General features: G+C 27.0%; 214 protein-coding genes, 1 pseudogene and 5 riboswitches (1 of these 220 only partly in view). Of the genes and pseudogenes, 22 read left to right on the top strand and 193 right to left on the bottom strand.

Annotated features, from left to right (window positions below):
- Window positions 1-60: 60 nt before the first annotated feature.
- The gene (locus NWE74_RS16650) at window positions 61-630 is read left to right on the top strand and encodes a helix-turn-helix domain-containing protein (RefSeq protein ID WP_258244093.1); all 570 of its coding nucleotides are present in this window, start codon (window positions 61-63) and stop codon (window positions 628-630) included.
- Window positions 631-1,061: 431 nt separating this feature from the next.
- On the opposite strand, the gene NWE74_RS16645 is transcribed toward NWE74_RS16650, so the two are convergent.
- The 18 genes from NWE74_RS16645 to NWE74_RS16560 form a co-directional block, all read right to left on the bottom strand.
- Entirely contained in the window at window positions 1,062-1,310 is a 249-nt protein-coding gene (locus NWE74_RS16645) for a type I phosphomannose isomerase catalytic subunit (RefSeq protein ID WP_258244092.1), read from the bottom strand.
- Window positions 1,311-1,514: 204 nt separating this feature from the next.
- Complete coding sequence (locus tag NWE74_RS16640) at window positions 1,515-2,735, bottom strand: nucleotidyltransferase family protein (protein ID WP_258244091.1); 1,221 nt, start codon at window positions 2,733-2,735, stop codon at window positions 1,515-1,517.
- Window positions 2,736-2,861: 126 nt separating this feature from the next.
- Window positions 2,862-3,755 carry a DUF368 domain-containing protein gene (locus NWE74_RS16635; protein ID WP_330666408.1) on the bottom strand — a complete coding sequence of 298 codons (894 nt, stop codon included), beginning with the start codon at window positions 3,753-3,755 and terminating at the stop codon, window positions 2,862-2,864.
- A gap of 409 nt (window positions 3,756-4,164) precedes the next feature.
- The gene (locus NWE74_RS16630) at window positions 4,165-5,400 is read right to left on the bottom strand and encodes a hypothetical protein (protein WP_258244089.1); all 1,236 of its coding nucleotides are present in this window, start codon (window positions 5,398-5,400) and stop codon (window positions 4,165-4,167) included.
- A 23-nt stretch (window positions 5,401-5,423) separates the two neighbouring features.
- On the bottom strand, window positions 5,424-6,965 hold the full coding sequence (locus NWE74_RS16625) for an oligosaccharide flippase family protein (protein WP_258244088.1): 1,542 nt from the start codon (window positions 6,963-6,965) through the stop codon (window positions 5,424-5,426).
- A gap of 78 nt (window positions 6,966-7,043) precedes the next feature.
- A complete protein-coding gene (locus tag NWE74_RS16620; protein ID WP_258244087.1) occupies window positions 7,044-8,102 on the bottom strand; it encodes a polysaccharide pyruvyl transferase family protein in 1,059 nt (352 codons plus the stop codon).
- 7 nt (window positions 8,103-8,109) lie between these two features.
- A complete protein-coding gene (locus NWE74_RS16615) occupies window positions 8,110-9,093 on the bottom strand; it encodes a glycosyltransferase family 2 protein (RefSeq protein ID WP_258244086.1) in 984 nt (327 codons plus the stop codon).
- A 136-nt stretch (window positions 9,094-9,229) separates the two neighbouring features.
- The gene (locus NWE74_RS16610; RefSeq protein WP_258244085.1) at window positions 9,230-10,237 is read right to left on the bottom strand and encodes a glycosyltransferase family 2 protein; all 1,008 of its coding nucleotides are present in this window, start codon (window positions 10,235-10,237) and stop codon (window positions 9,230-9,232) included.
- A gap of 123 nt (window positions 10,238-10,360) precedes the next feature.
- On the bottom strand, window positions 10,361-11,530 hold the full coding sequence (locus tag NWE74_RS16605) for a hypothetical protein (protein WP_258244084.1): 1,170 nt from the start codon (window positions 11,528-11,530) through the stop codon (window positions 10,361-10,363).
- 76 nt (window positions 11,531-11,606) lie between these two features.
- The gene (locus NWE74_RS16600; protein ID WP_258244083.1) at window positions 11,607-12,782 is read right to left on the bottom strand and encodes a glycosyltransferase; all 1,176 of its coding nucleotides are present in this window, start codon (window positions 12,780-12,782) and stop codon (window positions 11,607-11,609) included.
- 13 nt (window positions 12,783-12,795) lie between these two features.
- Window positions 12,796-13,905 carry a glycosyltransferase family 4 protein gene (locus NWE74_RS16595; RefSeq protein WP_258244082.1) on the bottom strand — a complete coding sequence of 370 codons (1,110 nt, stop codon included), beginning with the start codon at window positions 13,903-13,905 and terminating at the stop codon, window positions 12,796-12,798.
- Between the two features lie 29 nt (window positions 13,906-13,934).
- On the bottom strand, window positions 13,935-14,624 hold the full coding sequence (locus NWE74_RS16590) for a sugar transferase (protein ID WP_258244081.1): 690 nt from the start codon (window positions 14,622-14,624) through the stop codon (window positions 13,935-13,937).
- A gap of 31 nt (window positions 14,625-14,655) precedes the next feature.
- Window positions 14,656-15,102, bottom strand: coding sequence for a hypothetical protein (locus NWE74_RS16585; protein WP_258244080.1), 447 nt, complete (start codon window positions 15,100-15,102; stop codon window positions 14,656-14,658).
- Between the two features lie 24 nt (window positions 15,103-15,126).
- Window positions 15,127-15,849, bottom strand: a complete 723-nt coding sequence (locus NWE74_RS16580) for a CpsD/CapB family tyrosine-protein kinase (protein ID WP_258244079.1) — start codon at window positions 15,847-15,849, stop codon at window positions 15,127-15,129.
- Between the two features lie 14 nt (window positions 15,850-15,863).
- A complete protein-coding gene (locus tag NWE74_RS16575) occupies window positions 15,864-16,544 on the bottom strand; it encodes a YveK family protein (RefSeq protein WP_258244078.1) in 681 nt (226 codons plus the stop codon).
- A gap of 238 nt (window positions 16,545-16,782) precedes the next feature.
- Entirely contained in the window at window positions 16,783-16,938 is a 156-nt protein-coding gene (locus NWE74_RS16570; RefSeq protein WP_258244077.1) for a hypothetical protein, read from the bottom strand.
- Between the two features lie 72 nt (window positions 16,939-17,010).
- Entirely contained in the window at window positions 17,011-17,928 is a 918-nt protein-coding gene (locus tag NWE74_RS16565) for a hypothetical protein (protein WP_258244076.1), read from the bottom strand.
- A 736-nt stretch (window positions 17,929-18,664) separates the two neighbouring features.
- Window positions 18,665-20,782, bottom strand: a complete 2,118-nt coding sequence (locus tag NWE74_RS16560) for a DNA topoisomerase III (RefSeq protein ID WP_258244075.1) — start codon at window positions 20,780-20,782, stop codon at window positions 18,665-18,667.
- Window positions 20,783-21,097: 315 nt separating this feature from the next.
- Window positions 21,098-21,186, top strand: a riboswitch (glycine riboswitch).
- A 315-nt stretch (window positions 21,187-21,501) separates the two neighbouring features.
- On the opposite strand from NWE74_RS16560, the gene NWE74_RS16555 reads away from it, so the two are divergent.
- Complete coding sequence (locus NWE74_RS16555) at window positions 21,502-22,872, top strand: alanine/glycine:cation symporter family protein (RefSeq protein WP_258244074.1); 1,371 nt, start codon at window positions 21,502-21,504, stop codon at window positions 22,870-22,872.
- Window positions 22,873-22,952: 80 nt separating this feature from the next.
- On the opposite strand, the gene NWE74_RS16550 is transcribed toward NWE74_RS16555, so the two are convergent.
- The 7 genes and pseudogenes from NWE74_RS16550 to NWE74_RS16525 all read right to left on the bottom strand — a co-directional run bounded on the left by NWE74_RS16550 (window position 22,953) and on the right by NWE74_RS16525 (window position 28,692).
- Entirely contained in the window at window positions 22,953-24,275 is a 1,323-nt protein-coding gene (locus NWE74_RS16550; protein WP_258244073.1) for an S-layer homology domain-containing protein, read from the bottom strand.
- Between the two features lie 85 nt (window positions 24,276-24,360).
- The gene (locus NWE74_RS16545; RefSeq protein ID WP_258244483.1) at window positions 24,361-25,017 is read right to left on the bottom strand and encodes a copper amine oxidase N-terminal domain-containing protein; all 657 of its coding nucleotides are present in this window, start codon (window positions 25,015-25,017) and stop codon (window positions 24,361-24,363) included.
- A 524-nt stretch (window positions 25,018-25,541) separates the two neighbouring features.
- Window positions 25,542-25,700, bottom strand: coding sequence for a hypothetical protein (locus tag NWE74_RS16540; RefSeq protein ID WP_258244072.1), 159 nt, complete (start codon window positions 25,698-25,700; stop codon window positions 25,542-25,544).
- A gap of 36 nt (window positions 25,701-25,736) precedes the next feature.
- Window positions 25,737-25,991: pseudogene (locus NWE74_RS19320) on the bottom strand (CPBP family intramembrane glutamic endopeptidase); the annotation flags it as partial.
- A gap of 136 nt (window positions 25,992-26,127) precedes the next feature.
- The gene (locus tag NWE74_RS16535; protein ID WP_258244071.1) at window positions 26,128-26,415 is read right to left on the bottom strand and encodes a hypothetical protein; all 288 of its coding nucleotides are present in this window, start codon (window positions 26,413-26,415) and stop codon (window positions 26,128-26,130) included.
- Window position 26,416: 1 nt separating this feature from the next.
- A complete protein-coding gene (locus tag NWE74_RS16530; protein ID WP_258244070.1) occupies window positions 26,417-26,716 on the bottom strand; it encodes a DUF2089 domain-containing protein in 300 nt (99 codons plus the stop codon).
- A 233-nt stretch (window positions 26,717-26,949) separates the two neighbouring features.
- Window positions 26,950-28,692, bottom strand: a complete 1,743-nt coding sequence (locus NWE74_RS16525) for an FUSC family protein (protein WP_258244069.1) — start codon at window positions 28,690-28,692, stop codon at window positions 26,950-26,952.
- A 207-nt stretch (window positions 28,693-28,899) separates the two neighbouring features.
- Here NWE74_RS16525 and NWE74_RS16520 point away from each other — a divergent pair, with 207 nt between their 5' ends.
- Window positions 28,900-29,325 (top strand): MarR family winged helix-turn-helix transcriptional regulator, encoded by a 426-nt coding sequence (locus NWE74_RS16520; RefSeq protein WP_258244068.1) that lies wholly within the window; start codon window positions 28,900-28,902, stop codon window positions 29,323-29,325.
- A gap of 85 nt (window positions 29,326-29,410) precedes the next feature.
- Here NWE74_RS16520 and NWE74_RS16515 read toward each other — a convergent pair whose 3' ends face one another.
- From NWE74_RS16515 to thiM, 4 genes are all read right to left on the bottom strand, one after another.
- Window positions 29,411-30,085 (bottom strand): hypothetical protein, encoded by a 675-nt coding sequence (locus NWE74_RS16515; RefSeq protein ID WP_258244067.1) that lies wholly within the window; start codon window positions 30,083-30,085, stop codon window positions 29,411-29,413.
- Window positions 30,086-30,292: 207 nt separating this feature from the next.
- Complete coding sequence (thiT, locus tag NWE74_RS16510; protein WP_258244066.1) at window positions 30,293-30,889, bottom strand: energy-coupled thiamine transporter ThiT; 597 nt, start codon at window positions 30,887-30,889, stop codon at window positions 30,293-30,295.
- The gene (gene tenA, locus NWE74_RS16505; protein ID WP_258244065.1) at window positions 30,882-31,556 is read right to left on the bottom strand and encodes a thiaminase II; all 675 of its coding nucleotides are present in this window, start codon (window positions 31,554-31,556) and stop codon (window positions 30,882-30,884) included. The genes thiT and tenA overlap by 8 nt, the downstream gene beginning before the upstream one ends.
- Before the next feature lie 27 nt (window positions 31,557-31,583).
- Window positions 31,584-32,378, bottom strand: coding sequence for a hydroxyethylthiazole kinase (thiM, locus tag NWE74_RS16500; protein ID WP_258244064.1), 795 nt, complete (start codon window positions 32,376-32,378; stop codon window positions 31,584-31,586).
- A gap of 143 nt (window positions 32,379-32,521) precedes the next feature.
- A riboswitch (TPP riboswitch) is annotated at window positions 32,522-32,615 on the bottom strand.
- 213 nt (window positions 32,616-32,828) lie between these two features.
- Between thiM and NWE74_RS16495 the strand changes: the two genes are divergently transcribed.
- Entirely contained in the window at window positions 32,829-33,104 is a 276-nt protein-coding gene (locus tag NWE74_RS16495) for a metal-sensing transcriptional repressor (protein WP_258244063.1), read from the top strand.
- A gap of 369 nt (window positions 33,105-33,473) precedes the next feature.
- Window positions 33,474-35,237, top strand: a complete 1,764-nt coding sequence (locus tag NWE74_RS16490; protein WP_330666438.1) for a cation-translocating P-type ATPase — start codon at window positions 33,474-33,476, stop codon at window positions 35,235-35,237.
- 629 nt (window positions 35,238-35,866) lie between these two features.
- Here NWE74_RS16490 and NWE74_RS16485 read toward each other — a convergent pair.
- Window positions 35,867-36,163, bottom strand: a complete 297-nt coding sequence (locus NWE74_RS16485) for an iron-sulfur cluster biosynthesis family protein (RefSeq protein WP_258244061.1) — start codon at window positions 36,161-36,163, stop codon at window positions 35,867-35,869.
- Window positions 36,164-36,390: 227 nt separating this feature from the next.
- Between NWE74_RS16485 and NWE74_RS16480 the strand changes: the two genes are divergently transcribed.
- Window positions 36,391-38,682, top strand: a complete 2,292-nt coding sequence (locus tag NWE74_RS16480) for a bifunctional diguanylate cyclase/phosphodiesterase (RefSeq protein ID WP_258244060.1) — start codon at window positions 36,391-36,393, stop codon at window positions 38,680-38,682.
- Between the two features lie 163 nt (window positions 38,683-38,845).
- On the opposite strand, the gene NWE74_RS16475 is transcribed toward NWE74_RS16480, so the two are convergent.
- The 4 genes from NWE74_RS16475 to NWE74_RS16460 form a co-directional block, all read right to left on the bottom strand.
- Entirely contained in the window at window positions 38,846-39,337 is a 492-nt protein-coding gene (locus tag NWE74_RS16475; protein ID WP_258244059.1) for a hypothetical protein, read from the bottom strand.
- Window positions 39,322-40,848, bottom strand: coding sequence for a TrkH family potassium uptake protein (locus tag NWE74_RS16470; RefSeq protein WP_258244058.1), 1,527 nt, complete (start codon window positions 40,846-40,848; stop codon window positions 39,322-39,324). Before NWE74_RS16470 ends, NWE74_RS16475 begins: the two co-directional genes overlap by 16 nt.
- A 192-nt stretch (window positions 40,849-41,040) precedes the next feature.
- Window positions 41,041-41,724 (bottom strand): potassium channel family protein, encoded by a 684-nt coding sequence (locus tag NWE74_RS16465; RefSeq protein WP_258244057.1) that lies wholly within the window; start codon window positions 41,722-41,724, stop codon window positions 41,041-41,043.
- Between the two features lie 54 nt (window positions 41,725-41,778).
- A complete protein-coding gene (locus NWE74_RS16460) occupies window positions 41,779-42,171 on the bottom strand; it encodes a TrkA family potassium uptake protein (RefSeq protein WP_258244056.1) in 393 nt (130 codons plus the stop codon).
- Window positions 42,172-42,351: 180 nt separating this feature from the next.
- Here NWE74_RS16460 and NWE74_RS16455 point away from each other — a divergent pair, with 180 nt between their 5' ends.
- Window positions 42,352-42,756 carry a hypothetical protein gene (locus NWE74_RS16455; RefSeq protein WP_258244055.1) on the top strand — a complete coding sequence of 135 codons (405 nt, stop codon included), beginning with the start codon at window positions 42,352-42,354 and terminating at the stop codon, window positions 42,754-42,756.
- 89 nt (window positions 42,757-42,845) lie between these two features.
- On the opposite strand, the gene NWE74_RS16450 is transcribed toward NWE74_RS16455, so the two are convergent.
- The 23 genes from NWE74_RS16450 to NWE74_RS16340 all read right to left on the bottom strand — a co-directional run bounded on the left by NWE74_RS16450 (window position 42,846) and on the right by NWE74_RS16340 (window position 71,020).
- Window positions 42,846-43,379 (bottom strand): (Fe-S)-binding protein, encoded by a 534-nt coding sequence (locus NWE74_RS16450; protein WP_258244054.1) that lies wholly within the window; start codon window positions 43,377-43,379, stop codon window positions 42,846-42,848.
- Between the two features lie 16 nt (window positions 43,380-43,395).
- Window positions 43,396-44,538 carry an aminotransferase class V-fold PLP-dependent enzyme gene (locus NWE74_RS16445; protein ID WP_258244053.1) on the bottom strand — a complete coding sequence of 381 codons (1,143 nt, stop codon included), beginning with the start codon at window positions 44,536-44,538 and terminating at the stop codon, window positions 43,396-43,398.
- Window positions 44,539-44,671: 133 nt separating this feature from the next.
- Window positions 44,672-45,418, bottom strand: a complete 747-nt coding sequence (locus tag NWE74_RS16440) for an ABC transporter permease (protein ID WP_258244052.1) — start codon at window positions 45,416-45,418, stop codon at window positions 44,672-44,674.
- Window positions 45,418-46,074 carry an ABC transporter ATP-binding protein gene (locus NWE74_RS16435; RefSeq protein ID WP_258244051.1) on the bottom strand — a complete coding sequence of 219 codons (657 nt, stop codon included), beginning with the start codon at window positions 46,072-46,074 and terminating at the stop codon, window positions 45,418-45,420. The genes NWE74_RS16440 and NWE74_RS16435 overlap by 1 nt, the downstream gene beginning before the upstream one ends.
- A 248-nt stretch (window positions 46,075-46,322) precedes the next feature.
- Window positions 46,323-47,120 carry a Cof-type HAD-IIB family hydrolase gene (locus NWE74_RS16430; RefSeq protein ID WP_258244050.1) on the bottom strand — a complete coding sequence of 266 codons (798 nt, stop codon included), beginning with the start codon at window positions 47,118-47,120 and terminating at the stop codon, window positions 46,323-46,325.
- Window positions 47,121-47,222: 102 nt separating this feature from the next.
- A complete protein-coding gene (locus NWE74_RS16425) occupies window positions 47,223-48,008 on the bottom strand; it encodes an HAD family hydrolase (protein WP_092725711.1) in 786 nt (261 codons plus the stop codon).
- Window positions 48,009-48,905: 897 nt separating this feature from the next.
- The gene (locus tag NWE74_RS16420; RefSeq protein ID WP_258244049.1) at window positions 48,906-49,259 is read right to left on the bottom strand and encodes a response regulator; all 354 of its coding nucleotides are present in this window, start codon (window positions 49,257-49,259) and stop codon (window positions 48,906-48,908) included.
- A gap of 173 nt (window positions 49,260-49,432) precedes the next feature.
- Window positions 49,433-50,239: a CheR family methyltransferase gene (locus NWE74_RS16415; protein ID WP_258244048.1), complete on the bottom strand. Its 807-nt coding sequence runs from the start codon at window positions 50,237-50,239 to the stop codon at window positions 49,433-49,435.
- Window positions 50,223-50,705 carry a chemotaxis protein CheW gene (locus NWE74_RS16410; protein WP_258244047.1) on the bottom strand — a complete coding sequence of 161 codons (483 nt, stop codon included), beginning with the start codon at window positions 50,703-50,705 and terminating at the stop codon, window positions 50,223-50,225. Before NWE74_RS16410 ends, NWE74_RS16415 begins: the two co-directional genes overlap by 17 nt.
- A gap of 17 nt (window positions 50,706-50,722) precedes the next feature.
- On the bottom strand, window positions 50,723-51,208 hold the full coding sequence (locus NWE74_RS16405; protein ID WP_258244046.1) for a chemotaxis protein CheD: 486 nt from the start codon (window positions 51,206-51,208) through the stop codon (window positions 50,723-50,725).
- An 11-nt stretch (window positions 51,209-51,219) separates the two neighbouring features.
- On the bottom strand, window positions 51,220-51,834 hold the full coding sequence (locus NWE74_RS16400; protein ID WP_258244045.1) for a chemotaxis protein CheC: 615 nt from the start codon (window positions 51,832-51,834) through the stop codon (window positions 51,220-51,222).
- Between the two features lie 29 nt (window positions 51,835-51,863).
- Window positions 51,864-52,940, bottom strand: coding sequence for a protein-glutamate methylesterase/protein-glutamine glutaminase (locus NWE74_RS16395; RefSeq protein ID WP_258244044.1), 1,077 nt, complete (start codon window positions 52,938-52,940; stop codon window positions 51,864-51,866).
- Between the two features lie 114 nt (window positions 52,941-53,054).
- Window positions 53,055-55,205: a chemotaxis protein CheA gene (locus NWE74_RS16390; protein WP_258244043.1), complete on the bottom strand. Its 2,151-nt coding sequence runs from the start codon at window positions 55,203-55,205 to the stop codon at window positions 53,055-53,057.
- Between the two features lie 89 nt (window positions 55,206-55,294).
- Complete coding sequence (locus NWE74_RS16385) at window positions 55,295-57,037, bottom strand: methyl-accepting chemotaxis protein (protein WP_258244042.1); 1,743 nt, start codon at window positions 57,035-57,037, stop codon at window positions 55,295-55,297.
- 556 nt (window positions 57,038-57,593) lie between these two features.
- Window positions 57,594-59,339: a methyl-accepting chemotaxis protein gene (locus tag NWE74_RS16380; protein ID WP_258244041.1), complete on the bottom strand. Its 1,746-nt coding sequence runs from the start codon at window positions 59,337-59,339 to the stop codon at window positions 57,594-57,596.
- 477 nt (window positions 59,340-59,816) lie between these two features.
- Window positions 59,817-61,544, bottom strand: a complete 1,728-nt coding sequence (locus NWE74_RS16375; RefSeq protein WP_258244040.1) for a methyl-accepting chemotaxis protein — start codon at window positions 61,542-61,544, stop codon at window positions 59,817-59,819.
- A 174-nt stretch (window positions 61,545-61,718) separates the two neighbouring features.
- The gene (locus NWE74_RS16370) at window positions 61,719-63,446 is read right to left on the bottom strand and encodes a methyl-accepting chemotaxis protein (protein ID WP_258244039.1); all 1,728 of its coding nucleotides are present in this window, start codon (window positions 63,444-63,446) and stop codon (window positions 61,719-61,721) included.
- Window positions 63,447-63,885: 439 nt separating this feature from the next.
- Entirely contained in the window at window positions 63,886-64,239 is a 354-nt protein-coding gene (locus NWE74_RS16365) for a response regulator (RefSeq protein WP_258244038.1), read from the bottom strand.
- Window positions 64,240-64,281: 42 nt separating this feature from the next.
- On the bottom strand, window positions 64,282-64,782 hold the full coding sequence (locus tag NWE74_RS16360; RefSeq protein WP_258244037.1) for a chemotaxis protein CheW: 501 nt from the start codon (window positions 64,780-64,782) through the stop codon (window positions 64,282-64,284).
- Window positions 64,783-64,818: 36 nt separating this feature from the next.
- Window positions 64,819-65,418 (bottom strand): chemotaxis protein CheC, encoded by a 600-nt coding sequence (locus NWE74_RS16355; protein WP_258244036.1) that lies wholly within the window; start codon window positions 65,416-65,418, stop codon window positions 64,819-64,821.
- Window positions 65,419-65,455: 37 nt separating this feature from the next.
- Window positions 65,456-67,654, bottom strand: a complete 2,199-nt coding sequence (locus tag NWE74_RS16350; protein ID WP_258244035.1) for a chemotaxis protein CheA — start codon at window positions 67,652-67,654, stop codon at window positions 65,456-65,458.
- A gap of 610 nt (window positions 67,655-68,264) precedes the next feature.
- Entirely contained in the window at window positions 68,265-69,995 is a 1,731-nt protein-coding gene (locus NWE74_RS16345; RefSeq protein WP_258244034.1) for a methyl-accepting chemotaxis protein, read from the bottom strand.
- 401 nt (window positions 69,996-70,396) lie between these two features.
- Window positions 70,397-71,020: a manganese efflux pump MntP family protein gene (locus NWE74_RS16340; RefSeq protein WP_258244033.1), complete on the bottom strand. Its 624-nt coding sequence runs from the start codon at window positions 71,018-71,020 to the stop codon at window positions 70,397-70,399.
- A gap of 327 nt (window positions 71,021-71,347) precedes the next feature.
- Here NWE74_RS16340 and NWE74_RS16335 point away from each other — a divergent pair, with 327 nt between their 5' ends.
- Window positions 71,348-71,758 (top strand): GtrA family protein, encoded by a 411-nt coding sequence (locus tag NWE74_RS16335; RefSeq protein WP_258244032.1) that lies wholly within the window; start codon window positions 71,348-71,350, stop codon window positions 71,756-71,758.
- A 78-nt stretch (window positions 71,759-71,836) separates the two neighbouring features.
- Here the strand turns inward: NWE74_RS16335 and NWE74_RS16330 are convergent, their stop codons facing one another.
- From NWE74_RS16330 to NWE74_RS16210, 25 genes are all read right to left on the bottom strand, one after another.
- On the bottom strand, window positions 71,837-72,955 hold the full coding sequence (locus NWE74_RS16330; RefSeq protein WP_258244031.1) for a hypothetical protein: 1,119 nt from the start codon (window positions 72,953-72,955) through the stop codon (window positions 71,837-71,839).
- 27 nt (window positions 72,956-72,982) lie between these two features.
- The gene (fliN, locus tag NWE74_RS16325; protein ID WP_258244030.1) at window positions 72,983-73,246 is read right to left on the bottom strand and encodes a flagellar motor switch protein FliN; all 264 of its coding nucleotides are present in this window, start codon (window positions 73,244-73,246) and stop codon (window positions 72,983-72,985) included.
- Between the two features lie 3 nt (window positions 73,247-73,249).
- A complete protein-coding gene (locus tag NWE74_RS16320; RefSeq protein ID WP_258244029.1) occupies window positions 73,250-74,137 on the bottom strand; it encodes a flagellar motor switch protein FliM in 888 nt (295 codons plus the stop codon).
- Window positions 74,138-74,200: 63 nt separating this feature from the next.
- Window positions 74,201-74,962, bottom strand: coding sequence for a flagellar hook-basal body complex protein (locus NWE74_RS16315; RefSeq protein WP_258244028.1), 762 nt, complete (start codon window positions 74,960-74,962; stop codon window positions 74,201-74,203).
- 14 nt (window positions 74,963-74,976) lie between these two features.
- Window positions 74,977-75,750, bottom strand: coding sequence for a flagellar hook-basal body complex protein (locus NWE74_RS16310; protein ID WP_258244027.1), 774 nt, complete (start codon window positions 75,748-75,750; stop codon window positions 74,977-74,979).
- A gap of 13 nt (window positions 75,751-75,763) precedes the next feature.
- The gene (locus NWE74_RS16305) at window positions 75,764-76,477 is read right to left on the bottom strand and encodes a sigma-70 family RNA polymerase sigma factor (RefSeq protein ID WP_258244026.1); all 714 of its coding nucleotides are present in this window, start codon (window positions 76,475-76,477) and stop codon (window positions 75,764-75,766) included.
- Window positions 76,478-76,494: 17 nt separating this feature from the next.
- Window positions 76,495-78,555 (bottom strand): flagellar biosynthesis protein FlhA, encoded by a 2,061-nt coding sequence (gene flhA, locus NWE74_RS16300; protein WP_258244025.1) that lies wholly within the window; start codon window positions 78,553-78,555, stop codon window positions 76,495-76,497.
- A 19-nt stretch (window positions 78,556-78,574) separates the two neighbouring features.
- Window positions 78,575-80,407, bottom strand: coding sequence for a fused FliR family export protein/FlhB family type III secretion system protein (locus NWE74_RS16295; protein WP_258244024.1), 1,833 nt, complete (start codon window positions 80,405-80,407; stop codon window positions 78,575-78,577).
- Window positions 80,408-80,412: 5 nt separating this feature from the next.
- Complete coding sequence (gene fliQ / locus NWE74_RS16290) at window positions 80,413-80,682, bottom strand: flagellar biosynthesis protein FliQ (RefSeq protein ID WP_092725669.1); 270 nt, start codon at window positions 80,680-80,682, stop codon at window positions 80,413-80,415.
- A 15-nt stretch (window positions 80,683-80,697) separates the two neighbouring features.
- Window positions 80,698-81,366, bottom strand: a complete 669-nt coding sequence (fliP, locus tag NWE74_RS16285; protein WP_258244023.1) for a flagellar type III secretion system pore protein FliP — start codon at window positions 81,364-81,366, stop codon at window positions 80,698-80,700.
- Entirely contained in the window at window positions 81,350-81,778 is a 429-nt protein-coding gene (locus tag NWE74_RS16280; protein WP_258244022.1) for a flagellar biosynthetic protein FliO, read from the bottom strand. The genes fliP and NWE74_RS16280 overlap by 17 nt, the downstream gene beginning before the upstream one ends.
- Window positions 81,779-81,822: 44 nt before the next feature.
- Window positions 81,823-82,557, bottom strand: coding sequence for an OmpA/MotB family protein (locus NWE74_RS16275; RefSeq protein WP_258244021.1), 735 nt, complete (start codon window positions 82,555-82,557; stop codon window positions 81,823-81,825).
- Complete coding sequence (locus NWE74_RS16270; protein ID WP_258244020.1) at window positions 82,547-83,356, bottom strand: motility protein A; 810 nt, start codon at window positions 83,354-83,356, stop codon at window positions 82,547-82,549. Before NWE74_RS16270 ends, NWE74_RS16275 begins: the two co-directional genes overlap by 11 nt.
- Window positions 83,357-83,371: 15 nt before the next feature.
- The gene (locus NWE74_RS16265; protein WP_258244019.1) at window positions 83,372-84,283 is read right to left on the bottom strand and encodes a flagellar hook-basal body protein; all 912 of its coding nucleotides are present in this window, start codon (window positions 84,281-84,283) and stop codon (window positions 83,372-83,374) included.
- Window positions 84,284-84,289: 6 nt separating this feature from the next.
- Entirely contained in the window at window positions 84,290-84,871 is a 582-nt protein-coding gene (locus NWE74_RS16260) for a flagellar hook capping FlgD N-terminal domain-containing protein (protein ID WP_258244018.1), read from the bottom strand.
- A gap of 15 nt (window positions 84,872-84,886) precedes the next feature.
- On the bottom strand, window positions 84,887-86,083 hold the full coding sequence (locus NWE74_RS16255; protein ID WP_258244017.1) for a flagellar hook-length control protein FliK: 1,197 nt from the start codon (window positions 86,081-86,083) through the stop codon (window positions 84,887-84,889).
- A gap of 17 nt (window positions 86,084-86,100) precedes the next feature.
- Window positions 86,101-86,538: a flagellar export protein FliJ gene (gene fliJ, locus NWE74_RS16250; RefSeq protein ID WP_258244016.1), complete on the bottom strand. Its 438-nt coding sequence runs from the start codon at window positions 86,536-86,538 to the stop codon at window positions 86,101-86,103.
- 15 nt (window positions 86,539-86,553) lie between these two features.
- Window positions 86,554-87,861 carry a flagellar protein export ATPase FliI gene (fliI, locus tag NWE74_RS16245; protein ID WP_258244015.1) on the bottom strand — a complete coding sequence of 436 codons (1,308 nt, stop codon included), beginning with the start codon at window positions 87,859-87,861 and terminating at the stop codon, window positions 86,554-86,556.
- Window positions 87,858-88,667 (bottom strand): flagellar assembly protein FliH, encoded by an 810-nt coding sequence (locus NWE74_RS16240; protein WP_258244014.1) that lies wholly within the window; start codon window positions 88,665-88,667, stop codon window positions 87,858-87,860. The genes fliI and NWE74_RS16240 overlap by 4 nt, the downstream gene beginning before the upstream one ends.
- Window positions 88,651-89,709: a flagellar motor switch protein FliG gene (gene fliG / locus NWE74_RS16235; RefSeq protein ID WP_258244013.1), complete on the bottom strand. Its 1,059-nt coding sequence runs from the start codon at window positions 89,707-89,709 to the stop codon at window positions 88,651-88,653. Before fliG ends, NWE74_RS16240 begins: the two co-directional genes overlap by 17 nt.
- Window positions 89,710-89,725: 16 nt before the next feature.
- Window positions 89,726-91,279 (bottom strand): flagellar basal-body MS-ring/collar protein FliF, encoded by a 1,554-nt coding sequence (gene fliF / locus NWE74_RS16230; RefSeq protein WP_258244012.1) that lies wholly within the window; start codon window positions 91,277-91,279, stop codon window positions 89,726-89,728.
- A 22-nt stretch (window positions 91,280-91,301) separates the two neighbouring features.
- The gene (gene fliE, locus NWE74_RS16225) at window positions 91,302-91,625 is read right to left on the bottom strand and encodes a flagellar hook-basal body complex protein FliE (protein ID WP_258244011.1); all 324 of its coding nucleotides are present in this window, start codon (window positions 91,623-91,625) and stop codon (window positions 91,302-91,304) included.
- Between the two features lie 18 nt (window positions 91,626-91,643).
- A complete protein-coding gene (gene flgC, locus NWE74_RS16220) occupies window positions 91,644-92,048 on the bottom strand; it encodes a flagellar basal body rod protein FlgC (protein WP_258244010.1) in 405 nt (134 codons plus the stop codon).
- A 4-nt stretch (window positions 92,049-92,052) separates the two neighbouring features.
- Window positions 92,053-92,376, bottom strand: coding sequence for a flagellar basal body protein (locus tag NWE74_RS16215; RefSeq protein ID WP_258244009.1), 324 nt, complete (start codon window positions 92,374-92,376; stop codon window positions 92,053-92,055).
- Window positions 92,377-92,827: 451 nt separating this feature from the next.
- A riboswitch (cyclic di-GMP riboswitch) is annotated at window positions 92,828-92,913 on the bottom strand.
- Window positions 92,914-93,149: 236 nt separating this feature from the next.
- A complete protein-coding gene (locus NWE74_RS16210) occupies window positions 93,150-93,800 on the bottom strand; it encodes a hypothetical protein (RefSeq protein WP_258244008.1) in 651 nt (216 codons plus the stop codon).
- 216 nt (window positions 93,801-94,016) lie between these two features.
- Between NWE74_RS16210 and NWE74_RS16205 the strand changes: the two genes are divergently transcribed.
- Window positions 94,017-95,087, top strand: a complete 1,071-nt coding sequence (locus NWE74_RS16205; RefSeq protein WP_258244007.1) for a glycosyltransferase family 2 protein — start codon at window positions 94,017-94,019, stop codon at window positions 95,085-95,087.
- 73 nt (window positions 95,088-95,160) lie between these two features.
- Here the strand turns inward: NWE74_RS16205 and NWE74_RS16200 are convergent, their stop codons facing one another.
- From NWE74_RS16200 to NWE74_RS16050, 31 genes are all read right to left on the bottom strand, one after another.
- A complete protein-coding gene (locus NWE74_RS16200) occupies window positions 95,161-95,859 on the bottom strand; it encodes a sugar phosphate nucleotidyltransferase (RefSeq protein ID WP_258244006.1) in 699 nt (232 codons plus the stop codon).
- Between the two features lie 18 nt (window positions 95,860-95,877).
- The gene (locus NWE74_RS16195; protein WP_258244005.1) at window positions 95,878-96,807 is read right to left on the bottom strand and encodes a DMT family transporter; all 930 of its coding nucleotides are present in this window, start codon (window positions 96,805-96,807) and stop codon (window positions 95,878-95,880) included.
- 20 nt (window positions 96,808-96,827) lie between these two features.
- Entirely contained in the window at window positions 96,828-97,724 is an 897-nt protein-coding gene (locus NWE74_RS16190) for a phosphotransferase (protein ID WP_258244004.1), read from the bottom strand.
- Between the two features lie 157 nt (window positions 97,725-97,881).
- Window positions 97,882-99,357 (bottom strand): hypothetical protein, encoded by a 1,476-nt coding sequence (locus tag NWE74_RS16185; protein ID WP_258244003.1) that lies wholly within the window; start codon window positions 99,355-99,357, stop codon window positions 97,882-97,884.
- 31 nt (window positions 99,358-99,388) lie between these two features.
- Entirely contained in the window at window positions 99,389-101,221 is a 1,833-nt protein-coding gene (locus NWE74_RS16180) for a CDP-glycerol glycerophosphotransferase family protein (protein WP_258244002.1), read from the bottom strand.
- 153 nt (window positions 101,222-101,374) lie between these two features.
- On the bottom strand, window positions 101,375-102,685 hold the full coding sequence (gene rfbH, locus NWE74_RS16175; RefSeq protein ID WP_258244001.1) for a lipopolysaccharide biosynthesis protein RfbH: 1,311 nt from the start codon (window positions 102,683-102,685) through the stop codon (window positions 101,375-101,377).
- An 18-nt stretch (window positions 102,686-102,703) separates the two neighbouring features.
- Window positions 102,704-104,380 (bottom strand): glycosyltransferase, encoded by a 1,677-nt coding sequence (locus NWE74_RS16170; protein ID WP_258244000.1) that lies wholly within the window; start codon window positions 104,378-104,380, stop codon window positions 102,704-102,706.
- 295 nt (window positions 104,381-104,675) lie between these two features.
- Window positions 104,676-105,623 carry an FkbM family methyltransferase gene (locus NWE74_RS16165; protein WP_258243999.1) on the bottom strand — a complete coding sequence of 316 codons (948 nt, stop codon included), beginning with the start codon at window positions 105,621-105,623 and terminating at the stop codon, window positions 104,676-104,678.
- A gap of 17 nt (window positions 105,624-105,640) precedes the next feature.
- A complete protein-coding gene (locus NWE74_RS16160) occupies window positions 105,641-106,762 on the bottom strand; it encodes an FkbM family methyltransferase (protein WP_258243998.1) in 1,122 nt (373 codons plus the stop codon).
- 1 nt (window position 106,763) lies between these two features.
- Window positions 106,764-107,822, bottom strand: a complete 1,059-nt coding sequence (locus tag NWE74_RS16155) for an NAD-dependent epimerase/dehydratase family protein (protein WP_258243997.1) — start codon at window positions 107,820-107,822, stop codon at window positions 106,764-106,766.
- 38 nt (window positions 107,823-107,860) lie between these two features.
- Entirely contained in the window at window positions 107,861-110,041 is a 2,181-nt protein-coding gene (locus NWE74_RS16150) for an HAD family hydrolase (RefSeq protein ID WP_258243996.1), read from the bottom strand.
- 16 nt (window positions 110,042-110,057) lie between these two features.
- Complete coding sequence (locus NWE74_RS16145; RefSeq protein ID WP_258243995.1) at window positions 110,058-111,209, bottom strand: radical SAM protein; 1,152 nt, start codon at window positions 111,207-111,209, stop codon at window positions 110,058-110,060.
- A gap of 17 nt (window positions 111,210-111,226) precedes the next feature.
- Window positions 111,227-113,014: a thiamine pyrophosphate-binding protein gene (locus tag NWE74_RS16140; protein WP_258243994.1), complete on the bottom strand. Its 1,788-nt coding sequence runs from the start codon at window positions 113,012-113,014 to the stop codon at window positions 111,227-111,229.
- Between the two features lie 9 nt (window positions 113,015-113,023).
- The gene (locus NWE74_RS19225; RefSeq protein WP_258243993.1) at window positions 113,024-114,076 is read right to left on the bottom strand and encodes an SIS domain-containing protein; all 1,053 of its coding nucleotides are present in this window, start codon (window positions 114,074-114,076) and stop codon (window positions 113,024-113,026) included.
- Window positions 114,077-114,080: 4 nt separating this feature from the next.
- Complete coding sequence (locus NWE74_RS16130) at window positions 114,081-114,905, bottom strand: N-acetylneuraminate synthase family protein (protein WP_258243992.1); 825 nt, start codon at window positions 114,903-114,905, stop codon at window positions 114,081-114,083.
- A 16-nt stretch (window positions 114,906-114,921) separates the two neighbouring features.
- A complete protein-coding gene (rfbG, locus tag NWE74_RS16125; protein WP_258244482.1) occupies window positions 114,922-115,983 on the bottom strand; it encodes a CDP-glucose 4,6-dehydratase in 1,062 nt (353 codons plus the stop codon).
- Window positions 115,977-116,753 (bottom strand): glucose-1-phosphate cytidylyltransferase, encoded by a 777-nt coding sequence (gene rfbF, locus NWE74_RS16120; protein WP_258243991.1) that lies wholly within the window; start codon window positions 116,751-116,753, stop codon window positions 115,977-115,979. Before rfbF ends, rfbG begins: the two co-directional genes overlap by 7 nt.
- Before the next feature lie 187 nt (window positions 116,754-116,940).
- A complete protein-coding gene (locus NWE74_RS16115) occupies window positions 116,941-119,166 on the bottom strand; it encodes a glycosyltransferase (RefSeq protein ID WP_258243990.1) in 2,226 nt (741 codons plus the stop codon).
- A gap of 115 nt (window positions 119,167-119,281) precedes the next feature.
- The gene (locus tag NWE74_RS16110) at window positions 119,282-120,094 is read right to left on the bottom strand and encodes a flagellin (protein WP_258243989.1); all 813 of its coding nucleotides are present in this window, start codon (window positions 120,092-120,094) and stop codon (window positions 119,282-119,284) included.
- A gap of 109 nt (window positions 120,095-120,203) precedes the next feature.
- Entirely contained in the window at window positions 120,204-120,521 is a 318-nt protein-coding gene (locus NWE74_RS16105) for a flagellar protein FliT (RefSeq protein WP_258243988.1), read from the bottom strand.
- Window positions 120,522-120,542: 21 nt separating this feature from the next.
- On the bottom strand, window positions 120,543-122,063 hold the full coding sequence (gene fliD / locus NWE74_RS16100) for a flagellar filament capping protein FliD (protein WP_258243987.1): 1,521 nt from the start codon (window positions 122,061-122,063) through the stop codon (window positions 120,543-120,545).
- 11 nt (window positions 122,064-122,074) lie between these two features.
- Entirely contained in the window at window positions 122,075-122,458 is a 384-nt protein-coding gene (fliS, locus tag NWE74_RS16095) for a flagellar export chaperone FliS (protein ID WP_258243986.1), read from the bottom strand.
- 18 nt (window positions 122,459-122,476) lie between these two features.
- Window positions 122,477-122,689, bottom strand: coding sequence for a carbon storage regulator CsrA (csrA, locus tag NWE74_RS16090; RefSeq protein ID WP_258243985.1), 213 nt, complete (start codon window positions 122,687-122,689; stop codon window positions 122,477-122,479).
- 10 nt (window positions 122,690-122,699) lie between these two features.
- Entirely contained in the window at window positions 122,700-123,071 is a 372-nt protein-coding gene (gene fliW / locus NWE74_RS16085) for a flagellar assembly protein FliW (RefSeq protein WP_258243984.1), read from the bottom strand.
- A 13-nt stretch (window positions 123,072-123,084) separates the two neighbouring features.
- A complete protein-coding gene (locus NWE74_RS16080; protein WP_258243983.1) occupies window positions 123,085-124,083 on the bottom strand; it encodes a hypothetical protein in 999 nt (332 codons plus the stop codon).
- 13 nt (window positions 124,084-124,096) lie between these two features.
- Window positions 124,097-125,467 carry a flagellar hook-associated protein FlgK gene (flgK, locus tag NWE74_RS16075; RefSeq protein WP_258243982.1) on the bottom strand — a complete coding sequence of 457 codons (1,371 nt, stop codon included), beginning with the start codon at window positions 125,465-125,467 and terminating at the stop codon, window positions 124,097-124,099.
- 17 nt (window positions 125,468-125,484) lie between these two features.
- A complete protein-coding gene (locus NWE74_RS16070) occupies window positions 125,485-125,898 on the bottom strand; it encodes a flagellar protein FlgN (RefSeq protein ID WP_258243981.1) in 414 nt (137 codons plus the stop codon).
- Window positions 125,899-126,183, bottom strand: coding sequence for a flagellar biosynthesis anti-sigma factor FlgM (flgM, locus tag NWE74_RS16065; RefSeq protein WP_258243980.1), 285 nt, complete (start codon window positions 126,181-126,183; stop codon window positions 125,899-125,901).
- A 26-nt stretch (window positions 126,184-126,209) separates the two neighbouring features.
- Window positions 126,210-126,542, bottom strand: coding sequence for a FliM/FliN family flagellar motor switch protein (locus NWE74_RS16060; RefSeq protein ID WP_258243979.1), 333 nt, complete (start codon window positions 126,540-126,542; stop codon window positions 126,210-126,212).
- Between the two features lie 11 nt (window positions 126,543-126,553).
- Window positions 126,554-126,976: a YaaR family protein gene (locus NWE74_RS16055; RefSeq protein WP_258243978.1), complete on the bottom strand. Its 423-nt coding sequence runs from the start codon at window positions 126,974-126,976 to the stop codon at window positions 126,554-126,556.
- A 94-nt stretch (window positions 126,977-127,070) separates the two neighbouring features.
- Entirely contained in the window at window positions 127,071-128,402 is a 1,332-nt protein-coding gene (locus NWE74_RS16050; protein WP_258243977.1) for a GGDEF domain-containing phosphodiesterase, read from the bottom strand.
- Window positions 128,403-128,707: 305 nt separating this feature from the next.
- Between NWE74_RS16050 and NWE74_RS16045 the strand changes: the two genes are divergently transcribed.
- Window positions 128,708-129,457 carry a LytR/AlgR family response regulator transcription factor gene (locus tag NWE74_RS16045; protein ID WP_258243976.1) on the top strand — a complete coding sequence of 250 codons (750 nt, stop codon included), beginning with the start codon at window positions 128,708-128,710 and terminating at the stop codon, window positions 129,455-129,457.
- 31 nt (window positions 129,458-129,488) lie between these two features.
- Here the strand turns inward: NWE74_RS16045 and NWE74_RS16040 are convergent, their stop codons facing one another.
- A complete protein-coding gene (locus tag NWE74_RS16040) occupies window positions 129,489-130,169 on the bottom strand; it encodes a lytic transglycosylase domain-containing protein (RefSeq protein WP_258243975.1) in 681 nt (226 codons plus the stop codon).
- A gap of 207 nt (window positions 130,170-130,376) precedes the next feature.
- Entirely contained in the window at window positions 130,377-131,075 is a 699-nt protein-coding gene (locus tag NWE74_RS16035; RefSeq protein ID WP_258243974.1) for a hypothetical protein, read from the bottom strand.
- Between the two features lie 524 nt (window positions 131,076-131,599).
- Here NWE74_RS16035 and NWE74_RS16030 point away from each other — a divergent pair.
- Window positions 131,600-132,886 (top strand): dicarboxylate/amino acid:cation symporter, encoded by a 1,287-nt coding sequence (locus NWE74_RS16030; RefSeq protein ID WP_258243973.1) that lies wholly within the window; start codon window positions 131,600-131,602, stop codon window positions 132,884-132,886.
- Between the two features lie 65 nt (window positions 132,887-132,951).
- On the opposite strand, the gene NWE74_RS16025 is transcribed toward NWE74_RS16030, so the two are convergent.
- The 40 genes from NWE74_RS16025 to NWE74_RS15830 all read right to left on the bottom strand — a co-directional run bounded on the left by NWE74_RS16025 (window position 132,952) and on the right by NWE74_RS15830 (window position 182,951).
- The gene (locus tag NWE74_RS16025) at window positions 132,952-134,958 is read right to left on the bottom strand and encodes an ABC transporter permease (protein WP_258243972.1); all 2,007 of its coding nucleotides are present in this window, start codon (window positions 134,956-134,958) and stop codon (window positions 132,952-132,954) included.
- A complete protein-coding gene (locus NWE74_RS16020) occupies window positions 134,948-135,715 on the bottom strand; it encodes an ABC transporter ATP-binding protein (protein ID WP_258243971.1) in 768 nt (255 codons plus the stop codon). The genes NWE74_RS16025 and NWE74_RS16020 overlap by 11 nt, the downstream gene beginning before the upstream one ends.
- A 100-nt stretch (window positions 135,716-135,815) precedes the next feature.
- On the bottom strand, window positions 135,816-136,772 hold the full coding sequence (locus NWE74_RS16015) for a sensor histidine kinase (RefSeq protein ID WP_258243970.1): 957 nt from the start codon (window positions 136,770-136,772) through the stop codon (window positions 135,816-135,818).
- Window positions 136,773-136,855: 83 nt separating this feature from the next.
- Complete coding sequence (locus NWE74_RS16010; protein WP_258243969.1) at window positions 136,856-137,524, bottom strand: response regulator transcription factor; 669 nt, start codon at window positions 137,522-137,524, stop codon at window positions 136,856-136,858.
- 143 nt (window positions 137,525-137,667) lie between these two features.
- A complete protein-coding gene (gene fsa, locus NWE74_RS16005) occupies window positions 137,668-138,318 on the bottom strand; it encodes a fructose-6-phosphate aldolase (protein ID WP_258243968.1) in 651 nt (216 codons plus the stop codon).
- Between the two features lie 392 nt (window positions 138,319-138,710).
- A complete protein-coding gene (locus NWE74_RS16000) occupies window positions 138,711-139,283 on the bottom strand; it encodes a xanthine phosphoribosyltransferase (protein ID WP_258243967.1) in 573 nt (190 codons plus the stop codon).
- A gap of 187 nt (window positions 139,284-139,470) precedes the next feature.
- Window positions 139,471-139,572, bottom strand: a riboswitch (purine riboswitch).
- 82 nt (window positions 139,573-139,654) lie between these two features.
- A complete protein-coding gene (locus NWE74_RS15995) occupies window positions 139,655-140,131 on the bottom strand; it encodes a hypothetical protein (RefSeq protein ID WP_258243966.1) in 477 nt (158 codons plus the stop codon).
- A 110-nt stretch (window positions 140,132-140,241) separates the two neighbouring features.
- Window positions 140,242-141,333, bottom strand: a complete 1,092-nt coding sequence (locus NWE74_RS15990) for a hypothetical protein (RefSeq protein ID WP_258243965.1) — start codon at window positions 141,331-141,333, stop codon at window positions 140,242-140,244.
- 321 nt (window positions 141,334-141,654) lie between these two features.
- Window positions 141,655-142,797 carry a glycine/sarcosine/betaine reductase complex component C subunit alpha gene (grdD, locus tag NWE74_RS15985; protein ID WP_258243964.1) on the bottom strand — a complete coding sequence of 381 codons (1,143 nt, stop codon included), beginning with the start codon at window positions 142,795-142,797 and terminating at the stop codon, window positions 141,655-141,657.
- A gap of 13 nt (window positions 142,798-142,810) precedes the next feature.
- Window positions 142,811-144,343 (bottom strand): glycine/sarcosine/betaine reductase complex component C subunit beta, encoded by a 1,533-nt coding sequence (gene grdC / locus NWE74_RS15980; RefSeq protein ID WP_258243963.1) that lies wholly within the window; start codon window positions 144,341-144,343, stop codon window positions 142,811-142,813.
- 139 nt (window positions 144,344-144,482) lie between these two features.
- Window positions 144,483-145,832 carry a glycine reductase complex selenoprotein B gene (gene grdB / locus NWE74_RS15975; RefSeq protein ID WP_258243962.1) on the bottom strand — a complete coding sequence of 450 codons (1,350 nt, stop codon included), beginning with the start codon at window positions 145,830-145,832 and terminating at the stop codon, window positions 144,483-144,485.
- Window positions 145,833-145,854: 22 nt separating this feature from the next.
- Window positions 145,855-146,334, bottom strand: a complete 480-nt coding sequence (grdA, locus tag NWE74_RS15970; protein ID WP_258243961.1) for a glycine/sarcosine/betaine reductase complex selenoprotein A — start codon at window positions 146,332-146,334, stop codon at window positions 145,855-145,857.
- Window positions 146,335-146,411: 77 nt separating this feature from the next.
- Complete coding sequence (locus NWE74_RS15965) at window positions 146,412-147,698, bottom strand: glycine/sarcosine/betaine reductase component B subunit (RefSeq protein WP_258243960.1); 1,287 nt, start codon at window positions 147,696-147,698, stop codon at window positions 146,412-146,414.
- Window positions 147,699-147,835: 137 nt separating this feature from the next.
- A complete protein-coding gene (gene trxA, locus NWE74_RS15960) occupies window positions 147,836-148,153 on the bottom strand; it encodes a thioredoxin TrxA (RefSeq protein WP_258243959.1) in 318 nt (105 codons plus the stop codon).
- 127 nt (window positions 148,154-148,280) lie between these two features.
- Complete coding sequence (gene trxB / locus NWE74_RS15955; RefSeq protein ID WP_258243958.1) at window positions 148,281-149,246, bottom strand: thioredoxin-disulfide reductase; 966 nt, start codon at window positions 149,244-149,246, stop codon at window positions 148,281-148,283.
- A gap of 194 nt (window positions 149,247-149,440) precedes the next feature.
- Complete coding sequence (locus NWE74_RS15950) at window positions 149,441-149,812, bottom strand: GrdX family protein (protein WP_258243957.1); 372 nt, start codon at window positions 149,810-149,812, stop codon at window positions 149,441-149,443.
- Between the two features lie 100 nt (window positions 149,813-149,912).
- Window positions 149,913-150,019: riboswitch (glycine riboswitch) on the bottom strand.
- A gap of 313 nt (window positions 150,020-150,332) precedes the next feature.
- Window positions 150,333-151,481 (bottom strand): ABC transporter permease subunit, encoded by a 1,149-nt coding sequence (locus NWE74_RS15945; protein WP_258243956.1) that lies wholly within the window; start codon window positions 151,479-151,481, stop codon window positions 150,333-150,335.
- 15 nt (window positions 151,482-151,496) lie between these two features.
- Window positions 151,497-152,378: an ABC transporter ATP-binding protein gene (locus tag NWE74_RS15940; RefSeq protein WP_258243955.1), complete on the bottom strand. Its 882-nt coding sequence runs from the start codon at window positions 152,376-152,378 to the stop codon at window positions 151,497-151,499.
- A 13-nt stretch (window positions 152,379-152,391) separates the two neighbouring features.
- Window positions 152,392-153,255: a hypothetical protein gene (locus NWE74_RS15935; protein ID WP_258243954.1), complete on the bottom strand. Its 864-nt coding sequence runs from the start codon at window positions 153,253-153,255 to the stop codon at window positions 152,392-152,394.
- Window positions 153,215-153,802 carry an RNA polymerase sigma factor gene (locus NWE74_RS15930; RefSeq protein WP_258243953.1) on the bottom strand — a complete coding sequence of 196 codons (588 nt, stop codon included), beginning with the start codon at window positions 153,800-153,802 and terminating at the stop codon, window positions 153,215-153,217. Before NWE74_RS15930 ends, NWE74_RS15935 begins: the two co-directional genes overlap by 41 nt.
- A 164-nt stretch (window positions 153,803-153,966) precedes the next feature.
- Window positions 153,967-155,469, bottom strand: a complete 1,503-nt coding sequence (locus NWE74_RS15925) for an ABC transporter permease (RefSeq protein WP_258243952.1) — start codon at window positions 155,467-155,469, stop codon at window positions 153,967-153,969.
- Between the two features lie 90 nt (window positions 155,470-155,559).
- Window positions 155,560-156,528, bottom strand: a complete 969-nt coding sequence (locus tag NWE74_RS15920; RefSeq protein ID WP_258243951.1) for a hypothetical protein — start codon at window positions 156,526-156,528, stop codon at window positions 155,560-155,562.
- The gene (locus NWE74_RS15915; protein ID WP_258243950.1) at window positions 156,515-157,204 is read right to left on the bottom strand and encodes an ABC transporter ATP-binding protein; all 690 of its coding nucleotides are present in this window, start codon (window positions 157,202-157,204) and stop codon (window positions 156,515-156,517) included. The genes NWE74_RS15920 and NWE74_RS15915 overlap by 14 nt, the downstream gene beginning before the upstream one ends.
- 299 nt (window positions 157,205-157,503) lie before the next feature.
- Window positions 157,504-159,249, bottom strand: a complete 1,746-nt coding sequence (locus tag NWE74_RS15910; RefSeq protein WP_258243949.1) for an ABC transporter ATP-binding protein — start codon at window positions 159,247-159,249, stop codon at window positions 157,504-157,506.
- Window positions 159,250-159,263: 14 nt separating this feature from the next.
- Window positions 159,264-161,015: an ABC transporter ATP-binding protein gene (locus NWE74_RS15905; RefSeq protein ID WP_258243948.1), complete on the bottom strand. Its 1,752-nt coding sequence runs from the start codon at window positions 161,013-161,015 to the stop codon at window positions 159,264-159,266.
- A complete protein-coding gene (locus NWE74_RS15900; protein ID WP_258243947.1) occupies window positions 161,005-162,480 on the bottom strand; it encodes an ABC transporter ATP-binding protein in 1,476 nt (491 codons plus the stop codon). The genes NWE74_RS15905 and NWE74_RS15900 overlap by 11 nt, the downstream gene beginning before the upstream one ends.
- Window positions 162,481-162,482: 2 nt before the next feature.
- Complete coding sequence (locus NWE74_RS15895; protein WP_258243946.1) at window positions 162,483-163,160, bottom strand: energy-coupling factor transporter transmembrane component T family protein; 678 nt, start codon at window positions 163,158-163,160, stop codon at window positions 162,483-162,485.
- Window positions 163,161-163,164: 4 nt separating this feature from the next.
- On the bottom strand, window positions 163,165-163,761 hold the full coding sequence (locus tag NWE74_RS15890) for an MptD family putative ECF transporter S component (RefSeq protein ID WP_258243945.1): 597 nt from the start codon (window positions 163,759-163,761) through the stop codon (window positions 163,165-163,167).
- Between the two features lie 69 nt (window positions 163,762-163,830).
- On the bottom strand, window positions 163,831-164,817 hold the full coding sequence (locus NWE74_RS15885; protein WP_258243944.1) for a helix-turn-helix domain-containing protein: 987 nt from the start codon (window positions 164,815-164,817) through the stop codon (window positions 163,831-163,833).
- Between the two features lie 158 nt (window positions 164,818-164,975).
- Window positions 164,976-166,073 (bottom strand): saccharopine dehydrogenase NADP-binding domain-containing protein, encoded by a 1,098-nt coding sequence (locus tag NWE74_RS15880; protein WP_258243943.1) that lies wholly within the window; start codon window positions 166,071-166,073, stop codon window positions 164,976-164,978.
- Window positions 166,074-166,080: 7 nt separating this feature from the next.
- Window positions 166,081-168,702, bottom strand: coding sequence for a methyltransferase (locus NWE74_RS15875; RefSeq protein WP_258243942.1), 2,622 nt, complete (start codon window positions 168,700-168,702; stop codon window positions 166,081-166,083).
- Window positions 168,699-173,444 (bottom strand): non-ribosomal peptide synthetase, encoded by a 4,746-nt coding sequence (locus NWE74_RS15870; RefSeq protein ID WP_258243941.1) that lies wholly within the window; start codon window positions 173,442-173,444, stop codon window positions 168,699-168,701. Before NWE74_RS15870 ends, NWE74_RS15875 begins: the two co-directional genes overlap by 4 nt.
- Complete coding sequence (locus NWE74_RS15865; RefSeq protein WP_258243940.1) at window positions 173,444-175,066, bottom strand: (2,3-dihydroxybenzoyl)adenylate synthase; 1,623 nt, start codon at window positions 175,064-175,066, stop codon at window positions 173,444-173,446. Before NWE74_RS15865 ends, NWE74_RS15870 begins: the two co-directional genes overlap by 1 nt.
- A 21-nt stretch (window positions 175,067-175,087) precedes the next feature.
- Complete coding sequence (locus NWE74_RS15860; protein ID WP_258243939.1) at window positions 175,088-175,789, bottom strand: 4'-phosphopantetheinyl transferase family protein; 702 nt, start codon at window positions 175,787-175,789, stop codon at window positions 175,088-175,090.
- A complete protein-coding gene (locus tag NWE74_RS15855) occupies window positions 175,779-176,540 on the bottom strand; it encodes a thioesterase II family protein (RefSeq protein WP_258243938.1) in 762 nt (253 codons plus the stop codon). Before NWE74_RS15855 ends, NWE74_RS15860 begins: the two co-directional genes overlap by 11 nt.
- A 100-nt stretch (window positions 176,541-176,640) precedes the next feature.
- Window positions 176,641-177,627: a 3-deoxy-7-phosphoheptulonate synthase gene (aroF, locus tag NWE74_RS15850; protein WP_258243937.1), complete on the bottom strand. Its 987-nt coding sequence runs from the start codon at window positions 177,625-177,627 to the stop codon at window positions 176,641-176,643.
- A gap of 45 nt (window positions 177,628-177,672) precedes the next feature.
- Window positions 177,673-179,037: a salicylate synthase gene (locus tag NWE74_RS15845; RefSeq protein WP_258243936.1), complete on the bottom strand. Its 1,365-nt coding sequence runs from the start codon at window positions 179,035-179,037 to the stop codon at window positions 177,673-177,675.
- Window positions 179,038-179,358: 321 nt separating this feature from the next.
- The gene (locus NWE74_RS15840) at window positions 179,359-180,435 is read right to left on the bottom strand and encodes a sensor histidine kinase (RefSeq protein ID WP_258243935.1); all 1,077 of its coding nucleotides are present in this window, start codon (window positions 180,433-180,435) and stop codon (window positions 179,359-179,361) included.
- Window positions 180,422-181,117: a response regulator transcription factor gene (locus NWE74_RS15835; RefSeq protein ID WP_258243934.1), complete on the bottom strand. Its 696-nt coding sequence runs from the start codon at window positions 181,115-181,117 to the stop codon at window positions 180,422-180,424. Before NWE74_RS15835 ends, NWE74_RS15840 begins: the two co-directional genes overlap by 14 nt.
- A 139-nt stretch (window positions 181,118-181,256) precedes the next feature.
- A complete protein-coding gene (locus tag NWE74_RS15830) occupies window positions 181,257-182,951 on the bottom strand; it encodes a M3 family oligoendopeptidase (protein ID WP_258243933.1) in 1,695 nt (564 codons plus the stop codon).
- 241 nt (window positions 182,952-183,192) lie between these two features.
- Here NWE74_RS15830 and yidA point away from each other — a divergent pair, with 241 nt between their 5' ends.
- A complete protein-coding gene (yidA, locus tag NWE74_RS15825; RefSeq protein WP_258243932.1) occupies window positions 183,193-184,005 on the top strand; it encodes a sugar-phosphatase in 813 nt (270 codons plus the stop codon).
- A gap of 241 nt (window positions 184,006-184,246) precedes the next feature.
- A complete protein-coding gene (asnB, locus tag NWE74_RS15820) occupies window positions 184,247-186,073 on the top strand; it encodes an asparagine synthase (glutamine-hydrolyzing) (RefSeq protein WP_258243931.1) in 1,827 nt (608 codons plus the stop codon).
- Window positions 186,074-186,160: 87 nt separating this feature from the next.
- Here the strand turns inward: asnB and NWE74_RS15815 are convergent, their stop codons facing one another.
- Window positions 186,161-187,375: an ion channel gene (locus NWE74_RS15815; protein ID WP_258243930.1), complete on the bottom strand. Its 1,215-nt coding sequence runs from the start codon at window positions 187,373-187,375 to the stop codon at window positions 186,161-186,163.
- 188 nt (window positions 187,376-187,563) lie between these two features.
- Between NWE74_RS15815 and NWE74_RS15810 the strand changes: the two genes are divergently transcribed.
- Window positions 187,564-187,992 carry a hypothetical protein gene (locus tag NWE74_RS15810; RefSeq protein WP_258243929.1) on the top strand — a complete coding sequence of 143 codons (429 nt, stop codon included), beginning with the start codon at window positions 187,564-187,566 and terminating at the stop codon, window positions 187,990-187,992.
- Window positions 187,993-188,072: 80 nt separating this feature from the next.
- Window positions 188,073-188,387 (top strand): DUF1540 domain-containing protein, encoded by a 315-nt coding sequence (locus tag NWE74_RS15805; protein ID WP_258243928.1) that lies wholly within the window; start codon window positions 188,073-188,075, stop codon window positions 188,385-188,387.
- A gap of 117 nt (window positions 188,388-188,504) precedes the next feature.
- Here NWE74_RS15805 and buk read toward each other — a convergent pair whose 3' ends face one another.
- The 4 genes from buk to NWE74_RS15785 all read right to left on the bottom strand — a co-directional run bounded on the left by buk (window position 188,505) and on the right by NWE74_RS15785 (window position 193,568).
- Window positions 188,505-189,590, bottom strand: coding sequence for a butyrate kinase (buk, locus tag NWE74_RS15800; protein WP_258243927.1), 1,086 nt, complete (start codon window positions 189,588-189,590; stop codon window positions 188,505-188,507).
- A gap of 126 nt (window positions 189,591-189,716) precedes the next feature.
- Entirely contained in the window at window positions 189,717-190,310 is a 594-nt protein-coding gene (locus tag NWE74_RS15795; RefSeq protein ID WP_258243926.1) for an indolepyruvate oxidoreductase subunit beta, read from the bottom strand.
- Between the two features lies 1 nt (window position 190,311).
- The gene (iorA, locus tag NWE74_RS15790) at window positions 190,312-192,111 is read right to left on the bottom strand and encodes an indolepyruvate ferredoxin oxidoreductase subunit alpha (RefSeq protein WP_258243925.1); all 1,800 of its coding nucleotides are present in this window, start codon (window positions 192,109-192,111) and stop codon (window positions 190,312-190,314) included.
- Between the two features lie 188 nt (window positions 192,112-192,299).
- Window positions 192,300-193,568 carry an aminotransferase class I/II-fold pyridoxal phosphate-dependent enzyme gene (locus tag NWE74_RS15785; RefSeq protein ID WP_258243924.1) on the bottom strand — a complete coding sequence of 423 codons (1,269 nt, stop codon included), beginning with the start codon at window positions 193,566-193,568 and terminating at the stop codon, window positions 192,300-192,302.
- 196 nt (window positions 193,569-193,764) lie between these two features.
- Here NWE74_RS15785 and NWE74_RS15780 point away from each other — a divergent pair, with 196 nt between their 5' ends.
- Window positions 193,765-194,412 (top strand): SIMPL domain-containing protein, encoded by a 648-nt coding sequence (locus NWE74_RS15780; RefSeq protein WP_258243923.1) that lies wholly within the window; start codon window positions 193,765-193,767, stop codon window positions 194,410-194,412.
- Between the two features lie 47 nt (window positions 194,413-194,459).
- Here the strand turns inward: NWE74_RS15780 and NWE74_RS15775 are convergent, their stop codons facing one another.
- Window positions 194,460-194,879, bottom strand: coding sequence for a DUF3785 domain-containing protein (locus tag NWE74_RS15775; protein ID WP_258243922.1), 420 nt, complete (start codon window positions 194,877-194,879; stop codon window positions 194,460-194,462).
- An 11-nt stretch (window positions 194,880-194,890) separates the two neighbouring features.
- Window positions 194,891-195,817 (bottom strand): transglycosylase domain-containing protein, encoded by a 927-nt coding sequence (locus NWE74_RS15770; RefSeq protein WP_258243921.1) that lies wholly within the window; start codon window positions 195,815-195,817, stop codon window positions 194,891-194,893.
- A 255-nt stretch (window positions 195,818-196,072) separates the two neighbouring features.
- Here NWE74_RS15770 and NWE74_RS15765 point away from each other — a divergent pair, with 255 nt between their 5' ends.
- Window positions 196,073-196,243: a 4Fe-4S binding protein gene (locus NWE74_RS15765; RefSeq protein ID WP_258243920.1), complete on the top strand. Its 171-nt coding sequence runs from the start codon at window positions 196,073-196,075 to the stop codon at window positions 196,241-196,243.
- A gap of 40 nt (window positions 196,244-196,283) precedes the next feature.
- On the opposite strand, the gene NWE74_RS15760 is transcribed toward NWE74_RS15765, so the two are convergent.
- From NWE74_RS15760 to NWE74_RS15705, 12 genes are all read right to left on the bottom strand, one after another.
- The gene (locus tag NWE74_RS15760; RefSeq protein WP_258243919.1) at window positions 196,284-196,766 is read right to left on the bottom strand and encodes a hypothetical protein; all 483 of its coding nucleotides are present in this window, start codon (window positions 196,764-196,766) and stop codon (window positions 196,284-196,286) included.
- Between the two features lie 286 nt (window positions 196,767-197,052).
- Window positions 197,053-198,069 (bottom strand): serine/threonine-protein kinase, encoded by a 1,017-nt coding sequence (locus tag NWE74_RS15755; protein WP_258243918.1) that lies wholly within the window; start codon window positions 198,067-198,069, stop codon window positions 197,053-197,055.
- On the bottom strand, window positions 198,060-198,359 hold the full coding sequence (locus NWE74_RS15750) for a hypothetical protein (protein WP_258243917.1): 300 nt from the start codon (window positions 198,357-198,359) through the stop codon (window positions 198,060-198,062). The genes NWE74_RS15755 and NWE74_RS15750 overlap by 10 nt, the downstream gene beginning before the upstream one ends.
- A gap of 151 nt (window positions 198,360-198,510) precedes the next feature.
- Complete coding sequence (locus NWE74_RS15745) at window positions 198,511-199,017, bottom strand: PolC-type DNA polymerase III (protein ID WP_258243916.1); 507 nt, start codon at window positions 199,015-199,017, stop codon at window positions 198,511-198,513.
- A 158-nt stretch (window positions 199,018-199,175) separates the two neighbouring features.
- On the bottom strand, window positions 199,176-200,252 hold the full coding sequence (locus tag NWE74_RS15740; RefSeq protein WP_258243915.1) for a murein hydrolase activator EnvC family protein: 1,077 nt from the start codon (window positions 200,250-200,252) through the stop codon (window positions 199,176-199,178).
- An 18-nt stretch (window positions 200,253-200,270) separates the two neighbouring features.
- Window positions 200,271-201,167: a permease-like cell division protein FtsX gene (ftsX, locus tag NWE74_RS15735; RefSeq protein ID WP_258243914.1), complete on the bottom strand. Its 897-nt coding sequence runs from the start codon at window positions 201,165-201,167 to the stop codon at window positions 200,271-200,273.
- Entirely contained in the window at window positions 201,151-201,837 is a 687-nt protein-coding gene (gene ftsE / locus NWE74_RS15730; protein WP_258243913.1) for a cell division ATP-binding protein FtsE, read from the bottom strand. The genes ftsX and ftsE overlap by 17 nt, the downstream gene beginning before the upstream one ends.
- Before the next feature lie 264 nt (window positions 201,838-202,101).
- The gene (locus NWE74_RS15725) at window positions 202,102-203,055 is read right to left on the bottom strand and encodes a S8 family peptidase (RefSeq protein ID WP_258243912.1); all 954 of its coding nucleotides are present in this window, start codon (window positions 203,053-203,055) and stop codon (window positions 202,102-202,104) included.
- A 51-nt stretch (window positions 203,056-203,106) separates the two neighbouring features.
- A complete protein-coding gene (locus NWE74_RS15720) occupies window positions 203,107-204,279 on the bottom strand; it encodes a hypothetical protein (protein ID WP_258243911.1) in 1,173 nt (390 codons plus the stop codon).
- Window positions 204,280-204,573: 294 nt separating this feature from the next.
- Complete coding sequence (locus NWE74_RS15715; RefSeq protein ID WP_258243910.1) at window positions 204,574-204,843, bottom strand: hypothetical protein; 270 nt, start codon at window positions 204,841-204,843, stop codon at window positions 204,574-204,576.
- A 102-nt stretch (window positions 204,844-204,945) separates the two neighbouring features.
- Entirely contained in the window at window positions 204,946-205,962 is a 1,017-nt protein-coding gene (locus tag NWE74_RS15710; RefSeq protein WP_258243909.1) for an exonuclease domain-containing protein, read from the bottom strand.
- A 154-nt stretch (window positions 205,963-206,116) separates the two neighbouring features.
- Window positions 206,117-206,977 carry a tRNA 2-thiocytidine biosynthesis TtcA family protein gene (locus tag NWE74_RS15705; protein ID WP_258243908.1) on the bottom strand — a complete coding sequence of 287 codons (861 nt, stop codon included), beginning with the start codon at window positions 206,975-206,977 and terminating at the stop codon, window positions 206,117-206,119.
- Between the two features lie 304 nt (window positions 206,978-207,281).
- Here NWE74_RS15705 and NWE74_RS15700 point away from each other — a divergent pair, with 304 nt between their 5' ends.
- From NWE74_RS15700 to NWE74_RS15690, 3 genes are read left to right on the top strand one after another with little or no spacing between them, the layout of a single operon-like run.
- Entirely contained in the window at window positions 207,282-207,491 is a 210-nt protein-coding gene (locus NWE74_RS15700; protein ID WP_258243907.1) for a spore coat associated protein CotJA, read from the top strand.
- The gene (locus NWE74_RS15695) at window positions 207,491-207,757 is read left to right on the top strand and encodes a spore coat protein CotJB (RefSeq protein WP_258243906.1); all 267 of its coding nucleotides are present in this window, start codon (window positions 207,491-207,493) and stop codon (window positions 207,755-207,757) included. Before NWE74_RS15700 ends, NWE74_RS15695 begins: the two co-directional genes overlap by 1 nt.
- A gap of 28 nt (window positions 207,758-207,785) precedes the next feature.
- A complete protein-coding gene (locus tag NWE74_RS15690; RefSeq protein WP_258243905.1) occupies window positions 207,786-208,358 on the top strand; it encodes a manganese catalase family protein in 573 nt (190 codons plus the stop codon).
- Between the two features lie 466 nt (window positions 208,359-208,824).
- Here NWE74_RS15690 and NWE74_RS15685 read toward each other — a convergent pair whose 3' ends face one another.
- The 3 genes from NWE74_RS15685 to dut all read right to left on the bottom strand — a co-directional run bounded on the left by NWE74_RS15685 (window position 208,825) and on the right by dut (window position 211,601).
- Entirely contained in the window at window positions 208,825-209,232 is a 408-nt protein-coding gene (locus tag NWE74_RS15685; RefSeq protein ID WP_258243904.1) for a hypothetical protein, read from the bottom strand.
- A 186-nt stretch (window positions 209,233-209,418) separates the two neighbouring features.
- Window positions 209,419-210,600 carry a C40 family peptidase gene (locus tag NWE74_RS15680; RefSeq protein WP_258243903.1) on the bottom strand — a complete coding sequence of 394 codons (1,182 nt, stop codon included), beginning with the start codon at window positions 210,598-210,600 and terminating at the stop codon, window positions 209,419-209,421.
- A gap of 569 nt (window positions 210,601-211,169) precedes the next feature.
- Entirely contained in the window at window positions 211,170-211,601 is a 432-nt protein-coding gene (dut, locus tag NWE74_RS15675) for a dUTP diphosphatase (RefSeq protein ID WP_092725534.1), read from the bottom strand.
- Between the two features lie 105 nt (window positions 211,602-211,706).
- On the opposite strand from dut, the gene NWE74_RS15670 reads away from it, so the two are divergent.
- Both NWE74_RS15670 and NWE74_RS15665 read left to right on the top strand, forming a co-directional pair.
- Window positions 211,707-212,339: a hypothetical protein gene (locus NWE74_RS15670; RefSeq protein ID WP_258243902.1), complete on the top strand. Its 633-nt coding sequence runs from the start codon at window positions 211,707-211,709 to the stop codon at window positions 212,337-212,339.
- 85 nt (window positions 212,340-212,424) lie between these two features.
- Window positions 212,425-214,620 (top strand): DNA topoisomerase, encoded by a 2,196-nt coding sequence (locus tag NWE74_RS15665; protein WP_258243901.1) that lies wholly within the window; start codon window positions 212,425-212,427, stop codon window positions 214,618-214,620.
- 305 nt (window positions 214,621-214,925) lie between these two features.
- Here NWE74_RS15665 and NWE74_RS15660 read toward each other — a convergent pair whose 3' ends face one another.
- The 16 genes from NWE74_RS15660 to yqfD form a co-directional block, all read right to left on the bottom strand.
- The gene (locus NWE74_RS15660; RefSeq protein WP_092725531.1) at window positions 214,926-215,174 is read right to left on the bottom strand and encodes a zinc ribbon domain-containing protein; all 249 of its coding nucleotides are present in this window, start codon (window positions 215,172-215,174) and stop codon (window positions 214,926-214,928) included.
- A gap of 181 nt (window positions 215,175-215,355) precedes the next feature.
- Entirely contained in the window at window positions 215,356-217,980 is a 2,625-nt protein-coding gene (gene ppdK / locus NWE74_RS15655; protein ID WP_334304170.1) for a pyruvate, phosphate dikinase, read from the bottom strand.
- A 36-nt stretch (window positions 217,981-218,016) separates the two neighbouring features.
- Window positions 218,017-218,853 (bottom strand): pyruvate, water dikinase regulatory protein, encoded by an 837-nt coding sequence (locus NWE74_RS15650; protein WP_258243899.1) that lies wholly within the window; start codon window positions 218,851-218,853, stop codon window positions 218,017-218,019.
- A 10-nt stretch (window positions 218,854-218,863) separates the two neighbouring features.
- On the bottom strand, window positions 218,864-219,502 hold the full coding sequence (locus tag NWE74_RS15645) for a helix-turn-helix transcriptional regulator (RefSeq protein WP_258243898.1): 639 nt from the start codon (window positions 219,500-219,502) through the stop codon (window positions 218,864-218,866).
- 360 nt (window positions 219,503-219,862) lie between these two features.
- On the bottom strand, window positions 219,863-221,929 hold the full coding sequence (gene glyS, locus NWE74_RS15640; RefSeq protein WP_258243897.1) for a glycine--tRNA ligase subunit beta: 2,067 nt from the start codon (window positions 221,927-221,929) through the stop codon (window positions 219,863-219,865).
- A gap of 2 nt (window positions 221,930-221,931) precedes the next feature.
- Window positions 221,932-222,807 carry a glycine--tRNA ligase subunit alpha gene (gene glyQ / locus NWE74_RS15635; RefSeq protein WP_258243896.1) on the bottom strand — a complete coding sequence of 292 codons (876 nt, stop codon included), beginning with the start codon at window positions 222,805-222,807 and terminating at the stop codon, window positions 221,932-221,934.
- 153 nt (window positions 222,808-222,960) lie between these two features.
- Window positions 222,961-223,566: a DUF4342 domain-containing protein gene (locus tag NWE74_RS15630; protein WP_258243895.1), complete on the bottom strand. Its 606-nt coding sequence runs from the start codon at window positions 223,564-223,566 to the stop codon at window positions 222,961-222,963.
- Window positions 223,559-224,332, bottom strand: coding sequence for a DNA repair protein RecO (gene recO / locus NWE74_RS15625; RefSeq protein ID WP_258243894.1), 774 nt, complete (start codon window positions 224,330-224,332; stop codon window positions 223,559-223,561). The genes NWE74_RS15630 and recO overlap by 8 nt, the downstream gene beginning before the upstream one ends.
- Entirely contained in the window at window positions 224,298-224,453 is a 156-nt protein-coding gene (locus NWE74_RS15620) for a YqzL family protein (protein ID WP_258243893.1), read from the bottom strand. The genes recO and NWE74_RS15620 overlap by 35 nt, the downstream gene beginning before the upstream one ends.
- A 72-nt stretch (window positions 224,454-224,525) precedes the next feature.
- The gene (mgtE, locus tag NWE74_RS15615; protein ID WP_258243892.1) at window positions 224,526-225,905 is read right to left on the bottom strand and encodes a magnesium transporter; all 1,380 of its coding nucleotides are present in this window, start codon (window positions 225,903-225,905) and stop codon (window positions 224,526-224,528) included.
- An 11-nt stretch (window positions 225,906-225,916) separates the two neighbouring features.
- Window positions 225,917-226,807, bottom strand: coding sequence for a GTPase Era (gene era / locus NWE74_RS15610; protein WP_258243891.1), 891 nt, complete (start codon window positions 226,805-226,807; stop codon window positions 225,917-225,919).
- A gap of 33 nt (window positions 226,808-226,840) precedes the next feature.
- The gene (gene cdd, locus NWE74_RS15605) at window positions 226,841-227,251 is read right to left on the bottom strand and encodes a cytidine deaminase (protein WP_258243890.1); all 411 of its coding nucleotides are present in this window, start codon (window positions 227,249-227,251) and stop codon (window positions 226,841-226,843) included.
- Between the two features lie 188 nt (window positions 227,252-227,439).
- Window positions 227,440-228,156, bottom strand: coding sequence for a diacylglycerol kinase (locus tag NWE74_RS15600; RefSeq protein ID WP_092725519.1), 717 nt, complete (start codon window positions 228,154-228,156; stop codon window positions 227,440-227,442).
- Window positions 228,157-228,161: 5 nt separating this feature from the next.
- Window positions 228,162-228,626 carry an rRNA maturation RNase YbeY gene (gene ybeY, locus NWE74_RS15595; protein WP_258243889.1) on the bottom strand — a complete coding sequence of 155 codons (465 nt, stop codon included), beginning with the start codon at window positions 228,624-228,626 and terminating at the stop codon, window positions 228,162-228,164.
- A 36-nt stretch (window positions 228,627-228,662) separates the two neighbouring features.
- A complete protein-coding gene (locus tag NWE74_RS15590) occupies window positions 228,663-229,661 on the bottom strand; it encodes a PhoH family protein (protein ID WP_258243888.1) in 999 nt (332 codons plus the stop codon).
- A gap of 23 nt (window positions 229,662-229,684) precedes the next feature.
- Window positions 229,685-230,686, bottom strand: the 3' portion of a protein-coding gene (gene yqfD, locus NWE74_RS15585; RefSeq protein ID WP_258243887.1) for a sporulation protein YqfD. It continues 297 nt past the right edge of the window; only the last 1,002 of its 1,299 coding nucleotides appear in the window; the start codon falls outside the window, past its right edge — the gene reads right to left on this strand; the stop codon is at window positions 229,685-229,687.

Below are 230,686 nucleotides of genomic sequence, written 5' to 3'. Positions count from 1 at the left end.
AAAGTTGTTTGTATTATCTTTAAATAAAAATCTTATTTTAATATAAAAAGAGGAGTAATTATGCTTGGAGAAAAAATTAGACATTTTAGAAAAAATAAAAATATAACCTTACAAGAAATGTCAGATAAAACAGGTTTATCAATTGGATATATCTCTCAAATAGAACGGAACTTAGCCGACCCATCTTTATCTTCACTTAGAAAGTTTTCACATGTTTTAGATATTCCAACTTATTTATTAATGGATGTAGAAAAAAATAATGATAACCTTACAATAAAAAAAGATGATGTAGTTATAATGAGACAACCTAAATCTACAGTAGAGTATCACTGCCTTACACCTTTACCTGATGAGGATTTTATACCAAAATCATTAATGATTAGATTTAAATTAAATCCAAATAGTAAAGATGGAGAAACACCTTTAGTACATGAAAGTGAAGAAATTATGATGGTTGAAAAAGGAAATATTACTGTATATCTAGGGGATGAAATAATTGAATTAAATGAAGGTGATACTACTATAATAAAAGGAAATGTACCTCATCTTATCGAAAACAAAGATGATACTGAAGCTATTGGTGTATCTATATTTACACCTGCCTTATGGAAATTTCCATTTAAAAAATAGTACTCTTTCAAAATATAATTGGACCCTATAACTAATAATAGTAAAATCTATATTTAGCTAATTAAATATATAGTAAAGTAACTTTGAATTGACATTATATAACGTAAAAAAATCAGTGTCCAATTAAATTAAGAAAATATCTTATTGATATAATAAAGCCAATAGTTTAGAAATTAGATTTCTACTACTATTGGCTAAAACTTTATATCTATACTTTAACTTTTTTTACATCTCTTTTAATGCTTGTTTTTTTATGTTGTTATTTTTTAGACATAAGACTTTACAAGCTTTAAGTCTCCCTCTATTGAATAATTGCTTCCGTTATATATAGCTTCTTCTTTTATAATATTTTCAAATGAGCTTTTATCAACCCCTTCTTTTATATCACATACTAAAGATGTACCCTCCTTAACTTCTAATACATGCCAACACTATATTTTTCCATTATTATTTTCATGTTGTCTTGAATAATTATCGTCTGGGTGTACTTGTACTGATAAGGTGTCATTAGCTTGAATTATTTTGATAAGTATAGGTAGTTCTGATCCGATTGTATCTAAGAAAGTGCTGTTGCTATTGTGTACTATACTATGACCGTTTTTGTGTGTAGACAAATTCCAGTTTTCATAGCCCCATATTTTTTCACTATAAAAAGGATGTAATTTTAATATATTCCCCATGTCTATGCTCCCTAAATATAATATTGATATATATCAATATTATATTTTTATGTTGGGGTTAGTTATATCGAGCATTTAGGTGATTTTTATTACTCTTGTGCTTTAATGTGATACTATACTTTGTACTTAATTTGTAGTATAAAAAAATAACTATATTATTAATACAGTTATTTTTATCATAGTATTACTGTAATTCTAGCCGTATTACTGTAATTCTAGCCATTTTAATAGTTCGTCTTTATTTTTTGTTTCTCTGGTTGTTTTGAATATAATATTGAATTTTTCTTTTAAGGTGAATTTATTACCGAATAGTCCATATAAAATTTTATGAATATATGCTATTGGTATTAATATTTTATTTTTTTTAGCATAATTATATTTGTCTCCCCATGTATCTATAGGACCAAACATTATGTAAAATACTTTTTTTAAATATCCTTTTTCACTTTCATTTTCATCCAAATCACATGCAGACCAATTAGCATATTGCTTATGAGCATGCCTTTTTCCAAATACTCCATTTGAAAAAATTTCATCTATAAACATATTCATATTTTCTTCATCAATGCTTTCTATATGTATTTCACTTAGAATTTCCATATCAAATAGTTTATTACATATATTAAATATTACAGATGTAAATTTTATAATATTGCATTCTTTCACCTTTTTATTGAATAAGTTCCAATCAATTAAATGTCCTTGTTTTTCAACTAATACAACTAAATCACATAGCTGCCTAATTCCAAATCCAGCATCTTTGATATGATTTACCATATGCGTTATTAAATGCAGTGTCATATCTTCTAGAGATAGTGAAAGCGCATGACTTCCTCCAATATTTACTGGTATACAATTCTCCCATATATTATCTTCTATTGAATGTACACTATCAAAAAATCTACCATTTCCTAGTACCCAATGTACTTCTATATCTAAATGGTTTTTATGTTTAAATCTTATATGATGGTGATAATCATGGTCAGTAGCTGTATACCCTAGGTTTTCTAATATTGATGTGACTTTACTTAAATCTTTATCTTTCACTATTATATCCGCATCTCCCATAGTTCTTTGCTCTGGTTTAGGATAAAATTCTCGCACTATTAATCCTTTTAATGCTACTACTTGAATTTGCTCTCTAGTAAATCCATCTAATACTTTAGCAACTTGTTTTATATGATTTATTTGATACATTCCACTAAAAAATGTAGTTTTTTTCAAATCATCTAAGATTTCTTTATCCATAGTTTTTGTATAGTTTGTATTATTTATAGCTGTATATATAAGCCCCTTTACACTATGTTCATTAGCTTCTTCTATTACTTCATTCCAGTTTATATTTTCATTAATATCTAGTTCGTACTTTTGTCCTCTAATAGCATGTGACAATAGATTTATTACTACTTCTTGTGATTTATTCATTTTATACTCCCTTGTTTAAAATAAAATCAAATTATTCATAATAAATTATACACTTACCCTATTTAACGCACTATACTACACCTAGGTTATATATAGTACTACTTTTTAGTTACATAATATATAAGTTTAACTATTATAGTTTGCTTCTACATTCTCAGATTCAGTGTTTTTGTTCTTTAACACAGATTTAAGTTTTTCTAATGCAGGAACTAAAATACAACCTATAGCAAAAAATATTATACTAAATGTTGACATGCTCATAGGTGACTTAGATACTTCTAGAGATGTCGGTCCCATTATAACAGAATATATAGAACCAATCATAAGACCTATAATACAATATATAGTTTGAGGTCTAAAGGTTCTAAGTAAATATCTAACAGATCTTACAGTTGCAAACACTCCAACTAAAATTCCAAAACTAAATATTATTATACCTGGTAAATATCTAAAATCTAGCTTAAGTACTTGCTTTATAGCAGTAAGCATAGGAGCATAAAGACCAAATATTAAAAGTATAGTTGATCCTGAAATACCAGGTAACACCATTGCTGATATTGCAATCATTCCAGCTATAAATATATAGCCTATAAACCATATATTTAAATTATTAATATTTATAGAAAAACTTTGACTACTATTTTTTACTGGATTAAAACAAGTCATTGTACATACTATGATTATTCCAATTATTAAAAATACTATATTTTTCTTATTTTTAGACAATGCCTTTTGTTCTGATTTAACTATCAAAGGAATAGATGCTATTATAAATCCTAAAAATAAAGAACTTATCTCATATATATTTTTTTCAAATATAGATGTTATAAATAATACAGATAATACAAATCCAACTATCCATCCTATTCCTATTTTAGATAGAAATCTAAGTGCACTTATTCTACTTATTTTATCCTCTGATATTATGTTATTTAATGAATCCACAAAATTATCATAAAAGCCTAGTATAAATGCTACTGTACCACCTGATACACCTGGCACACTATCAGCTAGTGCCATACAAAATCCTCTTATAAAATTTAAGATATACACTTATTCCTCCATTAAAATTCTATTTGATATATAATTTGATATATAATTTTTCTATAATTCTAAATTAGCTAAAAGGCATATGTAATTAACTCATTCTATTTTTAGCTTTATAATTTTTAAATATTATATTTAATAGAAACAATTATGCTTATACTAATACCACCTAATCTAACTTACTATTATATCCAAATTAATTTAACTCTTTAATATAATAGTATTGTTCTAACCTTCAATTCTAATATTAACCTAATTAAAAATATTAAATATAAATATTTAATATTTTTCTATTTATATTTTAAATAATTTCTCGTCTTAACTAAGTACAATTACAATATCATGTAGGTTATATCAATTATTTAAAATATTTTATTATTAGTTATATATTATTATACTTTATCTTATTTATAAATTTAGATAGCAGCCTTCTCATTATTTTTTGCATTCTTTTATCCACTCTACTAATATCTACCTTATAAAACCATAGCAAATTTTTATCAACTTGTTCTACAGTATAATTTTTTCTAAACACATCTTGTATATATTTCCATCTAAAATTTCCAATATAAACTTTATTTTTTAAATCTTTAATCATAATTTTAAGTTCTTCATCTGAGTAATAAAATCCAAATTGTCGTGGATCTTGTTTTTCAGCTATTATACCAAATAATGTTCTGTAGCATTTTTCACATCTACAACAATTAGAACCTCCCTTTGACTCCCAACATACTCTTAATGGAATATTAATACTATTTTCTATCGCATATTCACATATAAATTTAATTTTTTGCTGTCTACTCACATCATAACCATCATGTTCTACACCACAGCCACAAAATTTAACATTATTATCTATTGTTGGATCTGAAGCACAAGTTACTTTACCCTTTTCATTTATTGTAAAAGATGCAGCTATATACACTTTAGATATATTATCTTTATACGTTATTGGTGCAATAAGACCTATCATTCCAATCCCATGTTGAAATCCATGCCACCATCCATCTTTTGCTTTTTTAAAAATTGATATGGTAAGTTCATATTCATTTATAAATGTTCTGAAATTTGATTTTATAAATTTACTTTCAACATTATATAAGCATGATGTATTCTTGGCATGAGATAATACCTTATTCCACCCCTGTTCATCACTTAACTTTACATCTGCTCCCCATACAGTAGCAATACTAGGTCTTTCATTTATATGTGAGAGAAAAGTATTAAATGCATCTACACCTCCACTAAATAAGCATAAACTCTTATCTGAATATTCTTTTTTGTAATCAACAACTATATTAGGCTTAATTTTACCTAAAAATTGTATTTTCGGATACATATTTATATAACCTTCTTTAAATTTGGGTATACTTAAATAGAAATCTCTATCAATTTCATCCAATGATATTTGAGCATCAAATATCCATGCTATAGGTAAAATATTACATAAAAATGGAATTACCGCTACTCCATATGGTGTACCCTCTATATTTTCATTATATTCGATATATAATTTTTCATTTTCATTAAAATATTTATTCCATTCACCTATTATTTTATAGTCATAAATTATTTGATTGTTATTAATTTTTATACTATTTATTTCTAGGCTATTCATTTTAATTTACCTCTTCTCTATAATTAAAATAGTTTCACTTTATTTATTATCTTATCAATTAAATATTTGCGTTCATCCTTACTTAATACAATTATCATATTTATTATTAATCCAGTCATACTCATCAATAGGCATGATATTATTAATATTTTCCATGAATCTACTATAATAAATCCCTTTATTGTACTACCTATTATAGTTAATGTAATTACACTCAATACTGAACTAAACACTTCAGGAAAAAACGTATTCCACTCCAATCCTAAACACTTAGCTGTAAATGGAATTGTATATATCATATTTCTAATTAAGTTGATAGTTGAACTTACTCCCGCTATTGCAAAAACTCCTAAATCTGTTGTATTTAATAATATAAAAACAATAACAGTACTTATAGCCCCTGAGCTTAGCAATAAAAGTGAATTTGTTTTAACTTTATTTGTTACAGTGAAAATATTATAAAGACATTGAGTTCCACTTGTAAAAATTAGACCAAAACAAGTTAATACAGATAATATATGTAATATACTTGCATTTTCACTAGGTACCCACAGTTGATAAAATTCCTTTCCATATAAAATAAGAATTGTTAGAGGTATGGTAAGTATAATTCCTGTTAATTTCATGCCCTGCTTTAAACTATTTTTCAATGCATTTTTATTATCATTTGCATAATCAATAGTTAATGCTGGTGCAAAAACACCATTTAAAGTTCCTGCTAAATTTACTATTACATTAGGTATCGTTTTAGCCAGAGCTAATAAACCCATTTCTATAGGACCTATAAATAAATTAGCAATTAATAAGTCTAATCCACTTAGTAGCATCTGTCCTGCTTGATTTATAGTATTCCAAATCCCTGAAGATACTAACTTTTTTACATATTTCCATTCAAAGTACTTATATTTTATATTTAAATCTGGCAGTAACTTTACTTGATAGTATTTTGAAAAAATAGTTACATACAGAGATGATATTAGTGTAGCTAGTCCTACATAATAGACTTTAGGTTTAAATAATAAAAAAGATATAAGTATAAGTATCACTTTTATTAAATTAGATTCAACTCCCCTTATAGAATTAATGTGAATTTTATTAGTTGCAAACATAGCCGTAGACCAATTAGGTAATGCAGTTGCTATAAAAAAATTTATGAATAAAATCGAAAATAATATTTTGACATCAGTTATTAAGTTTAAGGGTATATTTATTAAGCTATCTAATTTAGCAATCGTTAAAATTGATGGTATAATTAACACTATAGTTATAATTAAATTTCCTCCAAATACAGCATTATAGTATTTATTCGCTAATTTATAATCATTCTTATGTATGGCTATTGTTATAAATCTTCCTGACATAGAATTTAGGGCAATTGTTACTAAAGTAGCATAAGTAATAAATGTATTAGCAAGCGATATAAATCCATTTGCTTCTACTCCGATTGTATTTACAATGTATGGTGATAAAAAAAAGTTTATTATTAAGTTCACTGCAAAAGCAACTAAACTACTTGATATGTTAATAGCTAATTGTCTATTTCTATTTATTTCTAACGTTTGCATCTCACCCTCCGTATTACTCCATATAAATTATATTTGCATATTGGCTATGGGTTTTAAAAATATTAATTTAAAATATTTTTATTTTATATAATCTATTAATATATCAAAATAATTTTTATTTAAATCAAATTTATCTATAGTATTTAAGTTCATTAGTTCTTCAATTATAGGCTCTATTTCATTAAAGTTTAACCCATCAACCATCCTTATATAATTTAAATCTTTTATCCATTTATAACTTTCTATAACTTTATGATCTAAACTTCTAGTTACTATACAAGGTGTTTTTGTTATTGCACAAAATATCATACCATGAAGTCTATCTGTTATAACTACTCTCGAGTTATAAAATTTAGTCCATAATTTAAATAGTTCTCTCTCTCTTTCAGTTTGGCTTACTTGATAATCTACTACTGTATCTGTCACTATAATATCTTTAAACTTTTGTTTTAATTGTTTTAAAAATTCTTCTTTCTTGTGTATCGATATATAGCTTTCCTTATCTTTTCTTAAACAAGTCATTATATTTTTTCTTTCACATTGATGTATATTAATTTTATTATTTAAATAAAATACCATATCAGGATTTTTAATTACTTTACATTCTGTAAATGACTGTTTCATAATCTCATATGATTTGTCTTCTCTTCCTATTACGACTAAGTTTTTATTTTCATTATATATTTTTTTACTTATTTCAAATTCTTTTATACCATTTTCATCTTTAGTAAAATAAATAGTCTGTGGAAGTGAAACTACTTTTACATTTTTAAATTTAGATATCATATGTCTTCTTATATTTTCATCATCCATATACTGATTTCCCATATTTCCTCCACCTATAATACATACTATATCATCTTTATTTATTATCTTTTCATATGCTTTTCCGTATTTGTAAGTCTCTGAAAAGTTAATCTCTATTATTTCATAATTAGGAAATTTTTCTGATAAATATTTAATAGATGCATATGCTATGGCATGATCCCCTAGATTTCCATGAGTCGGTATTAAAGACACTAATATCTTTTTTTTATTTTTAAATTTTCTGAATTTATAATTATATATAATTCCAATTTTATATTTTAGTTTATTTATTTTTTGTCTATTTAATAACTTGTATATCATTTTCTTCATTTTATTATTATCCTTTAAATTTATTATTTATATGCTTGCTATATAAATTACAAAATATATTTCTATTTAAAATAGCTAATGTAAGCGACATTTTCCCCATCAACTTAATTTCTTTATTTAAAATGAATGAAATATAATTTTTTTTCATATTATCATTAAGCTTACTTAAAACTTCAGTTCTATTATGTAAATTACTTTGACTTGCTTTGAGATATAAATATTTGAAAAGTCCACACATTTTAGCATCTACTTTATTTTCAAACATTCTTAAACCACATTTTTTAAAATATTTTTTTTGTTCTATGCAAGCATCTATAGCATCAAGTCTTTTAATATTAAAGTTGCTATTCATTATACTATTTTCTCTTTGTCTATAATAATATAAAGGTAAGTTGCTATCAATTATCATATTAGCTTTATGTATTATTTTATATGTAGTAAATTCATCTTCATGTAATTTTCCTTTTGGAAATCTAATTTGATTAAATAATTCTTTTTTATACATTTTATTCCATACAACTACAGTTTTAACATACTCTTCTCCATATAGACATTCCAACATATCATTTGAATTATAGAACTTTATATCTTCTTTTATTGCATTTTTTGACATACTATCCTTATTATAAACTTCTACATAATCACTTTGAGCAATGTCAGCATTATATCTAATTATAAGATTATATAAGTTTTCAATCATGTCTAAATTAATCCAATCATCGCTGTCTATAAAGCAAATATAATCTCCATTAGAAATATCTATTCCTACATTTCTAGCATCGCTTAGGCCTCCATTTTTTTTATGTACTACTTTAATTCTATTATCTTTTTTCTCGTATTTTTCACATATATTACCACTATTATCTGTGGAACCATCATTTACTAATATTATTTCTATATTACTATAGGTTTGATTAATTATACTATCTATGCATTCATGGATATATTTTTCAACATTATATACAGGTACTATAATACTTATCAAGCTCAATACCAATCACCTTCTCATCTTTAAATTAAAATAAAATCATAAATATTCTATATGTAATAATACTTCAACGCCTTTAATTTTTAATAATTTGCATATTTTAATATAAAATATCTTGTTCCTACTACTAAAAATTCACCTAATTTTTCTTATGTCTATATATTTCATTCAAAAACTTTGCATATATTAAAGGATTGATTTTATATAGATTTATTCCTATCCATATTTTAATATCAAAAAAGTTAAAAGAATCTAATTTATATTTTTTTAATCTTTTTTTATTATTTTTATTTTTAATCAATGGTATTAGAATATCAATGCTGTTACACTCAGTAGCTACTCCGGAAAAATTAAGAATAAATTCTCTTGCATATTTTTGGTGCTTAAAATAATTAATATATTTTATATCAAAATCTAAATTCTTCAAATATTTTTCTATTCTTTTCATAGCGCCTAATACAGCAAATCTTTTTAGGGATGTACTATGTGTCATAGATTCTCTTCTTTGAAAATAATGCAGTAATATTTCATTAACACATCCTACTCTACTAGCATGTATTAGAGATTTAATCTGAAATTCTTGATCTTCACCATTACTACAATGCTCATAATGTCTAATATTATATTTATTTATTAATTCTGATTTATAAATAGCACTTCCTGTACATAATATTATCTTCTGGTTAATTATTAAATTGAATGCATCTATTCCACTTATAATGCTATCTAAATAATTAAATTTATCATTATAACTAAAGAGCTGATTATTATACTCATCCACCATGTCATATCCACAAAATACTATGTCTAATTTATTTTCCTCTAATTTTTTATTCATCTTTTCTAATAATTCCGGTTCTATAAAATCATCAGAATCTAGCATATATATATATTTTCCTCTACTATGATTAATCCCAGTATTTCTTGCTTTACTTACTCCACCATTTTCCTGACTAACAATTTTATAATTCAAGTTGCTATTATTCAATAAACGGTCACATACACTTATACTATTATCGGTAGAACCATCATCAATAATAATAAGTTCAAAATTTTCAAATGTTTGGTTCTTTATACTTTCAATAGTTCTCTCAATATAATTTTCACAATTATAACAAGGTATTATCACACTTATAGCGATATTCATGTAGCTTCTCCTTTTTAGTTGTTATCTTTCTTTCACAAGATATAACCATATTGATATCTATATCTACGTTAATAATTTTCAGTATCTACATTAACTTATTTTTTTAACTTAAATTAATATATATCATTTAGATGTATTTAAAATATTACTCTTATCCTTATCGTAAGAAGCCAAAAATAAGAGTAATAAAATAAAAGCATATACCATAGATGAATATGAAAATAGACCATTTAATAGTATATTAATAAAATAAATAGATATTAAAAATATAAGACTAGTTTTTTTTATATTCTTTCTATGTACTCTGTATAATTTAAAAAAACCATATAAATATAAATACAAACCTATTAATCCATTTGATAATAAAGTATTAATTATGTCATTATGTGCATAAATATACATTCCTATTGTTTGTTTATTAAATAAATTAGGATAATCAATTCCTTTTCCTACTAATAAATGCATTGGAGAGAATCTAAAGTATTCTTTTAAATCTTCTATAGTAAAAACATCTCTCCCACTCATTATTCCACCATACTCATTTTGAGATGAACTAATAAATTTTTCTACTAACGGAATTTGGTCTCCAAATTTAATAATTATAAAAATAGAAATTATTAATAAAATAAAAATCACCTTATATTCTTTATTATTTATTAACCATAATAAAAATAATAATATTGTAGATATAGCTATTACTCTAGCTCCAGTAAATAATGATAAAATCATTATAGTTGCTATTAATATATACTTAAACTTTGAATGTATATATTTGTTGATAAATATTAGTAATGCTAAAATATAAAACAAATATGCAGTAAATAAATGTGGTTCTTCAAAAACACTTTTTAAATATCTCCCCTCCCATATTATTGTGTATGAACCATTAAAAAATAACGATATTATTAATATTCCAATACATATAAGCAATTGATTATAAATCCACGTAATATTTTTAACAAAAAAATCCTTCATATACGAAATAAAATTTAAATCACTAGCTAAAAATATCAATAATATAAATAATGTCCACTTAAGTTGCTCTACAATAGCAAAGCCTTTATTCTCAGCTAAAATTAAACTTAATATATATACAGCACCTAGTAATGTAATGTTATATTTTTCTATATATCCGCTATATTTATAAAATACAAAATAAAGTGTTAGCAGTAAAACCATACTAATACTTACACATGTATTCATAATAGGAATAAAACCATCTATTATTTTAGTTATAGGAATAGTAAATATTATAAAACACATGTATTTATATAAATGGCAAGTCTCATTCATTAATATTCTCCTTAAACTCGTAAATTCAAAATAATCCAAAAATTAATATTTAACTTTAAAACGATCTAAAGTAATACTAATTTATTAATTCAATCCACCTGGATATTATTTTGTCTACATTAAACTTTTGTACCCTAATCTTTCCATTCTTACAATAATTAGATAAATCCATTTTTAACATTTGATTTAATGCATCACTAAATATTTCTTCTTCTAGAGTTATATTAGCTTCATTAGTATTAATCGAATTATAAAATTCGGGAGTTAGAACTCCATAATCACAATATACTGCACCTTCTACTTTTAAATCTTCACTGTTATTTGCTAATATCTCTCTTGGTCCAGATTTACAATCTACAGATATTATTGCTGTACTGCATGCCATAGATTCTGGTATGCACATTGGAAAGCCTTCATATAAAGATGTCAATGCAAATATCTTTGCTTTTGAAACAAATTTAAATGGATTTGATTGAAATCCTAAAAATATTACATCTTTGCCTAATCCTAAGTTATAAACAAGTTCTTTTAACCTATCTTCTAATTCCCCGCTACCTAAAATAACTAATTTTACTTTAGAATTTTTTTTCTTTAAATGATAAAAAGATTTTATTAAGTTCCACTGTCCCTTTTGTTCAGTTAATCTACCAACATTTATTATTACATCATTATTAAATATTTCTTTATATTTATCATCTAATTCCTCTTCAGCTAATCTCTCTATTTTTTTACAATCAAAAGGATTATAAATAACCTCAATTTTCGTTCTCTTTATATTAAAGTTATTTACTAAATCTTGTTTTATAGCTTTAGAAACAACTACGATTTGGTCTGCTCTATTATATAACAATTTCATAAGAATTTTAAATATAAATCCATATAATCCCGTTCTTTCTTTACTCTGAAAGTTATGAACAGTTATTACCGTTTTTTCACTCCCTTTTGATAGTAAGTTAACTATATTAGGACCTTCTAAATGACTTATACATGTATCAATTTTATATTCTTTCTTATATTTTCTAACTTCTCTTACTCGCTTTAGAAGAACGCCTACATTTTTTATCAAACTAGTTGAGTTCTGAACGTCTATTTCCACAATTTTTCCATTAAAATCATAGTCTGGATCTTTTCCATTCCAAGTAAAAATATATTGTTTTATATTTTCATCTAAGTTCATGGATATAGTTGATAGTACTCTTTCAGCCCCGCCATTTTTTAAGCTAGGTATAATAAATGCTACATTTTTTTTCAAGTAATTCTCACCCCTACTTTGTCATAGCTCGTCTTAATGTTTCTTCTGTTGTTATAGCTACATCATCCCAATTATATTTTTTTAATATAAAATCTTTAGACCTTTCCTTATGCATATCAACAACATTCGGATTTTCTATTAAATATTTTAATTTTTCTTTTAAACTTTTAATATTCTTATTTATAAATGATTCGCCATAACTCTCTATTACATCTGTATTTTGTTCTATATCGCTAACTAAACAGCACTGACCATATGCCATAGCTTCTAATAAACTAATAGGTAATCCTTCTATCTCAGAAGGTAATACATAACAATACGCATTACTATACAACTCATCTAATGTTTCACCTTTAACAAAATCAGTAAATATTATATTTTTATTATTCGATGCCTTATTCTTTAATTCATCAACATACTCATCACTGTGACTACTTCCACCTGCTATTACTAACTTTTTATTTGTATTTATACTATTAAAAGCATCAATTAAATAATGTGCTCCTTTTTCAGGAACCAATCTTGCTAGAAATAATATGTATTCATTTTTATCTAAATTAAATTTCTTCTTTATATTGTTTGCTTGTAAACAATGCTTTTCTTCTATACCATTAGGTATATATATTACATTTCTATTATATTTCTGTTTATAGTAATCTACTAGGGATTTAGATACAACTATATATTCATTTGCAAATTTGCTTCCTATAAATTCACCACTCTTTAACATTGCTTTAGCAGTTTTCCCCCACTTTTCTCTTTGCCAATCTAATCCATGACATGTACATACTACTCTTTTTCTAAATATCCTAGGAATAAATGCTAATAAAGACGGACCTAGTGCATGATAATGTATTAAATTATGTCCACTCTTTATCGCATCTATAGTTGAAAGAAATGTATATGTAATAGCATCTAGGTGCTTAGAATTTATGGATTTTATATATTTTATATTTATTCCTCTATAATTTACATACTCTTTTTCACAGTAATTCTTTCTACAGTACACTGTTATTTGATTTTTTTCATTATTGGATAATCTAGCAGCTATTTCTTCAACATGTATTTCTACACCTCCAGCTCTAGATGGAATTCCTTTTTGTCCTATAACTGCAACTTTCATTTATTCACCTACTATTTATCATTTAATGTTTACGATGCATTTTCATCTCCAAACAGTACAAACACCGTTTTAAATATAAGCTTTATATCAAGCCACAAGCATCTATTTTGTATATATTCAATATCCATATCTACCCACTCATCAAATCCAATATTGTTTCTGCCACTCACCTGCCATATACAAGTAAGCCCTGGCTTTACTCCAAGTCTTTGCATTTGATATGCTGTGTACTGTTCAACTTCATGAGGTATAGGTGGTCTAGGACCAACTAAGCTCATATCTCCCTTAAGGACATTAAACAACTGTGGCAATTCATCGATACTAGTTTTTCTTATAAATCTACCTATATTAGTTATTCTAGGGTCGTTTTCTATTTTAAAAACTGGCCCTGTTTGTTCATTTTGATCCATAAGTTCATGTAAAAGTTCTTCTGCGTTGTGTACCATACTTCTAAACTTGTACATTTTAAAAGTTAAAGGGTATCTACCGTTTCTCTCTTGTGCAAAGAACACTTTTCCTTTTGGATCTTCTAATTTAATAAGTATTGCTACTGCTAAAAACAATGGAGATAATAATATAAGACCTGCTAAAGAACATACTATATCGATTATTCTTTTAGTTGCTGTATAAAATATAGAGTTGTTTGTTTGTATATTATCTATATCAATAGCTACAGCTGATTCATCTATTTCACTTTCAAATCTAAATCTTTCCCCCATTTTACCCTCCATAATATAAATTCAATTTATACTATTTATCACTGTCTCTCTTATCGACAGTTATATATTTATTTGCAAATAATAAATATACATATCTAGTTCCAACCGCCAAAACTGATATAATCAGTGTATTAAAAATATAAAATAATGGTGATTTAGGCAAATTAAAAGTTTTATCAATTAAATATATAGGTAACATCGCTATGAAGCATGCAGTAAAAATATTTCCAATAATTCCTGCTTTGTCAAACCTAAAATAAATTTTATAACATTTAAAAATCCCTAATAAAGATGTGCTAAAAACTATATACAAAATCAGTGTATTTAAGTTCTTCATTCTAAATATATGTGGATTATCTATTTTCAATAATTGACTACTAATTAGCACAGCTAATACTATACCGCATACATCTAGTACCCATGTCATCACTATTTTATATTTATTTTTTTCTTTTATGATTTCACGTTTCGCCTCCATAGAAGCCTCCTACATGGCTTTTCTTTATGCCATTGCTTTTTCTTTTTTGTTTGCTTTTTTATTAGCTTTTTTTGATTTTCTACCTTGATGGTAATATGTATAATAGGCATGACCATTAGTTTTTACTGCAAATTTATTAAGTACTGTTCCTATTATTTTTGCTCCTACTCTATCTAGTTTTTCTTTAGCTAATTTAACCATTTCTATGTCTGTTTCATTTGCACCGATTACTAATATACATCCATCTGAATAATTCGATATTATTCCAGCATCTGTTACTATTCCTATTGGTGGTGCATCTATAAATATATAGTCATAATGTTCTTTTAAATTTTCTATAAACTCTTTCATTTTTTGAGATGCTAACATTTCTGAAGGATTTGGTGGTACTACTCCGCCTGTTAATACATGAAGATTTTTAATATCTGTGCAATGTACGCATTCAACAAAAGTTGTATTATCTACTAATACATCTGTAAGTCCGTGTAAGTTACTTATCCCAAACATTCTATGTACAGATGGGTTTCTTAAGTCTCCATCTATTACAAGTACTTTTTTATCTAAGTTAGCAAATGTTGTTGCTAGATTAGTTATTACTGTTGTTTTTCCTTCGTTTTGTTTACTACTTGTTACTGTTATTACTTTCATTTCTTTATCTAAATCTGAGAATTGTATACTTGTCCTGATTCCTCTATATGCTTCTGATATAGGGGATTTAGGATTTTTTATAGTTATTAATTTTGGCATATTTTTTCTTCCCCCTATTTTATTAATCCTTCATCAGGTATTACTCCTAATATTGGTAGTTCTAAGTGTTTTTGTATATCTTGTGGTGTCTTTATTTTATTGTCTAAGTATTCTATTAAGAATATTACAAACAGTCCTATCATTACACCAAGTACCGCAGCTATAACCATGTTCATTGTTTTGTTTGAGTTTACAGGTACTTTTGAAAGTATTGCTTTATCTATTACTTCTACCTTATTAGCATTAGTTATTCTTTTTGCTTCTTTACTAAATACATTAGGTATTTTATTTGCTATATCTCTAGCTCTTTCTGGATTTGTATCTTGTACCATCAAGTTCATTATTTGTGTTTCATTAACAGGTGTTACTGATACTGATGCTGCTAATTGGTTATATGACATGTCTAGATTTAAATCTTTTATAACTGGCTCTAGCACTGCTCTTGATTTGATTACTTCCCCATATAATACCGCTAGCTTTTGTGTTACTGACATCTGATCTCCTGTCAGTACTGTATTTCCATTTACTGGTTCAGCACTTACTATTAATGTTGTCTGTGCTTGATATACTGGAACATATCTTATATAACTTATTATTCCGCTAACTGTTGTTGCTATTATTGCTATAAGTGCAATTATCCAAAATCGCTTTTTTATTATTGCAAAATATTCCCTTAGATCAATTGTTTCTTCCATTTGCTCTCCCCCACTTTATCCTCCAATTAATTTTGTTTAAGTTTTAACTTCTCTATTATTATATTTTTTTAGGTAAGTTTGGAATACTACCCACTGGTGTAGTTTTGTATTCCTTTTTGTGCTAACCATATAAGTAATAGGATTAATTTGTTTCTACATACATGTAACACAAAAAATCCCACCTTATATAATTGATATATAAAGTGAGATTTAAATTTTAGTTAATTATTTTAATATTTTATGATTTTGGTGGCTTTGGCGGTTTTGGTGGCTTATGATTACTACTACTACTCTCATCCTTTCCTAGTGGCCTTATCCCTAAAGGATCTTTACTTATACTTTCAGTTTTTCCTATTCCTAAAGACGTTATTTTAGGCTTTTTCCACTCTTTCATAATATCTCCCTCCCCCTTTTGTTTTATTTTTATATTAATCTTATTTTTTATAAATAAGAAATATAAATTATTTTATAATTCTGACAATTCTTCTTCTATTAAGTTCATCTGATCTTCTATTGTTATTTTGCCACTAGGCCTTTTTATTTTATACAAAGGAACACTATTGATTAATTGAATTGCTTTTTTGAAATACTCAGGTCTCGTTCCTATTGAACTTTCTACCCCAAAGAAGTATATGTTATTCAGCATATAGTCAATTTTTTTATTTCCTTCTAATTTTTCTATACTAACTTTTTTATATTCATCTTTAGATACTATTTCAAATATAGCTTTTACTTTACGAGGATTTGGTTCAAATATTTCTGTTACGGGTACTTTGTATCTTATTATTTCAGCATTTTGTTTATTTATCTTGTAGTTTTTTTCATCATATCCTAAAACTTTCATAACATCTTTACACACTTTCTTTTCTGGATATGCATGATGTACTAGTACATTGTCGTTTAACATATCTAGTGCTACTACATCATCTGATAAAAATTTATATCCTTTATTGTTAAGGGCTGATGCTAATGTTGATTTACCAGCTTTACTTTTTCCTGATATTATAATAGCTTTATCTCCTTTTGATATAGCTGATCCATGTAATGCTATAGTCTTTCTTTGGATTAACAATATTCCAAATGACCATCCTAATAAAAATGATTTTATTCTTTCATTATCCTTATCTTTTAATGGTTCTACTATTATTGTATTGCCATTTTTTATTTGGTATATTGCAATATCTTTAATATATATACAAATATCATTTATATCTGTACCTATCCACGAGTTGTCATTTACTTGTTTTTTTATTTTCTCACAGACTTGACCATATTTTATTTTTACATCTATATGATTACATTGATTTTCTTTTATTTTTATAAGTTCTTCCAGTTTAATTTCTGACTCTATATTTAACCCATATACCCTATATTTAAATGACATAAAATAAAGTTATCCTTCCTTAAAAGTATTAGTTAGTATAATAGTATCTTTCAGCGAATTTTCAGAAAATTACTCTTAAGTATAATTTTTATTCTTTTTAGTATTGATTCAGTATATTTATTAAAAATACAACAAATTTTATCTTATTATGATAGTTATTTTTACAAAAAAAAATAACTTCTGGTAGTTTCAGAAGTTATTTTTCCTAATTTTAAGCACAATTAGTTTTTCAATATCATAATAAGATTTTTTGTAATAGACTTTTGTATTGATAATTTGAGTTTAAGTTTTTTATCACTATTGATTATATACGTACTAAGCTTTAATTTAAATTCCTCTATGTATTAATTTTTAATAATACTATTGTATAATTTTTCCTACTACCTTTTGCTACTTTTTTTTAAAAAATATATATTTAGTCTTAATCAATCTCCCTTTTATATTTACATGACTTAAATTATTTACAAAAAAAATAACTTTCGAAATAATCGAAAGCTATTTTTTGAGTTTTTTGCAAAAAAATCAGAATTAAATTACTCAAAAGAAATGCGATTTTTTACAATAATTTTGGGAATTTTTATTAAATATAAATATATTTAAGATACTTTTATTGTATCACCCATTTTTTTAATTTCATATTACTCTTAAGAGTAATTTTGGTATATTTCTACATATTTTTTTATATTATTTTATCGTTCCCTTTGTTTCAACTTCTTTAAACGACACTATATTACTTTTATTTCTTTAATTTCGCTAAAGCTGCTGCAAAAGGATTATTGAAGTTTTCTTCAGTTTTATTTTGATTTTTTAGATATTTATTTACATCTTTTTTAGATGCTTTATTCTTTTCTTCTGATTTTCTTTTATTAAATGTACTTAATTTTTCTCTATGTCCACAACTACAAACAAATGTCTTTCCTTCTCCTTCTCCACGAAGTTCTAGTCTTTTATGACAAACTGGACATCTTGCATTTGTTGTTTGTGATACAGTTTTTCTAGTGTTACATTCTCTATCTTCACAAACTAGCATCTTACCTCTTTTTCCGTTTACTTCAAGCATGAACTTTCCACACTCTGGGCATCTATTTTTAGTTAAGTTATCATGTTTAAATTTAGAGTCACTTTGTTTTATTTCTCTTACTATATCTGTAGAGTAATTTTTCATTTCTCCTATAAATTTGTTTTTGCTTAACTTCCCTTTTGATATATCATTTAATTGATTTTCCCAAGAAGATGTTAATTCTGGTGTTTTTAAATCTTTTGGTGCAAGTTCTAATAATTGCTTACCTTTTGATGTTATGTGTATGTCTTTTCCTTTTTTCTCTAGTAGGAAAGTATTGAATAATTTTTCTATTATATCTGCTCTTGTAGCTACTGTTCCTAGTCCATTTTTCTCCATTTGTGTAAGTAAACTAGCTTCATTTAGATATGATGGAGGGTTAGTTTTTCCAGTAGTTTTATTTATCTTTTCTACCTCTAACGTATCTCCTTCTTTAACTGTTGGTATACTATCATAGCTTTCTTCATCATCGCTATCTTTGTATGTTTCTCTCCATCCTAAAGATATTATTTTATTACCTTTAGCAGTTAATTTCTCATCATTTATTTTAGCTTCTATACTTGTTTGTTCATATTCAAATGGAGGACAAAGTACTGCTAAGAATCTCTTAACTACTAAGTCATATATTTTTCTTTCTTTGTCACTTAAATCCCCTAAGAATACTCTTTCTTCTGTTGGTATTATCGCATGGTGATCACTTACTTTTGAGTCATCAACAAATGATTTATTTCCTTTTATTTTTGTTTTTAATAGTTTTGTACATACTCTTGAGTAATCACTTACATTTACTGCTTTTATTCTATCAGATAATGTTTCTACTATGTCAGTAGTTAAGTATCTAGAGTCTGTTCTTGGATAAGTAAGTACTTTGTGATGTTCGTATAGTTTTTGCATTATTGATAGTGTTTCTTTTGCTGAATATCCAAATATTTTATTTGCATCTCTTTGTAATTCTGTTAAGTCATATAGTGCTGGTGAATATTTTTTCTTATGACTTTTATTTACTTTTGTTACTTCTATTTTTGAGTTATTTATTTTCTTTATTGTATTATCTACTTTTTCTTCGTTAAAGCTACTACTTGAGTTTTTGTTATCTACCCATGTAAATTTAAGGCTACTTGATCCTTTAGTTCCTATTACGTTTATTCCATAGTAGTTTTTAGGTTTAAATTCCATTATTTCATTTTCTCTTTTTAGTATCATTGCTAGTGTTGGAGTTTGTACTCTACCACATGAAAGTTGTGCGTTGTGCTTTGTTGTAAGTGCACGAGTTGCATTTATCCCAACTATCCAGTCAGCTTCTGCTCTTGCTATTGCTGAATGATATAGATTTTCATACTCTTTAGCATCTTTAAGTTTATTAAATCCATCTTTTATTGCTTTATCTGTACTTGATGATATCCATAAACGCTTTAGTGGCTTTTTAACTTGTGCTTTTTCTATTATCCATCTAGCAACAAGCTCTCCTTCACGTCCTGCATCTGTTGCTATTACTATTTCAGATACATCTTCTCTATTCATTTGAGCTTTTACTGTGTTAAATTGTTTACTAGTTTTTTTAATTACTACAGTTTTTAAATACTTTGGAAGTATTGGTAAATCATCTATATTCCAAGATTTGTATTGCTGACCATAACTTTCTGTGTCTGCTAATGTTACTAAATGTCCTAGTGCCCATGTTACTATATATTTTGGTCCTTCTATATATCCATTTTTTTCATTTTTACATCCTAATACTCTAGCTATATCTCTACCTACTGAAGGTTTTTCTGCTAGTACTAATATCTTCTTCATTCTATTACCTTCCTTTGATTGCCCATATGAGCATATTGTTTTACATAATTATTATATTAACATATATTTTGAAGTATCTACTAATTTAAATAATTTTATATGCAATAAATATACATTTTTTCCATATTTCATTCAATTGTTAGTATACGAAACGAATTAAATTGTTGACATTTTTTAGTTTATTTAATATTATAGATAGTGAATAATGCTAACATAATTAAATACCCGTTTGAAGCTTTATAGAAGAGTTGTTAATTTTAACACACCGACGGAGTCGCACTCTCAGGTACTTTTTCTAAAGTAGGACTGTAAAGTTTAGGGAACTCTGGAGAGACCTATTATAGGCGCCGAAGGGGCAAGGCAATACTGCTCAATCTCTCAGGCAAAAGGACAGGGATTATAAACTATTTTTTAGTACTTTTTTGGTACTCATTTATAGTACGTTCGTTTATCCAGAGCTAAATCTAATATTAGATTTAGCTTTTATTATTTTATAACAAAATCTTATTTCAAAATTAATTCTATTGCAAAATTTAATCTTATTGAAAAGTTTAATCTTATTCTAAGGTTTTTAAAATATGATTTTGTTTAAATGTTATTTTTAGGGATAAACTTTTTTCTTCATTCCTGTCAATTAATTCATTTTACTCCAAAGATTTATTTAGCTTAAAATTTTAAATTGTTTAATTTATTAAACAATGATATGAGGGGTGTTCTTTATGAATTTAATTGATGTTTTAAACTCTGTGGACTCATTTATATGGGGACCACCATTACTAGTATTATTAGTTGGTACTGGTGTCTTATTTACTTTCAGACTTGGATTTTTACAAATCACTAAACTTCCAACTGCATTAAGATTAATTTTTAAGGCTGAAAACAATGGAAATGGTGATATTTCTAGTTTCTCAGCACTATGTACAGCTCTTGCTGCTACTGTTGGTACTGGTAACATTGTCGGTGTTGCTACTGCTATAAAGGTAGGTGGACCAGGAGCACTATTTTGGATGTGGCTTGCAGCATTCTTTGGTATGGCAACTAAGTATGCTGAAGGTGTTCTTGCTATAAAATATAGAACTAAGGACGAAAATGGCCAAACATCTGGAGGTCCTATGTACTATATAGTTAATGGTCTAGGACAAAAGTTCAAGCCTCTTGCAATATTCTTTGCTGTAAGTGGTATTTTAGTAGCATTACTTGGGATAGGTACATTTACTCAAGTTAACTCTATAACAGATTCTATAAATGGTAGCTTTGGAATAGATCCAAGAATTACTGGTATTATATTAACTTTAATCGTAGCCTTAGTTATATTTGGTGGAATTCAAAATATATCTAAAGTGGCAACAGCTATAGTTCCATTTATGTCTGGTATATATATCTTTATGTGTTTATTAATTGTGTTTACTTCATTTAATAAAATTCCGACTACATTTACACTTATATTTGATGGGGCATTTAACTCAACTGCTGCTGTAGGTGGTTTTTTAGGTTCTAGTGTTGCTATGGCTATTAGAAATGGTATCGCTCGTGGTGTATTTTCAAATGAATCAGGACTTGGTAGTGCTCCAATTGCTGCCGCTGCGGCTAAAACTAATTGGCCAGCTGAACAAGGTCTTATATCTATGACTGGTACTTTTATAGACAGTTTAATTATATGTTCACTTACTGGTTTTGCTATTATATTATCAGGGGTTTGGACTGGAGATTTAAACGGTGCTCTTATGACACAGGCCGCTTTTAAAAGTGTGCTACCGAATGTAGGTCCTTTATTTTTAACTCTTAGTTTAAGTTTATTTGCTTTTACAACTATACTTGGTTGGAGTTATTATGGAGAAAGATGCTTTGAGTTCTTATTTGGTACTAAAGGTATAAAAGGATATAGATTAGTATTTGTTTTGATGGTTCTTTTAGGTTCTTTCTTGAAATTAGAAATGGTATGGATAATTGCAGATATAGTTAATGGTCTTATGGCTATTCCAAATTTAATTGCTCTAATACTACTTATGCCTGTTGTTATTAAGGAGACAAAGCTTTATATGTCTCATATTAATTCTATTAATAGTGATTTAGACAAAAAAGCGATTTAAAATATAAATTATATTAAATTAAAACAGCATGAGTTTTATAAAGTATTAAACTCACGCTGTTTTTTATATAAGTTATATTTTTATTTTATTCTACTTAACATAGATAATGCTTCTGCTCTTGTTATTTTATTCTTAGGCCTAAATGTATTGTCACTATATCCACCCATATAGCCTTTTTCAATTACACCTTCTACTGAAGGCTTAGCCCAGCTAGATATGTCATTGCTATCTTTGTATTTAACTATTTTGTCTATGTTATTGTCAGATAAATTCAAGTAGTTTGATAACATAGTCGCAGCTTCTTGCCTTGTTATAGGATCATCAGGTTTAAATTCTGTTTCTGTTTTTCCATTACATACTCCATTAGTTACTGCAATATCAATTTCATAATATGCCCAATGATTTTTAGTATCTTTAAATGTTTTCCCACTATGCTTGCTTAGCTTAAATGTTTTATTAAATATTTTTACAAATTCTGCTCTAGTCATAGCTTCATTAGGTCTAAACCTAACATCTTTCGCAATTATTTTTTTACGTTCATATTCTCTTATAGTATCCTCTGCCCAGTGATTATATATATCATTAAACGGTGCTATTGGTATATGTAATTCACTAACACGATTATAATCATGCATTCCATCATAGTAATAATCCCAATAATAAGCCGCTATTAGTTGAAAATTTGACTCTCTAATATCTTTTTCCGTTATATTGTCCCATATTAGATAATCACCTTCAGACCTTCCCATATAATTCCCATAACGTTGACCATACAGTTCAGTTAGCATTTCTCCATCAATACCTATAAATGGATTTTTAATCTTAAAACTATCACCTGTTAAACGAACTTCATCATAATATACATTTTGTTCTAATATAGTTCCATACCTAAATTTTTCCTTATTCGGCAAGTTTTTAAGTGGACTAAAATCTAAAATATGATTAGAATCTAAATTTAAGCGTTCTAATTTTGTTAAATTTCTTAATGGACCTATATCTGATATTTTATTATAACTAACATCTAAGTCCTTTAAATTTGTTAAATTTGTTAGTGGCCCTATATCTGATATTTTATTATAGCTAACATCTAAGTATTTTAAATTTTTAGCGTATTGTATTCCCTCTAAATTCGAAATTTTATCAGAAGAAAATGCTGCCCAGAAACTTAAACTAGTTAAAGATTCCATGTCAGATATAGTTATAGTTATACTATCCATAGGATTTTTACCTAATGTTCTTAATACAACTTCTTTTAAAATTTTATCAGGTATATTTACTTCCTCATTCTGTATATTTGTACTAGTTGATAATTTTTCATTAGCATTTATATCATACGAATTATAATCAAAGAATATAAATGATATAAATGTAAAGATAAGTACTTTAATAATGTTATTCCTCATAAAACTCCTCCAATTTATTTTATTCCAAGTAAAAATATATCATAAGGTAAATAGAATTTAAAATAACAATTAAATCCAATTTTTTCTATGCAACAGTATTTGATATAAGTGTCCATTCACCTATACCATATAATGATTGAAATTTTTTTAAATCTTGTGTTTTAATAACGTACCACTTTGAATTTGTAACGTCTTCCATTAAACAAATAGTTTTTGGATTATTTATATCACTCCAATCAGGACATGTATACGTTTTATACTCTGCTATTTTATTATTTGATTTATCTAAAAATGCATATTCATAATTTTCATGGAAATACTCTTTTCCTTTCCAGTCATACAATCTTTCAGAAAATTTATCAATATCTACTTCATTAGTTTTAGAAGCTTCTATTACATTATTGATACGAGTAGCATAGAGATTATTTTTATTTTTAGAAAGTATTCCCCCCATAGTCATAGGACAATAGTTATCTATTGAATCTATTTCTATATTGTTTATTTTTAGTTTAGGTGTTATTATATCTACTTTCTTATCTCTATAATTTACTGTTAATCCTAAAGATTCTGATACAAATCTTAATGGAACCATAGTTCTACCTTTGTATATGTATGGTTCTTTTTCTAAACTTATAGTTTTTCCATTTTTTATAGCTTCTTTGCTTCCTATTTTTAATATAAGCTCATTATTATCATAGTTTATCTTTACTATAGGTCTATCCCAACTAATATCAGCCCCTATATAGTCATATTTTAACAGTTCCTAATTAAAATTTGTAACCATCTTATACCATAATTGTGTCATGTTTTTCATAATATGCATAATTGTCTCATTTTTAACAATTTTATACTACTCTAATCTAACTAAAAATATATACATATCTGTAAATAGCGAATATAACTATTGATAATATAAAAATAGTATAAATATTAAAATTAGTTTTCTTTGAAGTAATTTTATTTTTTAGTAATCGTTTTAGTGGAAAAACAATTAATACAAGTAAAATAAAAAAAATGATATTATGGGATATGAAAAAAAACACTTTTTCATCAAAAGTAATATCTCCCGGATATGACTCACTAGCAGTAAATCTAGACATACTTACAGATAATTCAGAAATAAAAGATATAACCGCTGTAATGACTGAGCATATTGCAAAAAATAATAATGTTATCCAATTCAAAACAGTTCGTCCCCCTTTCATTTTGTCGTATAGTTATTATACACTACTTAATATAAGTTATGAAGATAATAAACTTAGTAGTTTAAAGCAATACATTCTTTTCACTATCTTTATCAGGAAAATTTACTTTTACATACTTAAATAAATATCTAAAAGAAAATATAAGTCCCAATACCCCTACAAAAATATATATAGTACTTTCTATATTAGATATAGATGTATTTTGATTTGTAAAAAACATTGAGAACACCGTACCTAAAAAATATACAAGGTTGTGACACATATGAGTTATGGTATTTATTAAAATATTGTTGTATTTTAAGTATATCAATGAGAAAATTACACCTGCTATAAATGAAAAAATATGTCCAAGACCTGGATGAAGGATTGCAAATACAATAGATGATAGGATTATTCCCTTACGAATCCCAAATTTGAAAGAAATTCTACGAAGTAATATTCCCCTAAATACAATTTCTTCAACAATTGGTGCTAGTATAACGGTAAAAGTGAATAAAAATACAGTTGAAATAAAGCTTGATTTTGCTACAGGTTCAGATAGTATAGAGTCTACAATCTCAGAATTAATCTTATTATATTATTTTAAATAAACTTATTTTATCAAAATATCTTTCCAATGCTATCCCCTCTTTGCTTAACATATATTATTACTTAATATCATGTATTTTCATTTTATTTAGTTCTTCATTTATTCTCTTTTTAAGTGACTCTCTTCCTTCTGCCCAAACACACATTAAAGTTAAAAACATTACTACACATGCTGGTATTAAAGAATGGTTAGTTTTTAAGTGACTAAAATAAATTATCCAAATTGAAAATCCTAACCATATAATAGGTAAAAATCCTCCCATAACCCAATTTTTTCTTGTACTTAAATATTGTTGTGTTGCTAATACAACAATTGCTACCATTATTGCCATAAAAAATTTAAACATATTATTTTTCCTCCTTTTCTTCTTTATATTTTTCAATAATCATTTTTGCAGTTTCTAAATCAATTTTAGAATCAATTGCTAGACCTTTTATAAATGTACAAAAAGGTTGCTGTTCTTGCTTATCATTTAAATCTATTTTTTGAATTAGTTTATCTAAACGAAGTCTAACTGTTGGATAAGAAACTTCATATAACTTAGATATTTCCTTTAATGATCCTGATGTAATTATGAAGTTTTTTATAAAATTTAAATCTTCTTCGTCTAATGATAATATCCATTGTGGTAATTTTTTTTCATTCATATTCTTCCCCTTTAACTTAATTAACATTTTTTTCCATATTGACTTTAACAATATTAATTGTATCATTAATATTGTTAAAGTCAACATTAGACAAAGATTAAATTATATTAATAAATGACATCTATAAAATTATTTATGGATGCTTTAAGTGTAATTAACCCTAGCAAAAATTTATAAATATAAAAAAAAATAGAGATCTAATATTAGCTCTCTATCTTTTTTCTACTTATTTTTCAATTAAAATTGCTTCTTTTTTGATAGTAATTTAAATATAGATAGTTTAATATTAAATATTTTTCACTACCCATTTTTATACTTTGATCATGAATAAACGTATTTATATTACCTTTATTTAACTTATTACTATTTAAAATCAAATTTTGTTCAATTTTATTTCTATCTATAGATAAATTTATAATATTCAACATATTTAATCTACCATGCTTTATTTCATCTAATTCATTTAACATTTGCCTTGTATTTTTTTTGTATTTATACTTAAGTTCTTTTATAGAATCTTCTATGTTATATGGTAAAAAATATTTATTAAATAAAAGTCCTATAACTATGCCTGTTGTTACAAGTATAAATCTATTTATAGATATGGTGTGTATATTTTCAGATATCGATGCTACAGTTAAAGATAATATTGTAGTCATTACAACTTTTTTACTATAATCTGCGAAATAAAAATATCCTATAAACCCTATAAATAGTACAACTTGAATTGATATACGATCTTTAATTATACTAAATACTATAAAAAATATAGTTACTCCTATAATAACCCCTATAAATCTTTTTTGAGCTTTTATAAGTCCATCCTCTTTATATGGTTGTAACACTACATAGCAACTAAGTATTATCCAAGATTCATGATTAATATTAGTAATCTGAGCTAAAAATACCATTATTGATATCCCTATTGCTAGTCTGATTGAATATCTAAACTTTAATGAATTTATATTAAAATTTTCTCTCATTAATTTAAACAAATTAAATGGCTTTTTAGTATTTATATTTTCATAAAGTTTTGTTACAACATTTTCTTTATTTTCTTCACTATAATCTATTATTTCTTTAAATATTTTGAAAACATAAATACTTTCATCTATTAGTTTTAAATTTAAATTTTTATATTTATTTATAAATTCATCAACTCTAAAATTTACCTGTTCAATAGTTTGCAAATTTTTATTTAAGTTATTAATATTTTCAACTTGAATTTTTAAATCATTTAAATATTCATTTTTTTTCTCTTTATCAACCTTAAAACTTGCCACATGACTTATCATTGTATTTAATCTTGATAAACATATACCTATACTAAATTGTTTTATTGCAACTTTATTATGTTTAAAGTGTTTATATCTTTTTATACTTGTAGATGCAATTAAATATCTTATTTGTTGATTTATTTTTATTGATTCTTTTTCATCATATTTTTCTAATATTAAATTATCTATCTGTTTTTTTAATTTATCTATTATAGTGTTTATAGCAATATCTGATTTTTCTTTTGCTGTTGTTCTATTAATCATTACTTGAGCTATAATTATTATAATTACGCCTGCACCTACTGCTAGCAATCTTGTAGGCAATTCTTGTTGTGTTATTTCAGTCGATATCATAAATATATACATCATTAAAAACATATATGATGTTGGATTTTTAAAATCATTCATGTATAAATAAGTTATTGTAAATATAGTAGTAAAATTTAAAATAATGCCTATGTAAATATTTAAATTTACTAAATATGAAGCTACCACTAAATAAAGATTTATTATTAAAAATGTAGTGGCTCTGTATAGTAATTCTTCTCTAAAATCTCTTCTTAAAAACATAATTGCTGCTATACCTAGCACTGTGCCTAGCATTATATTTTCGTTTCCAAATACTTTTAAGTAAAAAATAAAATTTATCATCATAAACGTAGCTTTAAATAAAGATGCTTTAACTTTTTGATTTTCCATTTAATCACCTACCCTTATAATTTTAATAAGTTGATATATCAACTTTAAAAGTATATATTTTTATAGTTGATATGTCAACAATTAAAATATGATTTAGATTTTACTTTAATATTTTATAATGTTAAAATATGTATATATGTTATGGATTTAATTTTTTAACTTTATTTTAGTTACATGTACATTAGAATGAGATAGGTGGTAATATATTTGGATAGTAATGATATATTAGATTTAATAAGAAACATAGCTTTGTTTAGAAAAAATTACACAACATTTATAGGTAAAAATCTTATTGATTTAGAGATAACTAATTCTGAGTTTTCTTACTTAAAAGAAGTGATAAATTTTAATGGCATTCCTCAAGATGAGTTAATTCGAAATTTATCTATCGATAAGGCTGCTGCAACTAGGATGGCTCAGTCTTTAGAAAAAAAAGATTTGATAAAAAGAGTTAGAAATGAGAATAACAAGAGATTTTTCAATGTTTTTTTAACTAAAAAAGGAACAGAATATATAGATATTACAAATAAAATACTTACTGATTTTTACAATATTTCTTTTAAGAATACAAATGATAATAGTTTTGAAGAATTAAAACACATATTAAAGCAAATAAATAAAGACTTTATTTAATTTATATTTTGATTAACTAAAATCATTTATAGTTATTTTTTAATGAAAAAGAGCTATCTATATAGAGATAGCTCTTTAATAATTATTATCTATAAAATACATCTACAAATGATGCATGATCAAATACTTCCTCATCACTACCATCAACTAAAACTTTAACACCTTTTATCCAATCACCTTGGTAATCTCTTTGTAATAAAGTTTCTATTATAGCAGCTTGAGATATAGCTCCACCAGTTGATCCTGCAAAGTGTTTAGCCCACTTTTGTTGGTCTACTAAGTTTATAGTTAAAATACCATTCTTGTCTATTGATTGTAAAACCATTTGTGCATCATCTTTGAAGTAATCATTTTTTAAAGCTGATATTAGCTCATTTATTTTGTCTTCTTTTGAAGCACTATTTTTTATTTTTATAGTTTCAAATTCAACTATGCTTTGAGTGTCTTCTTCTTTTGCTGTGTATATTTTAAAATCTGTTGTTTCTGATTTTGCTTCTTTTTTCTCTTCTTGCTTCTTTAAATTCTTTTTAGATTCTTCTTTTTTAACTTTATCACTTTTTGCTTCTTGTTTTGCCTCTATATCTTCTTTTTGTATATCATCACTTTGTTCATTATCATCTTTTGCGTTGTCTTTTGGTGAATCTATATTTTCTTGTACTTGATTACTATCTTTTTTAGTTTCAGTAGTAGTTGATTGATTTGCACATCCTACTAAAGTTAAACTCATCATTAATGCCAGTAAACTCACTTTTAGTTTCATCAGTTTATTCTCCTTATTATTAAAATTCGCTTCGCTTTAAGCCACCGCGTGGGCGCTACACTTCATATCGCCAACGACTTCGTCCGTTGCTTAAAATTCGTTTAGCTTAAACTAATGATACCAAATTTTGCATAATAAGTATTTACAATAAAATAACAATATTCTTACAATTTATTTACAATTTGATAATTTATGTCATGAAAGTATTTATTGTAAACTTGCAACTTTTCTTAAATTAGCTAATGGAAGTAATGCCATTATAACTACGCAAAGTACTCCTTCTACTCCATGACCTGAGAAGTTGTATAAGAATGAATAAAGTACGGGGTTCATTCCTTCTGGTGCAAATTGACCAAAGAAAAATACTCCAGATAAGAAGTGTGACGTTGTATTTAATAATATTGCAACTAAACTACCAAATATAATTTTTTTCTTATCATCTTTTCCAAACATATCACTAAGACCTAGTGCCATATCAGGAATAGCATAATCTAAGATAACTTGAGCAGGGTGCATTATGTATCCGCCTATTAATAAGCTTATAGTTCCTGTTATAAGACCGGCTGTAAGTCCTGCCTCTCTTGAATATAAAACTGATACCAATAACAATGGTAACATTGAGAACATGTTAATTCCTCCACCTTGAGGATATCTTACAAATGGAATTAATGATAATATATAACTCATTGCACTAAACATTGCTATTACAACCATTTCTTTTGTTTTAAATTTATACTTTCTTATTTTTAAAACATATAAAACTAATGGAACTACACAAACTACAAGTAATATACTATTAAACATAAGCTAGCTCACTCCCTTCATATGCCATATGCCAAAAGTCCATTTCATATATACTAGCTTTTCTAAATATACTTATAAGATTTCTTTCTTCTTCCTCACTTAGGTCTTTACATATTTCATTAGTAAAATCTATCCAATCATTTGTAAACTTAGTATATCCTTCACTACTATAAGTTTCTATCCAACTTTTATAAAAACTATCTTCTATACAATCTTTATAGTTTTCTTTTAATTTAAGTCCTATATAGTTATAACTCCATGTGCAAGGAAGTATTACAGATATTATTTCCTTAGCCCCACCTGCTAATGATACATTTTTCATATAGCTTGTATAACTTTCATTGTTTTTGTGATACTCATATTTTTCTATTTCATCCATATTTTCTCCAAAACCTTTTAAGTATGAAATATGATTTGCTGTTTCATCATTTAAGATCCCATCAGCACCTTCATAAAACATATTCATTTCTCTTATAGTGTTGCTTTTCACAACTCCCATACAATACACTTTTGTATATTCTTTTAAATATAAATAATCTTGTATAAGGTATTTTCTAAATTTCTCTTTATCTAAAGTTCCTTCTCCTATTTCTTTTAAAAAAGGATGCTCTAAATAACTTTCCCAAATATCTTTACTTCCTTCAAATAAACGCTCAGTAAATAACATATCTATCTCTCCATTCTTTTTGTTTTATTAAGCTAATGCTAATTCTTCTATCTTTGCATATGTATTTAATTTATCAACATTTAATTTATATACTTCATCCATTAAATTCACTTTAAAGCTTCCTATAGCTGGATTTTGACTATCAGCTAATTCACCACATAAAGACATTGTTAAAACTCCCATAGTGGCACATTCTAATGTGTCTTCATCACACCCTAAGAAACTTGCAATTAAACTTGCACTCATACAACCAGTTCCAGTTATTCCTTTAAGTTTTTCAGTTCCATTATTTATTTTATAAACTTTATCTCCATCTGTTATAATATCTGTCTTTCCTGTTGCTGCTACTACACATTCTAACTTCTTAGCTACTTTTTTTATAATCTCTGTACAATCTGTTTCATCATCAAATGAATCCACACCTTTTCCCTTTACATCAAATCCACCTATAAATTTAATTTCTGCCACATTTCCTTTTACTACGTCAAACTTAACTTCATTTAAAAGTTTATTTGTAAGATTTGTTCTAGCTTCAGTTGCAAATACACCTACTGGATCTAATATAACAGGCTTTTTATATTTATTAGCAACTTTACCTGCTATTAGATATAAGTTTAATAACTCTGAATTCATAGTTCCTATGTTTATAACTACTGAATTTGCTGCTTTTACTATATCTTCTACTTCCTCATATGAAAAACTCATCAAAGGGCTTGCCCCTAATGCTAACGTTATATTAGCACAATCATTTATAGTTACATTATTTGTATAATGTAAAACTAATGGATTTACGTCTTTCACCTTTTCAATTAAATTAAACATCTTAAAGCCCCCCTAATTTAAGTTTTAGCATTTAATTTTCTTAAACGTAAAAAAAGCTATACCTGATTAGGTATAGCTTTATGTACAATAAATATCAAAATTAATGTTTAGATTTATAACTATCTAAAATAATATTTGTTGTGTCAAGTCTTATAAAGCTTCCCTACGCTGGCATTATCCAGATCAGGTATAAGGGTCGGTAATCCTCTCAGCCATATGGCTCCCCTAGCAATTTTTAAATTTTATTTACACTTTAAGTATAGTACTTTATTTTTATGTGTCAACTAATTTTTCCAATTTACAGCAAAAAATAAACAATCAATAGCTATTTATTCTTATTGTAAGAAATATATCTAAAAATTTAACTGTTGTATATATTTTATTGACATTACTAAATACCAATGATATTCTTCTACATAATAGATAGAATTTAAAGGTGGAGGATAGACTATGCGTCAATGTATGGATTCAGATAATTTACATAAAAGGATAAAAAAGATAATGGGACAATTAAATGCCATAGATAAAATGGTTGATAAAGATATACCTTGTGAAGATGTTTTAATTCAAATCAATGCAGTAAAAAAAGCAGTGCATAAAGTTGGACAGTTAGTATTAGAAGGTCATATAAACCATTGTGTAAAAGATGGTATTGAACATGGAGATACTGAAAAAACAATTAAAGACTTTGCAAAAGCCATTGAACATTTTTCAAGAATGGGATAAAAAAAGTAGTTTATATAAACTACTTTTTTTATGCCTAAGGATATTATGATACTTCATTTTCTGTGGATAATTCATGAAAGTAAGTTATATTAATAAATTGGTTTTGAGTATAAAAAACATTTTGAGCAAAGGACGAAGTCGTTAGCGACAGGAGCCAAGCGACTTTTTTATTGACTTTAAGATAATTCACTTCTAATACATACCTATAGGGGTATATGTATATTTTTTTTATTAATAATTTAAAATGAGGTGAAATATGAAAAAAATCAATGATTTTCTTAATTCCTTTCCAATGATTATTGTATCTGGAATATTTTTAGGAATTAGTTTATTAGAACACATGGAATTACTTGGGAATTTTAATTTTTAATTGATCCAGCATGGATATCTATATTAATATCTGGATTTCCACTTGCTTGGATAGCGATTGAAAGAGTTGTTAAAAGTTTTTATATTAGCTCTGCACTACTTATTACTATTGCTATGATAGCATGTATTTTTATAGGAGAGGTCTTTGCAGCAGGTGAAGTTGCATTTATTATGGCTATAGGTGGATGGCTTGAAGATAAAACAGTTGACCGTACTAAAAAAGGAATTACACAACTTTTAAAGCTGGTTCCTGCTAAAGGTAGAAAAATTATTTACCACTCAGATGGAACTTTAAAAGAAGAATTTATAGACCCAGAAAATATTCAAATTGATGATATTCTTAGAGTTTTACCAGGAGAGAATATCCCTGCCGATGGAATAATTGAATTTGGTCAAACATCTATCGATCAATCTGTTATGACTGGAGAATCATTGCCTGTTGATAAAATTAAGGGTGACAAGGTATATACAGGAACAATTAATTGTTTCGGTTCAATAGATATTAAGGTTACAAAGTCTTTTTCTGATTCATCATTGCAAAAAATGATATCACTAGTAAAACAAGCAGAGGATAATAAAGCACCGATGCAAAGAGTTGTAGATAAATGGTCGGCTTGGTTTGTACCAACAGCTTGTGCTATTGCTATTATTACATATTTTATAACAAAAGATATTACACGTGCAGTTACAGTACTTGTAGTATTTTGTCCATGTGCCTTAGCTCTTTCTACACCAACATCTATTGTAGCTGCAATTGGTCAAGCAACGAAATTTGGAGTTTTAATAAAATCTGGTGAAGCACTTGAAAGTATGGGACAAATTAATGTGGTCGCTTTTGATAAAACAGGTACATTAACTCATGGAAATTTAGTTGTTTCAGATATTATCCCTATTAATATCTCAGAAAATGAGTTATTAAAAAGTGTAGGTTCAGCTGAAACCCGTTCAGAGCACCCTATAGGAAAAGCAATAGTATCTTTTACAAAAACAAATAAAATTGATATTTGCGAACCAGAAGAGTTTTCTATGATTGTTGGAAAAGGCGTAGTTTCTAAAGTACAAAATAATAAAATATTATGCGGTAATGAAAAGTTGATGATTGAGGAAGGTATTAATATTCCTGAGGATATTAATAGTTTAATATTATCATTAAGAGAACAAGGAAAAGCTATTATTATTACAGCAAAACAAAATTGTATTATAGGAATTATTGCTCTTTCAGATACGATAAAAGAAAATGCAAATACTATGATAAATAAACTTTCACAAAGTGGAATTTCACAAACTGTACTACTAACTGGAGATAATAAAAAATCTGCTGAGTATATAGGTAATAAAGTTGGAATAAAAGAAATAAAATCATCATTACTTCCAGAAGATAAAGTATCAGCTATAATTAATATACAAAACAAAGGACAGCTAATATGCATGGTTGGGGATGGTGTCAATGATGCGCCTGCCTTAAAAACGGCTACAGTTGGAATCGCAATGGGAACTATGGGAAGTGATATTGCTATTGAAGCCGCTGATATTGCTATAATGGGAGATGATATTAGTAAAATAGAATATATCAAACGACTTTCTAACTCTACATTAAAAACAATTAAGTTTAATATTACTATAGCGATGCTAATTAATATTATTGCAATTATTTTATCAGTACTAGGATTGCTTAATCCTGTAACTGGAGCCCTTGTTCATAACTTAGGATCAGTATTAGTAGTATTAAATGCCGCATTATTGTATGATAGAAAAATTGCTTAATACTATCATTATCAATTATTAATATGATTAATTCTAATAGAAAAATTTATTAAAATTATTTCAAATAAATTAATTAAGAATATATGTATAATATCCTATGTATATTCTTTTTTGTATTCTATATTAGCCTAACTCTTTTATATGACTTTTTCTAATTTACAAAAAAATAAAAGACAATAGATTTAATAGTTATATCCATCAAATCTAGTGCCTTTTACCAAAGCTTATGCTTTTCCCTCTTTTCGACTTTTATTAAATAACATCTACTACTTAGCATTTAGTCACCTATTGGCTATTGACTTCATTTACTAACAGTCATGAGTTTAAAAAGAGGTAATTTTAATCTCAGTTAGGTTATTTAATATGATATCCTAAGACATCTCATCTATCTAGACACCCAATAGATACTAGTAAAAGATTTAGGTTATTGCCTAGCTTTTATCTAGTGTGTTTAGATACAAGGTAATCTACATCACCTTTGTAATAATATATTAACCAATTCTTTATTTTAAATTCATAATTAATTAAATTTTTTGTTTTGAGCAACGGATGAAGTCGTTGGCGACATGAAGTGTAGCGCCAACGCAGTTGCTTAAGCGAAGCGACTTTTTATCTATTTATAAATATTTTTAATATTTGAATAATCCAAAATCAGTTTCTACTGTAAATTTATCTCTGCTAAGTAGCCCACCATAAGATATAGTTAAGTTTTGTAATTGAGCAGCTAATTTTACGTTTATTACTATCTCATATCCCTCTGCTTTAAAAAGTAAGTCATCGTCTTCTTTCTTATCAAATGTAAAATCTAATCTACCTTTTTCAAATATAGATTCTCTTTTTGTTACTATTCTTATATATTTATGCTCGCTGTTTTTTAGTAATTTATCTAATTCAGCTTTTGCCTGTTGTGTAATTAATATTTCCATTTTCCATCTCCTCTGATAAAAATTTTAATTTATTAGCTATGTTATCCAATTGTCCACAATATAACACATATTAGTTTTTGTGTAAAGAATAATTAATATATATTCTAAAAATACTTAATATACATTAAATTTTTAATTAATTATGAAATTTATGTCGATTTGATTTTAATTTAGTTGTAAAAAGGGTATAATAGGTATTTGTAAGTATTTTTTAAGGATGTGGATATATGCGTTTATTTTTTTGGATTCAAGTATTAATTACATGTGTGGTTTTTATAGTTTCTAGTAGGGTAGATTTTAATCATATTTCTTTTTTAGGTGGAAATGATATCTATGTTTTAACCAACGTAATATGGAATTTACAAATTTTAACATCTATTATATATACTACAAAGAAAATTAAAAATACTAATGAAATTCATAAAATTTTACTTAGTATTTTATCTATCATGTACTTACTTTCTACTATAGACTTAGTATCAATACTACTTTCTATACATATAAAACAAGAATTTCCAGTATTTATTGACTATTTACTTATAATAATATTTTTTGCAAGTACTTCATATTATTTAATTAAATTAATTAAATACATATCCAAATATAAAATATTTTATATTGTATTAAGAGATTCTTTAATTGCATTTATTCCTATTGCTATATTGTTTTTTGATAGTTTAGACAATATGTTTTTAATTACATTTTTAAAATCTTATTTTCTTAAATCTGAAAATGTCAAAATTATTTTTTCAAATTTAGAACAAATATCTATGATATTTTATGGATTTTTTGTTATGCTACTTTTTATGTTTTCAATATATAAAAAGAAATTCAGAAAAGCTAGCTCTGTTTTATTAGCATCTTTCTTTGTTTCAAACTTTATATATTATAGTAGCTATATGCTAAAAATATTAGACCCTAAATCTGCCTATATTCTTCATTTAAGTTTAAACAACTTTATTCATATAATCTTACATCTAATATTTTTATATTACCTTATCAAAGACCAATATATAAATGAAGAGTATATTGACGATGAACATACTCAAATTAATAATAAAATTACTAATACATTTTTAGGTATAATACCTATACTGTTTTTATTATTATATCTTTATGTTTCTAAGTTCATAGATTCTAGCATTTTACCTTATAAATATATTAATGTAACTATAATAAGCATACTTTTACTTATATTTAGAGATACTTTAGTCTTAGATAAGAACATAAAGTTATTAAAAGGTATAAAAAAACAATCTAAGTTAGACTATTTATGTAAAATATATAATAGAATTGGGTTTAACTCAGCCTCTAAATCTTTTACTAATAACTACACTTTATTTTTCTTTGATATAAGAAAATTTAAAGATATAAATGATATTTATGGTCATGAGTCAGGGGATAATGCATTAATATTTGTAGCTAATTTATTAAAGTCTATTTCTAAGGATATAAATAAAGAAACATTATTTTGTAGATACGGTGGAGATGAATTTATATTTATTATAAACTCAATAGACAAAGATGATATAGATAATTTATCTTCACATTTTAATAAAAAAAGATATATGAATTCTCCAAATAATGATTGTGAAATTTGTATAGAATTAGATGTTGGATATAGCATAAATACTACATCTAAAGATGTTTTAAGAGTTGTTCAAGAAGCAGACTACGCTATGTATGTTAGTAAAAAGAATGCTAATGGTGCTGTTGTCGAATTTGAAAATAAATTAAAAGATGAGTTTGATAAAGTTAATTTACTAAAAAAAGAGTTTACAAATGACTTAAATAATAACAAAATATATGCAGTTTATCAACCTAAGATTTCTATTAACTCAAATAAAATTTTAGGATATGAAACTTTATGTAGATGGAATAACGATATATTGGGTGAATTAAATCCTAGTGATTTTTTGCCCGTAATTGAAAGTATGGGTAATATGAACATTTTAGATGTTTATATATTTGAAGAAGCATGTAAGTTTCAAAATTTTCTTTCTTTTGAGGGACTTTTCCAACAGTGTTCCGTAAACATTTCGCTAAAAACGCTTCAAAACCCTAGTACTTGCGAAAAAATCATTGAAATAGCACAAAATTACAACATAAATCCCCAAAATATTACCCTGGAAATACTAGAAAGTATTACGTCTAAAAACAATTTGTATGTATTAGAAAGAATAAAAACTTTAAGTGATTTTGGTTTTTTAATTTCTATAGATGATTTTGGAACTGAATACTCTTCCTTGAGTAAGTTATTTAATATAAAATTTGATGAAATAAAAATTCCTATAGATTTTGTAAAGGAAATTAATAATGTAGTTCAATTTAATGTGGTTAAATACATTGCAAATTTAGCAAATGAGCTTAATATAAAAACAGTTGTTGAAGGAATAGAAAATGAAACTCAACTTAAAATTTTTAAACTTCTAAACTTCGATTCTGCTCAAGGTTTTTATTTTTCTAAACCTTTAAAGACTAAAGATTACATAGTATTTTATAAAAATTTCCAAAAATAAAATTTAATTTATATATTAAAGTCCTACCCTTCTTTGAATGCTTTTTATTCATATTATAGAGTAGGATTTTTAAATTCTATGAATTCATAATTCTTACTAGCCTAAGAACTATTATAAAACGGTCAAAAAAATACTGGAAATAGCATTCCAGTATTTTCATATTTTATTTTTGTTTTTTATATACTATATATCCCATAAGTATTACTATTACAGTAGATACTATGCCTGTGTAGATTTTATTTTTTTCTATTATCTCAGTAGTCTTTTTACCTTCCTTTATTACATCAACTTCTTTTGCATGTATATCCATATCTCCACCATGCTGTTTACATGCTCTATTGAAAGTTCCTTTAACATCTATTGTGTCTCCAACTTTACTATATCCACCAAATTTACTTACTTTATCAGCATCTTGATTAGTCATGTAAACCCCCATAGCATTAGTGGTATCATTTATATTTATCCAAGTATGGTCATCTCTTTTTAGAGATTCTCCTATTGCTTCACCTTTTATTGTTATTTCTTTTTTATCAAAACTTTTTCCATTTTCTATTAAGTCATTTATAGTATATTCATTAGCATTTATTTTTAAAGGTATTATAAATATTGTACAAATAGATATTATTAATAATACTTTACTTATTTTCTTATACATAATTTTTTTATTCCTCCAATAGCAAATCCTATTAATGCAAAGGCTGCCATAAACTCTAGTCTACCTAAATACATTGCTATAATATAATATACTTTAAGAGGGTTTGGCATTGTAATTGAAGTTATACCTATTGATAAACCAACATTTCCCGTTACTGATGCTGACTCAAAGGCTGAGTCTAACATTGGATATCCATAGTAACATCCAAGCATTGTTCCTCCTAAGAATAAAATCATATAAAGTATAATTATCAAAGCACTAGATTTTACTACATCACTGTCTAAAGTGTGTTCTTTTAGGTGATGGTATTTAAAAGTTTTTACTCTTCTGTCTGAAATTAAGCTTCTTTTAATATCTGCTATAAATCCTTTAAATACAATACCTATTCTAAGAGCTTTAAATCCTCCTGCAGTAGAGCAAGCACATCCACCAAATAACATTGCAATTATCATTACTAGTATAGCAAAATCTCCCCATTCTAGAGCGAACTGTCTTGCGTATAAATTCATAAATCCTGTTGTAGTGTGAGCTGATAATAATCCATATACACCTTTTCTAAATATAGCAGTTGCATCAGGATATACATTAAGTCTAGCTAATCCTTTTACTATAAAGAATGAAGTAAGCAATATTGTAGCTGTAAAAGTTTGAATTTCTATATTTTTATAAATTTCTTTTTTATTACCCTTCCATATAGCATAGTGAAGTCCAAAGTTTAATGCCCCAAGTACAAGGAATATTACCGTTACTATTTCATAAGAGAAACTGTGGTAATATAACATATTCTGGCTCATTGGTGAAAACCCTCCAGTACTCCATGCAGATACAAATATACATGCTGCATGATAAAGAGATCTCATAGGTTTAAGACCTATAAACATACCATTTATCCATAGTACAAAAGTCCCTATTGCAAAATACAATAAACTTATTATCCATATCAATCTTGTTGTATTTCTTGTGTTTGGTGCTAATTCAACATCCTTACCTTCTCCAACATACATTTTGTAAGCTCCTTGAGTTTTTGAAGATAAAAACATTATTGCAAGTACAACCATACCTTGGCCACCAACAAAAGTTAAGATATGTCTCCATAAATTTAAACTTACACTTAAATGGTCTATATCTTGAAGTAAAAATACTCCCGTTGTTGTAAATCCACTTATAACATCAAAACATGCATCTAGAAAAGATTTCATATGGCCACTTAAATAATATGGTATTGCACAAAGTATCATAAGTAGTATCCATGAAAGGGAAGCAGCTATTAATCCGTGCTTCCATTCCATATATATTTTATCTTTATTTGTATTTCCTATTAGTATTAGGCCAAACCCTATTATAAGCGATATATTTATACTTATAATAAAATCAAGCAATGGTTCATATTCTTTTAAAATTATTGAAGTTAATATAGGTATTAGCATAAGAAGAGCTGTTCCTATAACTATATATCCTGTATAGTAGCTTATAACCTTAACATCATTTATATTTCTTTTAGCCGCTTTCATAAAATTTACCTTCTTATATTAAATTTGTCATAATTAATAAAACAGCTACTAATATTGACATATATGATAGTTCTTTTACCATACCAATAACTATCTCTTTAATTTTTAACATATTACACACCTCTAATATTAAATATAATTTTTATACTAGGTAATTTATGTTTAAATTATCATTTTTTAAATGGCAATAATCTAATGTCTAAATAATGCTTTTTCTAACTTCGAATAATTCTTACCATCTTCATTTGTCATATTATTACTATCTGTTACTAAAACAATCTTATCATTTTCTTTTATCAGAGTATCGCCCTTAGGATATATTACCTCCCCGTCCCTAAATACAGATACTAATACACAGTTAACTGGTATATCTAAGTTTTTAACTAGTTTATCGCACCATGATGCCTTTTTGTCTATATCTACTTCAGCTAATATTGTTTCTCCTCTTTCAAATATTTGTAATATCCTTATTTTTTCACTTTCACACTCCCAATCAATTAAGTTAGTTATTACTTGAGTACTACAAACCGTACTGTCTACTCCTAAAGTCTTAAATAACTGTTGATTTTTAGGGTTATTAACCCTAGCTATAGTATGTTGTATATTAAAATTATTTTTAACAACCTGGCAAATAACTAAGTTCTCCTCATCTTTTCCTGTAACTGCCGCTACAACATCTGCTACGTCTATATCTGCGTCTTTTAATACATCTATATCTGTTCCATCTCCATTTATTATATCTATATCAACTTGATCAGATATTTTTTCGCATAAATCCTTATCTTTTTCTATTAAAGTAACATCATGCTTTTTATTTTTCAGTGTATTTATAAGATAAAATCCAACTTTACCTCCACCAATTACTATAACTTTCATTTTTACTACCTCTTTTTATAATTTTTATAAATTTTTAAGATATTAGCCAATTTATTAAATTCTGCTTTTTAAATCATCAATACCTAATTTTATAGGATTTATATATTGTATATTTAATGATTTATAAATATGCTCTTTGCTTACATCTGCTACTTTTGCTATAACAGTATTTACTTTAAATATATCCTTTGCTACCTGACATGCAGTTATATTTATACTGTCATTTTGCGTTAGTGCTAAAAATACATCTGCATTTTCTATCCCTGCCTCTCTTAAAATATCTAAGTCGTACTCGATTCCAAGTATTCTTGTTGCATTTAGTCCCGTACCTAACAAATCCAACTTTTGTTTATCTCTGTCAACTATTACTAGATCATGCCCATCATCTAATAAGTCTTTAGCTAAGTTTGAGCCAATTCTACCACATCCTGCTATTATGATGTACATATGTTTTCACTCCTTAATTTGTATTTACATTGAATTGTATTACATTTTACATTAAATTGTGTAATCTTTTGAGTTAAATTTTGGTTAAAAATCTTTAATTAATGTACAACCCTAGGATTTATCTTTATGTTTAGAATATTTTTTATAAAAAGTATTAAACTATGATAAGGAGGTGTTCTTATGAAAAAATTAATTTTAACTTTATCTTTTATTTTCTTATTTTCTAGTATTTCATTTGCTTATAGTAGGGAAATTTCAGTAGAAAACAACACTGCACTTACTGAAAAATTAGGATATCCAGTAATAACTATAACTAATCATTCAAATCAAAAATTAAGTGTTGATTATAACTATTATAAGTATCCAGATAAAGCTCAAGTAGAAGATGTTCTTGCTACTGTTATCTTAGAACCTAATGAAACTAAAGAACTTCACCTAAAAGGACTTAAGTTCTTGGCAAATACTGGTCAAACAAGAAGGGTATGGTTTAGTTGGGACATCCCAGGAAGACTAAAACCAAAAGATGGCACTCTAGATACCCTACCATTTACTTATTCAGATACACAACAGGAGCAATTAGGATAATTAAATTTTCAAAATTAAAAGAGTGACTTTAAAATCTAATTTGATTAAGTCACTCTTTTTAAATTTTAACTAAATAAATTTATTTATATTTACAATTCATACCCAAGTAGTAAAACCATATCTTCTAATTTTTCTATGTTACTTTTATTTCCATTTTCATACAAATGCAAGCATCGCTTTAATTTACACTCACCTTTTATTAATTTGGTTGCAAATGCTAAACAAGTTTCTTGACCACATTTTTTGCAATTCAACTTAGGTAAATATGCATAAGCTTCTATTGGACTAGGTAATTTTCTAAGTTCATCAGATGGAGTTATCTTATCTCTTTTTTCATCAACTTCATTAATAATATCTTTTATATAATCTAATACTTCAAATGCTTCTGTTTCATTTATTAGTTTTGCTACATTTATATTATCTTCAAACATAGTTATAATTTTATGTTCCTTGTTAAACACAAATGTATTGGCTTTTTTATTATAAATTCCTGTTTTTAAATATGTATTTAAGTAAGGAAATATATCTCTTATATTTCTTGATACATTGGCCTTTATTCTTATTCTTTTTGAATCTGTTGTGCATGGTTGGATAAAACTTAAATCAATACTTTCTAAATACATTTTTATATTCCCCCATTTAGTCTTGTATTTCATTTAATGCATAAACTAAAGTATCAACTTCATGTTTTTCATTAAAATATCCTATTCCTATTCTTATACTTCCTATTTCCTTTGTACCTATTAATTCATGAGCATTTGGTGCACAATGAAGTCCTGCTCTAAGCATTATATTATGTTTTAAATCTAGTTCATTAACTACATCTTCAGCTCTTTTATTTTTTAAATTAAATGATATTACCCCTACAATATCACCACTTTTTTTAGGTCCATATATTTCAATATTTTTCACATTACTTAGCTTATCAATTGCATAATTCACTATTTCTGATTCTTTTTTATGAATTTTTTGTATAGTTTCTTTATTTATAAATTTGATAGCTTCCTTTAGTCCTGCTATCCCACTTACATTTAAAGTACCTGTTTCTAATTTATTTGGATAATAATCTGGTTGATATTCATATGCAGAATCTCCTCCAGTTCCACCTGCCTTTAAAGGTTTTATGTCATAATCACAATTTACTATAAGGCCACCAGTTCCCATTGGACCTAACAAACTTTTATGACCTGTAAAAGCTAACAAATCTATATTACTTTTATTTACATCTATGTCTATTACACCTGCTGTTTGAGCTGCATCTACCAAAAATAATATATTATTATTCTTAACTATTTTTCCTATTTCATCTATTGGCTGAATAGTACCTAATACATTTGATGCATGATTAAATACTATTAATTTTGTATTATCTTTTATTTCCTTTTCTACATCTAATGGATTTGTGTATCCTTCTTTACTAGCCTTAACTTTTGTTATAGTTATGTTTCTTTCTTTTTCTAAAGTTTTTAAACATCGCCATACAGCATTATGTTCTAAGCTACTTGTTATTACATGATCATTTTCTTCTAAAATTCCCCTTAATGCTAAATTTAAAGATTCGGTTACATTAGATGTAAATATTACTTTTTTATAATCCTTGAACTTAAATAAATCTCCTATTAACTTTCTAGTTTCATATACTAAAAAATCTGATTGCATAGCTTTTTGATAAGAGCCTCTTCCTGAGCTTGTCCCATTATTTATCATAAAATCATACATGGATTTTGCTACTATTTCTGGCTTTGGATATGATGTTGCTGCATTATCTAAATAAATCCCCATAACCCTTCCCCCTTAATGTTATGTTAATATTGCTTAATTTAATTTTAGCATAAAATCTATCTTAGATTATTTAATACACAAAAAAACGTAGAATTTTATAAATTAAATTCTACGTTTTTTAAATATAATGAAATTATATTTTAAGTTGTTTTCTTTCATTAAAGAAGTCTTTATAGGCCATATATGTAGCTAATATTACTGATATAGAAACTGATGATAATATCATAAATGTAACCATAATCTGAAACTTTATTGCTATAAGAGGTGATGCTCCACCTAATATAAGACCTGTCATCATTCCAGGAAGAGATACTATTCCTAGAGTTTTAGCTGAATCAATTGTAGGTATTATTGCCATTTTGATACTATCTCTAATTATTGTTTTAGATGCATCGCCTATATCACTTCCTAGAGATAGTTTTACCTCTACTTCACTTCTTCTATTTTTAAAACTCATATTTAAATTTCTATATGCTAATCCTATAGCTACCATAGAGTTACTTATTATCATTCCCCCTACTGGTATTATTTCATTTGGTACAAATGCTATAGCTTTTGATACTACAAGAACTGAAAGAGTAATAGTCGTTCCTACTATTATAGATATAAAAGAAATAAACTCACAGTTTTTAATTCCTTCTCCTCTTTTTTTAGTATTAAGTGCTGCATTTATTATCATAATTAACACTAAACAAATTGTGAATACAGGGCTTTTTTGACCAAATATAAATTCTAATATATATCCTACTATAACTAATTGAATAATTGCTCTAATCATACTTATAATAATTTCTTTTTCTAGCCCAAGCTTTTCTTTATAAGATATGAATATTGGTATAATGATTAAAACTGACGCTATTATTAATGATAATGTATCCATTATTTTAAAATCTCCTCTTTTACTATCTTCCCTTGCTCTATTTGAATTCTTTTATTAAATATAGACTCACTTTGCTCTAAACTATGAGTTATCCACATAACAGTTACACCATCTTCATTTAAATCTTTTATTAAATCCTGAACTATTTTAGCATTTTGAGAATCTAACCCTGATGTAACTTCATCCAAAAGTAATATTTCTGGCTTATACAATAAATTTCTTATCAGAGCTACTCTTTGCTTTTCTCCACCAGATAAAGAATTTATGCCTTTCTCTAAATAACTTTCATCTAAATTTAACTTTTCCATAAATTTAATTATCTTATCTTTATTAACTTCTTGTTTTCTAATTTTAAAGGGATAAGATAGATTTTGATAAACTGTATCTCCAAATAGATAAGGTATTTGAACACAATAACTTATTTGTTTTCTTAAGTTTATAGGTTCATATGAATTATAATTTCTTTCATAAAACGAAATGCTCCCACTTGTTGGACTTATAAGATCTGAACAAAGTTTTAATAAAGTACTTTTACCAGATCCCGAAGTACCTATAATTGATACACAATCTCCTTTTGATATGTTTAAATCTATACCATTTAAAATGTTGGTATTTTCAAAAGAATATTTTACATTTTTAAGGCTAAGTATACTCAAATTTAATCCTCCATAATATTGATATTTTATTATTACTGTCAATTTATATTATATAATAAAACTACCCCAAGATTATCATTTTTAAATATATAATATTGTTAATTTTCTGATTTTATAAAAATAACTATCTTAAATAATTAGCTTATAGATATATGCCCTATCATTAATTAATGACAAAAAAAGAATATATCAAAATTATTTCTTTAGTACAAAAACTAATTTCAATATACTCTTTACTTATCTTAACACTATTTTATTATAACTTCTAAGCAATTATGAAACTCATCTATTACATTACTCGCATGTTGTTTTAATTCTTCTTCTGCATAACTAAAAGTATATGAATTTTTATTGAATCTTTCAAACATACTTAAATCATTCCAAGAGTCTCCTATTACAAATACATCATCTTCATGAACTCCATAGTTTTCTAATACTCTTGAGATACCTTCTGCTTTAGATATATCCTTAGGAACTATATCTATAAAATATTTATTTCTATATATACTTAAACTATCACCCAGTTTACTTTCTATGTCTGCTATTTTTTCTTGTGTTTTTTCTATATCTTTATTTCTTATTTCAAGTCCTATAATATTTGCACTATATTTATTAGAATAAAACTCATCTTCTGTTATTCTAGTTACATTCCATTGTTCTTCCATACCATCTATTTCTAATACAGGATTATTAAAATATCCATCTACTATATATAAATTTTCACTGTCTGCGAAATAAAAGTTATAACTTTCTTTGTCTTTTGAGTCTTCAAATACTTTTTTTATAATGTCATCTGAAATATCTTTACTATAAATAACTTCAAGATTTTTATCTAGTACTACAGCACCATTACATAATATATATCCATCTGCTTCAATATTATAGTCTTTTACTAAATGCTTAACTCCACCAAAATTTCTTCCTGTACATAATAAAAAGGCATGTCCATTTTCTCTAAACTTCTTGATATACTCTATACTTTTTTCATGTATACCATCATTTACATATAATGTTCCATCTACATCAGATGCTAATAATTTTCTCATAATCCCTCCTAAGTACTCTTTGATTTATATATTACCATAATAAAAAAAAAGATGTAAGTAATCTACATCTTTTTATATTTATATCAATTAAATCTAAATTTGTTATATAGCTATGTTGTTTTTAATAGCTTCTACTACTCCATTTTCATCGTTACTTTTAGCTCTAAATCTAGCAACCTTTTTTAAGTCATCATGTGCATTTTCCATAGCATAACTATGATAAGCTGCACCCATCATTTCTAAGTCGTTTAGATAATCTCCAAATACCATTGTTTCTTCAAAATTTATACCTAACTTTTCTTGAAGTGCTTTAATGGCAACGCCTTTATTGGCTCCTTTTGCAGTGATATCTAACCAAATTTCACCTGATATCGTCACTTGAAGGTTCTCTCTATAATCATTAAAGTATTTATTACTATTATTTTCAGATCCCGAGAAGTCACAAATAGTTACTTTTAATATATCGTCATCTATTTGATTTACATCTTCAACAATTTCATATCTCTCATAATATTTCGATACTTCTTTTATAAACTCTTCATTATCACTTTCTACATATGCAGCTTTTTTGCCACATAAGATTACATATGAATTATCTATTGTTCTTCCGATTTGTATAAGTTCTCTTGCTACACATTTATCTAGTGCATTTATAAATAATTCCTCATCTTTATATACTACAAAAGTTCCATTTTCTGCGATAAACATCATTCTATCTTTTATAGATTCAAAACGCTTAGCTAAATTATAATATTGTCTTCCACTTGCTGCTGCAAATATTATATTATTTTGTTCTAACTTTTCAAATACATCAAAAAACTCATCATGAATTTCATTATTTCTATTTAATAAAGTTCCATCCATATCCGTTGCTATAAATTTAATCATTTTGTAACCTCCCCAAATTGTGATGTTAATTTTAATTATATCAAATTTAGACAAGTAATTCTTATTTTTGTATAAAAAGAACTTTATTGTTGAGTAATATCATTATTTAATTTATAATACCTTTTTGTGTATAATTTAAATTTTATAAAATTAAAAGTTTTCTCATTACTTTATACATTATAAAATTTATAACAAATAAACTGACTAAAGTTAAAAGTAAATTATGACTAAAGAATTTAAAACATATGATCACCCCTATAACCTGTGATACCATAAATATTGATAAAATTAAAATCAAATTAAAAATTAAACTTTTTTCTTTTATTATCTTCCCACTAAAATTTTTCAACTTTGTATCCAATCTTTAACACCACCATTAACCATTTATATTTTAGTACTTTTATAATTTATTTAACTTATTATAATCATGTCATTTGTTAGATTTATGTACTTTTACTCACAATTACTATTATACAATATAATTCGTTTATTTTTAGATAAATCTATCAATTGGTAAAATTTTAATTTACTATATTAATTATATATCTTACCAGTTAAAACCTTTGTTAATTTATACTATTATAATACAATATAAATCTTAAGATTTTCTTAACTAAATTCTTAAGATTTTATTACAAATTTTAGAATTTGTATAAACAGTTTACTAATCAAGTCAATTTATGTTAATTATAAATACTAATTATGCTAAAGTATTTATCTACTATATGCCCTTATACGCAATAAAAAGGAAGCATATGCTTCCTTTTTTGTTAATTGCTAATTTAATTAATGTTTATGTATATTAATAAAAAAGTCGCTTCGCTTAAGCCACTGCGTGGGCGCTACAACTTTCTGTCGCCAACGACTTCGTCCGTTGCTCAAGCCTAGCAGTTGGTATTATAACTTAGATAAAGCAGATATTAACATTTCTTCTTTGAAAGGTTTTACTATAAATCCTTTTGCTCCATATATTATAGCTTCTTTCATTCTTGCTTCTTGTCCTAAAGCTGATATCATTACTACTGCTGCCGCTGGATTTACTTTCTTTATCTCTCTTAATGCTTCTAATCCATCCATTTCTGGCATTGTTATATCCATTGTTACTATATCTGGTTGTAGCTCTTTGTACTTCTCTATTGCTACTAATCCATTTTCAGCTTCTCCAACTATTTCAAACCCATGCTTTGAAATCATGTTACGAATAGACATACGCATAAATGCTGCATCGTCAACTATTAATACTTTTTTCATTTTGTTCCTCCATGTTATTAATTTTAGTCTTTTACCTAGTTTAAAATAATGCTCTTATATAGCTTTATACTAGCACTAGATATATCAAAATTAGTATTTTTATTTTTAAATTTATCCACTAATTATTATACCTAAAAATTTAAATTCTTACAAAATCTTTATTTAAATTTTCTCTATTTTTTTACATATACTGATGGTTTTATACGTTCAAAATTATTTTGTAAATTCGATAAATTTTCTGATAGTCCAATTATTAAGTATCCACCCGGTTTAAGAGCTTCATAAAGTCTCTTACATAATTTTTCTTTTGTAGGATTATCAAAATAAATCATAACATTTCTACAGAAAATAACATCATATTTACGTCTTTCCCATCCTATATCCTTATTTAAATTAAAATATTTAAATTCAACTAAGCTTTTTATACTATCATTAATTACATAATTTTTTTCATTTATCTTTTTAAAGTAATTCTTAACCCATGGTTGTGGTAATTTTGCTATTTTATCTGGTGAATAAGCACCTAGTTTTGCTTGTTTTAATACATTGTTAGATATATCAGATGCTGTTATAGCTATTTTTGATCTTGTATTTATACCAAATACACTTGATGCCAACATAGCTATACAATATGCTTCTTCTCCTGTAGACGAAGCTGCTGACCATATTTTCAAACCTCCTACTGTTGGTTTTTTTAGGGCTTTTGCAAAAACTTCATCTTTTAAAAATTCATAATGCATTTCTTCACGCATAAAATATGTAAAGTTAGTAGTAAGTCTTTCTACTAAAATTGAAGCTTGCTCTCCTGTTCTATCTTGTATTAAAGCATCTATATAGCTTTTAAAATCCGTAAATCCTAAACGCTTTACAACAAGTAGTAGTCTAGTTTCAATTAATGTTCTTTTATTTTCTAAATTTATGCCATAGTTATTATACATAAAGTTTTTTAAACGCATAAAGTCATTATTCGTTAATTTCATAATTCATATCCCCTATAATTTCTACTAATGAATTACAGTCTAATATTAACTGAACTTCATTGTTTATTTCACTAATACCACTTATAAAGTTTTGAGCTATACCATCTTTATTTGATGTTGTCTTCATTATTTGATTATCCGATATATTTATAACTTCATTTACTGCATCAACTATTAAACCTATTGTATTTCCTTGATGTTCAATTATAATTACACAAGTTCTTTCATCATATTCAATAGGCTCCAAATCAAATCTCATTCTAGCATCCATTACTGGAATTATTGTACTTCTTAAGTTTATAATTCCCTTAATGTATTTAGGAATGAATGGAACTTTTGTTAATGGTAGCATTTCTATAATTTCTATAATGTATTTTGATGATAATGCATATTTTTTGTTATCTATAATAAATACCATGTATAAATTATCTATCTTACCCTCTACTATCTCTTCATTTTCGTTCACTAAAATACATCCTCCTTTTAGATATACTTTTCACTTTTTCCAACACTTTTAATACGTAATTTACTTGTCGCAGTGTCAAATACAATAGTTCTCCCACAAGTTCCTAAAACATCTTCAGAAACAATAGCGATATTTAATTTAGCTAATGTTTCTTTACATGCTTTTACATTTTTTTCTCCAATGGTAAATATACTATTTCCTGTATTTTTAAAGTTAAACATATGTGCACCACCTGCTAATTTAGCTCTTATAAACCTAGCATTTGCACCCGCCTTTATCATTTCTTGATATAATAAATTAATTCCTGAATCTGCATATTTTGCTTTATTTACTACACTTTTTTCAAATTTCGAATCTGAAAGCAAAACATGAACTAGTCCTGCTACTTTACTTATTTCATCATAAAGTACAACACCACAGCAAGAACCTAACCCTACTGTCATTATTTGATTAGGTGCTTTTACAATTTTAAAATCTGCTATACCTACTATAACATTTTCCATTAATTACACTCCTAAATACCAAATCCTAATGCTGATAATAACTTTTCACATGAATCAACTTTAGGAATAAAGTAATATTTGCCTTCTACTTGCTTATCTCTTGTAAAGAAGTCTGTTTCTATACATAGTATCGAGTCTGAAACTTGTCCATATATTGCAGCTGGTAAATTCATTATTGCTCCAACCATATCTACAGCAAAATACGGTACTGATGGTATTATGCTTAAGTTTGTCATCTCTGATATTGATGTTAAATACGCTCCACAAAGTATATTACATATTTCTCCTATTGAACTTAACTCTTTACAAACACCTTCATAATCATTTCTATCACATTTAATTTCTTGTTTAGTTATTTTTGATAATAAATTAAAAGCTGAATCAACTTTCATAATAAACATAACAAATCCATCTATATCTTCTGAAAGCTCTAATACCGCTCCTACAACTAATTCTTCTGCTGAAGTATAACTATTTGTTATGTCTGAAAATTTAACCATTTCACCATTTGGTAAACCAATATTTACTATTTCATCTACCATCATAGATAATGAAGTAGATGCATTTCCAGATCCTATATTACTTATTTCTCGAAATACATTCAATTTATCGCATCCAAATTCCATATATAACCTCTTTCTATCTATTCATTAGATTATACTTTTGTTTGCATTCTTTTTAACTGATTCCAAATTGCATTTGGCATCATATCTAAAGACGTTTCTTTGCAAACTGCACCCATATTCATAGCCGCCATTGGCATTCCATAAACTACACATGAGTGTTTGTTTTGGCCAAGAGTATAACCGCCTGCTTTTTTTATTCCTAGAAGACCTTTAGCACCATCATGACCCATTCCAGTTAAAATTACGCCTATTGCATTATCTTTAGCTGCTTGAGCTACAGAATCAAATAAATAATCTACTGATGGGCAATGGCCACTAATCTTTTCTCCCGACTTAATTTCTAACACATATTTATTGCTTTTTCTTGCAATTCCCATTTGAAGTCCACCTGGAGCAATATATGCATATCCACTTAATAGTTCTTGTCCATTTCTACCTTCACATATGTTAATCACACACTCTTTATTTAGTCTCTCTGCATATCTTTTTGTAAATATAGGTGGCATATGTTGTGTAATAACTATTGGTGGTAATCCTGATGGTAATTGCTTTAATAATTTACTTATAGCTTCTACGCCTCCCATAGATGCACCTATAGCTATTACTTCTTTGTTGTTATATCCCCTTTTTGCAACGCTACTACTTGTTGTAGCTCTTGGCTTAACTGAGTCAACTGATTGAGATTGAGCATATTTAATATTTTTCTTTTTTTCTAATTTTGCAACAGATGCTTCCTTTATTTTAGTTGCAAGATCTTTTGAAAATTCATCCATTGTAGTTGCAGTTGGTTTATCAACAAATCCAACTGCACCTGCACTTATAGCTTCGAAGCATCTTCCATCTGCTCCACTTATAACTATTGTAGGAATAGGAAATTGTTCCATCAATATCTTTAAAAATTCTATTCCATTTATTCCTGGCATTTCTATATCTAATGTTAATACATCTGGTCTTAACTGTAATATCTTATCTCTAGCTTCATATGAATCCTTAGCAGTATCTACAACCTCTAGTTCTGGATCCTCTTGAAGATACTTTGATATAACACGTCTAAATATGCTAGAATCATCAATTACTAATACTTTTATTTTTTTATTTTTTTCCATAGACTATATCTCCTTTTAAATACCCTTAATGTCTTAATTCATTTATGTCTATTTTTTTCTTAGAAATTTAAATAGTTTGGTCTATAGTAACTGTGTCAAATTTGTTAATATCTTCTACCTACTAATGATGGCATTTACATCAAATATTAAACTAATAGAACCATCTTCTAGTATTGAACAACCTGACATGTGAGATTGAACTTTGTCAAATTGCGTTAACAGTGTAGGTATCGGTTTTATTACAACATGTTGCTGACCTATTATACGGTCTACTATTATACACACATTACCCATTTCAGACTCAACTAAAATCATAATACCTTCATCAGATTTTTCACTTTCTATACCTAATAGATTTGATAATCTTTTAATTTCATAACAATTACCTCTTATGATACTATGTTCTTCTCCATTTGGATTTTGAACTATCTCATATGATCCTTGTCTAAATACTTCTTTTATATTAAGTGATGGTATTATGTATATTTCATCACCTATTTGAACTTTCATACCATCTACTATAGCAAGCGTTAAAGGTATACGAATTATTATCATAGTACCTTTGCCTTCTTCACTGTCTATATTTATAGAACCTCTTAACTTACGTATGTTTGTATGAACAACGTCCATACCCACCCCACGTCCAGAGAACTCTGTTACTGCTTCTTTTGTTGAGAAACCTGGAGCTAATATAAAGTTATATGCTTCCTTATCACTTATTTCATCTAAACTTTTATTAGTTATTCCTTTTTCAATAGCTTTTTTAACTAAAGCTTCTTTATTTAATCCTTTACCATCATCTTTTATAACTATTACTACATCTCCACCTGTATTTTTAGCTTCTAATGTAATTGTTCCTTTTTCTGGCTTAGATTTTGCTATACGATCTTCTGGCATTTCTATACCGTGATCCATACTGTTTCTTATCATATGCATTAGTGGATCTGATATATTTTCTAGTATAGTTTTATCTACTTCTGTTTGTTCTCCAACTAATACTAAATCAACGTGCTTACCTGTTTTTTTACACATATCTCTTACAACTCTTTGCATTTTTGTAAATGTTGAAGAAATAGGTACCATACGTATAGACATTACAACATCTTGTAGTTCTGTTGTTAATTGATGTAATCTTCTAGCTTGTTTTTCAAACATATCCCTATCAAAGTTTTCTAACTGAGATTGTTTTTCTACCATAGATTCTGTTGTAACTATCTCTCCAACTAAATTCATTAACATATCAACTTTACTTATATTAACAGTTAAATAGCTGTTTTTATTAGAGTGCGCTTGATTATTTTGAGATTTAGCTTCTTTTTTAGGTGAATCTGATTTTTTATTATCTTTTTGTAATTCATTTGATTTTTCTTTATTTAGCGCTTCATTTATTTTATTTACTTCATTATTTACAACTTCTTGATTTTTATCTAAATTTTCTTCATGTACATCTTCACTAGTAATTGCAACTTCCGCAATAGCATTTTCTGTAGTGCTACTAGCTGGCTCTTGCTCTTTTTCTTTAATTTCTACAAGGTCATAACTTTGTAAAAACATAGTTTCTTCAATGCACTTTTCTATTTCTGCTCTTTCTTTTTCTGTAGATAGATATAACTCAAAACCATTTTCAACAATTTCTTTATCACAATCACTGTTTAAGTCTTCTGGAATAGTTTTTAGACTAGAGCATAATCCTTCTATAGATACCATTAATCCAAGTGCTCTAATTGACTCCATACCACATCCACTTTCAAATAGGACCTTTGCATGGTACTGAGTTTGTCCATCTATTTTTTCTAATTTTACAGTATTACTTTCCGCGCTTTCTTCTCCTGGGAAATTTATTTCTAAATTTTGTTCTGCAGTTTCTTCTTCTTTTAATAACTTTATAACTCTTTCATGAAGTTCATCTATGCTAGCTTCAGGAAATAGTCCTTCTTGAACATTATTTATTTCTTCTTTCAAGAAATCTGTAATTGCTAAAGTAACATCTATAACCTCTTCCCATTTATCATAAGAAAGTTCTCTACCTTTACGTATTTCATCGAAAACATCTTCTATACTATGAGTAATATGCATTAAACTTTCATATCCCATCATAGCTGATGCACCTTTTATGGTATGCATTACACGGAAAATTTCTTCTATTTGTTCACTTTCTAATCCACCATCATCTGATTGACCGCCAAGTAAAATTTCTTCTAATTGTTCTAGTAATTGCATATTTTCATATACATAAAATTCAACCATAGAATCTACGCCGCTCATATTTTTTCTCCTTTATAATTTATAAAAATATATTTAAACATTCTTTTATATTTAATTTTTAAAAATGGAAGCCTAAAAGCTTCCATTTTTTACTCAAACTCATTCATAGCAAAATAACTACTTTCATCATTTCTAAAATTTACAGACTTATTAGATGATCTTTGACCTTTTAATTTAAAGTTTTCTATAAGTGATTTAAGCATTTGAGCTTGTCCACTTAATTCTTCACTTGCTGCAGCACTTTCCTCTGATGTTGCTGAATTTGTTTGTACTACTGCTGATATTTGCTCTACACCTAATGTTACTTGTGCTATTGCAGTTGCTTGTTCTTCTGATTCTTTAGCTATCTCATCAACTATTTCAATAGTTTTATTTGTTGTATCAATAATTCTATTAAGTGACTTGGCTGTATTGTCTACTATATTAGTTCCATTTTCAACTGCTTTTATAGAATTTTCTATAAGAGTAGACGTGTTTTGAGCAGCTTCTGCGGATTTTGCTGCTAGGTTTCTTACCTCATCTGCTACTACAGCAAATCCTTTACCTGCGCTTCCTGCTCTTGCTGCTTCTACCGCTGCATTAAGTGCTAATATATTTGTTTGGAATGCTATATCATCTATTGTCTTTATTATTCTTCCTATCTCATTTGATGTAAATGATATTTCTTCCATTGCACTTATCATTTGTTTCATTTGTGCATTTCCTTCTTCTACTTCATGTCCTGCACTTAATGTTAGACTATTAGCCTCTATTGCATTTTTTGCAGTATTTTTAATTTTTTCAGATATATCTATTATCGTTGCTGATAATTCTTCTATTGAACTTGCTTGTTCTGTTGCTCCTTGCGATAACATTTGTGAGCCACTTGCAACTTGGTCTGATGCAGCTCCTACTTCTTCTGATGCTAAATTTATTTGTGACATTGTTTCACTTAAATCATTTGTTATCTTATCTACTGATTTTTCTATTGCTTTGAATACGCCTATATATTCTACTTTAGTATCTACATCAAAGTTTCCTGAAGCAACATCTCCTAAAACATGTACTGTATCATTAATTATATCTTTTATTTTTTCACTCATTTGAAGCATACTATTTGATAAGTTGCCTAATTCATCTTTTGCTTCATAATCAATTTCTATATCAAAATTACCTTCTGCCATTTTATTTGCAGCAGCTTCTATTTGCTCTATTGGTGTTTTTAAATGTTTTGTAAGATATATACATACAAATAGACCAAATATTATACTTAAAGTATTAAGTGTTGTAGATATAAATCTTGATTTTGCAACGCTTAATGCTACTTGTTTATCAAATTCAACACCAATAGTTTGTGCTTTTTCATATAAGTCATCTGAGTTTTTGCTAATTTTTCCAAATATATTAGCATATGTACTTATATCTATATCAATTAATAAACCACTAAACCCTTCTTGTTTAGTTTGCTGATATATTTTTTCATATTCTTGCTTTAATTGACTAGTTAAACTTTCAATATTATTTATGTTCTCTGTAACATTATCACTTTCAGGATTGCTGCGAAGCGTCTCCAAACTTTTCGCTATATTATCAAACTCTCCTAAAATTTTCACTCTATGTGACTCGTGGTCATTATCTGCAAATGAACCATTAATATATCTTGATATCCCTACTATATTATTACGAATTGACATAGCTTGATTAGTTAATTGGTACGGCCCCTCAAATAATTCATGGCTTAATGATCCTGATTTTTTCAGGTTATATACTGCATTACCATTTGCTAAAGCTGTAAACATAAGCAGTACAATAAAGCATATACCAATTTTCTTACCTATTTTAATATTTTTCATATAAATGCCTCCCATGCACTTTAAATTAGATAATATAATACCTTATATTTAAATAAATAAATTTAAATAACCCAATTTTAAAAAACTATAATAAAAATATTAAAACCATTTTAACCATAATAAATTTTTTAATTTTTTTTAGTATAAAACTCAAACTTTATATTTTCCCTTAATTTTATTACATATTTTACTTCTTAAAGTTTTTGTTAATTACAAAATAATACTACTATTTTATAAAGCTATTCTATCTTCATTCCAATATATATCCTAAAACTCCCTCCATTATTGTTTTAAGCATATATATTAAAAGTTACTAATTATTTTGTTACTAAACAATTTATTACTTTTTTTATACGGATAAATATGTAATTACTTTATATTTTATGTAATATATTTTCTTATGCTGTCAAATTTCATCAGTTTTATTAAATACATGATTTCTTTGATTTATTTATACAAAAATTTGCTTTGCTCATGTCGCCAATGACTTCGTCCGTTGCTCAAAAAAAGGAAGCTTAATAGCTTCCCTAATTAACAGTTATCCTCATAAAATCTTTTATATTTCATTTTTAGCGAAATAATCATTTGAATCTGAATCAAAATTTATAGATTTATAACCATTTCTATCATCTTTTAATTTAAAGTTCTCTATAAGTGATTTTAACATTTGAGCTTGTCCACTTAATTCTTCACTTGCTGCTGCACTTTCTTCTGATGTTGCTGAATTTGTTTGTACTACTGCTGATATTTGCTCTACACCTAATGTTACTTGAGATATAGCATCTGCTTGTTCTTCAGACTCTTTAGCTATTTCATCAACAATTCTAATTGTTTGATTTGTCGTATCTATTATTTTTTGTAAAGAATCAGCTGTATGATTTACAATTTCAGTTCCATTATCTACTGCCTTTATAGAGTTTTCTATAAGTGTAGATGTGTTTTTAGCTGCTTCTGCTGATTTTGCTGCTAGGTTCCTTACTTCATCTGCTACTACTGCAAATCCTTTACCTGCACTTCCTGCTCTTGCCGCTTCTACTGCTGCATTAAGTGCTAATATATTTGTTTGGAATGCTATGTCATCTATTGTCTTTATTATTCTTCCTATCTCATTTGATGTAAATGAGATTTCTTCCATTGCACTTACCATTTGTTTCATTTGTGCATTTCCTTCTTCTACTTCATGTCCAGCACTTAATGTTAATCTATTAGCTTCTCCTGCATTTTTAGCAGTATTTTTGATTTTCTCAGATATATCCATTATTGTTGCTGATAATTCTTGTATTGAACTTGCTTGTTCTGTTGCTCCTTGTGATAGCATTTGTGATCCACTTGCAACTTGATCTGATGCAGCTCCTACTTCTTCTGCAGCAGTATTTATTTGTGACATTGTTCCACTTAAATCATTTGTTATTCTATTTACTGACTTTTCAATATTTTTAAATACGCCTATATACTCTACCTTAGTTTCTACATCAAAGTTTCCAGATGCTACTTCACCTAAAACATCCACTGTATCATGTATAACTTCATTGATTTTATCACTCATTTGACGCATACTATTTGATAAGTTTCCTAATTCATCTTTTGACTCATAATCAATTTCTATATCAAAGTCACCTTCTGCCATTTTATTTGCAGCGATTTCTATTTCTTCAATAGGCTTCTTTAAACCTCTTGTTATAAATATACATATACCTACGCCTAAAACTATACTAAATATACTCATAGATAAAGAAGCAATCCATGATTTTGTAACTGTAGATTTGACTCCTCCATCAAATTCTACTCCTTTGTTTTCTGCATTTTCATATAAATTCATTGCATTTTTCACACATTTATCATACGTTTGATAGTACGCAAGGCCTTCATTTATTACTAAATCTTTTGCTGATTTAAAGTCACCTGCCTTTATAAATGTATTTGCTTTTTCATACTCTTGTCTTAATTGTGCTACAGAACTTTCTAGTTCATTAACTAATTGTTGATCTGCAGATGGATCTTCACGAATTATTTTTACTCTTTCATTTATACTGTTAAAATTTTCTACTATTGTACTTTCATAACTAGCTTCTGTTGGATTTTCTGAAAGAAGCGCATACGCAAGATTTTGATCCATTGATGCCAAATCTCTACGTATTCCCATAGATTGATTAGTCAATTGATAAGGCCCTTTAAATAAATCATGACTTAATGATCCTGCCTTTTTTAAATTATACAGTGCATTCCCACTTGCAATTACTGTTATAAGTAATAATACAAAAAAGCATACACCTAATTTTTTTCCAATTTTCATGTTTTTCATATTGTGAGTCCCCCTCATTAATCTTCTTTTTATATTATGTAATTTTTAAATTCAAAGATTAAATTTAAGTAATTAAAACTTTTTTACTATATCTATTTTTGTATTTTTTAAGTATTAAAAAATAAAATTTTCCAACCCCAAATCACTAAAATTAAAATTAATTAAATTTTCAATATTATGATATAAAGTTCGATATAATAATATTTTTTTGAATTATTTGTATTTTTATAATACTGTCATTTTTACATAATATATTACTAAATTATTCTCCAAATTTTAAATCCCATAAAAATATTTGTTATTTGCCTATTATATACGGATTATTTTTTTTTCACTTTAGATTTTATTTATTTATTTTTTGTTAATTTTTATTATAGACTCTAATTTATAAAATATATTTTGCTTAGAAAATCTTGCTATTATCTAATACAAAAAAAGTAGAAGCCTTAAAGCTCCTACTTTTTTATTATTTGAATCTTATTCATTTGTTGAAAAATAACTTTTATCTGTAAATTCAAGACTTCTACAATCTTTATACTCAGAATTTAATTTAAATTTTTCAATAAGTGATTTTAACATTTGTGCTTGTCCACTTAATTCTTCACTTGCTGCTGCACTTTCTTCTGATGTTGCTGAATTTGTTTGCACGACTGCTGATATTTGTTCTACACCTAATGTTACCTCAGCTATTGCTGTTGCTTGTGCTTCAGATTCACCTGCTATTTCATCAACTAGTGTTTTTGTTTGATTCGTTGTTTCTATTATTTTTTGCAGAGACTGTGCTGTATAATTAACAATTTCAGTTCCATTATCTACTGCCTTTATAGAGTTTTCTATAAGTGTTGCAGTATTTTTCGCTGCTTCTGCCGATTTTGCGGCTAAATTTCTTACTTCATCTGCTACTACTGCAAATCCTTTACCTGCATTTCCTGCTCTTGCTGCTTCTACTGCTGCATTAAGTGCTAATATATTTGTTTGGAATGCTATATCATCTATTGTTTTTATTATTCTTCCTATTTCATTTGATGTAAATGATATTTCTTCCATTGCATTTACCATTTGTTTCATTTGAGCATTCCCGTCTTCTACTTCACGTCCTGCCATTAATGTTAATCTATTAGCTTCTCCTGCATTATTTGCAGTATTTTTGATTTTTTCAGATATATCCATAATAGTTGCTGATAATTCTTGTATTGAACTTGCTTGCTCTGTTGCCCCTTGAGATAACATTTGTGATCCACTTGCAACTTGATCTGATGCAGCCCCTACCTCTTCTGCTGCTACATTTATTTGTGCCATAGTTTCACTCATGTCCTTGCTTATTCTAATTATTGAGTTCTCTATTCTTTCAAATACTCCAATATATTCAACATTAGGTTTAACATTAAGATTACCTACTGCAAATTCTTCTAATACACGTACAGTATCATCTATAATTTCTTTTGTTTTGTTGCTCATTTTTCTCATACTATCTGATAGTGATCCTAGCTCATCTTTTGATTCATATTCTATGTCTATATCAAAATCTCCATCAGACATTTTATCTGCGGCTATTTCTAATTCCTCAATTGGATTTTTTAAGCTTCTAGTCATGTAAATAGATACGAATATTCCTATTAGTATACTCATTACACTTATAATTGAGAATGTAATTATAACCGTTACTATAGTCTTTTGTACTTTATTATAATACTCATTTGCAGTTTTTTCTGCATGTTCATTAAGATCTATTGCTTCTTGGGTACATTTATTTATTAATCCTACAAAAGTTTTTGCATCAACTTCAGATTCTTTACCTGTAAATCCTGCGCTTTGTGTTATTGCATACATTTTATCATATTCTTTTCTTAATTGATCCATTGTACTTGCAAGTTCATCTATCATATTTTGATCTTCAGGTGGTAAAGCTTTATAAAGTACTTCCATTCTCTTGTTTATGCTATCAAACTCTTGAATTATTACTGTTCTTGCTTTTGCATGGTCTTGTGAAAGAAATCCATCATTTACATGTCTTACTATAGATACTAAATCCCTACGAACTCCCATGGCTTCAGTTGTAGATAAAAAAGGTCCTTCAAATAAATTTTTATTTGCTTTTTTTACATCAGTTAAATTAAAAGTTGCATAAACACTTGCACAAGCTGCCATTATTATTAAAATAGCAAAAGATATACTTAGTTTTTTTCCTATTTTTAAATTTTTCATATAAACTCTCCCCTTAAATTTATTCCTTTATTTTATAAACAGTTTTAGTTTATTTAGGTTATAACGCTCCCTCCTATCAATTTAATTACATTTTTTATATTAATAAATCTAATTAAAATTTATGTTTAAAAATGGAAGCTTGTAGCTTCCATTTTTATGAGCTATTTTGGCTTTTTAATTAAAAAAACTACTCATTTCTTTGTCTTCAAAACTTATAGATTTTTTAATATCATAATTCCCCTTTATTTCAAACTTATCTATAAGTGACTTAAGCATTTGAGCTTGTCCGCTTAATTCTTCACTTGCTGCTGCACTTTCTTCTGATGTTGCTGAGTTTGTTTGTACTACTGCTGATATTTGTTCTACTCCTAATGTTACCTCAGCTATTGCATTTGCTTGTTCTTCTGATTCTCTAGCTATCTCATTAACTACATCTGTTGTTTTATTAGTTGTTTCTATTATTTTTTGTAAAGACTGTGCTGTATGATTTACAATCTCAGTTCCATTATCTACTGCTTTTATTGAATTTTCTATAAGCGTTGCAGTGTTTTTAGCTGCTTCTGCTGATTTTGCTGCTAAGTTTCTTACTTCATCTGCTACTACTGCAAACCCTTTACCTGCACTTCCTGCTCTTGCTGCTTCTACTGCTGCATTTAATGCTAGTATATTTGTTTGGAACGCTATATCATCTATTGTCTTTATTATTCTTCCTATTTCATTTGATGTAAATGATATTTCTTCCATAGCATTTACCATTTGTTTCATTTGAGTATTTCCTTCTTTTACTTCGCGCCCTGCACTTAATGTTAAACTATTTGCCTCTGCTGCATTTTTTGCAGTATTTTTAATTTTATCTGATATTGAGATAATAGTTGCTGATAATTCTTGTATTGAACTTGCTTGTTCTGTTGCTCCTTGTGATAACATTTGTGATCCACTTGCAACTTGGTCTGATGCAGCTCCTACTTCTTCTGATGCTACATTTATTTGCGACATTGTTTCACTTAAATCATTTGTTATCTTTTGTATAGATTCTTCTATATATTTAAATACACCAATATACTCAGCCTCAGTTTCTACATTAAAGTTCCCTTTTGAAACTTCATCTAAAACTCTAACAGTATCCTTAATAATAGCATTAATTTTTCCACTCATATCCCCCATACTATTAGATAAATTACCTAATTCATCTTCTGATTCATAAGTAATGTTAATATCAAAATCACCTTCAGACATTTTATTAGCTGCAATTTCAATTTCTTCTATTGGATCTTTCAATCTCTTTGTAATATATATACATATAAAAATACCTGATAATATACTAAGTATATTAAGAGTTAAACATATAACCCATGATTTTGATACCGTTGAAGCTACTCCTGCATCAAATTGTTCACCATATTTTTGAGAATCTTCATAAAGATGATTTGCATCTTCTACACACTTATTATATGCATTAAAATATGGAGTGTTTCTTTCAGTAATTTGTATTGCATATTCATAATTACCTTGTGCTATGACATTAAATACATTTTCACATTCTTGTCTTAAGTTATTAACTGAATTTCCAAGACTATCAATCATTGTCGCATCCCCGTTAAAAGATGTTCTTATGTTATTTAATCTACCTGATATTCTATCAAATTCTTTCATAGTCATAGCCTTGTATTCAGCAAGGTTTTTTTCCATTATTGCATTACCAAGATACCTTCCTACTGCTACTAAATCCATACGAATCCCTATAGTCTCTGTTGTTGATACATATGGACCTCTAAATAAGTCATGACTCATTTTACCTGCTTTTTTTAAATCATATAGTGCTTTTCCATTTGCAAAAGCTGTAATCATTAGTAAAATAACAAAACATATTCCTAACTTTTTACCTATTTTACAATTTTTCATATAATGCCTCCCCGTACTTTGATTATTTTTACTAAATAGCATATTAGCTAACTATTCCATATAAAATCTGTAATATTTTTTACGTATTTTTAAAATAACTGTGCGCTTTAACACCAATTCCTAGGTAATCGTTTTTTTACATATTTTAACAAAATGTATCATGTATTTTATATACGGAAATATTCAATTTATCTTTAGCTTTTTTATCTTTTGTATTTAATTTTTTTGTTATATACAAGCATATTTTCTATACTAGAAAAATCATTTAAAATTATTATATTTAAATAATTGTGATATTATTGTATTTTATTTTGCATAATCAATATCTAAAAATAATATTTTTTCTATATTGATTATGCAAAATAAAAAGCTGTGAAATTAAATATAATTTAATTCCACAGCTAAATATTAAAATTTCAAACTAAAAAACATTAGTATTTTATAACTTAGATAATGCCGATATTAACATTTCTTCTTTAAATGGCTTTACAATAAATCCTTTTGCTCCATAGATAATAGCTTCTTTCATTCTTGCTTCTTGGCCTAATGCAGATACCATTACAACAGCTGCAGCAGGGTCTACTTTTTTGATTTCTCTTAATGCTTCTAATCCATCCATTTCTGGCATAGTTATATCCATTGTTACTATATCAGGCCCTAGCTCTTTATATTTTTCTATAGCCGCAATTCCATTTTCAGCTTCTCCAACTACTTCAAAATCATATTTTGAAAGCATATTTTTTATTGACATACGCATAAATGCTGCATCATCAACTATTAACACTTTTTTCATTTTACGTTCTCCATTTCTAAATATATATTATTAATTCAAAATTTACATAATAATTTCTTTATTTATTCCATCTACAATAGATACTAACTCCTCACAATCAAGTATAAACTGAACTTCTTTGTTTATTTCACTTACACCTTTTATAAAGTTTTGATCGTATTCTTTTCTGTTAGATGTAGTTTTCATAATTTGATCATCTGAAATATTTATAACTTCATTTACTGCATCTACAATAAGCCCTATTTTATTGTCATTATTTTCTATAATAACTATACAAGTTCTTTCATTGTATTCAATTTCATCCATCTTAAATCTCATTCTAGTATCCATTACAGGTATAATAGTACTTCTTAAATTTATTATTCCTTTTATATAATTAGGTATAAATGGAACCTTAGTTATAGGTAACATTTCAATAATCTCTATAACATACTTAGATGATAATGCATATTTTTTACCATCTATTATAAATACCATATACAAATCATCAACTTTGTTATCTTCATTATTATCAACTTCTAAAACTCCAGTAATTTCACTCATAATATTCCCCTCCAACTTATCTTGTCAATGCACCTATTAAGCAAGTCCTAATGCTGCTAATAGCTTTTGACATGAATCAATTTTAGGTATAAAGTAAAACTTCCCTTCAACTTCTTTATCTAATGTAAAGAATTCCGTTTCTATACATGACATTGAATCTGTACCAGGACCATATAAAGATGCTGGTAAATTCATTGCATTTGTTATATTATCTACACTAAAATATGGTGGTGAAGTAACTATATTTAAGTTAGTCATTTCTGATATTGCAGTTAAGTATGCTCCACATAATGTATTGCATACGTCTCTAACAGAACTTAATTCTTCATTTATAGTTGAAAGATTATTTACTTCTCTTTTTATATTTCTTCTTAAAAGCTTTGATAATAATTTGTATGCATTATCAACCTTCATAACAATCATTACAAGACCTTCCATATCTTCTGAAAGCTGTAAAACTGTTGCTAAAACAGGTTCATTTGAATCTCCATAACTTGCAATAATATCTGAAAGTTTATTCACATCATTTTTTGGAACCCCTATATCAATTACCTCATTTACCATCTTTGCTAACGAAGTCGATGCGTTCCCCGATCCTATATTACTAAGTTCACAAAATACACTTATAGTATCCATATTCATCCTCTTTCTTTCTAGTTTTATTTTTAATAGTTTATCTACTTATAATGGCATTTACATCAAATATTAAACTAATAGAACCATCTTCTAGTATCGAACAACCTGACATATGAGATTGAACATTTTCAAATTGTGTTAACAGCGTAGGTATCGGTTTTATTACAACATGTTGCTGACCTATTATACGGTCTACTATTATACACACATTGCCCATTTCAGACTCAACTAAAATCATAATACCTTCGTCAGATTTTTCAGTTTCTATGCCTAATATATTTGATAACCTTCTAATTTCATAACAATTACCTCTTATGATACTATGTTCTTCTCCATTTGGATTTTGAACTATCTCATATGATCCTTGTCTAAATACTTCTTTTATATTAAGTGATGGTATTATGTATATTTCATCACCTATTTGAACTTTCATACCATCCACTATAGCAAGTGTTAAAGGTATACGTATTATTATCATAGTACCTTTGCCTTCTTCACTATCTATATTTATAGATCCTCTTAACTTACGTATATTTGTATGAACAACGTCCATACCTACCCCACGTCCAGAAAATTCTGTTACTGCCTCTTTTGTTGAGAAACCTGGAGCTAATATAAAGTTATATGCTTCTTTATCACTTATTTCATCTATACTTTTATTTGTTATTCCTTTTTCGATAGCTTTTTTAACTAAAGCTTCTTTATTTAAACCTTTACCATCATCTTTTATGACTATTACTACATCTCCACCTGTATTTTTAGCTTCTAATGTAATTGTTCCTTTTTCTGGCTTAGATTTTGCTATACGTTCATCTGGCATTTCTATACCATGGTCCATACTGTTTCTTATCATATGCATTAGTGGATCTGATATATTTTCTAATATAGTTTTATCTACTTCTGTCTGTTCTCCAACTAATACTAAATCAACATGTTTACCTGTTTTTTTACACATATCTCTTACAACTCTTTGCATTTTAGTAAATGTTGAAGAAATCGGTACCATACGTATAGACATTACAACATCTTGTAGCTCTGTTGTTAATTGATGTAATCTTCTAGCTTGTTTTTCAAACATATCTCTATCAAAGTTTTCTAATTGAGATTGTTTTTCTACCATAGATTCTGTTGTAACTATCTCTCCAACTAAATTCATTAACATATCAACTTTACTTATATTAACAGTTAAATAGCTGTTTTTATTAGAGTGCACTTGATTATTTTGAGATTTAGATTTAACTTCTTTTTTAGCAGACTCTTTAGATTTAGTTTCTTCTGCTATCTCATTTACTTTTTCTTTATTTAAAGCCTCATTTATTTTATCTATTTCATTATTTACAACTTCTTTATTCTCTTTTACTTCTTTCACTGGCTCTACAATCTGTTCATGTGCATCTTCTCTAGTAATTGCAACTTCTGCCATCGCACCTTCCATAACTAATTCTTCAACTTTTTCGTCTGGTTGAATAATAATTTCTTGTTGTGCTTCGTCTTTAATTTCTACTAGATCATAGCTTTGTAAGAACATAGTTTCTTCAATGCATTTTTCTATTTCTGATCTTTCTTTTTCTGTACTTATGTATAGCTCAAAACCATTGTCCACTATATCTTGATCACAATCAGTATTTAAATCTTCTGGTATAGTACTTAATTTTGAACATAATCCTTCTATAGATACCACTAGTCCAAGAGCTCTAATTGATTCCATACCACATCCACTTTCAAATAAAACTTTTGCATGGTACTGGATTTGTCCATCTACTTTCTCTATTTGGATACTATTCTCTTCTTTAGTTTCTCCTGGGAAATTTATTTCTAAAATCTGTTCTTCAGGCTCTTCTTCCTTCAGTATCTGTATAACTCTTTCATGGAGTTCGTCTATACTAGCTTCCGGGAATAAACCGTCTTGAACATTATTTATTTCTTCTTTCAAGAAATCTACAATTGCTAAAGTAACATCTATAACTTCTTCCCATTTATCATAAGAAAGTTCTAAACCTTTACGAATTTCATCGAAGACATCTTCTATACTATGAGTAATATGCATTAAACTATCGTACCCCATCATAGCTGATGCACCTTTTATGGTATGCATTACACGGAAAATCTCTTCTATCTGTTCACTTTCTAATCCACCATCATCTGATTGACCACCAAGCAAAATTTCTTCTAGTTGTTCTAATAATTGCATATTTTCATGCACATAAAACTCAACCATTGGGTCCATTCCACTCATGTTTCATCTCCTTTACGATTTATAACAATATATTTTAATTTATGTTTAATTTCTAAAAATGGAAGCATAAAAGCTTCCATTTTTTAAATCTATACATTACAATGACTTTTATTATTTTATTCAACTCACTTGTAGCATCATAATACTCTTCATTATTGCTAAAGTTTATAGATTTATTAGAATTACTTTTATTTTCAATTAAACTTTATAATAAAAATATTAAAACCAGTTTTACCCTAAAATATTTTCCAGTTTTTTAAGTTATTTAGAACTCTAACTTTATATAATTTAGTTGTTTAATAATTATTTTATTACTTTTTTTATACGGATAAACATGTAATTACTTTATATATTATGTAATATATTTTCACATATTGTTAAATTATCTTATATTTTATACTTTTTGACTTTTAATATATAAATTTTAATTAAATCAATACATTATTTAAGTTGATACTTATCACAGTGATAAGTATAATCGATTTGTACAATATATTTGTTTTTTTATGCAATTATTATGCAAACTCCCAAGCTCTTTCGAGCTTGGGATTTATTTTTTATGTAAAAAGAATGTCATCCTATTTTTTAGTATGATATTTCCTTTTTATATTTAATTTTTAGCCAAATAGTCATTTAAATCAGAATCAAAAGTTATAGATTTATAACCATTTCTATCATCTTTTAATTTAAAGTTTTCTATAAGTGATTTTAACATTTGAGCTTGTCCACTTAGTTCTTCACTTGCTGCTGCACTTTCCTCTGATGTTGCTGAGTTTGTTTGTACTACTGCCGATATTTGTTCTACACCTAATGTTACTTGAGCTATAGCACTGGCTTGTTCTTCCGACGCTTTAGCTATATCATCAACTATTTTAATTGTTTGACTTGTTGTATGTATTATTTTTTGTAAAGACTGAGCTGTATTATCTACAATAGTAGTTCCATTATCTACTGCCTTTATAGAATTTTCTATAAGAGTAGATGTATTTTTTGCGGCCTCTGCTGATTTAGCTGCTAAGTTTCTTACTTCATCTGCTACTACTGCAAATCCTTTACCAGCATTACCTGCTCTTGCTGCTTCTACAGCTGCATTTAATGCTAATATATTTGTTTGGAACGCTATATCATCTATTGTTTTTATTATTCGTCCTATTTCATTTGATGTAAATGATATTTCTTCCATAGCTTTTACCATTTGCTTCATTTGCTCATTTCCATCTTCTACATCTTTACCTGCACTTAATGTTAAAACATTAGCTTGTTGAGCATTACCTGCTGTATCTTTAATTTTTTCTGATATTTCCATTATAGTTGCTGATAATTCTTGTATTGAGCTTGCTTGTTCTGTTGCTCCTTGAGATAACATTTGTGATCCACTTGCCACTTGATCTGATGCAGCTCCAACTTCTTCTGATGCTACATTTATTTGTGACATTGTTTCACTTAAATCAACAGTTATTTTTTCTACAGAATCTTCAATATCTTTAAATACACCTATATATTCTGATTCTGTTTCTACATCAAAGTTCCCTGATGCAACTTCTTCTAATACACGAACTGTATCATCTATAACTTCTTTTGTTTTGTTACATACATTACGCATACTGCTTGATAATACACCTAACTCATCTTCTGATTCATAATTGATTTCTATATTAAAATCACCTTGTACCATTTTATTTGCCGCTATTTCTAGTTCTTGAATAGGGTCTTTTAAGCTCTTTGTAACATATACACATATAGCTATACCTGCAATTATAGTAGATATACTCACTACAATAGCTACAAACACTGATCTTGTAACAGTCTTATGTACATTATTATTAAATTCAACTCCAGCATTTGATGAAGTATCATATAATTTTATAGACTCTTCAACACATTTATCATATATTGACCAATATACACCACCTTTTTCAGTCATACTTTTAGCACCTTCGCGGTCACCTTTTGCTACAAATCCATATATTATATCGGCTTGAGCATTTAGTTCTTTCATTGTATCATCAAGATCATTAATTAATGTTTTATCTCCTGTGAAACTATTTCTAATAGTATTAATTCTTTGATCTACACTTTCAAAATCTTTTTTAACTGAGCTATAAAATTCTTGATAATTATCTCTAAGTATCATATTTGAAAGATTTCTACCTATAGAAACTAAATCTCTACGTACTCCCATTGATTCTGTTGTTACCACATATGGTCCATCAAATAATTCCTGATTTAATCCACTTGCTTGTTTTAATTTAGATATAGAATATAGATTACCAAATGCAGCAAGCATCAATAAGATGACAAATGATATACCTAACTTCTTACCTATTTTTAAGTTTTTCATATATGTACCTCCCTATGTTCTAAACTTAGTAATAATTAATTTATATACTTCAATAAGTATATACGACATTATTTATCATAATATTACATTTTATTTGTTTTTTTTTATTATTTATCATTTAAATAACATCTTCTTATATCCATATACGGATATATTTCAGTATACTTTATATTTTTTTAACTTCATTTTTTTAAGTTTTATTATTATATTTTTTTATTTTTTTCATATTTTTCATTTCAAATCTTAATTAATATCAAAATTTTTCCATCAAAACTTTATTTTAGTCATTAAAATTTAATTTAAATTTAACATTAAGCTTTTTTAAACTCTAATTTAAAATTGAATTTTAAATTAGATAAAAAATATCCTCTTTTAATTTTAAAAGAAGATATTTTTTTATTTTATTTAAATATATTAGTTATAAATTGAGTATGTTCATTAAATATATTTATACCTATAAGAATAAGAATGCTTCCACCGATTAATTCCGCTTTTCCTTTAAATATATCACCTAGCTTATTACCTACAAAAACACCTATTAGGCACATTAAAAATGTAACTAAGGCTATGCTAAAAGATGCAGAAACTATATCTACACTTAAAAAAGCAAAACTTATACCTACAGCTAGTGCATCTATACTTGTTGCAACAGATAACATAATAAGTTCTTTATTTGATAATTCCTCATCAGAAATATCAGCACTAAATTCACATTGTGCTCGATTATCTTTCATTTCTTTTTCTTCTTTACTAGTCTTTATATACTCACTAATCATCTTATAACCTAAAAAACTAAGTAATATAAGAGCAATCCAATGATCTACAGATTTTATATATTTTTCAAAACTTATACCTAGCATCCATCCTATAAGTGGCATTCCACCTTGAAATATTCCAAAAGCTAAGGCTATTTTTACACCTAATTTTTTCTTTAAATTTTTAATTGTCATACCTTTCGTAACTGATACTGCGAATGCATCCATAGAGAGAGCTAATGCTGTAAATAAAATTGCTATTAAACTCATACTTTCCTCCTAAATATTAATAATATAATTACATAAACATTTTTTAATACTCTAAAATAGTTTAAAACAAAAAACGAGACTTATGCATGCTAAAATAAGCATGCATGAGTCTCGTTTTTTAAGATTAGACCAGACTATAAAGTCATTATGTTGATCTAATCACACTATCCGCGCAAACTACTCCCTCAGCAAAGCTGAAAAAATATTATTTATGTAATTAAATTATATTATATTTTACTAATAAATACAATTTTTTTATTTCATAATATATTGAATTTGTTACAATACTATTAATAAAACTTCTAAATCATCAAAGGAGATAACGACATGGCTTTTAAGTTTAAGTCTTTTAAAAATAAAATACTTGAATATATTAAATTCAATATAATAGGTATAAGCAACTTTTTTGTTTCTCAACTAATTTATTTATATTTATTTTTACATTTAAAAATTAATTATATTTTAGCATATACATTGGTAAGTATTTTTAGTATATGTGCATCATATTTTCTTAATTCTAAATTTACATTTAAAGAAAAAAAATATTGTCCTAAAAAATTTTCATTATCTGCATTAGTTTATATAATAGAGTATATTTTAAATATGGGGATTATAATTTTACTTGTTAATGTATTTGATATAAGTAAAGTTTTAGCACCAATAATTTCACCTTTAATTTCAACTCCTCCTGTTTTCTTTATGATGAGGGCTGTAATAAAAAATCATATGCACTCATAGTGTCAATAACTTCGTATATTTTTAAAAAATAAAGGTGTAAAAAGATTATATAATCTATAATCTTTTTACACCTTTGTTTTATATATGTTTAACATTATAATCAGTTGATAATTTATCTTGATATGTACTTACAAGTTTTCCCAGCATTTGCTTAACTTCATACTCACTAGGTAATATAATTATTCTTCTAGCATCCATTATAAATTTGGTTTCTTTCGTAACTATAGTATTACTAGATACTTTCTTATTTACACTACCCTTCATATCCATAAGTAATTTAGATACTTCACCTTTAGTTATATTTTTTAAAATTATTTTTACTTCTTTTTCTGTAAGTAAATTTTCATATATTACTTTTTCTAATTCTTCATTAAACATTTCCATTATTGAAAAATTGCTATTTTTTATATATTTTGAACTAATAACCTTAGTAAATTTCATAACTATTAGTGCAAAAACAATCATTGTAACTAAATTTATAATTAAATAAATATTAGTATCATCTATTAATTTTCCAAAATTAGTAACAGCTTGAACTACTATAAATCCTATAAATGCCCCTATAAACCCTAATGGTAAATCGATATTTCTTATTAATTTTTGCTTTGAATCTAAATCTTCTACATAAAGCTCATTATCTATTTCATAATTTCTAACTTCATATAGCGCTACATTTATCATATTATCTACTTCTTTTATACGTTTAGCAAATCTTAGATAAGAAGATTCATCCACCGTATTATCCAGAGATAATCCATTTATAAATTCTTCCCCATATACTTTTATAGCTCTAACTATAGATTTTATTAATGCATCTTCTCTATTGTCACCATTCCACATAGCAAGTGCATATTCTATACTTCCTGATATCCCTAATATATGATCACACTCTATACTGCCATCTATATCATAAAAATTTAGACCTCTCAATCTTCCATCATAAGCTATAGTTTTGGCTTGGTTATAAGTTACACTACCTCTTTTTAAGACTTCCTTTGGATCAATATCCGTTTGTGTTAAACCCTCTTTAATTCTATCCTCAAAGTCACTTATTGCTTCGTCGTATTTGTCACAAGGTATTTCAACACTAATAGGTGATCCATCTTCATTTATATATCTTAGCTCTCCGTAATTTAAGCAAGCATCTACACATCGTTCTCCCGTACTATTGTATTTACTCTTTAATACTTTCGCCATTTACTATCCATCCTTTGCTATATAGGCTTAGCTTATAGTTTTAACTAGTTCTTCTCCACCTAATATACTTGTTATTCTTACTCCGAAATTTTGTTCTACTATAACTACTTCTCCATAACCGATTTTTCTACCATTTACATATATCTCAACTTCTTGATTTTCAAATGTATCTAATTCTATTAATGAACCTTTACCTAAATCAAATATATCTTTTAAAGTCATATGAGTCCTACCAAGTACAACACTTACATTAAGTTCAATATCTAATACTCTATCAAATTTTTCACTCATTGTCTACACTCCTTTCTTTATGCTATCTGTAACTATAACACCATTTTTTTTCTTTATAAGACCAGGCTTACATGTAAATACTCTAGCCCCTGCTACATCTAGCTCTATATCACCATTAACTTTACTATCTAGCTTTATTACATCTCCAGTTTTTAAGTTAAGTAGTTCCTCAACACTTATACTCGTTTTTCCAAGTCTTGCAAGTAAATCAGTCTTAGCTCCACATACATTGTTGTATATAGCATTTGTAAACTCAAAGTCATACTCTAGATTTTTACTTCTAAATAGTTTTTTAGTTTCTAAATATTCAAGTATGGGTTCCATACAACTATATGGTTTGCAGAATCTCATTTTTCCAATTTCTTTATCTCCATACATCATCTTCATATGTGCAATCATTACAGACTCACTTATTGGATACTTTTTACTAGCACCTGCATTTGTATGTACTCTTAAAACTTCTCTGTGAGTACAACTTTCAACAACATACATTCTTGTTAAAAATTGTGAACTAGTTTGGAATATTAATTGTTTATCTATTTCTGTAAGTTCTCTCTTATAATTATCAAATATACCATCTCCACCTAACATTAAATCTACAAGAGTAAGTGCTATTGGTTTATCTATTTGGTATATAAGGTCTTGTACAAGAGGCTGTATAGCATGTTCTACTATGACAGACTCAGAGTCTGTCATTTTCATAAACTCATCATAGTTTGTTTGCTCTACTTTTTCTACCTTACAATATATCTGTTGCTTTTTTAACTCATAAGCTAAAAATAAATTTATATTTTTACAAAACTCTTCTGATACTACAGATAAGAATCTCATGTTATCACTAGAGTACCTTTGAGGTTTTTTAAAGTCATATATCTTTACATCTTTATTCATAGTTTTTTGTACTTAAAATACTCACCTTAGGTTTATTTTAATGCACTATCTCCTTTCTAAATTTTATCGACCTTGAAGATTATTTATCATACTCCACATTTCATCTACAGCTTTAATTCCTCTACTGTTAAATTGAAAGGCTCTTTGTGCCATTATTAAATCCGTCATTTCACTTTGCATATTTACATTTGACATTTCTACATGACCTTGTAAAAGCTTTTTATCTCCAATTATATCTGCTCCTGCTCCTTCTTTTAAAACAAATAGGCTATCTCCTACAGGAATTAAGTCATTGTCTCCTTGTGGCATATATAAATCTATTTTACCTACTTTTTGTTTATCTAAATATACTTCCCCAGCTTTATTAATACTTAATTCACCATTAGATAAATCTGCACTTTGAGGAGGCATTCCATTGTCATATTTAACCTCCAATATATTACCATAATCATCCACCAGACGTCCATTTCCATCTAAAACAAATTCACCATTTCTAGTATATTTCTGAGTTTTATCTGGTGTTATAACTTTAAAAAATCCTTCTCCATCAATAGCTAAATTAGTATCTATACCTGTATTTTTTAATGCGCCTTGCATAAAATTTCTAGTAGCTTGAGATGTTTTTACTCCAGTTCCCATTACAGAATCTTTAGAGTTATGTGGATATGATTGTCTATCTAGAGTTTCTGTATATAAATCTAAAAATTCCATATCTAATTTTTTATAACCTGTCGTTTGAGAGTTTACTATATTATTAGATATTATATCTATTTTATTTTGATTTGCACTCATACCTGTTTTACTAGTATGCATTATATTATACATTATTTTTTCTCCCCTTACCTTACTGTTCCTATTTCATTCGCTATTTTACTAAGAGTTGAATCTATAGTTTGTATAACTTTTTGGTTAGCTTCAAACTCCTTAACAGTTTCCATTAATAATGCTGTTTCATTTATGTAATCAACATTAGATGTTTCTAGATATCCTTGTCTTACTCTATAATTATTAGCTTTAGTTCCATTTTCTCCAGAGTATAAATTATCGCCTCTTTTTATAAGTTTATCATAATTTTCAAAATCAACTACATTAAAAGTATACTTATTTATACCATTTATATTAATTTTATTATCTGGCGTAACCGAAACTTTATCATTTCCAACATATATAGGTTCTACAGCTCCTGTAGCACTATTTACACCAGTTACATAGTGACCTGCATTTGTAACTAAATAACCTTGAGTGTTTATCTTGAATGATCCATCTCTAGTATAGAATGGATTATTATTACCATCCATAACTTGGAAGAAACCTTTCCCTTCCAACGCAAAATCAGTATTATTTCCTGTTTCTTTATGAGTTCCTTGTTGATAGCTTGTTACAGTTTCATCTATTCTCACACCAAAACTTAAATCTCCTAAATATTGTTGATGTCCAACTCCATTTATATATTTATCTTTATTGTATAACATAACTTCATCAAAGCTTTTTGATGCTAATGTTTCTTGTTTATAACCTGGTGTAACTATATTTGCCAAGTTATTTGTTATAACACCCTGTCTAGCTTGTAATGTTAACATCGACGATACAGACGAATATAAACCTCTTAACATAACCTATCCTCCTTTAATCTATGTACTTTAACTTTTTCATTGCTAACCTTAAATTAGCAATTGCTCTGCTATTTAATTGAGATACCCTTGATTCAGAAACACCAAGCACTGCACCTATCTCCTTTAATGTAAGTTCTTCATAATAATAAAGTGATAATACTAGCCTATCTTTTTCTTTTAATGTATCTATTGCTTTGGCCATAACTTCTTGAAGTTCTTCATTTTCTATTATAGTACTTGGAGAAAGATCTTCACTTTCTCTAATTGTGTCTATAAGTTTAACTTCATTTTCATCTTCAAAAATTACATTATCTAAAGATGCATTGTTTAAATTTAGTAATTTCGATTTTATATCATTTACTTCTTTTTTCGATATTCCCATAAATTTTGATACTTCATCCAAGCTAGGTTCTCTAAAAAACTTATTTTGTAGACTTTCTACACATTTGTTATATTCTTTTATTCTACTTATATAAGTTCTAGAAACAGGTGAGTGTTTTCTTATTTCATCTATTATATAAGATGAAATCCTTATAGATGCGTATGTAGAAAATTTAACTCCTCTACCTTCATCAAATTTATTACTTGCATCTATAAGTCCCATTACTCCATAGCTTACTAAATCTTCATACTCCATACCTATCTTGTTGGTGTGGTATTTAGATGCAATATGCTTAACAAGAGGCATATTGCTCATTATAAGTTCTTCTTGTTCATATACCGTCAATATCTTCAACCCCCTTGTTATATATTAATTACACCTTGAGCTTTTATTTGGATATCACTTGGTACTTCATTAAGTGACAGTATCGTTACATGCGGGAATACCATCTCAACTAACTTTCTAAATGGTGCCCTTATTTTTGGAGATACTAATAATATCGGCCTATTATTGTTAAAGTTTATATTTTCAGTCATACTTTGTATATTTGTAAATATTTGGTTAGTTGTATCTGGATCTACTGCAGGGTATGTTCCATTTACAGATCTTTGTAAATTATTACCTATTAAATTTTCTACTTCCATAGATAGAGTAGCTACTGTTATTGAATTATTTTCATCAACTAATTCAGAGCAAATACTTCTACTCATGGCCATTCTTACATACTCAGTTAGAAGTTCTATGTCCTTAGTATTCCTTGAATGATCAGCTAATGTTTCAAGTATTGTAACTCTATCTTTTATAGCGATTTTTTCTCTTAAAAGATTTTGGAATACTTTTTGAACTTCTCCTAAAGTCATTAAGTCTGGTATTAATTCTTCTACTACTGCACTATATCTTTCTTTAGTCGCATCAATTATAGCTTTTACCTCTTGTCTTCCTATAAGTTCATGAGACTTCGATTTAATTATCTCTAATAAATGTGTTACTAAAATAGTTGTAGGATCCACTACTGTTAGTCCATATAATTCAGCTTCTTCAGCTTTATCTTTATTTATCCATAAAGCATCAAGACCAAAAGTAGGCTCTTTAGTTTGTATACCTTCTATGTCTATACTCATACCCATAGGATTCATACATAATAACATAGTAGGCATAAGGTCATATATAGCTACCACATTACCTTTTATTTTTATACTGTACTGATTAGGGTTTAATTGTAAATTATCTCTAATTCTTATTGGTTGAACTAAAATACCCATATCAATTGCACACTGTCTTCTTACAGATACTATTCTTTGAAGTAAATCTCCACCATTTGACTCATCTGCAAGAGGAATTAATCCATATCCAATTTCAACTTCTATAGGTTCAACATTTATAAGTGACGATACATCTTCAGCAGTATCTATGCCAGGCTCTACATCTTCTTCTTGGTATTGTGCATTTTCTATTTCTTCAAGTGCTTTTTCTTTTTCTTCTTTCTTTAATAATAATGATATTGATATTGCAGCTATTCCCAAAGTGAAAAATGATAACTTAGGAAGTCCTGGTAAAAGCCCTAAAACTATTAATACCACACCGGTCATTGTTATTGCAGTTGGTATAGATATTAATTGTTGTCCTAATAAACTACCAAAATTTTCATCACTATCAGCTCTAGTTACTAATATACCAGCAGAAGTAGATATTAATAATGCTGGTATCTGACTTACTAATCCATCTCCTATTGTAAGCCTTATATAAGTTTGAACTGACTCTGAAAAGCTCATATCTAGCATTAATACTCCTATTACTATCCCTCCAAGTACATTTATAGTCGTAACTATTATACCTGCTATAGCATCCCCTTTTACGAATTTAGATGCACCATCCATCGCTCCGTAAAAATCTGCTTCTTGTTGTAATTCTCTTCTTTTCTTTCTTGCTGTTTTCTCATCCATCATACCAGCATTTAAATCAGCATCTATACTCATTTGTTTACCTGGCATAGCGTCTAATGTAAATCTTGCTGATACTTCGGATACTCTACTCGAACCATTTGTTATAACTACAAACTGAACGATTATTATAATTAAGAATATTATTACCCCGACTACGTAATTTCCACCAACAACGAAACTACCAAACGACTCTATTACGTTACCCGCATATCCTTGTCCTAGTATAAGTCTTGTTGATGATATATTTAGACCTAGTCTAAATAAGGTTGTAACAAGCAATATAGTAGGAAATATTGATAGTTGTAGTATATTAGTTGAAAAAAGAGTAAGTAATAATATTAATACTGAAAATGCTATATTTATTGCTAACATAACATCTAGTAAAAATGGTGGAAGTGGTATTATAATCATTAATACGATTCCTAAGATACCAAATCCAACGAATATATCAAATCTTTTCTTAAAACTTAACTTTTCCATCTATAACCTCTTTTTATAACTATTTGTATTTATTTTTAATTTTATAAACAGCCACTAATACTTCAGCTACTGCTTGATACATTTGTTCTGGTATTTCTTGATCTATTTCAACCTCTTTGTATATAAGCCTTGCTAGCGGTTTATTTTCTATAATTGGTATATCATGTTCTTTAGCTATTTCTCTTATTTTAAAAGCAACTACATCTGCTCCTTTAGCAACTACTATTGGTGTTGTGTCTTTTCCTTGCTCATATTTAATAGCTATAGATATATGAGTTGGGTTGGTTACAATTACGGTTGCAGAAGGTACTGCCTGCATCATTCTTTGAGTAGCCATTTGTCTTTGCTTTTGTTTTATTTTACCTTTAATATGGGGGTCACCCTCCATTTGTTTAAACTCTTCTTTGACTTCTTGTTTAGTCATTTTTAATTCTTTTTTGTGTGTATATTTTTGGTATGCATAGTCAAAAACTGATATAACTACTACAGCTAATGCTATACTTGATAATAAACTTTTTACTAAATCTATTATTGTATCCATAAGGTATGGAAGATAAATATCTCCACTTTTCATAATCCCTTGGAAATTTTTATTCATAAATGAATAACCTATATATAAAAGTATTGATATAATAGCAATACTTTTAACTAATTCACCTAATGCTTTCAGAGAAAACATGTTTTTAAATCCACTTATAGGATTTAATTTTGATAACTTAGGCTTTAGCCCATCGCCACTAAACATTAATCCTGTTTGCATTAAATTTCCTATGACTCCAAACACCATTATAATTAATCCCATGGGTAAAAATATCATCATAAACGAAGTCATAATTTTCATAACTAAATCATCTAGTGTTTTATAATTTATATTAGTTCCTAAATCTAAGCTAAATATATTTACAATAAAGTTTTTTAATTCTGCTATTATAAAATCAGACATCGTAGAAACTATAAGTAATATTGCAAGAAGAGTTATAGCAGTTGTTACTTCTTTACTTTTAGCAACATTACCTTGTTTTCTTGCCTCTCTTTTTTTCTTAGCAGTAGGTTCTTCCGTCTTATCCCCTCCTGCAGATAATATTATACCTACAGGTCCTAATGTCGGTAGCATATCATTATTCATACTAAGTAAAGTACCATCTAAAATTGATGGTATTTTATTAAATAAGTTGTGTATCTCAGTTAATATAAATGGCAATGCTATTATAAAAAATACTATTCCTACTAATAACTTTAGCGGCATTCCTATAATCATTACATTTAATTGAGGAACACTTCTTGAGATAAGTCCCATAATCAAATCTGTTATAATAAGAGATACAATTATAGGTACTGCTATTTTAAATCCGATTACAAAATATTGTATGAACACATTTATTACATAACTAAAATTATTACTAAGAATAGATTCTCCTATTCCAACTAATTCAAAGCTATGTTGTATCCCTGTAATCAACATGTGATGACCATTCATATTAAAAAATATTATTATTCCCATCCAGTACATAATATTTTTCATTAAAGTCGATTGTTCTTTAGTGTTAGGATCGTATATGTTTGCCATAGCTAATCCTAATTGCTGATCTATTAAACTACCTGCTATTTGTAAACTAGTAAAACATATACTCGTTATATATCCTAATACTAATCCAGTTATAGTTTCCATTACTGCGCAATTAATTAAATCTGGTACTGTAGCAATATTTACGTTTATATCTATACCATATGATATTATTAAAGACATAAACAAAGTAAAACATACTTTAAACATTTTTGGAGTCCCATTTGGGAATATAACATTTATAGAAGCAAAAAATGTTATTAATCTAATAAATACAAGTACTATCACTTACATTACCCCTTTATAAAAGCTATCATAGTCATAATTTTATTTGTAAACTTTACAATTTCTTGTAACATCCAATTTCCACCTACAACTAAAGTTATAGCTATTACTATTAGTTTTGGAACAAATGTTAATGTCTGTTCTTGTATTTGAGTTGTTGCTTGAAATATACTTACCAGTAATCCAACTACTAAAGATAAAATAAGTATTGGTCCTCCTACTAATAAACTTGTATATAATGCTTCTTTTACTATGCTCATTACCATATTTTCAGTCATAATTTTATCTCCTTGCTACGTAAAGCTTAAAAGTAAAGATTTAATTAATAGATTCCATCCATCAACCATTATAAATAGTAATAATTTAAATGGCAGAGAAATCATAGCTGGAGGAAGCATGAACATACCCATGGACATTAAGGTACTTGACACTACTAGGTCTATTAATAAAAATGGTAGATATATTAAAAATCCTATTTGGAATGCAGTCTTAAGTTCACTTATAGCAAATGCTGGTGCTAATACATAAAGTGGTATATTTTCTCTAGTTAACTCATCTTTTTCTAACTTTGCATTTTCTACAAACAGTTTTATATCTTCATCTCTAGTTTGATTTAATAAAAATTTCCTAACAGGTACCTGCGCTTTTTCTATCATCTGTTCAAATCCAATTTTTTCTTCCCTATAAGGCTTTATCGCATTATTATTAATATCATTTATGGTCGGTGCCATTATAAAAATTGTTAGTGCTATAGCAACTCCTATTAATACTTGATTCGGAATAGATTGCTGAGCACCCAAGGCTGACTTTATAAACGAAAACGTAATAATTATTCTTACAAAACTTGTCATCATAAAGATTACAGTTGGTAAAAACATTAAAAACGTTAAAACTATAAATAATTTTATTAAAGGAGTAAATTCTTGTTGATTATTTGCCATAAATTTAGCGAAGTCTTCCATATCTCTTCCCCTTTAAATTTAATTTATTTAATTTAAACTCATTTAAATTTAAATTTCCTGTATTTAGGTTGTTTGTGTCAGTTTTTTTTAACCTAACTTTCCTTAAATTTGATATATCTACTTTAGATTCTTGCTTTAAATCCTCTATATTTTCAATATCTTCTTTGCTTAATTCTTTTATCTTCTCTACTTTAGAAGGTGATGATACTAAAACACAGCCTTCATCACCTATTTTTAAAACAAACACATCAGTATCTTTACTTAAATTAGTTCTTTCAAGTACTTTTGTATATTTATTATTTCCTATATTAGAAAAGTTCGCCTTACTTAATTTAATTGAAGCCACTATTAAAACAATAACAATAGGCACAAATACTATTAAATTTATTATATATTGCAATACATTATTCATGGCGTCTCCTATTTTTAATATCCTTCAACATTTATTTGATTACTTTATTTTTGACTTGCTTTAGTATCTTTGTCGTCTTTAACTTTTTGCTCCACCATTAAGATATCAACTCTTCTATTTATAGCTCTATTCTCTGGTGTATCATTAGGTACTAAAGGTTTATACTCTCCATATCCTTTAACAGAAAACCTAATTGGATCAATTTGTTTCTCATGTACAAAATATGTTACAGCACTAAGAGCTCTTGCTGCTGATAATTCCCAGTTAGATGCAAATTCTTTATTATTCATAGGCACATTATCTGTATGACCTTCTATAAGTACATCATTGTCATGTTCATTTATTATAGTAGTTATTGTTTCTAGTACTTCTTTATTGTTTTCTTTTAAGTCTGCTTTCCCTGGGTCGAAAAGTATTGTTTCATCAAGCTGAAGGACTATTCCTCTATCTTCTTTTCTTAACTTTATAACCTCAGTTAATCCATTTTTTTCTATTGTATCATTTAATTTTTTTGCTAAATCTTCATATTCTGTATTCCCAGAATTAGGATTTTTTGTTTTAACTTCTAGTTCATCTAAATTTTCAACTTCGCTTACTTCAGTAGTTCCTTTTAATGAGGACTGTAGTGCTTGATTTAGCTGTTTTAGTTTTTCACTATCTACAGCAGATATAGAATACAATAATATGAAAAATGTAAGAAGTAGTGTTATAGTGTCGGCATAGGTGTCCATCCAGCCATTAGTATTTACATCATCACCTTTTTTCTTCCTACGCGGCATTTGCACTCTCCTCATTTCCATATCTTGTATAATAAGTTTTTCTTTCTTTTTCATTTAAGAAAGTTACTAATTTTTCTTCTATTGTTCTTGTACTATCACCATTTTGAATACTCACAATTCCTGCGATCATCATTTCTAAAGCTTCAATTTCTTTCTCACCTTTACCTTGTATGTTATAGCCTATTGGATTAAATATTCCATTTGCAAACAATGCTCCATATAATGTAGTTATAAGGGCAACTGACATTCCTTTTGCTATGTCATCAGGTGATCCCATATCTGCAAGCATTTGTATTAACCCTATTAAAGTACCTATCATACCAAATGCAGGGGCATAAGAGCCCCATATTTTAAAGAACTTAGATCCTTGTTCATACATAGCCTCTTTTGATGCTAAATCAGTCTCTAGTATTTCCTTTACATTTTCTGGTTCTATTCCGTCTATAACTAGTTCTAGACCTTTTTTCAGAAATGGATCTTCCATTTCTGAAACATCTTGTTCTATTGCTAATAAGCCGTCTTTTCTTACTATTCTTGATATTTCTTTAAATTGATCTACTAAATCCATCTTATATATATTATTAGATGTTATACTTATTTTTAATGCTTTTGGTACTTGCTTTATATCATCAAGTGAAAATGTTATAAGTACTGCAGCAAAAGATCCACCTATTGTTATTGCTAATGAAGCTGGATCAATAAATGGCTTAATACCTGTTTTTCCTTGTGAAATACCATATAAACAAACTCCAAATACTAATATTAATCCTATCGGAGTTAAAATATCTTGCTTTTTCATTTTACCACTCCTTTATTATCTCTTAAGGTTTACTATTTCCTGTAACAACTCATCACTTGTTGTTATAACCTTACTTGCAGCTTGGAATGCTCTTGTTGTTACTATCATTTCTGTAAATTCTTCTGATAAGTCAACATTTGACATTTCTATTGCCCCCTGATTAATTTTTCCCATTACTTTCCCTTGGATAGCAGCTCCTGAATTGGCAGATTCTTTATAAAGATTTCCACCTAATGCTTCTAATCCTTCTGGATTTTTAAACACACTTACATTTAATGTTTGTTGTGTTTTACCTGCTACTAAATTACCAGCGGCATTATTTTCTGGAACCTTAGTTCCATCTTCTACTAAATAAGATATTTTTCCATCCTTAGATATTGTAAAAGATAGTACTCTTAACGCCCCATCAACTCCAGCATCTCCTGGTGTTCCATCAGGCTTAACAGCTTTAGGGATTTGAATTTTTTGATTATCAGTAGCAGCAGGTTTATCTGTTCCATTTCCTTTCATTGAAGTACCTAAAACATAATAACCTTCTGCAGTTACTAGATAACCTTGCTCATCTAGACTAAAAGAACCATCTCTTGTATATGCATAATTATTTTCTGATATCTGAACCTTGAAAAAACCATCTCCATCAATTGCTAAATCAGTTGGTCTACCTGTTGGTTGTATAGCTCCTTGAACCATATTTTTAAATATTCCACTTACCTTAGTTCCTATACCAACTTGTCCTGGGTTAACCCCACCAACACCACCGCCTGGCTTACTTGCAAATATTGCATTTTGATATAATGCATCTGAAAATCTTGCTGAAGTCTTTTTATATGCTGTTGTTCCTACGTTAGCTACGTTATTACCAACAACGTCCATTTTTGTTTGGTTGGCTTTCATACCACTTATTCCTGAATACATCGATCTTAACATAAACTATTACTCTCCCTTATTTTCTATATTTTCTTCTGGACCTGGTTCTGGGGTTATTTTTTCATCACTTACTTTTAATAAAGCTCCATACTCTACTCCAACCAATTCCCCAGTTTCATCGTTTCTAACATTCATATAAACAACACCATCCTTTATATGAATTCCTTCTACTTTACCAGTTAGTTTTTTAGGTTTTTCTTCTGAATTTTCCATTCCCTCTTCAACTGGCGCATATGCTTCTATATTTTTACCGATTAAAGCTGACGCTGATCCCATGGCTGAATTTACTAATAGACCATTAGTCATACCTAAAAGGTAATCTAAATTGTCATTCATTGACTTCATTTGTTCTAAGCTATTGAACTGTGCCAACTGAGTAACATATTGAGTTGGATCTTGAGGACTAAATGGATCTTGATTTTTCATTTGAGCAACTAATAATTTTAAAAATAGATCTTTATCATTTTCTTTTCCTTGTTCAATAATCGGAGTTCCATTTTCAGTTTTATTAGCACCCCTAGATTGTTGCGTTTTATTTTCTTGCGGTGTTTTTGTCTTAAAGTTTGTCCTAGTATTTATACCTGGCATATTATTAGCCTCTCTTTAAATTAAAATATTTAGATTATCTTTTTCTAATCTATCTTCAATAGAGTCTTCTATATTTTCAATTCCATTATTTATATTTTTATTTCTTCTTTTTTGATTTTGCTGATTTTTTCTTTCAAATTCTTGATTCAAATTATCTGAGAAAAATTTCTGATTATCATTTTTTATATCTACAGATACTTCTTTAACTTTTATATTTAAATCATTTAAATGTTTAACTATATCCCCTATGTTTTTATTAACTAAATCAAATACATCATCTTTACTTATAGTTATAGCAACCTTAGTTTCTTCTGCATGTTTTATAAGTTTTATAGTCATTTCCCCTAGTTCTCTAGGGCTTATTTTTATATTAATTTCTTCTAGGCCATTCGCCTTAAGATATCTAACAGTTTTTACAACATCATCGCCTATAAATTCTTGTCTTATTTCTTTTATCGGTGTATTACTTACAACTTCGTTACTTCCATTAGCTGTAGCTGTTGTCTGTACTCCAGGAGAAAACATAAATTGGTTATTATTTTTCTCACCTAATATATCTTCTAATGTATTTAAATCCTTATCTGATTCAGTTGATTTTATCATATTAGATTTAGTATTTAAATTTATAACATCTAATTGTGCATAAGAATTTTGTTCTTTTTGATTATCATTTTGAGTAAACTTAGTATCTAAATTTTTACTGTTATCCAAAACTTTATTTCCATCATCTAAAGATTTTAAAACTTCATTATTAGAATTTTTATTATTTAAGATATCTTTAATTTTATTTAAAACTTCTTCATTTAAATTTTCAGGGGTAACTAATTTCATGTCACCAGATTTAACTAATGATTCAAGCAATTTCTCTACATCGTTAGTTTGTAATTGATTCATATTTTGATTTTTTACAAAATCGATTAAAGTATCTAAGTTTACATCCGTATCTTTATCAAGTGTTTTAAATTTACCCGACTCATCTATTTGACCTATTTGTTGAAGTAAATTCATCAACTGTTGAATTAAATTATAGTCTATATCTTCTACATTCTCTTTATCATTAATGTTCTGAGTGAATGTAGAATCTTCAACATTAGTTTTCAAAGTACTTAAAAGTCCTTCAAATTGATCTTTTCCTGATGAAGATGTACTACCATTTGCACTTCCCTGAAAACTATTCATAATTTGCATTGAAATATTCAAATTCATATCCATCTTAGTTCATCCTTTTATTATGCGCTTGCATTATTTCTCATGTATGCATATAATGCAAATTCATCATTTGTTATTTGTTCTATTCTTTCTTCTTCTTTTTTTAACCTTAGCATTTCATTTTCTTTAAGAGTCTCTAGTGATTTTCTCTTTATTTGTTTTTCTATAAAATCTTCTTTAGCTTTTGCTACTTTAATTTCTTCTTTTTCAAGTTGTTCGTTAGTCACTTTTATAGATTGCGTAAGTGATGATAGATAATTAATTGTTATCTTTTGAGTAACTACATCTTGAGCCTTACTTATATCTGAGTATTTCTTATAATTCATTTCTAAATTTCTTAAATTATTTTCTATAATTTTTTTTTGATTTTGAGCCTGAGTATATCTTAATTTACTTTCCTCTTCATCTTTTATTTTTATATCTAGTAACTTTTGTAGTTTAAACTTAAATTTACTCACTTACGTCAATCTCCTTTAGTCAAACATCTTTATTAATAATTCCTTACTAACATCAAATGGAGTACTTTCATTCACTCCCTGCTTTAAATATCCATTTACAGTATCTATATACTTAATAGCATTATCTATATTTTTATTAGAGCCACTTTCATATGCCCCAATATTTATTAAGTCTTCTGCTTCTTTAAAAGTTGCAAGTATATCTCTTGCATAGGATGCTGCTTTGTTATGTTCTTCTTCGCCTATTTCTTTCATAAGTCTACTTATGCTATTTAATATATCAATAGCTGGATAGTGATTTTTATGAGCTAGTTGTCTTGATAAGACTATATGTCCATCAAGTATACCTCTTACGGTATCTGCTATTGGTTCATTAAAATCGTCCCCATCAACAAGTACAGTATAAAAAGCTGTTATAGAACCTTTATCTGACATTCCTGTTCTTTCCATTAGTTTCGGTAACATCGCAAATACCGATGGCGTATAACCCTTTTGAGCTGGTGGTTCACCTATAGCTAGTCCAACTTCTCTTTGAGCCATCGCAAATCTTGTTACAGAATCCATCATAAGTAATACCTTTTTACCTTGATCTCTAAAGTACTCTGCAATAGATGTAGCTGTTAGTGCTCCTTTTAATCTAACTAAAGGTGATTTGTCAGAAGTAGCACAAACTACAACTGACTTTCTCATACCTTCTTCACCTAAGTCTCTTTCTATAAAGTCAAGAACTTCTCTTCCACGTTCTCCTATAAGAGCTATTACGTTAACATCTGCTTCAGCTGTTCTTGCCATCATTCCAAGAGTTGTACTTTTTCCAACACCACTACCTGCAAATATACCTATCCTCTGACCTTCCCCACAAGTTAAAAAACCATCAATAGCTCGTATTCCTGTGGGCATTATATTAGTTATCCTCGGTCTTCTCATTGGATCAGGTGGTTCATTAAATAAACTGTATCTTTCTCCTGATAATATGCTACTTTCATCTATTGGATTTCCTAAACCATCTAGTATTTTTCCTAAGAGCTCTTCACTACATCTAACACTTAGAGGTATCCCTTGAGCTACAACTCTACATCCAGGACCTATACCTGCAAGTTCACCAAGAGGCATTAATATAACAGCATCATCTCTAAATCCAACGACTTCACAGTTTATAGGATTATTTAAATTGTTATACACTGTACATAACTCACCTACAAATGCTTTTATACCTTCTACTTCTACGGTCAGACCTATTACTTGACTCACTTTACCTTCACACATTACTGAAGGTATATCTTTTACTCTTTTTGTTATTTTTTCAAAGTCTAAGTTAATCATAGTAACTCCTCTTTTATCTTTTCTATTACATGATCTATTCCAACTACTAATCGTCCATTCACATTATCAATTACTGCATTTCCTTGTTCTATAGACTCATCAACTAAAACAAACACATCGCCTTTTATTTTATGATTTTTTTTAAGATTTAAAATTTGTTCATCTAAACTTTCTTTATATAACTGATTTGTTTTTATTACAAAGTTCTCTTTAAGTTCATATTCCTCAATAACACTAGTTATTAAGCTATCCATAGAGTTAACATCTTCAAATTTTTCTCTTAAAACTTGTTCTGCTATACTTACACTTAAACTTATTATATTTTTTTTATTTTCTTTCATATAATTTGAAACTTCATTATTTGCTTCAAATAATACTTTATTAGAATTATCTATTATTTGAGCTGCTTCAAATTTAGCCTTTTCAATATTTTCTTCATATGCTTCTTTGTATCCATCTTCGTAACCATTTTTTAAACCTTGGCTATGACCTTCTTCGTAAGCTTTCTTTTCTATATTTAAAGCTTCTTCTTGAGCATTGTTTAAAATTCTTTCACTTTCTTCTTGAGCCTTATTTAAAATTTCATCATATTTAGTCTGAGCTTCTTCTAATTTAATTTGCATTTCTTCTCTTTTTCTTGCAAGCTCCTCTTCTAATTGAGCTTGTATTTGCATTTGAGCTTCAATCTGTTCTTGATCTATTATCTCTTCTTCTGCTTGTGGATTATTTATACTATGTCGTATAACTTTCTTTCCTTTAATCTGAATATTTTCAGATTTTATGATATTACTACACAATGAATTCATCGTCTGATCCTCTAGATAATGTTATTTCTCCAGCATCTTCAAGTCTTCTTATAACATTTACTATATTTTGCTGAGCTTCTTCAACTTGAGATATTTTAGTCTTCCCTAATAACTCAATTTCTTCTCTAAGTGCTTGTGCAGCTCTTTGAGATTGATTTTTAAATATAGTATTTGCAACTTCTTTAGATGCTCCCTTAAGAGCATATGCAATATCTTTAACATTAACTTCTTTAAGAATTCTTTGTATAGCTGCATTTTCAAGCCTAACAATATCATCAAATATGAACATATTAGCTTTGATTTCCTCCGCTAAATCTTCATTATTTTCTTCAATAAACTTAATAATACTCTTTTCTGTTTTTCTATCCACATTGCTTAATATATCAATTAAGCTTTCTATACCACCTGAACTTTCAAGCTCTCTTTGACCTAACTTCGAAAGTTTAGTTGTTACAGCCTCATCTATAGCTTTTATGATATTTGGTGACACAGAAGAAGTACCACCTATTTTTAAAGAAACTTCATTTTTTATCTTATCAGGTAACTCGCTTAAAATTTGAGCTGCTTTATCTGGCTGAATATGAGAAAGTATTATAGCTATAGTTTGTGAACTTTCTCCTTGGATACAAGATAATATTTGTTCTGGTTCAGCTTTTCTAGCTGCCATAAACATCTTAGTACATGTATCGTATTTTATGCCTTCAAGAAGTTTATTCGCTCTTTGATTACCCAACGCTCCATTAAGTAATGTTTGAGCAAAATCTAACCCACCTTCTAGTACAAAGTCTTTTCCTTTGTTTAATTCTATAAATTCTTGAAGAATCTCTCTTCTCTCTCTTGCATTTACGGTGTGGATATTAGCTATCTCCACACCTATTTTTTGTATCTTTTTATCAGGTAAATTTTTTACTATTCCTGATGCCACATCAGTTCCTAATGTCATTAAAAGTACAGCAGCTTTTCTTGCACCAGTAACTTTTCTAACTTTAGGAATATCTCCTAAATCAAAGGCATTTCCTGCTTTTGCAAATTCTTTTTCCAAAATAAACTACCACCTTCTAATCATTTAACCACTTATTAATTAACTCTGTTACTTGTTCTGGGTTCTCTGAAGCATAAATTTTCACTTCTTCTTCAAGAGTTATATTTTCCTCTTCTTCATCGCCTTCAGTAATTCTATTTTTTTCCATCTCTTCTAATTTTTTATTAATTAAATCAATTTCAGCATCTTCATCGAAATCTTCATCTATTTTAGCTTTATCTCTCTTCTTAATTACATACATTGCTATTAGTGCAATAACTATTAGTAATAATAAAATACCTACTATGTAGCCTGTTGTTTTTAACACTTTAACAACTCCTTCATCTTCAGCTTTGGCATCCTTTGCACCATTAAATTCACCAAAGTCCATAGCTACAACTGCAACATCGTCGCCTCTAGCATTATCCATCCCTATAGTATTAGCAACCATGTCCTTTATGTTTTTTGTAGCTCCAGCATCTAATTTCCCATCTATCGCAACAGATGCCGTTATTCTATTTACTTCGCCTTGAGCTTTTATTGTTTTTGTTTCTATTTTTCCAACTTCATATTCAGTGTTTTGTTCTTTACTTTCTACTGTCCCTTTTTTGCTGTTACCTGCATTGTTCATGTTGTTATCTACAGCTCCACCAGTGTTTCCTTGTTCAGTAGATTTATTTTCACTTTTCGATTCTTTTACAATTACTTTTTCTGGATCTATTTTTATTTCTGTTTTTTCATTACTATCAAAGTTTAAGTCTGCATTTACAGTCGCTTTAACTTTCCCTTCTCCAAATATCGGTTCAAGTAAGCTAACTATAGATCTTTCTAAATCTTTATTTAATTCTTTTTCTGATTTCCTTGCAATATCTATTCCATTTGATTTTGAAGAGTTTATTTTTCCATCTTCATCAAACAATCCTTCCGATAATAAATTCATATTTTGATCTATTACTTCAACATTTTGCTTAGGTATATTCATATTACTTGCTGAAACTAATGACATTATTGATCTTATTTGATTCGGTTCTAAAGATGCTCCTGGTTTTAGACTTATAGATACTGCAGCTGATCCAGGAATACTTTCTTTAGCAAATACAGATTCTTCACCTTTGTTTATATGTACTCTCGCATCTGCCACTTGCGGGAAAGTTTTTATTGTTTTTTCAATTTCCCCTTGGATCATTCTTTGTTTTTTTATTTGGAATTCTTCATCTGTAAGCCCAAAAGATGAGCCTTCATCCATTATTTCAAATCCCGCTGAACCATTTTTGATATTATTAGATAATTCAAGTCTTAATTTATCAACTTGATCTTTAGGAACATAAATGCTATTCCCTTCTATTTTAGTTTCAACCTTTTTATTTTCAAGTTCTTTTGTAATAGCTGTCGCATCGTTAGCATCTAACCCAGAGAAAAGTACTTTATATTTACTATCATTAGCATATTTTATTCCAAATCCTCCTGCTAGGATAACAGCTATAACACCTATTATTATTGCGATTTTTTTAGTTTTTTTAAGTTCTTTAAATTGACCTGCTTTTGTTGTTATAAAGTCTTTTATATTTTGTGTAATTTCTTTTACATTCATCTATTTACTCCTTGTTAATAGACTACAATTGTACTCTATTGAGCTCTTGATAAGCATCAAATAATTTATTTCTAACTTCTAGCATAAGTTGCATTGACATTTGAGATTCTTGTACAGATAACATAACATCATGCATTGTTATGTCCTCACCTTTTATAAGACTTTCTATACTGTTATTTGCATTAACTTGACTGTCATTAACTTTATTTACAGCCTCTTTTATAACATCATCAAATTTTAATTTAGAACTTTTTTCTTCCACTGTTTTTTCAGCAGTTATAGGATTATTTTTTATACTATTTGCAAATATATCTGAGTTCATCCCTATACTATTTATAGCTTGCATACCATCACCTCTTTAAAATTATCTTCCTATTTCTAAAGCTTTCGATATCATACCTTTTTGAGCATTTAATGTATCTATATTTGATTCGTAAGCTCTAGATGCAGATATTAAATCTGACATTTCAACTAATAAATCTACATTAGGATACTCTACGTAACCTTGTTCATCCGCATCCGGATGATTAGGCTCATATAGTTTTCTAAGTGGAGATTTATCTTCTTCTATTGCTACTGTCTTAACCCCTAACATACCTAGTTTTTCATCATAATTTTCCTCAAAACTAGCTACTTTACGTCTATATGCTCCACCCTCTTCTGTTCTAGTTGTTTTTACATTAGCTACATTAGATGATATAACATCCATTCTCATTCTTTCAGCCGATAAACCACTTGCGCTAATTCTCATACCGCTAAAAACACTCATTTAATTACCTCCCTGATATTACACTTTTTGTCATTGCTATTTTAGTATTAGTTAAACTAACTAATGCATTATACTGAAGAGTTGTAGCAGCTTGATTAACTTTTTCATTTTCTAAGTCAACATTATTCTTATCTTCTCTCATTATAGACCCTTCATCTGTTTTAACTTCTATCTTAGCATTGTCCATCTTACCTTTTAAAGTATCTTCAAATGTAACATATTTTCTTTTGTATCCTGGTGTATTTATATTTGTTATATTATTTGCAATAACTCTACCTCTTAGCTCAGTTGCATCTAAGCCCATTTTCATTAATCCATATATGTTCATAATCAACCTCCTTTTATTCAATCTAATTTAAAAAAACTACCCAAAAGAGTAGTTTGAATTACTTAGTAATTTTAAACATCGCTAACTTTCTAAATACAAACTAAACAAAGTTATAAAATCCAATTCCATTCTTTCTTTTATATGTCTATAAAATTGTCTAATATTGTTTATTTTTTGTTTTATTTCCACTACACAACATTATACACTTTTTTTAAAACTTATTCTACATTTTACGATATTTCTGACCTTTTTCGTTCGTTATTTTTCGACACTCTTCGACATCTATTTGTATTTTTATACAATTCATTTCAAACGATAAAGTTTCTTATTAAAACAATGTAATTTTTTTAGACTTTATAATTTTATTTTTGTGTTTTTTTACATAAAAAAATACTCTTATTAAAGAGTGTAAATTTTTTATCAGCAATGATAACAAAAAGTTTATTAACTCTTCGGCAGCTGGCTGGCATAGTTTTAAAAACCTTAGCCCCTATAGTTTTGCGTCCCTAAATTTCTCTAGGTTTGCCTATTAAATTTTTATTTAATCATAATTACTCACACTTTTTTCTCATACTACAGTGTAAACTTTTCCTACTACTATAGTATAATATATTTCGACTTTTATCAAGGTTTTATGCTGATTTTCTTTTTTTTTCATGTATTTTTTCCCATACTAATACCTAAAAATATTTTTATATAAATCCATGGTATATTTTTTAATTTATATATTGTAATTAGCTTTATAAAATAAAGTTTATTTTTGTTTAAATATTTTAAATTAGTATGTTTATAATTAAACCAGTTTCCATGTTACCTTCTATAAATATAAAATCTAAAGGATTTAATATTATTTCTTCTTTTATGTAATCTATTTGGTCTTTAGTATTATCTAACTTTGATTCACTTTTTTTGAGATATTCTTCTAATGATATAAGCTTTGTTTTTTGATGAGAAAGATTTTGTTTTACTTTTTTTATCTTATTAAGTGTATCATTTATTAATGATATGATTTGTTCTTTATCCTCTATATACTGATCTTTTTGATTTTGATTGGACTCAGATTTACTTTCTAATTCTTTTGCTTTTTTAGTTAATTGCTTTATTTTAATTTTTATATTTCTAGATTCTTTATTTAAATTGTTATTTTCTTGATGATATTTTGATTTTGCATAGTTTAAAGTTTTCTCTACTTCTTCTATATGTACTTCTTGGGATTGAATTAGTGTCATTTTATCCTGTAATCGTCTTTGGTCACTATTTATTACCTTTGATTTCATTTTTATTCTGTTATTTGTGTTGTTAGATACTTTTTGATCTTTTTTAAATAGTTTCTCTTTGTTAGATTGATTGTTTGGATCTAATAATTTAGGACTTATATTTGCATATAATGTCACTTGATAAATTTTATTTTTATCTATATTCATATTTATACTCCTAATATTTAAATTTATATTTTTTTAGTATTTAATCACTTATTATTTTACGGATTTATTTATATCAACTTTAATTTTTGAGAGTTTAATACTAAAATCAAAATAATAAAACTATAACTATTTTATATAAGTTATAAAAAATTTGTCGAATAAAAATATAGTCTTTGCTATAATTAATCTATATTTTAATAAAAGGGGGAACTCTCAATGAAAAGCTTAAGCTTAGTTATGATTGTAAAAAATGAAGAAAGTAACCTTCGAAGATGCTTAGAATCTGTTAAGGATATAGTCAATGAAATAGTAATTGTAGATACTGGTTCCACAGATAAAACAAAAGAAATTGCATTAGAATTTAATGCACAAATTTTTGATTATAAATGGGATAATGATTTTTCAAAAGCTAGAAATTTCGCTCTAAGCAATTCAAATAGTGACTGGAACTTAATTTTAGATGCTGATGAGTATATAGCTAATATAGATTTAGATAGCATAAGATATTTTATAAGCTATAATGATAGTACTATAGGTCAAGTAAAAATAGTAAGTTCTTTTGAACAAGATGGTGAAATTAAAAATTCAGAATCTTTTATATCTAGATTAACTCCTAAAGGAGTTTGGTTTGAAGGTGCTATACACGAACAGCTAAAAAGTGATTTTCCTAGGAAAATAGTTGATATAATATTAGAACATAATGGCTATTTAAATACTAATAAATTTGATAGAAATATATCTATATTATTAGATGAATTAAAAATAAAACCTAATGATTCATATTTACTTTATCAAACAGCAAGAACTTATTATGTTAATAAAATGTACTCTGAAGCCTCAACATATTTTAACAGTTTTTATAATTGCTTTAGTCCTGATACTGAGGAATTTGTAGCAGATGGCTTAATTACTTATATCTATACGCTTATTAAAACAAATGAATTTGAAAAAGGACTTGAAATTATTAATGATAATTTTGATTTATTAAAAAATTCTTCTGACTTTTACTTTGTATGTGGTGTGTTTTTTACCGAATTAGTTTCATCAAATCCAGAAAAATATATAAATTATTTTGAAAATATTGAGCTCTCTTATTTAGGTGCATTAGAAATTGGAAATAGTTTTTCTTATAATAGTGTTCAAGGTACTGGAAGTTATTTAGCTGCATTTAATTTAGGTTTGTTTTATGAACTTATAAACAATAAGGATAATGCTATAATGTATTATGAATTATCCGCTAAATATAATTATAAACGTGCTTTAGAAGCTCTTAATCGATTTAAATAAATATAAATTCCTTAAATTTAGTAGTAGCCAATAGATTAAAAATCCTTTTTTTACTATTGGCTTTCAATACTCTTTATATGCTATGCTGTTTATTGTATAAAAACTTATTTAAAGAGTTTAATTCACTTAAAGAATCAATTTCAAATGAATCATAACTATCTATTCTTTTAATTTGTATATCTAATTTTAATAAATTATCTTTGACAATATGATCCCAATATAAATCAAAAAATTTATCTAATTCTATAACTTTTTCTAACTCATTAACAATAATACTAGCATCCTTTTTATTCCAGTATGATATGCCAGATAATATGTACCCTTCTCCATCTCCTATAACTATATCTTTTACATTGTAATTATCATCAAATTCTAATATCCATTCATTTTTAAACCCATATTTATAACCACTAAAATAAGTAGATTTACTTATATCCTTATCTAAAAAATTTTTATACAAATAAACATCAGCATCTATTACATAGCTATCTCCCAAATATTCTCTAACTAAGTACATAGTATATATATTGTTATAAACATTAAACTTCTCATTATAAATAAGCTTGACATCATACTTATCTTTTAAGTATTCAAACTTCTCCCTTAAATAACCTACCACAACTATTATTTCATTTACTCCTATGTCTTTTAAAAAACTAATTTGTCTCTCTAACATAGGCTGTCCATTTATTTCCACTAAAGACTTCGGAGTAGTAAGTGTTAAGGGCCTCAATCTTGTACCCATTCCTGCAGCTAAAAGTATTGCTCTCATAAAAAATACTCCTTTAAACTAATTTTTTAAAACCATAATGGACCCTATTATTATAAGTACGCTGCATATAACTAATCTTAAAGTAACAGGACTATCAAAAATAAATATATTAAAGATTATAGCCCATATAGAATACGTTATATTTAATACAGTTGCCTTTACCGGTCCTATCGAATCTATTGATGTATAATAAAACATATACGAAGCAGTTCCCGCTAATGCAATAAAACAAATCCATCCCGAAATATTTGTAAATATAACTGTAACCGTACTAATTAATTCTATTCCACCTAATATATGTATTATTATACCATAGAATAATGTCGATACTAATTGTCTTATTTGAAGTGCTTGAGATGGACTAACTTCATTAGCCTTCATTCCATATGCGCAAATTATACTCTCTAAAGACCATCCTAATACACATACTAGTGCCAATGAAAACCCTAATAAGTAATTATCTCCACTTATTTTTTCAGATGAATATCCTAATATTATTACAGAAAGCATGATTATAGATAACCCTATAAATGCATTCTTATTTAATTTCTCTTTTAGAAATAAATATGCCCAAAATGATCCTATAGCTGGGTATATTGAAGATATGCTTGCGGTATATCCTACACCTATATATTTAACAGCTAATAAGTATGATGCCGTTCCTATAGGACCACCAAATATAGCTGCAATACATATAAACTTTCCACTTCTAGTCTTAATTGATTCGACTATCTGTGGTAGCTGTCTAGTAGCTGACATATATACCATCATCCATAAACTAGAAAACATATCATGCAGGAAAGAACTTATAAATGGAGCTAAAAATATAGCCGTTTGAGTTTCTACAAAGGAACTCTTGTTAAGAATTATACCTGTTAAAACAGTATCTAATCCCCATAGCATACCTGATATTATGCCTAAAGTTAATCCCTTACTCCTGCTAATCATATTTACTATACACTCCAAATCTAGTTAGTTATTTTTTTTAAATTAATTTTAGCTCTATTGTATCTATATTCTCCATAGGTCCCAAAATTGTCACCTTTAGCTTCTTTAATATTTGTCCAAATACTCCATAAAAAATCCTGGCAAATCTTATATATAAGTATTTTTTTTTTATATCTATCTTCTATTCTTCCTTCAAAATATAAACTTAAAAATAGCTCTTCTTCAGATTCTAAGAAACCACTCTCTAAAGAATGTGCTGCTAAATCCCACATTGGATCATTCATTCCTGAATACTCCCAGTCAACTAAGTACAATCTTTCATTATCCTTTACAAAATTTTCAGGAACAGTATCATTATGACACGGTACACTTTCTACACCTATTTGTTCAAGTATTTGTTTTAATTTTGTGACTTTACCTTTTACTAATGTGTAATCATCAAAGTTCTTACCATTATATTTTTTTAATAAAATTTCATACTCCTCTATTTTGCTAAACACATCAAATTCATTATTAAATTTAACGTTGGAATTATGAAGCTTTTTTAATATATTAGTTATTAGCTTCATATTATCTTCTCTTTTAGCAGTTTTAGGAGTAATTGTTTCAGCATTATTAATATATTTAGATACCTTTAAACCATTTTCTTCATTAAAATACAACATATTAGTATCTATTTCTAACTTATTTACAATTAAATTGTTATATTTTTCACTATATCTACTAATCATTTCTTTCGTTCCATTACCAGGTATTCTTAATATATAATTTTCATTTTTAATATTAACTTTAAAGTTTTTATTAGTCATACCTCCAATAGGATCTATACTATATATATCATGATTACTTAAACCTAACACTTCTGATAGTGTATCTTTTATTCTATTAATTTTATTGTCTTGATATTTTTTTTTCACTAAATCACCTCATAGTACTCACCTTTTAGATACACCCGTAAAAATTTACAACTAAAATAAATAGCTTTCATCTTACATAGTAAAGTCAATAGTTTAGAAATTACATTTCTACCACTATTGACCTTACTACGTGTCTTATCTATACTTATCTATATAGTTATATCTTATTATCTAAAATATCACTTAATAATAGTGTTATTTTTTTGCATCCTTGTTCGCTCATATGGTCAAAATCTATAAAATCATCTTCTTCAAATATATTTATTTTTGTAAAATCAACTAATTTGATTCCATATTTCTCATTTAACCTACTTATAATATTATAAAATTCATTTTCATATATTTTATTTATAAATTTTGTATAGTACTTGGTACTTGGAAATACAACTATTATAGGTTCTATATTATTTTCTTTTAAAAAGAATACAAATTCATCAAATATACTATTATATTCTTTTGATGTATCAGTATATCTTGATAAGTCATTATGTTGATTAGCTCTAAGCTCTCCTATTCTATACTTTTCATCATCACTAATCAAACTTAACTTAACACCTCTTAATATACTATTATTTTCTCTTGTCCAATTTTTATTAAAATATCCGTTATTTTCTCTATATATTAAATTTCTAAAATGATAATCTAAAAATTCTAAATTAAATATATACTCTATTACTTCATCTTTTAACGCATCTTTTAAGTACAATAAATTTACATCTTCTACGTTATTAGAATTATGTTTGTCTTTTAGTATTGGATAATATATATTTTTCACTAAGTTTTTAGAGTAATCACTTTTACACTTAGACAAATCGTGATTAACTAAATAATATCCAACACCTATTACACAATTTTTAATATTTTTATTCTTAACTATAATTTTTTTAGCCAATTTATAAGAATAATATAAATCTTGACTAGACAGCGCTAAACTTACAGAGTTACATGATAGTAACTTACAATCTATCCCTGTTAAAGGATATGAATTTCCAACTATCAATGTATTTAAATTTTCATTTTCACAATTTTCTATAGATTGCGATAAATAATTGTAGTCATAGTTTTCATAATATATTTTCTCAGTTATTTCAAACATATTGTTCATTAGCTTATCATAATAAATCACTTCATCAAAATATAAGCTAAAATCTATATTACAATGCATTGTTTCTTCACTTACTATTAAAACATTAATAATATTACTTTCATTATCTTTATTTTTTTGTATATAGTCATTAATATGTTCTATATGTATAAATTTTTTATTAAAGCACCTATCTTTTATATTATATTTATCTTTCCCATAAAAATATAAATTGATTTTTATACTATTTATATTTTTATAAAATTCATTCAATAATTGTATAAGTGTACTTAATCTATATTTTTTATCATTATACGCATTTATACTTTCGTTATTAAAACTTTCAATTATATCCACTATTGCATCTACTAGTTTATTAAATGAATCCATCGTACTATACTGAGTATTATTTTGTACAAAATCTGCCAATATATTAATTATATCTATTTCTATTTCTATAGTTATATCATCTTTACCTAATATACTTACAATTTTATTGATAAGCTCTTGTCCAACTATATATTTATATAAATTACACTTATTTTTCATCTAACTGTATCCTTTGCACATATTATTATATTTAACTTAGCACTCTATCTATAGTATCCCATACTCTCATAGTAGCTTTATCATCTTTATGATAATAAAAAATATCTCTGATAGTATTACGTTCTTTCTTATAATAGTTAGAATCATTAATACACTTAAGTATCTCTTTACTTAAATCATCTTGATTAGTAACTTTAGGTCCAGCTGCCCAAAAATCATACGGTTGCAGAATTATACCTCTTTCTTCTTCATATTTTTCCATATCTGTATTTACAAATATAGTGGGTTTATCCATAAATAAGAAATCCCCGTATATACTAGAATAATCTGTAATCAGCATATCTGCTGCATTTAAAATTTCATATAAATCTAACTCCGCTTTGTCTAAATCATCATTTGATATAAATATCATATTATCTAAATGGCGGTTCTTTACTTTAGAAGTAACCGTTCTTTCTTCTCCATGATGTACCTTTGATATGAAAATTATTTCATTATCAATTAAAAATTCATTGAATTTTTTATAATCGAAATTTTTTATTTTTATACTATCATTAAGTTCTTTTGAACCACTAACTAATCCAGTGTTTTCATGTATATAGAATGTAGGCATATTGAATACAACTTTTTTATTATTCAATGGTATTTTTAGTAATCTTTCTAAGTTTATTTTACCATCTGATAACACTAGAGTATCAGTTCTAGGATTTCCAGTTATTTCGTATTTATTTTCTGGAACGGCTGCAAAAGAACTCAGTAGTATCATAGACATTGTAGATATTGTACATATTTTATCTATTTTTGTGTATTCTTCTGGTGTAAATGAAAATTGTTTATTTTTCTTATCCATTAATCCACAACCTTTAAAACCTACTTCCCCATGACCCACTTCAATATTATAAGTAAACTTAGGATAGCTTGTAAATGTATTAAATCCTGATACAGTTACAGATGATAGTAAAGGAACCTTCACAACATTTTCTATACTAAAAACATCTACTCCATTTATAATATTTAATTTATATTTTTCTTTATATTTTTGTGGCATATAATTGATAAGAGCATATACATTTGAATCTGCTGCATTAAATTTATTTAATGTTACAGTTTTTTTATAATCTTTATTTTTCAAATGTCTCATATCTTGTTGATCAATTTCTACTAAGTCCCAAGTCCTATTGTTTTCTACCATAATAAAACAACAATCTACACCTTTTGATGCAATGTCTCTAGTTTTATTTATATAATTCACATCGTACTTTATCATTATGTTAAGTTGTAAATTTTCTTTTATTTTTATATAATCTGATATACTTAAAATTTCTTTATTTGTTAATAAATAATCTTCATTTACAAACGCCCATAATTTATCTATATTTTTATCGTTAATATAACTTATGTAATTTTCATCTATATCTTCAAACATAGTTGATATATATTTTATAAAACTTAAGTTTTTAATATTTATGTTATTATTATTCTTTACTTGTTTTATTAAGTTGATATACTCACAATACAATAATTCATCATTAAATATATCAATTAATTCATTTTCAAAATTTATATCATCAGTATACTTTAAAGCTAGCCCTGAATATAGTGCAGCTTTCATCTTTTCTCTAGTAATTTTATAAATATATACTAAGTTAAAATAAGAATCTAAATAATCATTTTTTATATTTATTGATTTTATATAACATTTTATAGCTGCATCATATTCTTGAATTTTATAACATAGAATACCTCTTAAATTCCAATATTGCGCACTGTTTAAAAGCTCATCTTCATTTTCAACTATAGTTTTGTATGCAAGCTCTATATCATTTTCAATTATACATCTTTGTATTTCATTTATAATATCCATATTCATCCGCCTTATATGTAGTACATTTTATTTAATAAACTTGTTTTTTTCCTTCAATTCTAAAACAATTACTTCTTTACAGTCATTAAATATTTAAATATAAAATTTTATAGATATTACTATTGATTTGATATTTAATTTATTAAATGTAACTTATTTATTATATGAGAAAAATTCATTAAATTTATATATTATATATGTTATGCATTCATCTGTTATCCCTGGCCAAACACCTATCCAAAAAGTATTTTCCATTATAATATCTGTATTTTCTAAGTTACCTATTACCTTATATTCATAATTATTTTCTGTAAATACAGGCTGTTTTAAAATGTTTCCTGCAAATAATAATCTTGTACCTATTTTGCTTAATTCTAAAAATTCAACTAAATCATTTCTATTATATTTATCATTTTCTTTTAAAGTTATAGGAAAACCGAACCAACTTGGTTCACTATTTTTCGTTGCTTTTGGCAATATAATAAATTCATCTAAATGACTTAGCCCTTTATAAAGCTTTTCAAAATTTTCATTTCGTTTTTCTATAAATCCATTCAATTTTTTAAGTTGAGAAACCCCTATAGCAGCTTGCATATCTGTCACTTTTAAATTATACCCTAAATGAGAATAAACATATTTATGATCATAACCTAACGGTAAATCACCATGTTTTTGAGTGAATCTATTATTACATACATTATCTTTACCCGGTGGACAAATACAATCTCTTCCCCAGTCTCTGATTGAAGTTATTAATTTATGTAATAATGGATCATTTGTTACTACAGCTCCCCCTTCCCCCATAGTTATATGATGAGCTGGATAAAAGCTAAACGTTCCTATATGGCCAATTGTACCAGTATATTTTCCATTATACTTAGATCCTAAAGCATCACAACTATCTTCTATTACCCATAAATTATATTTTTTTGCTAATTCCATAATTTTGTCTAAATTAAATGGATTTCCTAGTGTATGTGCCATAAATATAGCCTTGGTCTTCTCAGATATAGCTTTTTCTATATCTTCAACTTTATAATCATAAGTTTCTAAGTCTACATCTATAAATACAGGTACCATTCCATTTTGTATTATAGGTGATATAGTAGTTGGGAATCCAGCAGCTACAGTTATAACTTCATCACCATCTTTTAGCCTTCTTTCTCCTAACTTATGAGATGTTAAAGCTGTAAATGCAACTAAATTTGCAGATGAACCTGAATTTACTAAGCTACAATGCTTCACTTCTAGAAATCTAGAAAATTCTCTTTCAAACTCATCCGAGTATCTACCAGCTGTAAGCCACATATCAAGAGATGAGTCAACCAAATTAACTAAGTCATTTTCATCTAATATTTTCCCTGAAACAGGTATATAAGTTTTACTTGGTTCAAATTTTTTAACACCATTATTTTCACTATAAAATTCTTTAACACTATCTAATATTTTTTTTCTGCCAGTCATTTTCATTTCTCCATATTCCTATAAAATAATCCAATTTCCAGATTCAGTAAAGCTATATCCTATCTTTTTTAATTCTACTCTTACATCTAAATCAGGTATATTCATAGCGATTGTTCCACCATCACTAATATATACTTGTAAATTTCTTAGCGTCTGAACTACATTCTCACATGTGTCTAGCTGTCCTTCAAATATAATATAGTTAAACTTCATATTATTTAAAATTTCATATAAATTACTTAAATCTTTAATACAGTATGCTTCATCTGATACACCTTTTAAATCTTCAAAATATTGTTTTTCGTCAGTTACATTATAGATTTTAGTATCTAAGCTGTAACTTTCCTCTTTAATTCGATCTTTTATTTTAAGTGGATTGCTTCCCATTCCACAGTTTATACCAAGTATTTTTACATCTTTTTTATAATTATATTGTAATGCTTTGATTAGATTATAATCAGGTGTAAAACCTTTTGACCAAGGATCTATGCCGAATGTATTATAAAATTCTATTCTGCCTGATTTATAAAACTCATCTGCCCCAACACGTCCATTTTCATCCTCGTAAGAATTAATTTCCTCACTTAATGTTACACTCCCAAAATGATGACAATATGCATCCTTAGCCAACATCATTTTATATCCATTTCGCCTTAATATCATAGATACTTTATCGTCGGGGAAAGACATCATATTATTAGTATGGAAGTATCCACCTGGTGTAATTCCTTTTGATGATATCCATATACTTGATTTTTTTAAATCTATAGGGTTGCATAATCTGCATTTTTGTTCCCATCTATATTTATTACTTATGTTATTTTTTTTAGCAAATTCATGCATTTCATCCATATTAGTATATTTTGCATCTATAGTTTGATCATTACTAACATTTGGTGTAGTAGGTACTACCCATGCTATATCTGTATCTGATTCCATACATTTTAACATATTTTCTATAGCATTCTCTGTAACTATGACATCATTACTAATTAGAGAAAAATACTTACCTTCCACAATTCTATCTATTACGGTTGGCGACCCTCCATTTTTTAGTAAATCTAATTGTTTTGTAGGTTCTATGGATTTAAAGTATTCTTCCGTATCATCCGTAGAACCATGATTTACTAAAATCAATTCATAATTTAAATTTTGTGGTATACATTTTAATAGGTTTTCTATGCATAGTTTTGTATAACTTAATTTATTATATCCTAATACAATTACAGATAAATCATACTTAAAATCACCTTTTTTTTCAGCCTCATCTATATACTTATTAAAAAATAATTTTGCAACATCGTTTTTGTAATAATTTTCCATTTTATTCTTATCTGGATAAATACTTCCCCAAAAATATAGCTGTAAATACATATCCTCTAATATGGGTGTTAATTCAAATTCAATTTTATCTAAGATTTTTATAGATCTTGATTTTGAAAATTTTATTATTTTTTGTAGAGAATAAATAGCATTCTCACACGCTAAGTCTACATTAATAACTATATTTTCTTCTTTTTTTATTTCAATTACAGTATTATATATACTATTTATTGCAATATGCATATCATCTGATACAATAGCAAAACTATTGTAATTTTTATTTTTCGCAGCATTATATAAATATTGAGATGCTTCTAGAAGGGTATTTATCATATCTAGCATATTTTTAACTAATATTTGATCTTTTATCATCTCTAATCTCCTTTATGTAACTAAATATTCAATTTTTACTATTTTAGCTAATAATAAACTTTATTTAAATATATCAAGTTTAATTTATAAAATTCTATATTAAACTTATATGTATCTCTACGAACTTAATATTATTACTTTCATATCTTTATATTTATGTAATCATTTTTGTATTAAACTTCTATTTGAATTGATAAAACATACCTATTTTATTAATTATACTGACTTTAAATATCAATTTAATTATATTTATTTATTCTACTTTTCTATATTTAAATAAACTAAAACACTTAAATTAGTAATTATCTATTTTTAATAGGCTAATTATATCTTTATGCTTTTCTTTATGTAAGAAAAAATAATTTTTTTCAACAGTTTCTTCATCTACCTTACTAAATTCAACTATATTTTGATTCTTAATAATATAACATCCATATCCTATGTTTGTAAATAAATCAATAATATCATTTGGATGATATCCAAATTTTGCAGACCATTTTCTAAGCATTTCTGAGAAAACAACTGGTTTAAACTTTGTTATACTTTTTATACCACCTTCATAAACAAATAACTCTGATCCTTCTACATCACACTTTATAAAATCAATTCTTTCTATATTATTTTCTTTTACAAAATCATCTAATCTCATAAGATTGCAATTTACTTTTTTAGTTGTTTCTAAATTTCTTAAATTAGCGATTGAAGATGCTCCTGAACCAGTAATATCAAAATAAAATTCTTCTACTTTATTTTGGTTAAATAAACCTATATTAAATACATACTGACTATCTATATTATTAAGTTTTAAATTTTCTTTTAATATTTCATACGTCTCCTTTATCGGTTCAAATGAGTAAATTTTTCTATCTCTTTTATCAAGTAATATATTAATAGTATACCATCCCAGATTAGCTCCTACATCTAACACAACACTATTCTCTTCAAGATAACTTAATACTTTTAAGCTCATATTTAATTCTTCAGATTCATACTCACCATTATTTAATACGCTAGCTGCTATTGATCCTTCATCAGTATCATAAAGTTTCATTTTTACTATATTATCTTTACTTTTTATAGATACGACTACACTGTCTTTATTTATAGTTATATCTTCCACTAAAGATCCATTTAATAAAGTTACATACTCTAACAAAATTTCATGCACTTTAAACATATTATGTCCATATTCATTTTTACTAATTTCACCATTTTTATACTGATTTACTATTTCTTTTATCATGTTTTTCCTCTTATATTTTATATTTTAGGTATTGCATAACACACTGTTTCAATCAACATATTCGTATGATGCCTTATATATATTTTATGCTCTGGCAACATATCTTTTAACATTAATGGAATTTCCCATAAATCACTCGCACTGTGATATACACATATGGCTAGCTTAGGTTTATGCCTTTTTATAGTTTTTTCTGCACCTATAATTGCATCTATTTCAGCACCTTCAATATCCATTTTTATAAATGAAACTTTATTTTCATTAAGCATATTATCTATACTATCTACTTTTCCTACGCATTCTCCTATATCCGTTATAAGTGAAGCTGATTCTTCATCGCAATAATTAACTACACCCTTTTTATTAGAAGTCCCTGTGTTATATGTAATTATTTTTTCTCTTATATTATTATCTAATTTATTAATATTTTTTTTCAAATCTATATAAACCTTTTCATTTAATTCAAATAAATAAGCATTTTTAAATTTATGATTTGTATTTTTTAAAAATTCTAAAAGAGTATCACCTGTATATGCACCAGCATCAAGAAATACTTCATCATCAGATAAATTCACTAAATCATCTAAGAAATATTGATTTTGTGAATATATATCATTAAATTCCCCATACATAATTTCATTAGAAGACCATCCTTTAACAATCTTGCATATGATATTCTTTGACTCATCATCATCTAATATGTCTATTAACTCATATAATTTATTACTAATATAATTTTTACCTACTCTTTCAAAGTAGTTATCTATCTCAAATTTATTTATATACACACGTTCTATATTTTTAATATCATTTTGTATCAGTTGATCATATATATCACTATCATGCATAGCTGTTGAAATTAATACTATAGTTTCATCTTTAATTTCTAAAAGTTTATCAAAAGATATACATTCTATTGAATTAAAATTACTACCCACCTTATTAACATCGTTATCGCATAAAAAATCTATTTTTATATTTTGATGCTGAAGCTCATTAACTGTTGACTTTCCAATTGCACCCATTCCAAATGAACAAACATATTTATAGTTTTTAAATTTTTGTTTTAAATATTCCACATATTTCTCATTATTTTTTTTGTCTAAATATCTATCTATTTTTTCTTTATATATATTCATATTAATTCTCGCCTCCGCTAAAACTGTCTATAGTCCTTCTAAATCCTTCTTCTATGCTTATTTTAGGATTCCAACCTAGTTTTTTTATCTTTTCTATATTTAAAGATACACAACCTTTAGTTTTACTTCGTAAATCTTTTTCATTAGGATCACTATAATATATAATATCTAGTTTTTTATTATAAAAAACTTCATTGACTAAAATTTCAGCTAATTCACTTATTGAGATAAAATAATCATTATTTGTCAGGTTATATGCTTCTCCATTATTTCCATTCAATAAAACTAAAAAGAATCCTATGATAGCATCAGAAATATAACAAAATGCCCTCTTAGAAGTTCCATCACTTTTTATGATTAAAGCCTCATTATCTAGTATTGATTTAGCAAAATCTGAAAAAACCCTACCATCATTTATGTCTATACCTGGTCCATATGTATGACCTATTCTAACTATTTTTGTAGGTATATTAAACTGTTTGTGGTAAGAATAACACATATTTTCTCCCATGCGCTTACTTTCTGAATAGCAGTTTCTTATATCTAATGGATCTAGTCCAAAGCTTTGATTTTCAGTAATAAAATCTTTTGCAGAATCTAGATTACCATATATAGCTCCGCTACTGAAAAACACAAATCCTTCTACATCTTTTTTATTAGCATATTCAAGTAAATTATATGTACCTATCGCATTAGCACCGATTACTCCAACAGGGTTTATCCCAAATTCACGGGTATTTGCTATACTAGCTGCATGGAAAATATAATCAATTTTATCATCATATTCTATAGTTTCTTTTACATCTTGAATCAATAGATTAAAGTATTGTTTATTTAAATAATTTTTAAATTTTGCTTTTGCCTTTAATTCATTTCTACATAATGCTACTATCTTACACTTATCATCTAATATATTTTCATTTATATAGCATAGCGTTTCTACTATATATCCACTTATAAATCCATTAGCTCCCGTTATCATAACAGATTTACCTTCAAATTCTTTCACTGGTATATTATTTATAATATACTTTATATCCTCTTCTATTATCTTGTTCATATATGCCCCTCTTTACTTTTTTGTATGCTTATAAAATATTAACTTGGCCATACATAATCTTCTTTTTCACAGTCATATTCATTCTCATTATAAAAAGATTTTTTAATATTAGTATCTACAATACATTTATTAGACATCAATAAACCTAAGATTTCATCAACTAATTTATTATCAATATTGTAGCTTATAATATTATTATCCATTGATAATGTATCTTTTATAAATGATCTAATTCCATCGTGAACTTTACTTATTTTTGAAAAATTACGATTACTCTTTTTATGATCTTCATATATAAAAGTAGAATCTTTTTCATACTTTATTAATGTATTATTTTCATCAGTCAAAATACTTTCAATGAAAAAATAGTATTTTTGCAAATTATTATTGGTGTTAAATTCATTAATATTTCCAAATAAAGAGTCTATATATCTAAAATCATTATAAAACCTATTTGGTATACTATTGCTTGCAAAATACAATCCATCTATAGATTTATTTAAAAATTTAGAAATATAGTATTGTATAGTTCCTGATGATACAAAATCAAAAACACATATATTGTCAGAATAATTAACGTTTATGTGTTTTAAATAATTTTTATATGCATTTGCTTCAGCCTCAGCGTTACTAATTATTTCATCCTTATAAGAAAATATATATTTTCTTAATTCTTCATAATCACTATCTACAGTTACAAGTTCTTCTGACTCATAATCATCTAAAGAGGCTTTAACACCAAATCTTGATTTTAGCAATTGACCCTTAGTCCCTTTAAATAATTTTTTTAAAATAAATTCAATATCATTTTCATTTTCTATTGTAGGAATTGTAGCTGCTCTTCTAGATGTCTTAAAATATATGCTTTCTGCATTAATATCTATATTAATAGTATCTATGATTAAATCATAGATTTCCTTTATTAAATACCCGTCTCTAGCACAAAATAGTATTTTAGTATAATTAGCCTTTTTAACTTTATCAATAAACCATAATGTAAACTTTAAGATCAAAGGACCAATAAATAAATATCCCATTTGGTAAATATCCTCTATATGCAAAATCCCCTTAGTCTCATTTAAAATAAATGGATTATTAAACATACTTGATGCAAATAATCCAAGTATAATATTGTTATCAATATTACTAGTGTCTACTAGCAACTCTTTAAAACTAGAATGCATAAAAAGCTCATAACTGCTAAATACATGAAATGTATCTATATTATATATTTTAGCCATCTTTATATCTACTCTAGGATTATCACCTATATGTAGCATCTTTTTATTTTTATTTAATTTAGCATAATATTCAAACATTTTACCACTAGCTTTGCTTTTTCCACAATCAGATGATATTATTAATTTTTTATATCCGTAAATTTTGCACTTTTTTAAAAACTTTTCTAAAACATCATATGAAAAATACATATCAGATAATAAATATATTTTTTTATTTTTATCTAACGCATATTTATATATATCAACCATTTCATGTCTAGGTATTATGCAGTTCAGTTCTGTTTCTATTTCTATTTTTTTTATCTCTTCCAATAAATCATTATCTATGTTTAATTTATTTTTTAATTCTCTATAGATTTCATCAAACTTTGGAGCTTCATTTTTTTCATTTAATTCTCTCTCACACTGAACTCTTATATTTTTAAAATCTAATTTAATGCTATTTTCTTCATATAGCTTACGCTCTACTATTTCAAAAATATTTTGTGGTTTAAGAGTTTTTCTCATTATAATAGTGTCAAATACATCAAATGAAATTATTTCATTTTCATCTATTTTAGCCATTAACTGTTCTTTATTTATTTTCCAATAATCAATGTCATCAACTATAAATTCTTTATTTTTGTTAGAAATAAGATCCCCATCTACTGTATATATATGTATGCCATATTCTTTTTCTATAAATTCTATCCTCTTATATATAAGATTTACTATACTTTTTCTAGCTACAATAACAATCATATCTACATTTTTTATAACTTCATCGTATGATAAAACTTTTTTACCAAAAAAATATTGTCCTACATTTTCAGCATCCATAAGTCCTAAGATATTAAATCCGTCTATATTATCCAGAATATTTTTAGTGTTTATTCCTATTCCATAAAGAGCTATTGATTTTTCCTTATACTTAGTAAAATTTTCTATAAAACTTTCTATAACATATTTACTCTCAACAGGTAATACCTCTGTATCCATTCATTCTTCTCCCATACTATCTTTTAACTTGTTCAGCTACATTTGTGAATCTATTGTTCACAGATTCGCAACCATTACATCTTTTACAATATGTTACGTAACCTATTTCATTATAACCTAAATCAAATTCCATCAATTCTATCTTTCTATTTTCATTATATCTAGATAAATCAAAATAATCATTATTATTATCTTCAAAAATCTCAGCTTGTACTGCACTTGTACTTAAGTGACAATAATATAATTTTTTATCATGTAAACCTCTAAAAGGAGGATTACATTTATTAAATTTATCTACTAACTCTTCTTGTGTGCTGTCAATGCTATGATAATTTTGTTGTATAAAATCTAGCCACTTATCATAGGTTAGTCTTGTATAGGTAATTTCATTATTTTTTAACTGTGCTTCAAATAGATCTACCTTTTCCTTTAAATACTCTAGTCTATTAGAATAGTCACTTATCTGTACTGTTACTTTATGCCTTTTTAGTGTTGTTAAAATTTCATTCGAAAGCTTTAATGTTCCATTTGAAAAAATATCTATATTATCTATTCTATCTTTATATTCCTCATTTAAATATTCAATAACATCTATTAAATAAGGATATAACATAGGTTCTCCTCCTAATAGCTTAATAGTTTCTACATTATCAACCCACTTAAAATACAAATCTATATTTTCTTTTATGCTAGAAAGGCTTTTATGCATAGGTTTTTCAAAATAAGGCATTAGCATGTTACATTTCTTACATTTTAATGTACATCTATTTGTTAAAGAAATATCTATTCTATGTAAATATAACTTATTGTGATTATACATAAAATACGTAGCAGTAAATGTATTACCATTACAAAAATCTACATTTTCAATATATCCTTCACGCTTCAATATATTTGAAATTTCGTAATATGCTTGTGATGCAATTATTATCTTCGTTTTTGGATAGTTACTTTTTACATGTTCAAAAGTAACTATAGATTTATTAGCAATTTTATGATTATGCTTACTTTCATCACTATCTATAAATCCTTTAATATTAAGAATATCTTTAAACTTATCAAAAAATCTATTACCAGAATTTGAAGCTCCCCATATATAATATTCTTTATTTATATCCCATTCTCTTATAAAATCATCAAATTCATGACCTTTATTTTTCCATTTCATATAATACCTCATCTAATTTAATTTTTAATATTATTTTCGATTTCATATTTACTTAAAAATGGCCACATATCTTCTAGTGGTTTAGATTCCATTTTACCATTTTCTAATTTTACAGACTTTACTCTTGGTGATATTGTTTCTTCTGGAGAAACTATCAGTTCACATAATACAGGCCCATCATAATTTAAAACTTCTGGTAAAAGATTCTTCATTTCCTTATTAGTTCTTGCTGTATAAGTTTTTATATTATATGCATTAGCTACCTTGCTTGTATCTGGCATTGTAAGCCCACTATCCTCACTACTGCCAACATAGTTTTCATTAAATAGATTTTTTTGCATAGACCTTATACTTGCATAACCATTATTATTCCATATAAACATCTTAATTGGTAATTTTAATCTTGAGACAGTTTCTAACTCTTGAATATTTAGCTGGAATGCTCCATCACCATTTATAAGTATAGTTCGTTTTCTATCATTAGCAACGCAAGCCCCTATCGAATATGGTAGTCCAAATCCCATAGATCCAAGACCAGCAGCATTTTTCATTTTTTGGCCTTTTTTAATTCTGAATGCTTGATATGTAATTTCACCCGCTCCACCTGAACTTTCTGGAACTATTATATCTTCACCTGTCAATTGTTTGCATAGTTCATCTATAAAACTATATGCACTTACATATTTTTCTTCATTCTTATGCAACTCTGTAACTACAGGATATCTATCTCTAATATTTTTACAATATGATAACCATTCTGCATCAATGCCCATATTTGTATTTAATTTTTCAATACTTGTATTTAGCTCTTCAATAAATGTTTTTACATCACATATGGATTTTACATCAATATCCATTTTCATTTTATTTATTTCATTACTATCTATATCAATCATTACTTTTTTAGCATTTTTACCAAAATTAGCTTCATTGAATGCAGTTATACTTGGATCTAGTCTACTTCCTAATATTATAAGTAAATCACAACTTTGTAATATATAATTAGCTCCTCTATCACCCATTATACCTGGATGACCTACATATAAAGGATGTTCTTCCTCGATTATATCTATTGATTTCCATGTAGTTAATACTGGTATATTTACTTTGTTTATAAATTTAAGGAAATCTTCCTCTGCATTGGCTAATTTTATTCCATTTCCAGCCAATATAAGTGGCTGTTTCGTTTTTTCTAGAAGATGTAAAGTTTTATTTACATCTTGCTTTATTGATTTTTTACTTTCTCGATTCTCTTCTTGCTTAAATCCTATAAGGTTATCTTCTTCTATCATAGTTCCTTGAATATCTAAAGGAATATCCAACCAGACCGGTCCCATTCTTCCATTTGTAGCCTCATAATATGCCTTCTCTAAATGGTATTTTATTTCGCTAGCATCTGTTATTTGTACCGCATATTTAGTAATAGGTTTTACCATATCTATAATTTGAACTTCTTGAGAGCCCATTTGTCGAACACCACTATTACCTACTAAATCTGATGTTTTAGCTTGTCCAGATAATATAAACATAGGTGTTGAATCAATCCATCCAGCTGTAACACCAGTTATGGCATTAGTTGCTCCTGGACCTGATGTAACTACTAAAACCCCTACATCATTAGTATGTTGCCCATAACTTTCAGCTGCAATAGCCGATGCTTGCTCATGTCCGCAACAAATGTATTCTAAATTTGATTTACCAAGCGAATCCACTAAATGCATAGCGCCTCCACCAGGTAACATGAACGCATGTTTTATATTCTTACTTTCTATAAAATTAAATATATAATCGGATAATTTAATCATATTTTTCTCCTAGCCTTTAAAAATCTGTTCTTCAACGTACTCTGCAATTAAGTGACCTATAAAAATATGTGCTTCCTGTATTCTTGGTGTAACCTTTGACGGAACCTTAATCATATAATCACATATTTCATCTAAACTCTTATTCTCATAGTTACCCATTAATATGCACGTTATTATTCCATTATTCTTTGCGTACTCCAATGCTTTGACAACATTTTTCGACTTACCACTTGTAGATATACCAATTAATATATCTCCTGGTTTAGCCTTTGCCTCCAATTGCCTTTCAAATACTCTGTCAAAACTATAATCATTTCCTATAGCTGTCAAAGTTGATGTATTCACAGTTAGAGCCTCTGCATTAAGAGCCTTTCTTTCTTTATAAAATCTACTGACAAATTCAGTTGCAATATGTTGTGCATCAGCTGCACTTCCGCCATTTCCACATAAAAATATTTGTGAATTATTCTTTAGTAAATTTACTATATCATTTCCAACTTTCATTACGTCTTGAATTAAGTTTATATCAGATGCAATACTTGTAAAAACTTCATTATGCTCTTTTAATCGTTTATAAAAATAATTAATGTTATTGTTTTTATCATTATAGTTTTGAACAATATTTACTAATTCCTCTATACATCCATGACCTCCAGATTTTTTTAATATTATATCTGCATTTTCTTTTGCTTTTTCTGTAGCGTCAAAAGGACAAACACCTAAACCTACATATTTTATTAATTGTGCATCATATTTTCCATCACCTATATAACAAATTTCATTTTTATCTATATTAGATTTTTCTTCAATCTCATGGATACACGTCAGTTTATTTTTCTTACCCTTATAAAAATAGTCCCATGGAAATCTCTTTTCAAAATAGTTTACTATCTTTGTTTCTTCACCTGTTATAGCACCTATTTTAAATCCTTGTGATTTTAATTCAAATATAGAATCTATATCTTTAAGATTTATTCTTTTTTGCTCATGTCCATCTTCACTTAAAGTTATAGAACCATCTGTTATAACTCCATCTATGTCAAAAACTACTAATTTTATCATTGATTTAACCTCTTAACTTTTTTCTTACTTCCATTTCAGCATCACTTAATATTTTTTCACCATTACCTAATATTTTTTCTACTTCTCTAATTTGCTTAACCATTGTATATAACTCATCAGTTTCTATTGACGCTGCTTGATCTGATCCATACATAGTTTTATCTAATGTTATATGTCTCTCTATTGATGTAGCTCCTAATGTAGCTGCACAAACACTAACTAATATACCTTTTTCATGTCCACTATAACCTACTTTACAATCATACTTTTTAGCTAATGTATTTATTAACTTTAAATTTGCATCTTCATTTTTCATAGGGTATGTGCTGTTACAATGCATTAATTCAAATGGACAATTATTATCTCTAAATATTTTTACCACAGCATCGATTTCTTCATAGTTAGTCATGCCTGTAGATATGAATGTATATCTTCCTTCTTTTGCAATTTCTTGTAATAATTCTTCATTTCCAAGCATAGCTGATGCTACTTTATTAAATTTACAATTATATTTTTGTAAAAACTTTTGAGAGTCTATATCCCATGCAGAAGCAAACCATTCAATTCCTTTTTCTTTACAATATTTATCTATTTCATTGTACTCAGCTTCATTAAATTCAAGTCCTTCTTTTTGCTCTCTTTGAGTAGTTCCCCATGGACTAACACGAGGACTATCTAACATTTCCTTAGTGTACACTTTGTCTATAGTTCTTTTTTGCAATTTTACAGCATCACATCCTGAAATTACGGCTGCATCTATTAATTTTTTAGCTATATTTAAATCTCCATTATGATTTATTCCTATTTCTGCTATTATATAAGTTTTCATTTTCATTCCTCCATATTTATGTTATTTTAAAATATTCATATATTTGTAATTTTGAAATTTCATCCATGTTCTTATTCAACCAATAAGCTTTACTCCACTCTACAGTTAAATTTATAGATTCCTCTATATTCAATGTAGGGTACCATCCTAATATATTTTTTATTTTAGAACAGTCTAATTTTAAAATATTACTTTCATAAAAACTATTATTAGAATTTTTATTTTGCCAACCAACATCACCCCAAGATTTACAGAATAATTTAACTAATGCCTTAGTTGTTACACATCCATCTTCGCTCGGACCTATATTGTAGCTTCCCTCAAACATTTTATCCTCATATTGTTTTTTTGCAATCAACAAATACGCATTTAATGCCTCAAATACATGTTGATATGGTCTTATAGAATTTGGATTTCTAACTATTATAGTTTCATTAGCCATAGACGCTCTGATACAATCAGGTATTATTCTATTATTAGCAAAATCGCCACCACCTATTACATTTCCAGCTCTCGCTGTTGAAATAGCCAACTTATCATTATTTTTAAAAAACGACTTTTTATATGAATCTGTTATTAATTCTGAACACGACTTTGAGTTTGAATATGGATCAAAACCATTTAGCTCATCGATTTCACGATATGGCCATTCCCACTCTTTATTATGATATACTTTATCAGTAGTTATATTCACAACAGATTTTACACTATCGCAATCTCTTATTGACTCTAATACATTGACCGTTCCCATAACATTAGTTTCATAAGTATATACAGGATTTATATAAGATTCTCCAACTAGTGGCTGAGCTGCTAGATGAAATACTATTTCAGGTTTATATTTTGTAAATATCTTTTTTAATGCATTCAGATCTCTGACATCACAAATAATAGAATTTATATCCTTTTTTATATTTAATATATTATATAAACATATATCATCGACTGGCTCTAGCCCTATGCCAATTACATCAGCACCTGCTAAAGTCAATATTTTACATAGCCAGCTACCTTTAAACCCTGTATGTCCCGTGACTAATACTTTTTTATTCTTATAAAATTCTAACACATTTACCATACCTTCCATTTTGCATTATCATTTTTCCACATATTCTCTAATAAATGCTTATCCCTTTGAGTGTCCATACACTGCCAAAATCCATTATGCTTGTACGCATTTAACATGTTATTTTTAGCCATTGTTTCTAGTGGATAATTCTCTAATATTGTACTATCATCTTCTATATATTTAAATATTTCGGGCTCTAAAACCATATAACCACCATTTATCCACCCTGAGTCGGACTTATCTTTTTCTTTAAAAGATATTATGCTAGAATCAGTTTTATCTATATTTAGTACCCCAAACCTTCCATCTGGTTGTACAGCTGTTATGGTTGCACTTTTTTTACTATTCTTATGATTTTCAATTAATTCAGATATATTAACATCGCTTACACCATCTCCATAAGTAAGCATAAATGTTTCATCACCTATATATTCTTTAACTCTTTTTAATCTTCCTCCTGTCATAGTGTCAAGGCCTGTATCAACAAGAGTTACTCTCCAAGGTTCAACTACATTTGAGTGTACTGTTATTTGATTATCTTTTGAAAAATCAAAAGTTATATCTGATCTATGTAAATAATAATTAGCAAAATATTCTTTAATCAAATATCCTTTATACCCGCAACATATTATAAAATCATTGAATCCATAATAAGAATATGTTTTCATTATATGCCATAGTATAGGATTATTTCCTATTTCAATCATAGGCTTGGGTTTAAGATGTGATTCTTCTGAAATTCTAGTTCCATATCCACCCGCAAGTATTACAATTTTCATAAAACGCCTCCTTATACTATATAATAACATTATTCGTCATTTTTTCGCTATATATTATATTATTCATTTAAATTTTCATATTACTTATTTACTAAAATTTGTTATCATCTTATCAGCTCAACATTTATTAATATATTTCGACATTATATCTTTGATTTCATATATATATTATATTTTTACTTATCATTTATTTTTTCAATTTATTATGTACATCATTTAAAACTGCTTCGTCACAACAAAATTTTTTTATATATTCTAAAAATTCAACAGACTCTTCATCATCACCTAAAATTTCTTTTACATATGCTATATTAAATAATATATTGTAATTTGATACATTTTTCATATAGGCATTTTTTAAAATCATTTCACTTTCTTCAAAATTACCTTTTAATATATTTATGATAGCTTTAAAATTTAGTATATCTGGGTCTTCCCAGAATATACTTTCATATTCATTTATCTTCTCTATAGCTCCATTTAAATAATTTTCTTTTATATCGATTTGTATCAAATTCTTATACTTAACTTTTAACTCTTTTAATTCTTCAGAACAATATATTTCAGTTTCAAATCTTTTAATAATGTCTTCAATACATTCCTTATATTGAGGATTATTCGATACTAGTTTCTTTAATTTTCTTATATAATCAATCGGTTTCTCATTCTTTATTTTTTCTATACTTATATATTCAATAACAAATTTTTGATTATTACAGCTAAGCAAGTTTTTGATTATTTTATCGTCTATATCATTTCTAAATATTTGTTTTACATAGGCATAAGTATACATTATATTCATATAGTATAAATTTGTTAATTTATCTCCCTTTAATTTACTTTTATACAATAAATTTTTAGCTAAATTACTATATACTTTTAATTTGTTAATATTCATACTATTTTTTTCTCTAATTAAATAATTATATAAATCTAATATAATATCTTTCCTAAAATCAATTATATAATTTAAATAATTATTTATTTTAATATTATCAATATTCTCAAATATATCCACCAGGTTGTGCCCCTCTTTAAATAAGCAGTATATTATATCCCCATAATAATTACCGTCTTCTTCTAAAATAATATTTCTACATAATTCTAGGTTTAATTCAATTCCGATTCTAAATTTATTTAGATAGCCATAATTATCATCTATTTTTGATAAAGTCTTATAAATCTCATTTCTATCACTTTGTTTTATATTTAAAATAAATTTTTCTAATTCAAATATAAACGAGTTTTTTTCTACTAATGAATCTTTAAATTCATTATAATAACTTATAATATTACAAAGCTTTTTTTCCTTATACATACTCATTAATATTATAAATTGAATTCTTTTTTTCATATCATGACTTATATTTTTTACTTTCTCTAAAACCAATTTATAATTTTCTTGAATATAGTAAATTTCTATTAAATCTAACTTAGCATTTTCATAAAAACTTATTGTATCGCCTGTAGCACATACATCATTAGCCTGTGTAGATAATTCATAATTTTCTACCAACCATATATACTTATTATAATTTTCCAAACTATTTTCATATTTTTTTAATGATTTTTGACTTAATGCTAAATAACAATAAATATCTATATTTTTATTATCTTTTTTTATATATTCAGTACATATTTTTTCACATTTTTCATATCTACCCATTTCAAAATGCAACTTAGCTAAACCTGCCTCTACTGCTATAAATGAATAATTTATACTCTCATATAATTTTTTTGATTTTTCCATGTAGTATAAAGCCTCTTCTTTATCACCTCCAGCAGTATAATTTTTAGCTAATTGATAGTTCAGATATGGATCCTTAGGATTTTTCTTATACTCAGACAATAATATTTTTTCGTTTCTTTTTAGCTTAAATTGTTTAATTTCTTCATTTTCGTACATATATCCATAATGATTAAATTTAGCAATATCATTAAATATAGGCGCTTTATACATCGGCTGTTCATGTATAGCACCTACATATTTGAATTCCGAACTATTTTTAAATAATCTCAATATAGATGTTTTGTTATAAATAGAAGCATCTTCTGAAACAATACTCTTCAATTCTATAGATGCACAATTATATTTTTTATGTAAATCGGTATTGAAAAATTCAATTAGTTTATTACACTCTATCAACTCTTCATCTGCATCTAGTATAAGTATCCATTTCCCTTTTGCGTATTTTATAGATTTATTTCTCATACTTGAAAAGTCATCATTCCACTTTTCAAAATAAACATTACTTGTATATTCTCTAGCTATATCTATAGTTTTATCAGTTGATCCAGTATCTAGTATTATAATTTCACTTTTTAATTCATTAACTAATGGTTCTAATGATTTTAATGTATTTTCCAAATACTGTTCTTCATTTTTTACCATCATAACAATACTTAGCAGCATAGTTAATCGTCCTTTCAACTCATTAAATTTAAAAATAAAGAGTAAAGCATATGCTTTACCCCTTAGTTTAAAAGTTAATGCACTTATAACTCTATCAAAGTTAATGTACTTATAACTATCTTAATAATTGTGCTACTTGTTCTGGTTGTTGCTTAGCTTGAGAAACCATAGCTTGAGAAGCTTGAGTTAATATGTTTAACTTAGATAATTTAACCATTTCCTTAGCAACATCAATATCTCTTATTCTTGATTCAGCAGCACTTAAGTTTTCTGTTGAAGTCGTTAAGTTTGAAGATGTAGCTTCTAATCTATTTTGCATAGCTCCATAAGTTGATCTTCCTGCATTTATAGATTCTAATGTAGTATCTAAAGCTGTTACTAATGCATTTGCACTTGCAAGTGTATCAGCTGACACTGCAGCACTTAATGTAGTTTGTATTTGAGATAAGTTCACATTTGTTATTTCTCTTGTTTCAGAGTTAGCTCCTGCTTGTATTGTTGTAGTTCCATTTGAACCATCTAATATAGCTTTACCATTGAACTTAGTTTCTTCAGCTATTTTACCCATTTCTTTATTTAATTCTTTTAATTCTGTAGTTATCTTGTTTCTATCTGTAGTTGTTAGTGTTGTATTTCCACCTTGAACAGCAAGCTCTCTCATTCTTTGAGCTATATTTCCAGCTTCTTCTAAAGCTCCTTCTGCAGTTTGAACCATAGATATACCATCTTGAACATTTCTGTCAGCTTGCTCCATACCTCTTATTTGAGATCTCATCTTTTCAGATATAGCTAATCCTGCTGCATCATCTCCAGCTTTAGTTATTCTTAATCCTGTAGATAATTTCTCCATAGAATTCCCTGCTAATGCAGTATTCTTTGACATTTGGTTAGTTGCTATCATAGCATTCATGTTAGTGTTTATTCTCATTGTTTTACTCTCCTTAGTTTTTACGACATCCTTGTCTTATTTTTATATTTACAAATACTTGGCCAAGTACTGCTTACATTATTATAATTCGGCATGTTTTTTAAAAGCTTTACACTTTTTTATTAAAAATATTTATTTTTTCTTTATTAAAATTCATATATGAATTATTTGCTTGTTTTGACACGTTATATTCTTGTATCTCACGCTTAACCTCATCTATACTTTCATTTAGTAAATTATGAATAGTTTTATCTATTTCAATGATTCCCTCGTTAACTAGTATTTTTTTAAATTTTTCATTCTTAAATTCCAAATTCAATATCCGCTGTCTTTCATCTAATAAATTTTCTATTTTATCCAGTTCATCATTTTCAAACAATTTAATAATTTTAAGTGATATTTCTTTATATAATTTTGTATTTTCCATTATGTAACTATACACCTAAACCTACATTTGCATAAAATAACTCATTTGAGAGTTTAATTTATTCATACTAGATTCTAATGCTCCAAATTTTTTGTATAATGAATTTTCTTTGTCTGACATTTTTCTTTGAAGCATTTTTATAGTATCTGCTTGTCTTTTCAATTGTTCTGAATAAAAGTTATGCGCAGCTGATGAAGTTTTTTCCAGCCCTGCTTTTTTAGCAAATATCGCTGATGAACCACCAACATATTTATTTATAGTACTTTTCATATTTTCCATAACACTATTATTGTTACCAGCAAATATTTCGTATACCTCTTCACCATTATTTTCTAAAGCTTTTGTAAGCTTCTTTTCATCTAATGATAATTGACCTCTTTTATTATAATCTTCATGTGATGAAATTCCCATTTCATTTAAAACTTTCATATTATCTCCAAATATAGACTTTTGCATATCATCCATGAATTTTCTCATTTCAGAATCATTTCTAAGAAGGCCATCTTTAGCCTTTTTTTCCCATCTTTCTATTTCTTCTTCACTCATATCTTCTTTCTGAGCTTCTGTTAATGGAGGATAATCTCTATTTATCTTTTGAGTTACAAGGTCATACATTTTGTCCATAAGCTTGTTATAGTCTTCTACAAAAGCTTTCATATTTTCTACAACTGGTTGAGTATCTTGTTTTGATGTTATTTTAGCCTCTCCAACTGAATTCACTTCATATTTTATTCCATCTATATTAAATGAATTAGAATCTTCATTTAATTTTTTTAATTCTTTTCCACTTTGATTTTTTACTATTATTTCTGACTGTTCTCCAACAAAGTTATTATTAGTTATATTTCCATCTTTATTTTTTCCTTCTAATTTTAAGAATTCTAATGCATCTGAATCAGAACCATCTTCCTTAACTATTTTGAATCCACTTATACTTCCGGTATCTTTCGTTTCAATAGTAAACTTATTAGTCATTTCACTATAAGAAGCTTTTATTTCACCTTCAGTAGCATCATTTATTTTTTTAGAAAGAGATTGTATAGTATCATCGTCCGTCACAGTGATTTTTTGTGAATATATAGGTTTTCCATCTTTATCCGTACCTATTTCTAGTTTAAAAGTATCTCCTTTAAATCCAGCTATACTACCTAACTTAGTATTCGCCGATTTTATTTCTACAGTAGAACTTGCTTTTGCTGGCTCCGCTAGTTTTTTCACTTCAAAATCATAATCAACTTTATTAGCTCCTGCAGTTCCTGTAGCTGTTATTACATTTGAATTAGAACTACTAACAGATAATGTATTCCAAGCACCACTATTTAATATAGAGTTTTTAGATGATAGCGAAAAATATTTATCATTAAATCCCTTTGTATCTTTTATAACTTCTCTATAAATTTCTTGTTGCCATTTTATAGTTTGTTCCTTTTGCTTTACTTTATCTATTTTATTTTGCTCACCTTTAAGCATTTCTTTTACCATTTTTTCAGTATCCATACCAGTTGATAATCCCGGTAATCTTATTCCACTTACACTTGACATGCCCTATCCTCCTATTTACCAGTTTTTATTTTTTTATCTACTTCATGCCACATATCTCTGACTTCTTCTATAACAGGAAGTACGTTATCTATTATTTTCACATCTTTTTTAATATTAGCTTTAGATAGTTCATTTTTTATATACTCATAGACATTATACATATCTTCCATATACTTCCCTGAACTTTTATCCATTGTTATCATAAGTTCTAAGAATATATCTTGAACCCTAACTAACTCTTTATGCGCTCTAGCCATATTTTTTTCTACTATTGCAATTCTAGCTACTTTTGTGTATTTAACAGCACCATCTAATAACATTAATAATAATTGTTCTTTTGATGCCATATTTACCGAATTTTGTTTATATGCATTGTATGGATTTGCCGTATACATAACTTTTCCCTCACTTCATTACTTAAATAACCTTAAAACATCATCTGCTTTTGTTATAGCATTTGAATTTTCATTTTTTACTTTTTCATATACTTCTTTTCTAAGAATAGTTTTTTCTTTTGGAGCATCTATTGCGATTTTGACACTTCCATCTTCAATTTTTACTATTTTTATTTCTATATCATCTCCAATTAACAGAGATTCTCCTTTTTTTCTAGTAATTACTAACATATTTTCACTCCTATTTTAAAGGTTCTTTTATTTTATATTTATCATCTTGTAATATTAATTGTTTACCTTTATTATTTTTTATATTTATTATTATGGGAGCTTTTAAATTAACTGTACTAGATTCTAAAGTTTTTCCTAGTGTTATTATATTTAATAATAGAACATCTTCTGGTACTTCTATATTCAATTCACTTATTATTTCTTCGTTTAAATCTATTTCATAGTCTGCTTTTACTTTAAATGGTGAAATAGATACAAATCCAATATTTGAGTCTTCTTTCGAAGTAATCATTTTTAAATTTTTATTTCCTTCTATATCGTTTAACTCAAATTCTTTATATTCTTCAAATCCAGGAATTCCTTTTTCAAATATTATTTTCATAATTACCTCCTGGCTATCTCATATAATCTAATATTGTAGGTTGAATTAATTTAGCGCCTACTTGTATTGATGCTTGATATACTAATTCTGCCGATTTTAACTCTATAAATTTGTCAACATGATCAACATCTTGATCCAATGATAATACACCCTTCATATTTAATATATTCTCATCATTTAATTCTCTTACTTTTTCGGCTGTATTAGCTCTAACTCCAAGTGATGTTCTTTCATCTAATGCATGGTTAGCTAATTTATCAACTTTACCTTTTATAGTTGAATTTAATTCTTCTCTTTCTTTCACTTTGTCTACAGCTGTCTTTTTAACTGTTCCATCCGCATTTTTTTCTAAAGTTCCATCCGATTTAACTTGCACCTTTTCTCCAGTTATCATAGCATTCATCGTTGAAGATATACTATTTATTGTATCTAAATGTTCTTTTGTAAAAATTTCTCCAGCTGATAAGTTATAATCTATATTTATTCCATCAGATATATCAGCTTTTAAGTTATCTGTATTAGATTTAGGATTTAATTGTAATGTTACAACTCTCGTTTCATCATCTACTAAAATATTTATTGGTGGTTCGTCTACATTAGTTCCTCCAAACATATACTTGCCTCCATAAGTTGTATTAAGTACATTACCAAGGTCTTTTATTTTTTCGTTCATTTCAGCTTGAAGTGCTTTAAGCTCTTCATCAGAATATGTACCATTTCCAACCTTTAGCATATCCTCTTTTATATCATTAAGTGCATCTCCAAATTTTTCTAAAGAACCATCTGTTGTTTCCATCCAACCCACAGCTTCATCTATATTATAACTATATTTTTCGGTATATCTTATTTCATTATTTAAATTCATAATCCTTATAGCTTTATGTGGATCATCAGAAACCCTATTAACTATTTTTCCAGTATCTAGTTGTTCACTTATTTTATTCATTCTTGTTAAATTTTGTTGTGTATCATACATATGATTTCTTGTCATTGAAGCGTTTGTTATTCTCATGCTTACCTCCTAATTATCTTTTCAGACCATTTATGACTACATCTAATAAAGAATCTATTGTAGATATTACTTTTGCACTTGCATTATATGCATGTTGGAATTGTATTAAACTCACCATTTCTTCATCTAATGATACTCCCGATACATTAAGTCTTAAGTTATCTATTTCTTTAAGAATTTTACCTTGATTTTTTTCATTCCTTATTACTTCTTGTGTTTCATTACCTAGTTTTTGTACTATGTTATTGTAGAATTTATCCATGGTTAATTCTTCTTCTGGATTACCTATTTTTATTTTTTTATCTTTTAAATGGTACATCTCAGATGCTATTTCTGTCGTTATATTTAAATCCCTAGGATTCTCTACTAAATCTTGATTAACTTTTATTAATGGATTATTTTTATCATCCACTATAAAGAATTTTTTATCATCAGATAAAGCTGTCGTGTCATTTATATCTCTTCCATTTAGAACATTATTAACACCTTTTGCTACCCCTTTTACTAGCTCAGTTAAGCTATTTGTATATTCTTTAACCTTATCTATCATTTCTAAGGAACCTTGTATTTCTCCTGATATTTTATCAGCTGGTATATCTTTAGTTTTAGCTGGATCTCCATATGTTAAAGTTAATTGTTTTTTTCCACCAGTTTCAGTTATTTCAACCTTTGATAGACCACCTTCAAAAGCTTCTTTTATATCATCATTACCTAAATTCATTTTAAAACTTAAATCATCAAGTATTTTATCTCTCTCATCCATTAAGTCATTAGGAGATTTCCCACTCCCTTGAACAATTTTTATTTGTTTATCTAATTCTTTTAATTGATCAAGCATACCATTTATTTCTTTAACATCATCGTTAAGTTTTTTATCTGCTTGAGATGATAAAGTGTCTAATTTTTCCTTTATATTACTTATCTTATCAGCTAAGTATTTACTATTTTGAACAACTATATCTTTAGATGCTACATCTGTAGGGTTTTTAGAAAGTTCTTGCCAACTACTAAAGAAATTTGCAATTGATGCTGATATAGATGTGTCTGATGGTTCATTAAATATTTTTTCCATATTTGTATAATGCTCATATTTAACACCTATCTCACCATAATTATGAGACTCACTTCTAAATTGGAAATCATAAAAAGTATTTCTCATTCTTATAACATCTGTAGCTTCAACACCAGTTCCTAACTGACCAGCTCCTAAACTACTATTGTATCCTGGATAGCTGTATGCACTACTTGCTTTTTGTTCTACTCTTTGTCTTGAATACCCAGGAGTATTCATGTTATTTATATTATGAGAAGCAGTTTGGATTGAAGATTGACTTACTCTCATTCCTGAACCTGCTGAATGTAGTGTTCCTAATAATCCCGCCATAATTTCCCTCCAATATTTTATTTACCTACTTGTCCGTAAGCATTATATGTTCCTACACCTTTATTTGGCTTTATTGCACCTATCATCTTCTTAGTAAAAAACAACCTTTGTTTTATAAGGGTTGCATTAGCTTCTTTTTGTATTTCTACCATTTTTAAGGTGTCTTTTATCTCTTCATAAGCTTGTTTTATATTTTCATCATCACAAGCTTTTATAGTTTCTTGCATGCTAGCATCGCTACCCATTATAGTTCTTCTCTTTATCTCTATTCTAGCTAGATTTTTTGCTATTTCATCTAAATCTCTCGCTATTTTATCCAGTTTCATGACTTCTTTATTTATAACTAAGTCATACTGCTCATCTAACATAGTTAACAAAGTTTTTAATAATTTTCTTTCCTCAAATATTACTACTTTTAATTCTGGGTTCAATTATATTTCTCCCTTCATATGTTGTATTATTTTTTTCGCTAAATCTTTTGAATCTACTTTATATGTTCCATTTTCTATTCTTCTTTTTATATCATTAACTTTATCCATGTTTATCTCTTCTCTACCAGTATTTACCTTGTTTAAGTATTTGCCTAAGTCTGATATTTCTACTATATCTTTTGTATTTTTTTGTGCAGATTGTTGCAAAGTTTCTTGTTTAGTATCTTGCTTATTTATTTTATATACATTATTCACATTTCCAAAATTAACTTTATTTATATTCATATTATCCCTCCTTAAAAATTTGAGTATTACATTCCATCCTCTTCTTTTTTAATTTTAGATAGTCTAATTCCTAGTCTGTTGTCAATTATTATACTTTCCCCACTAGCAATCACTTTCCCATTTACACTTATATCTAAGGTTTCTTCTAAATGTTTATCTAATTTAATTATGTCTCCCACTTTGTAGTTAACTATTTTTCCTATTTTCTCCTTAGTCTCTCCCATCAGTACCTCTATATCCATTTGTGCTTCCATTATGTCATTTAAAGCACTTAAAGGTACTTTTTCTCCCTCAACTAATTGTTCAAATTGTGCTTCATATATTTCATTTTCAGTTGTTATTATATTATTGTCGTTCATAATGTGCCTCCTTACATATATATATCTAATAAAAGTCCGTTAATTTCATCTATTTTAGATGCCATATCTATATTATCTTTTTGTTCATACATTAATTCTCTCGTCATTTCATCTAACTTTTCGTTTACTGTTTTTACAGTTGTAAAATAGTTTCCATCCCAGAAACTAGTATTTTGATTTAAGCTATACACATAATCTACAACAGACTTTAAGTATCCTTTAATTACTTGTTTATACTTTATAACATCTGTGTAATTTTGAGTTGCTACTAATCTTTCTCCTATTGACTTAATTTCTTTCATGTATGATTCTAATTCTTCTTTTGTTTTTGCTTTATTTGCTTGATTGAAACTTTCACTAAAATCTGATCTATTCTTGTTTCCTTTACTTTCTATATTTAGACCTGTGTTAAGACCTATATTTCCTACTTTCATATTAAACCTCTATAATGTTGATATATTGTTTTATCTTCTATTATATCATACGGTTATTTTTTTTCTTACTTAAGTTATTTTGCGTTATTCTTTACTATTTACATTGTATTGCATCTTTTTTGATTATTTCTAATAGGCTGTTAAACGGCATGGGTTTGTAGCAATAATAACCTTGTATAAAGTCACATCCCATTCTTTCTAAAAAATCATATTCTACTTTTTTCTCCACACCTTCTGCAACCACATATGCATTAGTTGTATGAATCATGTTTATTAAGCTCTTTATAAACAACGGATTATTTTCCAAGTATTCTACAAGTGATTTATCAATTTTAATTTCGTCTACATTATAGTTTTTTATATAGTCAATTGAATTATATCCTTTTCCAAAATCATCTATAGATACTTTAATCCCTGTACTTTTTATTTCTTTAAATATCTGATGAATTTTATCTATAGATTCCATATTTTCATTTTCAGTAATTTCAAGCTTTAATAATTCCTGATCAAATCCAATTTCTTCAACTATATTTTTTATATCTTTTAAAAACTTTTCATCTTCCAGTTGGTAAGGTGATATGTTTACAGACAAGTCTATTTGTTGACCTAATGTATCATTAAGTTCTTTTATTTCTTCACATGCTTTTCTTATTATCCATCTACCTAAAGAGCTTATATATCCTGTATTCTCAGCAAATCCTATCAGTTTATTAGGAGTTATGTATCCATATTCCTCATTAAACCATCTAATTAAAGCCTCTACCCCTTTTATTTTCTTACTTTTAACATCTACTTTTGGTTGGTAATATAATGTTATTTCTCCACTTTCAATTGATTTTTCTATACTTTCAATATTTATGTGCGGTTCATATTTTTCATTATATATTTCGTATTTATTATTACCTTTTCTAATACAATTAGAAAGTGCTATTTCTAATTTATTAGATGCATCTTTTATACTAAAATCATTATTATCATAAATAACAGCTCCAATACTTGCCGATACCTTTATATTGTCACTATTGTTGCTGATTCTGTTAGTCATAATAATTATCTCTTCTATTATTTCCCTTATATAATTTATATCTGTTTCTTCAGTATACAACCCAAACTTAGTTCCCGATAACCTAGATGCTATACAATCTATTCTTATATTTTTTAATGTTTTTGATATATATTGTATAATTTCATCCCCAGTTTTTATACCTGAATTTAAGTTTATAAAATTAATCCCCATAAATTTTATTTTTATAAACGTTCCATTTTGTTTTTGACCTAAACAATAAAAGAAATAATTTCTATTATTTAGACCAGTAAACTTATCTCGTTTATTCAAGTACATTTTAACCTTTTCAACTACACCAGGCATATCCCACCTACTATAAGGGTTGATTCTTTGATTTAATTTTATTTTACCTTCTTGCATCGCTCATTCTCCCCGCACTTTCTAAATACACGTATATTTAAATAAATGCATTTATATTTCACTTTTAGGATTTTATAGTTCATTACTAAAATTGTACGTATACTATTTTAATTTCTTTAGTCTTTTGTACTATTTAGAAATTACATTTTGTTTGAATTTTTGTTTTTAATATGAATATAAAATATTTATCGAATCAATACTCTTAGTATGGAATATTCTTTAGAAAGGATATTTTAATTTATTGAAGAATTGTTACTTAGTTAACTATTTTAACATTTAAATTTTTTATTGTAAGGAGAATTCCTATGATTAATGTAAGTATATGTTGCAATGATTTAAAACAAACTAATATATTAAATGATTTTTTTAAGAATTTCTCATCTTCTAATCATTTAAAGTATAAATTATCTAAATATAGTTCTTTTGATCATCTAGTATGCGCTCCACCTGAAAATTTGGATATCTTATTTTTAAGCATCAATTTAAACAATAAACAATCTGTTCACGATATAAATAATAAATTCAAATTACTTTATAAAAATTTACAAATAATTTTTATACCTGAGATAATGGACTTTATGTTGAATGGATTTTGTTTGAAAGATTTTAGATATATTTTAATGCCTTTAAAATATGAATCTTTTGAAGATGAAGTTTCTAGCTGTCTTAACGATTTGAAAAAGCCAAAGTCAGCAACTGGAAAATCTATAAATAATATTTTTCAATTTAAAAATTACGAAGATATAGATAAACCATTAGTAGTTTTATCTGGGATATCCACTAATTCTATTTTATTTATAGAATCTCGTGGAGATCACTGTTTAATTTATACTCCCAGTAAATGCGTAAAAAAAGAGTACAGAATTGACCAGTTAGAAAAAAAATTGTGTCCTTCAACATTTTTCAGATGTCATGATAGTTTTATAATAAATATAAAAAAAATAAATAAGCTAACACGAAGTTCTGTTATTGTGAATTCAAAGATTATTCCAGTTTCAGAAAAAAGTTTCAAAACATTAAAAGACAAGTTATTAGTTATGCTAAAAATAATATAAAAATTAGCTTTATTAAAGCTAATTTTTATATTTATATACCTTTATAATATTCCATTACTTTAGGAACATAATTTTGAGTTTCTTTCGGCATTTTGTAAACATCATTTATAGATTTTACACCTCTTTTAGCCATCCTAGTTGGACCACCATTATAAGCCATTAATGCCATTTCTACATTCCAATTATATTTATCTAAGTATTCTTTTATATGTCTAGTTCCACCATCTATATTTTCTTCTATATTTAATGGATCTTTAACCCCTAAGTCTCTACAGTTTTCTGGCATAAGTTGCATTAAACCTTTTGCACCCGCTCTAGATACACAATTAGGATTAAAGTTAGATTCAACTTTTATAATAGCTCTTATTAAGTTTTCATCTACTCCATATTTCTTAGATGATATACTTACTGCATTATCTATTCTTTGATTTACATCTAGATTTTTATTTGTTGATTGTACTTTATTTGCATTTTGAATACTATTTGGTGTTTCTAATGTTAAATCCGAATTATTATTATTCGAATTATTACCTTGTACATTTGTATTGGCATAACTTATATTTGTGCCTTTATTTGTTTCTGCTATTGCTTTTAATAAACTTATCATTATCATATCAAATACATTGCTGTTAGAATTATTACAACTGCAGCTATTTGATCCACCAAATGATAATTTAGATGTCATTTCTAATAATTGTAATTTATCAATCATCTTTTATCACCTCAAATAGTTTGTCTTTTTATTTATACGGATACCTGCATACACTCTTTATACATTAAGCATACTATTTTCTAAATAAAAAAATTTGCTTTAATTAAGGCACTACGTGGGTGCTACACTTAATATAGCAACTACTTAGTCCGTTGCGTAAAAAACCTACCTCAAATATGAGATAGGTTTTTAAAAACTTATTTTATTTTATAAAGCTAATTCAAGATATCCACTTGGGTGGAAGTAGTATATGCTAGCTGTATTTTTATCAACAAAGAATCCTAAATCAGTATCGTAATCTGGGAAGAATACATATCCACTTAATCCTCTTTGGATTAATGCTTGAAAGCTGTTTTCATCACCTTCATATGTAAATTGTACATCTTTTTTATACATTTTTAATACTTCTTGAGCTTGTTCTTTATTTAATACATCTATAACTTCTACTTTACTTTCATCTTTAACTTCTTCTTTTTTAGGTTCTTCTGTAGTAACTCGTTCTTTTTCTACATTTTGTTGTTCTTCTTTAACTTGTACATTGTTTTCTTCTTTTACAACATCTTTGTTTTCTTCTTTAGGTTGTTCTTTTTCTACTTTATCTATTTTAACTTCATCTTTTACATTTTCTTGTTTTTGAGTTGTTTTTATTTTATTTACTTTATTTACAACATTATTGTTTGTTTCTATATTTTGAGATTTAACTTCTTTTTTTTGTTCTTTTGCTACTGTTTCATTTTTTTTTACTATCGGTTTGTTAGTTATTTCTTTATTAGTGCTGTTTTCATTAGTTTGAGCTTGTTCTATAACTTGGTTACTATTATTACCTTGTGCAAATATATTTGCCACTGGATTTATAAATAATAATCCTCCACATAATATTGATAATGCTGTTATTGCTCTTTTCATTTTCATCCCATCCTCTACTATTATGATTATATGTAAAAATTCAACTAACTTGTTTCTTAAATCACTATTTTGTATTTAGTTTATTGAATTTGGTTTATCTCTTTTCTATGATTTAATATTATCATAATTAATTTACATACAACAGTTACACGGCTGTTACTTTAGATTACAAATTCGTTAACTAAGTTACAGCCGTGTAACTTTATATATATTTTTTACTATTCCCTATCCTTTTATGATTTTTTTTTAAAAAATTATTCATTTTTCAAACAGTAAAGTTTATTATCCACTTCTTTATTTTATAATCACAAATAATAAATTCCAGTTTTTATTGTAAGCTTACAACTTATATTTGTGCGTATTTTTTTAAGTTATATATATTTAAACAAGACACTCTGAATTCATCTTACTTTTTTGATTTTTGAAGTTATTTTTTTTTAACTTGCATTTTAATAATCTCACTGTTATTATAAAACATATATTTTTTATATTATTAGATAAAAATTTAATTGTGGGGTGATTTTATGAAAAAACAATTAGGACTTACTAGTAAAATTTTTATAGGTATCCTTTTAGGAGCTATTTTAGGTTTAATTCTTAAAAGTGTACCTGATGGCACTATTAAAAATACCATCCTTCTAGATGGACTTTTAAAAGTAATGGGTAGCGGCTTTATAAATGCTATAAAGATGCTAGTGGTTCCATTAGTGTTTATATCATTGGTATGTGGCTCGTCTTCTATGGGTGATGTTAAAAAGCTTGGTAGAATAGGAATTCAAACTTTCTGTTTTTATTTAGTTACTACTGCAATTGCTATCTCTTTAGCATTAGTCGTTGGTAAACTAATAAATCCTGGAATTGGTCTTGATATGTCAAATTTAATAACTCAAAAACCTACTATAGGTGAAAGTAAGCCTTTAGTTGAAGTTATTTTAAGTATAATTCCTACAAATCCAATTCAATCATTAGCAAATGGAGAAATGTTACAAATAATACTATTCTCTTTATTGCTTGGTGTATCTATGAGTGTAGTTGGTAAAAAAGCTGACCCATTGAGAAAACTTTTTGAATCTGCTAATGAGGTTTGTATGAAAATGGTAAGTATAATAATGTTAGTAGCTCCTTATGGGGTATTCGCTTTAATAGCTAATACTTTTGCTACTACAGGATTCGATGCTATTTTCTCATTACTTAAATATATGTTTGCAGTTTCTTTAGCATTAATTCTGCAAGTTGTTATTGTTTACTCAGGTATGGTTAAAGTTTTTACTGGACTTAAATTAAAACCATTTTTCAAAAAATTTGCAGGGGTTGCAGCTGTAACTTTCTCTACTGCTTCAAGTAATGCCGCACTTCCTTTAACTATTGAAAGTATGGAAGAATTAGGAGTTGATAATTCAGTAGCTTCTTTTACACTTCCATTAGGTGCTACAATCAATATGGATGGTACTGCTATCATGCAAGGTGTAGCTTGCGTATTTATAGCTCAACTTTACGGAATTGATTTAGGTATAAATTCATTCCTTACAATAATTTTAACTGCTACTTTAGCTTCTGTTGGTACTGCTGGTGTTCCTGGTGTCGGTATGATTACTTTATCTATGGTATTAACTTCTGTCGGACTACCAATAGAAGGTGTTGGCCTTATAATGGGTGTTGATAGACTATTAGATATGGCACGAACTACAATTAATGTTATGGGGGACTGTGCTTGTACTTTAGTGGTAAGTAATAAAGAAGGTGAATTGGATAAATCTATGTACTATAAAGAATTCCCTCAAAACAGTAAAATCAGTAAAATAGGAGCTTAAACATAAAAAAGTATTATTAATTAATAAAAATTAATAATACTTTTTTTCTGTTTATAAATTTTAATTTATGACTTACTATTAACTATTCTCTTATAGCTATTATATGTTATTACAAAATAAATTCCATATATAACTAAAATAGAACCAATTGTAATAAGATTATTTTTTACGGGATTAATATCACCAAATATTTTAACAAAATCATTTGCTACTTTTATTCCAAATATACTATGTATCAATGCTAATATTATAGGTAAGCAAAAATACATTAGTACTTGAATAAATATTGATTTATTTATCATCTCAGAGCTTACACCGAGCTTCCTTAAAATTTTATATCTACTTAAACTTTCATTAGCTCCTGATAATTGGCTAAGTGCAAGTACTGCTGCACCAGCTATTAAAAATACCATGCCTACATAAATCCCAATATATAAAAACATATTTGCAGTTCCTATACTACTATCATAAGAATCTATTTTTCCATATGTATATATATCAAGGCCTTGAATTGACTCGGATTCACTTTGTAAATCATCAAATTTCTGTAATATTTTTTCTTCAGCTGCAGCTTCAGCCCCTGTTAAATTCAAACTTAAATAATTTTTAGATACTTTTAAGCCTTCAGTATATTTATCATTAACTATTAGTGTCAACATATTCATACTCTGAGGTGAAGTATATATAGCCTCATATTCACTATATTTTTTTAAATTAAATTCTTTATTGTTAAGATTTAGAGTTTTATATTGAGATAAATATTCTTTTATTGCTTCTTTCATACGTCCTACATCACTTAATAATAAAATTTCATTATCTTTTAAAACAATCTCCTCTTTACCTTTTATTTTATTTATCTTGTTATAATCTGATAATTTTAATACTTCTACATTTAAGTTTTTTATAAAATTAAATTGTTGTTTCGAAATTTCACCCAAGTTATTTTTAAACATTTCTCCAAATGTTATGTCACCTCTATATAAGTTATAATCAACCAACGCTTTGCTATATTGATTTATATCAAAACCATTTTCTCTTAATAGTTCGCTTAAATTTCCATTTACTCCTTTTCTAGCTTCAAAAGATACATCGAAAGGAGTTTTAAATTGTATTGATTCTTTCAAAGATTTCTTTGTTCCTAATCCTGCTGATGTCATTCCTATTGCTACAAATAGCATTATACATATTATACTCATAGATACATAGTGAGTATTTATCTTACTATTTAGTTGTCTTAGTGTGAAAGTATTTAAATTTTTAAGATAATAATTTTTACTATTTTGAATAACTATTATTAAAAATCCTGCTAATGCTCTGAAAAATAGAAGTGTTCCTAAGATACCTAAAGCTATATAAGTACAATTTATTCCTCCATCAGAGTATATTAATTGTTCTCCCAAAGTTGATTTATAAGCAGTGCATAAGCATATTATTGATAAAACAAATAATACTGCTGATATAATTAAATTACTGCCTTTTAATTTTTCGCTACGTTTTTCATTATTTATTAAATTTATTAATTTATATCTAGATACGATTACAAAATTTAATAAAATTATAACAATGAACATTATACTAAAATATAAAGTTGTTTTTAAACAAGCATCTTTCGAAAATATAAATTTATATTTGCCCATATCTGATTCAAACATTTTAGCGGTTATGCTAGCTAATCCCTGCGATAAGAACACGCCTATAAATATCCCTACTGCCAATGATACAATTCCTATTAATAAAGTTTCAAAGAATAGCATATATGATATTTTATTTCTACTGATACCTAATGTCATATAAATACCAAATTCTTCACTTCTTCGCTTTATAATAAAGTTGTTTGCGTACATAATTAAAAATCCTAAAATAAATGATACAAATATTGATACATAAGACATAATCTCAGTGAGTAACTTAGCTTGTGCCCTTTTGCTTTGTGTTAGTTCTATCATTGCTGTTTGAGATTCTAGTGAATTAAATATGTAAAATATACAGACTCCTATTACTAAAGTTAAAAAATATATGCTATAGTCTTTCATACTCCTTCTTACATTTCTAGAAGATAGCTTAAATAACATTTTCAGTGTCACCTCCAAGAAGTGTAACTACTTCTATTATTCTTTTAAAGAATTCTTTTCTATCATCATTGCCTCTTATAAGCTCATTAAAAATTTTACCATCTTTTATAAACAAAATCCTTTTGCAATAGCTTGCAGTAAATGCATCATGTGTTACCATGATTATGGTTGATTTTAAACTTTTATTTAAATTCTCTAAGCTTTCAAGGAGTATTCTTGCAGACTTAGAATCTAATGCTCCTGTTGGTTCATCTGCAAGTATAAGTGATGGATTAGTTATTATCGCCCTAGCTGATGCTACCCTCTGTTTTTGGCCTCCAGATATTTCATAAGGAAATTTACTTAATATATCGGATATATTTAATTTGTTTGAAACTTCTTTAACCTTTTTATCTATATCTGCACCTTTTACTCCTATGACAGATAATGCTAATGATATATTTTCATATACAGTTAACGTATCTAATAAATTAAAATCTTGAAATATAAATCCTAAATTTTCACGTCTATACTTTTCTATACTTTTTCTTTTTAATTTCGTAATGTCTTTATCCTCTATATTTATACTCCCTGTTGTTACATTATCTATTGTAGATATACAATTCAATAAAGTTGTCTTACCACTCCCACTAGGACCCATAATACCAACAAATTCTCCCTTATCTACTTCAAAAGAGATGTTATTTATTGCTTTGGTAAGATTTTTTTTATTACCATAATATTTTTCTATATTTTTTACTTGTAACACTGTGTTCATATTTTACCTCCCTGTTTACTTTATACTTATAGTTTATATAAATTAGAGGTTTATTTTAATAACTTAAACTTACACAAAACTTACATAAATGTAAGTTTTACTATATTTTAGTCATATTATTTTGTGGAAATGTTATTTTGACAGTTGTGTATTCATTTATTTTAGAATTTATATCAATACCTAAATACATTTTGCTACATAATTTTTTAGAAATATATAAGCCCATTCCGGTAGATTTTTTAAACTTTCTTCCATTTAATCCTGTAAAACCTTTTTCAAATACCTTGTATAAGTCTTTTTCATCTATTCCAACCCCATTATCATTTATGTATAATTCTATATTATTGATGTTTTCCTTAATATATATCTTTATTTTCGACCCTATTTTTTCAAGTTTTCTGTTCGTTTTATAATTACCTATATATTTAATAGAGTTTATTATTATTTGATTTAATATAAATTCTAACCACTTACTATCACAGTAAATAAAGCTTTCAAAGTCATCTATTTCTATTGAAATCCGATTTTCCCTTATTATTCTCTTATTTCTTTTTATTACATTGTTTATACATTTTCTTAAACTTATTTTTTTTATTATATAGTCAATTTCAAGTTCATTACTTTTTGAATAATACAAAACTTGTTCAATGAAACTTTCTATTTTTTCTATTTCTTCTAATATACTTAATGTCTGTTCATTTTTATTATTTTCTATTACTAATTTACTTGATGATATAGGTGTCTTTATTTCATGAACCCACATTTCTATGTATTCTTTATATTCAGCTTGAGAAAATACATATTTATTCACTTCTTCATTCATAGCTTTATCCGTTATACTTAAAACATCATAAAGTATTTTACCATCAAGGAATTTAGGTCTATGTATTAAAACAGGTAATAAGTATTTCTTATCTAATTCTTCTAAAATATTTAAAACTTCTCTATAATAATTAGCTTTTTTAATATAATCATATACAAATTCAATGCTGTTTAATATAGTCCATAAAATCAATATAAAATATATAGTTATTTTATCTATTTGTAGTAAATTCAATATATAAACCAAAAACATTATAAACACTAATCTTAAAATTATAGAAATTTGTATATCTTTAAAATAACTTTTTATATCCATATTTATGGCATTATATAGCCGATCCCCCTTCTAGTTTGTATATAGTCTTTGCAATTTATAGTTTCTAACTTTTTTCTAAGCCTATTTATGTTAACAGTTAATGTATTATCATCTATAAACACATCCAGATCCCACAAATAATCCATTAAGTCCCCACGAGATACTATACTCCCTTGCTTTTTCATTAAACAATTAAGTATTTTAAATTCATTTTTAGTTAAATCTAATTCCTTACCCTCAAAACATATACTATTTTTAACTAGATCTAACTCTAACTTTTTATATTGGATAATCTCTAAACAACTTTTTTTATATGTTCTTTTTAATATTGAACTTATATGTGCAAGAAGTATTTGAGTATTGTAAGGTTTTGTTATAAAATCATCGGCACCTAGCGTCATACTCATAAGTTCATCCATTTCTGTTTCTCTACTAGTAACTACTATTATTGGAACATCTGATTTTTTTCTAATTTCTCTGCATATATAATATCCATCATATATAGGCAAGTTAATATCTAAAAGTACTATATGCGGTTTTTCATTCAATGTATCTGTAACTATATTTTCAAACTCTGTCATTACTACAACTTTATAATTATAGTTAGCTAAAAAATTTTTTAATTCCTCTCTTATTTTTTCATCATCCTCTATTATAATAATTTTCTCCAATACAACCCCTCCAATTATACATAATCATTAGATATTATATCAGTTAATCTTATAATTATCTAATCCAATAAAAAATAGACCATTTTAATATAGTCATAAAATCTATATTAAAATGGTCTATGTATTTATATTATTTTTATTTATTATAATTTTAATGAAGCGCCTTCCCAGTCTTTTATAAAGCTTTCTATACCTTTATCTGTTAAAGGATGTTTAGTCATTTGCTTTATAACTTTTAGTGGTACAGTTGCTATATCTGCACCTATTGTAGCAGCTTGAGATACATGTATTGGATTTCTAACACTTGCAACTATTATTTGAGTTTCTATGTTATTAGCATTAAATATTTCCACTACTTCTGCTATTAAATCCATACCATTTTGCCCTATATCATCTAATCTTCCAACAAATGGACTTACATAAGTAGCCCCTGCTCTAGCTGCTAAAAGAGCTTGAACTGAACTAAATATTAATGTAACATTAGTCTTTATTCCTCTTTGTGATAATATTTTAGTAGCTTTTAATCCTTCTTCTGTCATAGGTAATTTTATAACTATGTTTTTATGTATTTTAACTAACTTTTCAGCTTCAGCTACCATACCTTCAGCATTTAAACTTATTACTTCAGCACTTATTGGTCCATCAACTATTTCAGTTATTTCTTTAACTACTTCTATAAAGTCTCTTCCTTCTTTAGCTATTAATGATGGGTTTGTAGTAACTCCACAAATAACGCCTAAATCGTTAGCTTCTTTTATTTCTTCTATGTTTGCTGTGTCTATAAAAAATCTCATTTTATAAACCCTCCTAGTTTAAATTTATATGTACTATATAATATTCATTAATATTTAACAATTATTAGTATTAACCTATGTTTATTAAATATTCTAAAAATGTGTCTAATACTTACATTTTCTACATAAATAACTATATCATATTATGGAATTTTTTTCTTGTTAGTTTTTTATCTAACTATTATTTAAAATAAAATTTTAGCTATATCTATTTTATATATTTTTTTATATTTTTATAAACGGCTCTATAAGTACCATTCTAGATATATTGATATTACTTTTATTCTTATTGTTTTTTTAGTAATTATTTATTATAGTTTTGTTAATAAAAAAACAGACGTTTTGTGAAAATTTAATCACACTCCATCTGTTTTATATTTTATTTAATAAAATTACTTAAAAGTTATTACTCCATTTTCAATCGACTCAAGTATAGCTAATGATTCTAATTTTACACCTTCTTCTTCTAAAAGTGATCTACCTTCTTGGAATCCTTTTTCTATAACTATACCTATACCTGCTAGATTCGCGTTAGCTTGGTCTACTAAGTCTTTAAGGCCTAATGCCGCTCTACCATTCGCTAAGAAATCATCTAATATTAGTATATTTTCACCTTCATGCAAATATCTTTTAGATACTTTTACACTATATTCTTTTCCTTTTGTAAATGAATATACCTTTGTTTCATAAACTTCTTTATCTAAATTTTTAGATTCAACTTTTTTTGCAAATACAACAGGAACATTTCCAAAATGCTGAGATGCTATAGATGCTATCGCGATTCCAGAAGCTTCTATTGTTAGTATTTTATCTATTTTTCCATCTGCAAATCTATTTTTAAACTCTTTCCCTATCTCATTTAAAAATGCTATATCTAACTGATGATTTAAAAAGTTATCTACTTTTAATATGTCATTTCCAGACACACGACCATCATTTAGTATTTTTTCTTGTAATAATTTCATTTTAAATCTCCTCCAAAGTTTTAGTATTTATATTATTAATCCTTTATATTGTTTTGAATTAAACTAGGAGCCTAAATTTTAAATTATATTTGACATTTTTATATTGTAAAAAAACTCCTGTCTATAATAAGACAGGAGTTTATAAGTCAAAATAAAAGTATAGCATTAAGATAGTATTTATCTATTAATACTATTTTTAAACTCCTGTAGTCAAGCCATTTACGGTAGCCTGGTAGAAACATTTGAACCTTATTTTCAAAAATATACAGGTAAATATATTAATTATTTCTTCTAATTATATATTATACTTTTATTTTATTCAATAAATACTTCAGATATATTAATATTTTATTGTAATTTATATAAAAATATTAATTTGTTGTTATCTTATATTCTACATCTATAGGTATTAAAATAGTAACCTCCTTTTTTTGACTCCATGATTGGTAGTCTTGTACTAGAGTTCCTTTAACTTCTTTATAAACAGGTCTTATATGTAAGTATGTATCCTTTTTTTTATTAATTTTTATATCTTCTTTCTTATCAATCATTAGAGCATCTTGCCATTTAGATCCTAATACTTGGCTGATTGCATCTAATTCATCTTTATTTAATTCTATACTAGTTCTAGGATTGTATGATTTTTTGATGTTCATAGTCAATTTACTTTCTTTTTTTAAGCTTAAATTCTCACCAATTTTCTCAAATTCTCCAGTTACAATATTTCTTGAATGCTCTTCAAACTTTAAATCATAATAAGGAAGAGCACTAGCTTTTAATATAAAACATCCTGACATACATACTACAGCTATTGCAATTGTAATAACTTTAGTTAGAATTTTTTTCATAGTCTTACTCCTTTATACTTTAATATATATTTATAATGTGTAGTATATTTTTAAATATTCAATATGTATAATATAATAAGCCATCTAATTTTATAAGATGGCTTATTTTTTTAAACTTTATAATTTATCACTTCTTGCATGGCTTCTTTTATTACTTCATTATATATGGGGATTGACTCAAAGACTATTTTTAATTCTACAAACTTTTCTTGAATTTCTCTTAGTAAATCTAGTTTTATTTCATCTTTACAATCTTTACATTCTTTTATATTTATCTTTAATTGATTCAAATAAATATAAATTTCATTCATTATTTCATTACTCTTATTTATCTTTTCTTCCATTTTAATAGTTTGGCTATACATTAAATCACAATAATTAATAACTTTTTCATATTTTATTATATTATTTATGCACTCTTTAACATCAGCATATTTTTTTTCAATTTCTTTTATCTCTTCATATAGTTCTTCTTTTGTTGAATTTTTTAAATTAATATTTTCTTGTTTTTCTTCAGTTTTATTAGGATTAACTTTTTTTTCATCTTCTATATTAGCTATACAACCAATAATTTCTCCTACCTGTTTACCTGCCTTGGCTGGATTTTTTTTAATATAATAAAATATACCTGATGCTATAGCTGTTATTATAGTGCTTGCAACTTGTACATTACCTTTTTGATTTTTTAGTATAGATTCAATTATATTGTTCTTTTCTTTTACAGTTTCATTAGTTTGTTCTACAGATTTATCAAGTTGCTTAAGTACATTTAATTGAGCTTTATTTGATTTCAATATTTCATTTTCAGCTTCTGCATCTATCTTATTTATTATATTAGAGCTCATAGTCTCCATATTTATATGAGAATATTCCTCTAAAACTTTAACTAAATCACTTTTATCATCATTACTTATACTACCAGATGATTCCAAATCATTTATTGTTTTATACACCCTTTTTAAAGTTTCATCATACTCAATTTTATACTCGCTTTTCCCAGTTAAAATGTATAATTTATTAACTTGAGCCATAACATTAATATCTGTCCTAAATTTATCAATAAGAACTATACTTTCAGTATGTGAATTGCTTTCATTCACATATTTTGATACTTTTAAACTATTATTATATACATATATATTTAAAGACACTAAAAAAATAATTATAGTTGACCATATTGTAACATGTAGTTTTTTATTCATTTTAATCACCTAATACAAGTCTTTATTTATATATATGATATTTTATTACTTCAATTGATTAATTTTTTAAATTATACTATTTATTTTTCTAAAAAATTTACTTTACTTAATTCATTATATGGGTATTACTTCATATATTTCGTAAAAAATTCGCTTCGCTCATAGCGCCAACGACTTAATCCGTTGCTTAAAATGTAATTTTTTACCCTAGTCACAATGTTTGATATTACTCAGTTACAATAATTATCCACATATTCTAGAGTATCACAATTTCCTTAAGCGTAAAAAATGACTAGATATAATCATATCTAGTCATTTTTATTACTTAGCTGTGTATCCAGCTTTTAATAAAATCTTAACAGCAATTTCACCTTTAGCTTCATTTACCAATACTATAGGTCCTGTACATCCCATACCGCTATCTGCATATACATTATTTTTCCATAGTTCTTTTACGGCTTCCTCTAAATCCATTATATCTATTCCCGATATTTGAGTAGTAACAACTTCTTTTTCAGGACATTTTACTTCTTCGCTAGTCTTTACTTCCTTTTTTGTTGTACTTGATATAATTTCATCAAACTTAGCTTTTTTAGCAACTTTAAACTCATTTTTAGCTATTTGACTTACATTTCCTTTAGCTACATCATAAGCATATTTTAAAGCATTTGCTACAACTGGTGTTCCAGATGCTCTTGATAATATAAGTATTTTTCTATTATAATCTTCTCCTACACCAGGCCCATATCCATATCCACTAGACTCATAATCTCCACCTGTCGTAAACGAAGAAAATACCTTCATAAATATATTTCCGCTTAATGTATCTGTAACCATAACATCTGGTGCTCCTGCTAATAAGTCATTACCTCTCATAACACTTCCACCATCTGCTCTTATTGACTCCGCAAACTCTAAATCATATCCATTTTCTTTTAATTCTTTCAAACACTTCTCAACTTGTCTTGCTCCATCTACATTAAGAATTCCAACCTTAGGTTTTTTTATACCTATACTTTTTGCTGTTGCTACTCCATATATAGCATTTCTAACCATTGACTCTATTCTATTTGTAGCGCTTGTACCTGTAGTTGTAGCTAATATCATTTCCTTACCTTTTCCAGGTGTTATTACTCTACCTACTGTAGATACACCTATTGGAAAATTATAATGCATAGTAACACAAGCATCTATATATCCACTATCTAATAACTCTTCCATTTTATTATGCATATCTTTTTCACAATTAACTTCTACTATTTCAAGATCAGTATCAACTTTAGGTCCTATCAAAACTATATCAAATAAATTAGAATTTGCTAAGTTAGCTCCATTTACTAAATTAACTACTCCATGTTCACTTCCTAAAGTAGTTAATCCTATTTTTACTTTCTTCCCAAATTCTCCACTTTCTATTGCATTAGCTACCTCTAGGAGAGTTTGCCCTATTATTTTCTTAGACATAGTACTTCCCCCCCTATTCTTCTATCATATCTAATGCCAGTTTTCTAAGAGCCTCTGCTATAATTTTTTTAACCTCGTCCTTAGATACTCCACTAGATTCTTCTTCTACTCCATTATTTCTTTCAACTATAAATGATACACCGTCAAATAAATTAGTCATTCTTCCTAAGAATAAACTACCTTTACCTACTATCATAGCTCTATTTTTATCTCCCATAGTTAAATCATCTATACAGAAACCTACATATGGAACACCTGATGGTATATGACCTTGAGTCGGTGCCCATCCTGGAAGTCCTTTGTTAGCCACAAAGTCTTTTAATTCTTTCTTTTCTAAATCTCCACGCTTAACAGCAAGTGCTCCTATCATTTTATAGTTAGCTTCAGGAACATCCCCTGCACCAGCCGGTTTTGTTATATCAGGATTTTGCATTTCAACAGAGAATACATCTACATCTGTTATTTTTAGATTAGCTCTATCTAATCCACTTGTTATAAGTGCAGTCATAACAGCCTGAGGAGATGAACCAGTTCCAACATTATGTTTTCCAACTAGATCAGTTCTAATTATTGGATTTATACCATCATTTTCAGATACTAATACTGCAAATCCTCCTACCACATCTTCTAAAACTGGAAGACCTTTTTTGATATGGTCTTTAGCATTCATTCCCAGTTTTGCACTAGCTCCACCAGCTACAACTACTACATTTTTATAAACACCTGATTTAACAAGAGCTGCTGCTTGAATTAGTGCATGTGTAGGAGCTGCACAGAATCCTCTTGTATCTGATCCTGTAGCATTATTATAACCTGCTATTTCAGCTATAGATTTTGCAAAGTTTCCTCCGCCTCTTTGATTTATGTCTCCACACGCCTCTTCTGAACACTCTATTACATAGTCAATATCTAATGGATTTATTTTACTACTTCTTAATAAATGTATTGCTGATAAAACTCCCGATGCTTTAACTACTAAATTCTCAAACATTGTATGGGCATTTAAATTAACATCTACATCATGAGCTCTTTTAACATATCCGACCATCTTACCTTCATGATACAGACCTTCTGCTGTATGGTTGTTTACTAATTCTAATCCTTCTTCTATATTATCACCCTTTAATTTAGCTATAAATTGATCTAACTCAGGGTAGTTATTTTCTAATTTAGGTTTTACTTCATTTATAAATCCTTCACATAATTTTACTAAATCAAATGCATCACATATTTGCATTAAAGCTATAAATTCATCTTGAGGCATTATCTCTCCTAATTTTCCAAATCTATTTCCTTCTACTTTTTCATTGCACCAAGGCATTGATATATTTTTTAATTCTTCAGGTCTATTATTCCCTATGTATACTTGATTTGGCATATAGTTTACTACATCTTCGTAGTTTCTTATATTATTATTTATCTCTTTTAGAAATTCAGAATCTGGATTTGTAGCTCTTTCAACATTACATGTACTACCATTTTGTACTATCATATCTGGAGTATGAATAAGTACGTAACTTGCACCTTTTAAAACTGGATAAGACATAAGCGCACCCCCAATAATTTTTACATACATATTCAGCACCGAAATTAAGAGGTGCTGGTGATTATCATATATTTTCACAAATAGATGGACCATTAAGTCCATCTATTTGCTATATATATTTATTTAAACATTTAATTTTTTATGCCATTGCTCTAGGTTTTAATGAAGATGTATCTGGATTTTCAAATACAGTTTGGTCATCTACTTCTGTAGTTAAAGCAACTAACGCTTTTTCTACTAATCCTCTTCTTAATGCTTTTTCTTCTCTTTCATCAAGAGCAGGATTTCCAAGTGGATGTGGTATTGCTATTGTTGGAACTATTCTATTTGCTCCAACTGTTAAAGATATAGGAACTACTGTACACATATGAACTACAGGAACTTCCATAACTCTTTCTATTTCTTTTACCATCGTTGCACCGCAACGAGTACAAGTGCCTCATGTAGAAGTTAAGATAACAGCTTCTACACCTGCATCTTTTAATTTATTACCTATTTCATTTGCATATTTTTTTGCATTTGCAACAGCTGTACCATTTCCAGTAGTTGTATAAAAAATTTCATGTAATTCTCCTATTAATCCTTCCTTTACCATATCTCTAACTACATCAACAGGTAAAACTCTGTCTGCATCTAAATTAGCATATACTGGATCATATCCACCATGTGCTGTTTCATGTGAATCTTCAGTTAAATTATCAAACCCTGCTAATGAATATTCACCATACTTAGATGCTGAAGAAGACTCTATTCTATCAGGATTTCCTTTTGGTACTATACCACCTGAAGTTACAAGTGCAATTTTAGCATTTGATAAATCTTTTAATGCTTTAGCTGGATTTACTCTATCAAATACTGGCATTGGGTACTCAGTAACAAATTCTTCCCCTTTTATTTTCTTTATAAGCATATCAACAGCTCTTTTTGATCCTCTATCCTCATGGAAGAAGTTAACTCTTAATCCTTGCTCTATATATCCTTCTTCTTTAGGAGAACCTAGTTTTTCTCCATTAGCTAGTTTCTGTGCAAACTTAGCCATTTTAGGAAGTGCCTTTCTCATCCCTGCAGCTGAATCAGATGTTTCCATTATATAAACATCTTTTTTAAACATATCTGCACCTGGATTTTCTACGTACATCCCTGTAAAACAAGGTATGTTTAAATTTTCTTTAACTACTTTAGTTATAGCTCCAGCTGCTACTCCATATCTACCAGCATTAAATGCAGGACCTGCTATGAAAAATTCTGGATTAAATCCTTTTATCATGTCTAATACTTCTTTACTTGCAGTTTCTAGGTTTTCATTAAAGTATGTATCTCCACATACAACTGTTCCAACTACCTCCATATCTTCACCTAACAACTTATTAAGTTGTAAACTTATTGGCGGTAATTTCTCTGCTATATGTGGTTTAGTGTCAGCTTTTTCTTCTCCACCAATTCCAGCAAAGAATTGATTTATATAATGAACTACTCTTAGTTTTCCCATACATTTCACCCCTTTTGTTCAATTAAGCATTAAACTTACAGAATTGATCTCTCATGCTAGTCATTTCTTCTACTATTTCATCTACTTCCAGTACCATTTCCATCATACTTATTTGTTCATCATAAACAGCATCATCAAACTCTGCTTTCATTTCTTCTTCTACAACATGATAAACTCTAAGACCTAATTCAACTCCAGCAAGTGGACCTGCAAATGTTGGATCTCCTGCTGTTACTGTCTCTGCTGCAAGACCTGCAGCTTCGGCTTCAGATGCACCTAATAAAACCACTAAGTTATCAGCTCCATGCTTTTCGCAAGCTTCTTTAACTCTTTTTTGGTTTTCTAAGTCCATAGCCCCAGCAGCCGTTCAGACAAAACATTCTGTTGAAGAAAATATTACTTCTGCTCCTTCTACGGTTTTTACACATTCTTCTATGGCAGGTCCTGGTATACCATCACGGTCACCTATTATAAGGACCTTTTTATTAGCAAGTATGCTCATAATTATCCCCCTTTAATTTTTATGTTTTAAATTTTATACTTTAGATATTTTAATATATTTTTTAATTCATATATCTACTAATAAGTAACTGTAGATAATTTTCCAAATCCTGTTTCATTTGTAGCACCAGTTATAACTTGTATTTCTGCTTCTATACTTCCATCTTCTCTTAAACTTCCAGCAAATCCACCTGCTATAACATCCACAACTTCTATATGGCCTATTACTTTATCCATCTTCGGTAACACTACTAATTCATTTGCATTTCCGCCTGTAACAACTGCATTAGCTCTAACATCAGCATCTGCAAGTGATTGAGAACCTCCATCACGTCCTGCATATTCATCAGTTACTATAACTGTTTTTATATCTTCCATTTCTATTTTTTTGCAGTTCATTATAAGATCTGTATCTGGATTTCCGAAACCTTCTTGCGATATTATAACTGCATCTAATCCTAAGTATTTGCATAATTTTGCAGTCCAGTTAGAAGATCTTTCTTTATCTGCAAGGTATACGTTTTCATTAGTTGCAATTACACCTACAAAGTTTATTTCTTTTCCGTGTTGCTCATATAAATCTTCTACTACAGAGTTATTTATATGAACATATGAAGGGTTTTTGTCACATGCAGAAACACAGTTTCCACTAACTATTGCTCCATCCATAAGCTCAGTTGGATAAAGTAATGTTGGAACTATTTGCTTTGCATCAACTCCATACACATATGTATCATGAAGTAGACCTTGAGTTTGAAGCATATATACATATCCTACTTTAGGAAGATCTGGATACTCTGCTATTGATTCTAATAATGGCTTAGTTTCATAAACTTTAACTTCATTAGGTTCTACATTTCTACCAGCTTCTCCTAGATATGTTGCTGCTTTAAATCCTATCATTCTAACAGCTTTTTCATGATCATGTTGTTTTAATCCATCTACTGGCTCTGCTATAACTACTATATTGTGTAGTTTTGAGAAAGGACAATAATCAGCACCAGGTCCCATCATATCTATTATACCTTCTTGGAAACCAACTATCTTACCTGTAGTCACAACTGCACAACCAGAAAGAGCATGAGTTTTTCCAGTCCCTACCGTTTCAACTTTTGATATTATACCAGGGAATATCCCTCCCTTACCTTCAACTTTAACTCTTGGCTCTATAACATCTTTTACAGGTGTTATTCTTACACTTTCCCCTGGATGAACTAAATCTATATCTATAGATTTTATATGTTCATCTCCACCAATTTCTTTAAGCATCTCTTCTTTATTAACGTATAAAACGCCATCTTTAACTTCTGTTACTTCACCAAATTGAACGTCATTTATAAAGATTTTCCCTAACTCAAGACGCATACGTGCACCCCCTAATTTCCATTTATTAATTTTTTAACAAACCATTCTTTACAACTAGCTCATTTAAATACAAGCTAGTTGTAAGTCATCTATAGAAACTTGAGATATACTCAAATTTATAGCAAATTAATCATTAACTATATATATTTTTTTATCATTTCCTCTATATTAGATCTTGTTGCATCATCTTTAGTTACTTCATCTATCTTAGCTCCATCTTTATATATAGCTATAGTTGGAAGTCCTAATACTTTTTCTTTTATAGCTAATCTTCTTGCTTTAGTTGTATCTAACTTGCAGAATTTAAAATTATCAGCATATTGAGTTGCTAATTCTTCTACTTCTGGAAGTAATGCTTTACAAGGCTCGCATCCTTCACTCCAGAAATCTACAACTACTACTCCTTCATGTTTTAAAACTTCCTCTTCAAAAGTATTCTTGTCTAAAGCTATCATAATTAAATCCCCCTTAATTCTATAAATATTTAGTATAACCACTAAATTATTGAATTTATAATTGTAGTGTTTATACATATCTATTATCTTATTTTAATTTTAATAACTATATTAGGTTTGATTTTCTTTAAATAGTCGAATCAGCTAAATCCCAGTTTTTACTTTCTAAATACTTTTCTGCATTTATAGTAGCTACAGCTCCATCACTAGTTGCTGTTACTACTTGTCTTAGAGTTTTTACTCTACAATCTCCAGCTGCAAAAACACCGTCTATATTTGTTTTCATATCTTCATCAGTTATTATGTATCCTATTCTATCTGTGTCTATCTTCTCTTTAAATATTTCTGTTTGAGGAATTAATCCTATGAATACAAACACACCCATTGTTCCATCTTCTTCATCTGCTTCATATTCAGTAAGTTCTCCTGTTAATCTGTTTTCAAATACAACTTTTTCTACTATTCCATCTCCTATTATCTCTTTTATAGTTGTATTAAACATAAAGTTCATCTTAGGATTTTCTTTAGCTTTTTCTTCTATAGATTTTGCACAAGTTAACTTATCCTCCATTTGAACAATAGTTACTTTTCTTGCAAATTTAGTTAAAAACATACCTTCTTCAACTGCACTATTTCCTCCACCAACTGCAAACACTTCTAAGTCAGTAAAGAAATCTCCATCACAAGTAGCGCAATAAGATACACCTTTTCCTGTTAACTCTTTTTCCCCTGGTGCTCCAAGTTTTCTAGGAGTACATCCTGTAGCTATAACTATTGCTTTTCCTCTATATTTTCCCTTTTCTCCCTTTAATACTTTTATGTCAGAATTTAAATCAGCATCTACTATATTATCTTTCACCATTTCTGCTCCAAAGCCTTTACATTGTTCAACCATTCTTGCTATTAGCTTAGGTCCACTTGCATCTTGTATAGATCCTGGATAATTTGCTACATCATGTGTTGTAACTATTTGTCCACCTGTTTTACCTTTTTCTATTATAAGTGTTTTAAGCTTCGCTCTAGCTCCATAAAGACCTGAAGAAAGTCCTGCTGGTCCTGAACCTATTACAATTAAATCATATATATTTTCCATTCATTTTCCCCCTTTTATATTTAAATTAATATGCACTATAGTATATTATTGATATTTATATAATATAATTTTTTCATTATATAAAAATTTTGTTATATAAATATGTATAAACTTAAAGCTGTATTAATTCAAATAAAATGTAAATATATTCAATTGTAATTAAATCTAATATTTATTTAAATTTAATTATAATTTTATAAGTATTGAATTCTTTGCAAGGTATTTTGTAAAATATCTAAATCAATGACTCTAAAATCTTCTATAACTTTGTTTGGCCAATTTGGAGTTTTTTTATTATTTTGGAATTTACTTGATGTAACTATTGCTTCTTCTATTAAATGTAATGAATTTGTATCTAGATTATTTCCCTTTTTCATTATTATACTTCGATATGGTGTTTCATTTGGCTTTACGCTTCCGTAAAGAGGATGAGATAAAATTTCATACCCCTTATGAACTAGATCTCTGCACTCTTTTAATACTTCTATGTATGTTATATCTTTATGCACTATTTCTTTGTCTGGAATTTGTGATTTAACAATTGGATTATTCGTAACAATTATCATGATATTCTCTCACTTTCACAACTGTATATTTTTCGCATAAAAAAACAGAGAAAACAAATTCCCAATTTGTGCTCCCTGTTAATATATTTTTTCAGAGGTCCGTCTAGATATGGTGTTTGTACCTGAGAATTTCATTTAATTAAATTGGGTACTTAATTAAACTTGTCCCTTCGGTCACTTATAAAAGTTGTCTCCCATATCCTTCACTCGGATATTTAATTTTTATTTATATTTTCTATCTTTTATAAGATAAGTATATAAACTTTCTATAATACTTTCAACAACTTTTTAAAAAAACTTTATTATTTTTTTCGAGTTGATTTTTCATGTTTTAAGCAAATTTATAAATTTATTTTAGTGTTTGTTTATTTTTTAACATTTATTTAGTTTTATTACTTTTTTATATTATAATCTAGACTCTTTTATAAATAAAATTTCTTTATTTTATAATTGTTAGTTGTCAAAAATAAAAAAGCAACTTCATATAAAGCTACTTTTTTATCTTATTAATATATTTAAATTATATTGCCTGTTTTTTTCCAAAATGTATAATCATATAAGTTACTATTGGTATAAGTATTAAAGATATAGTTACAAGTAAATTAGCATATAACACTGGATTTCCAAAAATATTATATGTGTCTGTATTACGGAATAATGCTTCTACACTTATAAGTTCCTCTAAATTTAATTGTCTAAATATAATTGCAAGTTGTTTCGTTGGCATAAATGAACATATAAAAACTGGTACAGAATATATACCTAAAGATATTAACATTGATAGTATATTATTTTTTACTAATAAAGATATAAGCATTACTAGTAGTGTAAATAAAATAATTCCTATAAAACTAAACATTAATCCTCTAATATAATATTGTATTACTGTAATATTATATGGAGTTGCCTCAAAATATCTTAAGCTATTTAAAGCTTGATTCCATCCTTTAAATTTATCAAGTGCAATATAGCTTAAAAATACGCAATTTACAAAAATAAATATTATTGTGCTAAAAATTAATGATGATAGTATTTTTGAAGTTATAAGTTTATTTTTTCCTAACTTCGAGCTTAATACTAACGGTACAGTATTATTTTGATAATCACTACTAAATATAGTGGCAATTCCTACGATAACTAATATTGATAAAAATGGAGCTATCCTCTGAAAATCAGCACCATATATCCATTCCATCTTGTAATGATATGTTTGAGCTTCTTTTTTATCTATCAGGTTATATATATATTCCATATTTTTATATTCAAATGTATCAGTTTTGCCTTCTTGATTTAATTTATCTAAATCTTTTTTAAGTTCACTTTTTTTATACTCTCTATCTCCAACCACATAATCTGGATCAATATCTAAATTATAATCAAAATTTAATATACTGCTAAGTACAAATTCTTCAGCTGAAAGATTATCTTTTTTTCGAAGTTTTTTTTCATAATCCTCATGTTCTTTTATTCGTTCTTTTGTTAAAACTTCTCCTTCATAAGGAGATACAATTTGTTGAACCTCTTCTTTATTTTTTATACCATTAAATTTTAACATTCTTGCATCTCTATAAATTGAAGAACCCATAGACCATAATACTGCTAAAAGTAATACCCACACCATTTTTTTTGAAAAAATTTTTCCTATTTCAAATTTAATTAATTCTACCATGTTTATTCATCCCCCTTAAAAAGTTTTATTTTCATCAAAGTAATATAAAAATACATCTTCTAAATTCGGATGCTCTTCTTTATATTCAAATCCTAAATTTTCAAATTTTTCATCCCCTACTACTCTAACTACAATATTTTCTTTATCTCTTGATATATTAGATATTTTAAATCTATTTTGTATTTCAAGTAGCTTATGTTCTTTAATCTTTATACTATGTACTTTGCCTTTTATTTTATCTACCATCTGATTTGGAGTTAGTTTTTCTACTAGGACTCCGGCTTTCATAACTAGTACTTCATTTGCAATAAATTCAACATCTGAAATTATATGAGTTGATAAAATCACTATTTTATTTTTTGATATATTAGCTATTAAATTTTTAAATCTTATTCTTTCATTTGGGTCTAGTCCTGCCGTTGGTTCATCTAATATAAGTATCTTCGGATCATTTAATAGAGCCTGTGCTATACCGAGTCTTTGCTTCATACCACCTGAAAACTTACCAATTTTCTTTTTTCTATGTTCGTCTAAATTAACAAACTTTAGTATGTCATCAATCTTTATTTTAGCTTCTTCTTTTTCTATTCCTTTTAATGCACTTATATACAGTAAAAATTTCTCTGCACTAAAATTTTTATAAAAACCTATATCTTGAGGTAAATATCCTATTAAATCTCTATAATCTGAACCTAACTCATTTTTATTTTTACCATTAACTAATATTTGTCCCGAGCTTGGATTTGAAACATCTGCTAAGATTCTCATAAGAGTTGTCTTACCTGCTCCATTAAGTCCCAAAAGACCATATATTCCATTGTTTAATGTTACAGTAAAATCATTTACTGCCAACTTATCTTTAAATTTTTTACTTACCCCATTTATACTTAATTCCATTTATATTCCCCTCCTAAAAATCACAATTTTTATAGTCTGTATAATTTATAGACATTTTATAAAATAACTTTGATGCATAAACAGTTAAAATTATTGAAACAATTAACATAAATATTATTGTTAGATTATCTATAGTTAATATATTTTCAATAGTTTTTTCATCTATAGTAGCAGCTTGAATCATCCATATCACTACACATACACCAATGCTATTACTATTTCTATATAAAGAAACTATAACTAATGAAATAGCTGATGTTACAAACATCGGTATTAGTGATAACTTAATCATTTTTAATAGACTTATTTCACAGTTTGTATTATATAAAGCTACAGTCATTATCAAACTTATTAATATAGAAAAAATCAATATAATTACTAGCTTGCATAAAAGTGTTTCTTTCAATGAATACTTATAACTCAATTCTAACTCCCATACATTTTCTTCTTTACCTTTAATTAACTCAAATATTCCAAGTAAAACTGGTATTGGAGACATTATTATAGCACTAGAATATATATTAAAATTAAATTTCTTTGTTGCTATTACACCTAAAAGTATTATTACTAGTGATAATATCCAATAACTTTTACTCACTAAACTTATATTAAATTCGGTTAAATTAAATATTGATTTTATATTTCCTATTAAGACTTGTTTTAATTTTATTGCAATACTTTGTTTAGCTTGTTTTGGTATATATTCTCTGAGTATATCAATAGTATTTTCAATTTTTTCATCATCTACTTTTTTAACAATGTAGCTATCTAAAAATAATTCTATTTCTTTTAAATCCTCATCTATTAAATTATCAAATTCAATATCATTTAAATCATCATAGTTTAGAGTGTAGTCTTCTCCCTGAAATTTCTTCATTTGAATCACCTCCAAGCATTTTTTTCAAATTTTTAACACCATTAAATAATCTTGATTTTATGGTATTTTCATTTTCTCCTGTTACACTACTTATTTCTCTAACTTTTAAGTCTTCATAATATTTTAAAAGTATTGCTTCTCTTTGAAGATTTGGTAATTTATGAATAGCTTGTCTTATTTTATTAGCATCTTCTTTTTTAGATAGAATGTCTATAACATTTTTATCATCTTTTATTTCATGATTATCTATATCTTGCATTTCTTTTCTCTGTTTATATATAGGACTTTTAAAATAGTCTTTATTTGTATTTATTGCTATTTTTAAAATCCAATTTTTAAAGTTACCCTTATCATTGCTAAACTTATCTATATTTTTTATAACTTTTATAAATACTTCTTGGGTCAAATCATATGCTAAATTATAATCAGACGTATTTCTATAAATGAAACTATGTACAAGATCATAGTATCTTTTCACTATTATTTCCATTGCACTTTCATTTCCATTTAGTATTTGATTGATTAGACTTTCATCACTTTGTGCCAAATTTATTCCCCCTTTCACTTATATAACGAGGTATGTTGAAAAAAGGTTTTATATTTTTCAACATTTTTTATTATAATACAATAAATTAATATTACAAATTTTGTAACATAAAAAACATCCCTATTTCTAAGGATGTTTTTTATAGTCATATTTATTTTAAATTTTTATTCAGTTACTCTAATTCTGTCAATAATGCTATCTTTATTAACACTACTATATACAACTAAAGGAACGATTAAACATACTAAAAATAGTGCTATTGTACAAGTTATTAATGCCCCTACTGGATATGTATATGTAGAGAATCTAAGTTGCATAATATTATATCCTAATAATGTAGATAAGCTACCAATTGTAATATTTACAAAGGTTATAATAACACCATAGTATAATCCTTCTAATAATAGCATCTTTTTAAGTTGCTTTTTAGTCATTCCTATAGCTTCCATCATTGCAAATTCTGTTTTTCTAGATATTATACTAGTTATCATAGTATTTACAAAGTTTAGTACACCTATTAATCCTATTATAAATACTGCACTCATTCCTATAATGTTTAAACTAGACTGAAACTTTCTTGCCTCATTTATATACATTTGTTTTGAATTTACTTGAGTGTAAGGATTATTATACTTTCCATTTAGATTTTTTACTTCTTTTGCAACTTTGTTTTTATCAGTTGTATCTACAATCAGTTTTTGGATGTATGGTTTTTCAACTACTTTTTTAAAATCATTTTCATTTACATACATAGATAAATTAAAGTTTTCAGCTCCATCAATTATTACCATTACTTCAAATTGATTTTCAGTATAACCATCTTTTTCAAAGAATTTATTTAAATACTTAAAATCAATTTTGTCGCCAACTTTGATTTTACTATCTTTGTGTCCAACAAGTATTACATATCCACCTTTGTTAAATTTATCTATATCTAAATTGCCTTGTATTACATTAGCTTTACCCCAAAACTCCAATTCACTATTTTCTATCATATTTTTCATTGTATTACCAGAGGATACTCCTGTTAAGTCCAAACTTATAGAGTTTTGCTCTTTCGCTACTTCTCTTGGATCTTTACCATCAAAAAAATCTTTTTTATGTTTTTCTTCTATTTTTTGTGTTAATATTTCTTCTTTTAAATCCCCTTCATATATTACACGCCCTGAATCTTTATATATTTTTTCTACACTTTTAACTTCTTTTATATTTTGAATATCTTTTATTAATTGATTGTCTATAGGTAAGACTTTCTTTTCTTCGTATTTTGCATATTGAGCTAATCCATGCTCTATTTCTACATCTCCTATCAATATACCATCAGCTGCTCTTTCTGGATTAGAGCTAGTTATTATAGTTGAAACAGCTAAAAATATTATACAACTTAAAGACATTGATATTAAAACCAAATATGCTTTTCGTTTATTTCTAAATATATTTGTAAATGCCATTTTATAGAGTTTAGATCCTGATTTACCCTTTTTAAGTTTTCGTTTAACATTTGTACTTCTATCATTATATCTAACCGCATCGACTGGAGATACATTGCTAGCTATTTTTGCAGGTTTATTGCATGATATTCTTACAGTTATATAAGAAAATACCGTTGCAAACACAAATATTACTGGACTAAATGTTTTAAAAGAAGTTATCTTCAATCCGTCCATCATTGAGCCAACCATAGGTATAAATATTTTTCCTAAAGTATATCCTAAAGCCAAGCCTATTGGTATAGCTATTGAACATATTTTGTTTGCTTACTTTATTATTAGCTTCTTAATCTGTTTAGGAGATGTTCCTATAGTCTTTAATAGGCCATAATGATTTATATCTTTAACTACTGATATATAAAAAATATTATATATTAATAAATAACCACTTAAAAGTATTAATGCTGCCATTAGCAATATTGGCAGTACGTTATTTATCATTTCACTAATGTTATTTGCTTGTGAGTCTAAAAATACTGGATTTATAGTTGCTTTACCTGAATAAGGTTGAATGTCACTTAGGACTTGTGAAAGCTGACCTTCTAAATCTTTGCTTTTTATAAAATTAAAAGTTACACACATAGCATCTACTTCTTTATTTTGCTTATATTCATCATAGAATGCTTCACTTACATATATATCATGAAGAGGCAATGATGTTGTAGTTTTATATTTATAGTATCCACTTAATCTAAACTTATAGCTTTCTGATTTACCCGTTAACTTTTTATCTTTTAACTCTGGTATTGTAATATTTACTTCTGTTCCAACTTTATATGGTAACTTTAGCGTATCAAGAACCTTTGTAGGCATTACTATTTCGTCTTTAGACTTTGGCAAAGAACCTTCTATTATTTCTACTGTTCCAGTATTTTCTATGCTTTGCTTATCATACACAGTAACATTAACTGTCTGAGTTGAAAATTCTGGATTTATTGCACTATATATATTCTTTACTATACCTATGCTTTTTGAGTCTACTAACTCATTATTTTTTATTTTTTTAATTTGTTCATCATTTATATCTTGTATTTGTACATGTGTACTCATTCCATATTGCATCATTTTATAATTATTAAATGCATCTAACATACTATATCCTACTGTAAATAATGAAGTGAATAAAACTGTTGTTAGTACTATTGCAATTATAGATACTAAATTTCTAATCTTGTTTACTTTAAAATTTCTAGTACTTAGTTTTTTTATAATTTCTTGATTATTATTTCGTAGCATGGCTTTCACCTCTATCTACAACTTTTCCATCTTCAATTCTTATAATTCTATCTGCCATCTGAGCTAATTGTTCATTATGAGTTATCATAATTATTGTTTGATTAAACTTACTACTCGTAACTTTTAATAAACCTAAAACATCTTGTTCTGTCTTGCTGTCTAGATTACCCTTTGGCTCATCAGCTAAAATTATAGATGGTTTTGTAGCTAAAGCTCTTGCTATTGCAACTCTTTGCTGTTGCCCTCCTGATAAATTATTTGGTAGGGCATCTACTTTTTTATTTAACCCTAATATATCTATTATTTCATTTACATATTGCGTATCTATTTTACATCCATCAAGTTCTATTGGTAATACTATATTTTCATATACATTTAATATTGGTACTAAATTATAATTTTGAAATATAAAACCAACATTACGTCTTCTAAAAATAGTAAGTTCTTCATCATTCATATTAAATATATCATTATTTTCTACTATTACTTTCCCTTCACTTGCTCTATCAAGTCCCCCTAACATATGAAGCAATGTACTTTTTCCACTCCCTGATGTACCTACTATAGCAACAAATTCTCCTTTATCTACCCTTATATTTATTCCATATAATGCTTTTACTAAATTAACATCTTTTCCATAATATTTTTTTAAGTTTTTAGTTTCTAATATTCTCATTGTTTAACTCCCTTTTATTTTTAATAATCTATATATTTTCACTTTAACGTGAATTTTTTAAGTTTTATTTATTGGATAGTTAAATAATATCATAGAAAAGTTACTTCAAATCTCACACTCCTGTTATATTTTACCTAAAAATTATCACAGTTTTGAGATATTTAAATAAAATAGTGTAGATAAAATTGTTTAATACAATAATATCTACACTATTTTTAGGGTGTTAAAATATAATTTGCTACTCTTAACCAAATTTAAAGAACAATAATCATATATTTTGAAAACCTATAAAAATTAAGTTATAAAGCCCAATTACTTGATTCATTTTGAATATTCCATAACTTATAGTATATGCCTTTTTTGTTCATTAATTCATTGTGAATGCCTTCTTCAACCTTACTTCCATCTTTCATAACAATTATATTATCACAATTTTTAATAGTCTTCATTTTGTGAGCAATAATTATAACTGTCTTATCTTTTATAACTCTGGATATAGCTTCTTGAATTAAAATCTCATTTTCAACATCTAAAGAAGAAGTAATTTCATCTAGTAAAATTATAGGCGCATCTTTTAATATGGCTCTAGCAATAGAAATCCTTTGTTTTTCACCACCGGATAGCAATCTACCATTTTCACCTATTCTAGTATTGTATCCATCCTTTAGTTCCATAATAAAATCATGGCAATTTGCAAGCTTGCTAGCGTTAATAACTTCCTCATCTGTAGCTTCTTTTTTACCATTTCTAATATTTTCCATTATGGTGTTATCAAATAATAAAACATTTTGAAATACTATTGAATAATAATTAAGTAATTCTGTTTCATCTATATTGGAAACCTCTTTTCCTCCTACAGTAATTTTACCTTTATCTATAACATAAAATCTTGCAGCAAGTTTTAAAACCGTACTTTTGCCACTTCCTGAAAATCCTACTAAAGCAGTCTTTTTACCTTGAGCCGCATTAAAATTAAGATTGTTTATTATGTTTTTGTTTTTATCGTAAGAAAATCCTACATTTTTAAATTCAATATCGAAATTATCAAACTTAATATTTTTATCTCCTTCTAAAATTGGTTCATTATAAACCTTTTTTAATCTATCTACAATTATATCTGTATTAAATATTTGAGCTAAATTATTCATCGTCTGAGAAAGCGGGTCATAAATCATACTAGCAACTATTAAAAATAATATATAGGTAAATAAATCTGTATCTTGATTTATAATCATATTATTTCCAACTACAATAACTGTTGCCAATCCTAACCTTAAAAACATTTGAGCCACAGTTAATAAAGTAGCTGTTATTAATTCTGATTTCTTTTGTGACTTTTCTGCTTCTTCCAATCTAGAATCTATTAAATTTCCATAACCATTTTGGATATTATAAGCTTGTATATCTTGGACTAATTCCAATGTTTCCTGTATAGTATCTGAAACTTTTAATTTTTTATCCATATGCTTTTTGCCAAATTTTCTTTGTAACTTTCTAGATATAAATATTATAAAAAATGCAAGTGGTGCTACCAAAAAAACTGCAATAGCCATTTTAAAATTCAAAACACAAAGTGCTATAATTACAATTGCTGTTGATATAATAGAACCATAAAACTGAGGTATAGCATGAGAAAATGCATGTTCAAATCCTGCACAATCTGACATAATTGTATTTGTCAAATCCGACAAATCCTTTTTTGCAAAAAATGATAACGGAAGCTTTCTCAAATGCTCTGCTATTTGAACTCTTCTCTTTGAACTTTCTTCGTATGTATTGATATATGTAATTGTATATTGATAATAAGAAAATACAAACATAATAAATAGTACAAAAACTCCTATTATTGTATAACCTATTACATTTATATTTATATTACTTGAGTTCATAGTCACAATATCTAGCATTTTACTTAAAATTTTAGTTAGTAAAAATATAGGTATCATAATAGATAAATTATATAACACACTAAACAAAATTCCTTTTTTTAGTGATTTTAATCCCTCATTACTTAAGTCATATTTAGTTTGTAAATAGTCAAACATGCTTATGCTCCTTTCTATATTTCCCAACTTATAGAAGATTCATGTTGTCTCCACATATTAGCATATACTCCATCTTTATCTAAAAGACTTTTGTGAGACCCTACTTCTACTATCTTACCTTTTTTCATTACTACTATCTTATCTGTATTTACAACTGTAGATAATCTATGAGCTATTAATAAAACAGTCTTCCCTTTTGATAACTTTTCAAAAGCCTTTTGAATTAAATATTCATTTTCTGCATCAGCTGAAGAAGTAGCTTCATCTAATATAACAATAGGAGAATTTTTTAGTATTGCCCTTGCTAAAGCTATTCTTTGCTTTTCTCCCCCTGAAAGATGTACTCCTTTACTTCCTATTCTAGTATTTATACCATCTGGCATTTTTTCTATAATATCATTACACTGTGCTATTTGTAGAGATTTTTTTATTTCCTCATCTGTTGCATTATTTTTTCCTATTTTTACATTTTCAGCTATACTACTTTTAAATAGTTTACTTTCTTGAAATACAAATGTAATATAACTCATCAAATCTTCTTTTTTAATATCTACTATATTTACTCCTCCAATACTTATACTCCCTTTATTTACATCAAAAAATCTAGGAATTAAACTTGCAAGTGTTGTTTTTCCACTACCACTAGACCCTACTATTGCAACCATTTCTCCTTCATTTATATTCAAATTAATATTATCTAATATAGTTTTTCCTTCTGAATATGCAAAAGAAACATCTTTAATTTCAATGTTAAAATTATTTACGGATTTTGCATTCCCACTACACTTTAGAGGTTGCTCATTTAATAAATTTGAAATACGTCTAACAGCTTCTTTAGTTTGAAGTAAATTTTCTTGTGTGAATATTAACTTCATAACCATATTTGTGCATAAAGGTGTAAAAAGTATATAAAAAAACATATCTAGAAATATCTTTTTGTGATTGCTCGTATTGTTAAATATGAAAATACTAGCTGGAATTAAAAATATAAAGAAGCTGTTTAAAGATACTTTGAAATTAGTCATAGGTATTCTACAACTAAGAGCATATCCACTTGCAAATTCATTATAATCATTTATTGACTTGTGAAAATTTTTAAATGAAAAGATGCTTTGATTAAACACTTTTATAATTGGTATTCCTCTAATATACTCAACAGCTTCCTTATTCATGCTCTCTAATGATGTCATATATTTGCTCATAAATTTAGCATTTTCTCCACCCATCATCTGTTTCATAAATAGAACTGAAAGAAAAAGAGGTATTAAGCAAACTATGCCTAATATAGGATTAAAAATAAACAAACATATAATAAATATGATTGGCATAACTAATGCTGCAATAAAATCTGGTAATTGATGTGCTAAAAAATCTTCTGTAAGCCCTGCATTATCATCTATTATCTTTCTTATTTTTCCACTACTATTTAATGTAAAATAACCTATAGGCAATGTAATTAAATGGTGTAGTGTTTTCTTTTTCATATTCTTAGCAATTCTAAATGCTGCAAGATGTGAAAAAGAAAGAGCTATATAATAAACCAATATACTAAGTACTGCAAATATCAAAGCAATAAGCGCATATTTACTAGAGTTACTTATATTTTCTTTATTATTTATCCAAATATCTATAACTTTATATACACATACAAAAGGAACCACACCTAATATAGTGCTAATTCCTGATAGTATACAGGATATTATAGTTAAATATTTATAATTTCCTGCAAATTCAAAAACTCTTTTGATTTCGTTATCATAATACATTTACACTCACTCCCATATTTCTCGTCATAGATACTAACAAACGTTTACTATCTTTAAATATATTTATATTTTCTATTTTTTCTTTACTGTTCATCAAAACTACATTTTCACAAGATTCTTTTATAAACTCATAATCATGCGTAATAACTATTATTATCTTTCCTTTACTAGCTAGCTCTTTAAGCCTTTTTGAAATTAAATTCATATTGTTTTTATCTACTCCACTTGTAGGCTCATCAAATATTAGTATATCTCTATCTATAACCTCTGCTACTGCAAGTGTTAATCTTTGTCGCTCTCCTCCTGATAAAGTAGATGGGTGACATTTTATAAGCTTTTCTAATCCATAATTTTTTAAGACATCTTTTACATCTATAAATTCATTACTTAAAAGTAATTCTTCTGCGACACTTTCAGTAAATAGTTGACAATCTGTGTTTTGTGATACAAAGTAGGAAATTTTTCTTCTGTCTTTATATTTTAAAGGTTTATTGTTATATTCTAAGCTTCCTCCATTTTCTTTTAATAGTCCACATAATATCTTAGCTAAAGTAGTCTTTCCTGCTCCATTTTCTCCTGTTATACAAGTGATTTCTCCGCTTTTAAAAGTTAAATTTAACTTGTTAAAAATTATATTTTTTTTATAGTTAAAATCTAAGTTTTTAATATCTAAACAAGTTTTATTTTTGATATTATAGTTATTTAACTTTAAGTCATCTATCTTTTTTAAATCTAAATGTCTAAGTCCTAAACTCTCCCATATTTTAGCATCTATATTATCCACTTCTTCTTTGTTCCATCTATACTTTATTTGTCCGTCTTTCATATATATGTACTTATCTGCTAAATCCTTTAAATAATACAATCTATGTTCTGAAATAAGTATAGTCTTTCCTAGTTCTTTTAAGTATTCAAGCATTTGTTTTAATTGTTCTACAGAGTACATATCCAAATTTGCAGATGGTTCATCAAATACATAAATATCTGGATTTAAAGCACTTATCGATGCTATAGCAACCTTTTGCTTTTCTCCACTTGATAAACTAAATAATTCTTTACCACTTAAGTTAAGTCCATTTACCATATCCAAAGCTTCATAAACTCTATTATCTATTTCATTTTCATTTATTCCATAGTTCTCACACCCAAAAGCCACTTCATCTTCTACTAAAGTTGCAAAAAATTGACTTTTAGGATCTTGAAATACAGACCCTATATCTTTTCCTAGTTCCCATAACTTTTTTTTACTTATATCAAAATTATTTACAAGTACTTGTCCACTTAATTCTCCTTCATAAAATTTTTGTGCTAATCCATTTATCACTCTAGTTATCGTAGTTTTACCACAGCCACTATTCCCTGTTAAAACTACAAATTCTCCTTTTTTTATATCCATATTAATATTTTTTATTGAAGGTTTTTTGTGATTTTGATAAAAATAAGTTACATTTTTTAAGCTAATCATATTTAGTACCCCTTTTCTAAAATAAACAAAGCTATAAAAACAATTAAAGCTATTAATATTAAAGTATAATCTTTAATACATAGTTTAATTTTTCTTCTTGATGTGTGAATTCCTGGGCTTGATATTCCTCTACTTTCAGAAGCTGCTGCTAATTCTTCGGCTATTCTTGTAGACCTTATCATAACAGGAATAAATGTATACTCTAATGCTTTTAGAGGTTCTTTTATGCTTACAAGTTTTCTTAACCTAATAGATTCAAAAACCTCTTTAAATTCAATTTTAACAGTAGGAAAAAACCTTATCATAAAAATAAATGGTAATCCTATATAATTTGGGATTTTAAGTTTTTTAATTACCGCTACTATTTCACCAGGTGGCATACCTAAAATAGGTATCGCTGCCATTATAATAGCTATCATTCTTATTACCAAAAATAAAAACATCTCAGGAAGTAAAATAGTTATTCCTTCTCCATTAGAAATTAACTTTAATATAATTAATATGGCATATAAAACTAAACATTTTATAAGTGACTTTGTTTTACCTTGTATAATTAAGTAAACTGATAATAAAAGTATGAGAGAGCTAAAAAGACTCTCTCGTGAAATCATTGATACAACATATGTATTTAAAATAAGAACTATTAGTTTTGTTCTAAAATCAAATTCCATTGCTTTCATAATTTTATCTTATCGCTCCACTCTTTTTAAAATGTTTTTCCATTATCTTATTACTTAGCATGCATCCACAAGCAGCTGCCACAACTGTCAATCCACAACTTATTAAAACCCATTTAACTGAAGTATAGTATTGAGTTTGTATAGCTAATTGCTCAGGTGATACTCCAGTTTTTATAAATGCATCTTTGAAAAACCATATTTCACTCATACCATGCATTGCTCTAACCAAAGAAGTTATAATCCAAGCTGTAGTAACTCTTGTTATGTTTTTGTATGTATTATCACCTATCATAGATAATTCTGCTATTATTGCTCCTCCTATAAACCAAGGTATCATAAACGGTCCCATAAGTAAGCCTGCCATAATTGCATGTATTGCGTTGTATATAAAACATATCCCAGGCTTTGCAACCTTCATACATAAATATACGAAAAATGGTGATAATATAAATCCTGTGAATACAGCATTTAATATCATATTAAAGAAAAGTGATGCTCCCGTAATCATTGAAAATGTAATAAAAACTACAACCATAATAGCGCAAAATATTCCTATTGTTGCTAAGTCTTTTACTGTTAGTTTCTTTCTATATTTCTCCATTTTAATCCCCCTTAGTATTTTAGATTTCAAATAGCTTTAGTTAATTAACATAAGCTTTCAATTAAAATTCTAATCCATTTGATAATTATTATCTGCTCCTAAAGGACATAACTGATCCATTTGGATATGTTTTTTAAATTCTTTTGGAGAATATCCATATTCCTGCTTAAATGCACAAGAAAATTTTGAAGGATTTGAGTAACCTATAATGTTAGATATTTCAAGCATTGAGTAGTCACTTTCCTTTAAATATCTAACTGCTTCTTGTAATCTATAATTTTTTAAATATGTATAAATGCCTATTCCATAAATTTCCTTAAACCATTTTTTTATAGTAGTTTGTGATAAATTAAATAATTTTGCTAATTCATCTATTTTATAATGTTTAGTTATATCACTTACTATAAAATTTTTTATATCCTTAGTTTTTTGTACTTGATAATTTGTTAAATACTTTTTATTACTTTTAGTACTATAATCTATTTGTCCTAAAAAAAGTAATAATTCTATTATTTTTATTCTCATATAGTAAAATTTGTTTTCTTCATTAGATGTGTATACTTCATAAAATATATGATTTAATTGCTCATTTGCCCTTATTATTTTACATAAGTCACTGTTCTTTACTTTTTTATAAATTTTAGTTATATCTACTCCAAAGCTTTTAAATAAATCAAAGTCTTTTATTTTATCTATATCTATTAAAATACTAATTCCACAATATTGTCTATTTGGAAAAAATGCTTTAGAATATTTTTTATTATCTAGTAAATAAATTCCCAAATCCCCTTCAGATATATATTCAAATTTATTTTTTTTAAATTCGCATTCATATCTGCCAAACTTGCAATGATTTATTTCTATAATATTTTGAAATTTAATAGTACTTCCACTACAATATTCAAGATTTAGATTATTATATATTAAATGTATCCCTTCAAACAACTTATACACTATTATTTGTCCACTACCACTCTCATTTTTTATATTTATTACCGTTTCATTTTCATTGTCTATTACGGTTTCAATTACTTCTCCATACAGTTTTTGTATCATTATGCTCCTCCATATTGCAAATATAATCGCTTTAATTATTTTATATCAAACACACATTTTTTCCTTAATACAAATTCAGAATCAACATAATATATACATATATTTTATATTGATTCTGAGTTATATAACATTTAAATTTAATTTTTATTATTTGAGTTCTATATGCTTCCTATATCATATATATTTGCTTCATTTGAAAATAAATCAAATACTTTAATTTTATCTATAATGTTAACTTCTAACATATTATCAACTAATTCTTTGGCATTTAATATTTCAAAAGGTCTGTACACTCCATATTCAAACTTTTTATCGATTATGTTATCTATACATTTTTTTATAATATAAGCTGATACATCATAACTCTTTTTAGAACTTATAATTATTTCTCGTTTTCTATTATAACCTTTTTTTATGCCACAAACTCTTACTATAAATAAAGTTTCGCTCTCTTCTGTTTTATTTATGTTAAACCTATTCGCTATACTTTTAGACACACTTAATAAATTTTCTTTTTTAGATAAGCTCATTTCAAAATAAGCCTCATTTATAAATTCTATATCTTTTTTATCAAAGAATATATTACCAAAATGTGCTGTTTTTATTTTAAGCTTTTTAGATACTTCTAATATCTCTTTATTTATAAATTCTGCAATATATAAGTTTTTCCCTATATGTCGGCTATACTCTTTTTTTATTTTAGACTTATTGTAAGTTAGAATATTATTATCTAAATAGTAATTTGCCTTTCCAAAATTCATATTACTACTAAGTAGTAAATCACACACAGCTGAAGCAGATATTTTTTCATTACTTCCTCTATTAATCTCTAAATAATCTATAGAATCCAGTACTTCTGATTTTACCCAGTAAGGAATTATACCTGTAAATCCTGGATAATCTCCGCACCAAATTAAAACTCTTGAATTTAATTTTTCATACGAGCTATTTTTAATTAAATCTAGGCTTCCAAATGGGTCTATATAGTCTTTTTCTAATTTAATACATATTTTTAAAACCTTATCTTTTATAAAGTACGAAGGTCCTGAGCAATTAACAACAATGTCACATTCTTTTATGAAATCTGTTAATTTTTCTTCACAATTTAAATCAAATACATACTCTTTATAAAGTTTCTTATCTTCTTTCGTTTTTATTCTGTCAAGTCCTATCAAAGTATATTTATCTTTCATAAAATTAATTATACTTTGTCCAAGTAATCCAGTTGATCCTATTATACCTATAACTTTTTCCATTAGATTATCACCCTAATAAACCAGATATTTTTTCTACATCAAAATTTTCTATGCAATTTATATGATTTCCACCTATATAAGAAAAAATTATATTCCCTTTTAAGTATTTGCTCCATAAAAATAAATCATCTGAAAAATACTGTTCTTCTTCCATAATGAAATTATCAACATTTTCTATACATTTAAAAAACACAACTTCTCCATTATATTTTTCTGGAATGTATTTTGATGTAGCCTCAAAATGTTTTAAGAAAGTACAATACATTTCACTTTCTTCGCTATATTTTTCTTTTTCATTTAAATATACTTTATACAAGTTATAAAAATTTTCATGCTCATTTTTAATATCAACTATATATTCATCTAAAAATTCACCATTATTTTTATCTCTAATAATTCCTACTACATCTGATATGTATTTTGAACTTATATCAATTCCAGATTTTGTTATTAGACTATCATTAACAAGTTGTGAAAATACTAAGCTCATTAAAAAATTTGATTTAAACAACTTATCTAAATCATTTTCTTTTAAATTATCTACTATTAATTGTTTGTTTAAGTAAGAACTTATTATAAATACTTTTTCCACATTTTCATTCTTATTTTTCAATATGTTTGCTACTTCTAAAGCGATACTCCCTCCTACACAATGTCCTATTAATTCAAAGTTTGAACCACTAAATTCTTCAATTAATTTATTAGCATAATTAATTGCTAATTCTTTAATTAAATTCTTTGAACCTATTAAAATTTCTTTGTTAAAATTTATACCATATAATTCATAACTTCCTTTATTAACATTATTAATTTCATCAATTAAATTTTTATATACATTTATATTACCTGTTCCATTATGAAATAGTATTATCTTTTTCTTTTTTACTGATTTTGTTAAATTTAAAAGTTCTATATCTTTTTCATTAAACTTTACATCTTTTTCATAAAGTTCTTGTATTTTTAAACTTAAGCTGCTTACTGTAGGATTTTTCATTATTGTATCTGCAAACATACTCCAATCCCAATTTTTAGTTTGTGAATATTCTTTCCATAGCTTTGATATTAACTGAGTTATAACTAGAGAATCTCCTCCAACCTCAAAGAAATTATCATTAACATCTAATTCTTCTACTTTTAATATATCTATCCATATATTTTTTATGTTTTTCTCCATGTTTTTATCTTTTTGTAAAATAATTTTGCTATCACAATAATTATCATTATTTATATCTTTTTTTGTTTTTTTAAGTTTTCCTTCAAAAGATATAGATTCATTATGTTTATTAATTAAATTTACCTCTTTAAATCTACCTATGAATATTTTTTGACCCATCTTTTTTAACTCAGTATTTTCTTTTGGAAAATCAACGAGTAAATCTACTTTCTCTTTTGAAAACATCTCTATCCATTGATTGTATGTAAAAAATATCTCATTATTTTCTTTTCTACAATCTTCAAAATTACTTAATCCTTCATTTAAATCTATTGATGTCAATAAAAATTCAGGTTCGCTAACCTCATCAATTATAACAAATATTCCATTATCCTTTATTAATTTGCTTATACTCTGTATTGCCATATTTCCATCTTTTGCATTATGTAAAACATTAGCACAAATTATAATATCAAATTCATCTTGTTTTAATACTTGTCCTTCAAGAGATTTATTTATATCAAATAATTCATATTTAATATTTTCATTTTTTTTATATTTTTCCTTAGCCATATTTAAAAAGTAGTTTGATATATCAGTAAAATAATACTCATAGTTCATACCTTCTAATTCTTCTATTACTCCAGAGGTTGTCCCTCCTACACCAGCTCCAATTTCTAAAATCTTGATAGTTTTTTTATTATTTGAGTTTAATTTTACAAATTCTTTAACTGACATACTTGCTATACCATTAAAAGCTTTGCTTATTTTATTATTTTGATAAATTCCCATAGCCGTATCGGTAGCTCCATTTGGAAAAAGTAACTCTACGCTGTTAACTTTTTTCTGTAAAACAGGAAGTAAATTTTCACTACATCTTTTTAAATAATCAAAGAACTCTCTTCCATAATTTATTCTATTTTCAACATCTTCAAAGTCATTCCAATAATCTTTAGAAATTTCATTTATAATTAATTTATCTTTTAGAAAATATTTATCTTCTTCTTTTTCTACAATTTGTTTCTCCAAAAGCGTCTCTATCCATTTTTTAACAAGGCTATTGTACATTTTATCTATGTTTAAGGTTTTTATAATATCTTCTTGTGTATATATTTTTCCATATTTAAATATACCGTTTGCATAAAAAGTATTAAAAATATCTAATATAGAAACATTATTTGCACAATCTATCCAATTTGCTAAACCTATTTTATCTATATTCTGTTCATTTTCTAAAATATATTTTTTTATATTTTCTAAAAATATTTCCTTACTATATACTTTATTAGCTACGCATTTGCCATACATATTATTTCTTTTAAGAAATTCTATAATTTCTCCCTTATTTTCGCTAAGTTTTTGCTTAATATCCTCTTTCATACTTCCTTTTTTTGCTTTATACCTAAGTTGATTTTCTTCTTCCCATAAATATATTCCTCTATCTTCTAAACTTTCAATATATTCTTTAGTTATCATATAGCCCCCTCTTCAAACACTTCATTAACTTTTAATAATTCATAAACACTTTTTTTATCTGAAATTTTTTCTTTAATAATTAAATCAATTAATTTTATAAACATTTCAAACTTATTTTCTATATCATCTTTGTCAAAAGCACTAGATAAATAATCCCAATTTACCATTAATCTTCCTTCTACAAAACTTACTTGACAATCTAAATATACATTAGGAGTTTGAGTTATCGAAAATACAATATCTCCAATATTTTTAGTATCTATATTATTAATTACTCCAATAGTACTTGTGTATACAATTGGCATTGATATGTTTTTATATTCTTTGTTTAAATCTCTTATTACATTTACTCCACTGTAACTTAAATGTTCCATATTCTTTATCATAGATTTTTGAATTTTCTTAGTTCTATCATAAAAACTATCTTCTTTTTCATAAATTATACTATTTAAAAATGTTGATGTATAATCTCCCACCTCGCCCATAAATTCATACTTATCTAATGTATTTTCTATAGTTGTAATATTAATCGTATACTTATCATTATTTGACCAAATATGAAGTATTTCAGAAAATGCTGATAAGATTATATTAGATATTGTGAGATTATAGTTGCTTGCTAAGCTTTTTAAATTATTGTAATCACTTATATCAAATAAATGATATAATCTTTTAAATTCTAAACTATCTTTATCGTCTGGTATTTTAGCTATTTTGGGTGCATGATATATGTCTTTAAGTTTATTATTCCAATATATCCTATCTATTTCATATTTTTCTAGATTATCCGTAAGTAACGCACTTCTTTTAAACTTACTAACACTATTTATATTTAAATATAATTCATTTATTCTATTTAATATAAATCCTACACTTAGTGCATCTATGAATATATTATCAAAGCATATATGTATAATAGATTTTTCAAAAGATAACTTCGTTACCTCTATTGTAAAGGTCGGCCATTTAGAGACATCTTTTATATCTGATAGTAATTGTTTTCTTTTATCTTTTAAATAAGTTTCTTTATCTTTAAAGACTAAACTTGATATATCTTTTTCTGAAACATTATAATATACTTCATCTAAAATCATTTGCTTTGTTCCATCTTCTGTAACATAAGCTCTAAGCATTTTATAATTCTTTATAAGTATATTTATAATTTTAGATAATTTTTCTGTATTTAAATTATAACTTTCTATTTCAAAGTAACAATTTGAAGTTTGTTTATTGTTATTAAAATATCCCTTTCTACTAACCCAGTAAGCATGTTGTATATCCGTTAACTTATACCAATCTTTTTCTTTAAATTTATGTATATTTATTTCTTCTTCAGTAAAGTCTTTTTTATTTTCATTATTTTTATAAATAACATTTGCTAATCTTTCTACTGTTGTATTGTTAAAAATATCAGATATTTTTAATTCATATCCTAATTTGCTTTTTATCAAAGTTAACGTCTTAACCGCTATTAAAGAGTCTCCTCCCATTTCAAAGAAATTAGAATTTATATTATATTTTTCATTTTCAAAAACTTCTTTGAATATATCTAAAACTTCAACTTCTAAACTAGAAATTTGTTTTACTTGTTTATTTGTATTTTTTTGTGTATTCACTAAAGCCATAAGAGCCTTTGTATCTACTTTATCATTTTTATTTAATAGGAATTTTTCAATAAAAATAATATTGTCTGGAACCATGTAGCTAGGTAATTTACTTATTAGTATGTCCTTTATTTTACTATCATCTATTAAGCTAGTTTTATCTTTTATAATAAAGGCATATAATGCATTTCTTTTATTATTTGTAATAACCTTACAATTATTAATTCCTTCTATTTCTAAAATTAAAGATTCTATTTCTCCTATTTCTATCCTATATCCTTTTATTTTAACTTGGTTATCTATTCTTCCTAAAAATTCTATAGTTCCATCATCCCATATTCTTCCTAAGTCTCCTGTTTTATACCAAGTTATATCTCCATCTTTTACAAACTTTCTTTTCGTTAATCCAGTATCTCCTTTGTAACCTACTGAAACCCCTACTCCGCCTATGCACAGTTCTCCACTAACCCAATTTGGACATATTCTTCCGTTTTCATCTACTACTTTATAAACTTGATTTTTCAAAGCTTTTCCATAAGGTATTGAAACCCATTCTTTAGGTATTCTTGTAGGAACGTTTAAAAAGTTTGACCATATAGATGCTTCTGTTCCTCCTCCCATTGCAACTACTACTGAATTATCACTTATTGCATAAAATCTTTCTGCTAGATTTAATCCAATCCAATCTCCAGATAACATAACAACTTTAATTGGGAGTTTTTTATTATAAGACTCTGCCATAGTTACTAACATATCAAATAAAATTGGTACAGAATCCCATATAGTTATATTGTATTTATCTATTAAACTTATCCAAACCTGAGGATTTTTAAAATTTACATCATCAAGGATTATTAGTTTTCCTCCTACTGATAAAAGTCCAAATATATCATACACAGAAAGGTCAAAATCTATAGCAGATACACAAAGTATGCTATCTTCTTTAGATATATTATATTTATTATTAATATCATCAATTGTATTTACAGCACTTCTATGAGTTATTTCTACTCCTTTTGGCATTCCTGTTGATCCTGATGTCATAATTATATATGCACTACTACTTGGATGTATATCAATAGGTTTACTTAAAGTTTCCCCTGTGATATTATCATCTATATATATAATTTTTACGCTATCTGCATTTAAATCATTTTCTTCTTCTACTTCTTTATCTGTTAATATTGTTTTTATCCCTACTTGTTCATATATTTTCTCTCTTCGTGATTTTGGTTGATTATGACCAATTGGAATATACGTTGCTCCAGCAAATAATATTCCAATAATTCCTTCGATTTGGCTTAGCCCTCTTTTCAAAATAATTCCTATGCAATCGCCTTTTCTAACTCCATTATTTATTAAGTTAGTAGCCACCTTAAGAGATTTATTGTAAAGTTGTGAATAAGTCAAAATTGTATGATTTGTTCCATCTACTAAAGCGCTTTTGTTTGGATATTCTATGGACTTTTTTACAAATTCTGAATATAATAATTTTTCAGGATATTTCAATGGAAGTATATTATTAACATCCTCTTCTCTTTGTTTTTTTTGTTTTTTAGGTAGTACGTCTATATTTATATCCCAATTATCTTCTTTCTCTAATAAATATATTAACTCTACTAATGAGCTAAACATGTCGTCAATAAGTTCTTTTGGGAAAATTTCTTCAACAAAATCCCAAGCTAATACTAGACCTTCATCATTTATATAACTTTGGAAATCCAACCAAACTTGTGGAGTTTGAGATATCATATAATTTAACTTGCCAAAAGCCTTTTGTGAATTTTTAGTTTCTAGTGGCGTGTCTATATTGCAAGCAAATACAACAGGTGCGACCAAGTAAGATTCACCCTTTAATTTGAATATATCTCTTTGCACTAAAACTCCAGAATAATTAGAATGATTAACATTATCAACAAAAGTTTTGTTTATAGTTTCTATTGTTTGCAAGAATGTATTACAATCTTTTTTATTAAATTCTAATAATAATAAATTTGTAAAGTCTGCAACCATATTTTGTGTATAGTCTTCATTATAACTTCTATTAAACAAAGGAATATTTATTAAAAACTGTTCTTGTTTGCACCATCTTTCAAGTATTAATGCATAGCATGTAAGTAAAAACATGGATGGAGTTTGTTTATAAGATGTCGCTTTATTTTTTATCTTTTGCCATATATTTTTTTCAATAATTTTACTTTTTCTTTTAAATTTAGGATTATGTACCAACTCTGGTTTTTTTACAAAAGGTAGTCTAATTTCTTCTGAAAAAGTTTTTATCTTTTCATTCCAAAAGGCTTTATCTTCCTCATTTTTTTCAGATTCATTTCTTGATAAAAGATAGTCTTTAAAGGTTTTACTTTCACTATGTATAAATTTTTCCCCATTATACGCTTTTGATAAATCCTCTATTAAAATACTCATACTCATTACATCAGCTACTAATAAATCTATGTCTATGTGAACTCTTGAATTATTATTAGGAAGAATACTTATAGCTAATCCTGCTACTTGACCTTTTTCAACATCAAGCTTTCTATTTGATATTTTTTCTCTTATTTTATCTAATTCAATTTCTAAATCTTTTTTTGTAAGTGAAGTCAAATCATATATATCAATATTTTCTGAGTAAGGTTTATTCATTATAATTTGTCTACCATTTTCTAAAAATTTAGCTCTTAACATAGGATGATAATTTTGTATTGTATTCCATGCTTTTTCTAATTTATTCGGATTAATATTTTCTCCATCAAACTCTAAATACGCATGGCAACTAACTCCTCCTAAGGGTTGATCATCTTCCCTTCCTACCCAATAAGCCTGTTGCACATCTGTAAGTGCAAAAGAATCTTCATCATATTCTTTATTAGTGTCTTTGTTATACTTTTTGATTTTTTTTAACTTTGACCTATCTACTAATTCATTCCATTTTTCAATAGTTGGATTTGAAATTAATTTAGCAAAAGGAATAATTATGCCAAATTTTCTAAGACTACTAGATATTTTCATAACTTGAATAGAACTAATTCCCATTTCTATTAAATTATATTTTAAACTTATATCTGTTTTATTTAATAATTTACAAGCTTCACTATTTATAAAATCCTTAGCTTCATTTTTATAGTCTACATTACTCACTATAATACCTCCTCAACTAAGTTGTTTTCTAAAGCAATCTCTTTTAGTTTATTTTTACTAATTTTACCTACACTAGTTAGTGGCCAATCTTCAACATATAAAATTTGATCTGGTAATTTAAATGTAGCTACCCCTTTTTCAACTAAAAACATTCTTACTTCTTCTAATGATAACTCCTTATTATTATCTTTTAAAATAAATACACAAATTCTTTCACCTAAGAAATTATCTTTTATGCCAACAACTTGCACATTTTTTATATAGTTATTTTTTAATAAAATATCTTCCAGTTCAAATGGTGTTATTTTCTCTCCTGCTCTATTAATCATTTCCTTTATTCTTCCAGCTATTTGGTAATTTCCATTTTTTAATACCCTAGCCTTATCACCAGTTTTAAAGAATCCATTTTTATTAATGCACTTTTTGTTTACTTCTTCTAGATTGTAGTATCCATGAATAGTATAAGGTCCTCTTACAATTAACTCTCCATAATTTTCAGCTTCTACTTCATTCTCATCTTCATCAACTATAAGAACTTCATCCATATCACTAATAGGAGTCCCTTGGCAATTATAAATTATCTCATCTTCATCATCTAATGAAGTACAACATATTAATCCTTCTGCAATTCCAAATATTTGTTGTAACTTGCAACCAAATGTGTTTGAAATATTTTTCGCAGTTTTCGAATCCAAAACTGACCCTCCAACTTGTAAAACCTTTAATGACTCTAAGTTATAATCATCATAATCTTTTATAAAATCTGCACACATAACTGCCATAGCTGGAACTAAACCTGTTATACTAACTCTTTGTTCTTCAATCAAAGGAAGTATTTCATCAGGACTAGTAGTTTTACACATTACAACCTTTCCACCTACTGATAAAGTTCCTACTAATCCTGGGCAACCAAGTGGAAAATTATGTGATATTGGAAGAGATGCTAAATAAACAGTATCTGAGTTCATTTTGCACTTTTGTGCCATTTTTTTAGCAACATAAAGGTAATCTGTATGTCTTCTAGGTATTAATTTAGGTATCCCAGTTGTTCCACCAGATAGTAATAAAAGTGCTATTTCTTTATAATCAATATTACATTTTATTTCATCTATATTATTTTTATCATTTAAAATATCAATAGATTTAAACTTTCCACAATCTCCTATAACAAATACATCTAAGGTATTTGTTAGTTGATCTATTAAACCTTTTGCTAGTTTTAAAAAATCATATCCTAAATATTTATTGTTAATAATATACGCTTTTGCTTGTGATTTTTTTATTATACCTTTTAACTCTATTTCTCTATGTGCAGGTAGTGCCATAATTGGAATAACACCAATTTTAAACATAGCAAATGATAAAGCTACAAATTCGTAAGAATTAGGTATTTGTAAAACTATCTTATCCCCTTTTTCAAATCCATATTTTATTAATCCTGCTGCATAATTATTTACATCCTTTAGTAATTTGTTATAAGTAAATTCCTTTTCATCGTCTACAATTGCAACTTTATCTGAATACTTCTTCTCCCAATCAACAAGCGCTTGTGATAAAGTATTTTTTTCCCAAGCTAATTTGTCATACTTATCCTCTAATTCATTAATTATATGCTTATTCAATATTTTCTCCTTCCTATGAACTTATTTTAAACAAAATGCACCTACATAATTTTCTAATGGGTAGAAAATATAAGCTTTTTCTTTGCTTTTTTTGTACTCATCCACTAATGTAAATTCATTTTGTTCTTTATGTAAATATTGTTCTATGTAAAAAGAATTTAAAGGTCTGTTTAATCCTTCCCCTATTAATTTTAAATAAGCCTCTTTTATTACCCACACTTTATAAAATAAATTTAAATTTTTTTGTATAAAGCTACTTTCTTTTTTATGAAAACACATATTTACAATATCTTCATAATCCATGTTTTTGTCTATATATTCTAAATCAATACCAATTGTATATTTCGAAAGACCTATAGCCAAAAGATCTTTCGAATGTGTTATATTGTATTGAATTCGATATTCATTATCAATGTAGGGTTTTAAAAAAGGACCTTTATTAAAAGATAATTCTTTTACTGTGCATCCTATCCATTTGCTATAAATGTAATTTACTATCCCATGTGAAATCACATAACACTTTTTCTTTCTCTTGTAATAATATTTTTCTTTTTTAATTTCCTCGTCTATGGTTAAATATTTTTCTAATTTTTCTACTTCTTCAAATTCATTTATATCAACCATTAATATCAAACAATATTTTTCATTAATTAATTCTAAGTAATTTTTATAATCTATTTTTTTAAAATTTTTCAACTTAAAAATGATAACTTTATTTTGCATCTTCTACACCTTGTATAAATTTTTTAATGTTATTTACAACTTTATCTTTATTTGTATTTATAAACATATGACTTCCCTTGATAATTTTGTAATTGAATGATTTTGATGTATAATGCTTCCATTTTAAAAGTTCTTGTAAACGTATCTCTTTATCATCACTTCCCATAAATGCTATTATAGGACAATTTATAGGAATAATATCTTTCTTTAAATATTTTTCATCCATTTCAAAATCAGCTTTAATCATACGTATAAATAGATTCATAATATCCATGTTTGATATTAACTCTTCTGGAATTGATGAAAATCTCTTTAATTGCTGTAAAAACTTAACATTATCAAGGTGATAAATAGGATTTTCCTCCTTGTAGCAAGGTGCCTTTCCTGCTGATAAAACAATTCCACTCGGCATTTTTAAGTTATTTTTTTGTATTTTTAAAACAAGTTCATATACTACTTTAGTTCCAAAACTATGTCCAAAAAAATAGTATGGTATATCCTCATTTATTAAAGGAGTTATATAATCATAAAGAGTAGATATAAGCTTGTCTAAATTATTTAATGGTTCTTCGCTTATCTTACTTTCCCTACCTGGATACTGAGCACAAATTAGTTCAGTATTTTCAAACTTGTCCTGCCAATTTTTAAATGATGAAACTCCACCTCCTGCATACGGGAATAGAAATATTCTATTTTTTTTAAAATTTTTATTTTTTTCAAAAGTACTTACAAACCAATCATTATATTTCACACATTTCCTCCTAATATTAACTATTTTTAAAAGACTGATATCACTAAATATCTATAATAAATTAAATTTTATTTAGAATACCATATATTTAAACTTAGTATTAAATAATAGAATGTATTTTAATAGACTTTTCAATAATTTCTTTTAACTCACTTGGATAAATCGATTGTGGTCCATCACATAATGCTAAATCTGGGTTATTATGAGATTCAATCATTATTCCATCTACTCCTGATGCAATTGATGCTAAAGTCATAGGTTTTATTAAAGACCTTTTTCCTGTTGCGTGACTAGGGTCTGCAATTATTGGAAGATGTGATAGTTCCTTTAATAAAGGTATACATGCTACGTCCATAGTATTTCTTGTATACTTTTCAAATGTTCTTATTCCTCTTTCACATAACATAACATTTTCATTTCCATTTGCCATAATGTATTCAGCACAAAGAAGTAATTCCTTTATAGTAGATGCAAGTCCCCTTTTAAGCATTACTGGCTTTTTTACTTTTCCTATTTCTTTTAACAGATGATAATTTTGCATATTTCTTGATCCTATTTGAATAATATCTACATCCTCCAAAAATATATCTATGTACTTTATATCCATAAGTTCACTTATTATAGGTAATCCAGTTACCTGTTTTGCTTTATATAATAAATCAAGGCCTTCTTTTTCAAGCCCTTGAAAATCATATGGTGATGTTCTAGGTTTATATGCTCCTCCTCTTAAAATATTTGCTCCATATTTTTTAACTTCTTTAGCTATACTTATTATTTGATCTTCTGATTCTATACAACATGGACCTGATATAAATATAGGCTTATTCCCTCCAATAACTAAATCACCTATATTTATAGTAGATTTTTCTTTGTAATTTTTACTTGTTAAGTATCCATTTTCTATTGAAATAAATTCTATGTTCAACTCTTTTTTAAAATAATCTATTTCTTTAGGTTCTAGATCATTATTTATAATATTTATTATATATATACTAGGGCATGCCGTTGATTTAAATAAAATCTTTTCTTTTTTTAAATATGTTTGTATTAAATCAAAATCTTTTTTATTTTTTGTGCTAATATACATAAAATCATCTCCACTTTTTAAAATTCATGTACTTTAAACTGTTATTTATAATTCTAACAATTGCTGTGAAACACTACTTAATTTTTCTCTTGTTTCCTCTAACTCTCTTTCTGGATGTGATAATTTTACTATTCCTGCTCCTGCTCTCAACCAAGTTGATTCTTGATTTTGATATACAGATCTTAAAACTAACGATGCATCAAGTGAGCCATCTTTGTCATATATCATCACACTACCACTATATAAATCTCTTGATTCTTTTTCTAATTTGCTAATAGCTTCAATACACTCTTTTTTAGGTATCCCTGATGCAGTTACAGCTGGAAATAACATATTAAATGCATGCCATTCGTTAAGATTTTCTTTTATTTTTCCTCTTAACCTCGATGCAAGATGCTGTACAGTTCCCCTTTCTAAAACATCCATAAACCTCGTTACACAAACACTTTCATCCTCGCAAACATTTTCTAATTCTTCATAAGCTAACTTTACAGATACTGCATGTTCTGATATTTCTTTTGGGTCTGTTAATAACTCTTTTCTTAAACTATCTTTTTTATCCTCATCATCATTCATAGCTCTTGTTCCTGCTAGTGGAAATGTATGTACAATTTTATTTTTATCTATTTCTGCTACAGTCTCTGGACTATATCCTATTACCTCTAGTCCATTTAACTTTACATAATATGATCTAGCCGGATTATTTTTACTTCTTCCTAATATATAACTCTTTGACATGTTTACTTTTTTATCGAGAGTTATTTTTCTAGATAATATTACTTTTTCATATTTTTTATTTTGTATATCTTCTACAGCTTTTGAAACTATATATTTATATTCTTGTGAATTTTGCTCTTTAAGGCTTGTGTCTGAAATGTATTTACTATCGTTGTTTTTGTTATTTAAGTTTTTATTAAAGTTTTCAATTGTTTCGATAATATTATCTAAATCTTTTTTGTAAAATGTTCTTATTAAAATTTCTTTTTCAGTAATCCTTATATCTACTTTAGGAATAAATAGTTCTATAAGTTTAGAATTTTCTTTTGATGATTCAATATTATAATTATGATATGCCAAAGAAAAATTTGCTATTCCATAAGCTCTCCACTCATCAATATCTATACTCTCAAATATAAACTTAATATCTTGGTTTATATCATCTGTTTCTATACTTACTTCTTCATTTTCATCTCTTATATTTATGAGTTTTGGATTTACTATTACTTCAAGCTTTTTTCCAATTCCTATTGATATTTCTTTTTCCTTCTCATAGATTACATGTTCATCATACAATGAATTATCGCATATGCTTGTACCTAATTCATATAGATTAATATTCCCCATATCTTTTTTTAATTTTTTCTCTATATAATCTTCTTCTAATAAAATTTTTTTCATTGCAGTAATCATAATAGAAATCCCCCCTTTATTTTATCAACTCTAACAGATACCGATTATCAATTTCATTTTAGCACATATTTTTTTATAAATCAATTTAAATCTATAAGAAAACTCACTTTATTCATAAATAAACTTACTTATGATTTTTTATAACCTAAGTTTTTATTGGCATTCAAATATTGTGGCATATTATAAATGGCATAGTATATAAAAAATCTAATACAAAATAGTCCTGTTATATTTTAGATAAAAATTATCACAGTTTTGAGATATTAAAAAAAATAGTGTAGATAAAATTATTTAACATAATAATATCTACACTATTCATATTTATTTTATAATATAATTTTTTAAATATATATTAAATTTAGTACCAATATCCCTTTGAGATTCTACTTTTATATAACCACCTTGTTTATTTATAATCTCCCTTACTAGATATAGACCTATACCTACCCCCTCTATAGCATTAACTTCTGGACTTCTATAAAATCTTTTAAATATATGATTTATTTCATTTTCATTTATTCCTTTTCCATTATCACTTATAGTAATCCTAGTAAAAAAATCCATTTTAGTCATACTTATATTTATATGGCCACCTTTATCTGTATACTTAACTGCATTTTCAATAATATTAAAAAATGCTTCTGTAGTCCATTTCTTATCATGATATATCTCTAATTTTTCGTCTATATCTAGTTCTATAGAAATATTTTTTTCTTCAGCTTTTAAATGTATGCTGCTTAATGCATTTAAAATTGTATCTGCAATTCTTGACTTAATCATATTTAAATTAATAATTCCATTTTCTAATCTAGACATTTTTATCAAAGATTTAACTAACCATTCTAGTTTATTAACTTGTAATTGCATATTTTTTAAAAATAAAATTTGATTTTCTTTATCAATTTCTCTACATATTAGTGTTTCGTTGTACATTGATATATTAGCTATGGGAGTTTTAATTTGATGTGATATATCTGAGATTAAAGTTTTTATACTTTCTTTTTCTTGTAAGTATTTTTCATTTTTATCTTCCATAACCTCTATCATATACTTTAATTTGTTTTGAACTTTTGATAGTAAATTATCTTTATTTAAATCAAATTTCATATTTTTATTTCCTGATACAAATTCATCTATATTATAAATAATATTTTCACTAAAATTAACAATATCTTTCCTAACTTTATATACAAAATATAATGATATAAAAAAAATAAAACTAATAAAACTTAAACTTAAAAATTTAATCTTTATTATATCATTAGTAGTACCTGGGTATTTATTTACTATATTATTTGTTTGATGATTTATAAGTAGAAAACATGAAATTGATAATATAAAATATATAATAGAAAAAGTAATATAATAATTGTATTTTATTTCTTTAACAGCTTTCATTTTTATCACCAATCCACATATATCCCATTCCATATACAGTTTTTATATATTTATGTTGAGAAGATTTTTCATCAACTTTACCTCTTAGTCTATTTATATTTACTGTTAATGCATGTTCTTCTATATATTCACTTTCATTATCCCATATCTCATCTATTAAAGCTTGTCTTGTTACTATTTCATCTTTACATTGTATTAGCTTTTTAAGTATTTTATATTCTATAGGTGATAATACTAAATGTTTATCATTTTTGGATATTACCATTTTATCGAAGTCTATTCTAAATTCCCCTTCAGTTAATATATTATCATCATTTTCTAAACTACATCTTCTAAGTAATGCTTTAACCCTCTGTATTAATATATTTATACTAAATGGTTTTGTTATATAATCATCTGCACCTATTTTAAATCCATTAACTACATCATCTTCCATGTCACATGCAGTTAAAAATAATATAGCCACTTTCGACTCTGATCTTATATATTTACAAAATTCAAATCCATTTCCATCTGGAAGATTTACATCTAGTATTATTAAATTTATTTTTTGCTCTTTTAAAATTTTTTTAGCTTCCTTTAAACTATATGCTGGTATTACATTAATCCCCTCTAATTGTAAGTTAAAGCATATACCGTTATTAAGAATTGTATCATCTTCAACTATCATTACATTTTCCATTGTGTCCCCCCTATAATACTAATCTTTATTATAAAAATAATATCATCAAAAAAGATTGTACTCAAATTAAATTAACATAATTTTTGTACAATCCTTAATATTTTAAATAACAAACAAAATCTTTGAATCAGTTTTTTATTTAAAGAGATTTATCATCAACCTCTTCTAACCAAGATTTTATTATATCTATTACACTTTCCACACATCCATCTTTAAATGGCGATTTTAAGTTTCCTATTTCAACTATTTCTAAGAAAGATTTAGTTCCCCCAACCTTACATATATTTAAATAGTCATCCCATCCCTCAACTTTATTTTCTTGCATCTTCTTCCAAAATTGTAAAGAACATATTTGAGCTAAAGTATAATCTATATAATAAAAAGGATTTTTAAATATATGGCCTTGTTTAAACCACCATCCTCCTCTTTCTAGGAAATCACAATCTTCATAGTCCTTATGAGGTAAATATTTATTTTCAAGTTCTCTCCAAATATTTTTTCTATCTTCTTTACTCATATTAGGATTTTCGTATATACGATGTTGGAATTCATCTACTACTATCCCATAAGGAATAAATTTAATAGCTGAAGATAAATGTGTAAATTTATATTTTTGTGTATCTTCTTTAAAGAATAGTTCCATCCAAGGCCATGTTATAAACTCCATACTCATAGAGTGTATTTCACAACTTTCATATGTAGGGAAATTTATATCTGGCATATTTATCCATGTAGACATATATAATTGGAAAGCATGCCCTGCTTCATGAGTTAATACATCTATATCATCTGATGTTTGGTTAAAATTAGAGAATATAAAAGGTGATTTATAATTTGGTATATATGTGCAATATCCACCTGCTGCTTTTCCTTTTTTAGTAACTAAATCCATAAGCTCATTTTCTAACATGAAATCAAAAAATTCTTTAGTTTCTCTAGATAACTCAGAGTACATTTTTTTTCCATTTTCCATTATATATTCTGGGTTACCTTTTGGTGTTGCATTTCCACTTAAAAACTCAAAATTTTCATCTACGTAAGTTAGTTTCTCTAGTCCTAATCTTTCAGCTTGTCTCTTATATAAATCACTTGCAACTGGTACTATATATTTTAATACTTGTTCTCTAAAATTTTGAACCATCTTAGCATTATAATCAGTTCTCATCATTCTTATATAACCTAGTTCTACAAAATTATTAAAACCTAATTTTATTGCTATAGTATGTCTTATATTTATTAACTTTTCAAATATAGCATCAAATTTTTCTTCATTGTCTTTAAAGAATCCATAATAAGCTTTAGAAGCTCTTGTTCTCATTTCTCTATCTTTTGATAACATAAACTTTCCAAGCCCTGATAGATTTCTTTCTTTCCCTTCAAAGTTTATTTTTGCAGAAGCTAACAACTTAGTGTATTCTGAGCAAAGCTTGTTTTCATCTTGCAATTCTTTTATTATATCTTTTGAAAAAGATTTTATAGAAAACTCAGCTATTTTAACAAATTGTGTTCCAAAGTCATTTTCTATTTCTTTTTTAAACTTTGAATTTATAATTGCTTTATAAAAATATGAATTTATATCTTCATATAAAGGAGAATATTCATCCCAATATTCAGTTTCTTTTTCATAAAATACATCTTGTGTATTAATACTAGTTCTTATTGAACATATAGTTGACATTGTTTCTATATCATTTCTAATTTTATTAAGCTCATCTATATATTCTCTTTGCTCCTTATATGTAGATGCATTATTTATTTTTTCTATTAAGTTATTTATCTGTATTTTATTTTCTTCATAGTTTGGTCTTTCATATTTAAATTCTGAAAATTTCATGAACATATCTCCTTATCTTAATTTATTATTACATCAAATAAATATAATTAGATTTTAAATTATTAGATTTAAATCAATATGAATATTATACCATATATTACATATTGTTAACTTTTTATTAATAATTAAAATAATATAGTATATTTTTATCTTATGTAATCAATTTTTATTTTAGTTTATTAATTTTATAGATATTGATATAATTATATCTGACTTATATTTTAATTATTTGGAGGGTAATATGTATAAATTAATCGCTTTAGATATCGATGGAACTTTATTAAACACTGATAAAAAAATAACATCTAATGTATTTAACTCTATTCAAGAGGCTAAAAAAAATGGTGCAAAAGTTGTACTATCAACAGGTAGACCTTTACCTGGTGTAACACCTCTTTTAAAGGAATTAAATCTTACTGATGATGGGGATTATGTTATATGCTTTAATGGAGCTGTAGTTCAAGAAGTAAAAAGTGAAAAAGTTATTTCTAATATAGAAATGAGTTATGATGATTTTAAAACAATATTTAAAGTTGTTAAAAATCTTAATACCAAAGTTCATATAAATACACCAACAAATGTAATAACTCCATTTGAAGAACCAAGTAAATACACTGTATTAGAATCTGAGTTAAATCAGATACCAATCGTTTATATGCCTGAAAATGAAATAAATGATGATATAACATTCTGTAAAATAATGATTATCGATGAACCTGAAAGATTAGAAGAAATTTTAAATGTTCTTCCTAAAGAACTTTTCGAAAAATATACTGTTGTTAGATCAGCACCTTTCTTCTTAGAATTTTTAAATAAAAAAGCTAATAAAGGTACTGCTTTAAAAGCTTTATGTGAAAGTATCGATTTACCAATAGAACAAACTATAGCTGTTGGTGATGAAGAAAATGATCAACATATGATAAAATTAGCAGGTCTTGGGGTTGCTATGGGTAATGCTCGTGATAGCATAAAAGATATCGCAAACTTCATAACTAAAACTAATAATGAACATGGTGTTGCTCATGTTATTGATAAATTCATATTAAATAAATAGTATTATCTAGCATATAATATAATCTTGGTTTGTATATATGCATAAAAAAGCATCTTTATATAATTTTTAATTATATAAAGATGCTTTTTTTATACAAAAACTTACTTATTTTACAAAAATTTTACAACTTTAATAAAATTTTAAAACAAGTTGCTATTATACTATCCTTATAAATAAAATTTAAATAACAAATATAATTTTAGTACAGTTTAGAGTGTATTAAAAAAGGAGTAAAATAACAATGTGCGGATTTATAGGATTTTTAGATAATACTTCAAATAAAAAAGAAATAGTTAATGATATGCTTGATGCTATAATTCATAGAGGACCTGACCAAGTCGGTGAATTTATAAATGATGATATAGCTCTAGGATTTAGAAGATTAAGTATAATAGGTATAAACAATGGGATCCAGCCATTGTTTAATGAGGATAATAGTTTAGCTCTTGTATTTAACGGCGAAATATATAACTATAAAGAATTAAGAGAAGAACTAATAAACAAAGGCCATATTTTTAAAACAGATACAGATAGCGAGGTATTAGTTCATTGCTATGAAGAATTCAAAGAAGATATGGTTCATAAGTTAAGAGGAATGTTTGCTTTTGTAATATATGATATATCAAATAAAAATATTTTTGCAGCAAGAGACCATTTTGGAATTAAACCATTTTACTACTACTTAAGTGATGATAATGGTTTAATATTCGGTTCAGAGATAAAAAGTTTTTTAAAACATCCTAATTTCAAAAAAGAGCTTAATGAAAATGCCTTAAAGCCTTATTTAACTTTTCAATATTCTGTATTAGAAGAAACTTTCTTTAAGGGCGTATTTAAATTACAACCAGGTCATTTTATTGCATTTAAAAATGGAACTTTATCTACTACTAAATACTGGGATATAAACTTTAATCAACAAGATATATCATTAGATCAAAGTATTAACTCTATAGAAAATATTATGAACGAATCTATTAAACTTCATAAAGAGAGTGAAGTTCCTGTCGGTTCATTTTTATCAGGAGGTGTAGATTCTAGCTATATAACAGCTAATTTATTACCTCAAAAATCATTTTCAGTAGGATTTAATCAAGATAACTTTAATGAATCAAGTCTTGCAAAAGAGTTATCAGACACTTTAAATATAGAAAATATACAAAAGTTAATAACTTCAGATGAATGCTTTGAAAACCTATCAGATATACAATATTATATGGATGAACCTCAATCTAATCCATCATCTCTGCCTCTATATTTTTTATCTGAGCTAGCAAGAGAACATGTCACTGTCGTATTATCTGGTGAAGGAGCTGATGAAATATTTGGTGGTTATGAATGGTATACTGATGATAATATCCTAAAAAAATATAAAAAATTACCTTTCATAGTTAGGAAATCAATCGCTAATATATCAAAAAAACTTCCACAATTCAAAGGAAGAACTACTCTTATAAGAGGTGGTAGTACTGTTGAGGATTATTTTATAGGACAAGCTCTAATATTTGACGAAAATGAAGCTTCTAATATCCTTAATCCAAAATATAAAAATTCTAAATCAGTAAAAGATATAACAGGTCCTATATATGCTAAAGTTAAAAATCAAGATGATATAACTAAAAAACAATATCTGGATTTAAAATTATGGCTTCAAGGAGATATATTATTAAAGGCAGATAAAATGAGTATGGCTCACTCATTAGAGTTAAGAGTACCATTTTTAGATAAAGAGGTTCTGAAAATCGGAGAATCTATTCCTACCATATATAAGGTAAATAATGAAACTACAAAACTAGCATTAAGAGAAGCAGCTATAAAAGCTCTTCCAGAAGAATGGGCTAAGCGTAAGAAAAAAGGATTCCCAGTCCCAATAAGATTATGGTTAAAGGAAGAAAAATATTATAATATCGTTAAGGAATCATTTCTTAGTAAATATGCATCTGAATTTTTTGATGCACATGCTCTAATAAAATTGCTAGATAACCACTATAATAATAAAGAAAATAATGCAAGAAAGATATATACTATTTATGTATTTTTAGTATGGTATAAAAGATTCTTTGTAGATTAAAGCTAGATTATTTTGTTTTCAGTAATAGATGATAACTAAAAATAATTATCATCTATTATTTTTAACGAAATAAAATTCAAATTCATTTTATCTCGTAATTTTTCTAGCTAATGTAGCTGTCCATACACCTACCATAGTAACACCTAAAAGCATTTCTATACCTGATAATAATACACTTAAATCAATAGGGGTTATATCACCATACCCTACAGTTGTAAATGTTACTATACTGAAATATAATGACTGCATGAAATCAGTATTTAAATTTTCTAAAGGCAAACCATTAAAAATCAGCTCTTTATAATTTATAATATATTCTCCAACACTTAATCCTGTTATCATATATATTACTGCAAAAAACAACACTATTTCTAAAGATGTTATAAGAGCAAAAGTAGGTCTTTCTCCATATCCGCAAAGTAACCAAAATATAGATGACTTTACTTTACTCAATCCACTTAAAGACTTATGTTCCATACACTTAGATATATAATAATACTCTCCTGCTATATTTAATAATCCATTTGACTCAAATTTAGATGCAATATTTTTATAAACTTTAAATGCATAATTATAATTTTTTTTATATTTTTTATCTATTATTATTTTATCAATAAAAGTATACTCATCAAACTTTGATAAATAGTTATCTTCAAATTCAAGTTCTTTTATATCAGGGTTTATTATCTTACATGATCTCATATCACAATCATTAATAATTATTTTATTGAAATATACGTTGTTAAATATACATTCTTTTAAAGATGTTCGTTCGAATTTAACATTTTTTAAATTTATTGATTCAAATATGCCTTTTTCTACATTGCATTTTTTAAACTCACAGTTAACTAATATACTTTTTCTATCAAATATAGATATACATTCTTTAGTGTTATAAAAATTACAATCAATAAATTTTACATCAGTGAATTTACATGTTGAAAATGTATTACCATAAAATACACAGTTATAAAATTCTATATTTTTAAATTTACAATTGTTAAACATATTGTATTTAAATTCGATGTTTCTTAACTTTAAAATTTTAATATTATATTCGTCTTTAAATTCTCCAATACTTTTACTATTTATTTTTTTTACTGGTATCTTACTTCCATCTTCAATATGGTACATATCATTATAATCTAATGTACTGCTTCCATTTATATTTTCAGTTTTTATAAGAAATTTATTTTTGTATATCTCAATATACTTAAAATATTTTTTTTCATTTTCTAGCCTTCTAATTTTTAATTCTTCTTCAACATCATTCTTTATTTTAGAAAAATTATAAGTTTGCATAATCTCATCCTAACTTTTTTCATCTTATCTATAAATAAATACTTTATTTTTTGTTAAAATCCTTTATTTATAGAATACTTGTCTACTTTTTTTAATATCTATTATAAAAGAATTATTTTATCTTTGATTTTTAGTTTTACACAAAAGTCAATCCAATTAAATTTTGATATAATTTTGGGAGGTTACTTATGAATAATAATATTGAAGAACTTATAGAAAATTTACCTAAAGAATGTTGCTCTTTTTGTACTCATCTTTCATTAGATGGGCCTACAGATGATTTTGAATATAATATAAAATGTGTTATGTTAGATGCATTACCTACAACAAATCAACGCTGTAGCTTTTTTGAGCCAGAGCATTGTGATCTAACAGTAGATGATTTAAATAAATTATACCTAGAGTTTTTAGAAGCTTGTGTCAGGGTACGATTTGAAACTTATTTAAAATCTACTCACTGGAAAATTCTTAAGGAACAAGCATTAAAAAGCAATAATCACAGTTGTTCTATTTGTGGCTCTAAAGAAAACCTAGATGTTATTCATGGTAATAAAAATCTAGGGAGAGAAACTCTTGATGATGTTATTGTAGCTTGTGAAAAATGTATTTCTAAATAATATCATTTATAATTTACTACATAAAATTATTCTATTTTCACATACTAACTTAGAAAACATCATTAGGAGGTAAAATTAATATGTCAAATGGTAATTTAAGTTGTTCTGCAACTAATTGTGTTCATAATAATGCTAGTATGTGTTATGCTGGTGGAATAAGTGTTACTGGAGCTAGTGCTACATCTACATCTGCTACTAATTGTGCATCATTCCAAGATAGAGCTTCTTCTGGAATGACAAACTGCGGTAGCGAAGGATGTACTTGTACTAAAACAAGTGGTATATCTTGTCAAGCTTATAAATGTAATTATAATGAAAATGAATGTTGTAAAGCTCCTAGCGTTAAAATAAATGCACAAAACGCTACTTGTGAAACATTTATATGTAATAAATAATTTAGTTTATAAGTTTTAAATATTATTTAATAATAAAAATAATGAGTTGTATTTAAATTCATATACAACTCATTATTTTTATTTTATTTAAAACATTTATATAATTTTTGATAATATTTAGGCATTAGCTAGCACTTCTTCACTATATTCTCTTGCATTTTCTTCTCCTGTTAATACCCTTAAAGCTCCAAATGATAATGATTCTAGTTCATTTTCTCCTGGCATTATTTCAACATGAGATATAAATTCTACTCTTTTCTTAATATTATTAGTCATAACTTTAGAATGTGCTATTCCTCCTGTTATAACAATTGCATCTACTTTTCCTTCAACAACTGTTGCTAGTTCTCCTATTGATTTTGAAACTTGATAAGCCATAGCTTCATGTACTAATTTAGCATCTTCATTTCCATCATTCATCATAGATTCTACTTCTCTTAAATCAACTGTATTTAAATAAGAAACTATACCACCTTTACCTCTTATCATTTTTAACATTTCTTTATGAGTATATTTTCCTGAAAAACAATTATCTATTAATTTTTTACAAGGAACTCTTCCTGCTCTTTCTGGTGAGAATGAGCCTTCATCATCTGAAACTATATCTATCATTCTTCCTTTTTCATGAACACTTACAGTTATTCCTCCACCTAGATGTGCTACTATTAAATTTAAATCGCTATATTTTTTATTATTATTTTTAGCAAATTTTATTGCCATTGCTCTAGAGTTAAGAGCATGACTTAAACTTGTTCTATCCATACCTTTAATTCCTGATAATCTAGCAACATCAATTAGTTCATCAACTGCTACTGAGTCATATATGTATGCATTTATTCCTAAAGGTTTTGCTATTTCATAAGATATTATAGCTCCTAAATTTGATGCATGTTCTACAACAGGTCTATTTTTTAATCTATCTATCATTTCATTATTTACTAAGTAAGCTCCTGATTTTACAGGAGGAAGTAACCCCCCTCTACCTACAACTGCGCTTAAAGAGTTAATTTCTATATTATTTTCATTAAGTACTTTTAAAACTTCTTCTTTTCTCATATCAAATTGATCTTGGATTCTATTATACTTTTCTAAATCTGACGCTAAGTGATCAATTCCTTTTACTAATATTTGTTCTTCATTATCATACACTGCTATCTTAGTAGATGTAGACCCTGGATTTATAGCTAATATTCTGTAGTTCATAAATTTCCCCTTTGACTAATAAATATTTGCCTATAGATGCATATTCCCTTTTGTCTTTTGTTATTAAAACTATATTTAAATTAAGCTATTACAAGTAATCTAACTCATAATAGCTTAATTATAATATTAATTTGTTGCTACTGCTTCCTTAGTAACTAATTTCATTCCTTCATTAAATGCTTTTATATTTATATCAATAAATTTTTCTTTTACATTATCTTTTATTATATTTTCCCAATTTATATGGTCTAACTCCATAGATTTAACTAATGCACCTAATAATATTATATTCATTACCTTTGCATTTCCTAATTCTACTGCCTTATCCGCTGCATTTAGCTTTCTAGCATCTAATCTTTCAAGCTCTGCTTCTATTTCATTTTCTTTATATTCCGCTTTACCTGTAAGCACTGGCATAGAATCCATTCTATAGTTATTATAAACTATCTTACCTTCTGGCTTTAAGTATTCTAACCATCTTAAAGCTTCCATTTTTTCAAATGAAACTAATATATCTGCTCCACCTATTTCTATAACTGGAGAACATACATTATCCCCATATCTAACTTGTGAAGATACTGATCCACCTCTTTGGCTCATTCCGTGTATCTCACTCATTTTTACATCATATCCAGCTTCCATAAGTCCAGTAGTTAATAGTTTACTTGCAAGTATAGTTCCTTGACCTCCTACACCTACCAAAAGAACACTCTTAGTCATATTAGTTTACCTCCTTAGCTAATCTATTATTAGATATTGCATCTTTAGGACATGTTTGTGAACATACATTACATCCTACACATTGGTTTTTATCTATATTTACCTTCTTAATATCTTTATCAAATGATATTGCTGGACATCCAGTTTTCATACATGCCTTACATCCTATACAAGAATCATGATCTACTTCACACTTAGAAGTAAATGGACTATTAAATTCTTCTATATCTTGCTTAGAGAATTTTTTAAGAACACATGGCCATCTAGTTATTATTACAGAAGGTTCTTCTAGTTCAAATGCCCAATCTAATGTTTCTTTTACTTCTTTTAAGTTATTAGGATCTATACATCTTATTTGTTTAACTCCACAAGCTTTAACTAATGCTTCTATATCTACTTCATTAGTCACTTCACCTTGTAGTGTATATCCTGTTCCTGGATTTTGTTGATGCCCTGTCATACCTGTTATTCTATTATCTAATATTACAGATATTGAATTTCCTTTATTGTATACAACATCTAATAATGAGTTAACTCCTGTATGGAAGAATGTAGAATCTCCTAATACCCCTACAACTCTCATTTTGTTGTCATCTTTCATATTAAATACTTTTTGAGCTCCATGTCCTGTACTTAAACTTGCTCCCATACATACAACTGTATCCATTGCATTATATGGAGGTGCAAATCCAAGAGTATAGCATCCTATATCTCCTGTAACCATAACATTTTTTCTCTTTCCTAATTCATAGAAGAATCCTCTATGTGGACAGCCTGCACATAACCCTGGAGGTCTTGGAACAACTAATTCTTTATTGTATTGAACTGTATCATTTGTTTTTCCAAAGATTGATTTTCTTATTGTATCTGGAGTCATTTCTCCTGTTATAGGTAATATATCTTTACCTGAGCAATCTATTCCAGCCATTTTCATTTGATCTTCTATAAATGGATCATTTTCTTCTATAACATATATTTTATCTACTTTTGATGCGAATTCTTTTATTTTGTCCATTGGTAGAGGATTTGTAAATCCTAATTTCATGTATGATGCGTTGTCACCGAATACTTCTTTTGCATACATGTGACACATTCCTGATGATATTATACCTATTTTAGTATCGTTTATTTCATAATAGTTAAGAGGTGTATTGTTTGAGTATTCTTCTAATTTATTCAATCTATCTTCTACTGAGTATCTTAATACTCTAGCATGTGCTGGAACAGTAAGATTTTTTTGTGGATTTTTAGCATAATCTTTTATTCCAACTTCTACTCTATCTGTACATTCAACTATTCCTTTTGAATGACAAAGTCTTGTTGTAACTCTATATAAAACTGGAGTATCATATTTTTCACTTACTTCAAAAGCTTCTTTTAACATATCTTTAGCTTCTTGGCTAGTTGCTGGCTCAAATAAAGCTATTTTAGCAAATTTAGCATAATTTCTATTATCTTGTTCATTTTGAGATGAATGCATTCCTGGTTCATCAGCAGATACTAATACCATACCTCCATTTACTCCTGTATAAGCAAATGTGAATAATGGGTCTGCTGCTACGTTTATACCAACATGCTTCATAGAAGCTATTGTTCTTGCTCCTGCTATAGATCCCCCTATAACTGCTTCTAATGCAACCTTTTCATTTGGAGCCCATTCAGCTACTATATCATTTTTATATGTAGCTATGTTCTCTAAAATTTCTGTACTTGGAGTTCCTGGATATGCAGATGCATATTTAACACCAGACTCATAAGCTCCACGAGCTATTGCCTCGTTACCTGTCATTAACTTTTTCATAGTTTTATTCCCCCATAATAATTTTTCAGTTTCATCTATTCCCTTTTACTAAAAATTCACTTTGATTATGTCACTAACTATGCAGCCCTCATTCTCACTTGAGTCGCATCTATTACTCAAAATGCATTAACTATGTGGTCATTTTATTTCTAAAAATAGGTCTATTTTAAAGTAGACCTATTTTTTATTTACTTAACTTCTGCTAAATCTTTGCTTTTTATATACTCAAGAGCATTTTTTATCATGCTAGGAGCAATTTTACATTTATCCTCATTTACTGCACATACAGCAAATCTAAGTCCTGCTTTTAGTGGAACCATGAATAAATTATCTTTAGTTAATTCTTCACATACAGCTCTTGAATTTTCACATGGTATACTAACGAAGAATCCATCTCTATAAGGAAGTATATCTAATCCTACTCTTTCAGCTTCTTTAACAAATACATCAGCTCTTCTTCTTAGCATTTGTTTATGTTTATTTTTTTCTTCAGTATATACTTTAAATTTAGCTTCATCATTAACTATATTAGAAAGCAACTTCATTGCTCCTCTATTACAGTTTGACCAGTTTGCTCTACATGAATGTACACAAGCATAGTAGAACTCTTCAGCAACATTTTCACTTGAAGTTATACATATTGCAGATCCCATTCTCATTCCATAGGCAGTAAATCCTTTTGACATACTAAATCCTACTATTGTAAGTACATTTTCAGGAAGATTTGAGAATTTTTTAAAGAATTTTCTACTAGCATTATCATCACTTGCAAAATCTATATAAGCTATATCTACAAAGAAGATTATTTTTTTCTCTGGATTTTTAGATACTTCTTTAGCTAAATCTATTATCTTGTCCCACTCTTCATCTGAAATACTATATCCAGTTGGATTATGTGCTGGTGTATTTAAAATTGTAAATATTCTTTCTTGTTTATTAGCTATATTTAAAAAACTTTCTTTAAATGAATCAAAATTAAAGTTATTTTTTTCATCAAATAATTTATATGTAGTTACTTTTCTTCCGATTTCCTCTGTTATACTTACGTAAGGACTCCAGAACCAATCTGATGTTAACACTTCATCTCCTTCTTCTGTATAGTTCCAAGCAGCTAATTTTATAGCACCACTTCCACCTGGAGATGCTACTGCCTTTATATATCCTTCTGGAAGATAATCTTTAAAGCATACTTTTTTAACTGCTTCAAGATAATCAGGTTGACCTTCAAGAGCTGCATATGCTGATATATCTTTATTATCTAATGATTTATATTCATCATAAACAGTGTCCATAGTTATTAACTTACCTTCATCATCCATAAGAGCACCTATAGTAGCATTTATTACATTATTTGTTCCTAATTCTTTCTCTGCTTGTTGTGCTCTTGCTGATAAATTAAATATTATATCTTTTTCTCTTGGCCATATTGAATGTTTAGCCGCCATACTTTGACTCATATCATCACCCCTAGTATAATGTTTTATCTTTTTGCGAGTTGATTTTTGAAATGTCCGTGTTAATGTTTTCCCACTAGTATTATAACACACTACATTTTCTTTGTTAATCATTTATATATTATCTGATAATTTCATAAATTTCAATTTTTTCTAATATAATTTATTGATTACTATAAATTTTAGGGAGTTGATGTAAGTGCAATTTAGAAATAATAATATGTATATGCCAACAGATAAGGGATCTTTATCTGTTCATGGTGCAAGCTATATAGAAGTGAATTCAGATAGAGCTAGGTTAAAAGTAAAAATTTCTACTGATAATACAAGTTTAGAAAAAGCTCAGGATACAAATAAAGAAGTCTCAGACAGAGTTCTGATGAGCTTAAAAGATTACGGAATATCCAAAGAAAATATTCACAGTGAAGATTTATCTGTAAGTAAAAATTACGATTTAACTAATAATAAGTTTTTATCATATAAAGTTACTAATGTCATAAGTATTTTTTTAGATGATTTTAACAAGCTTGGTGATGTTTATTCTTTGATTATAGAAAATGGAGCCAATGACGAAATTAGCGTTGATTTTATTCTTTCAAATCCAACTCAATATTATAATCGTGTCCTAAAAAAAGCTACTCAAGATGCTTTAAACAAAGCAGGGTTATTAGCTAAAAGCTTTAATGTTAAATACAATCCAACACCTAATAAGATAACAGAATTAAGTTCTCCAATCTATGCTATTACATATCCTTCTAGCTCTAGTAGTTATTATAAGGATATTGCTCCAGGCATAGTTAAAATAACAGCTGAGGTAGAAGCAGTTTTTACTACTTTTCCTTTTTAATAGTATAAACTAAAAAAAGCTATCTCAAAATAGATAGCTTTTTTAGTTTATACTATACAATTTTCAATTTGAACTATATAATTTTGGCAATTTTCACAAATTATGATGCTAACTATATAGCTATCATCTACTTTACCTTTTCTTGATAATTTATTAAAAGATAATCCTTTATAATCTTTATCTATATCACTTATTATATATTCACCATTTTTAGTGAAAATATAAAAATGATATTCTAAAAATCCAAAGAATTTTTGTTTTTCTTTAACTCCCGCTAAACATTCTGGACAAGCTTCTTGATAATACTCTATATCAAAGTCAATATCATTAGATTCACTTAATATATTTAATATTTTATCTAATGATATTCCTTTCACAGGCTTTTCTTCATCATTAATTACATCACTGCAATTTTTTTGAGATAATATATATTCTTTTTCTTCGTAATTAAATTTGTATTCGTTCATTTTACACCTCTTTATTTTATTTCAGACTTAAATGGTACTTCTTCAGATAAAGCATTTTTATATTCTACATCATTTATATATCCAAGTTCATTCATTTTATATAATATAGTTTCTTGTCTTCTTTTGGCTTCTCTATGTTCACTATATCTAGCTGGATTGTTAGTTATTCCTGCAAGCATAGCACATTGAGCTAAGCTTAATTCACTTACCTTTTTTCCAAAATAAACTTTAGCACCTTTTCCAACTCCATATGATGATTTTCCTAAATAAATATTATTTAAATATACTCCTAATATATCATCTTTGGTCATATTTTTATCCATAGAAGTAGCATTATATATGTCCTTTATCTTTCTTTTTATAGTTCTATCATCGTCAGTAAGTAAATTTTTTGAAATTTGCATTTCTATAGTACTTCCACCTTGAGTACTATCAGATAATACATTGTGAACTACTGATCTTAATAATGAAATTTCATCCACTCCATTATGTTTATAAAATCTTTCATCTTCTATTGAAACTACAGCATCTTTTAAATATTTTGGTATCTGATCATTACTTACAACTTCACTACTTATATATTTTGATTCTAATAATACCATATCTACTCTTTGAGACCCTTTTAATGATGTAAGTACAAACACAGAGCCAACTGCTGATGTTAGTACTAGCACAACTAATATTAATACTAAAAATTTCTTGCCTAATGCTATGGCTGACTTATTCCTTCTTTCAACTTTGCTTTTTTTTCTATTGACAGATCTTTTTACACTTTCATTCACTGTTTTAGATCTATCTACTGACATTCTTTCTCTGTCTATATTATTAATTTTACTTCTACTTTCCAAATTATTAGGCTTTGAAATTTGATTATGCTCTACATTAGCGCTTACTTTTCTTCGCCTTATTTTATTTTGATCATCATTGTAATAACTCATGTAAGCCTCCTTTTTTTATAGAATAATTATACATTGTTATACAAAATAAATCAAAGAACAAATTTGTAAGATTAAATTTATGGTATTATATGTATTTTTTTGTATTTTTAAGTCGATAAATAATTTATTTTTCTTATATTTTATAATCTCCAAGGATCTTTAAATAAACACATTAAATTTTTTTATAGTTTTGTGATAAAAAAGTATTTTTTGGGGTATTATATAATATGAATTCAATTTAAGGAGGACTTTGAAATGGCATATAAAATAAACGATGCTTGTATCAGCTGTGGAGCTTGCGAACCTGAATGTCCAGTTAGCTGTATATCTGCTGGAGATGACAAATACGTTATAGACCCTGAAGTATGTATAGAATGTGGTACTTGTAACAGTGTCTGTCCAGTAGATGCTCCTCAACCAGAATAATACATAAAAAAAGAAAAGCATATGCTTTTCTTTTTTTTATTTATTTTATTTTTATTGTTTTTACTACTTTTTCATTAGCTATATCTTCTATATTAGTCATTTCTAATTTTATAGAATCAATTGTATTAAGCAATGTTACGCCCATTTTAACAGTTTTACTTTCACCACTTTTTATATTTCCTATAAACCCTGTAATATTTTCTTTTCCTGTACTTACGAAATATTTCGTTTCTTTTCCACCTTGATATGGATAAATATCTATATTGGATAACTCAACATCATATTTACCATTATTAGATACTTTCATTGTGATAATAGCCGAAGCATCATATTTTTTACCTACATTAATCTCTTCTTTTCTTAAATCTACATTTTCTATAGTTATTTTTATATCATTATCACTCATATTATTTATCCATATATCGTTTCCAAAGTTATATTTATTATCTAGGCATATAGAATTAGTTGTTGTACAAACTATAATTATTAATGTAAATACAGCTATTAATTTAATTTTCTTCATACTTACCTCCTACGCACTTTTCTTTATTTTGTGCATAGGAAAAATTTTCATTCATTTTTCAAGTATATTTTTTACAAATTTTATTTAAATTTTATTTTAAGAAAAAAAATTTATATTTTTTTGTTTTTTTCTTGCTTTTCTTGTCGAATTTTGTTATTATAAATACAAGGTTATTCCCCTAATAACCGATTATTTACTCCCCAAATAAAATATATTCCCTAATAAACCCCTTTTTATAATATATTTTACCCCTTTAATAACCTTACTTGATCGGATTGAAGTAAGGTTATTTTTTTTCGTAATTTTTTATAATAGATCTTACCTCTTTATATCCTTTTGCTTTACTTTCTATAAAAGGTATCATTTTATCATCATTTATAATATTCCAGCTATCATTTTCTTTGTATAAAGCTATTTGTATATTTTTTTTATCATTATCTAAAGTCCATGTAAAATAATTATTATCTCTTTTATCATAGTGCCAATCTAAATTTTCAGTTACATTAGATAAATCATTCATAATTTGCAGTACATTATCATATCTATCTTGAGGGTTTATCATTAAGCATTTTTCTATTATAGATATCATTGACTTTGGAATATGAGACATATACTTTTTTCTTATTGGAAACTTACCTTTTGCACAAGCTATTTTCAAACTATTTAAATCTTTGTATCTTTTCGCTTGTTTATTATATTCTTCATTTCCGTTGCACATTCTGTATAAAGTAGTTCCTATTTGATATATATCTATTTTTTTACTTATAATAGAATTAGTGCACTGCTCTGGTGCAATATGCTTATAGTATACATTTTTTAATCTTGCATTTCCTAAATAATTTAGATATAGTGCTGATCCAAAGTCTGTTAAAACTGCATCTTGAGAATCACTTATCAATATATTATTAGGTTTTATATCACAATGTATCATCCCATTACTGTGAATATATTGGACTGCTGATAAAAAATCTAATGAATATTTTATTATTTGTCTTATAGTTAAGTTATTATTTTCTAATAAATGATATAACGATCCATTTCTATAATATGGCATAGTTATATATATATACTCATCATCATAAGATGCAGTGTTTATAGATATAATATTTGGATGCTTTGAGTTATAAACTTTTTTAGATTCTTCAAAATATTTATTTACATTTTTAAAATTATTCTTATCTATTTGCTTTAAAATAAATCTAGATCCTAACTGAGTATCTTCTACTATATATAATGCAGAATTTACACCTTCTGAATGTATCTTCTCTATTATTTTTAAATTAAACTTAGGACTTATTTGCATATACTCACCCCACAATTCGAAAATACTTCCTCAACTATCCCCTCAACCTTAACTATATCGATAATATCAATCCCAATAGCATCCTCTATTATTATATTTGATTTTTTTATATTATACTTTTGTACAAGCATAATTAAAAATTTTCTTATATAATTCAATTTATCACCTATTTTAAATGATTTTGGCATTATTATAGTATCATTCATAATAACTCTTTTTTCATTATTTTCAATATTAAATATATAAAATTCTATTCTATCTATAAATATATTTATATTAATAAAATTCATAGTACCAACCCCCCAAAAGGATTTTTTAGTCTGTTATATACTATGATACTCATTCAAATTTAAACACTAAATATAGCCTATTTTTAAATAAATATAAGAAACCTTAAATTATAATATTAAAATTTATATAATCTAAGGTTTCTTATATTTTTTATATTTCATCTTTAATTTTTAAAAACAGTTTAGCTGTAGCTAACGTATCACTATCTGCTCTATGTGCATTTTTATTTTCTATATTATAATATTCACATGCAGTTTCCAATTTTTTATTTTTACCTTTATATGATTTATTTTGTTTTAATAATTCTAACGTACATATATGATTTTTTATAGGATTTAATCCAAGTTCATTTAGATAAAAATTTAAAAATTTTAAATCAAATTTAGCATTATGAGCTATTATAGTTCTATCTCCTATATATTTTCTAAATCTAGGAAGTACAGTCTCAATTCCCTCTTCAAATTCAACCATTTCATTTGTTATATTAGTTATCTCTGTTATAAAATATGGTATCTGCATTTTAGGCTTCACAAACCTTGAATAGTTTCTTACAATTTGATTATTAATGATTTCTGTTATACCTATTTCTATAATCTCGCATCCTTTATAAGGGTCTAGTCCTGTGGTTTCCAAATCTACAACTACATATTCATTCATATTGCTCTCCTTAATATAATTTATTTAAGTGTATTATATACATATATATTTAAATTTTATATTTTTTATCAACTAATATTTTATAATTTCTTAATATAATAAAAATACCTGCTATATATTATATAACAGGTATTAATTAAAATTCTACTCATTTAGCATTATATATATGGAACTGGATTTGTATGCTTACCATTTATTCTTATTTCAAAATGTAAGTGTGGCCCAGTTGATCTTCCTGTTGATCCAATTTTAGTAACAGCTTGTCCTTTTTGAACTCTTTGGCCTACAGATACTAATAGCTGACTATTATGTGCATATAGTGATACTTTTCCATCATCATGTTGTATCATAACTGTATTACCATAGCTCCCTTTAGTTCCAGAGAATATTACGGTTCCATTATCAGTCGCTACTGCTGGAGTTCCTGTTGGAGCAGGTATATCTATACCTGTATGCATCTTTTGCACATTTAAAACTGGATGCAGTCTATATCCATATGGAGAACTTATTCTACTATATCCTGGCACTGGCCAAGATCCATTTGATATTATAGCCTCGCTTAATTCATCACCTGAGCTCATAGCAGCTTGTCTTGCAGCTTCAGCAGCTATCTCCTCTAATTCTCTTTCTAAACTATTTTCTTCTGATTCTAAAGCACTTTTTAATGATTCTAATTCACTTTTATCTGATTGCATAGTTTCATTATCTCTTACTAGTGAAGATTTTAGTGCTTCTTGCTCAGATTTCTTAGAGTTTAATTCTTTTTCTTTTTCTTCTATACTTAATTTATTAGAATCTAATTCTTTTAAAATTTCCTTATCTTGTTTAACAACTTGCTTTACTACATATACATTATTAAAAAAGTCAGATATTGAGCTACTACTAAATATAACTTTCATATATCCTATAGAATAGTTGCCATCTATAGCCTTTAATCTTTTGCCTAAAGAATCCTCATTCTTTTTTATATTTTTTTCTAAGGCTTTTATTTCATCTTTAGCTTTTGTTATTTCTGTATCTAATTCTACTATCTTACTATTAGTTTCAGAAATTTTTTTTTCAATTTCTACTATTTTTATATCTAAATCTTTAATTTTACCTTCTAAAGTTGTTTGTTCTTGTCTATTCTGAGTTAGCTTGTCATCTAATTCTGTTGTATCATTTTCATTTGCATATATAAAACTAGTAGAAAATAACACTGTACATACAGCAACTACTGATATTGTCTTTTTCACTCAATCGTCCCCCTATATTTATACTTTTAAGTATTTTTTAACGGATATAACACTACCTAAGACTCCTACTAATATGCCTGTTATAGCTAAAACCAATATAAGCGATAGTGATATACTTGCTAATGGTAGAACAGTTCCACCCATTATAGTACTTATAACTTCTCTAATCTTATCAAGTATATAGCTATACATTCCTATACAAATCCCTATAGCTAAAACTGAACCTAAAAATCCTATAATGAAACCTTCAACTATAAATGGTGCTATAACAAATCTATTACTAGCTCCAACATATTTTATTATTTGTATCTCTTCTTTCTTACTGTATACTCTACTTTTTATAGTATTAGAAATTATCACTAAGCATGTAAGAAGTAATCCTACTATAAGCAATCCACCAAATTTCATAACTGTATTTGATATATTTAAGAAGTTTTGCATTTCATCTTGATGATATTTAACATCTAATATTCCATCAAACTTTAATATTTTGTTCGATATTGATTTAATTGTATTTGGGTTATCAATAGTTAAAATATAACAATCTTCTAATGGATTATCTACTCCATCTAAAAGATATGCGTCTTCTCCCCAGCTTTTTTTCATTTCATTAAAAGATGTTTCTTTTGTTTTAAATTCTATATTATTTATACCTTCAATTTCATCCATTTTAGTTTTTAACTCTATTCTAGCATCATCGTCTAAATCTGATTTAATTTCTACTCTAACCTTATTAATCTCATCTTTAGCTGAATTTATAAATTGATTTATATTTAGTACTATAGTTAAAACTATTCCTAATATTATAAGTGACGCTGTAACGGATACTGTTGATATAAAACTCATAGTTTTATTATGAAAAACACCCTTTATTCCTTGTTTTAAACTATATAAAATTTTAGACACCGTCTTCATATGCATCCCTCTTTGTATCTCTTATTATTTTGCCATCTTTAAGTTCCACAACCCTTGGAGAAAATAATTTTAATATTTCTGTATCATGAGTTGCCATTATAACTGTAACATTTTCTTTATTTATTTCTTTTAATAAATTTAAAATTCCAACAGAATTATCTATATCTAAGTTTCCAGTACACTCATCAGCTATAATTATAGATGGTTTATTCACTATAGCTCTTGCTATACCAACCCTTTGACATTCACCACCTGATAATTCAGATGGGTATCTTCCATGTTTATCTGCAATACCTACCTTATGTAATACTTCCATTACCCTAGGCTTTATTGTTTTAGGAGGTGCTCCTATAACTCTCATTGCTAACTCCACATTTTCAAAAACTGTTTTATCTTGTAGTAATTTAAAATCTTGGAAAACAACACCTAATCGTCTTCTATAGTTATGTATTTTACTAATTTTAATTTTTGTAATTTCTTCACCTAGTACAGATACTCTTCCTGATGATATTTTTTCTTCTCTAGTTAATAATTTAAGTAAAGTAGACTTCCCTGCTCCTGAGTGACCTACTAAAAATACAAATTCACCTTGTTTTATACCTAAATTTATATTATCTAATGATTTGTTACCATCACTATAGATTTTATCTACATTAGTAAACTTAATCAATTTCATCACTCCATATATCATTTTTCGTTAATTTACGTATTAACTTTATTATTCTTATCTAATTATACACAATTTTAATTTATTTTGTAACTATTTTGTAATTGAAATTTAAATTTATTTGTTTTATTAAACCAAATTTAGTTATATATACATACTTTTTAAAGAAATTTGCATGAATTATATATAAATAATAAACTATTAATTTGGTTTTAATAAAAAATGACCATAGAATAATAGTATCCTATGGTCGCTTTTTATTGTTTTCTAATATTTTATTTTTCCTTTTATTTTAATTTGTTCTAAATAAACTAATCCATTTCCTTGAACCGCTCTACTGTATTGTAATAATTTTGTGTGCTTAATTAGTTGAGCATATAGTTCAGTTTCATTTAAGTCTCTTTTAAATTCTTCTTTTGACCAGTTTTTAAGTAATGCCAAGCTGCCTGTAACGTGAGGTGTCGCCATACTAGTTCCACTTAATATTGCAAACTGATTTTGAGGATATGTTGATAATATATCTACTCCAGGAGCTACTACATCAACATTTAAATTTGCATTACTAAAATTTGCAGGTATCCCTTTTTTATCTACTGCTCCTACTGAAATTACATCTTCATATGCAGCAGGGTATGAATATTCAAAGTCCTCAGCATTTCCATCTCCTTCATTTCCTGCCGCACATACAATAGATATACCTTTATTTACAGCTTCTTTAACTGCTTTTTGTAACTTATCCGTACTTTGAGGCATTCCTAGTGACATGGATATAATATCAACTTTTAAGCTTATTGCATAATATATTGCATTAACTACCCAACTTAATTTTCCAGATCCAGTTCGATCTATTGCTTTTAACACATATATACTTGCTCTAGGGGCTACTCCTAATATAGTATTATTACCCCCATTTGCTGCAATAGTGCCTACTACATGAGTTCCATGTCCAACTCTATCGGTTACAATATTAGAACCTTTTCCATCTTCATCTGTAAAATTTCTAACTCCTGCTATATTATTTTTTAAGCTCTCATGGTTTATATCACACCCAGAGTCTATTACAGCTATTTTTACACCTTCTCCTTGAGTTGCCTCTACCCATAAACTTTTAGCTTTTATCATATTGACTCCATATGGAGCTTTTGATTGTGGCCCTCTTATTTCTTGATTCAATGTAAAAGGAAGTAGTTTTACATTCATATCTTCTTGTTTATTTTTCATAAATAATCACTCCAAATTTTTTCTATACTTAATTATATATATTTGAAATGATTATGGTGATTGCTTCTTTTTCTTCTTAAGGTAATGATGTATGTTTAGAAGTACTTTTTCTTCATTATTTTCACTTATATCTACGTCAAACAAATATTTTTCTTCATCATTTTCTAATTTATATATTCCTTGCACTATATTTTGATTTTCTATAACTACATCTAATATTTCTTTAGCTCCTAAATAATATGTGCCTATTTTTCCTTTTTGATTTTCATTCCATTCTCCTACATACTTATAAAAATCACATGTATATGAACCTATTCCATCTCTTTTACCAGCTTTAAAATCACCTTCATATACACTATTATCAGAGTATCTATATTGACCTAATCCATCAAATAAATCATCTTTAAAACTCCCTTCATATACTTCTTTATTTCTAAATTTTAAAATTCCATTACCTCTTTTAACACCATACTTATATTCACCTTGATATATATTGCCATATATATCTGTATAACAACCGTGTCCATGAAATACATTTTCTTTAAACGCTCCGACATATTTACTTCCATCTTTATACTTATACTCGCCTTTTCCATTTATTTTATTTTTATTGAACTTCCCCTCATAAATATCTCCATTAGATTTTATTAGTTTGCCTTCTCCTGATTGATAATCATCCTCCCATTCGCCTATATATTTACTTCCATCTTTATAATATAGTACCCCTCTACCATTTTTTTTACTGTCTATAAAATATCCTTTATATATATCCTTATTCTTATATGTATACATACCTAAACCTTCTATCATTCCAAATTTAAAATCTCCACTATAAGTTGATCCATCATTATATATATACTTTCCTACGCTATGCATTTTATCATCTTTCCAAAGACCTTCATATCTCTCTTTATTTGTAAATACACAAATTCCAAATCCATTTCGTTTCCCATTTATAAGTTCACCTTTATAAATATCCCCGTTATCATATTTACATACCTTATCTCCATTTATTTTATTTATTTGTTTATCATTTTTTATTTCTTTATAATCACATAAATTTATATTTACTGTATTTGTTTGACACCTCATACCTACATCAGATTTAGAAATTTGTTTTTTAGAGTTAATAATAAATTTAATTATTAATAGTAGAATGAAACCAGCAGATAAAAATATAAATACACCAAGTATTGTCATTATATAATCTGTTATAACCTTCATAATTAACATTCTCCTTCCAGATTTACAAAGTACATATGTTAATTTATATTTATACATGTCCCAATTTATGCTTATTTAATTTTATAACTCTATACAAATAAAAAATTCGCTTCGCTTAAGCCACAGCGTGGGCGTTATTTTTTCATGTCGCCAACGACTTCGTCCGTTGCTCAAAGATGTCATTATTTACTTTCATAAAGGCGTTGATATTACTATACTTAATAACTTATCCACATTTTTTGATGTATTATAATGCTCTTAAGCGTAAAAAAAAGATGAATATATAATTCATCTTTACTCGATAATATCACAGTATACTTTTTCAAGTTCTTTTATATTTATACTAAGTTGATTTTCTCCAACGTAGCTTTTATGTTGATTATAGTTTAATACTGATTCTTCTATTTCATTTAACTTGCTTTTTATATTTTCCAGTCGATCTTCTTTATAATATACTTGAGTATAATCTTTTTTTATATCTTCTTTAGTTTTAATTATACTTTTTATAAATAACGATACTTTCTTTTTTGTAGATATTTTTTTGCTATTTTCTAATACATTCATATTAAATCCCCTTTGGCTTATGATAAACCTTTAATTCTTTATACAATATTTTACTATATTAACACTATTTTTAACAGAAAAAACTGTCGACATATTAATACATCAACAGCTTTCTTGTAGAAAATTACTATAATCGATCCCCTCATAACTTAAATCTTCTTCAAATAATTTTAGTATATTTTGTAATTCTTGCTTGTATTCATTCTCGTTTAATTTATAAAGCATTAAATCTTCAAGTAAATCTTTCATATCAAAATATAAGTTTTCAAGTAAATAAAAATATCCTATTTTTATGTCTTTAATTTTGTCAATTGTATCAAATTTTCTATTTATATCTTTTAAAGCTTCAATATTATAAATATCTATATTTTGAAGAGTGTGTAAATATAGTACAACAGTTTTTATAACTTCAATGGATATATAATCATTATTATATTCATTATTGCCATCATAAAAGCTTTTTTTATATTTTTCAAAACATATCTCCAAGTTTTCATTTATATTTATAAATGGTGTTTTTATAAAATCTTTTATAATTAAAACTTCTCTTATTTCTTCATTTTTTTCTAAAACATCGTCTAATACATATAAATTATATGCATCATATAATGGATCATGAGCATCCCCTTCAAACTCTACATTTGCACATTGAAGCAAATTTTTCAACGATATGTAGTTCATGCACTTTATTCCATAATTTATATATTTATCTTTTATATCTACAAATAAATCTTTAATATTATTTACAAATCTTGGATGATTATGTTTTTGAGCGCTTTTTTTATCGGTGTTATTAAAACAAGTTAAATCTAAACTGCCAAATGTATATATTCCCTCTATTTGTGAAAATGTCCCTAACCATTTTTTAAATTTCCTCATAACCTCTTCATAGGTAGGTGCTGCATCTATATCTTCTTGGCTAATTTGAGTTAACTCCTCTATATGAGGATATATATCTTGATTGCTTACAGGTTTGATTAATGATTTAAATTCATCAATTTTCCCAGTGTTAGTATCAAATTGTATTGCACCTATTGCAATTATATCTGCATTTAGCATATCTCTTTTATTTTTAGCACTTGGCATATTCATTTCAAAATCAATATATACTTTTTTCAATATAAATCATCCCCTTATAAATACTTCTCCTTATATTTTATCATTTTATATTTAGTTTTTTGATATATATTTTTCTAATATAAAAATTTTCTACACAAATTTATATATTAAAAACCGACGATATTATATATCATCGGTTTTTAATAATTTATATCTATTCATATCTTTCCATAAAAGAATGTTTCTTGCCGTCTTCTTGCCATCCTAATACAGAATCTAAGTTTATATTTTCAGCAGCTTTAAATATTGATTTTTCTACATCTTTAAAGTTATCTCCAAGATTTTTTATTAAATCTTTTATTTCATATCTTTTATTACCTGTTTTTTTAGCTGCAACCATACATGCACAATTTAGTGGCCATATTCCACTATTTTGTATAAATCTTATTATATGTTCTTCTCTTATATAATATAGAGGTCTTATTATTTGAATTCCATCAAAATTAGTAGAGTTTAATTTAGGTAACATTGTTTTAAAATTACCAGCACATAATAAATTAAGCATTGTAGTTTCTATAACATCATCATAGTGATGTCCTAATGCTAGTTTATTACATCCTAATTCTTCAGCTTTAGAATATAATGCACCTCTTCTCATTCTTGCACACATATAGCATGGATAATCTTTAGCTATTTCATCTGCAATCTCAAATATTCTTGAATCAAATAAATGTATAGGTATATCTAGGTACTCACAGTTATCTACAAGAAGTTTTCTTATGTCTTCATGATATCCTGGATCCATTGCTATAAATTCTAAATCAAAGTTAACTTGGCCATGTCTTTTTAATTCTTGAAACATTTTAGCCATAAGCAAGCTATCTTTCCCTCCAGATATAGCAACAGCTATTTTATCGCCTTCTTCTACTAATTTATAATCTCTTATGGCTTTTATAAATTTAGACCATAAATGCTTTCTATATTTCTTTATTATACTTCTTTCTATGTCTCTTAATGGTTGTCTTTCATCAAAAGGAACTATAATTTCACAACCTTTTCCAGCTAATTCGCTCATCTTTTCACCTCATTTTTATGCAAACATGCAAATTATTTTATCATATTTATTATTGGCAATTCAAGTGATTGATAAATTTATTTTATCATTAATCGACTAATTTTTCATAATAGTATATATATTATTATTTTTATTTATTATAAAATTAATAATTTTATAATTTTTGTTATATATTATGTAGTTTTTTTTGATTAAAGTTATGAGATATTTAAATATGTTTATATTTTATTGTAACGGTTTTCGCTTGTACGAATACTATGTTAATAGATAGACATTATCTAGTATTTGACAAGGAGGGTTATAAATGCAAAATAACAATAGAGGCATGGCTAAAGAATGTGGGGATTCTTTAGTTAGACCATATATAAACAATCAAACCTTTACAAAAATGTACAATACTTCTACCGCGCTTAAAAATGGAACTATATTTCCAGAATTATTTTTATTAGATTCTGAGATGTATAATAAAAATTTGTACGCTAATCCTAAAAAACAATCAGGAGGTAGAAGATAATGAAAAGAGAATCTAGACAAGATCTTTTAAATAAAGTGCAAGAATTAAGTTTTGCAGCTTTAGATATGAACTTATATTTAGATAATCATCCTGATGATAAAAAAGCAATTAATACTTACAATAACTTTTGTACTCAACTTTTACAAGCTCGAACAGCTTATGAAAGCAAATATGGACCTTTAACTAATTTTGGCTATTCACCAAGTAAATATCCTTGGCAATGGGTTGATAATCCTTGGCCTTGGGACATAGACTTTTATAATTAAATCATTTTTAGGGGAGGATTAAGGATTTATGTGGATATATCAAAAAACATTACAACACCCTGTTAATTTAAAAAACGGGGATTTACAAATGGCTAAATACCTAGTTACTCAGTTTGGGGGTCCAAATGGAGAGCTTGGAGCTGCTTTAAGATATTTAAGCCAAAGATATACTATGCCAACAGGAAAATCACGTGCACTTTTAACTGATATAGGAACTGAGGAGCTTGCTCATGTTGAAATGATTTCAACTATGGTATATCAGCTAACTTATGATGCAACACCTGAACAGCTTAGAGCTGCTGGACTTGGGTCTAGTTATGCCCAAAATGGATTTGGAATTTACCCAACTGATGCCAACGGAGTTCCTTTTAGTGCCGCGCCTATCGCTGTTATGGGAAATGCTGTTACAGATTTACACGAAGATATGGCTGCTGAGCAAAAAGCTTTAGCTACTTATTATCATCTTATAAATTTAACAGATGATGTAGATATAATAAGTGTTTTAAGATTCTTAGGGGAAAGAGAAATAGTACACTATCAAAGATTTGGCGAAGCTTTAATGGATGTTTATGACTTCGAAGAAAGACAGCAACTATTTTAATAAAAATCTATAGAGTATCTCAATTAGAGATGCTCTATTTTTATGTCTGGAATTAAAAAAGAGCTATCCTAATATATGATAGCTCTTTCAGTTATTGTGTTCTAAATTTAACACTGTTATTCTCCTTTTGCAAAATTTGGTTTTGTATCTTACTTAATTTATCTGTAAAATGAATTTATACTATTTTTCTATTCACTTATTCAATATCATAATCTGGTGAATAATCATATTCCATTTCATTCTCATAATCAAGATATAGTAAATCCAAAGTATTTTCCATATATATATCCTCCTAATTATATTTTTTTATATTTTAATGAAATTTATTTTTTTTAACTTTCATGTTTAAATTAGTATATGCAAGATGCCAAAAAAAATTTCCATTTATTACAAATTTGTTTTTATTTTCATTCTAACTTTTTTATATTAAAACAAAAAAGCTCCTCCTACATTGTAGGCGGAGTTTTTAAACATTGGATAGTACTCTTACTTTTATATCTTCATTTAAAGTACTAAATGACGATATGCTTTCTATATCATTAATTAAAAAAACTTGTAAATAATCATTCAATGCCTTTAAAGAACTATACTCTTTTCTATCACTGAAATAATAATATAAATTTTTTATATATTTTAGATAACACTTATTAATTCTTAAGTCAACATATAAAGAGTCACTGCCACATCTTGAGGCTTGAAATAGCTCTTTTAGCCTCATATATGCACATTGGGCATCTTTACTTATATATTGATTGCTTAATCTTTCATTCAAAGCTTCTTCTATACTATATAAAGCAGCTCTATTTATAAATAAGTCTATATAGTAATCATTTTTACTATATTTAAATTGATAAAAATCAGTTATCGCGCTCATAGTTACACTCCTTATACCTCATATCTGATTTTTGCTTCCTCTATATATTATTTTCATTTCCAACTAATATTTATACATCTAAATATAATTTAAATTTTAATATATAAACTTAACTATAAATAAAAATTTTTATAATATAAAAAAAAGTATGCAAAATAGTTTTTGCATACTTTTATATTCAATAAATTATAATACTCTTCTTGCATTTACAAATGCATTATTATAATAACTAGTCATATTAGATATAATTACTTTTTTACCACTTGATGATGCATGTATAAATTGGTTGCCACCCATATATATACCAACGTGACTTACATAACCATTATTCGATCCATCAGTATCAAAGAATATTAAGTCTCCTTTTTGCAGATTACTTCTACTTACAGATTGACCAAATTTACTTTGATCTCTAGAAACTCTTGGTATACTCACACCTACTGACTTTTTAAATACATACTGAGTAAATCCTGAACAGTCAAAACTGTTAGGACCCTCTGCACCCCATACATATGGCTTTCCTAACAATGTTTTACCAAAATTAATTACTTTATCAGCTTTTTCACTTGATGGTAGATTTTCATTGTTTCCACCTGATGATATGTCATCCTTATTTCCTAAATATTGGCTAGATATATATCCTATTTGACCATTGTATTTTATCTTAGACCATCCACTTGATTCAGATATATATCCTACTTCATATCCTTTATTCAACTTTCCTATAGATGAATAGCTTGTACTTGGTCCCTTTCTAAAGTTTACCGAGTTTCCATTTACAACTTTAGTTGACTTTACTGATTCATCCGTATTACCTGATGGTGGGTTAACATTTTCACCTGAGGTAGATAAGTATTGACTAGACATATATCCTATTTGCCCATTATAACTTATTTTAGACCATCCATTTGATTCAGATATATACCCTACTTTATCACCTTTATTTAACTTACCAATAGATGAATAGCTTGTACTTGGTCCCTTTCTAAAGTTTACTGAGTTTCCATTTACAACCTTAGTTGACTTTATAGTATCATCTGAATTATCCGTTGGAGGTGTTATATTTGAGTTTCCTGATGTTGAAACATAATCTCCATGTACATATCCAACTTGACCATTATATTTTACATTAATCCAAGACCCACTCTTACCTATATATTCAACCTTATAGCCCTTATTTAACTTTGATATAGATGAATAATTAGTTCCTGGACCCTTTCTAAAATTAACTGAATTTCCTGTTATAGTCCTATAATCTATACTTCTTTGATTAGTATTTTCTTCATTTATATTTACTTGTTGTATATTCTCTTCATCTGCATGAGATATAGTAACTGCCATTGGTACTACTATTGACGTAGCTAACAAGCTAGCAGCCACCTGTTTTTTATTATTATTCATAAATTTTTATTACAGACATAAACTCTGTAATTCACTCATCTCCTTTCTTAAATTAACATTATTACTCTATGTATAAAGCTTTTTATATTTTTAAGCCTTATATGTGTTTGATATTTATAAAAATTTTTCATTGTATTTGCTTAATTTACAAAAATATATAATAATATGTATTTTATATTTATTGGTATTTCCATAAGTTTAAGTATAATAAATCATTATAGCTGTAATACTATTATGGCAAATTTGTAAGTTTATGTCTATAAAAATAGAAAACTGTAATAAATTTACAGATCATTTTCAAATTTATACCAAATCAAATTATTTTTTTAAATATATATTTACATTCCCAAAATCTATTTGATAAAATTAATTTCTAAAAACTTCGATTCCATCCTATCGTCAACAACCTAAAAAATAGGTCTGTTGCTAAAGTCTATCAGTTTGTATTCTAACTTATCAACAGTTATAGTTTAATCATAGTTTCCTTATAAATAAAAAAATTGCTAATTATTTTAGCAATCTTTTTTACTTTATATTTAATATCCAGTGGATCCAAATCCACCTTCTCCTCTATCAGTGTCATTTAATTCATTTACTTCTAATATATTTATATCATAGATAGGTTTTACTACCATTTGGGCTATCTTCATATTTTTAGTTACTATAAAGTCTTCTTTTCCATGATTTATTAAAATAACACCCACTTCCCCTCTATATCCTTCGTCTATTGTTCCTGGTGTGTTTAATACCGTCACAGAGTGTTTAAGGGCTAATCCACTTCTTGGTCTAACCTGAGCTTCCGTATTTTTTGGTAATTCAAGACTTATTCCAGTTTTTATAAGTCTTGATTCTGTAGAAGGAATTTTTACCTCCTCTATCGAATATAAATCCATACCAGCATCACCTTTGTGTGCAAAACTAGGGATTATAGCATCTTCATGTAGCTTTTTTATTTTAAGTGTATACATCTAATCTCTCCTTTTGTGATTTTATATAACTATTATATACTAAATTATTTTAACTAATCTATTTTTCTTAACTAATTTTTAAAATAATATTTTAGGAGGAATAAAATGAACTTATTGCCTATACCTTGGATGAAACAGAAATTAGAAGTTCTTTATGAAACAAACTTATATGGGAACTTATATATAATGTATACGGATCTTAACTTTAAAAACTACACAAATATAACTACATCAATTTTATTAGATTTATTAGAAGACTATAATATAAATGTAGACCGTAATAGTCCATTATATATTTATTTACCTTTAGAATTAGATGCCTTCACTAGAGATCTAATAGTTAATTTTAAATCTTTATTCAAAGAAAATTTATGCATTATATTAGGTGGTTATAAAAACAAATTTAATAATGAAACAGAACTTGATATAGTTGAAAATTTATATATTAAATACCCTCAACTTAATAATATTATTGATTATGCTTTTTTAATTGACGACTCTAAATGCTATGAAATTTTTACATCCTTATCTGATACTCAAAGAGTTTACATTAAGCCAGAATCATCTTGTACTATTTCAGGGGTAACTTTAAATTATCATTTAAAAAGCTTAAATCCTAATAATACAAATCATTTAGCATTTGTAAGCTTAATGGATGATTGTGAAAATGGAAATTTCCTTGATTGTTATATAAAAGGATTTACCAATAATAACAATAATTTTAATTATAATTTGTAGACTGCCTTGCAGTCTTTTCTTTTTTTATGATAATATATTTAAGGTTATGATGTAAAATTTTGACTAATTTGAAGGGAGGTTCTTTATGAAACTAATATTAGCCGAAAAACCATCAGTTGCAAAAACAATAGCATCATTTTTAGGTGCTAAAACGAGATGTGATGGATATTTCGAAGGAAATGGATATATAGTCACATATGCAGTTGGACATCTAGTTGGTCTATACGATATGAAAGATTATGATAAAGATAGATACTCTGGTTCATGGAGAATGGATAATTTTCCTTTTATACCTAATGAAAAATTTAAATTTAAAGTTGATAGTTCTAAGAAAAAACAGTTTGATATAGTAAAAAAGCTTTTACATAGAGATGATATTGAGTATATTATAAATGCTACAGATAATGATCGTGAAGGAGAGTTAATCTCCTTTTTAATCTTTTTACTTGCAAAAAATAAAAAACCTGTAAAAAGAATCCTTGTAAATGAATGGACACCTGAGGATATTACAAGAGGTATAAATAACTTAAAAGATGATTGCGATATGAGAAATCTGCAGGCAGCCGGATACACTAGACTTATAACAGACTGGCTTATAGGAATTAACTTTACCTCTGTAGCTACTTTAAAGTATGGTAATGGTAAGTTACTTAACATAGGTCGTGTAATACTTCCTACCGTAAAGTTAGTTTATGACAGAGATATGGAAATTTTAAACTTTATTCCTAAAACCTATTATGAAATAGAAGGACATTTTAAATGTGACAACGGAGAATATAAGGGTAAATATATAAAAGGTAAAGAAAGTAAATTCGATACAATCGAAGAAGTTAATGAAGTTATAAACAGCATAAAATCTGATACTGGTAAGATATTGGATAAAAAGGTTAGCATGTCTAAAGAATATGCACCAAAACTTTTCAGTTTAACATCTTTACAAGGATATATTACATCAAAGTATTCAAATTTCACATCTGATAAAGTTTTAAGTGTATGTCAGTCGTTATATGAAGGTAAAGGTAAAGGTGGGTATATAACATATCCTAGAACTGATTCAGTTTACTTAGAAGAAAGTTTAACATCTAAAGTATCACAAGCTTTAGATAAACTAAAATTAGGTTTACCCTATGAAGATAAAATTAAATTTTCTAAAACAAAAAGAGTTTTTGATTCATCTAAGGTTGATAGCCATAGTGCTATAACACCTACATATATAATTCCTAATAATTTAAGTAAGGATGAATCAATAGTATATAATGCTATTAAAGATAGATTCATTGCTAACTTTATGCCACCTGCTGAATATGAAAATACTGAAATCAAAACAGATGTAGATAATAATATATTTTTAACTAAAGGTAAAGTTTTAAAAACAAAAGGATATCTTGAAGTTTATAATAAAGAGGAAAAAGATGATTTACTTCCTATGGTAAATAAGGATGAAATAGTTGATGTTATAGATATAAAGCCTTTAACTAAACAAACTACACCTCCTAAGCCTTATACTGAAGATACTTTACTTAAAGCTATGAAAAACTGTGGTAAAAGTGTTTCAGATGATGATACTACTGTTTTATCAGGGTATTCAATAGGTACGTCGGCTACGCGTGCTGACGTTTTAAAAAAGATTCTTCAAGTTGGATATGTTAATAAAAAAGGAAAATCTTATGCAATAACTGATTTAGGTAAAAACCTAGTTGAAATATTCCCTGTAAAAGAATTGCTAGATGTGGATTATACAGGTAAGCTAGAAAAAAGCCTAAGTGATATTCAAAAAGGAACTTTTACTAGAAAAGAATACTTAACTAATATAATGAATTTTATATATTCAAACGTTAATTTAATAAAAAATGATTCACCTAAAAATATAAGCACAGAAAATTATATCTATAATCCTAAAACTAAAAAATTTACTAAAGAATCACATAAGTCATCTAGTGAATCTAAATCTAAAAATGCAAAATCGCCTAGCTCAACTAATGAAGCTTTAGGTAAGTGCCCTATTTGTCAGTCAGATGTAGTAGAAATAGAAAAGGGCTATATTTGTAATAACTATAAAGAATGTAGATTTGGTATATGGAAAAATGATAAGTTTTTAGAGTATTATAAGAAAAAGCCTAATAAAACTATGGTCAAAAGCATATTAAAAAATGGCCAAGCAAAAGTTAAATCTTTAACTTCTAAACAAGGAAATAAATTTGATGCTATCTTAAAATATTCAAAAAAAGATAATGGATATTTTGGTTGGGATATAGAAATAGAAAAAGAAACTACAAAGTAGTTTCTTTTTTAATTTTTCAAAAATTAGTAACCTTATTAAAAAAAATTCATATTATTATTGTAGTAGTAAAATATTTCTTTTCATATATTTAATCCTACCTTAAATATATATCTTATTTATTTATAAATAAGAATTCGAAACACTAAATTAGCCTATAATTATTCATTTCTATATTAAAACAAAATCTTAATCTAAAGTTTTTAAAGATGATTTTGTTGAAATTCTATTTTATAAGAATATTATCCTAAATGGATAATATATAATTACTAGAATTATAAAAAAGGTTGCTAAAAAATTAGCAACCTTTATTCTTTTTGATTTAAACTTTCATCAATTTTACATCTTGCCATCTTAATAAAATCAGAAAAATTATAGTTTTTTAATTTACAACCACACTTTGGACAGTATTCTAATTTTTTAGAAACTAAAGCTTTGCAATTTGGTTCTGGACATCTAATTTTTTCATTAGCTTCATACACTTTTAACCCACATCTAGGACATATAGTTCCTGGTCTTGAAGATACCTCTTTTCCGCACCTTGGGCATTTAGTCATATCACTCCCCCCATTCTATATACAACTAAATTTCAAAACATTTCAATATATAATATGCAATGTATTAGCTATATGTGAAAATTTAATGTATTATAATTTCCTTAAGCATAAAAAATCTCTTACCTAATTAAACACTTTAACTATGTTTATATTAAGTAAGAGATTTATTCTTTATTTAAAATTATTTATTTTTCTTAATTGCTGCTTGAGCTGCTGCAAGTCTTGCTATTGGAACTCTAAATGGAGAGCAAGATACATAGTTAAGTCCTAAATTGTAACAGAATTCTACTGTTGAAGGTTCTCCTCCATGTTCTCCACATATACCTAGTTTTAAATTAGGTTTAGCACTTTTTCCTAATTTAACACCCATTTCAACTAGTTTTCCAACACCTTTTTGATCTAATACCTCAAATGGATCTTTCTCTAATAACTCTCTATTTACATATTCTCCTAAGAATTTACCTGCATCATCTCTTGAGTATCCAAAAGTCATTTGAGTTAAGTCATTAGTACCAAAACTAAAGAAGTCTGCTTCTTGAGCTATTTCATCAGCAGTTAAACAAGCTCTAGGTATTTCTATCATTGTTCCTATCGTATAATCTATTTTTACACATTCTTGCGCTATTATATTATCTATAGTTTCTTTTATCATTTCTCTTATTACTTTTAATTCTTTTACTTCACCAACTAAAGGTATCATTATTTCAGGTATTACTTTTACACCTTCTTTAGTTGATTGTATTGCACCTTGTATTATAGCCTTAGCTTGCATATCATATATTTCTGGGAATGTTATTGCTAATCTACATCCTCTATGTCCAAGCATAGGGTTAAACTCATCTAAATCTACTATTCTTCTTTTTATCTCATTAGGATCTAGTTTCATTATCTTAGCTAAGCTATTTATAGATTCTTCATCATGAGGTAAGAATTCATGTAATGGTGGATCTAGTAGTCTTATATTTACACATTTACCATCCATAACTTTAAATATTTCAAAGAAATCTTTTCTTTGCATTGGTAATAATTTTTCTAATGCAACTAATCTTTGTTCTAATGTTTTTGATAGTATCATTTCTCTTACTGCTGGTATTCTATCTTCTTCAAAGAACATATGCTCAGTTCTACATAATCCTATTCCTTCAGCTCCAAATTTAACTGCACAAGCAGCATCTCTTGGATTATCTGCATTTGTTCTTACCATCATATCTCTATATTTATCTACCCATGTCATTAACACCTCAAAGTTACCTGTTAATGATACGTCTGTTTTTTCAACAGCTCCTATATATACACAACCTGTTGAACCGTCTAGTGAAATATATTCACCTTCTTGTATTACTGCATTTTCTGTTCTTATTTCCTTGTTATGTTCATCTACTTTGATTTCTGAGCATCCAGCAACACAACATTTACCCATACCACGAGCTACAACGGCTGCATGAGATGTCATTCCACCTCTTGCAGTAAGAATACCTTCTGCACAAATCATACCTTCTATATCTTCAGGTGATGTTTCAAGTCTTACAAGTATAGCTTCTTCGCCTTTTTCATGTGCTTTAACAACATCTTCAGCATTAAAGTAAACTTTTCCACTTGCTGCACCTGGAGATGCTGGCAATCCTTTAGCTATTACTGTAGCTTTATTTAAAGCTTTGCTTTCAAAGCTTGGATGTAGTAATTGATCTAATTGCTTAGGATCAATTCTCATTAGAGCTTCTTTTTCATCTATGATTTTATCGTTAACTAAGTCAACAGCTATATTTATAGATGCACTTGCTGTTCTCTTTCCATTTCTAGTTTGTAATATATATAATTTTTCTCTTTCTATAGTAAACTCTATATCTTGCATATCTTTATAATGATTTTCAAGTATAGAAGTAATTTTCACAAATTCATCGTATGCTTTTGGCATAACATCTTTAAGTGAAGATATATTTTGAGGTGTTCTTATTCCTGCAACTACATCTTCTCCCTGTGCATTTATTAGGAATTCTCCAAAAAGTTTATTCTCTCCTGTTGATGGGTTTCTTGTAAATGCTACTCCTGTACCACTAGTTTCACCCATATTTCCAAATACCATAGATTGAATATTTACTGCTGTTCCTAAATTATGAGGTATATCATTTAGTTTACGATATATTGTTGCACGTGGATTATTCCATGATTTAAATACTGCCTTTATAGCAAGCATTAGTTGTTCCTTTGGTTCTTCAGGGAACTCTTGTCTTATCTCTTTTTTATAAATTTCTTTGTATTTTTTTACTATTTCTTTTAAATCTTCTACTGTTAATTCAGTATCAAACTTATATCCTTTACTTTCTTTTGCATCATCTAATACATTTTCAAATTTATACTTAGGTATTCCCATTGCTACATCAGAGAACATTTGTATAAATCTTCTATAACTATCATATGCAAATCTTTCATTTTGAGTTGCTTTATATAAAGCTTGTACGCTTATATCATTTAATCCTAAGTTTAATATTGTATCCATCATACCAGGCATAGAGAATACTGCACCTGAACGAACTGATAATAAAAGTGGATTTTCATTGCATCCTAATTTTTTATTTAAATTATTTTCTAGATTTTCTAAATGTTTTTCTATTTCTTTTATTATTTCATCTCTTATTGTTTCACTATTTATATAATAATCATTACATGCATCTGTAGTAATTGTAAAACCTGGAGGGACTGGTAATCCTATTTTTGTCATTTCAGCAAGATTTGCACCTTTACCTCCAAGTAAAGACTTCATTTCTTTATTACCTTCATTAAAACTATAAACATATTTAGCTTCCATCATTTAAACACCCCATTAATTTATTTTTAGCGAATCTTATTTTTCGCCGTCTTTGTACACTCTTAAACCATTTTCTTTCATAATATCAAGAATAATTCCTGCTGTTTCTTCTATGGCTTTGCTAGATACATCTATTACAGGACATCCTATCCTTTTCATTATTTGCTCTGAATAATCTAACTCTTGAAGTATTCTTTCTAAGTTAGCATAACTTGCATTGCTCGATAATCCTAACGCCTTAAGTCTTTCTTGTCTTATTATGTTAAGTTTCTCTGGAGTATTAGTAAGACCTATAATTTTTTTCGGATTTATTTCAAATACCTCTTTAGGTATAGGTATTTCTGGAACTAAAGGAACATTTGCAACCTTTATATTCTTATTAGCTAGATACATACTTAGTGGTGTTTTCGATGTTCTCGATATTCCAACTAATACAATATCTGATTTTAATACACCTCTTGGATCTTTTCCATCATCGTATTTAACAGCAAATTCTATAGCTTCAACTCTTTTGAAGTAGCTTTCATCTAATTTTCTTATGATACCAGGCTCTCTTTTAGGCTTTGTATTAGTTTTATTTGTTATCTCTCTTAGTAAAGGTGTCATTAAGTCTACATGACTTAATCCCTCTTCTTCACAAAAACTCTTAGTTATATTTAATAAATTTTCATCAACTAAAGTGTATACGATTATTGCATTTTCATTTTTACCACTATTTAGTATTTCTAATAAAAATTTAGAATCTATAACATAAGGGAATCTCCTAATTTCATAATCTTCATTCATATTAAATTGAGATATAGCAGCCTTTGTAACTTGCTGCGCTGTTTCACCTACAGAGTCTGATATTACATATATAATTAAATTTTCCATATATTCCTCCTTAATTGTCAGTCAACTCTAAAAATAACTTAGTTATGTTAGTTTTAGACATTCTACCTACAGCCTTAGCTTGTGTTTTGTCATTCTTATCATATTCAATTACAGGTATAGAATCTACTTCATGCTCTATTATTTTTTTAGCTGCTAATACGATGTCTTCATCCTTAGTTATAGTTACTACATTAGGCATTCTAGTCATTATCATTCCTATAGGCATTTTATTAATATCTGCCCCTCCTATTGTAGCTTTTAATAAATCTTTCCTAGATACGATTCCACATAGAAACTCATCCTCATCTATTATAAAGATGCTTCCTACATCGGCTAAAAACATTGTTACTATAACTTCATATATGCTCATATCTTTTTTTACTTGTATAGGCATACTCATTATATCTTCAACTTTTTTATCTTTTATTTTGTTGCTCATTAAATTAATTTCGCTAACTCCAGAGTAAAAATATCCAACTTTCGGTCTTGCGTCTAGAATTCCTGTCATAGTTAATATAGCCAAATCAGATCTTAATGTTGCACGAGTTACATTTAAATGAGCAGCAATACTTTCACTTGTTATAGGCTCATTAGCTTTTACAATATCAATAATTTTTAATTGTCTTTGATTAAGTTGAATAATACTCACCTTCTTTCATTTGTGCTATACTATTTATCACTTGCACCTTATATAGTATATTATATATCCATTTATATGCACATGTAAATGTTTTTGTTCTATTTTTTATATACTTTTTATTTTTAAGTGTACACTATTTAGTTTTTTAACTTAATTAATGGGGTTTATTTATTAAATAATGTAGCTAAATTGTTTATTATACATTCTATTATAATATATTATTGCTTATATTAACCAATTTTAAATCTAATTTGTGTAATTTTTATCATACTTTTACCTAATTTATATACTTACACAAACCTATATATCTTATTTATATTTAAAAACGATAATAAGGCTAAAGGTTAATCCCCTTTAGCCTCATCTATATTATTTATAAACTATCTTAGATAAATCGCATATACTTAACATTGTATCATATATCTGTTTAAGTAATCCTAATCTATTATTCTTTATAGCTTCATCCTTATCCATTACCATAACACTATCAAACATAGCGTCGATTGATGGTCTAAGTGATGCAAAACAATCTAGAGACTCGCTGTATTTTTTTTCATTCAGTAGTTCATTTACTTTCTCTTTGATAACTTTAAATTCATTGTATAACTTAACTTCAGCATCTTCTTTTAATAAACTTTCAGATACATCACTAGAAATAGCTTTTTGAGCTAAAGTAGATACTCTATTAAATGCTGTTAGCATTTCTACCAATTCATCTTTTTGTAACCAGTTGTTAAGTTCTATAGCTCTTAAATTCATATCAGATATATCGTCTATATTAGAACTTAATACTGCATCTATAACATCATATCTTATTCCTAATTCTCTGAATAAGTTTTTAATTCTTTCTTTGAAGAATTCCATCATCTGTGCTGTAACTTCTTCTTTGTTGAATTCTATGTTAGTATAATTTTCTAATGCTAATTCTATTAATGATTTTAAGCTCACATCTATTTTGCTATCCATTATTATATTAATTATACCTAACGCTTGACGTCTTAATGCATAAGGGTCTTGTGATCCAGTTGGTTGTATGCCTATTGCAAAGAATCCTGCTATTGAATCTAATTTATCTGCTATAGATAAAGCTATACCTGGATTTGTTTTTGGAAGTATATCTCCTGCAAATCTAGGTAAGTAATGCTCAAATATAGCTTCACTTACTGATTCATTTTCACCACTAACTTTTGCATACTCTCTTCCCATTACCCCTTGAAGTTCTGTAAATTCAAATACCATTCCTGTAACTAAGTCAGCTTTACAAAGTTTTGCAGCTCTCTTTGTATCTTCATTTTCATTAGATAAACCTAATAAATTAAGTATATCTGTACTTAGTTTTTCTATTCTTAAAGTTTTATCGTAAACTGTACCTAACTTAGCTTGGAATACTACACTCTTTAATTTTTCTATATAGCTTTCTAAGCTCTTTTTAGTATCTTCTTTATAGAAAAATAGTGCATCTGCAAGTCTAGCTTCTAAAACTTTTTCATTACCTTTTTTAACATTCTCTATCTTGTAATCATCACCATTTCTAACTGCTATAAAGTTTGGTAATAACTTACCATCTTTAAGAACAGGGAAATATCTTTGATGTTGTTGCATTGGTGTAGTTACAACTTCTTTTGGAAGCTTAGCATAATCTGCATCAAATTCTCCATAGAATGCTGTTGGATATTCTACTAGATGAGTTACTTCTTCTAATAAATCTTCATCAAATTCAATTTCTCCACCTAATGATTTTGCTACTTCTATACATTGGTTTTTAATTATTTCTTTTCTTTTCACTTGATCTAAAATTACATAATTTTCTTCTAATTTAGCAAAATAGTCTTCAAGTGAAGTTACTTCAAACTCACTTTGTCCTAAGAATCTATGTCCTTTAGTAACATTCGATGAAACTATGCCTTCTAAGTCTACTTCAAGTACATTATCATTTAATAATATTACCATCCATCTTATAGGTCTAGCAAATTTCATATTTTTCCCACCCCAACGCATTGCTTTAGGGAATACTACAGACTTAACAGCTTCTGGTAGTATTGTTTTTAGTACTTTTGATGTATCACAACCTGCTTGTCTTATAGTTCCGAATATGTATTCATCTTTTCCAACAGTCTTAAATACTACATCTTCTTCTTTAAGACCTTTACTTTTCATAAATCCAAGTGCTGGTTTTGTAAAGTTTCCTTCTGCATCTATTGCAATTTTTTTAGAAGGACCTTTAACTTCTTCTTCTAAATCACTTTGTTTATCACTTATACCTTCAACTACAAAAGTTAATCTTCTTGGAGTTCCATAAGTTTTTATATCATTAAAGTTTATTCTATTTTCTTTAAATAATTTAGTTAAGTTACTTTTTATTTGTCCTAAAGTAGACTCAACGAATCTTGATGGTAGTTCTTCAACTCCAACTTCAAATAAAAGATAATTATTCATTATTATTTACCCTCCTTTATAAGTGGGAATCCCATTTCTTCTCTTTGTTTAACATAAGCAGAAGAAACATTTCTTGCCATAGTTCTTACTCTACCTATAAATGATGCTCTTTGACTTACTCCTACAGCACCTCTCGCATCTAAAGTGTTAAATGTATGAGAACATTTTAAAACATAATCATATGCTGGTATTACTAGATTTCTTTCTATAAGTTTAGTAGCTTCTTTTTCGTATGTATCAAATAAATTAAATAACATATCTGCATCACATGCTTCAAATGCATATACAGAGTTTTCATATTCAGCTTGCTTAAATACATCGCCATAAGTTAATTCATCATTCCACATTAAGTCATAAACACTGTCAACTTCTTGTATGTACATAGCAAGTCTTTCAAGTCCATATGTTATTTCTCCAGTTTCAAGTTCACACTCGATACCTCCAACTTGTTGGAAATATGTAAATTGAGTAATTTCCATTCCATCTAACCATACTTCCCATCCAAGTCCCCAAGCACCAACTGTTGTAGATTCCCAGTTATCTTCGACAAATCTTATATCATGTTCTTTTGGATCTATACCGATTTGCTTTAAACTTTCTAAATATAGCTCTTGTATATTATCTGGTGACGGTTTTAATATAACTTGGAATTGATGATGTTGATATAATCTATTTGGATTCTCACCATATCTACCATCTGCTGGCCTTCTAGATGGTTCTACGTAGCATACTTTCCAAGGTTCTGGACCTAACGATCTTAAAAGAGTGTTTGGATTCATTGTTCCTGCACCTTTTTCTACATCATAAGGTTGCATCATGATACATCCTTGCTTAGCCCAGTAATTTTGCAATGTTAGTATCATATTTTGAAAATTCATGAGAGTACCTCCTATAAGCTTACGACTTAGTTTATCGTTTATTATTTGAAAAAGCCTTTCGTTTCTACGAAAGGCCTTTTATCAGTTCTTTTCTAACTTTTAGAATATCAAATTCTTTAATTTTTGTCAATGTGAATGCTAAATCCTGACATTCTACTCATCTTTTTTATCTAGATTTATAGTTATACTTTCATCTTCTTTCATAAGTTCATCAGTTATATCTTTATCGTCCTTTTTGTTATCCACTACAACATCTTTAACTTCTTTTGCTGTATTAGTTAACATTTGCTTTAGCATATTAAGCTTTTCTTCATTTAATTCACCTAAATCGACGATTGATCCATCCTCTTCATTTTGGATCATTATGTTGTATTTTCCTATAACTGCCGCTGATAAACCAACTAAAGTAACTAATGGACCTAGTGCTAAACCAACAACACCTACTGTTAAAGGTATATTCATTACAACTTTTCCATTTTTTTCAACTATAACTCTTATTACGCTACTTTTCTTTAAAAGCTCTTTAACTTGAACCTTTAAGTCTTTAAGATCTTCATTATCCTTAGAAAATACTTGCTCTACTGTTTTTTTAGCTTGTTTCGTTTTACCTCCAAATCCTTTTTGAGATTCTAGTAAAATTACAGCTTCTATTACATCTCCATTACATTCTAGAAGAGCCTTTTTAGCATCTGCATAAGTTGCATTTGGAACTCTTTCTGTAACTGCATCTAACTTTTCTATAGTTATATTGCTACTCACCCTTATCAACTCCCTTATTATTTTGTATGCTTTGTAATAAGTTTAATGATTTTAAATTCACATTGTCAACATAAATATTTAGATATTGTTTTAATATTTTTCCTAACTCATAAGTTATATACTTTGAAACTTTTGCCTTGCTGCACTGTAATATATCATTACTTAATATATATTCCATTAGTTTCAAAGTTGTTATATCAATATCTAAGTTATTTTCACTATTTTCACTACATATTTTGCACAATGTTCCACCTTCATACACATTAAAAGTAGGTTTGCCTAAATTCTTAGTTCCACATCCACAACATCTATTTACTACCGGCTTAAATCCTATATAGTCTAAGAATTTTAATTCAAATGCTCTAGTTATATATTTTTTATCTACATCTGTCTGTGTATACAAGTGTAGAGTTTGGGCAAGTAGTATAAATAGCCTATTGTTAGTTTGATTTTCAAGAGTGGATCCTTCCACTAGTTTTGTAATATAAGTTGCGTACGAAAAAGCTTCTATATCATAAGAAATATCATAAAAGCTTTTTATAATATCACTTTGGCTTACCCTGTACATGCTTCCTTGCTTTTTAAGGGTGTAATTTGAATAAGAAAAAAGCTGCGAAGATGAAAGCAAAGAACTTTTATTTTTTTTCGCACCTTTTGCTAATGCAGCAACCTTACCAAGCTTTCTTGTAAACAAAGTTAATATTACATCATTTTCTTCGTACCTTACAGCTTTAAGTACTATCCCCTGGGTATTCAATATTATCATAGTCTGTTTCTATCTCCCTCATATCTTCATTTTCTTGATGTAAACTTTTACAATCCTGTAAATACAGATAGGCTTCTATACTACCCGTCTTTTTAAAAACTTCCCAACATAAATTGTTCATTTTTAAAAAACCCCCTTCTTACGGTTATAATTATATTTTTAGTAAGAAGAGGGTAAATAATACATGAAGTTATTAGACAATTTTTGACAATAATATAGTAGTAATAAATATATATATAGCTATCCCTGTAATATCAAGGGCTGTAGCTATAACAGGAGCTGATATTATAGATGGATCTACATCTAATTTTTTGAATAAAACAGGCATAAACGCACCTATCATTGCTCCTAATATCATATTTATAAATAAAGATATTGATACAATCAAAACTATATTTATATCATTTATAAATATATAAGTTGCAATTCCTACAAGAATTGAACATATTACACCCGTAATAAGACCTACAATACCTTCTCTTATAACATTGCTAAACTCTAAATCTTTATTAGAAAGCGCCATTACAGTTAAGACTGATGATTGAGTTCCTATATTTCCACCCATGCCTATGACAACCGGTATAAAAAATACTAAAGATCTATAAGTAGGATTCATTACAAAATCTAAATTAGAAAGTATTAAACTTGATATTAATCCTCCTATTAAAGTTATAGCAAGCCATGGAATTCTAGCTCTAACAGAAGAAAATATTTGCTCTTTAGGAGTTGGATTTACTTTTTCAACGAACTCCCTTTCTTGCTCTGATGTACCTGCAAACTTATACATATCTTCACTTGCTTCTTCTTCCATTACATCAATTATATCATCTACTGTTATTATTCCTTTTAACTTTTGTTGTCTATCTATAACAGGTATTGCTATTAAATTATATTTTGATACCAGCCTTACAGCTTCTTCTCTATCTTCATCTACATAAACAGAAATAATATTTTCACTCATTAAGTCTTCAACTATACTAGCATCTCGTGCAGTTATTAATTCTCTTAGTGATAATACACCCACTAATCTTTCATCATTATCAACTACATATATATAGTATATGGTTTCTGCATCTTGAGCATTTTCTCTCATATGCTTTATAGCCTGCTTAGCTGTCATATCTTTATTTATTTCTATATACCCAGTGGTCATAATTCCACCTGTAGATTCTTCTTCATATATTAATAATTCTTTTACATCATCAGCATCTTCTTGACTTAGAAGCTCCATTATTTCTTCTCTCTCATCTTCTTGTAGCTGACTTAGTATATCTGCCATATCATCCAGAGACATTAATTCTAATATGTTTCTTCGATGATCTATATCTATTTTGGATAATATAGTGCTAAAAAAATCTACATCACTTTCTTCTAATATCGAAGCAGCCATATCTAGAGGTAGGACTTCAAATAATTTTATTTTCATATCCTCATCTAGATGCTCCATAATATCGAAAATATCTATTATATGATATTCTTCAAGTAATTCTCTTAACTCTAATATTTTGTTGTTTTCTATTAATATCTTGACTTCACTTAATAAATCCTGGGAAGCATCTTGTTTCCTATCCATATAATCCACCTTTATTTTTCAGTATATCCAAAATTACTTACATAATTTTGTAGGTTTCTCCAGTTCTCTTTTACTTTAACCCATAACTGAAGATTCGCTTGAGACCCTAAAAGTAATTCTATATCTTCTCTAGCTGATTTTCCTATACCTTTTAACTTTCTTCCATTCTTACCTATTATTATACCCTTATGAGAGTCTCTTTCACAATATATAACAGCTGATATATCAACTATTTCTTTATCTTTTCTAGATTTCATTTTTTCTATTTCAACAGCAACTCCATGAGGAATTTCATCATGTACATAATGTAGCACTTTTTCTCTTATTAGTTCTGATACTAAAACTCTTTCTGGTTGATCTGTTATCATATATTCTGGGAAGTATTTAGGACCTTCTTCTAGATACTTTTGAACTACTTTTAAAAGTTCCTTAACATTTCTTCCTTTTAACGCTGATATTGGTACTATCTCTTTAAATACACCTTCAGCATGATACATTTTCATTAAATCAAATAAGTCTTGTTCTTCAATTTGGTCCATTTTGTTTATAACTAATATTACTGGAGTTTTTATACTTCTAAGATCTTCTATTATCATTCTATCTCCAGGCCCTATCTTTTTAGACTCATCAACTACATATAACACTACATCTACATTTTTAAATGCATCAGTAGCTGACTTAACCATAAACTCACCTAATTTATTCTTTGGTTTATGTATTCCTGGTGTATCTAAAAATACAACTTGGCACTCTTCATCTGTATGTACCGCTTGTATTGTATTTCTTGTTGTTTGAGGTTTATCACTCATTATTGCTATCTTTTCTCCAACTACATTATTCATAAGAGTAGATTTCCCTACATTTGGTCTACCTACTATACTAACAAATCCTGATTTAAACATTTTGTCATTTCTCCTCTATATTATAATCTTTCGTTATTTAATTTCTCTAAAATCACTACCTGCAAAATAATTAGGTACTAAATCTTTTATTGTGCATTCATATATATCACCTTCAGAATATCCTGTTACTATCTTTATATCTATTCCAAATTCTAAAATCACCTGTCTGCATATACCACATGGATATGTCGGTTCATTCTTTTCTGAATTATCACTTGCTATTGCTATTTTGTCTATATCATTATCACCTTCTGATATAGCCTTAAAAATAGCAGTTCTTTCAGCACAATTGGTCCCACCAAAAGATGCACATTCAACGTTACATCCTGTATAAACTTTTCCACTTTTAGTTAACAGGGCTGCTCCTACTTTAAAGTTTGAGTACGGTGAGTGAGAATATTTTCTTGCATCTTCAGCTATCTTTAATAATTGTTTATTATCCATTATAATGTGCCTCCTATTTTTTTATATAAGTTATATTATAATAAATATATAATAAATATTCTTATTTTCTCATTTTCTTGTTACCTTTATTTAGTACCTTACATTATAACATAAAAAAGAAGTCTTGCAGACTTCTTTTTTATATAAGGTCTGCTAATTAATTCACATCCCCTTAAGTTTTTGATTTATTATCCAACTATTTTAAGTTGATATACTAAAAGTCCTATTAAAACTCCTAAAATAGCTCCAGCTACAGTTTCCCAAAACGTATGTATTTTACCTTCTATCCTACTTTGAGCTACAAGTACTGCCATTAAATAAGATAACGTTGATACTGTAAGTCCAGCTTCTATAAGCGTTACTAACGTAGCCATTGCAAATGCTAATGCTGCATGACCACTAGGCATACCTCCTTTTAGGGGCGTTCCCGTAGATGTTAGTGCTTTTACTACAACTACAGCTATAAGAACTAATACTATACAAATTAAAGTTACATGCAACTGAGATTGTCTAATTGTATATATTAATGAATCAGATATAGTAGTTAATTTATTATAAAATATAAGATATCCTACAGCAACTGAGTTTAAAGTTGCTATTAGTACTCCTCCTGCTGCAACATCTTTTGCTATTTTAGCCAAAGGATGATAAGTATCGGTTACCATATCTATTGTTTTTTCTATAGCAGTATTAAACATCTCAGATATTACAACTAAACTTATCGAAAATATTAGCATTATCATTTCAAGTCTATTATCTATAAAAAATAAACTTGCTAAAAGCACTATAACTGCTACACAATAATGTATTTTCATATTTCTTTCTGATTTAAAAGTGTATAAAATACCTTCTATTGCAGCATTAAATGCTTGAATTATCCCCTGACGTGTTTTTTTTTGTTTCATAAGGCTTACTCCCTTGTTATGTTTAACTTGCTTAATATATATTCTTCCTTTTGTCTCATTTCTTTAGTATTTTCTTCAGTATCATGATCATAGCCTAAAAGGTGGAACATACTATGACAAACTAAAAAACATACTTCTCTTTCAAAGCTATGATTATAATCCATACTTTGCTCAAATGCTCTTTCTAGAGATACAACTATGTCTCCTAAAGAAACTTCTTCAAGCTCAATATCAAGCTCATCTTCTTCACTTAACATAGGAAATGATAACACATCTGTTGGTCTATCTATCCCTCTAAACTCTTTGTTTAATTCATGTATTTCCTTGTTATCAACAAAAGATAAGCTTACTTCATAATCATCGTCATATCCTTCATAATCTAAACATTCTAATATTATATCTTTTATTTTTTCTATTAACTCTTCACTTACATCTAATTTATCTTGTCTATTGTCTATTATAAATTCCATATTTACACCTGCTTCTTCCTTCGTAAAATTTATTCACTATTTATCATCTTTTTTAATCTTATGTTTAGCCCTTCTTTCTTCTTCTCTTTGATCAAACCTATCATAAGCTCTTATTATTCGCTGTACTAACTCATGTCTTACAACGTCTTTATCAGTTAACATTTTATGACCTATTCCTTCAACTCCATTTAAAACACCTATGGCATGTAATAATCCACTTTTTTTCTTATTTGGTAAATCTGTTTGAGTTAAATCACCTGTAACTACTGCTTTAGATCCAAATCCTAATCTAGTTAAGAACATCTTCATTTGTTCAGGTGTTGTATTTTGAGCTTCATCCAATATTATAAATGCATTATCAAGAGTTCTACCTCTCATAAAGGCTAATGGAGCTACTTCTATAGTACCTCTTTCTAGATACTTATTAAACTTATCCGGTCCTAACATGTCAAATAAAGCATCATATAAAGGTCTTAAGTAAGGGTCTACTTTATCTTTTAAATCTCCTGGTAAAAAGCCTAGATTTTCACCTGCTTCCACTGCTGGTCTTGTTAATATAATTCTACTTACTTCATCTTTTTTAAACGCTTTTACTGCCATTGCAACAGCTAAATATGTTTTACCAGTTCCAGCTGGACCTACTCCAAATGTTATATCATTTTTTTTAATTAAATCTATGTATTCCTTTTGACCTAATGTCTTAGGTTGAACAGGAGCTCCTTTTTTAGTAAGTATAATAGTGTCTTCTAATTCTTTTATCTTAGATTCACTACCCTCTAATAATAGAGATATAGAATATCCAATACTTTGTTTATCTAAGTTTTTACCATTTGAAACAGTTTGATGTAGCTCTTCTATAAGTTTTATAGCTTGTTCTACATTTTTTTCCTCACCCATTAAAACAATATTACCTTCTCTTAATATAACATCTATTTTAAGGGCATCTTCTATTAGCTTTACATTTTCATCAAAGTTTCCAAACAGCTCTCTTTCGAATCTTTCTTCTGATACTATGAATTTTTTTTGTATTATCAATACCCATTCCTCCTTAGTTTATCTTATTGATTATTATTTTCTATATTATTTTGTTTATCATTTTTTTCTTCTTTTAGCTCAAATTCATTTCTTATATCATCTATCGGTCTCTTATTAGGATTTTGAGGAACAGCATCCTCACCCTCCTTAGGCTTATTTTGTTCTATGATTAGTTGTTCTGCTTCTGATTTGCTTAAATTATATACTTTTGCTATATTTTCAGATGTTGTAGCTGTTATTCTATATTCTAACATATTTTTATTCACTTTATAATCATGTTCTACATTAACTATTCTTGCCGAAGCAGGTATTATATACTCTAATTCTTTTTGTGCTTTTTCAGATAAATCCTTTTTTAGCTTTGCCTTATCTATCTTTATTTTAACCTCTTTAGTTTCATTAAATGTACTTACCTTTACTTTTATTGGAAATGTATAATTTCCTAAAGTTAATTTATGTTCTTTATTATCTATAGTATAGTTTTTATACTTTATATTTCTTCTTAATGTATATTTTTTATCATAAAAACTTATAGTATATACTCTTTTTTTATTACCTGTCTTCTCTTTTATAATATCTTCACAATTTGCACTTTTAGACACTTCATAAAAAGTACTTGCCCAAACTTCAGGTATAGATTTTGTATTAGATCCACTTACTAAGACATCTCCTTTTTGAACGATACTTCCAACTTCAGCGATCTGATTACCACTTCTTGGGATTACCTTTTCTATTATACCATTTTTCTTAGCAATTATATTACAATAATTTGATTTCTCTTTTGACTCTAACGTCTCCGCTTTCCTCGTTACAGTTACAAAAATATTAGTCCCTTTTACATTTATGGATATGTATGCTATATCATCAAATTTTAGCATCATATAGTCTCTTATTTCTTTTCTGTCTATATTTCTCTTGTATACACCTGGTTTAAGTCCAACATTATAAAGTTCTTTTCTTATTTCTTCTTGTTTTATTCCCTCTGGAACTTTTATGTATATATCTGTTACAAACATGGATGTAGA

Source organism: Romboutsia lituseburensis, assembly GCF_024723825.1.
Taxonomy (GTDB): domain Bacteria; phylum Bacillota; class Clostridia; order Peptostreptococcales; family Peptostreptococcaceae; genus Romboutsia_F; species Romboutsia_F lituseburensis_A.
Note: the sequence above shows the minus strand (reverse complement) of the source record. Positions and strands in the feature narration are given on the sequence as shown.

Bases quoted from the DNA above. Each gene is read 5' to 3' on its own strand.
- fliQ (WP_092725669.1), bottom strand. From the start codon at position 80,682: ATGACTGAAAATATGGTAATGAGCATAGTAAAAGAAGCATTATATACA.
- NWE74_RS15620 (WP_258243893.1), bottom strand. From the start codon at position 224,453: ATGAACAATTTATGTTGGGAAGTTTTTAAAAAGACGGGTAGTATAGAA.
- NWE74_RS16215 (WP_258244009.1), bottom strand. From the start codon at position 92,376: ATGAACATATATGGATTAATGAAAATGGGCTTAGATGCAACTGAGCTA.
- NWE74_RS15755 (WP_258243918.1), bottom strand. From the start codon at position 198,069: ATGCAAATAAGTCCTAAGTTTAATTTAAAAATAATAGAGAAGATACAT.
- NWE74_RS15950 (WP_258243957.1), bottom strand. From the start codon at position 149,812: ATGATAATTGTTACGAATAATCCAATTGTTAAATCACAAATTCCAGAC.
- NWE74_RS16345 (WP_258244034.1), bottom strand. From the start codon at position 69,995: ATGAAAAACTTAAAAATAGGTAAGAAGTTAGGTATATCATTTGTCATC.
- NWE74_RS15840 (WP_258243935.1), bottom strand. From the start codon at position 180,435: ATGAAAGCTGTTAAAGAAATAAAATACAATTATTATATTACTTTTTCT.
- NWE74_RS16540 (WP_258244072.1), bottom strand. From the start codon at position 25,700: ATGTTTTTTACAAATCAAAATACATCTATATCTAATATAGAAAGTACT.
- NWE74_RS16180 (WP_258244002.1), bottom strand. From the start codon at position 101,221: ATGGATATTATAAATGAAATACAAAGATGTATAATTGAAAATGATATA.
- NWE74_RS16355 (WP_258244036.1), bottom strand. From the start codon at position 65,418: ATGGATACTATAAGTGTATTTTGTGAACTTAGTAATATAGGATCGGGG.
- NWE74_RS15880 (WP_258243943.1), bottom strand. From the start codon at position 166,073: ATGGAAAAAGTTATAGGTATAATAGGATCAACTGGATTACTTGGACAA.
- NWE74_RS15690 (WP_258243905.1), top strand. From the start codon at position 207,786: ATGTGGATATATCAAAAAACATTACAACACCCTGTTAATTTAAAAAAC.
- NWE74_RS15920 (WP_258243951.1), bottom strand. From the start codon at position 156,528: ATGCTACGAAATAATAATCAAGAAATTATAAAAAAACTAAGTACTAGA.
- NWE74_RS16485 (WP_258244061.1), bottom strand. From the start codon at position 36,163: ATGGAAATATTAATTACACAACAGGCAAAAGCTGAATTAGATAAATTA.
- NWE74_RS16560 (WP_258244075.1), bottom strand. From the start codon at position 20,782: ATGAAGAAGATATTAGTACTAGCAGAAAAACCTTCAGTAGGTAGAGAT.
- NWE74_RS15665 (WP_258243901.1), top strand. From the start codon at position 212,425: ATGAAACTAATATTAGCCGAAAAACCATCAGTTGCAAAAACAATAGCA.
- NWE74_RS16335 (WP_258244032.1), top strand. From the start codon at position 71,348: ATGGCTTTTAAGTTTAAGTCTTTTAAAAATAAAATACTTGAATATATT.
- fliF (WP_258244012.1), bottom strand. From the start codon at position 91,279: ATGAATGTAAAAGAAATTACACAAAATATAAAAGACTTTATAACAACA.
- NWE74_RS16450 (WP_258244054.1), bottom strand. From the start codon at position 43,379: ATGTATTTAGAAAGTATTGATTTAAGTTTTATCCAACCATGCACAACA.
- NWE74_RS16580 (WP_258244079.1), bottom strand. From the start codon at position 15,849: ATGCCAAAATTAATAACTATAAAAAATCCTAAATCCCCTATATCAGAA.
- NWE74_RS19225 (WP_258243993.1), bottom strand. From the start codon at position 114,076: ATGATAAAATTAGTAGTTTTTGACATAGATGGAGTTATAACAGATGGT.
- NWE74_RS15775 (WP_258243922.1), bottom strand. From the start codon at position 194,879: ATGAACGAATACAAATTTAATTACGAAGAAAAAGAATATATATTATCT.
- NWE74_RS16265 (WP_258244019.1), bottom strand. From the start codon at position 84,283: ATGTTAAGATCGATGTATTCAGGAATAAGTGGTATGAAAGCCAACCAA.
- mgtE (WP_258243892.1), bottom strand. From the start codon at position 225,905: ATGGATAGGAAACAAGATGCTTCCCAGGATTTATTAAGTGAAGTCAAG.
- NWE74_RS16445 (WP_258244053.1), bottom strand. From the start codon at position 44,538: ATGGGGATTTATTTAGATAATGCAGCAACATCATATCCAAAGCCAGAA.
- NWE74_RS16110 (WP_258243989.1), bottom strand. From the start codon at position 120,094: ATGAGAATAAACACTAACATGAATGCTATGATAGCAACTAACCAAATG.
- fliP (WP_258244023.1), bottom strand. From the start codon at position 81,366: ATGGAAGACTTCGCTAAATTTATGGCAAATAATCAACAAGAATTTACT.
- thiT (WP_258244066.1), bottom strand. From the start codon at position 30,889: ATGTTTAATAGTATATTACTTGTAGTTTGTGTAGTTCCATTAGTTTTA.
- NWE74_RS16160 (WP_258243998.1), bottom strand. From the start codon at position 106,762: ATGAATATATATAAAGAAAAAATAGATAGATATTTAGACAAAAAAAAT.
- NWE74_RS16140 (WP_258243994.1), bottom strand. From the start codon at position 113,014: ATGATTAAATTATCCGATTATATATTTAATTTTATAGAAAGTAAGAAT.
- NWE74_RS16320 (WP_258244029.1), bottom strand. From the start codon at position 74,137: ATGAATAAAGATGTAAAGATATATGACTTTAAAAAACCTCAAAGGTAC.
- NWE74_RS15835 (WP_258243934.1), bottom strand. From the start codon at position 181,117: ATGGAAAATGTAATGATAGTTGAAGATGATACAATTCTTAATAACGGT.
- NWE74_RS15760 (WP_258243919.1), bottom strand. From the start codon at position 196,766: ATGAAGAAAATTAAATTAATAGCTGTATTTACATTAATAATTATAGTT.
- NWE74_RS16460 (WP_258244056.1), bottom strand. From the start codon at position 42,171: ATGTACATCATAATAGCAGGATGTGGTAGAATTGGCTCAAACTTAGCT.
- NWE74_RS15945 (WP_258243956.1), bottom strand. From the start codon at position 151,481: ATGGTAGAATTAATTAAATTTGAAATAGGAAAAATTTTTTCAAAAAAA.
- NWE74_RS16080 (WP_258243983.1), bottom strand. From the start codon at position 124,083: ATGAGAATAACAAACGCTTCAATGACAAGAAATCATATGTATGATACA.
- NWE74_RS16130 (WP_258243992.1), bottom strand. From the start codon at position 114,905: ATGAAAACTTATATAATAGCAGAAATAGGAATAAATCATAATGGAGAT.
- fsa (WP_258243968.1), bottom strand. From the start codon at position 138,318: ATGAGATTTTTTATAGACACAGCAAACATAGAAGAAATAAAAGAAGCT.
- ybeY (WP_258243889.1), bottom strand. From the start codon at position 228,626: ATGGAATTTATAATAGACAATAGACAAGATAAATTAGATGTAAGTGAA.
- dut (WP_092725534.1), bottom strand. From the start codon at position 211,601: ATGTATACACTTAAAATAAAAAAGCTACATGAAGATGCTATAATCCCT.
- NWE74_RS16395 (WP_258244044.1), bottom strand. From the start codon at position 52,940: ATGGAAAAAAATAAAAAAATAAAAGTATTAGTAATTGATGATTCTAGC.
- trxA (WP_258243959.1), bottom strand. From the start codon at position 148,153: ATGATAGCTTTAGACAAGAATACTTTTGAAGAGGAAGTTTTAAAACAT.
- NWE74_RS15845 (WP_258243936.1), bottom strand. From the start codon at position 179,037: ATGATTACTGCAATGAAAAAAATTTTATTAGAAGAAGATTATATAGAG.
- NWE74_RS16415 (WP_258244048.1), bottom strand. From the start codon at position 50,239: ATGAAATTAACGAATAATGACTTTATGCGTTTAAAAAACTTTATGTAT.
- NWE74_RS16465 (WP_258244057.1), bottom strand. From the start codon at position 41,724: ATGAAAGTTATAGTAATTGGTGGAGGTAAAGTTGGATTTTATCTTATA.
- NWE74_RS16310 (WP_258244027.1), bottom strand. From the start codon at position 75,750: ATGTTAAGAGGTTTATATTCGTCTGTATCGTCGATGTTAACATTACAA.
- NWE74_RS15900 (WP_258243947.1), bottom strand. From the start codon at position 162,480: ATGATTAGCTTAAAAAATGTAACTTATTTTTATCAAAATCACAAAAAA.
- NWE74_RS15720 (WP_258243911.1), bottom strand. From the start codon at position 204,279: ATGAAGGTTATAACAGATTATATAATGACAATACTTGGTGTATTTATA.
- NWE74_RS16470 (WP_258244058.1), bottom strand. From the start codon at position 40,848: ATGAAAGCGGCTAAAAGAAATATAAATGATGTTAAGGTTATAAGCTAC.
- NWE74_RS16565 (WP_258244076.1), bottom strand. From the start codon at position 17,928: ATGTCATTTAAATATAGGGTATATGGGTTAAATATAGAGTCAGAAATT.
- NWE74_RS16000 (WP_258243967.1), bottom strand. From the start codon at position 139,283: ATGAAATTATTACAAGAAAAAATACTAAATGATGGTCGTGTGTCTGGA.
- NWE74_RS16340 (WP_258244033.1), bottom strand. From the start codon at position 71,020: ATGAGTTTAATAGCAATTTTATTTACAGCATTAGCTCTCTCTATGGAT.
- NWE74_RS16640 (WP_258244091.1), bottom strand. From the start codon at position 2,735: ATGAATAAATCACAAGAAGTAGTAATAAATCTATTGTCACATGCTATT.
- NWE74_RS16025 (WP_258243972.1), bottom strand. From the start codon at position 134,958: ATGTTATTTAAGCTATCTTCTAGAAATGTAAGAAGGAGTATGAAAGAC.
- NWE74_RS15905 (WP_258243948.1), bottom strand. From the start codon at position 161,015: ATGTATTATGATAACGAAATCAAAAGAGTTTTTGAATTTGCAGGAAAT.
- recO (WP_258243894.1), bottom strand. From the start codon at position 224,332: ATGATAATATTGAATACCCAGGGGATAGTACTTAAAGCTGTAAGGTAC.
- iorA (WP_258243925.1), bottom strand. From the start codon at position 192,111: ATGAAAAAGTTAATGACAGGTAACGAGGCAATAGCTCGTGGAGCTTAT.
- NWE74_RS16635 (WP_330666408.1), bottom strand. From the start codon at position 3,755: ATGGCACTAGCTGATAGTGTGCCAGGTGTATCAGGTGGTACAGTAGCA.
- NWE74_RS15935 (WP_258243954.1), bottom strand. From the start codon at position 153,255: ATGAAGAAATTTCAGGGAGAAGACTACACTCTAAACTATGATGATTTA.
- NWE74_RS16625 (WP_258244088.1), bottom strand. From the start codon at position 6,965: ATGCAAACGTTAGAAATAAATAGAAATAGACAATTAGCTATTAACATA.
- NWE74_RS16425 (WP_092725711.1), bottom strand. From the start codon at position 48,008: ATGATTAAATTTATAGCAACGGATATGGATGGAACTTTATTAAATAGA.
- NWE74_RS15670 (WP_258243902.1), top strand. From the start codon at position 211,707: ATGAACTTATTGCCTATACCTTGGATGAAACAGAAATTAGAAGTTCTT.
- NWE74_RS15875 (WP_258243942.1), bottom strand. From the start codon at position 168,702: ATGATAACTAAAGAATATATTGAAAGTTTAGAAGATAGAGGAATATAT.
- era (WP_258243891.1), bottom strand. From the start codon at position 226,807: ATGTTTAAATCAGGATTTGTTAGTATAGTAGGTAGACCAAATGTAGGG.
- NWE74_RS16360 (WP_258244037.1), bottom strand. From the start codon at position 64,782: ATGAGTGAAATTACTGGAGTTTTAGAAGTTGATAATAATGAAGATAAC.
- NWE74_RS16195 (WP_258244005.1), bottom strand. From the start codon at position 96,807: ATGATTAGCAGGAGTAAGGGATTAACTTTAGGCATAATATCAGGTATG.
- NWE74_RS15890 (WP_258243945.1), bottom strand. From the start codon at position 163,761: ATGGAGAAATATAGAAAGAAACTAACAGTAAAAGACTTAGCAACAATA.
- NWE74_RS16650 (WP_258244093.1), top strand. From the start codon at position 61: ATGCTTGGAGAAAAAATTAGACATTTTAGAAAAAATAAAAATATAACC.
- csrA (WP_258243985.1), bottom strand. From the start codon at position 122,689: ATGTTAGTAATTACTAGAAAAAAAGGAGAATCTCTGTTAATTGGAGAT.
- NWE74_RS16060 (WP_258243979.1), bottom strand. From the start codon at position 126,542: ATGAACGACAATAATATAATAACAACTGAAAATGAAATATATGAAGCA.
- NWE74_RS15810 (WP_258243929.1), top strand. From the start codon at position 187,564: ATGAATAATAATATTGAAGAACTTATAGAAAATTTACCTAAAGAATGT.
- NWE74_RS16050 (WP_258243977.1), bottom strand. From the start codon at position 128,402: ATGCAAGAAGGTAAAATAAAATTAAATCAAAGAATCAACCCTTATAGT.
- thiM (WP_258244064.1), bottom strand. From the start codon at position 32,378: ATGTTTAATTTAATTGAAAAGGTGAAAGACGTAAATCCATTAGTTTTA.
- flhA (WP_258244025.1), bottom strand. From the start codon at position 78,555: ATGGAAAAGTTAAGTTTTAAGAAAAGATTTGATATATTCGTTGGATTT.
- NWE74_RS16280 (WP_258244022.1), bottom strand. From the start codon at position 81,778: ATGAATAATGTATTGCAATATATAATAAATTTAATAGTATTTGTGCCT.
- NWE74_RS16155 (WP_258243997.1), bottom strand. From the start codon at position 107,822: ATGAACAAGATAATAGAAGAGGATATAAAGTATATTATAAATAATATA.
- NWE74_RS15705 (WP_258243908.1), bottom strand. From the start codon at position 206,977: ATGAGCGAATTAGCTGGAAAAGGTTGTGAAATTATAGTTCCTTTTGAT.
- NWE74_RS16550 (WP_258244073.1), bottom strand. From the start codon at position 24,275: ATGAGGAATAACATTATTAAAGTACTTATCTTTACATTTATATCATTT.
- NWE74_RS16105 (WP_258243988.1), bottom strand. From the start codon at position 120,521: ATGGAAAATACAAAATTATATAAAGAAATATCACTTAAAATTATTAAA.
- flgK (WP_258243982.1), bottom strand. From the start codon at position 125,467: ATGGCGGGATTATTAGGAACACTACATTCAGCAGGTTCAGGAATGAGA.
- NWE74_RS16585 (WP_258244080.1), bottom strand. From the start codon at position 15,102: ATGGAGGCGAAACGTGAAATCATAAAAGAAAAAAATAAATATAAAATA.
- NWE74_RS16555 (WP_258244074.1), top strand. From the start codon at position 21,502: ATGAATTTAATTGATGTTTTAAACTCTGTGGACTCATTTATATGGGGA.
- NWE74_RS16440 (WP_258244052.1), bottom strand. From the start codon at position 45,418: ATGGATACATTATCATTAATAATAGCGTCAGTTTTAATCATTATACCA.
- NWE74_RS16150 (WP_258243996.1), bottom strand. From the start codon at position 110,041: ATGGATACAGAGGTATTACCTGTTGAGAGTAAATATGTTATAGAAAGT.
- NWE74_RS16275 (WP_258244021.1), bottom strand. From the start codon at position 82,557: ATGCCGCGTAGGAAGAAAAAAGGTGATGATGTAAATACTAATGGCTGG.
- fliW (WP_258243984.1), bottom strand. From the start codon at position 123,071: ATGAAAATAATATTTGAAAAAGGAATTCCTGGATTTGAAGAATATAAA.
- NWE74_RS15990 (WP_258243965.1), bottom strand. From the start codon at position 141,333: ATGAATAAAAAACTACATGTTACAATATGGTCAACTATAATTATTTTT.
- NWE74_RS16455 (WP_258244055.1), top strand. From the start codon at position 42,352: ATGAAAAAATTAATTTTAACTTTATCTTTTATTTTCTTATTTTCTAGT.
- NWE74_RS16430 (WP_258244050.1), bottom strand. From the start codon at position 47,120: ATGAGAAAATTATTAGCATCTGATGTAGATGGAACATTATATGTAAAT.
- NWE74_RS16530 (WP_258244070.1), bottom strand. From the start codon at position 26,716: ATGAATGAAAAAAAATTACCACAATGGATATTATCATTAGACGAAGAA.
- NWE74_RS16020 (WP_258243971.1), bottom strand. From the start codon at position 135,715: ATGAACACAGTGTTACAAGTAAAAAATATAGAAAAATATTATGGTAAT.
- NWE74_RS16380 (WP_258244041.1), bottom strand. From the start codon at position 59,339: ATGAAAAACATGAAAATTGGAAAAAAATTAGGTGTATGCTTTTTTGTA.
- NWE74_RS16315 (WP_258244028.1), bottom strand. From the start codon at position 74,962: ATGTATAATATAATGCATACTAGTAAAACAGGTATGAGTGCAAATCAA.
- grdC (WP_258243963.1), bottom strand. From the start codon at position 144,343: ATGTCTTATCCAGTTTTAAAAGGTGCAAGTTACGTACTTATTCATACT.
- NWE74_RS15650 (WP_258243899.1), bottom strand. From the start codon at position 218,853: ATGGAAAATTTAATTATATATGTAATATCAGACTCTGTAGGTGAAACA.
- NWE74_RS16610 (WP_258244085.1), bottom strand. From the start codon at position 10,237: ATGAATATCGCTATAAGTGTGATAATACCTTGTTATAATTGTGAAAAT.
- NWE74_RS16495 (WP_258244063.1), top strand. From the start codon at position 32,829: ATGCGTCAATGTATGGATTCAGATAATTTACATAAAAGGATAAAAAAG.
- glyS (WP_258243897.1), bottom strand. From the start codon at position 221,929: ATGAATAATTATCTTTTATTTGAAGTTGGAGTTGAAGAACTACCATCA.
- ftsX (WP_258243914.1), bottom strand. From the start codon at position 201,167: ATGAAGACGGTGTCTAAAATTTTATATAGTTTAAAACAAGGAATAAAG.
- NWE74_RS15715 (WP_258243910.1), bottom strand. From the start codon at position 204,843: ATGAATGTATTAGAAAATAGCAAAAAAATATCTACAAAAAAGAAAGTA.
- NWE74_RS15725 (WP_258243912.1), bottom strand. From the start codon at position 203,055: ATGAAAAATAAACAAGAAGATATGAATGTAAAACTACTTCCTTTTACA.
- NWE74_RS16030 (WP_258243973.1), top strand. From the start codon at position 131,600: ATGAAAAAACAATTAGGACTTACTAGTAAAATTTTTATAGGTATCCTT.
- rfbG (WP_258244482.1), bottom strand. From the start codon at position 115,983: ATGGTAAATGTGTTAGAATTTTATAAGAATAAAAAAGTATTAGTCACG.
- fliE (WP_258244011.1), bottom strand. From the start codon at position 91,625: ATGCAAGCTATAAATAGTATAGGGATGAACTCAGATATATTTGCAAAT.
- rfbH (WP_258244001.1), bottom strand. From the start codon at position 102,685: ATGACTGGCAGAAAAAAAATATTAGATAGTGTTAAAGAATTTTATAGT.
- NWE74_RS16400 (WP_258244045.1), bottom strand. From the start codon at position 51,834: ATGGAATTTGGATGCGATAAATTGAATGTATTTCGAGAAATAAGTAAT.
- rfbF (WP_258243991.1), bottom strand. From the start codon at position 116,753: ATGAAAATTGTAATACTTGCGGGTGGATATGGAACTAGAATTTCAGAA.
- NWE74_RS16185 (WP_258244003.1), bottom strand. From the start codon at position 99,357: ATGAAAAATAAGTGTAATTTATATAAATATATAGTTGGACAAGAGCTT.
- NWE74_RS16390 (WP_258244043.1), bottom strand. From the start codon at position 55,205: ATGAGCGGCGTAGATTCTATGGTTGAATTTTATGTATATGAAAATATG.
- NWE74_RS16385 (WP_258244042.1), bottom strand. From the start codon at position 57,037: ATGAAAAATATTAAAATAGGTAAGAAAATTGGTATATGCTTTATTGTA.
- NWE74_RS15965 (WP_258243960.1), bottom strand. From the start codon at position 147,698: ATGCGTCTTGAGTTAGGGAAAATCTTTATAAATGACGTTCAATTTGGT.
- NWE74_RS15895 (WP_258243946.1), bottom strand. From the start codon at position 163,160: ATGAAAGCAATGGAATTTGATTTTAGAACAAAACTAATAGTTCTTATT.
- NWE74_RS15750 (WP_258243917.1), bottom strand. From the start codon at position 198,359: ATGAATTTTATTAATATAAATATATTTATAGATAGAATAGAATTTTAT.
- NWE74_RS16630 (WP_258244089.1), bottom strand. From the start codon at position 5,400: ATGAATAGCCTAGAAATAAATAGTATAAAAATTAATAACAATCAAATA.
- ppdK (WP_334304170.1), bottom strand. From the start codon at position 217,980: ATGGAAGCTAAATATGTTTATAGTTTTAATGAAGGTAATAAAGAAATG.
- NWE74_RS15805 (WP_258243928.1), top strand. From the start codon at position 188,073: ATGTCAAATGGTAATTTAAGTTGTTCTGCAACTAATTGTGTTCATAAT.
- NWE74_RS16270 (WP_258244020.1), bottom strand. From the start codon at position 83,356: ATGAAAAAGCAAGATATTTTAACTCCGATAGGATTAATATTAGTATTT.
- NWE74_RS15695 (WP_258243906.1), top strand. From the start codon at position 207,491: ATGAAAAGAGAATCTAGACAAGATCTTTTAAATAAAGTGCAAGAATTA.
- NWE74_RS15765 (WP_258243920.1), top strand. From the start codon at position 196,073: ATGGCATATAAAATAAACGATGCTTGTATCAGCTGTGGAGCTTGCGAA.
- NWE74_RS15785 (WP_258243924.1), bottom strand. From the start codon at position 193,568: ATGAGTCAAAGTATGGCGGCTAAACATTCAATATGGCCAAGAGAAAAA.
- NWE74_RS16570 (WP_258244077.1), bottom strand. From the start codon at position 16,938: ATGAAAGAGTGGAAAAAGCCTAAAATAACGTCTTTAGGAATAGGAAAA.
- NWE74_RS16475 (WP_258244059.1), bottom strand. From the start codon at position 39,337: ATGTATAAGAAAATAAGTAAAGTATTATTAATAATATCTATTTGTACA.
- NWE74_RS16535 (WP_258244071.1), bottom strand. From the start codon at position 26,415: ATGTTTAAATTTTTTATGGCAATAATGGTAGCAATTGTTGTATTAGCA.
- trxB (WP_258243958.1), bottom strand. From the start codon at position 149,246: ATGGAAAATATATATGATTTAATTGTAATAGGTTCAGGACCAGCAGGA.
- NWE74_RS16040 (WP_258243975.1), bottom strand. From the start codon at position 130,169: ATGATTGATAAATTACAATTATTAGAAATGACATCTAAATTATCATTT.
- NWE74_RS15860 (WP_258243939.1), bottom strand. From the start codon at position 175,789: ATGCAAAATAAAGTTATCATTTTTAAGTTGAAAAATTTTAAAAAAATA.
- asnB (WP_258243931.1), top strand. From the start codon at position 184,247: ATGTGCGGATTTATAGGATTTTTAGATAATACTTCAAATAAAAAAGAA.
- NWE74_RS16480 (WP_258244060.1), top strand. From the start codon at position 36,391: ATGCGTTTATTTTTTTGGATTCAAGTATTAATTACATGTGTGGTTTTT.
- flgC (WP_258244010.1), bottom strand. From the start codon at position 92,048: ATGAGTGTTTTTAGCGGTATGAGAATTAGCGCAAGTGGTTTATCGGCT.
- NWE74_RS16165 (WP_258243999.1), bottom strand. From the start codon at position 105,623: ATGATAAAAGAAATAGTAAATCAGTATAAAAATGGTGAAATTAGTAAA.
- NWE74_RS16210 (WP_258244008.1), bottom strand. From the start codon at position 93,800: ATGAATATAGATAAAAATAAAATTTATCAAGTGACATTATATGCAAAT.
- NWE74_RS16575 (WP_258244078.1), bottom strand. From the start codon at position 16,544: ATGGAAGAAACAATTGATCTAAGGGAATATTTTGCAATAATAAAAAAG.
- NWE74_RS16035 (WP_258243974.1), bottom strand. From the start codon at position 131,075: ATGAAAAGAGCAATAACAGCATTATCAATATTATGTGGAGGATTATTA.
- NWE74_RS15995 (WP_258243966.1), bottom strand. From the start codon at position 140,131: ATGAAAAAAATTCTAACTAAAGTTATTACAATTGCAATAGCTGTAGTA.
- NWE74_RS16205 (WP_258244007.1), top strand. From the start codon at position 94,017: ATGAAAAGCTTAAGCTTAGTTATGATTGTAAAAAATGAAGAAAGTAAC.
- NWE74_RS16200 (WP_258244006.1), bottom strand. From the start codon at position 95,859: ATGAGAGCAATACTTTTAGCTGCAGGAATGGGTACAAGATTGAGGCCC.
- NWE74_RS16045 (WP_258243976.1), top strand. From the start codon at position 128,708: ATGATTAATGTAAGTATATGTTGCAATGATTTAAAACAAACTAATATA.
- flgM (WP_258243980.1), bottom strand. From the start codon at position 126,183: ATGAATATAAATAAAGTTAATTTTGGAAATGTGAATAATGTATATAAA.
- NWE74_RS16420 (WP_258244049.1), bottom strand. From the start codon at position 49,259: ATGAAAAAAGTATTAATAGTTGACGATGCAGCATTTATGCGTATGTCT.
- NWE74_RS16350 (WP_258244035.1), bottom strand. From the start codon at position 67,654: ATGAGTGGAATGGACCCAATGGTTGAGTTTTATGTGCATGAAAATATG.
- NWE74_RS16330 (WP_258244031.1), bottom strand. From the start codon at position 72,955: ATGGCGAAAGTATTAAAGAGTAAATACAATAGTACGGGAGAACGATGT.
- NWE74_RS16595 (WP_258244082.1), bottom strand. From the start codon at position 13,905: ATGAAAGTTGCAGTTATAGGACAAAAAGGAATTCCATCTAGAGCTGGA.
- NWE74_RS15770 (WP_258243921.1), bottom strand. From the start codon at position 195,817: ATGAGTTATTACAATGATGATCAAAATAAAATAAGGCGAAGAAAAGTA.
- NWE74_RS16605 (WP_258244084.1), bottom strand. From the start codon at position 11,530: ATGAATGAGACTTGCCATTTATATAAATACATGTGTTTTATAATATTT.
- NWE74_RS15910 (WP_258243949.1), bottom strand. From the start codon at position 159,249: ATGTTTGACTATTTACAAACTAAATATGACTTAAGTAATGAGGGATTA.
- NWE74_RS15925 (WP_258243952.1), bottom strand. From the start codon at position 155,469: ATGGACGGATTGAAGATAACTTCTTTTAAAACATTTAGTCCAGTAATA.
- fliN (WP_258244030.1), bottom strand. From the start codon at position 73,246: ATGAGTGAAAAATTTGATAGAGTATTAGATATTGAACTTAATGTAAGT.
- yidA (WP_258243932.1), top strand. From the start codon at position 183,193: ATGTATAAATTAATCGCTTTAGATATCGATGGAACTTTATTAAACACT.
- NWE74_RS16525 (WP_258244069.1), bottom strand. From the start codon at position 28,692: ATGGAAAATCAAAAAGTTAAAGCATCTTTATTTAAAGCTACGTTTATG.
- NWE74_RS15795 (WP_258243926.1), bottom strand. From the start codon at position 190,310: ATGACTAAGAGTGTTCTTTTGGTAGGTGTAGGAGGTCAAGGAACTATA.
- NWE74_RS15815 (WP_258243930.1), bottom strand. From the start codon at position 187,375: ATGCAAACTTATAATTTTTCTAAAATAAAGAATGATGTTGAAGAAGAA.
- buk (WP_258243927.1), bottom strand. From the start codon at position 189,590: ATGAACTACAGAATATTAGCTATAAATCCAGGGTCTACATCTACTAAG.
- NWE74_RS16115 (WP_258243990.1), bottom strand. From the start codon at position 119,166: ATGCTGCTAAGTATTGTTATGATGGTAAAAAATGAAGAACAGTATTTG.
- NWE74_RS16645 (WP_258244092.1), bottom strand. From the start codon at position 1,310: ATGGGGAATATATTAAAATTACATCCTTTTTATAGTGAAAAAATATGG.
- NWE74_RS15600 (WP_092725519.1), bottom strand. From the start codon at position 228,156: ATGAAACAAAAAAAAACACGTCAGGGGATAATTCAAGCATTTAATGCT.
- NWE74_RS16255 (WP_258244017.1), bottom strand. From the start codon at position 86,083: ATGGATATGAATTTGAATATTTCAATGCAAATTATGAATAGTTTTCAG.
- fliS (WP_258243986.1), bottom strand. From the start codon at position 122,458: ATGTATACGGCAAATCCATACAATGCATATAAACAAAATTCGGTAAAT.
- NWE74_RS16515 (WP_258244067.1), bottom strand. From the start codon at position 30,085: ATGAAACTAAAAGTGAGTTTACTGGCATTAATGATGAGTTTAACTTTA.
- NWE74_RS15685 (WP_258243904.1), bottom strand. From the start codon at position 209,232: ATGAGCGCGATAACTGATTTTTATCAATTTAAATATAGTAAAAATGAT.
- aroF (WP_258243937.1), bottom strand. From the start codon at position 177,627: ATGTATATTAGCACAAAAAATAAAAAAGATTTTGATTTAATACAAACA.
- glyQ (WP_258243896.1), bottom strand. From the start codon at position 222,807: ATGAATTTTCAAAATATGATACTAACATTGCAAAATTACTGGGCTAAG.
- NWE74_RS16260 (WP_258244018.1), bottom strand. From the start codon at position 84,871: ATGCCAGGTATAAATACTAGGACAAACTTTAAGACAAAAACACCGCAA.
- NWE74_RS16240 (WP_258244014.1), bottom strand. From the start codon at position 88,667: ATGAATTCATTGTGTAGTAATATCATAAAATCTGAAAATATTCAGATT.
- fliI (WP_258244015.1), bottom strand. From the start codon at position 87,861: ATGATTAACTTAGACTTTGAAAAAATAACAAAAAGAGTAAAAGATATA.
- NWE74_RS16405 (WP_258244046.1), bottom strand. From the start codon at position 51,208: ATGGAAAATGTTATAGTAGGTATAGCAGATTTTAAAATTGTAAAAGCA.
- NWE74_RS16170 (WP_258244000.1), bottom strand. From the start codon at position 104,380: ATGATAAAAGATCAAATATTAGTTAAAAATATGCTAGATATGATAAAT.
- NWE74_RS16620 (WP_258244087.1), bottom strand. From the start codon at position 8,102: ATGAAGAAAATGATATACAAGTTATTAAATAGACAAAAAATAAATAAA.
- NWE74_RS15660 (WP_092725531.1), bottom strand. From the start codon at position 215,174: ATGACTAAATGCCCAAGGTGCGGAAAAGAGGTATCTTCAAGACCAGGA.
- NWE74_RS15700 (WP_258243907.1), top strand. From the start codon at position 207,282: ATGCAAAATAACAATAGAGGCATGGCTAAAGAATGTGGGGATTCTTTA.
- NWE74_RS15915 (WP_258243950.1), bottom strand. From the start codon at position 157,204: ATGAGAATATTAGAAACTAAAAACTTAAAAAAATATTATGGAAAAGAT.
- NWE74_RS15940 (WP_258243955.1), bottom strand. From the start codon at position 152,378: ATGGAATTAAGTATAAATGGGGTAAGTAAAAAATTTAAAGATAAGTTG.
- NWE74_RS15830 (WP_258243933.1), bottom strand. From the start codon at position 182,951: ATGAAATTTTCAGAATTTAAATATGAAAGACCAAACTATGAAGAAAAT.
- NWE74_RS15745 (WP_258243916.1), bottom strand. From the start codon at position 199,017: ATGAATGAATATGTAGTTGTAGATTTGGAAACCACAGGACTAGACCCT.
- NWE74_RS16145 (WP_258243995.1), bottom strand. From the start codon at position 111,209: ATGAAATGGAAAAATAAAGGTCATGAATTTGATGATTTTATAAGAGAA.
- NWE74_RS16375 (WP_258244040.1), bottom strand. From the start codon at position 61,544: ATGAAAAATTTAAAAATAGGAAAAAAACTAAGTATATCTTTTGCTATT.
- NWE74_RS16590 (WP_258244081.1), bottom strand. From the start codon at position 14,624: ATGGGGGAAAGATTTAGATTTGAAAGTGAAATAGATGAATCAGCTGTA.
- fliD (WP_258243987.1), bottom strand. From the start codon at position 122,063: ATGTCAAGTGTAAGTGGAATAAGATTACCGGGATTATCAACTGGTATG.
- cdd (WP_258243890.1), bottom strand. From the start codon at position 227,251: ATGGATAATAAACAATTATTAAAGATAGCTGAAGATGCAAGAAAATAT.
- tenA (WP_258244065.1), bottom strand. From the start codon at position 31,556: ATGTTATTTACTGAGCGTTTATTTGAAGGAAGTAAAGATATTTGGGAA.
- NWE74_RS16055 (WP_258243978.1), bottom strand. From the start codon at position 126,976: ATGAAAGTAGGAAATATAGGTCTTAACACAGGTCTAAATATAGAAAGT.
- NWE74_RS16365 (WP_258244038.1), bottom strand. From the start codon at position 64,239: ATGAAAAAAGTGTTAATAGTTGATGATGCAGCATTTATGCGTATGTCA.
- NWE74_RS15885 (WP_258243944.1), bottom strand. From the start codon at position 164,817: ATGATACAAAAACTGTATGGAGAAGTAATTGAAACCGTAATAGACAAT.
- grdD (WP_258243964.1), bottom strand. From the start codon at position 142,797: ATGTCTAAGAAAATAATAGGGCAAACTCTCCTAGAGGTAGCTAATGCA.
- NWE74_RS16370 (WP_258244039.1), bottom strand. From the start codon at position 63,446: ATGAAAAATTGTAAAATAGGTAAAAAGTTAGGAATATGTTTTGTTATT.